The organism is Pseudomonas sp. Mn2068, assembly GCF_049319725.1.
Classification (GTDB): Bacteria; Pseudomonadota; Gammaproteobacteria; order Pseudomonadales; family Pseudomonadaceae; genus Aquipseudomonas; species Aquipseudomonas gingeri.
On sequence record NZ_JBMOUG010000002.1, the window covers coordinates 224,251 to 454,936 of the forward strand.

Here is a 230,686-nt window from a genome sequence, read left to right on the forward strand (position 1 = left end):
CCCGCAGGTCGGGATCGACGAAGACGTGTCCGAGGTCATGGCGGCATTTCTCGGGCAGTACTTCGTCAGCAGCCCCGAGCGCGACCTGCCCAGCGAACTGATCGTCAACGTGGTCCATGAGGATTTCCCGACCCTGATCGCCGCCATCGAGGAACTGCGCGGCCGTGAGCTGAGCATCAGTCACCGGGTGCGCGGCACCCGTGCGCGCTGGCAGCAACTGGCGGTGACCAATGCCGAGCAGGCCCTGGGCGCGCGCCTGGCCAATCGTCAGCACGTCGCCGCGCGTTTCGAGGCACTGGCCGAGGTGCTGAACCTGGACGAGCCGCCGCAGCGCCTGGAGTGTTACGACATCAGCCACTCCAGCGGCGAGGCGACCGTGGCGTCTTGCGTGGTGTTCGGTCCGGAAGGGCCGATCAAGTCCGACTACCGGCGCTACAATATCGAGGGCGTGACCGCCGGCGACGACTATGCGGCGATGCACCAGGCGCTGACCCGGCGTTTCAGCAAGCTGAAGGACGGCGAGGGCAAGTTGCCGGATATCCTGCTGGTGGACGGTGGCAAGGGGCAGTTGTCGATGGCCCGCGATGTGCTCAACGAGCTGGCCGTGCCGGACCTGATCCTGCTGGGCGTGGCCAAGGGCGCCACGCGCAAGGCCGGTTTCGAGACCCTGTACCTCAACGATGCCGCCCACGAGTTCACCCTCAAGGGCGACTCGCCGGCACTGCACCTGATCCAGCAGATTCGCGACGAGGCCCACCGTTTCGCCATTACCGGGCACCGCGCGCGACGGGGCAAGACCCGCCGTACCTCGACCCTGGAAGGGGTGGCGGGTGTCGGGCCGAAGCGCCGCCGCGAACTGTTGAAACATTTTGGTGGATTGCAGGAGCTGTCCCGTGCAAGCATCGACGAGATCGCCAAAGCACCGGGGATCAGTAAAAAGCTCGCGGAGTTGATTTATGCAAGTCTGCACAGCGAGTAGAATGTTCCTTCACCTCGTAGCCAGTTGTGCCGATGAATATCCCTAATCTGATCACCGTTCTACGCGTTTTACTTATCCCGATCTTCATTTTGCTGTTCTACCTGCCGTACCAGTGGAGCTACATGGCGGCCAGTTCGGTGTTCGCCTTTGCCGCGGCGACCGATTGGCTGGACGGTTACCTGGCCCGACGCCTGGAGCAGAGCACGCCATTCGGGGCGTTCCTCGATCCGGTGGCGGACAAGCTGATGGTCGCGGTGGCGCTGGTGCTGCTCGTGCAGGAGCACGGCAACCTCTGGCTGACCCTGCCGGCGGCGGTGATCATCGGGCGGGAGATCGTGGTTTCGGCCCTGCGCGAGTGGATGGCCGAGCTGGGCGAGCGGGCGCAGGTCGCCGTGTCGAACATGGGCAAATGGAAAACCGCGGCGCAGATGCTGGCGCTGGTGATCCTGCTGGCCAACCCGTCGGACTTCAGCTTCTGGGTCCTGGTGGGCTATAGCCTGTTGATGATTGCCGCTGGCCTGACCCTGTGGTCGATGGTGCAGTACCTGCGGGCCGCCTGGCCGCATCTGAAGATCAATGCGGAAAATCCTGAAAAGAAATAAAACTATTTTGAATCAAGGGGTTGACGTGGTGCGTGGATTCTATAGAATGCGCACCACCAAGACGCGGGAATAGCTCAGTTGGTAGAGCACGACCTTGCCAAGGTCGGGGTCGCGAGTTCGAGTCTCGTTTCCCGCTCCAAATACACAAAAACGCCACTCAATCGAGTGGCGTTTTTGTTTGTGTATTTTTTATATCTGGCGTTGACGCGACGGGTTTCTCGCACGGCAGCAGCCAGTCGGTCGCGGCAGTAGAACGGGTTATTGCCGTGATACTGCTTGTCTACGCTGAAAACCCTTCAAGGGTGCCGTCAGGCATCCACGAACAACACCTGGCCGGTGATAAAACCCTCCACCGAGTGTTCGAAGGCCTTGCCCTCCGGATACCGGCTGGAAGCCCGGCATCGCCGCCATAAAGGGCGGCGGGGTGCAATTCCTTCATTTCTTCCCACGGCACCGGACGGCATGCACCCAAGCCCCACGCCCATGGCGTGGTGACTGAGGATGGCAAGGGGATCAACAACGGCGGGAGAGGTTGGCTGTCTTCCGCCAAGGACCGGCTCAGGCGTTGTTCCGGTTCAGTTTGTCCACCAGGACCTTCGCGGCCTCACTGGACGACGCCGGGTTCTGGCCGGTGATCAGCAGGCCGTCGCTGACCACGTAGGACGCCCAGTCGTCGCCTTTGGAGTACAGGCCGCCGTTGGCCTTCAGTACGTCCTCGACCAGGAAGGGCACTACATGGGTGAGGCCTACGGCTTCTTCCTCGGTATTGGTGAATCCGGTGACATTCTTGCCCGCGACCAGCGGTGTGCCGTCAGGCTTCTTCACGTGGCGCAGGACGCCGGGAGCGTGGCAGACGAGGGCCGCAGGCTTGTCGGCGGCAAGGAACGACTCGATCAATCGGATCGAGATCGGATCTTCGGCCAGATCCCAGAGCGGGCCGTGGCCGCCCGGATAGAAGACCGCGTCGAAATCCGCTGGCGAGACGCTGTCCAGGCGTACGGTGTTGGCGAGCAAGGCTGTCGCCCGGGCGTCGGCTTCGAAACGGCGGGTCAGGTCGGTCTGGAAGGACGGCTCGTTGCTCTTCGGATCCAGTGGTGGCTGGCCGCCTTTTGGCGAGGCCAGGACGATTTCGGCGTTGGCCGCGAGAAAGGTGTAGTAGGGCGCCGCCAGTTCCTCGAGCCAGAAACCGGTTTTACGGCCGGTGTTGCCGAGGGTGTCGTGCGAGGTCAGGACCATGAGAACTTTCATCTTGATGATTCCTTTGCGGTGAATGTGTGGCTACGTTAATCGCTAATAGACCAGTCGTCTAGTTCTTTGCGAAATTTTTCCCCCATGGTTTTTTGCCATGGGCAGGGGGCGCATGGGAGCAATATGAGAGCTGAGACGGGGGGAAACTGAGCGACGGCGCCGGCGTCTGTATCCGGAGTCGCCAAGGCCAAGAGGCAACGCGATCGGCGTTGCCTTCGCCAGTCAGCGCAGATTGAGTATCTGGCGGGTGGTGGTCATGGCCATGTCGAAGGGCTGGGTGGTTCTGGCAATCTTCACCATGACACTGGCGCCGAGCCATAGCTGATAGAGGCTTTGTGCAACGATATCCGGCTCGGCGTTGATCCGTAGCGACCCTTCCGCGACGCCGGCCTCGATGGCTTTTCCGAGTCGACTGGTGATACCCGACGTGCCGCGCTTGAGCACGGCACGCATGGGCTCCGAAAGATCGGCGACTTCGACACCCAGCTTCACCGCCAGGCACTTGCCCTGGCAATCCAGGAAGGACTGGGTGTCCTGCCATGCACGCCAATAGTTCACCAACCGCTGTGCCATCGTCAGGCCGGGTTGGCTGAGTGTCTGGTCGAGATCGGCCAGGTAGTCGTGGAAATAGCTCTCCAGGATCGCCTCGCCAAAAGCGTCCTTGGAGCTGAAGTAATGATAGAAGGATCCTTTCGGGACTCCGGCGGTAGCCAGAATCTCGTTCAGGCCCACGGCAGAATAACCTTTGGCGGCCATGATGCGCTGGCCGACATCAAGGATTTCCTGGCGAACGCTGGAGGATTCACGGGTCTTTGAAGTGCTCATGGCCAAATGTTATCCCACTGGCAGATCGCTCTACCAGTTTTTATGGCTGGGCCGGGAGCGACCGGTGTGGGGTTTCGGTATCTGGCGTCGGGATAGAAGGAGGCGCCTCAGCCAGCCCGGATAACCCCAGAGGACCTGGCGGTTGATCAATGCCCCACCAACTCTTCCAGCAATTGCTCCTTGTACCCTTGCAGCACCGCTGATGTGCGATCCCGAGGATGCGGCAGGTCCACTTCGATCTGGTGCTTGATCCGCCCGGGATGCGCGTCCATGACGATCACGCGCTCGCCCAGGTACAGCGCTTCCTCGATGTCGTGGGTCACCATGATCACCGTGCAGCGCTGCTGTGCCCAGATGCGCTGCAACTCACGTTGCAGGTGCACGCGGGTCAGCGCATCGAGGGCGCCCAGCGGCTCGTCGAGCAACAACACCTTGGGTTTGTTGATCAGCGCCCGGGCAATGGCCGCACGTTGCGCCATGCCACCGGAAAGCTGGTGCGGGTAGGCGTTTTCAAAGCCCGAGAGGTTGACCAGGGCGATATGCTCGGCCACCTGGCGATCCTTCTCGGCCTGGGGCAGCGGGTGGTTCTTCAGGGCCAGGGCGATGTTCTGGCTGACGGTCATCCACGGAAACAGTCGATGGTCCTGAAACACGATACCGCGTTCCAGGCTGGTGGCGGCGATGCGTTTGCCGTCCAGCAGGATATCGCCCTCGTACTCGGCTTCCAGCCCGACAATCAGCCGCAACAGGGTGGATTTACCGCAGCCGCTGGCGCCGACGATGCTGACGAACTCGCCAGGGCGCACGTCGAGGTGGATGTCCTGCAATACCGGCAGCGAGCGGCCTTCGATCCGATAGGCCTTGTTCAGGCCGCGGATCTGCAGGGCGCCTGTTTGCAGGTGGTGATGGAGGGCATGGTGGGCGATTGCATTCATGTCGGGGCCTTTCAACGGAGGTTGCGCCAGCGCAGCAGGTGGCGACTCAGAAGGGTAAACAACAGGGTCATCAGGTAGCCGAGCAAGCCGATGCACAGCACGCTGAGCACGATCACTTCCATGCGCGAGCCGGCCTCGGCGTTCATCATCAGGTTGCCCAGGCCCGCCCCTGAGGACAGGAACAGTTCACTGCCGATGGCGGTCACCCAGGCAAAGGCCAGGGCCTGCAACACCCCGGTGGCGATGCTCGGCAATGCCGCGGGCAACAGCACCCGGGTGAACTGCTGCAGCGGGGTCAACACCAGCACCTGGCCGACTTCGCGGTAGCGCCGCTCGACATGACTGAAGCCCTGGTAGGTGTTGAGCACCATCGGATAAAACGCCGCGAGGGTGACGATCAGCACTTTGGAAAACTCGCCATTGCCGAACCACATGGCAATCAGGGGAATCCAGCCGAGCATCGGTACCTGGCGAATCGAGTGGAACAGTGGCCCGATCAGGCGGTTGGCGACGGCGGAAAGCGCCATCGCCACCCCCAGCGTCACACCGAGCAGAATGCCCAGTAGCAGGCCGCTGCTGGTGCGTGCCAGGCTCGCCAGGAGGTTGACCAGCAGTTCGCCGTTACCCAGCATCTCGAGCAGCGCCGAAGCGATCGCCGAGAGCGGCACAAACGCATAGGCGCCGGCGGCGTCCTGGCGCGAGGCGTATTCCCACGCCAGGATCAGCAGCAGGGGCAGCAAGCCTCCACGGGTTTTTTTCAGTAGAGACAACATGAGGGCTCCTAGCGGGTCTGCCAGCGGAAGAGGTGCTGTTCAAGGCGGCGAAAGGCATGGTCGAGGGCAAAACCAATCACCCCGGTGACCACCACGCCCACCATCACGACATCGATGCGCAGCATCTGCCGGGCCATTTCAATCATCTGGCCCAGGCCGCTGTCGGCCGCCAGCAGCTCCGTGGCCACCAGCACCACCCAGGCACGGGTCAGGCTGATGCGAAAGCCGGTGATGATCGGCGGCGCGGCGGCGGGCAGGGCTACCAGGCGCACAAAGGTCGGCCAGCGCAGGCGGTAGACGTCGGCCACTTCGAAATAACTGCGCGGGATGCCGCGCACCCCCTCGCCGGCCGCCAGGGCCACCGGGAAAAACGCGGTCTTGGCGACGATGATGATCTTGAAGGTTTCATCGATACCGAACAGCAGCACAAACATCGGGATCAGGGCGATGCTGGGGATCTGGCGCAACGTGTGAAACAGCGGCCCGCAATACACCTCGACATTCTTCGACAAGGCCATCAGCACGCCGAAGGCCAGGCCGCACAGCGAACCGATGCCAAAACCCAGGCCGAGGCGCGACAGGCTGTTGCCCAGGTGCTCCGGCAGTTCGCCGCTGGCGAGCAATTCCCCGAAGGTCTGCAGCACCTGGGCGGGCGGTACCAGCAGGTTGCGCGGGAAGATCCCCAGGTGGGCGACCAGGGCCCAGACAGCCAGCAGGGCCAGGGGCGAGATAAGCCAGGATAGGGCGGTCAACGATCGATGGGCGCGCATGGCAGGTCTTATTCGGCGAAGTACCCCGGGGCTATCGCAAGACATGTGCCACATGACCCCGGGACCACGCCAACCCTTGCCGGCGCCCGGCTTGCCGGCGATAAAGCAGCGGCCGCCATCACCGGCAATCCGGGGTCCCACGGGGAATTGGTGGTCAGGTGCTGCTGGAGCAGCACCCATTCAGCAGTCGCTTCAGAAGTCGTAGCTGATGCTGGTGTAGTAGAACGCGCCCTGGGCACCTTCCGGGCTGGTGATCGAGTACTTCGGTACGCCATACAGCTGCGCGCCATCGGCCTTGTCCGGATGGGTGTCGAACAGGTTGATCGCGCCCACCGAGACCTTCACGCCCTTGTGAAAGGTGTAGGACAGATCCACGTCGGTTACCCATTGCGGGCTGAAGGTCTGGTCCAGGTTGGGGTTGGTGGCGTTGAGGCTTTTCCATTCGCCGTAGCGGCGCTGGGCGATATTGACGCCCCAGTTTTCATACAGCCAGTTGGCGCTCAGGGTCAGCTTGGTGTCCGGGGTGCCGTCTTCGATCAGCCCCTGGGTGTTGCGCCCGACAATCTGCGAACCCTTGATACTTCCGACATCGCGCAAGCCAGTGATGGTGGTGTTGGTCTTGGCAAAGCCGCTGCTCAGGTTCAGGCGGCCCCATTGCTGCAAGTCCCACTGGTAATTGCCGGTCAGCTCGATGCCGTCGGTGCGGGTGTCGGCGACGTTGGTGTAGAACGCCGCGCTCTGGATGTTGGCGTAGGGCGTGCCGGCGAAGATCGGCGTGACCACGCTGGCGGGCAACTGGTCGGAGAGGGTGATGCGGTTGTCGATGTTGATCCGGTAGGCGTCCACCGTCACCGAGGCATTGTCCACCGGGCGCCACACCAGGCCCAGGGAGTAGTTGGTCGACTCTTCGGGCTTGAGCGCCTTGCCGCCGAGTGCCTGGGCTTCCGGGCTGTTGGCGCGCAACGTACGCTGCTGCACCTCGACGTAGTTGCCGCTGCCTGGCGGTTGCTCCACTACCTGCACACTGAACGACGACATGCCGCTCTGTACCAACGATGGCGCGCGATAACCGGTGCTGGCCGTGGCGCGCGCGGCGATCTGCGGGGTGAAGTCATAGCGCAGCGACAGCTTGCCGTTGGTGGTGTCGCCAAAGTCCGAATAGTGTTCGGTACGCACCGCGACGCCGGCCTGGAATTTCTCGGTGATCTGGCCTTCGACGTCGATGTAGGCGCCCAGCACCTTGCGGTCCAGCGACGCCGCGTCGACCTGGGTGATACCTGAGTAGTACCCGGGAATCCGCCGCCCGGTAATCGGGTCGACGGTATTGAACAGCGGCCCGTTCTGCCAGCCGGCGGCTTCGCCCGCGCTCAGTTGGTAGTTCTCCTTGCGCCAGGCCAGGCCTGCCGACAGGGTCAGTGGCTTGAACAGCAGGTCGGTGGGGAAGTCGCGTACCCAGTCCAGGGTCAGGTTGGTCTGGTCGTTTTCGCGTTCGCCGGTATAGATCTTCGACGGGCTGTCGACGCCGTAGCTGGGGTTGATCGCATTGCGGTCGGTGGATTTGAGCGTGTTGTCGCCGTGGTTCAGCGCCAGGTCGAACTTGCCCAGTCGTTCGTTCTCGAAGCGCAGGCCGCCGGTGACGGCATAGTCTTCCAGGCCGTAGCGGGTGATTGGCAGGCGGCCGTCCGGATAGCGTTGCAACGCGGTACTGCCGTAGTTGTTGCGCAAGGCCGTGGGCGGGTCGAAGAAGCCCTCGGCGTCGGTGTTCTTGTGGGAGTAGGTGGCGAACCCGTAGGCGGTCAGGCCTTCGCCGACCCCGATCTCGCTGTTGGCCACGAAATTGTACTGGTCCGATATATTGCCCGAACCCCAACGCCAGGTGCGGTAGCGGTTGTTCTGCTCGCGAGGCGTGTTGACGCTGGTATCGCCGGGGTAAAAGATCCGGTTGTCGGGGTTGGTGTCACTGGCGGGGTCCTGGCTGCCGGCGTCGAAACTCAAGGTAAGGAAACCGTCGTTGGGCAGCGTGAAACCTTTCCAGCCGCTGAGCTTGCGCTGGATGCCGTCGCCCTTGTCGTAGCCGCCGTAACGATAACCCAGGTTGCCGCCGTCATCGTTTTCCTTGAGCACGATGTTGATCACCCCGGCAATCGCATCGGAGCCGTATTGGGCGGCGGCACCATCGCGCAGGATCTCCACGCGCTGGATCGCGCTCAACGGGATCAGGCTCAAGTCCACCGCTGCCGCGCCACGACCATTGACCAAGCTCTGGCGGGTGATGTTGGCGCTGCTGTGGCGGCGCTTGCCGTTGACCAGCACCAGCACCTGGTCCGAGGCCAGGCCACGCAGCGATGCCCCCTGGGCGATGGAGCCGGCAAACGCACCTTGGGGCGACTGCGGGAAGTTGAACGATGGCGACAAGGCGGTCAGGGCGCCGGACAGGTCGGTGGCACCAGTCTGCTGCAACTGCTCGCCGTACAGTACATCCACCGGTGCCGCGCTTTGCAGGGCGGTCAGGTCGCTGCGGCGTGTGCCGAGCACCACCACGGTATCCAGGTGATCGTTTTTCGCGGTGGGCTGGTTGTCATCCGCGGCAAATACAGGCACGGCAAGGCTGCCCATGACCAGCGCGATGGCGCCGGCCAACGGAGTACGTCGGAACATAAAAGAGGTCCTTTCAGGAAATTACCCACCTTGTAGGAGCCCGGCTTGTGTGGGAGCGGGCTTGCCCACGAAGCTTTTAGCGGCCTCAAGGGCCCTGTCGCCGGCAAGCCGGGCTCCTGCAAGGTGAGGTGGCGTTGTTTGTGGTGGGGTCAGAAGCGGCTGGTCACGCTCAGGCCCACGGTGCGCGGGTCGCCATAGGTGATCACGTATTGGCCCAGGCCACCGTTCGGCCGGCCATGGACCTGGTAGCGGCGGTCGGTGAGGTTGTTGACGAAGCCGGTGACGCTGAGTTTTTCGTCGGCGCTGTACCAGGTCAGGCGGCTGTTGGCCAAGGTGTAGTGAGGCTGGCTCAGGTCCTTGTCGGCACTGCTCTGGCGGTCGGCCAGGAAGTACTCCTTGTCGCGAAAGCTCACATCGGCCCCGGCCACCAGCTTGCCGCCGATTTCCAGCGGGATGGTGTAGTCGCCGCCGAGGGACACCACGTTGCGCGGCGAACGCACGAAGCTGTTGCCGCTGTAGTCACCGGTGACCGCACCGGTGTTGGGGTTGGTGTTCTTGAAGTCGGTGTATTCGGTATCGAGGAAGGAAACCGCCGCGCGCAGGTGCAGGTAGTCGGTGGGCTGGCCTTCCAGCTCCAGTTCGGCGCCCTTGACCTTGCCCTTGGCGCCGTTGGTCAGCGCGGTGGTCAGCACGCCGTTGTTGACCGTGAGCAGGTTCACCTGAATATCCGAATAGTCGTAGTAGAAGATGTTCGCGTTGGCCGTGAGGCGACGGTTGAACCACTCGGACTTCACGCCGAACTCGTAGGCGTCGAGTTGTTCCGGGTCCACCGTGGTCAACTGCGACAGGCTGGTCGACAGCCCGGTGTTGAAGCCGCCGGAACGGAAGCCATGGGCGTAGCGCAAGAACACTCGCACATTGTCGTTGATGCGGTATTCCGGGGTCAGGTCGTAGGTCCAGGCTTCCCAGGTCTTGTCTTCCTGGCGATTGCCGTTGGTGCCGACGCCGGCCAGGGGAATCAGCGGGCCGTTGGCGGTGGCACGGGTCAGCTGGGTAAGGCTGAGGTCGATATCTTTCTTTTCCTGGGTCCAGCGCAGGCCGCCGGTGACGCTGAAATTGTCGGTGAAGTCGTAGGTCAGGTTGCCGAACAGCGCATAGCTGTCGGTCTTGTGGTCGTAGCTCAGGTCACGAAAATCGGTGGCGCCGTTGACCTGGTTGGAGCCGGTGCCGTTGGGTGTCGGCCCGGGGGCGATGAACCGTCCGGCGCTGCTGTCCAGATCCTCGTGGAAATAGTGCGCACCGGCCAGCCAGCGCAGGGTTTCCTGCTGGGGCGAGGCCAGGCGGATTTCCTGGGAGTACTGGGTGTATTTGTTGTCGGCGGTGGCGGTGCCGTTGACCTCGTATGGCGTGTAGTCGGCGTCGCTGCTGGACTGGCCGCGAATGTAGTCATAGGCGCTGATGGACGTCAGGGTGTAGTCGCCCAGGTGCCAGTTGAGGGTCAGTGAGGTGCCGTCGTGGTTGAGTTTGGAATCGTCATCGACGTTCAGGGCGATATTGCGTCCGGCCGGCCGCTGGTAACCCACGTTGTAATAGCGGCCCAGGGTCAACGCGCCGTTGGCGCCGTCGCCCTTGAACTCGCGGCTGTGGATCTTCCACAGCGCATCCAGGTCATCGTTGAGCTGGGCGAAGAATTGCAGGCGCACGGCCTTTTTGTTGACGTCGCCGTAGGTGTGATCGTCCACCAGGTTTTTCTGGAAGCCATCGCGTTCTTCGGAATACAGCGAGATCCGTGCCGCGAGTTTTTCATCCACCAGGGTGCCGCCGAGGGCACCGCTGAGTATGCGTTCGTTCTTGCTGCCAAAGCCGATGGTGCCGAAACCGTCGGTGTCGAAGGTCGGTTTCTTCGAGATGATATTCACCGCGCCTGCCGTGGTGTTCTTGCCGTACAGCGTGCCCTGCGGCCCGCGCAGGATTTCTATGCGCTCCAGGTCCCACAGCGGCCCGCCACCGGCAATCGGTGCATTCAGGTACACGTCATCGGCGTAGATACCCACCGGGTACACCGTAGCCGCGCCGGTGTCGCCGGTCCCCAGTCCGCGGATATACCAGCGCGGCCGGCCGTCGCCGTCGGGGTTCTTGGCCGATGCGTTGGGAATGAAGGTCGTGATATCGCCCATCGAGCGCACGCCGTCCTCCACGATATGGGTGCCCTGGACCGCCGATACCGCCACCGGAACCTCTTGAAGGGTTTGCTCGCGGTGCTGTGCGGTGACGGTCACGGTCTTGAGCGATGGCTCGGTTTTGCTGGTGTCGTTTTCAGCGGCGTCGGCGGCCAGCAACTGCTCGCTGGCGGCCCCCCCGGCGAGCAGTAAAGCGAGCCACAGGCCGCTGGTGATCGGATTGATTTTATGCATTGCAGTCTCCCCCGGAAAAGTGTCCTTGAAGGGGGTAGAGCAGAGATCGTGCCAAGAGAATTTCAAGACCGATACAGTGATGTAAGTGTATGAAAGTAAACAGATAAATTATTTATTTTGGGCGCGTCTCACCGAGAAATCCACGGCGCCCGCAGGCTGTGAAAATCACCTGTCGAAGATTCAGCAGAAGTTGCTTGGAGGGTGCTGCTGGAGCAGCAAGGGGAGTGTTGACCTGGCAACACTTCAGGGGCTGATATACCCGGCCCTTGCAGGAGCCCGGCTTGCCGGCGATGGCGTTCTTGAAGACGCTATCGCCGGCAAGCCGGGCTCCTGCAGGTCGTGGGCAGGGTTAAACGGCGACGCGGGAAGTGGAACCGATGACTTTTTCCAGCACGCTGAAATCGATCCAGTCGCGCACGTCAAAGCGCCGGGGAATGAAGTCCCAGCGATGCAGGAAGTCGGTGAAATCCTGCAGGGCTTCAATCGAACGCGAATCGAGGGTGGTGCGCAGGCGGCGGTGCGCATCTTCGCCGTAGGCCGCCGTCACCCAGTACTCGCTGGTATTGAGTTCCTTGGCGAGAAAGCGCCGGGTCTCGTCCGGGTTGGCCCAGGCCCATTGCTCGGTGCGCAGCACGGTATCGACGATCTTCACGCTGGCGTCGAAATGTTCCCGCAGCAGATTGATGTCCACGGTGAGGGTACGCGGCGTGCCGTTGTTGGAACGGATCAGCGGGTCCGGGTGCGAGCCGGTGTCCACCACCACATGAAGGCCGAACTCGTTGGCCAGGTGGACAGCGTGCGCGCCCTTGAGAAAGATCGCGTCGATATCGCCACGCAGCAGGCCGATCAGTTCGTTGTTGCGCCGACTGAAACGGCTGACGCCCAGGCTGACTTCGGGGCCATAGACATAGGAGGTCTGGTTGTCGCTGTAGGTGCCACCGTAGGGGTAGTCCACCAGTTCCACATCGGCCACGTTCAAGCCTTCCAGCCTGAGTGCGTTTTCCAGGCCGCGCAGGGCCTGGGCGCGGGTAAAATCGATTTGCACGTTGGCCCATTTCGGCAGGCCGAAGCGCCGGTTCTTCAGGTCGCGCACGCTCTTCACACCGCTTTCGGCGGTGGTCAGGATCAGTTGCACTTCATCGCTCCACGACAGCCCCAGCACGCGGGTTTCGACGCCGCTGGAATAGGCCCAGATCGCCGGGATATTGCCGCCGTGGCGTACCGAGTTCTGCAGGTGATGATCATAGTGGGCTTCGCGAACTTCCCGCTCCGTGGATTCGCGCAACGATTGGATATTGGTGCCATAGGGCAGGAAGGCTTCGGCGAGTCGCCCGGACTGCACCGCAATGCCGAGCCCGGTGGGGACCGGGCTGTGGGTGTACCAGAGAGTATCGAGTGGTTTGCTCATAAGGGTCTTCGTTCGGATCCATGAAGCCTGGCGGGTCAGCCTGCCAGCGCGGTTTTGCCGTTGAGCAGCGCGTTCAACGGTCGTGCATCAATCCATTCACGCACATCGAAGCTTTGCGGGATAAAGCGCCAGCGGTGCAGGAAATGGGTGAAATCCTGCAGGGCGGCAATCGCCTGTTCATCCAGTTCGGTACGCAGGCGCAGGTGTGCATCGTCGCCATAGGCCGCGGTTACCCAATACTCGCTGCTGTTGGTTTCCCGGGCCAGGTAGCGCCGGGTGTCTTCCGGGTGGGTGTGGGCCCACTGCTCGGCACGCAGTACCGAGTCGAGGATGCCGGTGGCCACGTCGAAATGGTTTTCCAGCAGGTTCAGGTCCACCGCGAGGGTGCGCGGAGTGCCGTTGTTGCTGCGGATCAGCGGGTCGGGATGGGAGCCGGTGTCGATCACCGTGTGCAAGCCGAAATCATGGGCGTGCTGCGCCGCGCTGGCGCCCTTGAGGAAGATCGCATCGACCTCGCCGCGCAACAGGCCGATCAGTTCCAGGTTGCGTTCACTCGTGCGTGCATTGACCGGCGTGCCGGCCACGTTGCGCACGGCGTTGTCGCTGAAGGTGCCGCCATACCGGAAGTTCCCGAGCTTCACATCGCCGACCTTCAGGCCTTCCAGCGACAGCGCGTTTTCCAGCCCGCGCAATGCCTGGGCGCGGGTGAAATCGATCTGCGCACCGGCCCAGTCCGGCAGGCCGAAGGTGCGGCCCTTGAGGTCCTTGACGGTCTTGATGCCGCTGTCCTGGCGGGTCAGGATCAGTTGCACTTCGTCCGCCCAGGACAGGCCGATCACCCGGGTTTCGCGACCCTGGGCGCGGGCCCAGATCGCCGGGATATTGCCGCCATGGCGGACCGAATTCTGCAGGGTATGATCGAAGTGCGACTCGCGCACCGCCTTGTCATTCGATTCGCGCAGCGACTGCACTTCGGTGCCCAGGGCGCCGACGGTGTCCTGCAGCCAGCCTTTCTGCACGGCGATACCCAGGCCGGTGGGCACGGGACAGCGGGTGTACCAGAGGGTGTCGAGAGGTTGTGTCATCGAGGATTCTCCCCAGCGTTCAGGCGCTGGCTTTCAACGGTTGGATGGCCGGGCGTCGGTGCACCAGCGGCAGGACTTCCTGGCCGATGCGCAGGGCTTCTTCGAGGTGCGGGTTGCCGGCGAGGATGAAGGTCGAGAAACCGGCGTCGCGGTATTCCACCAGGCGCTCGGCGATGTTTTCGTGGCTGCCCACCAGGCCGACGGTCGGGCCCGGCTTGGCCTTGGCAAAGCCGGCCCAGAGATTGGGGCCGATGATCAGGTCGTCGAAGCGGTCGACGTTCTGGTGGTAGGCGGTTTGCCGCGCGGCGCCCACCGAATCGGAGCCGCTGGTGAAACCCTTGGCGACGACGCTGGTCCTGCCTTCAAGCTTGTCGAACTGGCGGCGCAGGTCTTTCCAGGCCAGCTCCTCGGTCTCGCGGGCGAACAGGTCGACCCGCAGGCCGAACCGCACGCTGCGTCCCTGTTTGTCGGCAAGCTCGCGCACGCGATCGATATGCGGCTTGAGCTTGTCGATGGGCTCGGCCCAGTTCAGGTAGACATCGGCGTGCCTGGCGGCGACGCCCAGCGCGGCATCGGAGAACCCGGAGAAATACACCCCCGGCTTGCGCTCGTGCTGCAGGCCGGCGGGCAGGCTGCCGTTTTCCAGCTGGTAGATATCGCCGGCGTAGGAGAATTTTTCGTTCTCCCACAGGCCCTGGATGATGTCGAGGAACTCGCCGGTGCGCTTGTAGCGCAGGTCATGTTCGAGGAAGTCGCCGTTGGCGCGCTGGCTGGCGGGGTTGCCGCCGGTGATGATGTTCCACTCCAGGCGGCCACGGCTGAGATTCTGCAGGATCGCCGCCTGCTGCGCGGCGTAGGCGGGCAGGGTCCAGGTGGCCTGGAAGGCGATCAGGAACTTGATGCGCCGGGTTTCCCGGGCCAGCGCGGCGGCGGCAATCCATGGCTCGGGGCCGGTGGGCAGCAGGGCGCCTTCAAAACCGGCGAGCTCGGCGGCCTTGGCCACCTGAGCGATGTAGTCGATGTAGGTGAAGTCGTCGGGTTCGCCGTTGGGCAAGCGTCCCGGAGCGATATGACCGGGGCGGTAGTCGGGGTTGCCACGGTTGTGTTTGTCGGTGGTCAGCTGCGGGCCGTCGGTGCCCAGCGGCAGGCGCCAGAAAAATTCAGTGCTCATGGATGCTCCTGATTCAGTCGTGCAAGGTGCGTGGACCTGATGGCAGGGGTGGTTGCAACGCCCATGCCATGGGGCGGGGCCCAATGGCTACGGGGGCTTGCGCATGCGGGAAGGAGACGGGTGCTGCTGTAGCAGCACCCGCCCAGCAGTCGATGCTGAGCGTGCAGCAGGCCCTTGCAGGCGCCGGCAAGCCGGCTCCTACGGGGATAGGGCGCTCGGCTCGTGGCTGCGCGCGCTGCGCAGGTAGGTCTGGTACAGCGCGGCATACGGTCCGTCCTTGTCCATCAACTGCTGATGCGCGCCCAGTTCCACCACCTGCCCATGGCGTACCACCGCGATCCGGTCGGCATCGCGGATCGTCGCCAGCCGATGCGCGATGATGATCGCCGTACGTCCCTCGCACAGCCGGCGCAACGCCCGCTGGATGCGTCGTTCGGTATGAATGTCCACCGCCGAAGTCGCCTCGTCCAGCACCAGCACCGCCGGGTCCGCCAGGTACGCGCGCACCAGGCATACCAACTGCCGCTGGCCGTGGCTCAGATGCGCGCCCAGCGGGCCAACCTCCGTGTGGTACTGGTGAGGCAGGCGCTCCAGCACTTCATCGGCGCCCAGTTCGCGGGCGGCGGCGATCAGGGTGGCATCGTCGGCTTCGGGGGCGGCGAGGCGCAGGTTGTCGAGAATGCTGCCGCTGAACAGCACGTTGTCCTGCAACACCACGCCGACATGGCGACGCAGGGTATGTTGCGTCAGCTCGCGTACGTCGATGCCGTCGAGACGGATTGCACCGGTCTGCACTTCGTAGAAGCGCGTTAGCAATTGCACCAGGGTGCTCTTGCCATGGCCGGACGGGCCCACGATCGCCAGCACTTCACCCGCCGGGATATGCAGGTTCAGGCCGTTGATGACCGGGGCTTGCCCGTAGCTGAACAGCACCTGGTCAAAATGCACTTCGCCACGCGCCCGTTCCAGGGGCCGGGGGCCGCTGCTGTCGACGATCTGCGGCGAGGTATCGAGCAGCAGGAAAATCCGCTGTGCCGACGCCGAGCCCGTGGCGTAGCGCTCAAACAGGTCCGACAGCTCCTGCAACGGTCCCAGGAACAAAAACACATAGAACAGGCTTTCCGCGACCTGGCCGACACTGACCTCGCCCGCCGCCAGGCCATACGCGCCCACCAGCAGCAACAGCGCGATTCCCGCCGAACTGAGCAGCGCGGTAAACGGTGCGAACCACGATGAGCGCAAGCTGCCGCGAATCAGCGCCTGGTTGAAATCCTCCAGCAACTGGCGATAGCGCCGCAGGTTCGGTGCCTCGTGGGCACACTGTTGCAGCAGGCGCGCACCACTGACGCTTTCCACCAGGTGCGCGGTAAAGCGGCTGCGGTTTTCCGCGACCCTGGCCCAGTTGCGCTGGGAGATGCGCTTGAAACTCCAGGTGGCGAGCACCAGTAAAGGCACCGTGGCCGCCAGGCTGAGGAAGAACCGCGGGTCGATGCGCCACAGCATCACCGAGGCCAGGCCACAGCGCAGCAGGGCGCCCAGCAGTTCTGGCGGGCCCTGGATCACCAGCGGCTCGAGGGCGTCGACATCGCGGTCGACCCGGGAAATGATGCGCCCGGCGCGGGTCTGGTCGAAGTAACTGACGCTCAGGCCCTGGACATGGGCGAATACCTGCACCCGCAACGCGTTCAGCACACGGATCGCCGCGCCGCCGGCGACAAATTGCGAGACCCCGGCCAGCAGGAAACGCACCAGCCAGCTGGCCGCCAGGCCGAGGCCCAGCCACAGCACCAGGCGCTCGTCCAGCAGCCAGTGATCGGCCTGTTGGATCAATCCACGGTCGAGCAGTTCACGCACAAACCACGGCCGCAGAAAGACGCTGATCACCAGCAGTATCTCGATGCCGATCACCGCGCCAATCTGCCGACGGATCGGCCTGAGCAGTGGCAGCAAGCGCTTGAACATGCTGCGATCCAACGCCTTCTTCGCCAGCATTTCTTCGATTTCGATATCGCTCAAGGCTTTGCCTGGCAGCGGGTTAGCCATGATCGATCCCCAGCAGGTCGCGGTATTGCGCATGGGTTGATTGCAGGTCGGCGTGACGGCCCTGCGCGATGATCCTGCCGTCGGCCAGCATCAGCACGCGGTCGGCCAGCAGAATGGTCGAGAGCTTGCTGGAGATCACCAGCACCGTGGTGCCGCGCAGTTGCCGCAGGTTGTGCAGTACCTGGCGTTCGCTGATGGCGTCGAGGGCGCTGGTGGCGTCGTCCAGGCACAGGATGTCCGGCTTGCCCAGCAACGCGCGGGCCAGGCACAGGCGTTGGCGCTGGCCTCCGGACAAGGTCACGCCGCGATCGCCAAGGGGCGTTTCCAGGCCTTGGGGCAGGCGCTGCAGGACGTCTTCGGCGGCGGCGAGGTGCAGGGCCTCGCGCAGTTGTTCGTCGCTGGCCTCCGGGGCGGCAAGGCGCAGGTTGGCCGCCAGGCTACCGGCGAACAGGAAACTTTCCTGCGGCGCGACATGCACGCGCTGGCGCAGCGGGCCGAGTTGCAGGTCACGGATGTCCTGCCAGCCGCTGCTGTCCGAGCCGAGCAACAGGCGCCCGGCCGTTACATCGCTCAGGCGTGGCAACAGGCTGGCCAGCAAGCTCTTGCCGGTGCCGGTGGCGCCGACCAGCGCGACGATCTCTCCAGGCTGCAAGGTCAGCGAACAGTCATGCAGGATGTCGCGGCCCCCACCGGGGGCGGTGACGCTGACCTGTTCCAGCTTGAGCCCCAACGGGCTGGCGGGCAGGCTGGCGGCACCGCCGCGGATCGCCACCGGTGCATCCAGCAATTGCCAGATACGCTCGGCGCTGGCGCGGGCATCGGCGAAGGTCTGCATCACCCGGCCGATGCCTTCGATACGGAATACCAGGGTGGTGGCGATCAGCAGCGAGGTCACCAGTTCGCCGATCCCGAGTTGACCGGCCGCCACCAGGTGGGCGCCGTACACCAGAATCCACACATGCCCCAGCGCCACCACCGCCTGGGGCAGTGGAATGCGCGAGCTGGAATAGGCCAGAGCCTGGCGTGCCAATGCGGCGAACACCGCGACCTGATCGGCGAAGCCCTGGATACGCCGTTGCTCCAGGCCGAACGACTTGATCACCCGCACGCCGCCAATCCCTTCGCTCAGGTCCTGGTTGACCCGGTCATAGGCGCTGCCGACCGCCCGGTCCAGGCTCACCAAGCGCCCGGTCTGGCGCACGAAGATCCACAGTCCGGTGACCGTGAGCAGCAGCGGCACCAGGCCCAGCAGCGGGTCGTACCAGCCCAGCAGGCCGACGGTGGCCAGCACCACCAGCGGCGTTTCCACCAGCTGACGCCAGAAGGTGATCAGCGCATCGCGCACCTTGTCGGCATCGCGGGTGGTGCGAGTGATCATCTCGCCCATGCCGTGTTGCCAGTGATAACCCAGGTGCAGGCTCTGCACCTGGGACAGGATGCGTTCGCGCAGGCGCGTCAGCAGTTCCTGGCTGATCACCAGCGACAACACGCTGGCGACGTATTGCAGCAGGCCGCGGCCGAACGCCACGGCGAGCATCAGCCCGAGCCAGTACCAACCGAGGCTGGCGTCCAGGCTGCCGTCAGGATGGTGGACGACGGCGCGTCCGGCGCTGACGTCGTTCACCGCATGGCCGATCAGCCATTGTTGCCAGACCAGCCCCAGGTTGATGGCCACGTACAGCGCCGCCACCAGGGTGAATCGCCAGGGCATTTCCCTGTAGATCGCCAGGCTGCGTAGAAGGGGGTGTTGTTCGATCATGAAAAGCTCGTCAGCCATACACGGGGAATGGGCCGCGCACGGCCCGTATTGCTTATTTGCGGGTGGCACCCTGGGTTTCCCGGGCGTTGAGAATCGCGGTGTACTCGCCCGGGTCCACGCCGTTGAGGTAGTAGTTGCCCACGTGGTGCAGGCGCCAGCGGATCGGATCGTGGGTGGTATGCACCCGGGCATTGCGCCAGAAGCGATCCAGGTTCCACTTGCTCAACGATGAACTGGCCCCCAGCAGCGAGAAAATATCGCTGGAGATCTTCAGCGAGGCGCTGTCGGAATGCGCACGGGCGGTCGCCACCGAGAGGATCAACTCGTCCTGCAGTTCCTTGTTGTCGGGGTCTTGCTCATGGGCATCGAACACCCGCGCCGCGTCGCGCAACAGCGATTCGGCAGCGCGCAGGCTCACGGCGTATTCGCCGATCTGCTTGATGATGTGCGGCTCTTCATTGGCGTGGTCGACCCCGCTTTCCACCCATGGCCGCGCGTTGTGCTTGAGGTAATCCACCGCGGCCGACAACGCGCCGGCGGCGATACCTGTATCGATGGCCGCATGAAGAATCTGCGGGAAGGTCAGTCCGGTGCGTTTCATCGGGCCTTTGCGCCATGAAACGAAGTCTTCATCCAGGACGACATTGTCGAAAATCACTGTGCCGCTGACCGAGTTTTTCTGGCCGAAGGCTTCCCAGTCATCCACCAGCGTCAGGCCCGGTGTATTGCGATTGAGCAGCACGCCCGCGCCGCCGTCGTCCGAGGCGGCCGTGAGCGAGATCCATTCGGCGAGGTAGGAACCGGTGGAGTAGAACTTGCTGCCATTGAGTACCAGGGCGCCGTCTTCACGACGTTCGACGCGGGTCTTCAGCGCGAACTTGTTCTTGCCCCCGACCTCGGCCAGGGCGTTGCCGAAACGCTTGCCGGCCAGTACGTCGCTGACCAGTCGATCACGCACCGCGTCCGGATAACCGTTGAAAATCCCCCGCAGCATCACGTTATGGATCTGCAGCAACTGTCCGACGCCGCCATCGGCCTCCGAGATCAGGCGTACGGTTTCGACGATGGTCTGCACCGACGCGCCGAGCCCGCCGAAGGCCTTGGGCACACCGATGGCGGTCAGGCCGCTTTCCGATAACAGCTGAGCCTGGCGCCAGGGCAACTGGCCGTTCTGCTGGCTGTCGGCGGCGATGCTGGCGATCTCCACGGCGATTTCCCTGGCGGCCGCGATGGCCTCGGTCTCGCTCGGCAGATGGCGTACGGGCGCCTGTTCGAATGTAGTCATGGTTCAGTCCTTGGTTTGCGTAGGGCAGTGAAAAGGGCCTTGAGCAAGTTCTGCGCCAACGCCAGAACCCCCACTGCACAGGGCTCTCGGTGAGCGGGGTGCTGCTGGGGAAGCAGTGCTTGCCGGGGACTGCTGAAGGAGCAGCAGTGCTGCTGGCAGGCCAGCAGCCGTCTTCCAGGTGTTGGCTCGGAACCCTTGTAAACCGGGGCTTCTGGCGATTGGCACGGCCTCTGCAATACCCCCATGGACTGCCTTGCCCAATTCAATGGAGCTGACCATGACCCTTTCCGCTGTCCTGCCCACGCCTGAGCTTGAGCAGATCTGGTTTACCCGGTGCCCGGTGCCGACCGCCTCCGGCATCGCCTACAAACTGGGGTGGTTGACCGAGGAGTTCGCCCCCGATGGCCTGCCGGTGTCCACCCTGCAGGAGGCCCGCCAGCTGGGTCGTCATCATTACGATCACGACCTGCCGGGGCTGTTTCGCGAGGGCGGTAATGTGCCGGCCCTGGCCGCCCGCGCCGCCGGTGCGCCGAGCCGCCTGATCGGCCTGACCTGGATCGAGGAATGGCAGACCATCCTGGTCCGGCCGGACTCCGGCATCACCCGCCCCGAAGACTTGCGAGGCAAGCGCCTGGCCTTGCCGGCCTGGGGCGACAACCGTCCCGGCAGCATCGCTCGGGCCATGAGCCTGCACGGCTACAAGGGCGCGCTGAGCCTGGCCGGCCTGGGCTTTGATGATGTGGAACTGGTGGAAGTGGCGTTGCAGGACCAGGAGCTGGCGGCCGATCCGCGCCAGGGCTTGCAGCGCCTGTGGTCCGGCCTGGATTACCTGGTGCATGGCGAGGTCGACGCGGTGTACGTCAAGGGCGCCTCGGCGGCCGACGCGGCACGGCGCCTGGGGCTGGTGGTGGGCATTGACCTGGACCTGATCGCCGAGCCGCGCTACCGCATCAACAACGGCACGCCGCGGCCGATCACCGTCCACCAGAGCCTGCTGGATAACCACTTCGACCTGGTGGTGCGCTTTCTCGCGCAGACCCTCAACGCCGCCGACTGGGCGGCGAACAATCGCGACGGCCTGAACGCGATTCTCGAAGAAGAAACCCGTGCCGGCAGTGCCGGCGTGGCCGAGGCCTATCGCGGCGATTTCCATACCACCCTGGCGCCGGACCTGTCGGCCCAGCGCCTGGACTTCCTTGGTGTACAGAAGGATTTCCTCTACCTGCACGGCTTCCTGGAACGTGATTTTGCCATCGCCGACTGGGTCGACCCGCGTCCCCTGCAAGCTGCCCATGAACTGCTGGCCAAGCGCCGCGCCTGAACCTGGAGAACTCCCATGACTGCCATTGTCCACGCCCAACCGATCAGCCAAGAACTGCAGGCCTTTGTCGACAAGGTGCTGCTGGAAGCCGAAGAAGCCTTCACCGTATTCCGCGAAACCAACACCATCACCGCCAATGGCACCGTCGGCTTTATCGAGCGGGTGCCGGGTCAGGAACTACTGGTATCGGTCAACTACGGCGGCCCGTGGAATTACCGCAAGCCGCTGCAAGCCACCGTCACCGACTTTGCCGGCAATGTCATTCTCGGCAAGGGCAAGGGCGGCCTGGGACGCTACACCAAGCTGTTCCAGCAGCACGCGGATGTGACCACCGTGTCCCACGTGCATTCGCCATACCTTGGCGCCTGGGCCCAGACCCACCGCACCTTGCCGTTCCACTACGTACCGGTGCAACGCTACCAGCTGGCCCGGGAACTGCCGGTGTACATCGACCGCCGCCAGCAGGAGGTGGATTTCATCCTCGACAAGATCGCCGAAAACCCCTTCAACCTGGCGATCCTCGAAGCCAACGGCGGCTCCACCGTGTGGGGCAAGCAAGGGCTGCGGGCCACCGCGGAATTCATCCTGTTGCTGGAGGAGGGCGCACAGCTGCAATTGCTCGCGGATGCCCTCGGTGGTTCCCGCCCTTATGGTCCGGGCGTGTTGACCCAGCAGTGGAAAATGAGCGGCCTGTTCGAGCAAGCCACGGAGTTGGGCCTGGTGCCGGCTATCGACCGGCGCAACTAGTTCCGCCTGCGGGGGCCGGTCAACCGGCTCCCACGGGGGTATCGGCTTACTTCAAGGACGTTTCTCATGGCTGTGAAAATTCTCTGGTACCTCACTACGCCCGACGGCCCCTATCCATGGGAACCGGAAGGACGCTGGAAAACCGATTTCCAGCATCTCAAGCAGCTTGCCGTCGCCAGCGATCGCCTGGGTTACTACGGTTCGCTGCTCGGCTCCAGCCCCAATGAAAGCCTGGCGGTGGCGGCTTCGCTGATCGACGCGACCCAGCGCCTGCGCTTTCTCGTGGCCCAGCACCCGGGCGAGCTGTCGCCGGCGGTCCTGGCCAAATGGGCACTGACCTTTGACCAGTTCTCCAACGGTCGCCTGCTGTTCAATGTGGTCAACGGCAACGATGCCGGCCTGGCGACGCTGGGCGTGCACTATCCCCATGACGAGCGTTATGCGTTCAGCCTGGAATACTGGCGGGCGTTCCAGGGGTTCTATGCCGGCGACACCCGCGGTTATGACGGCCAGTACGTCAAGCTCGCGCCACGTGCGCCGGGCGCGGCCGGCCATCCCCTGGGAGGGTGGCATCCGCCTTGCCAGAAACCCGACATCCCACTGTGGGGTGCCGGTACGTCGGGGCCGGGCGTGGAGCATTCGGTGCAATTGCTCGACGTGTACCTGAGTTTCGCCAATACGCCACCGAAGCTCGGGGACAAGTTCCGCAAGGTCGCCGCCGAAGCGGCGAAGATCGGTCGTGAACTGACCTTCGGCACCCGCCTGCAAATCATCGTGCGCGAGACCGAGGAAGAGGCCTGGGCCCACGCCGAAAAACTGCTGCAACGCACTTCGCTGCAAACCGCGCGCAATGCCATCGAGCGCCAGTTGCCACCCGGCGTGAGCTTCGACGACTTCCACAGCGACGACCCGCAGACCCAGCGCAACGTCGAGACCATCCGCGCCGGGCGCCTGCCGACCGCGCGTGAGCTGGAGATCTACCCCAACGTCTGGCTCGGCCCCAGCCTGTTCGGTTTCAACATCCTCGGCCCCGCCGCCGGCACCTACCTGGTGGGCAGCGCCGAACAGGTCGCCGAACGCATTCGCGAGTACGAGGCCCAGGGCACCTCGGCCTTTATCCTGTCCGGTTTCCCGCTGATCGATGAAGCCCACCGCGTGGCCGATCTGTTGTTCCCGTTGCTGGAGCTGGACCATGGCTTCGATGTGCCGCGCCTGGGAGTGACGCAGAAGACCACGCAGCGCGAAGAGGCATGAATGATGAGTGACGGATTTTCCCGCCGGGCGTTTCTCGGCCACGGCCTGGCCATCGGCGGCGGTCTGCTGCTCGGTGGCTGCGATAGCGGCGCGGCCACCCGGGGCGCTTCGGTGCTGGCCGGCAAGCCCGTCAGTGGCGGGCGCCTGCGCGTCGGCATTATCGATGGCGACCAATCCGGCAACCTCGATGCCCATAAACCGGTAGGCGGCGGGATCATTCGTGGCTGGGCCCTGTACAGCAAGTTCTGGGAATGGAACACCGACGTCAGCACGCGCCTGGCCCTGGCCGAATTCGCCGAGCCGAATGCCGACGCCAGCGCCTGGACCATTCGCCTCAAGCCGGGCCTGGAATTCCATCATGGCAAGAGCATCGGCGCCGATGACATGCTGTTTTCGTTGTTGCGCCTGACCGATCCCAAGCTGGCCTCACCCTTTGCCGGCCTGGTCGGCGCCATCGACCGCAATGCCTTGCGCAAGCTGGACGAGCGCACCATCGAAATCCGTTTCCAGCAGGGCCAGAGCTTTTTTCCGCTGGATGAAACCCTGATCAGCTTTGGTGGCATCGTCCCCACCGACTACGATCTGGTCAGCAATCCGGTGGGCGCCGGCCCCTACAGGCTCAAGCGCTTCGTACCCGGCCAGCGCTCGCTGTACACGCGTTTTGAGAATTACTACAAGCCCGGCCAACCCTATGCCGATGAACTGGAAATCATCGAGTTCAAGGACCAGGTGTCCCGCGTGGCCGCGTTGCGCGCCGGGCAGATCGACGTTGCCAGCGGCGTGCAGGCCGAGCACAGCGCCTTGCTCAAGGCCGATTCGCGCCTGTCGCTGTGTGTGTCGCCGAGCACCTCGTTTACCGGTTTCAACCTGAACCTGGCCAAGCCGCCGTTCGACGACGTGCGGGTGCGCCAGGCGTTTCGCCTGCTGGCGGATCGACAGGAACTGGTGGACCGTGGCCTCAACGGCTTCGGGCGCATCGCCAACGACCTGTATTCGCCCCACGATCCGACCTACAACCACGCGATTGCGCAACGTCCCCATGACCTGGAGCAGGCGCGCTCGCTGCTGCGCCAGGCCGGGCAGACGGATTTGCGGGTGGAACTGACCACCACGCCCGGGCCCGGGGTCAACGCCGCGCTGGTGTTTGCCCAGCAGGCGAAAAAGGCCGGGGTCGAGGTGCGTGTCCGCCAGGTCGATGGCGCCGTATTCAATGGTCCGCAACGCGAGCAATGGCAAGTGTCGCCAGGCTCGACACCGGCACGGGGCTTTCTCGCTTCGGCGCTGCACAACGACGCGCCGCTGGCGATCTACAACCGCAGCAATTTCCATGATCCGCGCTTTGCCAGCTTGTACCGCCAGGCGCTGGCCCAACCCGACCTGGAACTGCGCAAAGGCCTGGTGCATGAGGCCCAGCAGATCCAGCACGAGCGCGGTGGTCTGCTGATCTGGGGATTCAACGATGTGCTCGACGCGGCCTCGGTGAAGGTGGGGGGCCTCGGGCCCGAGCAGACCACTTTCGCGTCCTGGCGTTTTGACGAGTTGTGGTTGAACCATGTCTGAGCCCTCGTGCAACTCCCCACGCACCCCGGCATGGCTGGCGTGGTTTATCGGGCGCCTGGGCTATGGCCTGCTCACGGCCTGGGTCATCAGCCTGGTGGTGTTTATCGCCACCCAGGCGCTGCCCTCGGACCCGGCGCGGGTGATCCTCGGCCCGGATGCGCCGTTGGCAAGCATCCTGACCCTGCAACGCCAACTGGGGCTGGACCAGCCGATCCTGTGGCAATACCTGCGCTGGCTCGGCGCCGCGTTGAGCGGCGACCTTGGCGTGTCGCTGGATTCCGGCGCACCGGTCGGCCACATCCTGTGGGGGCGTTTTGGCTATACCCTGGCTCTGTTGGCCGGGGTGATCGCCGTAGTGGTGCCGGCGGCGCTGGCACTCGGTGTGGCGCTGGCGCTACGCCGGGACAGTCGGCTGGATCGCTGGAGCCTGTCGTTGCTGATCTTTCTCAAGGCCACCCCGGGATTCCTGCTGGCGATTGGCCTGGTGTTGCTGTTTTCCATGCCGCACATGGATTTCTTGCCCGCGGTGTCGATCCTCGATCCCGACCAGGCGCTGCTGCGTCAGCTCAAGTTTCTGATACTGCCGGTATCGGCCCTGAGCCTCGGCGCATTGCCTTACCTCACGCGCATGGTGCGCGCGGCGATGATCGAGGCTCTGGAGTCCGATTATGTGATTGCCGCGCGGCTGCGCGGCATTCCCCATCGACGCATCGTGTGGGGCCACACCTTGCCCAACGCGTTGGTGCCGGCAATCCAGGGCGTGGCGCTGACCTTGCGCACGCTGATCGGCGGCGCGGTACTGGCCGAAGTGATCTTCGGCTACCCCGGTATCGGCACGGCCCTTCACGCGGCGATCCAGATGCGCGACCTGCCGATGATCCAGGCGATCGTGCTGGTGACTACCCTGGCGGTGGTGCTGATCAACCTGCTGGCCGACCTGCTCACCGTGCTGCTCACACCCAAATTGCGTACCGCGCGCCGGGTCACGATGATTCAACGCAACCGGCGGGGTATCACCCCGTGGTGGCGCCGCTCCCGAGGTGATGCATGAGTGCTCGTCGATGGTTGGCTGAACCGCAAACCCGCAAGGGCGGCTGGATTACCGTACTGGTGATTGCCTTTGCCCTGTTGGGGCCGTGGCTGGCGCCCCATGGCTCGACGGACATGGTCGGCCCGGTCTATGGCGCACCCGCGAACGGCGCATGGCTGGGTCATGATTTCCTGGGGCATGACGTGCTGTCACGGCTGCTCAGCGGCGGCTTGTCGGTGCTGTGGATGTCGGTGGCGGCGGCCAGCATCGCCCTGGCCGTGGGCAGCACGCTGGGCTTGCTGGCGGGGTTGTCGCGGCGCCGGCTGGACCAGTTGATCACCTGGTCGGCGGATGTGTCGCTGGCGTTTCCCGACCTGATCCTGGTGCTGCTGATCGTCTCCATGCTGGGGCGCGCGCCGTGGCTGATCGTGTTGACCGTCTCCATCGCGTTCATCCCCGGCGTGATCCGTCTGGCGCGGGCCAGTGCGGTAGCGGTGGCGGGGCAGGAGTTCGTCGAGGCGGCGCAGATGATGGGGTATTCGCGGCGACGCATTCTGTTCAAGGAGATCCTGCCGAACATCCTCACGCCGCTGCTGGTGCACTTCGGCAACATGCTGACCTGGGGTGTCGGAATGCTCTCCGGCCTGAGTTTTCTCGGCTACGGCGTGGCGCCGCCCACGGCGGACTGGGGCCTGATGATCAATGAAAACCAGGCCGGCCTGCTGGTGCAGCCGTGGGCCGTATTGGCGCCGGCGGTACTGATCGGCGTATTTGCCTACGGCACCAATATCCTCGCCGAAGGCATCGGCCGCAGCAGCGCACGGATGGGAGAAAAGCAGCCATGAACGCCATCACTGAAATCGATACCGGAGTGCTGGAGGTCCGTGACCTGCGTGTGGAGTTGGCGGGGCAGGTGGACGTGCTATCCGGTATCTCGTTCAACCTGCGGGCCGGGGAGATCCTTGGCCTGGTCGGAGAGTCGGGCTCGGGCAAGACCACCCTCGCGACGGCGCTGCTGGCCCACGCCCGGCGCGGTGCACGGATTGTCGGCGGTCAGGTGCGGGTGGGGGGCGAGGCGCTGTTGAGCCTCGAAGGTGAAGCCTTGCGCCGCGCCCGTGGCAGCCTGATCGGCTATGTCGCCCAGGATCCGGCCACGGCGTTGAACCCTGCGCTGCGCATCGGCAGCCTGTTGCGTGAGACCCTGGCGGTGCACTCGTTGCGAGGCGGGTATGCGGCGCAACGGCAGCGAATCGATGAAACCTTGCGCGATGTCGGTTTGCCCCATGACCGCGAGTTCCTGCGACGCTTTCCCCATCAGCTGTCCGGCGGGCAGCAGCAGCGGGTGATGCTGGCGCTGGCTTTTGTGCTGCGTCCGCGCCTGATCGTGCTGGACGAGCCGACCACCGCCCTCGACGTGAGCACCCAGGCGCATATCCTCGCCACCCTGCGTCGCCTGTGCAAAAGCCAGGGGGTGGCGGCGGTGTACGTGTCCCATGACCTGGCGGTGATCAAGGACCTGGTGGACCGGGTGATGGTGATGTATGCCGGGCGTATCGTTGAAACCGCGACACGGGATGTCCTGTTCAACCGACCCTCCCATCCCTATACCCGCGGGCTGCTGGCGGCGATTCCGGACGTCGCGGGGCGACGGGAACTGAAGGCGATTGCCGGGCATGCGCCAGCGCCGGGGCAGCGACCGCGGGGGTGTGGTTTCGGGCCGCGTTGTGAGCGGTTCGCCTCGGGTTGCTCAGCTGTCGAACCGCCATTGCATGCAATCGCCACAGGCCATGAAGTGGCGTGTTTCGCGCCCCACGACCAGCCACTACAGGCCATTGCCCTGACGCCGATTGCGCCCCTGGTCACGCAGACCGAGCCACCCCTGCTGTCCATCGATGGCTTGAACGTCGCCTACGACCGACAGGTGTTGTTCGACATCGCGTTGCAGGTACGCCCGGGCGAGTGCCTGGCGCTGGTGGGCGAGTCCGGGTCGGGCAAGACCAGCCTGGCACGCGCCGTCGCCGGTCTTGGGGAAAATGCCGAAGGCGAGTTGAGCTACGCCGGACGCCCTTTGCCGCTGCGGGCCCGCCAGCGTGATGCGAGTGCGCGCCACCAGATCCAGTACATCTTCCAGAACCCGTATCGTGCGTTGAACCCACGGCAAACGGTGTACCAGACGCTGAGTGCACCGCTGGAGCACTTCTTCGCGGTGAAAGGCGCGGCAGCGCGGGAGCGGGTCGAGGCCGTGCTCGAGCGTGTGGCGCTGCCGGCGTCGCTGGCCGATCTGTATCCCCACAGCCTGTCGGGTGGCGAACGCCAGCGCGTGGCCATCGCCCGTGCGCTGTTGTGCGAGCCGGGCTTGTTGATCTGCGATGAAATCACCTCGGCCCTGGATGTCTCGGTGCAGGCATCGATCCTGGATCTGTTGCGCCAGTTGCAACGCGAAGGGTTGACGTTGCTGTTCGTCACCCACGACCTGGGCGTGGTCCGGGCAATTGCCGACCGCGTGCTGGTGCTGAAGGCGGGCAGGGTGGTGGAGCAGGGGGCGGTGGACAGGGTGCTCGATCAGCCTCAGGCCGCGTACACGCGCACGCTGTTGGAGCATTCGCCATCGTTGGCGTGAGTCGCAGCGTTGTGCGGTGAGCGCCGGCAAGCCGGCTCCTGCAGAGGTAGCATCATGCAAATGAGTTGCGGTTCACGCATGCCACTGTAGGAGTCGGCTTGCCGGCGATGGCGTCAGATGATGCTAGGCAACTCGCGCCTGGCGCCGCCGCGCCTCCTCCCGCACCGCCGGAATGATCCAGCGTCCGTAATCCACGGTGTCATACAGTGGGTCATACCCCCGGTTCAAGAACGTCGTGACGCCCAGGTCCACATAATCCAGCAGCGCCTGGGCCACGGTTTCCGGGGTGCCGACCAGGGCCGTGGTGTCGCCGTAAGCGCCCACGGCGGTGGCGGTGGGCATCCACAGCGCACGGTCATGCCGATCGCCCAGGGCCGCGGCAGCCAGCAGGCGTTCCGAACCGGTGCCCTTGATCCGCTTCTGCCACGGACTGCCCGCCGCAAACTGCGGGTTGGCCTTGATCTGTTGCAGGATCTGCTCGGCGCGCTGCCAGGCCAGCTCCTCGGTGGCTCCGAGAATCAAGCGCACCGACAGGCTCACCCGTGGCGCTTGCACACCCGCCGCGGCGGCAGCCGCCTTGAGCTTGGCAATCTGCTCGGCCACGCCACTCAACGGCTCGCCCCACAATGCATACAGATCCGCATGCCTGACCGCGATCTGATAGGCGATATCCGAGGAACCGCCAAACGAGATCGGGATATGCGGCTGCTGCAACGGCTTGACCGGCGAAAACGCGCCCTTGATGTGGAAGTACTTGCCCTCGAAATCGAACGGTTCTTCGGCCGTCCAGGTGCGTCGCACGATTTCCAGGTATTCATCGGTGCGCCGGTAGCGCTCGGTCTTGTCCAGCAGGAAGTCGCCTTCCTGGGGCTCGGCGGTGATGCCGGTAATCGCGTGCAGGCGGATGCGTCCGCCACCGGTAGTGTGATCCAGCGTGGCGAAAGAGCGCGCAGCCACCGTCGGTGGAGTAAGGCCCGGGCGATGGGCGATCATGAAGCCCAACCGCTCGGTGTGGGCTGCCGCATAGGCGGCGATCTGCAGGCTGTCGGCGCTGCCGGGGCCACTGGCGATCAGCACGCGGTCGAAGCCGGCGTGCTCGTGGGCGCGGGCGTGGTGGCGGATAAAGTCGAGGTCGAAATCCGGGCTGCGAACGCCACGGGTTTCCGACCACTGGCGAGGGAAAATCATGCCGACAAATTCAATGGACATGGAGCGCTCCTGCTGCGGATCAGAATTGATAATCGACCTGGGCCAGCAAGGTGCGGCCAGGCATGGGTTGCAAAAAGGTGTTGGTGGAGCCGGCCAGGCCGCTGACGAAGTTCAGCTCGTTGGTCAGGTTCAGGACCCGCAGCGTGGTGCTCCACTGCGGCTGGCGGTAGTACAGGGCGAGGTCGAGGTTGTATTCATTGGGGATCTTTACCGTCTTGCTCAGGTTCAGGTACCAGTTGCTGGTCCACCAGCCTGAAAGCTCGGCGCCAAAGCCGGAATCGAAGCGGTAGTCGACATAGCCGCTGGCGGTGTACTCGGGAATCTGCACCGCGTCGTAGCGCCCGGACGGGCGCTGGTTGAGGCTGTTGTTATCGCCAAATACCGTGCCGTTGTCGGGGATGAATCCCGCCGAGGCAAACCCGGCCTGGGAAGTGAATTCGTTGTAGGCACTGAGCTTGGACAGGTTGAGGCCGCTGCGCAGGTGGTCATCGGGTTGATAACGCACGGTGGCTTCCACGCCCTTGATCAGCAGGCGCGCAATGTTGTTATTGCTGTCGGGTGCCTGGTCGCGGGCCTGCTTGAATGCCGCCAGGGTCATGAACAGCTGGTTGGGCACGGCCTCGACCTTGACCCCCACTTCATGCAGCACGCTGAGGCTCTGGAATGCCAGCGGGTTGAGCTGGTTGGCGCCACTGCCGCTGCCCCAGCCCAGGCCGTTGGAAAAGAACCCGGTATTGACCGCCAGCGAGCGGTCGAAGGTGTAATACAGGGTGGTGTTTTCGCTGGGTTTCACATAGGGGCTGACCTGGAAGGCGAACAGCCGGTAGTTGTCACTGTCCTTGCGCCGATTGCCGCCGGCGAGCACGAACGGATTGTCGATCTCGGCCTCGATCCAGCTGCGGCTGGCGCCGATGTTCAGGCCGAAATAGTCGCCGTACTTGAGGTTGTGCTGGCTGAACAGGGTCTTGGTGGTCCAGGTGCTTTCAGCGGTGTAGGGCGCCACCGACTCGGCATACAGGCCATGCCCGGCGGCATACATCGGCGGCAGGTTGAGCCAGCCGTAGTAATTGGAGTATTGCGGCACGCCCGGTTGGCCGATCCACGCCCCATTGCCGCCGGCGGGGTTGGACCCGTCCAGGCCCAGCAGGTCGCCGGGGTTCTTGCCCGAGGGATTCTGGGTCAGGTCATAGGCATTGATGGTCGAGCCGAAACTGTTGTTGGCGGCAATCGACTGATTGAACTCGCGGCGGTAGATCAGGCCGGTGTTGCTGTCGTCCCGCAGGGTCCAGCCTCCCAGTTGGGCCTGGTTGCGTGAGTGGAACTCGAAACGGTTGTCGAAGATGTTGTCTTTCGATTGCACCTGGAACGCGCCCACGGCATCGGTGATGTCCCTGGAGCGCTGGTAGAACGTGCTGTTGGCCAGGGTGATGGTCGGCGACAGGTCGACTTCGACGTGCAATTGCGTGGTAAAGCGCCGCGAACTGCTTTCATCTTCCTTGCGCTGTCCGGTCTGCGACGACAGCGACTTTTCGCCGTTGCCCGCCAGCGTCGGGTCATACACCCAGCCGCGCAGGCTGCCGGGGCTGGCCTGGGTGTTGGGCGAGGCGGTCTGGAAGCTGCCGTCGACCACCGCGTACTGGCCCTGGGCATTGCGCTGGCGTTGCACCCAGCCGAGGGTCGGCGCATCGGCGGCGCCCGAGGCCAGCACTGGCGACCACAGGGTATTGCCGTTCTGGATGATCGGCGTGGCCCGTCCGGCGTAGTACTTGCCGTGGTCCACCAGGTCCTGGGTGGCGCGGTTCCAGCCGTGGGTGATGTTGTAGTCGTAGTAGTCGTCGTAGCTGGCGTTCCAGTCGACCCGCACATTGTCGTTGCGCCAGGCCAGGGCGCCGTAGAACGCGTCGAAATTGTTGTCGACGTTGTCGTAGAAGTCCTGCTGGCGCTGCTTGGTGATGCTCAGCCGGTAGGCCAGGTTGTCACTCAGCGGGCCCGTGTTGTCGATGCTGAACTTGTTGGAACTGCGCGAGGTGCCGTCCGGGACCCACGAGCCCAGTTCGCCACTGAGCCTGGTCTTGAACTCGTTGAAATTGGGCTTTTTGCTCAGGTAGTTGACGTAGCCGCCGCTGCCGGACACTGAGCCGTAGGTCACCGAGGACGGGCCGGCAACGATATCGGCACCCTCGTAGGCGTTGAAGTTCGCCGGGTGGCGCACGCCATAGGCGCGTTGGCCATCCTGGAATATCTCGGAGCCCTGGGCGCGAAACTGTGGCGCGATGCCGGCGTTCTGGCCGCCACCGCGGGTGATGCCCGGGGCGTACTTGACCAGATCGTCGGCGCTGTGGATCGAACCGTTGGCCAGTTGTTCGGCGTTGACCTGCACCACCGACCGCGGAGTGTCGAGCACCTTGACCTCGGTACCGCCGTACACCGAAGTCGGCGGGCGCGTGGGCAGGGCGTCGTCATCCGACTCGCCGCTGCTTGCCTGCACCGTCACGGTTTGCAGTTGGGTATCGGCGGCAAAGGCCTGCAACGGCAGGCTGGTGACCAGCAGCAGGGGTAAACGCAAGGCGATAGCGCGCATGGCAGAAGCGACTCCTGTCAGGAAAGTGAGGATAAAACGGTGGAATCAGGCCGGGTCTTTGAGCCAGAGCTTCTCGAAGCGCCAGGTGCTGAACAGCGATTCTTCGGCCTGGGCTCCACCCACGCGGGTGGAAACGCCGTCGAGCAGGTTGGCGTAGCCCCAGATCAGCATGCCGCCGCGTTCGTACTGGATCTGCTGGACCTGGTGCACCAGGGCCTTGCGTTTTTCCAGGTCGGGCTGGGCCATGGCGGCGAGAAACAGTTCGCTGAATTGCGGGTCGTTGAAATGGGTCTTGTTCGAGACCGCGAACGGTGCGTCGGTGTGAATGGCGCTGGCCAGGAACGGTGCGCCAATGCTGCCGCCGGTGCTCAGGGGCCAGTCGTTTTTCAGCGGGCCCTGGAACGTGGCCAGGTCCACCTGCCTGACCTTGAGGGTCACGCCAATGCGCCTGGCCTGTTCCGCCAACACCAGCGCTGAACTCAAGCCCGGGCCCGGGGTGGTGATCAGCTCCACCTCGAGATTCTCCTGGCCGGCGTCCTTGAGCAGTTGCGCGGCACGCGCCGGGTCATGGGGACGCGGGCCGAGATCGTGGTTGAAGGTCGGGTCGCCGGGGGCATACAAGTCATTGGCCACGCGGCCCTGGCCGTTGAGGGCGCGGCGCACCAGCTCGTCGCGGTCGGCCATCAGGCGGAACGCCTCGCGCACCCGTGGGTCATTGAACGGTGGCTTGTCCAGGTTCATGTCGAACGACAGCCAGTTACCGGTGACCGATGTGATCACCTGGAGCCGTGGGTCCTTCTGCAGGATCGGCAACTGCTCGGTGGGCAGCACATTGGCCATGTCGATCTGTCCGGAGCGCAATGCGGCGAGGCGCGAGACCTGGTCTTTGAAGTCGATGATTTCCAGCTCATCGGCGTAGGGCTTGCCCTCCTTGTAGTAGTTCTCGAAGCGGGTGAACAGCGAGCGCTGGCCCGGGGTGAAACTCTTCAACTTGTAGGGACCGGCACCCACCGGGTTGCTGACCGGATGGTAGTCCACCGGTACGATGCCGCCGAAATTGACCCAGGTTTCCGCCAGCGGCATATAGCTGCGGCCGTCGCGGAAGCTCAGGCGCACGGTACGGTTGTCGAGCTTGACCAGGTTGTCGCGATCCACCCAGTGCAACAGGGCCGCGTAGGGCGAGGCCAGTTGCGGATCGGTGAGGCGGCGGATCGAGAAGATCAGGTCATCGGCGTCGATGGTCTTGCCGTTGTGGAACTCCAGGCCCGGGCGCAGGCGCAGGGTCCAGGCACTCGCGTCGGCATTCGGCTCGGCCAGCTCGGCCAGGGCCAGGCGCGGCTGCATCTGCTCGTCCCATTCCCACAACTTGCTGTACAACGCAAAGCCGCGAACGATGCCGCTGCCCACCGGTTTATGCGCATCCAGGTTGCCGCTCTGGTTGCCATCGAGGATGCCCAGGCGCAGGCGGCCGCCATAACGCGGTTGGTCGCTGGTGGCAGTTCCCGCCGGGGTATCGTTCGGGCCGCAACCGGCTAGCAACAGGCCGCCACCGACGGTCACGCTGTAGCCGAGAAAGTCCCGGCGGCTCAGCAGTATAGTCATGGCATCAGGCTCCGCCGTTGGCCGAGTGCAGCTCCCGCACGGGCTCGTGGGGGCGGCTCAGGTCGGCCCGTTCGCTGCGAAAGTGCGGCAGGATGTGCTCGCCCAGGCGATAGGCTTCTTCCAGGTGCGGGTAGCCGGCGAGGAAAAACAGGTCGATGCCGATGCTGTTGTACTCGCGAATCCGCGCCACCACGTTTTCGTAGCTGCCCACCAGCGCGCAGCCCGGCGGGATGCCGATATAGCCGAAACCGGTCCATACATTCGGGTGGATAAAGAAGTCGTCGAAGCCCTGGTCTTCGCTCTTCTGCGCAAACCCATGCTCGTAGCTCAGCTTGCGCGCGGTGCGCAGCCCGGCGTGGGCCGCCACGGCCTTGACCGCGCCACGGGCGATGCCTTCATCGAAGAAACGCTTGGCTTCGGTGCGCGCCAGCTCTTCGGTCTCGCGGGTGATCACGTCAATCGACAGGCCGAAGCGAATATCGGTACGCCCCCATTTCAGCGCGCGTTGGCGCAGGTCGGCGATCAGCGCGGCGATCTCGTCGGGGTGTTCGGCACGCATCAGGTAGAAGTCGGCGTGCTTGGCGGCAAACTCCCGCGCGGCAATCGACGAACCCGCGGTGCAGATCAACGGCAACCGGGCCTTTTTCAATGGCCCGCGCAGGCCACCACCGTCGGCCTGGTAGAATTTGCCTGCGTAATGGAAGGTCTCGTTGTGCCAATAGCCCTTGACCACGTCCATGAACTCGGTGGCGCGCTCGTAGCGTTCATCGTGGTCGCTGTAGTCGCCGACCTGGCGTTGAATCGCATCCGAGCCGCCGTTGATGATGTTCCACACCAGGCGGTTGCCGGTGGCGCGCTGGTAGGTGGCCGCCTGCTGCACCGCCACCCAGGGGGTGTAGTGGTAGGGCTGGAACGCCGTGACGAACTGCAGGGTGCGGGTCTCGCGGGCCAGCAGCGAGCAGACGGTCCAGGGCTCTTCGCCGGTGGGCGCGTTGACCATCAGCGCGCCGCCGAAGTGGTTGATCTCGGCCGCCTTGGCGATCTGGCCCAGGTAGTCGATGTAGGTGAAGTGGTCGCCCACGCTGAACCCGGAAACCGCGCCGGTGCTGTTGGCGCCGCCGCGATGCCAGTCGCCACGATTGCGGGGATCGCCCGGCAGGAACTGGGTTTCGCCATGCAATGGCAGACGGGTGAAGAATTCGATGCTCATGCAAGCCTCCTGCTTATTGCGCGGTCGGGGCGCAGATCGGGGTGATCGGTTGGTCGTTGATGACCTTGTGGGCAAACGGGATCGAGTCCTTGAGCGAAGCGTTGACCGTGGCGCTGTGGCCAAGGCCCTTGTACAGGTGGCCTTCGACGATGGAACCGGCGTTGCAGGCGTCCTGCATCAGCTTGACCTGGGTCGCGGCGGCGGGGGTGGTGTCTTCGGCGCCGGTGCCGATGAAGATCGGCCTGGAGGTTTTCAAGGTCGGGTATGACACTTGCGCGAGCCACGGCGCCAGTTGCTTGCCCTTGTAGTCTTTCTTGGTGTTGGCGATGCTCAGGCCGAGGCCTTCCACGTCGCCTTCCAGGGCGAACAGGCAACTGGTACGGGCCTGCTCGAATATCGGCAGGGCCTTGTCGGTGTAGAAGTCGGCGGGGTTGATGCTCGGATCATATTGCTGGGCGGCGAGCAGGGTGTAGAAACCGTAGGCCAGGGTCGGGTCGACTTTGTTGCGCACCTCCTCGCTGGGGTTCTTCGCGTAGTCGAGGGTGTAGATCACCCCGGTACCGATACTGCCCCTGACGCCCAGGTCGGGGGCGTAGGTCGCGGCATAGGCCGCGGCGGCAAAGGCGCCGGCTCCCCCCTGGGACTGGCCGACGATCAAGACCTTGTCGGCCAGTCCGGGTACCCCGGCGACCACCGCCCTGGCGGCGTCGAGAATGCCGTAGGCTGCCATGCGGCTGTTGAGCAAAGGGTGGCCGCCGGGCACGCCCAACCCTTGATAGTCGGTGGCGACCACGGCAAAACCTTCCGCCAGCCAACGATTGAGGTAGGCCACGTCGCGGTACGAGCGACCTTGCCAGGACGGCGCGCACACGTCCGCCACGCCGACGGTGCCGTGGCCCCAGCTCACTACGGGCCAGCCGCCGGCAGGTGGCGTGCCCCTGGGCAGGAACAGCGCACCGGACACCGCAATCGGCGTCTTGTCATCGATACCATCGGTGGAGGTGTAGAGAATCCGTTGGGCGCTGGCGGCGTTCGCCAGGCTCAGGGTCTTGTCCAGCGGCTCGCTGCGCAGCAGTTTGCCGGGGGCGGCCGGAATCGCCTTTTCCCAGGTGTAGAACGCCGAGACGCGGCCGTCGCCTTGCAGCGGATCGGGCTTGGGCGCGTAGGCGTCGGCGGCGAAGGCGCTCATGGACAGGGCCAGGACACTGAGGCCGAAGACGAAGGAGTGCGGCAGTTTCATTGGCAATTTCCCTATCAAGGATTGGTGCTGACCTGGCCGCGCAGGGCCGGCCAGTAGTCGGTGAGTTTCAGGTCGATCAGGGCCTGGTTGGTAAAGCCGGTGGCCAGCGAGGGGCCGATGTCATAGGTGTCGCGAATCAGATGGTTGGCCAGGGCGTAGGCGGTGAGGGCCTGGTAGTGGGCCTTGAGTTGCGCATCGCTTTTGGGGGCCCAGCGGTCTTTCCAGGCCACCGGGTCGTTCTGGTCATCGCGGCGCAGCACGCTTTCGGCAGTGCCGGCGCGGGAGGAGAGCTGGTAGTAGGCGTCCTGGTTCTGCGGTTGCGAAATCCACCACGCGGCCTTGACCCAGGCGGTGGCGAGCAACTGGGTGATGTCCGGGTGTTGCCGCACAAAGGCTTCGGTGCCCCACAGGTCGGACACCAGGCGCCAGTCGTTGCTGCCTTGCTTGGTGGACCAGATGATCTTGCCCACGCCCTTGTCTTCCAGGGCATAGGCTTCGCTGAGCAGCACGGCCGCATCGACCTTGCCGGCCGACACGGCTGCCGCGCCGACCTGCGGGTTGAGGTTGGCGATCTTGAAGTCGTCGAGTTTCAGGCCCTTGCTCGCGAGGAAATTGCTGAACGCGAACTCCCATGGACGGCCCCGATGCAGGGCCAGGCGCTTGCCCTTGAGGTCTTCGATGCGCGTGGCACCGGAACCTTCGGGCACCACCAGGTAGATGTTGTTGCCGCTGCCGCCGGGCACGATCAGCTTGCCTGGTACGCCGCCGGCCCCGGCGATCACCGAAGGCAGGTCGCCCCGTACGGCAAAGTCCAGGCTGTTGTTGCTGAACCCTTCGTTGATCTGCGGGCCGGCGCCGGCGTGGGGCAGGGCGATCCATTCCAGTTTGACCCCGCGCTCACGCAGTTGCGCTTCCAGCCAACCGTCTTCGATCACCCGTCCGGCAATGCCACCGAACACTGGTTTGCCGCCCTGGGTGTAGGCGACGATGGCGATCTTCACCGAGGCCGGGGCGGTCGGTTCGGCGAGTGCGGCGGTGCTGGCCAGGACGCCGAACAGGGCGGCAATGCTGTTGCGCCAGAAGTTTTTCATGGGAGGTTCCCTGCCTGTGGTGAGGTATGGGAAGGCAGAGAGCAGATTGCATGCCAGTAGCCGAGAAAACCGCTATGGCCCTTGTATCTCCTGGGCTGTAGCAGTTCGGCCGGGGCTGTCTCGCGAGGTCTGCTGCTGATGTGCAGACACGCGATTGCTGGCCGATTGCTGCTCCAGCAGCAGCGAGCACGGAGGGTGTTGGTATATTCTTTAGTGGAATATATAAATATTAATTAATAATTAAATGGTCTAGAAAACTTCATGCACTATTGAGCACGCGCTTTTACTGCCAGGAATGCATCATGTCGCTGATCACCCATCCCAACGCCCGTGAATTGACCAAGTCGGTGCGTGCCACCGTGCTGGTCTTCAAGGACCCGCGTTCCCAGGAATTGCTCGCGCGTATCGAGCGTCTGGCCCCCAGTGAAGCCAACACCTTGATCATTGGCGAGACGGGCACGGGCAAGGAACTGGTGGCGCGGCACATCCACCATCTGAGCCGTCGCGGTCGCGAGCCTTTCGTGGCGGTGAACTGCGGTGCGTTTGCCGAAACCCTGGTGGAAAGCGAATTGTTCGGCCATGAAAAAGGTGCGTTCACCGGCGCCACCACGCACAAGGCCGGGTGGTTCGAGGCGGCTAACGGCGGCACGCTGTTCCTGGACGAAATCGGCGATCTGCCGCTGAACATGCAAGTGAAGTTGCTGCGGGTGCTGCAGGAGCGTGAAGTGGTGCGCCTGGGGTCGCGCACGCCGATTCCGATCAATGTACGGCTGGTGGCGGCTACCAACGTCAACCTGGCCGACGCGGTGGTGGCCGGGCATTTCCGGGAGGACCTGTTCTACCGCCTGCACGTCGCGACCATCCGCCTGCCGCCACTGCGCGAACGTCCGGGCGATATCCTGCCGCTGGCCGAATTTTTCCTGGAAGAACACTGCCAGCGCCTGGGCTACAACCGCGCCAGCCTGAGCATCGAAGCCGAGCGCAAAATGCTCGAGCACAGCTGGCCGGGGAATATCCGCGAGCTGGAAAACGCCATTCACCACGCCTTGCTGGTATGCCGCAATCAGCTGGTGCAACCGGCGGACCTGCACCTGGTGGACATGCGCTCCTCGGGTATTCGCCAGGATGAAGCCCATCAGGCGCCACCCGCCCTCAGCGGCCCGGTGGACCTGGAAAGCGCGCTGAATGCATTGTTCGAACAGAACATTCCCGACTTGTATGAGCACATCGAAGAAACCATCTTCCGGGCGGCCTATCGCTACTGCCACGGCAACCAGCTACAGACCGGGCGTCTGCTCAATATCAGCCGTAATATCGTGCGTGCCCGGCTGGAAAAGATCGGTGAGCTCAACAAGTCCTTGCTGGTGCCGGATTGAAAGATCCGGGATACCAGAAAGCCCGAAGGGCAGTGGCCAGAACAAAAGCTGTTCGATCAGCCGGGGCTCTGTCCTGATTGAAAAGGCCGCCAGTCGTGCTGGCGGCCGACGCTCGGATTCAATCTCGAATGCAGCGACGCCGCCTCAGCGAATACCGTCGTTGCGCAAGGCTATCGGCGTGTATTCGGCCGCTACGCTCTTGAAGCCGATTTCCATGCCGTCCTTCTCTTCGTTACGCATCCCGGAGACCAGGTAGCGGCCGTTGATCAGGTCATACAAGGCCTCGACGCCCATCCACGGAATCTTCTTGTCGTACAGCGGGGTCATGAAGCCTTCCGCCGTGCGCCACAAGGTGTTGCGGGCATCGTAGTGGTCGGCCAGGGCGATCTGCCAGGTGTCCTCGTCGACGTACAGCACGCGCTTGGCGTAGATATGCCGCTGGTCAGGCTTGAGGCTGGCTTCCACCACCCACACCCGGTGCAGTTCATAGCGGGTAATATCGGAGTTGATGTGGCCCGGCTTGATCACGTCGGTGTATTTCAGTGCGGGTGATTCCAGCTGGAAGCTGTTGTAGGGGATGTAGATTTCCTTTTTGCCGAGCAGCTTCCAGTCATAGCGATCCGGCGCGCCGTTGAACATGTCCAGGTTGTCTGCCACCCGTTGTCCGTCCGAAGCAGGGTACGGACCATCGTAGGCAATCTGTGGTGCCCGGCGCACGCGGCGCTGACCTGCACTGTAGATCCAGGCCATGCGGGGTTCCTTGACCTGGTCGAGGGTTTCGTGGACCAGCACCACGTCTCCGGCCAGGCGGGCGGGGGCCGTCACCAATTGCTTGTAGTAGAACAGCACATTGCCCGGATTCTGCGGATCGAAGTCTTTCAACTGGTCGCGATAGGTGAATTGCTGCTTGAAATACACCGGGTTGAAGGTGCCGTCGGCCAGCGGCGTTGCCTGGACGTGAGTACGCCGGACACTGCCGCCGCGGTAGCGGGTGATGTGGTTCCAGATCACCTCGAGCCCGTTCTGGGGAATGGGAAAGGGCGTGGCGATTTCAAAGTCCGACAGGCCGTTGCCACCGGAGACCAGCATCGATTTCAGTGCGTTCCTGGCGATGGCCTGGTTCACGCTATCGGGCAGGGCGGCGCTGCGATGGCTGGGGAAAACCCGCATATGGAAGCTGTCCGGGTAGCGCTTGAACAAGGCCTGTTGGCCCGGCGTCAGCTTGTCCTGGTACTGGGCGACATTCTGCGGGGTGATGGTGAACAGCGGTTTCTCGCCAGCGAATGGGTCGCTGAGGTTGCCTGTGGGGCTCGCACTGCCGGCATTCTCGGGCAGGCCGCCGGTCCAGGGCGGAATGCTGCCATCGGCGTTGCCGGCTTTTTCCGCGCCGACCGGTGTCAGGCTGTTGCCCAGCTTCGCCGCCTCACTCGCCGGCACTGCCGCCTGGGTCAGGGTAGTGGCTGCCAGCAGGGTGCAGGTGGTGGCAAACAGGATCAGGTTTTTCATGGTTTTTGCTTCCACTTAGAAGGACATGCCGAAGCTCAGGGCAACGAAGTCACGGTCAATATTCACGTTGTAGGCGCCGCCGAAAAAATCGGTGTAGGAGAGGCTGGCGGTGTAGGTATTGAGGTAGTTGGCGTCGAGCCCCAGGCTCAGCGACTTGGAGCCTTCATTGAAGCCGGGCTCGGGGCCGTAGCCCTTGACGTCGTGAGACCAGGCAACGTTGGGGTGCAGTTCCACGCCGGGAATCACCCCGTTGTAGTCCCAGATGGCGCGCACGCGGTAGCCCCAGGAAGTGCTGGTGGCGAAGCCGTCGTTGTTGCAGTTGGAGGGCGTCTGCACGTTGGTGGTGTGGGTACAGAGGCTGTTGTCCGGGTACAGCTGGCCTTGTCCGTAGGCGGTGCTGCGGCCATAGCGCAATCCGCCTTTGCCTTCCAGGCCGCCGATATGGGTGAGCCCCACTTCACCGATCAGGGTCAGGCGCTCGGCATTCATGACCTGGTCGAAGAAATGCGTGGCGGTGATCTGGGCCTGGGTGACTTCCTTGCGTCGATAGCCGGAGACATCCTGGCCATTGCCCAATGAAGCCGCACCGGACGACAGTACCGGCGTCAGCGCTGGCACACCGATGCCGGCGCTGATCAGGTCCACCGGGCTGATCTGCAGCGGCATGTTGGGCCGGTAGCTGATCTCGCCGGCCAGGGTCGTGCCGCTGGGCAGGCTGGTACTGAAACTCAGGCCGTAGAGGCGGATGTCTTCCGGGTAGTCGATGTAGTACTGCGAGGTGCCGAGTCGGTAGGCCTGCGCCAGGCTCTGGCCGGTGGGACTGGCGAGAAAGCCGCCGCAGGCGCCGGCCGGCACGCCAAGGTTGCCACACAGTTGCGGGGCAAACCCCAGGTCGGCGGCATGGGCGCTGCTGATGGCGCTGACGTAGGGTTGGCGGCTGTGGTAGTTGATGAAGTAGCCGGCAAACTCGCTGTTCAGCTCTGGCGCGAACCAGCGCAACGCCGCGCCCCACTGACCGCCGTCACGGGCATCGCGGTCGCGGGCACGGGGAATCACGACGCCTTCGTTGGACAGTTGCACGCCAAAGGGCGAAAGCCCCGCCCGCGCGGCCGCATTCTGGTCGAGTATCGGTCCCACCGGCAGGCCGTTGCAGCCGTCTGCGATCACGTCCGTCTGGGAGAAGAAAGTGCCGCAGTTGTCGATCGCGGTTTTCTGCCATTGCAGTTGGTAGAAACCTTCCGCCGAGAGGTTGTCGGTGAGGTTCTGCGACAGGTAGAACATGTTGACCGGAATCAGGCCTTCCTTGATCTCCGAACCGGGACGGCGAAAGGCCGTCACGTCTACCGGGTTGATGCTGTTGATGCCGCCCTGGATAAAGGTACTTTCGCCCCAGCTCACCACTTGCTTGCCCAGGCGGACGGTGCCGGGCAGGTCGCCGATCAGGTAGTTGTGGTAGATGAAGGCATCGAGAAACTCGGCGCCGGAAGCCTTCGCACCTTCCTCGCGACCGTGGTCGTCGATGTCCTTGAACCGCTGGTGCTCGTCCTTGAGGGCGAAGTCATACCAGTACTTGCCGCGCACGAACACGCCGCTGTCGCCGTATTTGAGTTCAAGGTCGTGCACACCCTTGAGCACCCGGCTGAAGGCGTCGCCCTTCTTGAAGTTGAGCCGGCCGTCGTCGGCGCTGTGGCTGCTGAGCAGTTCCTTTTCCGGGTTGTTCAAGGACCAACTGGAGCCCACCGAGAGGCTGGAGTCGAATTGTCCGTGAAGCTCGCCGATGTCGAAATCGATCGCCGAGGCCGGTGTGCTGGCCAACGCTGCCAGACCCAGCGCGAGGGGAAGGCGAGCCTGTTGCCATGGGGGTTGTTTACGAGTCATTGCGTTCACTACCTCTTGTTGTTTTTGTGGTGCGTTACGCGTCCCTGTACGGTTTTCAAGGCGCAGCAGGTCTCGCAGGCCATGGCAGGGACATGGCCGGTTCTCGGTGCTCAGTGGGTGGTGCTCAAAGGTCAGGTTGCGGGTGGCAGTAATCGCCTCTTCGAGTCGGCGGGCAGCGGTGGGCCCGGCTTAGCCGAGCCATTCGATCTGAAAGCTGTAGCGTCCCAGCAGGGGCATCAGCCGTTCGCGATGGGCGCCGGCGGCAATGTGTGCCACCAGCCCGCGACGCGGGTCTTGCAGCACGTTCACGCTGACGTCCTGCACTCCGGCGCTGCTCGCCTCCTGGCGTACGACCCTGGCGATCTCCAGTTGCTGCAAGGCCGGTTTGAAGATCTTGCCGACCGGGGTGACCGGCAGTGCCTCGAGGATCTCGATGCGCTTGGGCACGGCCGAGCGTTCGCAAATGGCCTGTCCGGCAAACGCCAGCAAGGTCGCAGCCGTGCAGCGCTGGCCAGGCTTGAGCTGGACGTAGGCGACAGGAACTTCGCCGGAATAGGCATCGGGGCAACCGACGGCTGCAACCAGGGCGACGGCCGGATGTGCCTGCAATGCTTCTTCAATCTGTTTCGGGTCGATGTTGTGGCCGCCGCGGATGATCAGTTCCTTCTTGCGTCCGGTCAGCCAGAAATAGCCATCGGCATCCTGGCGTCCCAGGTCGCCGGTGTTCAGCCAGCGCTGACCGTCAATCTCTATCCACAAACCCTGGTTGTGCTCGGCCTGCAGATAGCCGATAAACACGTTGGGACCATGAATGGCGATCACCCCGACTTCGTCGCTCATCGCATCGCGCAGGTAGCCACCGTGTTCATCCAGTATCACTGCGCGCATGTCCTGATAGGGCAGGCGTAGGCCGATGGAGCCGATTTTCCGTTCGCCGCCCGCGGGGTTGCACGACGACACACAGGCGCCCTCGGTAAGGCCATAGCCTTCGAGGATCGGCACGCCGATTTGTGTTTCGAAATCCTTGAACAGCTCTACCGGCATCGGTGCCGCGCCACACAAGGCGCTTTGCAGGCTGCCGAGATCGTGTCCTTTCACCGGTTGTTGCAACAGCGCGGAATACACGGTGGGAACACCGGAGAAAAAGTTGATCCTGAAGTGCTCGACCATCGCCCAGAAGCCCGGGATAACCCCGGCGCCACGGTACCCTTGAGGTGTGCCGATAACCACTTGATCGCCTTGGGTCCAAGGCATCAGGCCGGTGACCAGTTGGCCGTTGACATGGAACAGGGGCAAACCGCAGAAAATCACCAGGCCGGGTTCCCGGGGTTCCATATTGCGGGCCATGGCCCATGCATTGAAGACTTCGGAGCCGTGGCTGCGCACGGCAATTTTCGGCAGACCCGTGGTCCCACCCGTGCAGAAGTAGGAAGACGGATCTTCGGCGCGAATCTGTCTGCCGCTGTTCAAGCTCCGATGTGGCTGTTTCTTCATCAGGCCGCGCAGGTCGGCGATCGCCAGGTGGCGGTAGCGGGCCTTTTCCCGGCGGGCCATCCAGCGCAACGCCAGGCCTTTCAAAGTGCCCACATAGGGCGCCATGCTGACCCAGATCACTTGCCTGACGCTGGGTAGCTGCTCCAGTTGCGCCGCGAGCCTGGGCCACAGATCGCTGCCGGGCGTCGGTGCCAGGGTGACCACGACCCTGGCCTTGGCGGCGCGCAGCAGGTCGCCCATCTGCGAGGCTTCCAGCAGTGGATTGACCGCCATGACGATGCCTGTCGCCTCGCCGCCCCAGATGATGAAATGGGTTTCCGGCAAGTTGGGCAGAATGAAGGCGATGACGTCATCGGGGCCCAGTCCGAGCCCGTGAAACGCATTGGCGGCACGGGTAATGTCGTTGAACAGCTCGGCGTAGCTCCAGTCGTGGGTCTGCTGGAAATGCCGTGCATCGAGAAAGAAGCGCAAGGCGGGCGCATCGGGACGATCCCTGGCACACCTCGCCAAGGCTTCATAGGTACTCGCTGCCAGTCCCTGACGATTGAGTGGGGTGCGTTCCAGCGCCTGTATATCGGCCAGGTTGGTCATCGCCATCAGGCTTGCTCCACCACGAGATTACGCTGGGTGCCCAGGTCGATCTGGCCATCGCTGCTGCGAATGCTGGCCTCGACGACATCGCCGGCCTTGAGGTACTGCGTGCGGCCTTCCTGGGCTTTCAGAAACAGTTTCCACTTCACGGCCTCCGGGAGCAGGGCGCCGATTCGCTGTTTCGCGGGCGAAGGCACGGTGAGCGCGCAACCGGCGGGGGTGCCGGTGGCAATCAGGTCGCCGGCGTTGAAGTCCTGGAGTCCGGACAGCTCGCTGAGGGTTTCCGCCGGTCCGTACACCAGGTTGGCAGTGCTGTCGTTTTGTCGAACCTGTCCATTGACCGTGAGGCGCAGTTGCAGGTTTTTCAGGTGATGTATGTCGTGCGCTTCCAGCAGGCACAGGTAAGGCCCGACCGGGCCGAAGGTGCGGAAGCTTTTGCCCTTGTAGAACTGCATTTGCGGAATCTGGATATCGCGGGCCGAATAGTCATTGACCACCACCACGCCGGCGACGAATTCGTGCAGGTTCTGGTCGGTGACGGTGACCTTGCCCGTGATGGCGCGTTTGAGCACCAGGCCCAACTCGATTTCATAATCGAGAAAGCGCACGTTGCGGGGTTTGATCAGTTCACTGTCGGCGGCGACGATGCAACTGGTGGCTTTGGTGAAGATCATGTTGAAGTGCTTGGCGTCGGGGTCCATGCCTGATTCGATCATGTGCTGACGGTAGTTGGCGCCCTGGCAGACAAACTGTTGGTCGCGGGTGACTGGCGAAAGCAGCTTGACGGCGGTCAGGGGCAGATCGCCCTGGTTCATCCGGGCCAGTTCGGTGACGTTGGTGTTGTTGATGAGTTCGCCGGTACTGGCGTAGTCACCGGCGATCACGGTGATCCTGGCGGCGTGAATCACGCCCCATTGCACGCGATTCTGGTATTCGAAGCGGATTACATGCACTGCCATGACAGGGGCTCCCGAGGCGTCGATCGGCTGATGCTGCATGGCATCAGATTGTTGTTGTGCTGCGTTTGAAATGGTTGCCAACGGCCTCAGCCGAACAGGCGCGCCAGGGTGACCAGCTTGCGAAAGGTCAGGTCCGGGCTGTGCCTGAGGTTGTGAATCAATGCGCGGATGGCGCGCAGGGTCATCTTCGGCTTGGTGAAGCTGCGGGGCATGCGCTCGCCCCACTGCGCCATGGCCTGGGCACTGATGCGGTGCAACTCGGTTGGCTGCTCCTGGGTGAACAGATCGCCATCGCAGTAGTGCTCATGTTTGTCGCCCCAGGGATCTTGCCAGTAGTCGAAAATCTGGCTGCCGAGAATGTGCCGGCCGATACCCCAGGCGTGCACCCAGCCCCGCTCGCGCAGGATGCGTTGACCCATGCCGACCGCGTCCGCGTCGACCACTTCATAGGCACTGTGGCTGTAGGCGGGCATGAAGCCTTGCGCCAGGGCCAGGGTGTGATGGTCCGCCGGGGTATCGCCGAGGTCCAGGCGCATGAAGGTCACCGCGGGTGAGCCGTCAGGCAGCACCTGCACATCGCTGGGAATCAATCCGAAATGTTCCGTGTACCAGGCGCACGTCGCCTGGTAGTCGGCCACTTCCAGCACCACATGCCCCAGCTTGAGAATCTCCGGAGCGCTGGCCGGGGGGCGTTGGGTGGCGTTGATGCGCGGGAGTTGTTCGGCCACGTTGAAGGGCAGGGGAGCCCGGTGCTGCAAGGGCTTGACCGGCACTTGCCCGTGGATGGCCTCCACCACGAACCCCGACGGATCACGCAGGCGCACCCGCTCGCCGCCGCCCGGTTGTGGTTGCTCCTCAACCCCTGAAGCACCGGGCAGGCGCGCCAGCCTGAGCAGGTCTTCCCGTGTCGCGACGGCCAGTGCGAAGCCGACAAAGCGCGCTTCGTCAGCCTTCTCGATGCGGTAGCAATAAGCGGCACTGTCGGTGCCGCGCAGATACAGCGTATCGGTCGCCCGATGGCTGACGGTGAGGCCGAAATCGCGCAGGAACCGTTCCGCCTTGACCAGATCCGGGCGCTGGAAAATCAGGTAGGCAAGCCGCTGGGCCTTTACCGTCGGGTGCGGGTGGCGCGCCGGCTGCGGGGTGGCAAGGGTCAGGGTCTGGCGATTGCTCATTCTTGTTCTCCAAAGCTTTTTTCAGGCAAAAGCTGCCCGTCGCCCCTGAAAACACAGGGGGCGGGCCCATCGGGACTCAGTCGTGAATCAGCCGGAAGGCGGCAGCGGCGGCAACTCCACGGTGGCCAGCACACGGGCGTCTTCAATGCTCACGCCCAACGCCCGCAATATCAGTTCGGCCGTATCGGTGCCGGCATCCCGCCAGGTCTTCAGGCCTTCCAACACCAGGAACATCGAACCGAGGACGCTGCTGGCAATAAACGAAATGATCGTGACCATCTGTTCCTGGCGAAACTGGTAGCGGCCGATGCCCAAGCCGTGGATCAGGTCCGGGACGGCCTGGCTGGAGAACATTTCCCGCAGAGCCAGGTTGCTCAGCGCGAAGCGACTCATGAAGGCGCCCCAGTGTGGCTCTTCATGGGTGCGACGGATAAACAGGCGGATGCCGTTGGCCAGGCGCTGCGCGGGGTCTTCAAGGCTATCGATGCTCTTTTTGACGCGCTGGTGCATGTCTGCGCTGAGCTGGCTGGCGACCTGCTCGAACAGTTTGTCCATCGTCTCGACGTTGTTGTAGATGGTGCCGCGCGCCACGCCCGCTTCCTGGGCAAGGTCGCTGATGTTGACCTGACTGATGCCTTTCTCGGCAAACAGGCGCAAGGCCGCCTGATGGATGCGTCGCTGCACCGGGTTCAATGACTCCACAAGCTCTCTCCACCATTCGAATCTGAGGCTATTGAACGTCACTGTTCAGTTTGAGTCAATCGTGTATTTCGAGGTGGAATCCTGTTTTTAACGAAATTTCTCACGTAATCCTTGATTTAGAGCAGTTATGGCTTTTTATCCTGATTTTAACCTGGGTGTTTAAGTGATAGGTTCGATTGACGAATATGAACACTGGTGTTCATTATGTTGCGTGAGTGTTTTATCGTGGGCTACCACGGCCAGGTTGCGACTGTTCTCGCCAGGAATAACAACAATGCCCCTCAAGCAAGGCCTTATCGACGTACACCATCACATCATTCCCCCCGCGTTCCGCGATGCCATCCACGAGCGGGGCATGGAGCGCCACGCCGGTGCGCTCCTGCCCGGATGGACGCCCGAACAGTCGATCGATGTCATGGACATGAATGGTATCCAGCGTGCCATTACCTCCATCTCCACACCCGGTGTGCATCTGGGCGACGGGGTGGAGCAGGCGCGGCAGCTGGCGCGGGACTGCAACGAATACGCGGCGAAGATGCGCGATGATTTCCCGGAGCGCTTCGGCAACTTTGCGGTACTGCCCATGCCGTTCACCGAAGCCGCTTGTAGCGAAGCGATCTATGCGCTGGACGTGCTCAAGGCCGAGGGCATCGTGCTATTCGGCAGCACCGACGGGGTGTTTCTGGGCGACCCGCGTCTTGACGAGCTGATGAGTGAGCTGGATCGTCGCGGCACGGTAGTGTTCGTTCACCCCAACCTGCACAGGAGCAGCGAGCAACTGGGTTTCAAGACCCCCGGTTTCCTGATCGAGTTTCTCTGCGATACCACTCGCGGGGCGGTCAATCTGATCCTGACCGGGACAATGGAGAAATACCCTCGTATTCGCTGGATCCTTGCCCACGGTGGTGGCTTCCTTCCCTATGTCGCCTGGCGTGTTTCCCTGGCCAACGCCATGCCGCAATTTCAGCAGCTGGCTCCCCAGGGCATTCTCACCTACATCCGCCGTTTCTACTTCGATACAGCGCTGTCGCCGTCGCGTTACTCGATGGCCGCGCTCAAGGAGCTGGTCGAGCCCGATCACATTCTCTTTGGCAGCGATTTTCCGTTTGCCCCGGCTCCCGCCACCAGCCTGCAATGCCAGACCCTGGAAGCAAACACCCTGTGGTCCGCCGACGAGCATTACGGAATCAATCGTGGGCATGCGCTGCGTCTGTTTCCCCAATACCGGCAGCCGGGGGAAGTCGTGCAAGCAGCGCCCATCTATGCTGGCGAATCTTTTTCCAGCCGGCTCAAACGCAGCCTGACCAGGCCGGTTGGCGCGTTGGCCGAGCGCATGCGTAATCGTTGACGGCGGCGCTTGGGGTCAGTCAACCATCCTGATAACCAGCCGAGTGCCGAGGTCGGCGCGCTTACTCGCCGGCTCGCGGCAAAGGATGGGTGGCGAGTTTTCTGGCCTTGGCCGGGGTGGCGCCCAGGGCTTTAAGCACCATCTCGGCGACTTTCTCATCATGTTGCTCGACTGCACGGCCCTCGATCGCACTGCGCATGCCTCCTGTGGCACAGGCAATGACCAGGTCCAGGGCCACGCTTTCGTCGGCAAATGACAGGTGCCCCTGTTCTGCGCCACTGCGAAGATCCGCCTGGACGTGCATCGCGAGTTTTGAGCGCAGACCTTTATCAAAGTGCACGATCCGCACCAGCGCACTGGCCCAGTCCGGGTCGGCAATCGCACGCAGGATAAACATGCGCACACCGATCGCAACGCGCTGAGCGCCGTTATCAATACCCGCGCTCAAGCGGGAAATGTCTTCGGAGAACTCGCTGGCCATGGCGATCCCCACGGCCTCCGCGACCTCTTCGCGGGTACGGAAGTAGTTATAGATGGTGCCGGTGGATACCTGCGCTTCTTCAGCCAGTTCCAGCAGGCCCGTTTCAAGCACGTCCTTGCGGGCGAATACCCGCAGCGCGGCATCCAGCAGGCCCTGGCGCGTGCGCTCCTTTTTCTTGTGGCCTCGCGTCAGGGGGGCCAGGGTATCGGTGGACTGTTCGGTGTCGGCTTTTTTGCTCATTGGAATGCCTGGAGATTTATTGCGCGGCTGGATGAAAGATCAGTGATAGTAATCAGATTACCGTCAATATTGCTGATCTTTTCAATTACCCAGCAGGGCCATGCAGGCTTTTGCCAGGTCATTTGCCTGGCCCGCTGCGCCGCTATGCATCACGATCCGGTCGGGGCGAACGATCAGCAGCGAATGAGCCGGCAGGCATTTCAGCAACTCGCCGCTCAAGTCCTCGACCCAATGAGTGTCTGAATGACCCCGTTGGCCACGCTGGACGATCTGCAGATACCCGCCACCATGAGCCTGCCATTGTTCATGGGTGGCGGGTTCAAGTTGTTGGCGCGGGTCGGTGCCGAAACCGATCAGGGTCATTTGATCGCCCAGTACATCGTCACTCAAGACGATTCCGTGGCGCGGATCGCGTACCAGGCATTGGCTCAACAGGCCGCCGACAGGAAGGGACTTCGTCCTGCGCTGTTGGCTGAACAGTCCCTTCCTGAAACGGTTCTTCGGTTTGATGTCCAGCTCTTCGAACAGCCGGCGTGTGGGCGGGAACAGCGTCAGTGATTTCATCACCCCATGGATCAACAAGGCGACCAGGGCATTGCGCGGCATCACCGCACGCCCCATCAGTTTCGCCAGATCGATCATCTCCTTGGCATGGGGACGGCGTTCCTGATCATAGCTGTCGAGTATGCCGGGGGCTGCGCGGTTGTCGAGAACCCAGGCCAGTTTCCAGGCCAGGTTGCACGCGTCCCTCAGCCCGGCCACCAATCCTTGGCCGACAAAGGGCGGCGTAATGTGCGCCGCGTCGCCAATCAGAAATACCCGATCCTTTTGAAAACTTTCACAGCATCGCGCGTGGAAGCGGTACACCGCCGTGCGTTCGATACTCAAGTCGGCAGCCTTTACCCAGGGGGCCAACAGCTGCGCGATGCGATGCGGCTGCTCCATTTCCTCTCGCGTTTCCCCGGGCTGCAGCATGAACTCCCAGCGTTCCCGGCCGCCGGGCGCGGGCATATGGGGGGTAGGGCGACGATGATCACAAAGAAACTCGACATGGTCGATCGCCTGCTCTTCGCGGCCATTGGCATCCACGATCAACCAGTCTTCGGCATAGGTCTGCCCGCTGAAATCCTGGCCAATCAGGTTGCGTACCCGTGACCCCGCACCGTCTGCGCCGATCAGGTATCTGGCGTTGACGGTAAATGTCTGGCCATCCTGATCCAGCACAAAGGCTTCCACGTGCTCGCCATGCTGCTGGACATCGAGCAACTCGTAACCCGTGCACGTGGTGATGCCGGGGTATTGCAGCAACCGGCTGCGCAACGCGTTTTCCAGGTCGGGTTGGTAAAAGGTCACCAGTTTGGGATGGCCGTCGATGCAGCCGCTGGTATTGGCGCGGCTGAACTGGCCCACCAGTGGACAGTGCATTTTGACTTCGGGAATAACTTGTTTATCGAAGGCGTCTTCAGGCAGGCCGATCAACTGCAGCATGCGCAAGGCTTCGTTATCCAGGGCAATAGCCCGTGGCATACGCAGTATCTCGTGCTGCCTGTCGATCACCAGGGCATTGACCTGATAACGCCCGAGCAGGGCCGCCAGCGCAGCACCCACCGGACCGAAGCCGACAATCAGTACGTCAGTCGAGATTGGCAGCGGGGTATTTTTATTGTTGTTTTCCATGGGAGACCGTGTGATTTCAGCGTCGTTGTGCGAGTTGCCACGATGGGCTCGTCAATTTCATGGGACAATATTCAATATTGAATAATAATTCAATATTGGATTTGTTCTCATAAAATTGCGAGTGCATGGGTTGCCCACGATCACACTGATCAGCACGGTGCCAAGGGTGTCTGTTCTTGCGGCTTTTGCATCGGTGCAGGGTTAGCACCAGGAATGTCAGGGGAGGGCTTCGCCGATGATCACCATCGGGCTTCGAGGCTTCCAGGCGGGCAGCGGATACCCGCCTGGAAAACCCCGGCTCGATCCTCAGATGCCGCCCAGGCACATGTATTTGATTTCCAGATAATCTTCGATCCCGTACCTGGAGCCTTCACGACCCAGCCCGGAAGATTTCATGCCGCCGAAAGGTGCTGTTTCGGTGGAAATGATGCCGGTGTTGACCCCGATGATTCCGTACTCCAGGGCTTCGGCCACACGGAACACCCGGGACAGGTCGCGGGCGAAGAAATAGGCCGCCAGGCCGAATTCGGTGTCGTTGGCCTGGGCCACCACGTCCGCTTCGTCGCTGAAGCGGAACAACGGGGCCAGTGGGCCAAAGGTTTCTTCCCGGGCAACCAGGGCGTCCCTGGGGACGTCCACCAGAATGGTCGGTTCGAAGTAGGTGCCACCGAGCGCGTGGGGTTGGCCGCCGGCAACTATCCGGGCGCCTTTGCCGACGGCGTCGGCGATGTGTTCCTGGACTTTCAGGACCGCGTTTTCATCAATCAGCGGGCCGGTGGTCGTGCCTTCATCCAGGCCATTGCCCAGGCGCAGCCTGGCGACGGCGGCCTTCAGCTTGTCGGCGAACTCGTCGTAGACGCTGTCGTGGATATACAGGCGGTTGGCGCAGACGCATGTCTGGCCCGCATTGCGGTATTTGGACATCAGGGCGCCTTCGACAGCGGCATCGAGGTCGGCGTCCGCGAACACGATAAACGGCGAGTTGCCGCCGAGTTCGAGGGAGACTTTCTTGATGTCCCTGGCGCATTCGGCCATCAACTGGCGACCGATTTCGGTCGAGCCTGTGAACGACAGTTTGCGCACGATCGGGTTGCCGGTCAGTTCCGCACCGATCTGTACCGCGGACCCGGTGACGACGCTGAGGACGCCTTCGGGAATGCCCGCCCGGGTAGCCAGCTCCGCCAGTGCCAGGGCCGAGAACGGGGTCTGGCTGGCAGGCTTGATCACCATGGTGCAACCGGCAGCCAGGGCCGGGCCGACCTTGCGGGTAATCATCGCGCAAGGGAAGTTCCAGGGCGTAATGGCCGCCGTCACCCCGATGGGTTGCTTGATCACCAGTAGCCGCTTGTCCGGCTGATGGCCTGGAATGATATCGCCGTAGACGCGCTTGCCTTCTTCGGCGAACCATTCGATGAACGAGGCGGCGTAGGCGATTTCGCCCTTTGCCTCGGCCAGCGGCTTGCCCTGTTCAAGGGTCATCAGGCGGGCGAGGTCGTCCTGGTTCGCCATGATCAACTCGAACCAGCGACGCAATACCGTCGCACGGTCCTTGGCCGTCCGGGCGCGCCAGTCGGGCAGGGCTTTCTCGGCGGCTTCAATGGCGCGGCGGGTTTCCGCGGCGCCCATTTTCGGCACGCTGCCCAGGATCTCGCCCGTCGCCGGGTTGTTCACCTTGATCTGTTGGCCGTTGTCCGCATCGCTCCAGACACCGGCGATATAGGCTTGTTGGCGGAACAGACTGCTATCTCGCAAATTCATACAGGACTCCAGTGGGTAGCATGTAAGGGACGAAGGACGACTCAGACGTGCTGGCCGCCGTTGACTTCGATTTCGGCACCGTTGATGTAGGAAGCGCCGCTGGTGCAAAGGAAATGAATGAGCGACGCCACCTCTTCGGGCTTGCCGAGCCGGTGCATCGGAATGTTGCGTTCGACGATGTCCTGGGTGCCCGGGGAAAGGATCGACGTATCGATTTCACCCGGGGCGATGGCGTTCACCCGGATGCCGTGCCGGCCGTAGTCATAGGCCATTTCCCGGGTCAGCGCGGACAGGGCCGCCTTTGAGGTGGCGTAGGCAACCCCGGCAAAGGGATGAACCCTGGAGCCGGCAATGGAGGTGACATTGATGATGGTGCCTCGCGCCGCCTTCAGCTCTTCGAACAGGCCGCGGGCGAGCAGGGCGGTGGAAAACAGATTGACATTGAAGACCCGCATCCAGGTCGCATAGTCGGTTTCCAGGACACCCAGTCGACCGCCCTCGGGTCCTTTGGGGCTGATCCCGGCGTTATCGACAAACGCATGCAGTTTGCCGTCGCCCAGCTTTTCCTTGATCAGGCCGATACTGGCTTCGATGCTGCCAATATCTTCCAGGTCCAGGTGGATGTGGTTTTCCTGGCCGTCCGCCCAAGGGCATTCGGCTCCCCAGCTTTGGCGAGAGGCGGTGAATACACGCCAGCCTGCCGCGTTGAAGTGTTTGACGGTGGCGTGCCCGATGCCTCGACTGGCACCTGTCAGCAGCAACGTTTTTTTCTCGCTCATGGATCGGATCCTCGAAACATCGTTGTTTTGATGCTTGATGCATCATGTTTCTAACGATGATCGCTGTCAACCGATTCTTCCCGTCTCCCACTCCTGTGCCGCGCCTTTCTGGTGCACTCATTTTGCTCACTTTTACGCCAACTCTCCCGTGGGCCGCCGGTTGGGAAATTGGCATGCATTATGCTGCATCCGTGAAATATAAAACATGATGCATCATGCTTCGAGGTGTGGTTAAAATGAAAACGCGCAAAACCGAGCTCAAATTCCAGAACAACAAAAAACAGGTGAAGCCATGAATACAGCCTCTCCTTATGTCCGCTTCCGAGGCGTGCAGAAGAGCTATGACGGCGAACAGTTGGTGGTCAAGAAACTCGATCTGGACATCCAGCGCGGCGAGTTCCTCACATTGCTGGGGCCTTCGGGGTCGGGGAAAACCACCAGCCTGATGATGCTGGCGGGTTTTGAAACGCCCACCGAGGGCGAGATTCTGCTCGACGGCCAGCCGTTGCATACGGTGGCGCCGCACAAGCGCGGGATCGGGATGGTGTTTCAGAATTACGCACTGTTCCCGCACATGACCGTTGCCCGCAACCTGGCGTTCCCGTTGAAGGTCAGGCGCCTGGGCCGCGCCGATATCGAGCTGAAAGTCAGGCGGGCCCTGGACATGGTCCAGCTCGGACATCTGGCCGATCGTTATCCGGTCCAGCTTTCCGGTGGACAGCAGCAACGCATCGCGCTGGCTCGTGCGCTGGTCTTCGAGCCGAGCCTGGTGCTGATGGACGAACCCCTGGGTGCCCTCGACAAACAGCTGCGTGAACAGATGCAGCTCGAGATCCGCCGCTTGCACCGCCAGTTGGGTCTGACCGTGGTATTCGTCACCCATGACCAGGCCGAGGCGTTGACCTTGTCCGATCGCGTCGCGGTATTCAACGATGGCGTGATCCAGCAGATCGATACTCCGAAAGCGCTGTACGAGCACCCCGGCAATTCTTTCGTCGCCCATTTCATCGGTGAAAACAACGCACTGCCCGGCACGGTCATTTCCGTGTCAGGGCCGGAGTGCCGGGTGCGCCTGGCCGATGGTTCCGAGGTCGGCGCCCGCGCCACGACGGCCTTGCCGGTGGGGGCATCGACCTCGTTGTCGATTCGACCGGAACGTGTCGGGCTCGACAAGCCATCTGCGAACAGTCTTCCCGGTCGCATCGAGGAACTGATCTACCTGGGCGATCACGTGCGGGTCAGGCTCAACGTCGCCGGCCAGAAAGAGTTCACCGCGAAAATCCCCATCGCCGAAATGCAGGACGGTTGGTCCACCGGCATTTCGCTCCCTGTCAGTTGGTTCAGCCACGACGCCAGCGCGCTGGATCCCCTGGTCGTTCATTAACGTCGGTCCTTCATTGAAAAGCATTGCCCCAAAACACTGCAGAGGAGCGTTTCCATGTTCAAGAAAATAGCGGTATTGGTGCTGATGGCTGGCGTGGCGAGCCAGGTACAGGCCCAGCAACTGACGGTGGTGTCCTTCGGCGGACTCAACAAGCAGGCCCAGGAGAAGGCGTTCTACCAACCCTTCTCCAAAGCGAACAAAGTCGATATCGAGGCCGGTGAGTTCAACGGTGAAATGGCCAAGATCAAGGCCATGGTGGAAACCGGACAGGTGGGCTGGGATGTCGTCGAAGTCGAAAGTCCCGAGTTGGTGCGCGGCTGTAGCGAAGGCCTTTTCGAACCGCTGGACTGGTCCAGGCTGGGCGATAAGAAACAGTTTGTCGATTCGGCGGTGAACGAGTGCGGAGCGGGGATTTTCATCTGGTCCACGGTACTGGCCTACGATGCGAAAAAACTGGCCAGGGCCCCCACGGGCTGGGCGGATTTCTGGGATGTGAAAACCTGGCCGGGCAAGCGCGCCCTGCGTAAATCCGCGAAGTTCACCCTGGAAATCGCCTTGCTTGCCGACGGGGTGTCGCCGGGGCAGTTGTACAACGTGCTGGCGACTCCGGAAGGTGTCGACCGGGCGTTCAAGAAGCTCGATCAGATCAAGCCGAATATCCAGTGGTGGGAAGCCGGCGCGCAACCCATGCAATGGCTGGTTTCCGGCGATGTGGTCATGACCTCGGCCTACAACGGACGAGTGACTGCGGCGCAGAAGGAAGGCCACCCGTTCTCGATCGTCTGGAATGGCAGTCTTTACGATCTCGACAGCTGGGCGATCGTCAAGGGTTCGAAGAACAAGGCCCTGGCCGAGCAATTCATTGCCTTTGCCGGCCGTCCCGAGAACCAGAAGGTATTCGCCGAGACCATCCCCTACGGCCCGACGAACACCTTGGCCATCGCGCAGATTGACGCCAAGGTCCGCCCCGATCTGCCAACCGCCCCGGAAAACCTCAAGGGTGCGCGAGGTGTGGATACCGAGTTCTGGATCGAGCACGGTGAAGAGTTGGAGCAACGCTTCAACGCCTGGGCGGCGAACTAATCAGTATCTACCGGCTTCGGTTTGCCTGAAGCCGGTTCAGCCTCACATCTGGAGACCAGCATGTCAGAAGTCAGCCTGACGGCTATCGATCACCCCACTGAAAAGTCCTCCTCGCTCAAGCAGCGGTTGCTGCATGCCGAAAGTGCTTATCGCAAACGCTCGATCCTGTTGATCGCCCCCCTGCTGCTTTTTCTACTGATCAGCTTCGTTTTTCCCATTGGCAACATCCTTTGGAAGAGCCTGGATAATCCTGAGGTCGGCAAGGCCCTGCCGAATACGCTTCAGGCATTGCAACACTGGGATGGCAAGGGACTGCCGGAAGAGAAGGTCTTCGCCGCCTTGCTCGGTGATCTGGCCGAAGCCAGGGCCCAGGGTCAGATCCCCGGCCTGACCAAGCGGCTCGGGTATGAGGACGGCCGGTATCGGACCCTGCTCTCGTTGACGTTGCGCAAGTTGCCCGATCCCGGCGCCGAGTCCATCAGCCGGGCCTTGATCGCGCAATCGACGATGTGGGCAGAGCCCGGCACCTGGCGCAGTATCCAGCGTGCGGGGCGGCCGCTGACCGCTTACTACCTGTTGGCGGCATTCGACCGCCAGGTGGATGTCCAGACCGGCAATATTGTCGAGTTGCCGAAAGGGCAGGCGCTGTACCTGTCGGTGCTCTTGCGCACATTGTGGATGGCCAGCATCGTCACGCTGTTCTGTGTCTTGCTGGGCTATCCGGTGGCGTACTGGCTGGCCAGGCAGCCGAGCAGTCGCGCCAACCTGCTGCTGATCATGGTGTTGCTGCCGTTCTGGACCTCGTTGCTTGTGCGTACCGCGGGCTGGATCGTCCTGTTGCAGAACGGCGGGTTGATCAATAGCTCGCTGATCGGCCTCGGGTTGATCGAGCAGCCACTGCAACTGGTGTTCAACCGGGTCGGCGTGTACATCTCGATGACCCACATTCTCCTGCCGTTCGTGATCCTGCCGTTGTACGCGGTGATGAAGGGCATCTCGCCCAACTATGTGCGCGCGGCCGTTTCCCTGGGCGCCCATCCCTTCCGGGCGTTCTGGTCGGTGTACGTGCCGCAGACGTTTGCCGGGGTCACCGCGGGGGCGCTGCTGGTGTTCATCATGGCGATCGGTTACTACATCACGCCGGCGTTGCTGGGTGGTCCAGGCGATCAGATGCTCAGCTATTTCGTCGCGTTCTACACCAATACGACGATCAACTGGGGCATGGCGGCGGCACTGGGGAGCCAGTTGCTGATCATCGTCCTGCTGCTCTATTGGGTGTATTCGCGCATCACTCGTCCAGCCAACCCCGCCCAGCGTGCATGAGGTGTTTGATGAACCATCATTCCACATTGATCGAGCGCCTCTGGGCGCCGGTCTTCAGCCTGTTCAGTTTCAGCTTGCTGATCTTCCTGGTAGTACCGATCCTGGTGATCGTGCCGCTGTCCTTCAACGAGGGCTCGTTCCTCAGTTACCCGTTGAGCGGGTTTTCCCTGCGCTGGTACCAGGAGTTCCTCGGTTCCCAGGAGTGGATGCGGGCACTGCGCAACAGCCTGGTGATCGCGCCGGCCGCGACCTTGCTGGCGACCGCGCTGGGAACCCTGGCGGCGGTCGGGCTGGCGCGGGGGGAGTTCCGCGGCAAGGGCCTGATCATGGCGATTCTGATTTCGCCGATGATCGCGCCCGTGGTGATCATCGCTGTCGCGCTGTATTTCTTTTTTGCCCAGCTGAATCTTCTCAACAGCTACCTGGGACTGGTGCTGGCCCATGCTGCGCTCGGCGTGCCATTCGTGGTGATAACGGTCGCCGCGACGTTGCAGGGTTACGACCGCAACTTTTCCCGTGCCGCCGCCAGCCTGGGGGCGACTCCCTTCATGGCGTTTCGCAAGGTGATGCTGCCGCTGATCGCACCCGGGGTGATCAGTGGCGCCTTGTTCGCGTTCGCCACTTCCTTCGATGAGGTGGTGGTTACGCTGTTCCTGGCGAGCCCCGCGCAGCGCACCCTGCCGATGCAGATGTTCGGCGGCATTCGCGAGAACCTCAATCCGACGATTGCGGCGGCAGCGACCTTGATGGTGGTGGCTTCCGCGATCCTGCTACTGCTGATGGAGTGGTTGCGTCGGCGCAATGAAAGGCTGCGTGGGACCCGTGTCATCTGAGTGTTTGCCAGCGCTGGATTGCTGCAATAAAAAAAGGCCTGGTTCACACCAGGCCTTTTTGCTTGCCGCGTTCTGTCAGCCGTTGACCCACTTGCTGGTGTCGTCCAGGGCCATGCCGAATCGATCGAGCAGCGACCGGACTTCGCTTTCCGAGATGATCAGGGGAGGGCAGAAGGCGATGGCATCGCCCATGTTGCGGGTGATCATGCCGTGCTCCTGGGCACGTCCCGCGAGGAAGCGCCCGAGCGTCCCTGGCGTTTCCAAGGGGGCCTTGGTGGCGCGATCGGCGACCAGCTCGACAGCGGCAATCAGGCCGGCACCACGCACTTCACCCACCAGTGGGTGATCGCTGAAATCCTGCAGGCCGCGACGCAGGATTTCGCCCATGTGCGCGGCCCGGGCAACGAGGTCTTCCTCATCGATGATCTTCAGGTTTTCCAGCGCGACGGCGGCCGCGACCGGATGGCCGCCGCCGGTAAAGCCATGTCCCAGGGCGCCGAAGGCCTTGGTCTGGTCGGCGATGCCCTGGTAGACCCGATCGTTGATCAGGATGGCCGAGATCGGCTGGTAGGACGAAGAGAGCTGCTTGGACAGAATCATGATGTCCGGCTTGATGTCGTAGGTCTGGCTGCCGAACATGTTCCCGGTACGCCCAAACCCGCAAATCACCTCGTCCGCGACGACCAGGATGTCGTGCTTGCGGCACACCTTCTGGATTTTCTCCCAGTAGGTACGCGGCGGCACGATCACGCCGCCCGCGCCCATCAATGGCTCGCCGACGAAAGCAGCAATGGTTTCCGGGCCTTCGTGGACGATCAAGGCATCGAGTTCGGCCGCCAGGCGATCGGCAAACTGCTCTTCGGTTTCACCCGGCAGGGCGTTGCGGTAATGGTGTGGATTGCCCACATGCAGGAAACCCGGGAGCGGCACATCGAAGCCGCGCTGGTTGGCCGGCAGGCCGGTCAGGCTGGCGCTGGCCAGGGTAATGCCGTGATAGCCGCCGATGCGGCTGATGAATTTCTTGCGCGCCGGCTTGCCCTGGGCGTTGTTGAGGTACCAGACCAGCTTGATCACGGTGTCGTTGGCTTCCGAGCCGGAGTTGGTGAAGAACACCTTGCTCATCGGCACCGGTGCCATGTCGATCAGTTTTTCGGCCAGCTGGATGCTCGGCGAGTGCGACTTGTGGCCGAACAGGTGATAGAACGGCAGCGTCGACATCTGCTTTTCGGCAGCGGCGACCAGGCGCTTGTTGCTGAAGCCCAGCGCCGCGCTCCAAAGCCCCGCCATGGCCTCGATGTACGGCTTGCCGTCCTCGTCAAAGACGAAAACCCCTTCACCTCTCTCAATGATCAGCGGGCCGACTTCCTGGTGGGCGCGGGCATTGGTGTAGGGGTGCAGGTGGTGGAGCATATCTTTCTGGGCCAGGGTGGAGCGTGTCTTGTTCATGGTCTTCTCGCTGGTTGGGGGAACGACACATGAATCATAATGCATGATGCATCATGTTGTGTAGCTGGTTTTTTCTCCCTGAAACCGCGATGATGTGGCTTGCTGCGGTCAGGTTGTCCCCAACCTGCCAGATAGAGCCTTCCTTCACTCGGATCTGATATGAGCTACCCAATCGGCGAAATTAAACACGCGTATCTAGGCACCAGCGTTTATTCCTCGCTGCGAGAAGCATTGGTCACCGGTAGGCTCAAGCCAGACGACAAACTGCGGATTCGAGACCTGGCCACCCAGTTGGGTACCAGCGTTACGCCAGTGCGCGACGCCATCCTGCAACTCGCCAAGGAACAGGCGCTGGTCATGCGGACCCCGAAAGACATCCGCGTGCCTTCCCTGACGCGCCAGCAATACCTGGAAATCCGCTCGGTGCGCCTGGCCCTGGAAGGGCTGGCCGCGGAAGCGGCTGCCGCGATGGTCACCGATGAAGACCTGCAGCGGATCGAAGACAACATCCGGGCAAATGTCGACGCCATCCAGCGCGAGGACATGGCCGAGGCGCTGAAGCTCAACCAGGCGTTTCACTTCTTCTTTGCCGACATCGCCCAGATGCCGCTGCTGCGCGGCTTTCTCGACAGCCTGTGGATGCGCACGGGCCCGCTGCTGGCCCTGGCCTACGATCACTTTTCGGAGCGGGTCGCGATCGAACACCACTGGGAGGTGCTGGCGGCGCTCAAGGTGCGCAATGGCGCTGCCGCCAGACAGGCCATTTGCACGGATATTCTCGACGGCAACGAGATGATGCTCGAATTTATCGAGTCGCAGGTGTGAAGCGAAAAGATCGTGAATCGCTACCGAGGGTGGCTTTAGGACCGTAGGCCGGGCACCAGGTCATCACGGCTGCTGCCGCCATTTCCATTCGTAGCATCCCCCCGATAACGCCCACCCTCCAGCCGTCCCCGCCAAAACCACTTCCCATAATGTGGCATCCGGTAACGACTCGCACCGTCCGGGTGCGATTGTTGGTCCGAAAATCGGCATTTTCCAGACAATAAAATTCAAACGAAGACGATAAATCGTATCGTGGCACGATATTGGCTTATTGGTTAAATCATGATTGTTGAACAATCGTGAATTCCATCTGGCTGTACCCACCGAGGATACGAACATGCAAAAAGCACTGACCGGCAAGAAAACCACGCGCCACCTGGTGGGGGCGCTGGCCCTGGCTTGCGTGGCCCCGCTGCTGTCCGCGGCGGAAATCAAGGGCACGCTCAAGCAGGGCGAGCTGTCGGTCGGTTCCGACCTGACCTATCCGCCCTATACCTACCTCGAGCAAAAGCAGCCCGCCGGTTTCGACCCCGAGTTCATGCAGTTGATGGGCAAGCAACTGGGGGTGACGCCGCGTTTTCTCGATACCCGTTTCGCCAACCTGATCCTCGGCGTCAATGCCCAGCGTTTCGACGTGGTCGCCTCGGCGCTGTACGTCACCCCGGAGCGCGCCAGGCAGGTGGATTTTCTCAGTTACCTGAAGACCGGCTCTTCATTGATGGTGCTCACCGCCAGCGACTTCCGCCCGCAACGTCCGGAAGATCTCTGCGGCAAGCGCGTGGGCTCGATCAAGGGCGCGTCCTGGGTGCCCAAGCTCGCCAAGGTTTCCGCCGAGTACTGCCTGCCCGCGGGCAAGCCGGCCATCGACTCGCGTGAATTCCCGACCTCGCCGGAAGTGGCCCAGGCCCTGCTGGCCAAGGCGGTCGACGTGCAGATGGAAGACCCCGCGGTCGCCAAGATCACCGTGCAGAAGCTGCAGGGCAAGACGGTGATCAGTTCCAGCGAACTGATCTATCCGGTGGTCATCGGCCTGGCCGTGCGCAAGGACAATCCGGCGCTGCTGCAGGAACTGACCACGGCCCTCGCGCAGATCCGGCAGAACGGCAGCTACGGCCAGTTGCTGGCCCGCTACAACCTGGACGAACCGACTGCCGGGGAAATCAGCGCGGCGCTGGGCACCCCGGCGCCTTGAGACAGGGCGCCGAGAGCAAACGGTAGCGGATTCATCGATGCTTTCCCGCTTGTGGAAAGCTCACGGTAACGCGGAGTAAGTACATGCAATTCGATTGGCACTACACCTTGGGTCTGTTGTGGAGCGGCGACTTCTGGCGCGCGGTGGCGACCGTGGTCGAGCTGAGCCTGGAAACCTGGTTGCTGGGTATCGTCCTCGGCTTTTTCCTGGCCCTGGCCCGACAGTCGCAACGACGTTTGCTGCGGGATGCGGCCGGGCTGTACATCTGGTTTTTCCGCAGCCTGCCGCTGCTGGTCCTGCTGATCTTCGTCTACAACCTGCCCCAGGTGTTCCCGTCCACCAGCGTGCTGCTGTCCAACCCGTATTCGGCGGGCCTGATCGCCCTGGTCCTCAGCGAGGCGGCGTATATCGCCGAGATCCATCGCGGCGGCCTGCTGGCCGTGGCCAAGGGGCAACTGGAAGCGGGCAAGGCCCTGGGCGTCGGCTATCGTGGTGTACAGCGGCTGATCGTGGTGCCCCAGGCGCTGCGGGTCGCTTTGCCGACACTGGCGAACGAGTACATCACCATCGTCAAGCTGACGTCGTTGGTCTCGGTGATTTCCCTGTCGGAAATCCTCCTGGTGGGACAACAGCTCTATACCCAGAACTTCCTGGTCATGGAGACCATGTTCGCCGTGGCCTTCTACTACGTGCTGATCGTCACGGTGTTCAGTCGCCTGCTGCGGGTGCTGGAGAACCATCTGGACGTGACCCGGCGCAAACCGAAGGGCCTCGCGCCGGCCGAACTCGGGCAGGTGGCGACAGGACGTGCCAGCGACCAGGCCGGGCGGGGTGAGTTTGCCCTGCAGGCGCGGGGCGTACGCAAGTCCTATGGCGAACTGGAAGTGCTCAAGGGGGTCGAGCTGAATGTGCGCTGGGGCGAGGTGGTGTCGATCATCGGGCCGTCGGGCTCGGGCAAGACTACGCTGATCCGGACCATGAACGGCCTGGAAAGCCTGGACCGTGGCGAGATCATCCTGCAGGGCCAGCCCTTTCTGCGGGGTACCAAGGAGGCGCAGGGCGCCCTGGGTGACAAGGTGCATATGCGCGGCATCGTCCATGTCGGCATGGTCTTCCAGGGCTTCAACCTGTTCCCGCACAAGACCGCGCTGGAGAACGTCATGCTCGCGCCGGTCTATCACGCCCATGGCGGCGGCGATGAGCTGCGCCTGTTGAGCCTGGCGCTGTTGCGCAAGGTGGGCATGCTCGAGCATGCCGGCAAGTACCCGCACCAGCTTTCCGGTGGCCAGCAGCAGCGCGTGGCGATTGCCCGGGCATTGGCCATGCGACCTTCGGTCATGCTCTTCGACGAGCCGACGTCGGCCCTGGATCCCGAGCTGGTCGGCGATGTCCTGGCGGTGATCGAGGACCTGGCCCGCGAAGGCATGACGATGGTGATCGTGACCCATGAAATGAACTTCGCCTTCAAGCTGTCGGACCGGGTGGTGTTCATGGAGGCGGGGGAGATCATCCAGAACGCCCCGCCGCGGGAAATGCTGGAACAGCGCAGCGAGCGCATGACCAGGTTCCTCAAAGACGTACAACTGGCGTGAGCCGAGGGAGTGCAACCGTGAGTCAATCCAAGGAAAAAAGCCTGTCGCTGCCGGACCAGGTCGCCATCGAGCTGCGCGAGGACATCATCGGCGGGCGCCTGTTGCCGGGCATGCCGCTGGTGGAAAGCGAGCTGGTCAATGCCTACAACGCTTCGCGCAACACGGTACGCGAGGCCCTGCACCAGCTGGGCCGCGAAGGCCTGACCAGCTATGTGCGCAACAAGGGCGTGATGGTGCGCCGGCTGGGTGTCGACGAAGTGCGCGATATCTTCAAGGTTCGCCGCACCCTCGAACTGCAGGCCATCGCCATGAGCAAGCCGCTGCGCGAGTACCAGTCCGACCTGATGCTCGAGGCCATCGAGGCCGCCCAACTGGCCCAGGACCGCGAGAACTGGCAGGCCTTCGGTACCCACAGCCTGCGCTTCCACCAGCATATCGTCGGGCTGATGCGCAGCCCGTTGTTCGATGAATTCTTCACCCATGTGGCGGCCCAGATGCGCCTGGTGTTTTCCAACGCGCCCAGCGAGGAAACCTTCCAGAAACCCTGGCTGGAACGCGACCGGCATATTCACGACCTGCTGGGCGACGGTCGCAAGAAGGAGGCCGAAGAAGCCATGAGCAGCTACCTCAACGATTCCGAACTGGTGCTGCTGGACATCCTCAGCAGCATCCCCAAACACTGAAGAGAGGAACCACCATGTACAAGGATTATCCAGCGGCCTACCAGGTCAGCAAAGGCGCCGCCCTGCAGGTCGACAAGGCGTTCTACGACCGCGTTCGTGACAACCGGGAAGGGCGCACGCTGATCGAGCAGTTCGAAGTGCCGATCCGCACCGGTCGTGCCTGGAAGGTCAAGGCCGGTGATGTGTTTCGCGTGACGACCCCGGTCGGCCCGCAGGTCGGCGACTTCAACGTATGGAGCGCCAACGACCCCCGCGAGCGCATGTGGGCCGCCCGTACCCGCCAGTTGCAGGGCGCCCACGTCACCACCTACGACCGCTTGTGGTCGAACCTGCCGTTCCTGCGGCCGATGGTCACCATCACCGATGACAGCCTGGCCGGCTACGGCATCGACGAGCATGGCGGTCGCCTGCACGACCTGCTGGGCACCCGCTGCGATCCCTACGTGAACAAGATGCTCACCGGCGAGGACTTCCATCACCATTGCCATTCCAACCTGACCCGCGCCGTGTTGCCCCATGGCCTGACCGAGTTCGACGTGCATGACGTGCTGAACATCTTCCAGTGCACCGGCCTCAATCACGATGACATGTACTTCATGAAAGCCTGCCCGGCCAAGCAGGGCGACTACCTGGAATTCTTCGCCGAAATCGATCTGCTGTGCGCGCTGTCCACCTGCCCCGGGGGCGACCTGTCGTTGCCGATGTGGGGCCCCGACGCCGAGGATCCGTTGAAGGTCTGCCGTCCGCTGGGCGTGGAAATCTATCGTCTCGACGAATCGTTGCTGGAGGGTTGGAAACAACCCGAGCGCGCCAGCTACAACGGCAACCACGGCCTGCTGATCCCCAAGGCCGATTGGGAAAAGTAACGGCGGGGCCTGTCTCCACCCGGGGCTCACCGGCCCCGGGGGTTTTGCAGTTTGGCTGTACAGCCAGGAATCCATAACAATGACGATACCCTTACTGAATTGCGATATCGGTGAAAGCTTCGGTGCCTGGACCACGGGCTGCGACGCCGACATCATGCCCTTTATCGATTGCGCCAACATTGCCTGTGGTTTCCACGCCTCCGACCCCAGCACCATGCGCAAGACCGTGACCTTGGCGCTGGCCCACGAAGTGCGTATCGGTGCCCATCCGGCCTACCCGGACCTGGTGGGTTTCGGCCGCCGCTCCATGAACTGCTCGCCGCAGGAAGTCGAAGACCTGATGCTCTACCAGATCGGCGCACTGGACGGCATTTGTCGCGCCCAGGGGGGCCGGGTGCAGTACGTCAAGCCGCACGGCGCGCTGTACAACGACATGATGCGCGATGCCCGGCAACTGCGTGCGGTGTTCAAGGCCGTGGCCGCCTATGAGGGCGAATTGCGGTTGATGCTGATGGCCCAGCGTGACAACGGCACCGCCCTGGCCCTGAGCGCGGAATACGGTGTCCCGCTGTGGTTCGAGGCCTTTGCCGATCGCGCCTACGATCCGAGCGGGCACCTGGTTTCCCGGAGCGTGCGCGGTGCGGTTCATCATGACCCCGACACGGTGATCAACCAGGCCGTGACCCTGGCCCGTGGCGAAGACCTGATCGCCAGCGACGGCAGTGCCCTGAGCCTGCGGGTCGATACGATCTGCGTGCATGGCGACAACGACAGTTCGATCGCCGCCGTGCAGCGTATTCGCGTGGCTCTCGGGGAGTTGCGGCCGGTATGAGGATTCGCATCGAAATCGTTGCCATCGACTGCCTGATGGTCCGCCTGTTCGACGCCATCGACGAGGCGAACATGCCGTGGATGCTGGCGGCCTCGCGGCGTCTGCGCGAGCGCTTCGGCCTCGGTCTGATTGACCTGGTACCGTCCTACACCACGCTGCTGGTGCACTACGACCTGCGCCGGCTGCTGGCGGCGCAGGCCCGGCAGTTGATCGCCGAAGCGCTCGACGGTTTGCAACCGGATACCGGCGGCAGTGGTCGCAGCCACCGCCTGCCGACCTGGTACGACCCCAGGGTGGGGCCTGAGCTCAAGCGGTTGGCGCAGCGCAGCGGATTGTCCGTCGCCGAGGTGATCGAGCGTCACAGCCGCCATGAGTACCAGGTGTTTGCCTTGGGTTTTGTCCCTGGTTTTGCCTTTATGGGCCTGGTCGAGGAAAGCCTCGCCAGCCCGCGACTGAACACACCGCGCAAGCGCGTGGCGGCCGGCAGCGTCGGTATCGCCGAGCGCCAGACCGCGGCCTACCCGCAGGCCTCTCCTGGTGGCTGGAACCTGATCGGACGTACACCGGTAAAACTGTTCGACCACTCGCTGGAGGGCTACAGCCTGCTGCAACCCGGCGACCGGGTACGCTTCGAAGCTGTCTGCCATGACGAGTTCATCCGCCTGGGTGGCGACGACACACCGCTGGAGGCATTGCCATGAGTGGCTTGCGGGTAGAACGCAGTACCCCCCTGGTGCTGTTGCAGGACGCTGGCCGCTTCGGCATTCGCCAGCTTGGCGTGACCCAGGGCGGCGCCACCGATTGGATCTCGATGTCCTGGGCCAACTGGTTGCTGGGCAATCCGCTGGAGGCGGCGGTGATCGAGATCACCCTCGGCGGCCTGGAACTGATCGCCGGGGAGGATGTATGCCTGGCCCTGGCGGGGGCCGACCTCGATGCCAGTCTCGACGGCCAGCCGTTGCAACCCTGGCGAAGTTTCCTCGTGCGCCGTGGCCAGCGGTTGATCTTCAGCCAGCCGATCCGGGGTGCACGCGCCTACCTGGCGGCACCGGGTGGTTTCGATGCAGCGCCTGTCATGGGCAGCAAGGCCACCGTCTGCCGGGAAGGCCTGGGTGGTCTCGACGGCTCGGGGTTGGCGCTGGCGGCGGGGGATCGGCTGGCCTGGTCCGGCACTTCGCCGCAGCCTCGGCAACTGGAGGCGCATCGAATCCCCGACCTGGGCTCGTCCAGGCCGCTGGAAACCGTGCTGGGCGCGCAGATCGCTGACTTCGCCGGGCAGAGTCTGTTCGATGCCTTCAACAGCGTCTGGCAGGTCGATTCGAGGGCTGACCGCATGGGCGTGCGCCTGCTCGGTCCGAGCTTGCATTACCAGGGCAAGGCGCTGATCTCCGAGGGCATTCCGCTGGGGGCTATCCAGGTGCCGCCAGATGGCCAGCCGATCATCCTGCTCAACGATCGCCAGACCATCGGCGGCTACCCGCGCCTGGGGGCCCTGACTCCGCGCTCGCTGGCCCGCCTGGCGCAGTGCCTGCCGGGTGACAACCTGCGTCTGTCGCCGGTGGTCCAGGAGGTTGCGCAGGAGCAGCACCTGCGCCTCCTCGCGCAATGGCATTGACGCAAGCGCCGGCAACCACGTGCGTTTTTCGGGCGTGGTTGCGGCGCACCTTCATGCCGTTTTCCGCAGCCGTTCCAGGAAGTGTTCCCAGACCTGGGGGTTGAGCAGGTGAGGCGGGCGCTCGCCACGGAGCAGGGCCTGGATCTGTTGGGCGGAAGAACGGGCGACGTTGCGCCGGCCACCCACGCTGACGCCGGCGGTGTGGTAGGTGGCGATCACGTTTTCCAGCGCCAGCAATGGCGCGCCGTGGGGTGGCGGTTCCACGGCCCAGACATCCAGTCCGGCACCGGACAGATGGCGGTCTTTCAGCGCTTCATACAGTGCCGCCTCATCGTGGATTCCGCCGCGGGCGGTGCTGATGAACACCGCTCCCGGCTTCATCGCGGCGAACTGTCTTTCGCCCATGAGATGACGGGTTGATGCGTTGAGCGGGCAGTGCAGCGAGACGTAATCCGACGCGGCCAGCAGTTGCTCGAGCGTCGCCGGTTGCGCCCCGCGTTGGCGAAGAGTGTCCTCGTCCAGGTGCGGATCATAGGCCAGCACCTGCATGCCGAAGCCTCGGGCCACCCTGGCGGTGCGCTCGCCAATCACGCCAAGGCCGATGATGCCCAGGGTCGCCCCATGGATTTCCTCGCCCATCAGTTCTTCGCGGGCGAAACCACTGTCTGTCCGCAGTCGTCGGTTGGCGGGGATGATCCGCTTGGCCAGGGCCAGGATCAGGCCGAAGGTATGTTCGGCCACTGAGTTCGCGTTGGCCCCGGCCTGGTTGACCACGGCGATGCCGGCGCGGGTGCAGGCGTCGACATCGACGGTGTCGTAGCCCGCGCCGCCGCTGGAGACGCAGAGCAGGTCTGGGCAGTGCTCTATCAGGGCGGCGTCGGCGAACCACTGGCGTGGCAGTTCATCCTTGGCCGCGCTGACGTGGTAGGCCGCCGAGCGGGCCAGGCCTGCCCAGACGCCATCTTCGTCCGCGCGCGCCAGGCATTGCAGGCGCAATGCCGGGGTTGCCCGGATCAGTTCGTCGAAGATCGGATTGATCCACAGGTCCAGGCGGCTGACAATTTTGCTCGGTGAGCTGGACATACTCGGTCCTTTATCGGGGAGGGCCATGATTCAAAAGACCTGATGCAAAGCCCTGATGCACAGGGCTTGCTCAAGGGCTTGCTCAAGGGCGTGACAGGGCCGGTTGACGGTCCGTTATCACTTGGTCCGCCGCCGCGGCGATCGCGCTTTTCGGCCGCGGCTCGACCATGGTCAGCAGGATGATGAAGGTCAGCAGGGAACAGGCACCGAGGAAGGCGAAGACCAGGTTCCAGCTGTAGGCATCGAGCAGCACGCCGACGACAAACGGGGCGAAGGCACCGCCCAGCGAACCGCCGGTATTGACGATGGACGCGGCGAACGGGACCTTGTCCTTGACCGCCAGGCCCATGGGGTAGACCAGGAATGTCGAATAGCCGATGTTGAGCAGAATGCCGGTCAGCAGGAAGATGCCGGCCAGCAGCGCCGGATCGTCCGGCGAGTTCAGCAGCACGACCATCATCACGAGGGTCGCCAGGGCGGTGATCAGCATGGCCGGCTTGCGACGGCGGTCGAAGACCTTGTCCGAAAGCCAGCCGCCCAGCAGATTGCCGATGATCGCACCGACCCAGGGGAAGGCCGCCACGGCCCCCATCTTCAGGACGGAGTAATGCTTGACCGAGACCAGATACGTCGGCACCCAGGTCATGATGGTGTAGGTGATGCCCACCATGAGGAAGTAACCCAGCGCGCAGGCCCAGACGTTCCATGACCTGAGGATACTGGCGTTGTCCGGCAGCAGGTCCATTTCACGGCTGCGGATAAAACGGTCCAGCCAGCTGTGGCGGGGCGCCAGGGTGGTCGCGGGCCTGGCTTGAGGCGTATCGGTTTCCTGGATGTAGCGCTTTTCGGCTTCCGAGCAGTGTTTGCTCTGGGACGGATCATCCTTGACATAGAACCACCAGAGCGCCGCGATCAGCAGGCCCGGGAAGGCAAAGAGGTAGAACACTTCCCGCCAGCCATACAGGCTGACGATCAACGCGCACAGCGGCGGGACAAAGGCGGGGGCAAACTTGATCGACGACATGAAGATGCCGGTCGCCAACCCTTTTTCCCGTGACGGGAACCAGCGATTGATGATCGAGACGATGCCGATATTGATCGGGCCCTCGGCCGCGCCCAGCAAGGCCCGGGCGAACTTCAATTGCAGCACGCTGCTGGTCATGCCGATCAATAACGTCGATAACGAAGTGAGGACCAGGGAGGCGGTCAGGAGATTGCGAATGCCGAAGCGACTGAACAAGTAACCGGCGGGAATCTGCACCACGGCATAAGTGAGATAGAACAGGCTGGCCAGCGCACCGATATCGGTATTGCTGAGACTATATTCCTGCTTGATGAAGGGCACTACGACCCCGATATTGGCCCGGTCCGCACCGGCGATCATATAAGCGAGGAAAAACAATATGGCGACTATCCAGCGGAAGCCGCCTCTCTTGGGAGGAGTAATACGAGATGCTGGCGAATTCATCGAATGACCTGGTATTTTTCTTATTTGGAAAATAAATACTAGGGTCAGCCGGGGAATATCTTTAGCGATATTTAGGACTCGAATACCATCACTTTTTTTCCGATAACGGCATGGAAAGTTTCATCCGCGGTGTGATCAGCGGGCAATCAGCAGTTTGGAAAAATCACACAGTTGCTGCGCCATCTCGGCGATCTCGGCACTCACCCCCACCCAGCGATCCGCCCGGTGCAAGGTGATGTAGGGGGCGTCCGGGAGAGCGGGCTCGCACTGCAGCTCGCACAGGTCGCCACGGTCGAGCAGGTGGGCCAGGCAATCCCTGGGCAGATAGGCGATACCAAGACCGGAAGTCGTCAGGCCGACCTGGGCGAGCAGGTTGTTGACGTTGATGGTGCGCGCGAAATCCACGCCCTGCGTGGCAAACCATCGTTGGTAGTGCAGGCCCGCCCCGGAAGACGTGCCCTGGGTCAGCAGCTTCTGGTCCGCCAGTTCCGCCAGGGACCAGACGCGGTTGCTATCGAGCAGTCGCGGCGAGCACATCCACACATTCCTGACGCTCTGCAATTCGAGACTGACAAAGCGCGGGTCGGCGTAGACCGCCGGTGCGACGATCAGGTCCAGCTGGTCCTGTTCGAGCTGGCGAAACAAACCCGAGCCGACATCCACCGAGGGCTCCAGCTGCAACCTCGGGTAGACGGCATTGACGCGTTCCACCAGCGCGGGCAGCCAGGTCATTGCCGTCAGTTCGGTGACTCCCAGGCGAAAGCGGCCCACCAGCGCCGATTTGTCGCTGACCTCGCCGAGCATCTGGTCGCGCCGCATCAGCAGGTCGCTGGCGTGGGCCAGTAAAAGAGCGCCCTTTGGGGTCAGGCGCGAAGTACGCCGCGTGCGGTCGAACATGGCGACATTGAAGGTTTCTTCCAGCTCGGCGATACGCTTGGAAATCGCCGACTGGGACATGTGCAGTTTGTCTGCGGCAGCTTCGAAACTGCCGAGCTGGGATATCCAATAGAGGGCTTCCAGCTGCTTGAACGTGACCATCGACATAACCTTGTGATTACTAAAAGAGATGATAAATCATATATAAATATCGCTAAAAGTATGATTTGAGACTCACTACTATCGGTTTGTCGTGATAACAAACCCAATAAGTAGGGCATCTTATGTTACTTCCAGGCACCCGTATCAACCCCTCGGTTGCGACCGCTTCCAATTCCCTGATCGAAGCCTTTGCATCCGTGGTGACACCTCATATCAGCGATAACCTGGGCCGGCATATCGGTGCCCGCGGCCTGACGCGTTATAACCGCACGGGCAAGTTGGTGGGTACGGCGCTGACGGTCAAGACCCGTCCGGGCGACAACCTGTATATCTACAAGGCCCTGATGATGTTGAAGCCGGGCCATGTCCTGGTGATTGATGGCCAGGGCGATACCAACAATGCGGTCATCGGTGAGCTGATCAAGTTGTATGCCCTGCAACGCGGCTGTGTCGGCTTTGTCGTCGACGGTGCCATCCGTGACGTGGCGAGCTTCGAGAACACCCCCTGCTATGCCAGGGCCGTGGTGCACTGCGGGCCGTACAAGACCGGGCCGGGCGAGATCAACGTGCCGGTGTCCATCGGCGGGATGGTGATCAATCCGGGAGATATCGTGGTCGGCGACGAGGACGGACTGGTTGCCTTTTCCCGGGACGCGGCCGAGGAAGTCCTGGCCAAGGCCCGCGAACACGAAGCCCACGAAGAGCGGGTGAAGGCCGAGATCGCCACCCACGCGGTCGAGCAATCGTGGATCACCAACGCCCTTGTCAAAGCCGGCCTGATGTGAGAACAACCATGAGCACAGCACTGCTTTCCCGGCGGGTCCTGAGCATCGCGCCCTCGCCCAGTATCGCGGCCAACGCCCTGGTGGCGACATTGCGGGCGCAAGGCCGGGACATCGTCAATTTCACCGTGGGCGAGCCTGACCTCGCCACCTCGGCGCACATCGTCGAGGCGGCCCGGGCAGCGATGCTGGCGGGGGAAACCCACTACACCAATACCCTCGGCACGCCCGCGCTGCGCAAGGCCATCGTGACCAAGCTGCAGCGTGACAACGGCCTCGAATACACGGTCGATCAGGTCGTCGCGGCCGCCGGTGGCAAGCAGATCATTTTCGAAGCGCTGGCGGCGACGCTCAATCCCGAAGACGAAGTCATTGTTCATACGCCCTATTGGGTGTCGTACCCGGATATCACCAAGCTCAACGGGGGAACCCCGGTTGTCGTCGTCGGGCATGAAGGCAACGGCTTCAAGCTGACGCCGGAGGAGCTGGAAACCGCCATCACCGCGCGGACGAAGTGGCTGATCCTCAACTCCCCGAACAACCCCAGTGGCGCGGTGTATTCCCTGCAAGAGTTGCAGGCGCTGGCCCAGGTGTTGCGCAAGCACCCCCACGTACTGGTCATGGCCGATGAGATCTACGAACACTTCGTCTACACCGAGGGTGGGCATGTCTCTTTCGGCAACGCGGCGCCCGACCTGAAAGAGCGCACGCTGATCGTCAACGGCGCTTCGAAAGGTTATGCCATGACCGGTTGGCGCCTGGGCTTCGGCGCCGGCCCGACCTGGCTGATCGCAGCCATCGGCAAACTGCTTTCGCAAAGCACCACCTGTCCCAGCTCGATCAGCCAGGCGGCTGCCGTGGCGGCATTTGCCGGCGATCAGGCACCGGTCCGCGCCATGGCGAGCCTCTACAAGGCCCGTCGCAATCTCATGCTGGATCTGCTGTCCGCCATCCCCGGCCTCAGTTGTGTCATCCCGGATGGCGCGTTCTACGTGTTTGCCAACGTGGCAGGGCTGCTCGGTCGCCAGGTCCCGCAAGGATGGACACTGCGTACCGATGCCGACGTGGTTCGCTACTGGCTGGAAGAGGCCGGCGTGGCAACGGTGGTCGGCGATGCCTATGGTCTCAGCCCCTACGTGCGTCTCTCTTTCGCAAGCGGCGATAGCTTGATCCGGGAAGGTTGCGCGCGCCTTCTCAACGCCTGCCAGGCGTTACGCTGATCGGCCACCCAGAGCCGACAGTCATCAGGGGAGGGCTCTGCCTCCCCTTTGAAAACAAGATCCTGCCACTGACATTACCTGTGAGACGGACATGCATAAACCTCGTATTCCCCTGGTCGTTCAGATCCTGATCGGCCTGATCCTCGGCATTGCTGTCGGCGCGTTGCTCAACCATGCCCCCGACGCACGCCCCTGGCTTACCGAAAACCTGCTGCAGCCGGCCGGCGACCTGTTCATCAAGCTGATGAAGATGATCGTCATTCCCATCGTGTTCTGCTGCATGGTGGTTGGCGTCGCCGGCCACAGCGACCGCAAGGCGCTCGGTCGCATGGGCGTGAAAACCCTGCTGTATTTCTTCGTCGTGACCACCACCGCGATCATTGTCGGCCTGGTGATCGGCAATCTCCTGCAACCGGGTGCCGGCACCGACCTGCACAGCCTCAAGGCCGCCAGCGTCAGCCTGCCGGCCGGCACCGGACACCAGGGGGTCATGGGCCTGCTGTTGGGCATCGTGCCGGACAACATTGTCGACGCCATGGCCAAGGGCAACCTGCTGCCGGTGCTGTTCTTCGCGGTGATGTTCGGACTGGCGCTGTCCGGCCTGCCCGATGAGCGTAGGGAGCCGGTGCTGGCGGTATTCAGGGGGCTGAGCGATGCGATGTTCCGGATCACCTCGATGGTCATGGCCTACTCGCCCATCGGTGTATTCGGCATGATCGCCGTGACCGTCGCCAGCTTCGGCTTCTCCTCCCTCCTGCCGTTGGCGAAGCTGATCCTGGTCACCTACGTGGCGCTGGTCCTGTTCGCCGTGCTGGTGCTGGGCAGTATCGCGCGGATGGCCGGTGTCTCGATTTTCGGCCTGATCCGGCATATCAAGGATGAACTGGTCCTGGCGTTTTCCAGTGCCAGCTCGGCGGCGGTGATGCCACAGCTGATGGTCAAGCTGGAGAAGTTCGGCGTACCCCGGGAAGTGGTGTCCTTTGTGGTGCCGGTCGGCTACTCGTTCAACCTGGATGGGGCCTCGCTGTTCCTCGGCATCGGCACCCTGTTCGTCGCCCAGCTCTACGGGATAGAACTGAGCCTTTCCCAGCAGGCGGTCCTGGTCATCACCATGGTCCTCACCTCCAAGGGCGCGGCAGGCGTGCCCGGCTTCATGTTCGTGATCCTCTCGGCGACCCTGGCCAGCGCCGGGCTGCCGCTGGAAGGCATTGCCTTCATTGCCGGGGTCTACAGGGTCATGGACATGGGCACCACGACCCTGAACGTGCTCGGCAATGCCCTGGCTCCCCTGGTGATCGCACGCTGGGAACGGCGGGGCCTGACAGTCGAGGCGCGAGACGCAGAGTCCCGCGCTTCAGAGGCTCGGCCCGCCGATATTCAGGCCACCGGAATCAGTGGATCGGCCGATGCCAGCGCCGTCGCACGCTCGGCGGCTGGTGGATAGATCCATACCGTGTTGATACTGGTCTTGAGCTGCTTGGCTTCATCCTTGACCAGTTTCAACTGACGGTCCCAACCCTCGGTGTACACCGCGCCCCAGGTGCCCAGGTCCAGGCAGGTCACATACTTGGGCTGGCTGTACGGCTTGGCCGGTACGCCGATCAGCTCGGCGGCGACGTTGTTGCCCGCATGCCGTCCCAGCGAAATCGCATGCTGGCAGGACATCGCGGCCACGTTGCCCAGTTCGTCGGTCGCCGCATAAGCGACATCACCGGCCGCATATACGGCGTCCTGGCCGAGCACCTTGAGGTGCGGGTCGACGTACAGGCGACCCAACGGGTCGCGTTCGCCGGGAATCTGCGCGGTCAACGGGTTGGCCCGGAACCCCACGGTCCAGATCACGGTCTTCGCTTCGATGCGGCGACCATCCGCCAGGGTGACCCCGTTCGAGTCCACCGACGCCACCGAGGCATCCAGGCACCACTCGATACCCAGGTCGGCAGATGCCTGGGCAATCGACGGGCTGATGCCTTGGCCGAATGCCGCACCGATGGCATTGCCGCGATCGACAACGATGACCTGGACCTTGGCGTGTTCGCCCAGCACCGCACGCAGGCGGGCTGGCATTTCGGTGGCCGTCTCGATCCCGGTGAAGCCACCGCCACAGACGATGACGGTGTTGCGCGCCGGCGACTCGGGTTGATTGCCGAGGGCCTTGAGGTGTTTCTCCAGGGCGCAGGCGGCTTCGATGGAGTCGACGTCGAAGGCATGTTCCACGCCCTCGAGCTTCGGCCGCACCACCTGGCTGCCCGTGGCCAGCACCAGGCGATCGTAGTTCAGCCCGGCCCGGGCGCCGTCGGGGCCAAGGTATTCGACACGCCGGGTGGCGGTGTCGATCCGGTCCGCCTGGCCTTCGATAAAGTGGATGCCGGTCGCGTCGAACAACGCCACCAGCGAAGCTTTCATCTCGTGTACATCGGGCTCATAAAAACGCGGGCGGATACGCAGCTCGGGTTGCGGGGCGAGGACGCTGATGCGCACATCATCGCTACGGCCATTCAGATCCAGTTGGCGCGCAGCGCTCAATGCGCTCCAGACACCGGCAAATCCCGCACCGACGATCAAGATATGTTGTTTCATCTTTTTTGTTCCTGGTTTGAATGACAGGGGACTTTTATATAAGGCACGACAGTGTTTTGAACTTGTCGCGTTGCGCGTTATTCAAGTCTGATAAAGAGTTTTTGATTAAGTGGGTAGTTCAGGTTGTTATTGATACTAGAGGCGCAAGTGTCCATGGGTAAATGACATAAAACCCTGATATTGCGCCAACGCCGGGCGGGTCGTGACCGGTGGGGGCTTGCGGGCGCCGACGGCAAGAATGTATACCCCTCCAGGCAAGCGCTGCCGATGGGCAACGTATTTCATCCGTCGAAGAGTTTTAACGAATGACCGCTCATGCCGCCGCCGAGGTGTCCAATCGCCCTCGTACCATCCTGTTCCTGGCCTATCCGGAAATGGGGCTGCTCGACCTGACGGGTGCACAAACCGTGTTCTGGGCCGCAACCAAGGCCATGGCGGAGCGGGGGCTGCCCGGTTATGAACGGCCGACGGCGAGTATGACCGGTGGGCCGATACGCACCGCGGAGGGCCTGGTCGTCGAGACCCAGGCCTTGTCCGGGTTTGCCGGCCAGGCCGTGGATACGGTTATCGTGCCGGGGGCTCCGGAAATCCTGCGGGCCCTGGAAAACTCGGGCGAGCTGATCGAGTGGATTGCGGCGGCGGCGCCCACCGTGCGCCGGACGGCGTCGGTCTGCAGCGGTGCGTTTCTCCTGGCCCAGGCGGGCCTGCTCGAGACCAAGCGCGCGGTGACCCACTGGGCGATGTGCGACATGCTCAAGTCACGCTTCTCGACGATCGAAGTCGATCAGGATGCGATTTTCATACAGCAGGGCGGGGTGTGGACCTCGGCCGGGGTGACCGCGGGGATCGACCTGGCGTTGGCCCTGGTCGAGGCCGATTGCGGGCGCGACGTGGCGATGCAGGTGGCGCGTGAACTGGTGGTGTTCATGAAGCGTTCCGGCGGGCAGTCACAGTTCAGCGAAATGTTGCAGGCCCAGATGCAGGACGGGGGCGCCTTTGCCGGCTTTCATGAATGGCTGGGCCGGAACCTCGGGCGCGATGACTTGAGCGTCGAAGTGCTGGCCGGCCAGGCGGGCATGAGTGCCCGCAACTTCAGCCGGGTCTACAAGCAGAAGACCGGGCGCAGTCCGGCGAAGGCCGTGGAGATTTTTCGCCTGGAAGCGGCGCGACGGTTGCTCGAGGACTCCGATCGCAACATCGACCAGATTGCCTCTGCCTGCGGTTTCGGCGACGAAGAGCGCATGCGCATGACTTTTCAACGCAATCTCGCGGTTTCCCCCCGGGATTATCGCAGCAGGTTTTCCCGGTGATCGGGCTGCTTCAGCGCCAATCAGGCAGGTCTGGCCCCGTTGCGCCTTCTCTAAGCTAAGTCCAAAACGGTATTTAAAAGATATCTTTTAGAACGTTTAATCTAGTCCGACTACGCCACTCGGCGGTCCTGGTCGGACGTTCAGTCCCTGCGTTCCTCCGCGCGCCCACGCCCGAAGAGTGGAACACCACCCTTCAGTTCGCAGGTCCACCACGCCATGAATGTCCTATCGCTGAGCCGTAAATTGATTGCCCTGCTGGGGGTTGTCGGTATTTCCCTGGGGGCCCATGCGGCCGATCTGACCATCGGCTATATCACCGGCATCGACCCCACCAAGCTGCCCATCGCCGATGGCACCTTCGACAAGGTCATTGGCGAGAAGATCAACTGGCGTCGGTTCGATGCCGGGCCGGCGGTGATTGCGGCCATGGCCTCCGGCGACCTGCAGATCGGCAACCTGGGCTCGAGCCCGTTGGCCGCGGCCGCCTCGCGCAAGTTCCCGCTGGTGGCGTTTATCGTCACCTCGCAGATCAAGGGCTCCGAGGCCCTGGTGGTGCGCGACGGCAGCGGGATCAAGAGTCCCCAGGATCTGATCGGCAAGACCATCGCCACCCCCTTCGTTTCGACTTCCCACTACAGCCTGCTGGGGGCGCTCAAGCACTGGAACCTGGACCCCGGCAAGGTGAAAGTGGTCAATCTGTCTCCGGCGGAAATCACCGCGGCCTGGAAACGCGGTGATATCGACGGCGCCTTTACCTGGTCGCCGGCACTGGGCGAAATCCGCAAGACCGGGAAGATTCTCACCGATGCCGGTGAAGTCTCGCAGTGGGGCTCGCCGACCTTCGAGGTCTGGGTGGCGCGCAAGGACTTCGCCGAAAAACACCCGGAAGTACTGAAGAAGTTCACCCAGGTCAGCCTGGCGGCGATTGCCGACTACAACGCGCACAAGGCCGAGTGGACCGCCGACTCCGAGCAGGTCAAGACCATCGCACGTTTTACCGGCGCCAATCCGGTGGATATTCCGGAACTGCTGGAAGGCTCGCATTTCCCCGGCGCCGCCGAGCAGACGTCCGCGCAGCTGCTGGGCGGCGGCACGGTCAAGGCGGTTGCGCAAACCGCCGAGTTCCTGAAGGAGCAGGGCAAGATCGAGAGCGTTCTTCCTGACTACTCGCCCTATGTCAGCGACAAATACATCGCGCAATAAGCATCCCGTGATTGACCCCTGACGCCACTCGATCGAGTGGCGTTTCTGTTTGCCCGGTCCTTGCGGCGGAGGCTGGTGCCGCGTAGCGGGTTTGTGTCCATTGAAGCGACAGAGCGTAGCTTTTTGGCCGGCTTATCTTTGCCGGCGGGATTGGCATAGTGGTGCCTCCTGACGCGACAGCACCGTGGCTGTCGGTAGAGCGAAACAAGAGGGCGTCACCATGTCTGACAATACTCAATTGCATCCTTTTCGGGTTGAGATCCCACAGGTCGAGCTTGATGATCTGGCGCGCCGCCTGGCCGGTACGCGTTGGCCGGATCGGGAAACCGTGGCCGACAGCTCCCAAGGCGCGCAGTTGACCAAGGTAAAGGCACTCGTCGAGTACTGGCGCAGCCAATACGACTGGCGCCGCCTGGAAGCCCGCTTGAACGGTTACCCGCAGTTCAAGACCGAGATCGACGGCCTGGGTATCCACTTCCTGCACATCCAGTCGCCTCATGCCGACGCGTTGCCCTTGATCATGACCCATGGCTGGCCAGGATCGATTGTAGAGTTTCTGGACAGTATCGATCCGCTGGTCAATCCGACAGCCCACGGTGGGGCAGCGAAAGATGCTTTCCACGTAGTACTGCCGTCGATTCCGGGATACGGGTTCAGCGACAAACCTACCGCCAAGGGATGGAATCGCACGCGCATTGCTCATGCCTGGCACGAGTTGATGAACCGTCTTGGCTACCCGCGTTATGTCGCCCAGGGCGGTGACTGGGGAAGCGTGGTAACGACTGAAATGGGACGTCTGCGGCTCGATGGGCTGGCGGCCATTCACGTTAACCTGCCTTTTGTCGTCCCCCAGGATCTGCCCGCGGAGTTGAGCGCACAAGAGCAAGCCGCGCTGGATCAGTGCGGGTTGTTTGCGGCAGACGGTATCGCCTATCACGACCTGCAGACGACACGTCCGCAAACCATCGGGTTTTCACTGGCAGACTCACCCGTGGGGCAGGCCGCCTGGATCTACGAAAAGCTGGTGTCCTGGAGTCACAGCGATGGCAAGGCCGAGGGTGTTTTCTCCAACGATCAGATACTGGATAACATCACCCTGTATTGGCTGACCAACAGCGGTGCCTCGTCCGCTCGTATGTATGCCGAGCACCCTGGCCTGAACTTCGGGGCCGTGCCATTGGAGTTGCCGGTCGCTGTCTCGGTGTTCCCCGGTGAAATCTACACGCCGCCGAAGGAGTGGGCGGAGCAGGCCTACAGCAATCTGATCTATTGGAACAGGGTGTCGAAGGGCGGCCATTTCGCAGCATTTGAACAGCCGGCGCTGTTTGTCGCTGAAGTACGGGCGGCATTCTCAAGTCTTCGCTGATTGCCTGAGCGTCACCCAGCCTGCCGTCAGTGGTTCATTGGTCCGTCTGCGACAGTACTTCGGCGATCCGCTGTTCGTGCGTAGCGGCCACGGCCTGTGACATTGCCGCGCAGCTGTTACCAGCCAGGGCGCAGATCGAGTTGCTCCTGGCCCATAACCGGGACAGGAAAGCCTGAGCTGCAAGCTCTGGCCTCTGCGCCGAGGGTGTGACGGCGGGTGGCGATTGTCTCCCCAGCGGCTACTAACAGTATCACTTGCCGTTATTTATCCAGGGGGGCTGCTACGTCATCATTGTGCCGTGACGTAAATAGTGTCGTGAAGTAATCCGCGCCTTTATCAACCTGTTATCCGCCCGGCCGAAGTTCCGGGCGAGAGCCCCCTTGCGCCCGGAAAACCTGTTTTCAAGTTTTAAAGAACTGCAGAAAACCGAAGAAGTTGTTTTTCGATAACTGCGTGCACTGTTATTCAACGAGTAGGAGATAAATAAATGATCGCCCATCCCCAACGACTTTCCGTCGTGTTGAGTGCGCTCTTAGTGGCCGGCACTGCCGGGATCGCCGTGAAGTATGGCGGTCATTTTTCCCCCGTCGGCACGGCTCATGCGGCGGAGGTCGCCCAGGCCCCCAGGACCGAAGTGGACGTCGCCACCGTGGTCTTCAAGTCCGTCAGCGAGTGGCAGTCGTACTCCGGTCGTCTCGAAGCCGTCGGCAAGGTGGAGATCCGCCCGCTGGTTCCCGGCACCCTGGTTGCCGTGCATTTCAAGGATGGCGCCCTGGTCAGGAAAGGGGAACCCTTGTTCAGCATCGACCCGCGCACTTACCTGGCCGAAGTGGACCGCGCCGCGGGACAACTGGCGGCTGCCGAATCCCGCGCGCTCTACACGGCCACGGATGCCGGCCGCGCGGCACGCCTGGTAGATCAGAACGCGATTTCCAAGCGTGATTTCGATGAGAAGCAGAATGCCGCGCGGGAAGCCAGCGCCAACGTCAAGGTGGCCAGGGCCGCCCTGGATGCGGCCAGGGTCAATCTGTCCTACACCGAAATCACCGCGCCCATCACCGGCCGCGTCTCGCGTGCCGAGCTGACCGTCGGCAACGTGGTGTCGGCCGGTGCCGCGGCGCCCGTGCTGACCCGCCTGGTGTCGGTGTCGCCCATCTATGCCTCGTTCGACGTCGATGAGCAGACCTACCTGCGCTACCTGAACCAGTCCTCGGCCCAGCCCGCTCCGGTGTCCCTCGGCCTGGCCAACGAAGACGGCTTTTCCCGCACGGGGGTCGTCGACTCCATCGACAACCAGTTGGACACCCAGTCCGGAACCATCCGTGTGCGCGCCCGTTTCGACAATGCCAACGGTGCGCTGCTGCCGGGTTTGTACGCACGTCTCCAGGTCGGTGGCGGCAAGCCCGCGGATGTCGTGCTGGTGGACGATTCGGCGATCGGCACCGACCAGGCGAAGAAATTCGTCCTGCTGGTGGGCGAAGGCGACAAGGTCGAGTACCGCGAAGTCACCCTGGGCAACCTGCATGAAGGCTTGCGCATCATCACCTCCGGCCTCAAAGCCGGTGATCGGGTGATCGTCAGCGGTGTGCAGCGGGTGCGTCCGAACGACAGCGTCCACGCCAACAGCGTCGACATGGCGAACATCAGCCGTGCTGCGAAGCCTGCGGCTTAACGCGAGAACCTCATCATGAATATCTCCAAGTTCTTTATCGACCGGCCGATCTTCGCCGGCGTGCTGTCGGTGGTGATCGTGCTGGCGGGGCTGATTGCCCTGACCAGACTGCCCACCGCCGAATACCCGGAAGTGGTGCCGCCTTCGGTGGTGGTTCGCGCCGAGTACCCGGGCGCCAATCCGAAAGTCATCGCCGAAACCGTGGCCTCGCCGATTGAAGAACAGATCAATGGCGTCGAGGACATGCTCTACATGCAGTCGCTGGCCAACAGCGACGGCAAGTTGACCACCACCGTGACCTTCAAGCTCGGCACCGACCCCGACAAGGCCCAGCAGTTCGTGCAGAACCGCGTGGCCCAGGCCTTGCCGCGCTTGCCGCCGGATGTGCAGCGCCTGGGCGTGACCACGGTCAAGTCGTCGCCGACCCTGACCATGGGCGTGAGCATCACCTCGCCCAACCAGCGCTACGACCTGACCTACCTGCGCAACTACGCCCTGATCAACGTCAAGGATCGCCTGGCGCGGATCCCCGGCGTGGGTGAAGTGGTGATGTGGGGCGCCGGCGACTACTCGATGCGCATCTGGCTCGATCCGCAGAAAGTGGCGCGCCTGAACCTGACCGCCACCGATGTGGTCAACGCCATCCGCGAGCAGAACGTGCAGGTGGCGGCCGGCATCGTCGGCGGTGCGCCGATGCTGACCAACGTGCCGATGCAACTGAGCGTCAATGCCCAGGGCCGCTTGAAGACCGAGCAGGAATTCCGCGACATCATTCTCAAGGCCGGCGGCGGGGCGGTGACTCACCTGTCCGACGTGGCGCGGGTCGAGATGGCTGCATCCGAGTACACCCTGCGGGCGATGCTGGACAACAAGCCGGCCGTGCAGATGATCATCTTCCAGCAGCCCAATGCCAATTCGCTGCAGATCTCCGATGACGTGCGCAAGGTCATGGAGGAGATCAGGCAGGACATGCCCGAGGGTGTCGACTACGGCATCAAGTACGACCCGACGCAGTTCGTGCGCGACAGTATTCACGCGGTGATCCAGACCCTGCTCGAAGCCATCGCCCTGGTGGTGCTGGTAGTGATCGTGTTCCTGCAGACCTGGCGCGCCTCGCTGATCCCGTTGCTGGCGGTGCCGGTGTCGATCATCGGCACCTTTGCCTTGCTGCTGGGCTTTGGCTACACCATCAACGCCTTGTCGCTGTTCGGCATGGTCCTGGCCATCGGCATCGTGGTGGACGATGCCATCGTCGTGGTGGAGAACGTCGAGCGCAACATTGCCGACGGCCTGTCGCCGCGGGACGCGACCTATAAAGCCATGCAGGAGGTCAGCGGGCCGATCATCGCCATCGCCCTGACCTTGGTGGCGGTGTTCGTGCCGCTGGCGTTCATGTCCGGCCTGACCGGACAGTTCTACCAGCAGTTCGCGATGACCATCGCCATCTCGACGGTGATCTCGGCGTTCAACTCGCTGACCCTGTCGCCCGCTCTCTCGGCCATCCTGCTCAAGGGGCACGACGCACCGAAGGATCGCCTGACGCGGATCATGGATGCGCTGTTCGGACGCTTCTTCAAACTGTTCAACCGTGTGTTCAACCGAGGTTCGGACAGCTACGGCAATGGCGTGCGCCGCGTGGTCAACCGCAAGCTGGCGATGCTGGCGATCTACGCCATCCTGCTCGCTGGCGCGGTGTGGATGGGCAAGATTGTCCCCGGCGGTTTCGTGCCGGCGCAGGACAAGGACTATGTGGTCGCCATTGCGCAACTGCCCAGCGGTGCCACCCTGGATCGCACCGAGCAGGTCGTGCGGGAAATGGGCGATATCGCCCTGGCCATTCCCGGGGTCAAGAACCTGCCGCAGTTCCCGGGCCTGTCGGTCAGCCTGGCCAACTCGCCCAGCAGCGCGCTGGTGTTCCCGGTGCTTGAACCGTCGAAATACCGCTCCAGGGAGCAATCCGCATCGGCCATCGTGGCGCAGTTGAATGCCAGATATGCCGGGATCAAGGGCGCCGCCATCGCGGTATTCCCACCACCGCCGGTGGCCGGCCTGGGCACCGTCGGCGGCTTCAAGCTGCAGATCGAGGACCGCGGTGCCCTGGGCTATGAGGCGTTGAACAAGGCCACCCAGGACTTCCTCGCGGCCGCGGCCAAGGCCCCCGAGCTGGGCCCGGCGTTCTCCACCTTCCAGATCAACATGCCGCAGCTCAACGTCGACCTGGATCGGGTCAAGGCCAAGCAGTTGGGCGTTTCGGTGGCGGATGTGTTCGACACCCTGCAGATCTACCTGGGCTCGATGTACGTCAATGACTTCAACGCCTTCGGTCGTGTGTACCAGGTGCGCGCCCAGGCCGATGCGCCGTTCCGTGCCACCGCGCAAAACATCGGCTTGCTGAAGACTCGCAATGACAAGGGCGAGATGGTGCCGCTGTCTTCGCTGATCAAAGTCACCACCACCTACGGCCCGGAAATGGTCGTGCGCTACAACGGCTACACCGCGGCGGACATCAACGGCGGTCCGGCACCGGGCTATTCGTCCGGCCAGGCCCAGGCGGCGGTCGATCGCATTGCCAGGGAAGTGTTTCCACGCGGCATCAAGTACGAGTGGACCGACCTGACCTATCAGCAGGAACTGGCGGGCAACGCGGCGCTGTGGGTATTCCCGATCAGTGTGTTGCTGGTGTTCCTGGTACTGGCGGCGCTGTATGAAAGCCTGACCTTGCCACTGGCGATCATCCTGATCGTACCGATGAGCATTCTCTCCGCCTTGCTCGGTGTATGGCTGACCAACGGCGACAACAACATCTTCACCCAGATCGGCCTGATGGTGCTGGTGGGGTTGTCGGCGAAGAACGCGATCCTGATCGTCGAGTTCGCCCGGGAACTGGAGATGCAGGGACGGACCATCGTCCAGGCGGCGGTGGAAGCCAGCCGGCTGCGGCTGCGTCCGATCCTGATGACCTCCATCGCTTTCATCATGGGCGTGGTGCCTCTGGTGTTTTCCTCCGGCGCCGGTGCCGAGATGCGCCAGGCCATGGGGGTCGCGGTGTTCTTCGGCATGCTCGGGGTGACCTTGTTCGGCCTGATGCTGACGCCGGTGTTCTACGTCTTGCTGCGCAAGCTGTCGGGTGTGGAGCACCTGGTGGACAAGCACGGCAAGCACCCGCACCCGGGCTTCGGGCTTGACGGCCATGAACCCTCGGCGCAAGCCATCCCTTCCACCCGACCTTCGGTTCGCGTGCCTGAAATCGCGTACGAGAAGTAAGGAGAACGACATGAAAGCAGTTGCCTTGAATCGCCTGTTGTTCGGCACCGTCTGGTTGGCGACCCTGCTGGCGACGGCGGGTTGCTCGCTGGCGCCGACCTACCTCAAGCCGCAGGTGTCGATGCCGCCGGCGTACAAGGAGGAAAAGACCCAGCCGCTTTTAAAGCCGGCTGAGGTCGGCAGCTGGAAAACCGCCGAGCCGTCGGAAGCCATTCCAAGGGGCGAGTGGTGGCGGGTGTTCAACGACAGCACCCTCGATCAGCTGGAAAGCCAGGCCCGCGACGCCAACCAGAACCTGGTTGCGGCGGCAGCCCGGCTGAAAGAGGCAAGGGCGCTCAACCAGTCCGCCCGTTCCGCGCTGTTCCCGACCCTGGACGCGGGTTTCGGCCCGACCCGGGAGAAGGTCTCGCCGGCCTCGCAGTTCCAGTCGGACAGCGGCCAGGGGGCCAGCCAGACGATGTGGCGCGCCCAGGCCGGGGTGTCTTACGAAGTCGACATGTTCGGCCGTGTCGCGGCGACGGTGGATGCCGCCGACGCGCAAACCCAGCGCAGCGAAGCCTTGTTCCACTCGGTGCTGCTGGCCTTGCAGGCGGATGTCGCGCAGAACTATTTCGCGTTGCGCGAGCTGGACGCGCAAGTCGAGGTCTACGACCGGGCCATCGAGTTGCGTGAGCAGGCCTTGAAACTGGTTCAGCAGCGTTACTCGACCGGCGACATCGCCGATCTGGATGTCGCCCGGGCCGAATCCGAGCTGGCGACGGCGCGTTCCGAGGGGATGACCGTGCAGCGCCTTCGCGCGACGTCGGAGCACAGCCTCGCGGTACTGCTGGGCAAGGCACCGGCAGAGTTCACCCTGGCCGCCAGGCCCCTCCAGCCGGTGAACCTGCGGATTCCCGCCGGCTTGCCGTCGTCACTGCTGGAACGGCGGCCGGACATCGCCGCGGCCGAGCGCTCCATGGCCGCGGCCAATGCCCGGATCGGCGTGGCGAAGGCGGCGTTCTTTCCGTCGTTGACCCTGACCGGCATGGCGGGTTTCGAATCGGGCTCGCTGGGCAATCTCTTCAAATGGAGCAGCCGCACCTTCCTCCTCGGGCCCCTGGCCGGGACCGCGCTCAACCTGCCGATCTTCGATGGCGGCCTGCGCAAGGGCAATCTGGCCAATGCCCGGGCGGTCTACGAGGAAGACGTGGCCAACTACCGCCAACAGGTGCTGGTGGCGTTCCGCGAAGTGGAAGACAACCTCTCCGACCTGAGGGTGCTGGAAGACCAGACCCGCACCCAGTCGCAGGCCGTGGAGGCCTCCCGGCGCGCGGCGGCATTGGCCCGGGCCCGGTACAGCGAAGGCGATGCCAGCTATCTGGCGGTCATCGATGCCGAGCGGGTGGCCTTGCAGTCACGCCGCGCGGCGGTGCAACTGGACGGTGTGCAGGCGGCCGCCACGGTCAATCTGATCCGCGCCCTGGGCGGCGGATGGGGCGATGCCGCGCCGATCCCGTTCGACACGGCGCTTTCGCAACCTTGATTGGCAGTCGGCAGCCGGATCTTCCACGGCTGCCGCGCCATTTTCCATCCCACTGACGGTGAAATCATGACCTCCATCGATCACGCGACTCAGTCGCGGGACAAGTTACTCATTCTTGCAGCCATCTGTCTTTCCGCCCTGGTGCTGCCCCTGAGTTTTACCGGCGGGGCCGTCGCCACGCCTGCCATCGGCCGCGACCTGGGCGGCAGTCCGGTGGCCCTGACCTGGATCACCAACGCCTTCATGCTGTCCTTCGGCAGCTTGCTGATGGCGGCCGGGGCGCTGGCCGATGTCTACGGGCGCAAGCGCCTGTTCACCTTCGGCATGCTGCTGTTCACCGCCGCTTCGGTGGCACAGAGCCTGGCACCCTCGGTGTTCTGGCTGGATGTCCTGCGCGCCATCCAGGGCGTTGCCGGCGCCGCGGCGCTGGCCAGCGGTTCGGCCGCTCTGGCGCAGGAGTTCGAGGGGCATGCGCGTACTCGTGCGTTCAGTATGCTTGGCACCACCTTCGGTATCGGCCTGGCGTTTGGCCCCCTGGTGGCCGGCGTGCTGATCGAAGCCTTCAGTTGGCGGGCGATCTTTGTCTTCACCGCGCTGATCGGGGTGATCGCCATGGTCTTCGGCCTGCCACGCATGCGCGAAACCCGCGATCCCGACGCCGTGGGCCTGGATTGGCCTGGCACCCTGACGTTCAGCGCGGTGCTGGCCCTGTTCACCTTTGGCGTGATCCAGGCCCCCGACAGCGGCTGGGGCAGCCCGTTGGTGGTCGGCCTGCTGGTCGCGTCGGCGGTGCTGCTGGTGGCCTTCGTGCTGATCGAGATGCACGTCAAGCGACCGATGCTGGACCTGACACTGTTCCGCTTCCCGCGTTTCGTCGGTGTGCAGATGCTGCCGATCGGCACCTGCTACTGCTACATCGTGCTGGTGGTCATGCTGCCGTTGCGCTTTATCGGCGTCGAAGGCCTGAGTGAAATCGATGCCGGCCTGCTGTTGCTGGCGCTGTCCGCACCGATGCTGGTGGTGCCGATGCTGGCCGCCTCGCTGACCCGCTTTGTCTCGGCGGGCATCCTCTCGGGCGTGGGCTTCCTGATGGCGGCCGTGGGCCTGCATTGGCTGAGCCTGTACAACGTCGGCGAGCCGAAATTCGGCCTGGTTGCCCCGATGCTGTTGATCGGCATCGGTGCCGGCCTGCCCTGGGGCCTGATGGATGGCCTGTCGGTCAGCGTCGTGCCGAAAGAGCGCGCCGGCATGGCCGCCGGGATCTTCAACACCGTGCGGGTGGCGGGCGAGGGCATTGCCCTGGCCAGCGTGGCGGCGATGCTGGCGTCGCTGTTGCACAGCAACCTGTCCGACGCCGTTCAGGTGGTGGCCGGCAGTGCCGAGGCGGCGCTGATCGCCGAAACCGCGCACCGGGTGACCACGGGCGACATGGCCCATGCGATCAATACGGTGCCGGGGCTGGCCAACGAGCGCCTGGTCGCCGGGTACGCGACGGCGTTCCAGTACCTGCTGCACATCCTGACCCTGATCACCCTGGCCTGCGCCGCCGTCGTGCTGGGCCTGTTGAGCAAGGACCGTTCGGTGGCCGATGCGGGCGTCGGTGACGCGGCCTGATTGTCGCCCACGGAACTACAGAGCATCTCTTTTTCGATTGTTTATCCACGAAGTCTGCAAGCACACACTTTATCCATCGGGCCCGATCAGGGCCCGACACCGCCAACCCACTTCAGGTAAAGCCATCATGCACAAACTCTACATCGCCAATCAGACCTGCTCCCAGACTGTCCAGATCGTTGCCAACGAACTGGGCCTGACCCCCGAGCTGATCCACTACGATGTGTTCGGCAAGAGCACCTCCAACGGTGATGACTTCAATCAGGTCAATCCACTGGGTTATGTACCGGTGCTGGTTCTCGACAACGGCCAGAACGATCAACTGTCCGAGACGGTGATCATCTCTTCCTACCTGGCCGACCAGTTTCCCGAGTCGCAACTGGCACCGGCGAGCGGCACGCTGGAGCGCGCCAAGTTCGATCAGTTGCTGAACTTCCTGGCGACCGAGATCGCCCAGAAGCATATCCCCCTGATGCGCAAGCTGCTGACCGAAGCCGGCAGCCAATGGACCCGGGACAAGCTGGTCAGCGCCTACGCGGTACTCGATACCCGCCTGGCCGATGGCCGTGCCTACCTGACCGGCGACACGTTCACCGTGGCCGATGCCTATGTGTTCGGTACCTGGTGGCATGAGCGTTCCGGCGCGCCGATCACCCATCTGAAAAACCTGATGGCGTACAAGGCCCGTATCGATGCTCGTGCCTCGGTACAGAAGGCCCTGCGGGACGAGGCCGATATCGTGGCGCTGCATGAGGAGCGCAAATCGGCCTGAGGTGACGGACGTTGTCTGGAAAGGCCGCTTGCGCGGCCTTTTTCATTGGGCGGTTTTCTGTCACGCGGGGGAGGGACTAGCGCAGGCGGTCGGCCAGGTAGTTCAGCACCGCGCGGTTCTTCGCCGGCATCCGGTGGCCCAGGGGAATCAGGGCATGCACGGGCGGGCCGGGGGTATCGGCGGCAGGCAGGACCCGCACGAGCTTGCCGCAGTCCACGTAGAGTTGCGCGACCTTGTCGAAGATTTGCGCGATACCGAGTCCGACAACGGTTGCATCGATCAGTGCCTGGCCATCCGAGACCACCAGCACCGGTGTCGGCGAAAACTCCCGGACATGACCATTGTCCGTGATCGTCCAGGGCCGCAACCGCCCGGTGAAACCACGAAAGATCACCGCCTCATGATTGGCCAGGTCCGCGGTGGTCTCTATCGGCGGGTGGCGGGCGAGGTAGTCGGGGGAGGCATACAGGCTGAGGGTGATGTTGCACAGCTTGCGCACGGTCATTTCGCTGTCCTGGGGCAACTCGCCGGCCCTGACGACGATGTCCCAGCCTTCGCCGACGGCATCGGACATGCGATCGGTCATGGACAGCTCCAGCGTCACCTGCGGATAGCGCTGGCGCAGCTCGGAGAGGGTCGGCAGGAACAACTGGCGAAAACCCGATGGGATATCCAGCCGCACCCGGCCGATGGGTTCTTCCTTGCGGGCCGCCAGCGCCTGGGCGGCATCGCGCAGGCCATCGAGGGCCGCGGTGGCGGCGCTCAGGTAGGTTTCACCGTCCTCGGTCAGGCGTACGGCGCGGGTGGTGCGCTGGAACAACTTGGTCCCGAGCCTGGCCTCCAGGCGCTGGACGGCCTTGCCGACATTGGATTTGCTGGTCGAAAGATTTTCCGCCGCGCGGGTAAAACTGCCGGTCTGGGCCACGCCGACAAAGGCGGCAATATCCGGAAATGAAGCATCGATGCGTTCCATTCACTGTCTCTCGTAGGGCGCCCGGGCATCTTGAACTGGATTATTGCAGGAATACCTGAGGTTGCACGGGGGGGCGACAGTATAGACAGGACTATCGGGTCGATTGGTGCCCTTTGGGCGACACACTGTCTCCGCGGCGACCGTCGTGCGCAGGCTCGCGGCCAATGAAAAACGCCCCGAACCTCAGGGGCCGGGGCGTTTTTCATGCAGGCGAAGGACTCAGTGCCCTGCGCTCTGGCCGCCATCGACGTGGAGAATCTCGCCGGTGACAAAACCGGCCGATTCCAGGTAGACGATCGCCTGGGCAATGTCCCTGACTTCGCCCATGTGTCCCATCGGGTGCAACTGCCCCAGCGCGGCGTGGGTTTCCTCGCCGTGCATCGGCGTCTTGATGATGCCGGGGCTGACCGCGTTGACCCGGATCCCGCGCTTGGCGTATTCGATCGCCAGGGATTTGGTCGCCGAGTTGAGGCCGCCCTTGGTCAGCGAAGCCAGCACCGAAGGCACGCCGTCGATGGCATGGTCCACCAGGCTGGTGGTGATGTTGACGATATGGCCGCCGCCTTGCTTCTCCATCTCGTTGATCGCCAACTGGGTGATGTAGAAGAAGCCATTGAGGTTGACCGCCAGCACGTTGACGTAGTCTTCGTGGGTGTAACCGGTGAACGGCTTGGCGATAAAGATCCCGGCGTTGTTGATCAGGCTGTCGATGCGACCGAAACGCGCCACGCCTTCACGGATCACTCGCTGGGCGGTGGCCGGGTCGGCGATGTCGCCGGCGATGGCGAGGATGTCCGGGTCGGTGGACGGCTGGATCGAACGGGAGGTGGCGACCACCCGGTAGTCCAGGTCACGGAAGGCCTTGACCACGGCGGCGCCGATACCTTGGGAGGCGCCGGTAATCACTACGACTTTCTTTGCATTGCTCATGATAAAAACCTCTGGGGACAGTAAGTGGGGTAGAGCGTGATCAATCAGGCTGCGGCGGATGAGATTTCCCGCAGCATCTGTTCGTAGTAAGCGACCGTTTGCGAACCGGAGACCAGGTGGCGTTCGTTGAGGATCATGGCCGGCACCGAGTTGATGCCGCGTCCGCGATAGAACGCTTGCAGTTCACGGACCTCGTCGGCGAAAGCAGCCGAATCCAGCACTTCGCGGGCAGCCGTTGCCTCCAGTCCCGCTTCGCTCGCCAGGCGCACCAGGGTCTCGCGGTCGCTCGGGTTCTGGCCGTCGCTGAAGTAGGCGCGCAGCAGCGCTCGCTTCAGTTCGATCTGCCGTCCTTGCCGCAAGGCCCAGAGCAGCAGGCGGTGGGCATCGAAGGTGTTGTAGAAGTGACTGCGTTTTTCCAGGTCGAACTGAAAGCCGATGGCCTCGCCGCGTGTCATCAACATCTGCTTGCCGGCGGCGACTTCCTCGGCGCTGCGACCGTATTTGCGCATCATGTGACGGACCGCGTTCTCGCCCTCGGCCGGCATGTCCGGGTTCAGTTCGAAGGGTTTGAACGTCAATTCCACCGCCACTTCACCGGCCAGGTTGGCGATTGCCTGTTCCAGGGCCGTCACGCCCAGGGCGCACCAGGGGCAGACCACGTCGGAGATGAAGTCGATTCTGACGGGCGCGCTCATGACGGGTTCTGCGCCAGTTGCTTGCGGTACTCGGTGGTGGTGATCCCGGCGTAGCCCCAGTTATCGGTATCGACTTCCTCGATCACGATATGGGTCAGGTCCGGGCGTTTGTGGAGGACCCGTTCCAGGGTTTCGGTGATTTCGGCAATGACCTGGGCTTTCTGCTCTGAGGTAACGCCGTCGCGGGTGATGCGTACGCTGACGAAAGGCATGACAACTCTCCAGTGGGCTGGCCATCGGCATGATGGGCAGGCAGTGGAGTCAATCTATTAGGTTGTCGGTTGCGGATAAATACGGGTTCGAGAACATCATTAGTGATGTGGTGTAATGAGTTGTGCGAGGAAAGTGCCGAAGCCCGGCGCTGGCCGGGCTCCGTTGCAAAAACGCGCTCAGCGCAACGCGTGACAGAACCGCTGGATGGCTTCGCAGGCCTGGCGCAAGGAGGTGTCATCCAGCGCGTAGGCGATGCGGATATAGGGACCCAGGCCGAACGCGCTGCCGTGCACGACGGCCACATCCGCCTCGTCCAGCAGGGCGTGGGCGACGTCCTCGTCGCTGCTCAGCAGTCGTCCACCAGCGGAGGTGCGGCCGATCAGGCCGGCGCAGCAGGCGAAGGCATAGAACGCGCCCGCCGGACTCACGCAGTGCAGTCCCGGTATGTCGTTGAGCAGCGCCACCATCAGGTCCCGACGACGCTGGAAAACCGCCCGGCTGTCCTGGATGAAGTCCTTGGGACCTTGCAGGGCGGCGATTGCCGCCTGCTGCGAGATCGAGCTGGCGCCCGAGGTCTGTTGCCCCTGCAGCTTCTCCATGGCCTCCAGCAACCAGCGCGGCCCCGTGGCAAAGCCGATGCGCCAGCCGGTCATGGCATAGGCCTTGGATACACCGTTCATGGTCAGGGTGCGCGCCTGCAGGCGTGGTTCCACCTGGGCCAGGGTATGGAAGGGCTGGTCGTCGAAGATCAGGTGTTCATAGATATCGTCGGCCAGGACCAGCACCTGCGGATGGTCCAGCAACACATCGGCCAGGGCGCGCAGTTCATCGCGGCTGTACACCGCCCCCGTCGGGTTGGACGGCGAGTTGAGGATCAGCCAGCGGGTCCGTGGGGTGATCGCCGCCGCCAGGGCGGCCGCGGTCAGCTTGAAGCCGCTGTCGGCCGTGCAGGTGACGATCCGGTTCTCGCCGCCGCACAGTTGCACCATCTCCGGGTAGCTGACCCAGTACGGCGCCGGCACGATGACCTGGTCGCCCTCGTTGAGGGTCGCGGCCAGGGCGTTGTAGATCACCTGCTTGCCGCCGTTGCACACCAGGGTGTCCTGCCAGCCGACATCCAGGCCGTTCTCGCGGCGGAACTTGGCGGCCACTGCTTCGCGCAGCGCCCGCACCCCGGCGACCTGGGTGTAGCGGGTGTGGCCGTGCTCGATGGCGTCGATGGCCGCTGCACGGACATGGGCCGGGGTGTCGAAGTCGGGTTCGCCCGCGCACAGGGAAATGATCGTCGCACCTTGTGCCCGGCGTTCCGCGACCCGGTCGATGATCCGGTAGGTGGCCGAGGGCTGCGCGCTGGCCAGGCGTGTGTTCAGGCGTTGGCTATCGCTGCTCATGCTTTCCTCTGCAGACTGTGGTAACCCAGCGCCGCGCGGGCTTCCTTGAGGGTCTTGCCCTGGGCGATCAGGGCGCGGATCTCGGCTTCGATCGTTTCGATCCGGCGTGCGCAGGCGGCCACTTCGGCGGCGCGATCCCGCGGCACGACCACCACGCCATTGGCATCGGCGACGACGATGTCGCGGTCACAGACCCGGGCGCTGCCGATGGACACCGGCTGGTTGACCGACTGCACCTGCACCCGGTCCTTGCCGGTGCGCATGAAGCGGCCCTGGCTGAAGATCGGGTAGCCGTCCCCCAGGGCCTTGTTGACGTCGCGGCAGACGCCGTCGATAACGGTGCCGGCGATCCCGCGGGTGCCGGCGTACTGGGTCATGATGTCGCCCCAGACGGTGCAGTCGGTGCGCCCGCCGTTGTCGATGACGACGATGTCACCTGCCGCCACGTCCTCGATAAAGTCGCCCACGGTGCCCGGCGGCACGCTCGCCGAGACGTACTGCACGGTGAACGCCGGGCCGACGATGACCTTGGCGTAGTTGTCCAGGGGCGCGATGCCCAGGCATTGGCCGGGCAGGCCGAGCTTGTCCATGGCATCGGATACGCCCGGGGTGTCCAGGCCTTCGAACAGGGCCACGAGGGCCTGGTCTTCACGGTTCATCGGGTTTGCTCCACATTGATGGCTTCGAACTGGCTGTCATGCATCACCTCGGCTACCGAGCGGCCACTGCGAACGGCCTCGACCATGCCGTCCTGGCGACGGGCAATGCGTTCGCCCAGGTCGAGCACCGCCTCGATACGCGGGGCGGGTACGAACACCGTGCCGCAACGGTCGGCAATGACATAGTCGTCTTCGCTGACGGCGACGCCGGCGACTTCGATGGTCACCCCGGCATCGATCTGCACCACACGGTTACGGGCACTGATCATGGTCACGCCACGACCGTAGACCGGGTAGCCGATGGCTTCGCTGCCGTCGATATCGCGACTGCAACCGTCGATCACCGTGCCGCGCACCTGCCTGGCGGACGCGGCATTGGCGAGGATGTCGCCCCAGCAGGAAATGCCTTCGATGCCACCGGCGATCACCAGTACGCGATCGTTGCTGTGGATCTGCTCGACCACGGGCGTGATCAGGTGCACGGTCGGGTTGCTGTCGGTCTTGGGCGCCAGCAGCACGGTGCTGGCGCGACCGACGATCTTCGGACAGTTCCACAGGGGCCGCAGCCCCACCGTGGCGCCGGGCAGGCCGAGGAAGTCGAGTGCATCGGACACGGTATTGGTGTCCAGCGCCGCGAGGCGCTCGAGCAAGTGTGGGTCGGTCAGGTTTTTGTTGGACATCGGAGAGCCCCTGGGGTGACGGAGATGGCCAGTGTCGGCGACCTCATTCCATAGGTATATTACTAATCACAGAAGCGTTGGATACGCTGAACCTATGGATAAGTCATGATCAATTTCCGCCTGATTCGTCATCTCTGGTTGTTCCTGGCGGTTGCCGAGGAACAGAACTTCGGCCGTGCCGCCAAGCGCCTGGGGATGTCCCAGCCGCCGCTGAGCGAGCAGATCCAGGTGCTGGAGCAGGCCCTCAAGGTCACGCTCTTCGAGCGCTCGCGGCGTGGCGCGAAACTGACCCCGGTCGGCGCCGCGATCCTGCCGGCGGTGCGCAAGTTCGCCGAGCAACTGGAGCGCCTGGAACTGGCCGTCGAGGAAGCGGTGGCGGGGCAGTCGGGCATGCTGACTATCGGTGCGATCTCGACGGCGATGTTCGATGTGCTGCCCGGCCTGATCGAACAACTGAAGAGCCGCTATCCGCACCTGACCGTGTCCGTGCGGGAAATCGACAGCGTTGAAGCGCTGCCCGCGCTGGAGTCCGGGGATATCGACCTGGCCTTTGCCCGCCTGGACGGTGATCTCGGAGCGTCGATCCAGTCGTTGCCGTTGACCGAGGATCGTCTGGTGGTGGCGCTGCCTGGCGATCATCCGCTGGCCGCGCGCTCGCGCATCAGCCTGTCGAGCCTGGCCAACGAGCCGCTGGTGATGTTTTCGCGCAAGGTCAGCCCGGTGTATTTCGACAACCTGATCGCCACTTGCCGGGCCAGCGGCTTTTCCCCGCGGGTGCTGCATGAAGTGCGTTCGGTCGCCTCGCAGATCGCCTTTGTCAGTTACGGCCAGGGCATCGCGTTGGTGCCGGCCGCGCTGAAGAAGCTCGCACCGGATAATGTGGTGTTTCGCCCCTTGAGCCAGAAGCTGCAGGTGGTCACCACGGCACTGGCCTGGAATACGCAGCGGCCCAATCCGCTGGTGGAAGAAGTGGTCGCGCACTACCGGGCCGGGGGCTGAGCGGGGCGCTGTTCCGACACTGATAGGTTTGGCGTATGGACGTCTTCGCCAAACCGTCATTTACACCTGCCGCGATCTCCCGGAAATTGCCGCCTGGGCTTTTGTTCAAGGAGCTGTTCCCGTGTCTTCACCCGAAACCTTCACTCACGCACGACTGCCCCTGACGGTCGAGGGTGTCCAGCTGGACATCGCCGCCATTCATCGCGAGGGCAGCCTGGCGCCGATCGTCTTCCTGCATGGATTTGGCTCGACCAAGGAGGACTACGCCGACATCGTGCTGCAACCCGCGTTTGCCGGTCACCCCTTTGTCGCCTATGACGCGCCGGGCTGCGGTGAGAGCCAGTGCAGCGACCTGTCGCGGATTTCCATTCCCTTCCTGCGGCAGACGGCGTTGCAGGTACTGGAGCATTTCGGCATCGAGCGGTTCCATCTGGTCGGCCACTCCATGGGCGGGCTGACCGCGCTGATGCTGGCCCATCAGTTCCCCGGGCGGGTTCTCAGCTTTGTCGATATCGAGGGCAATATCGCCCCGGAGGACTGCTTTCTCAGCCGGCAGATCGTGGATTACCCGGCGGAGGATCCCGAGGTGTTTTTCACCGCGTTCATCGAACGCGCCCGGCAGGCGCCGGCTTATGCCAGTGCGTTGTATTCGGCGAGCCTGCGCCACAAGGTACGGGCAGGGGCGGTGCGTGGCATCTTCGAATCGATGGTCGACCTTTCCGATCACGCCGACCTGATGGGCAAGTTCCTCGGGCTGGAATGCCCGCGGATGTTCATGTACGGCGAGCAGAACGCCTCGCTGTCCTATCTCGGGCATATCCAGGCCGAAGGCGTGCGGCTGGCGCCCATCGCGCAGTGCGGGCATTTCCCGATGTATTCCAATCCACCGGCGATGTGGCAGCAGATTGCCGATTTCCAGGGTGCGGGTCGCCCCGGCGGTGTCTGCGCGGTCGATTGAATCTCGCTGCCGACCGGCAATAAAAAACGCCCCGAACCTGGCAGGTCGGGGCGTTTCTGTTCAGCCGGGCATGGGCGGGGCTATCAGGCGATAGCATCCCACGCGCGGTCGCCGTGCTCGTCCTTGATACGGGTTGGCAGCCCCATGGCATCCAGCGCCTTGAGGAACGGCTCGGCCGGCAGTTCCTCGACGTTGGCCATGCGCTGCACGTCCCACTCGCCACGGGCGACCAGCAGGGCCGCGGCCACTGGCGGTACGCCGGCGGTGTAGGAGATGCCCTGGCTGTCGGTCTCGGCGTAGGCGTCCTCGTGGTCGGCCACGTTGTAGATGAACAGCTCGCGTGGCTGGCCATCCTTGCTGCCCTTGACCAGGTCGCCGATGCAGGTCTTGCCGACATAACCCGGTGCCAGCGAGGCGGGGTCCGGCAGTACGGCCTTGACCACTTTCAGCGGCACGACTTCCAGGCCTTCGGCGGTGCGGACCGGTTTCTCGGAAAGCAGGCCGAGGTTCTTCAGCACGGTGAAGACGTTGATGTAGTGCTCGCCGAAGCTCATCCAGAAGCGCACGTTGGGCACGTCGAGGTTCTTCGACAGCGAGTGCACTTCATCGTGGCCGGTCAGGTACAGGTTCTGCGCACCCACCACCGGCAGGTCGTCGGTACGCTTGACTTCGAACATGGTGTTGCTGGTCCACTGGCTGTCCTGCCAGCTCCACACCTGTCCGGTGAATTCGCGGAAATTGATCTCGGGATCGAAGTTGGTGGCGAAATACTTGCCGTGGGAACCGGCGTTGACGTCGAGGATATCGATCGAGTCAATGCGGTCGAAATACTGTTGCTGCGCCAGTGCCGCATAGGCATTGACCACACCCGGGTCGAAGCCCACGCCAAGGATGGCGGTGATGTTCTTTTGCTGGCATTCCTCGAGGTGTTTCCACTCGTAGTTGCCGTACCAGGGCGGTGTTTCACAGACCTTGCCCGGCTCTTCGTGGATGGCGGTGTCGAGGTACGCCACGCCGGTATCGATGCAGGCACGCAGCACCGACATGTTGAGGAACGCGGAGCCGACGTTGATGACGATCTGCGATCCGGTTTCGCGGATCAGCGCCTTGGTCGCTTCGACATCCAGGGCGTTCAGCGTGAAGGCCTGGATATCAGCGGGCTGTTTGAGGCTGCCCTTGGCCTTGACGCTGTCGATGATGGCCTGGCATTTGGAGATGTTGCGCGACGCGATAGCAATACGACCGAGTTCGTCGTTGTGCTGCGCGCACTTGTGGGCCACCACCTTGGCGACACCTCCTGCACCAATGATAAGTACGTTCTTCTTCAATTTTTTCATTTCTCCTCAATCCGCCAGCTTACGAAAGGCTGGACAGGTAGTCTTCGTAACCGAACTCACGAACGACCTCGACAGTACCGTCGAGTTGTTTCACTACGATGGACGGCATCTTCAAGCCGTTGAACCAGTTCTTCTTGACCATGGTGTAGCCTGCCGCGTCAACGAACGACAGCCGATCGCCGATGGACAGCGGACGATCGAAGGGGTACTCGCCGAAGATGTCTCCGGCCAGACAGGACTTGCCGCACACCATGTAGGTGTGTTCGCCGTCGCTCGGCGCCATCTTGGCGTCCAGGCGATAGATCAGCAGGTCGAGCATGTGGGCTTCGATGGAACTGTCCACCACCGCCAGGTTCTTGCCGTTGTAGAGGGTGTCGAGCACGGTGACTTCCAGAGAGGCGCTCTGGGTGATCGCCGCTTCGCCCGGTTCCAGGTAGACCTGTACGCCGTACTTCTGCGAGAACGCCTTGAGGCGCGCGCAGAACTCATCCAGGGCATAGCCTTCACCGGTGAAATGGATGCCGCCGCCAAGGCTGACCCACTCGACCTTGTGCAGCAGGTGGCCGAAGCGCTCCTCGATGGTCCCCAGCATCTGGTCGAACAGGCCGAAGTCGCCGTTCTCGCAGTTGTTGTGGAACATGAAGCCAGAGATCTGCCCGATGACCTGTTCGATCTTCGCCGGATCCCACTCGCCCAGGCGGCTGAACGGCCGTGCCGGGTCGGCCAGCAGGTAGTCGGAACTGCTCACCTGGGGGTTGACCCGCAGGCCGCGGACCTTGCCCTTGGAGGCTTCGGCAAAGCGCTGCAACTGGCCGATGGAGTTGAAGATGATCTTGTCGCAGTTCTCGAGCATCTCGCCGATCTCGTCGTCGGCCCAGGCCACGCTGTAGGCGTGGGTCTCGCCGACGAATTTCTGGCGACCGAGCTTGAGCTCGTAGAGCGACGACGACGTCGTGCCGTCCATGTATTGCTGCATCAGGTCGAACACCGACCAGGTGGCGAAGCACTTGAGCGCCAGCAGCGCCTTGGCTCCGGAGTGCTCGCGCACGTAGGCGATCTTCTGCAGGTTGACCAGCAGCTTCTGCTTGTCGATGAGGTAGTACGGCGTCTTGATCATTTCGAGGCCTCCGGCGGGGCTAGCCAAAAAAGGACGCGCATTGTGCCTTTAGTTGGCTCATATCGAAAGGTTGACGGGCGTATTTCCTACCGGCCGGCGCCCAGGGTCAGACGAAGCTGCCGATAGGCGCTCACCAGCTGCTCGAGGGAAAAGGCGAGATTGCGCCCGCTGGGATTGGGCAGGACCCACACCGAGGCGTCCGCCAGGCGCCGTGGTTGCAGCCCCCAGGCGACGTCCCGCTGGCCGGATAATCCGCAGTACCCGGCCTTGCCGAGAAAGGCCACGCAGCCGGGGGCGTAGCGGGCGATCTTGTGTTCGAAACCGGCCGCCGCCGCGCTGAATTCATCGCGGGACAACTGGTCCGCCCGCGCCGTCGGTCGCTCGACCACGGTGGTCAACCCGCATCCGTACTGCAAGAGCGTGCGGTCGTTTTCCGGACGCAGTTCCTCGGGGGTGAAACCGGCCAGATGCAGCGTGCGCCAGAACCGATTGTTGCGCCCGGCGAAGTGATGTCCCTGGGCTGCCGCCATCAACCCCGGGTTGATGCCACAGAAAACCACCGCCAGTTGCCCGGCCAGAATATCTTCGAGTCCTTCAGCCACCACACACCTCACAAGCGCGGACTCATCCGCAGATGACCCTGACCGCGTTGCGCGCCAGCTCGGACAGTTCGGCCCGGGATTTACCCGCCCGGGCCCGTATCGAAATGCTGTGCATCAGGCCCGAGGCGAGCGCCGCCAGGGCCGCCGGGTCGGCATCGGCGTGCAGTTCGCCGGCCTCGATTGCCGCCCGCAGGCGAGTTTCCAGCTCGGCATCGAGGCGGCCGAGGCGGTTGGAAAGAATCTCGCGGATGGCCGGATCCTCGACCGCCTCGGTGGTTGCCGTGCCGATCATGAAGCAACCCCGTGGCTGACCGTCACCGGAGAAGTAGATCGACAACTGCCCCTCGTAGAAACGCAGCAATGCCTCGCCGAGGGTCAGGGAGCGGTCTTTCAGCGCCTCGTCGACGGCCGCCGCGGCCATCTCCCAGTACTGTTCGAGCGCCTTGATATAGAGCGCGTGCTTGTCCCCGAAGGCGGCATACAGGCTGGGGCGGTTCATGCCCGCCGCCGTGGCGATGCTGTCCAGGGAGGCCCCGGCATAGCCGGTATTCCAGAACACCCCGAGCGCCTGTTGCAAGGCTGTCTGGGGGTCGTAGGCGCGAGGGCGGCCGCGGCCTTTTCCCTCGGCGGTCTTTTTTTGTGCCATGTTGTACAAAAATCCTTGAGTGAGGGCCGGGATGGCTATATTCTTACATTGTCGCACAAAAATCGGAATTCAGAAATTCCCGGTTCCAGGCGTGCTCCCCGGCCACAGGTAAATTCGATCATGACCAAGCAATTCGACAGTACGGCGACACACAACTTCGAGCATCCGGGGCCAGTCCAGGCGGACGCGTTCATTCGCAAGCCCCTGAAGGAAAGAGTGCGACCCCTGCTGATGGTGGGGCTGCCAGTGCTGTTCGCGGCGGTTGCCATTGCCCGTTACCTGGCGGCGGAGCCCTTCGTCTCGACCGACAACGCCTATGCCCGGGTAGCCAAGGCTTCCATCAATGCGCGGATTTCCGGACAGGTGGTTGAAATCGCGGTCGAGGACAACCAGCCGGTGCACAAGGGCCAGGTGTTGTTCCGGATCAATCCGGAGCCTTTGCAGATCGCCGTCAACCGGGCAGATGCCCAACTGAGCGTGGCGCGGTTGCGCATCGCCGGGCTCAAGGCCAGCTATCGGCAGCAGCAGGCCGAGCTGCAATCGGCCCGGGAGTCGGCGAGCTTCGACGAAAAGGAGTTCGCCAGGAAGAAGGCGCTGATGGCCAGCGAGTTCGTCTCGCGCTCGCTCTACGAGCGTGCGGACACCGATCTCAAGGTCGCGCGACAACGCATAGCGTCCGTTGAACAGCAGATCGCCAATACGGTGGTGGCGTTGAACGGCAATCCGGATATCGATATCGACAGCCACCCGGCGATTCGCGAGGCCAGGGCCCAGCTCGACGAGGCACGGCTCTACCTCTCGTATGCGACGGTCTATGCGCCGGACGATGGCATCGTCGCCAAGGTCGACGACCTGCAGGTCGGCAACTATCTCAACAGCGGCGCGCCGGCCTTTGCCTTGCTCTCGGCCCGCCAGGTGTGGGTCGAGGCCAACTTCCGCGAGACCCAGTTGGCGCATATGCGTCCGGGGCAGACCGCGACCATCAGCATCGATACCTACCCGGATCATCCGTTCAAGGCCCGTGTCATCAGCATGAGTCCCGGCACCGGCGCGGACTTCGCCCTGCTGCCGCCGGAAAACGCCACCGGCAACTGGGTCAAGGTGATCCAGCGGGTACCGGTCCGGCTCGAACTCGATGAAGTCGATCCGCGCCTGCCGTTATTCTCCGGCACCAGCGCCACGGTCACGGTCGATACCGGTTATCGGGCGCCCTGGTGGCAGCCGCTCAAGGGGCTGTTGACCGCGAGCCGCGGGCAATGAACGGGGCCGAGGGTGCGCGTGCGCTGAGGTTTGCCGCGCTGCTGGCGACCTATATGCAGTCTGCCAACCTGCCGCTGCCGAACGCGGTGCTGCGGTTGCTCCAGGGCAGCTTGTCGATGACCGACGACCAGGCCGGCTGGGTCTTCACCTCCTACCTGGCGGCGAGCGCCATTAACTTACCGATCGCCCAGTGGCTGGGTGGCCGTTACGGCCTGAAGCTGATGTACCAAGGCGCGCTGGCGATCTTCGCCCTGGGCCTGCTGCTCGCCACCCTGGCAACGACGCCGCTGCAGTTCGTCGGGGCGCGGGTTGTCCAGGGGCTGGCCAGTGGCGTACTGGCGCCGCTGTCGATGGCGATCGCCCTGGAGACCCTGGCGCCGGCACGGCGCGCGACCTTCGGTGCGACCTGGACCGCCATCGTGCTGCTGGGCATCGCCACCGGCCCGGGTATCGGCGGCTGGCTCGGTGAGCATTACGGCTGGCGCGCGATCTTCCATATCAGCCTGCCGCTGTCGGCGTTCATCTTCCTGGTGGTGGCGCTGTGGCTGCCGGAGAAAAAGGCCGGGACACGCCCGTCCTTCGACTTCTTCGGCTTCGGCACCTTCACCCTGGGCATGATCGGGTTGCAGATGCTGCTCGACCGGGGCGAGCGCCTGGAGTGGTTCGCCTCGCCGGAAATCTGGCTGGAAGCGCTGGCCGCCGGACTTGGGCTTTACCTGTTCGTTGTCCATGCGCTGACCGCGAAGGTGCACTTTGTCAGCAAGGGGCTGTTTCGGGATCGCAACTTCGTGTTGTCGACGGTGATGTTTTTCGCCCTGGGTTTTGTCCTGTTGTCGACCATGGCCCTGACCTCGCCGATGCTCGATGAACTGCTCGGTTATCCGCCCGACACGACCGGTGGCCTGACCCTGCCGCGAGGTATCGGGCTGGTGGGAGCCTTCCTGCTGATGGGCCGGGTGCCCGCGCGCGTCGACCCGCGGGTATGGGTGGCGGCGGGTATCGCCCTGGTGGTGTATGCCAACGGGCTGATGCTCGGCTATTCGCCGCTGATGGACAGCTGGCCGGTGGCGATTGCCGGTGCATTGCAGGGCATCGGTCTCGGAGTGTTGATGCCGGCGCTGAGCAAGATGGCGTTCAGCACGCTCGACCCGAAGCTGCGTCCGGAAGCCGCGGGGATTTTCAATCTGGTCCGGGTCTATGGCAGCACCCTCGGGGTGGCGGTGGTGCAGTTGTACTTCTTCAACAACACCCAGGCGATGCACCTGGCGCTGGCCAGCCATCTGACGGCGTATCGGCTTGCCGCGCCGATGTCGCTGCCGGCCCTGGCCGGGCTCAACGAAATGATCACCGGCCAGGCGGCGTTCATCGCCGTGATCGGCCAGTTCAAGATTTTGCTGGTGGTGATGCTGGTGGTGAGTCCGCTGGTGTTCTTTCTTCGCAAACCCGTTCCGACCAACTAGTCCCCGTGGAGTCCGGAAAATGAAATCCAGTGCGTTCGTCATCAACAGGCCGCGGTTTCCAGCGATGGTCTGGACGGTCTCGGCGCTTGCCGTGCTGTCCGCCTGTACCGTCGGCCCGGACTACGCCGCGCCAGCGCAAAGTCCGTCGCAGCATTATGACCAACAGGCCGAGCAGCGTCTGGGCGGCAAGGCTGACCAGCATATCGACCTGGGCAGGCCGCTCAAGGGTGACTGGTGGTCGGCTTTTCAATCAGCGAAGCTCGACCGGCTGGTGCGGCGCGCCGTTGCCGGCAATCTTGAGCTGGTGGCGGCTGACGCGACACTGCGGCAAGCGGCATCCTCCGTGGCCGCAGCGGAGGGCGCGCTGTACCCGCAGGTCGATTTCGGCGCCCAGGCCGGTCGCCAGCGGGTACACACGGCAGCCGAACCTGCGGTCGCCAACTTCTATTCGGTCGGGCCGCGGGTCGGCTTCGACCTCGATGCCTTCGGTGGCAACCGGCGGCGGATCGAGCAGCAGCAGGCGTTCACCGAGCTGCAGCAGCACCGCTACGAAGCGGCCTACCTGACGCTGACGGGCGATGTCGCCAGCCAGGCGCTGCTGGTGGCTAGCGCCAACGCGCAGATGGCGGCGGTGGAGAAGCTGCTGGCCAATGACGCGAGGAATCTCGAACTGGTGCGTACGGCCCAGCTCAATGGCGCCACCACGCGGATCGACGTGTCGCTGGCCGAAACCCGGCTGGCGCAGGATCGTACGCTGTTGCCACCCCTGGCCCAGCAACGCGATGCGGCGCGGCATGCGTTGTCGATCCTGGCGGGCAAGGGGCCTGCCGACTGGATCGCCGCGGATTTCGAACTGGACGAATTTACCTTGCCGGCCAATCTGCCGGTCAGCCTGCCTTCGGAAATGGCCCGCACCCGGCCCGATATCCTGCAGGCCGAGGCCGACCTGCATATGGCCAGCGCCGCGGTGGGTATCGCGACGGCCAATCTCTATCCCCACGTGGAGCTGTCGGCCTCGCTGGCACAGGCCGCTTCCGGCAATGGCGGCGCCGCGCTCTGGGGTTTTGCAGCAGGGCTGGCGGGACCGATCTTCGACGGCGGCGCCCGCGAGGCCGAACGCCAGGCTTCTATCGACGGCTACCAGGCGGCGTTGGCGGGCTACCGGCAGACGGTCATCAGTTCCTTCGGCCAGGTGGCGGACACGCTGCAGGCGATCAACCACAACGCCGAAGCCAACCTGGCGCAGACACAGGCCTTGCGCGCCGCCGAAACCAGCCTGCACCTGAACCAGCAAGCCTATGCCCAGGGCGAAAACAGCATTCTCCAGGTGCTGGAGGCCGAGCGCGCTTATGAGCAGGCGTCGCTGGGGCTGATCAGGGTGCAGACCGCGCAGTATCTCGACACGGTACGGCTGTTCGTGGCGCTTGGCGGCAACGCCGTCGGCGTGGCGGCACGGCAGGTTGCCTCCGGCGAAATCAACAGACAGACCATGGAGTAACGACATGACTTATCAAGACACCCTTCGCGATACCCGGTTTCCACTTATCTACGGCAGCGGTTCGATGCCGGCGGTGGGCTTCGGTACGCTGTTCCGCGATCTTTCGGTGACCACCGAGGCGATCAGGACCGCGCTGCAAACCGGCTTCCGGCATTTCGATTGTGCCGAGCGCTATCGCAATGAAGAGCAGGTCGGCGTGGCGCTACAGGAGGCGCTGGAGAGCGGCCTGGTCGGGCGGGAAGAGCTGTTCATCACCACCAAGCTGTGGAATACCAATCACCGGCCCGAGCGCGTCAAGCCGGCGTTCGAGGCCAGTTGCCGGCGACTGGGCGTCGACTATATCGACTGCTACCTGATCCATACGCCGTTTGCCTTTCAGGCCGGTGACGACCAGGACCCGCGGGATGCACTGGGCCAGGTCATCTACGACCAGGGCGTGACGCTGATCGAGACCTGGCGGGCTCTCGAGAGCCTGATGGACGAAGGGCTGTGCCGCTCCATCGGCCTTTCGGACATCACCCTGGAAGCCTTGAAGGAAGTAGTTGCGGCGGCCCGGATAAAACCCTCGGTGGTCCAGGTCGAGTCCCACCCGTACCTGCCGGAATGGGAACTGCTCGAATTCTGCCGTGAGCACGGCATCATCGTCCTGGCGTTCGCCCCCCTCGGCCACGGCATGGAGCCCAATGTGCTGGAGGAACCGGTGATTACCGGTATCGCCCGGCGCGTGCGCAAAACCCCGGCACAAGTGGCCCTGGCCTGGTCGGTGCAGCGTGGCGTGGCGTTCCTGACCACCTCGGCGACACCGGGCCATATTCAGGAGAACTTCGATATCGCGACCTTGCCCCACCGGGCCATGCGGGAAATCCAGGAAGAGATCACCACCCGCATACGCTTCAACTCGGTGGTGGAAACCGGCGTGCCAGGTTTTATTCCGCGCAAGAAATGATTCCCGAGGTGGACACGATGGACGTATTCCAGAGCATGCGGTTTTTCATCACCGTCGCACAGAGTGGCAGCTTCACGGCGGCGGCCGCAGTGCTGGGCACCACCATCACCAATGTCTCCAAGGCGGTTTCCGCTCTTGAGGCCAGGCTGCAGACGCGGCTGATCAACCGCACCACCCGACGCCTGGCGCTGACCGAAGCCGGGGCGCGCTACCTGCAACGCTGCGAGAAGATTCTCGACGAGGTGCGCGAGGCGGACGAGGAGGCGGGGACGGCCCATGTCATGCCCGCCGGACGCCTGAAGATTCATGCGATGGCGGCGGTGGGCAACCACTATGTGATCGACGCCATCGCCCGCTATCGAGAACGCTATCCCTCGGTCATGTTCGACCTGACCCTGACCAACCGCCAGCCCGACCTGCTGGAGGAGGGTTACGACATGTCGATCGTGCTGGCGCGGGAGCTGCCCGATTCGGGATTTGTCGCCCAGCGACTGGGTTCCACCTACAGCATTCTCTGTGCTGCACCGGCGTACCTGGAAAGGCGCGGCATTCCCGATTCGCCGAGTGCCCTCGGTGCGCATGACTGCCTGAGGATCGTCAACACGGTCATGCCCGTGGAGCACTGGGCCTTCGAGGGGCCGCAAGGCATGGAAGCCATCGATATCCCGCTGTCGCCTTTTCATATCAATACCGCCGATGGCATGACGGTCGCGATCAAGAGCGGCATGGGCATCGGCATCCAGCCCGTGGCCTCCGCCATCGAAGGTCTGCGGGCAGGGACCCTGGTGCGGGTCCTGCCGGACTATCACCTTGAACAGCTGAACCTGTTCGCCATCTATCCGTCGCGCAAATTCGTCGATGCCAAGATCAGGACCTGGGTGGAATTTCTCAAGAGCGCTGTTCCGGGCGTGCTGGCATCTGACGAAGAGGTGCTCGCGTCGCGAGAGTGATCGGTCGCGGTCTTCTCTCCCCGCCATCGGGCAAGGAAATATCAGCCATTTACAGGCGGGCGCGTGGTTGCGGCTCGACGCCTGACAAAAGCGCGATTAGCATGGCGATGATCTCGACCGAGCCCGGAAAAACCTCACAAGAACCTCATCTCCATGACCCTGCTCGAACGCGCCAGACACTTCTCCATCAAGCAACTCGCCCTCCAGGCGGGGGTCAGCAAGGCCACGGTCGATCGCGTGCTGCATGAACGCGGCAGCGTGCATTACCAGACCCGGCGGCGTATCGAACAGGCCCTGGATGAACTCGAGTCCCAGGAAAAAAACGGCCTGGTGGTGGGGCGCACCTTCCATATCGACGTGATCCTGCATACGCCACGACGCTTCAGCACGGCGGTGCAGAAGGCGATGACCACGCAACTGGGCAGCATGGCGCCGTTTCGCATTGCCCCGCGCTTTCACCTGTTCGAGGACATCGAGCCGCAGGCGATGCACGACAGGCTGCTGCGCTGCCTCGACACCGGCAGCCAGGGCGTGGTGCTCAAGGCCGCCGACGTGCCGCTGGTGAACCAGGCGGTCAGACGGCTGGCCGAGGCCGGTATCCCGGTGGTGACCCTGGTCAGCGATCTGCCGCAAAGCGAGCGCATCGGCTATGTCGGCATGGACAATCGTACCGCCGGGCAGACCGCCGCGTATCTGTTTTCCCGCTGGCTACCCTCCGAGCCCCAGGACGTGGCGGTGGTCATCAGCAGTGAGCTGTTCCGTGGCGAAGAAGAACGGGAAATGGGCTTTCGCATGTGGCTGCGGGGTCGTGCCGCGCATTTGCGGGTGCTGGATATCAGCGGCGGCTTCGGGGTGTACGAACGCACCTTCGAGCGGGTGACCGAGGCGCTGAAGCAGCATCCCGGGCTCAAGGCGGTGTACAGCGTGGGTGGCGGCAATCGGGCGATAGTCGACGCCTTTGCCGCCCAGGGCCGGCCCCTGGAAGTGTTTATCGGCCACGACCTCGATGAAGAAAACCAGCAGTTGCTGAACGAGGAAAAAATCGCCGCGATCATCGACCACAACCTGCAGATCGACTCGCGCAATGTGTTCCTGCACATCCTGCAGTTCCACCGGCTGTGGAAGGCCGGGCCGGTCGCACCGTCCCAGGTGCAGATCGTCACGCCGTTCAACCTGCCTGGTGGTTAAGGCGTTGGGCGAAGCCACGGTACAACATCGGGCCTGACGTGTTGCTGAAGGTGCTTCTGCGTGGCGCTTTGGCCTACAAGATCCTGGGAAGCGTCTGCCTATCTCTTCCAACAGGTTTTGGCCGAATATCCGAATGGTATTGCTGTCGTGCGCAGCACCTGGCCGGGAAGGCCGGCTTGACGATGACCACACTCCTTCGAGCCGATGTCTCCAGGTCGCTTGTCAATTGCAGGAGCTATCATGGAAATGTCGCTAACCTTATACGACGCACTGACGACTGCCAGTATTCCGGCGAACAAGGCCAAGGCGGTTGTAGATGCCTGGGAGGCCGATATGAAAAATCTCGCGACAAAGTCGGATTTGCTGCAAACCGAAGCACGCCTGGAAGCACGGCTGGATGCACGCTTCTCGGAGCAGGGATCAGTTGTCAGGGAACTGGGCAGCGAAATGCGGGCACAAGGTGTCGAACTGCGCGCCTTGATCAAGGAGCAGGGGGCCGATCTGCGTTCGTCCATTTCGGCATTGGAGTCGCAGAACAAGATCCTGCGGTGGCAGTTTGGCCTGATCTTCATCTGCGTCGCCGTACCGCTGCTGAAGACGAGTTTTGAGCTGCTGAGCAGGTAGGCCTGATCTTCGCGTTCTTTCATTCAAGCGCGACAAACGAAAAGCCCGCTCAATGGCGGGCTCTCGACAGATGGGCCAAATCCCTTTGGCTGACATCATTCTGATTAACGGGTATGACGATGTGGTGACAGAGTCGCAATGATTGCGTGACAGCCTCTGTGTCATCTCAAGGCTGTCGACTCGACAGCGTCAGCCTCGACCACTCGCTCCATCCGCCACCCAGCGCCGTGTACAGGTTCACCTCCGCCACCAGTTGCGCCAGCTGATCGTTGATCAGGCCTTGCTGTGAACTGAACAGCGAGCGTTGCGCATCGAGGAACACCAGGCTGCTGTCGACCCCGGTCCGATAGCGATGCTCGGCCATATCGTAATAGTCCTGTGTGGCCTTCACCAGGTCACGTTGCGCCTGGAGTTGCTCGTCGTAGGTCTGGCGTGCCGCCAGGCCGTCAGCAACTTCCTGGAAGGCAGTCTGGATCGATTTTTCGTATTGCGCGATACGGATATCCTTCTGCAGCTTCGAGTAGTCCAGGCTCGCCCGCAGGCTGCCGGTGTTGAAAATCGGCAGGTTGACCTGCGGCTGGAAGGTCCAGGATCCCGAGCCGGCCTTGAACAGTCCCGACAGTTCCTTGCTGGTGGTGCCGGCATTCGCGGTCAGGCTCACGCTCGGAAAGAACGCCGCCCGCGCCGCGCCGATATTGGCGTTGGCGGCCTTGAGCTGGTATTCGGCCTGGAGGATGTCCGGGCGCCGTTGCAGTAGATCCGAAGGCAGGCCCGCCGGCACTTGCGCCACCAGGCTATCGGCCAGCGGTCGTTCGGGCAGCGAGTCGGGCAGTGGTGCGCCGACCAGCAGTGTCAGGTTGTTCAGGTCCTGGGCGACCTGGCGCTCGTAGCGCGACAGGTTGGCGCGGGCACTTTCGACGCTGGTCCGGGCCTGGCTGACATCCAGCGCCGAGAGCTTGCCGGCATCGCGGCTGCGGGTGGTCAGGTGCAGGCTCTGTTCATAGGCGTCGAGGGTCTTGCGGGTCAATGCCAGCAATTCACGGTCAGCCAGCCAGGTCAGGTAGGCATTGGCGACATTGGCCACCAGGCTCAACTGGGTGCTGCGTCGTGCCTGTTCCGAGGAGAGGTAGGTGGCCATGGCCTGCTCGGTCAGGCTGCGCACGCGGCCGAACAAATCCAGCTCATAGGCGCTGACGCCCAGGTTCACCGAGCTGCTCGAGGTGATGACCGGCTTGCCGCCGGCCAGACTGCCCGGCACCCGCTGGCGTGAGCTGCTGCCATTGGCCGAAACCGCCGGCAGCAGGTCGGCGCGTTGGATCCGGTACTGGGCCTGGAAGGCGTCGACATTCAGGGCGGCCACCCGCAGATCGCGGTTGTTCATCAGGGCGTTTCCGATCAATTGCCGCAGCGTCGGGTCACGAAACAGGCTGCGCCAGTCCGCGCCTGGCGCAACGCTGTCTTGGGCGGTCGTCGCATAGGCCGGGCCCTGGGGATACTGCGGCGCACTGGGCGAAGCCGGTTGCTGGTAATCCGGCATCAGCGAACAACCGCCGAGCAGCAGTGCCGCGGCGACCAGGGAAAGAGGGGATTTGCTCATCGACCAGCCTCATGGAAGGGAAGGGCGGGTGGCCGTGTAACCGGCACCCGCTTGTCAGCAAGAAAGGAAGGTCTAGGCGCCGGCCATCCAGCGGGCCAGCCCATGGCGTCCGCTGACCCCGAGTTTGGCGGCCGCGCGCTTGAGATAGGTTTCGACGGAACTGTTCTTCACGCTGAGTTTCTCGGCCATCTGTGGCACCGTGCCACCCACCAGCAGCCCCAGGCAGACTTCCCGTTCCCGGCTCGACAGAATGATGTCGCCCAGAGCCAGGCGCTTGCTGAAGGCTTGCTGCAACGAGACGGGCTCCTGTTCCGCCTGAGGCCCCGGCACAGGGCTGGTGACGTTCTTCAGGACTGCCTGGCGGCTGATCTGCGCATGGCGTTCGATCAGCGGCAGCAGGGTGTCGGAGAGGTTCTTGAGAAATGACAGCTCGCTGAGGGCAAAGCCTTTTTGCGTGTGCGAACGGTAAAGCGAAATGACACAGCGACGATTGGATTTGCGCGACACCAGGTTGCACTGGTGGGCGGCGTCCCGGTTATCACGGCGGTTGACCTGCGCGTTCATCTGGATCAGGAGTGAGTCATCCATCTCGATCATCTGGCTGAGCAGTGGATGTGTATCCGGGTGCTGCGGGAGTTCGGGCGGCGCAGAGTCGTCTTTCAGGCCGGCGCAGCCCAGTGGCTCGATATCGACCACGCTGGCCTGGCGCTCGTCGAGTGTCCATTCGCTGAGGTCGATCCGCTCGACCGGTACCAGCTTATCGATCAGGTTGAGCATGTTGCTGGCAAAGTGTTCATTGCCCGTGCTTGAAATCAGTTCGCCCAATTCGAAATAGAAGCCGGGGCTTTCTACGTCTCGAATACTGCTGGTCAGATTCATTTCCTTGTCTTCCTTGATATAGACCTGTCGTCAAACGATTTGCGGCATGAAATCGGAAGCAACCAGTTCTCCTTGAACAGGATTTCTCCGGGGATTTAAGCCTATGCATTTATCCTACGTCTGTAGTGGAAAAAGGGGACATAAAAATCTATGAAGGGTGTAGGGGGTATGGGGATTTTCTGACTATATCAAACGCTTGTTCTGTGTTGGATTGTCTTAATGATATAGCTACAAATGCATGATATTAATAAATTTTATGGGTTGTATGACGGATGATTCAGTCGGTGGCAAAGGTGGTTTTTAGCGTATTTCCTACATATTTTTAAGACTTTGCTTAAGTGGCGTTTTGACGGTGGCTACAAAGATTCCGGGGGAGTGCTCAATATCGCGGGTCCTGATGAGGGAGTCGCTTGCATGAATATCCCCTGGGACAAGCCCCTCCATACAGGAGGTTTTTTTTGTCCGGGGTTTTGGTGCCATACAGCCCCGCAAGCCGGATGTTTAAATTCGCGGATAATTGTTTGAGACGGACCTTATGGAACTTTCCCGCGCTACCGACATGGACGATACGGCTGTGACTCGAGAGGGCTTTCCCCTGACGGCCAGCCAGCGGGACATCTGGCTTGACCAGATGAGTCGGGGTGATTCTCCGTTGTACAATATCGGAGGATATGTAGAACTTAATGGGACCATTGTCCCGCAACTTGTCCAGCGTGCGGTCGAGTGCCTGGTGGCCAAACACGATGCCCTGCGCACCGTGCTGCGGGCCGGTGCCGATGGCCTGCCCGTACAGAGCTTCGCGCCGACGCTGGCCGTGTCGGTGCCGTTGTACAGCGTTGCCACCCAGGCCGATCCGCTGGCGGCCGCCCGGCGGCTGATGCAGCAGCAGATACAGCAGCCTTACGAACTGGAGGGCGGGCCGTTGTTCCGCTTCTTCCTGGTTCGGCTGGACGATACCCACAATTTGCTGGGCACCCAGGCCCACCACCTGATCCTCGACGGCTGGGGCTTCGGGCAGATGCTGGCCTCGCTGGGAGGCATCTACAGCGCGCTGGCGCGCGGCGAGGAGCCGGACCTGGTGGCACCGTCCTATATCGACTTTATCGCCGATGACCAGCAATACCGCGATTCGTCGCGCTACACCCGCGACCGTGACTACTGGCTGGCCAAGTACCGGACGCTACCGGACCCGATGCTGCTGCCGCGTTATCGCGGTCGGTGGGCCAGCGACAGCGTGGTCCAGGCCTTTCCCACATCACTGCACGAGCGGATGAAGGCCCTGGCGAGTACCTGCCAGGCCTCGGCCTTCCATGTGTTGCTGGCGGCGGTGCATCTCTGCTTCGCCGGTACTTCGCAGCGCAATGACTGGGTGCTCGGCGTACCGATCCTTAACCGTGGCAATGCCCGCTTCAAGTCGACCCTGGGACTGTTTACCCAGGTCAGCGCGCTGCGTTTCGATTTTGCCGATGGGCTGTCGTTCGGCGAACTGGTATGCGGTGTACGTGATGTCCTCAGGCAGGACCTGCGGCACCAGCGCTACCCCCTGAGCGAGATGAACCGTGCGCTGGGCCTGCTGCGCGAGGATCGCAACCAACTGTTCGAAATATCGGTGTCCTATGAGCAAGATGACCATGATTACCGGTACGGCGAGGCGCAGGCGCACACCGTGAAGGTGTCCAATCGTCACGAGTCGACACCGTTGACCCTTCATCTGCGCAGCAACCGTTATAACGACAAGGCCTGGATCCACCTCGTCTACAACGAGGCCTACTTCGAGCCCGCCGAGGTCCAGGCACTGGCCGAGCGGCTGACTTTCGTGCTCGAGCAGGGACTGGAAAACACCGGCCTGGCGCTGCGCGAGTTTGTGCTGGTCACGCCGGCCGAAACCGAGCGGTTGGCAGCGTGGAATGCCACTGAGGCGGCCTATGATCTCGAACAGACCATCCAGCAGGTGTTCGAGGCCCAGGTCCGACGTACACCGGAGGCCGTGGCAGTGGTGGCGGGCGAGCGGAGCCTGACCTATCGCCAGCTCAACGAGCAGGCCAACCAGTTGGCGCACTGCCTGCGCGAGCAGGGCGTGCAACCCGATGCGCGGGTGGCGATCTGCGTCGAGCGCGGCCTGGAACTGGTGATCGGCCTGTGGGCCATCGTCAAGGCCGGGGGCGCCTATGTGCCGCTGGATCCGGGCTATCCGCCGGAGCGCCTGGAGCACATGCTGCGCGACAGTTCGTCGGTACTGCTGCTGGTGCATGCCGCTACGCGTCACCTGCCGGGCGCGGTGACCATACCCGTGCTCGACTTCGACCATGACACCTGGCATGACCAACCGGTGAGCGAGGTGCAGGTGCCGGGACTGACCGCGTCGAACCTGGCCTATGTGATCTATACCTCGGGCTCCACCGGCACACCCAAGGGCGTGGCGCTCGAGCATCGCGGCCTGTGCAATCTGGTGCACTGGAGTTCGAAACTGTTTACCGGCGATCGCAGCGGGGCGTTGTTGCAGAAGTCCCCGTTCAGTTTCGACGGCTCGGTCTGGGAGTTCTTCTGGCCGCTGACCGTGGGCATGCGCCTGGTGCTGGCCCGTCCCGACGGGCAATGGGAATCGGCCTACCTGGCGCAAACGGTGCGTGAGCAGCAGGTCACCGTGATCAAGTTCGTGCCGGCGATGCTGCAGCAGTTTCTCGAACTGGAGGAAGTCAGCCAATGCACCAGCCTGACGGACGTGTTCTGTGGCGGCGGCGAACTGACGGCGGCCCTGGCCCACAGGGTCCGGGAGCGCCTGCCAGGGGTGCGCCTGCACAACGTCTACGGGCCGACGGAGGCGACGGTCGACAGCACGGTCTGGACCCTGGAACCGGGTGCTGCGATACCGGATATCCAGTTGCCCATCGGCCGGCCGATCTGCAACACGCGCCTGTATGTGCTCGATGCTCAGGACCGGCCGGTCCCGATCGGTTTCAGCGGGCAATTGCACATTGGCGGTGTCGGCGTTGCCCGTGGCTACCTGGGGTTGCCGCAGTTGGTGGCCGAGCGTTTTATCGACAGTCCGTTCGTGGCCGGCGACCGCCTCTATCGCACCGGTGACCTGGTGCGGTATCGCGCGGACGGCAATCTCGAATTCCTCGGGCGCGACGACTTCCAGGTCAAGCTGCGCGGCTTTCGCCTGGAGCTTGGCGAGATCGAGGCGCGCCTTTCGGCCCATGACAGGGTCAGGGAGGCGGTGGTGCTGATGCGCGACGAGCGGCTGGTGGCCTATTTCACGCCGCGAGACCCCGCACAGGTGCCGGCCATCGAGGCGCTGCGCAACCATCTGTCGACACTGCTCCCGGACTACATGGTGCCATCGGCCTATGTGCGCCTCGACGCATGGCCACTGACTCCCAACGGCAAGCTGGACCGCCAGGCACTTCCGGCCCCCGGCATCGAGGCGGTGATCAGCCGGCGTTACGAGGCCCCACAGGGCGCCGTGGAAATCGCCCTGGCGCAGATCTGGGCCGAGGTGCTGAAGCTCGAGCGGGTGGGCCGCAACGACCATTTCTTCGAGTTGGGCGGGCATTCGCTGCTGGCCATGAAGCTTGTGGCACGCATGCGTGATGCGGGCCTGGAGGCCGATGCCTCGGCCATCTTCAGCGAACCCCGCCTTGCTGCCCTGGCTACCCGCACCGTCGGGCGCGTGCAAGCGCTCGAGATCCCGGCCACCACCATTCCGACGCTCAATCGCCGGCGGCGGCTCTGACTGTCGGGGCAGCCTCGCACCCCCTGAAAACGGCGGCGTTGGCCATGTCCCCGCTTCCCATGTCAGACACATCCGAATGGATGCTTTAGTTTTCAAACCAGTGAAAAAACACTGATGGCTTAGTGCCTTTATTTCCTTTTTTTGAGCAGGACGCCTCATGCGTCCTGATGACACGCAGCGCCGCCTGGTCGGCGCAAGGGCGCGAAGCACGGGCACAGCGTTGCCTTTGAAAATGGACTTTCTCGTCAACCGTTTCCGAATTTAAAAGCAGGTCTCTCATGCAGTTCAGCGAATTGATGGCAGTTATTTCCACCCATGCGATCCGTCTTCAACGCGAGGAGGACGACCTGGTTGTCCTGGGCAACGATGACGCGCTGGACGATACGCTGTGGCAACAGCTGAGTGCGCACAAGGCGCAGTTGCTCGACCTGGTGGCGCGCCATGGCGGCGACTGGCTGAGCCCGGCCCTGCGCATTACCCCGGACATGCTGCCGCTGGTGACGCTGGAGCAGGAAGCCATCGATCGGATTGTCGCCGGGATCCCCGGTGGCGCGGCCAATGTCCAGGACATCTACCCCCTGGCACCGTTGCAGGCCGGTATGCTCTACCACCACCTGGCGGCCGGGCAGGGCGATCCGTACCTGCTGCACAAACCGTTCGTCTTCGGCGATCGCGCGCGCCTCGAGGCGTTTGTCCAGGCCCTGCAATGGGTGATCGAGCGCCACGATATCCTGCGCACCTCCATCGTCTGGGAACGCCTCGACGAACCGCTGCAAGTGGTCTGGCGCCAGGCCCCGCTGGTGTGCGAGGAAGTCGCCGTGGACGCCGCCGGCGGCGAAGCCTTGGAGCAGCTGCGCGCCCACCTTGAGGCCCGTGACTACCGCCTGGATCTGCGTCAGGCGCCCTTGCTGCGCCTGGTATTTGCCCATGACGAGGCCCGACAGCAGGTGGTCGCGGTGCTGTTGTTCCATCACATGGCCCTCGATTACACCGGCCTGGAGGTGGTACGTCGGGAGATCCGCGCGCACCTGCTCGGGCAGGCCACCGAAGTCGGGGCTGCAGTGCCGTTTCGTGATTACCTGGCGCGGGCGCGCCTGCGCCTGGACGAGTCTGCCCACGAGGCCTTCTTTCGCGAGATGCTCGGTGATATCGACGAGCCGACCTTGCCGTTCGGTCTGCAGGATGTGCAAGGCGACGGTCGAGGCATCGAAGAGAGCCGTATCGGCTTGCCCCCTGACCTGAGCCGACGCCTGCGCCAGCAGGCGCGGCAGGCGGGGGTCAGCGTGGCCAGCGTGCTGCACCTGGCGATGGCCCAGGTGCTGGGCAAGGTCTGCGGGCGCTCGGCGGTGGTCTTCGGCACGGTGCTGCTGGGACGCATGGACGCCGGTGTCGGCGCCGAGCAGGCGCTGGGGATGTTTATCAATACCTTGCCGCTGCGGGTCGATGTCGGTAGCGAAAGCGTGCTGGCCGGCCTGCTCAAGACCCATGAGCGCCTGACCGCGCTGCTGGGGCACGAACAGGCCTCGCTGGCCCTGGCCCAGCGTTGCAGTGGCGTGAGCGCGCCGACGCCGCTGTTCAGCGCGATGCTCAACTATCGCCACAGCGACGCCGCCGAGCGGGTCGAGGTCAGCGAGCTGGCCCCGGGTATCCGCATCCTGGGGGGCGAGGACCGCACCAACTATCCGCTGACGGTCAGTGTCGATGACCTGGGCGAGGACTTCACGCTGGCGGTCAAGACCTTGCCGGCGATCGGTGCGCAGCGGGTCGGCGGTTATCTGCAGACGGCGCTCGAGGCGCTGGTCGATGCGCTGGAGCACGATCCTGTGCAGGCGCTCCAGGGCCTGTCGATCCTGCCCGTCGAGGAACGCCAGCACCTGCTGGTGGAGCTCAATGCCACCGAGGACGCTTACGATCTGGAACAACCCATCCAGGCACTCTTCGAGGCCCAGGTCCGACGCACGCCGGAGGCCGTGGCAGTGGTGGCGGGTGAACGGAGCCTGACCTATCGCCAGCTCAACGAGCAGGCCAACCAGTTGGCGCACTACCTGCGCGAGCAGGGCGTACAGCCCGATTCGCGGGTGGCGATCTGCGTCGAGCGCGGGCTTGAGCTGGTCATCGGCCTGTGGGCCATCGTCAAGGCCGGGGGCGCCTATGTGCCGCTGGACCCCGGTTATCCGCTGGAGCGCCTGGGCTACATGCTGCAGGACAGCGCGTCGGTGCTGGTGCTGGTGCATGGCGCCACCCGTGACCTGCTGGGCCCGGTGGCGGTCCCGCTGCTCGACTTCGATCGTGCCGATTGGCACGACCGCCCGCTCGCCGATACACCGGTACCGGGGCTGGGCGCGTCGAACCTGGCCTATGTGATCTACACCTCGGGCTCCACCGGCACGCCCAAGGGCGTGACCCTCGAACACCGTGGTCTGTGCAACCTGGTGCACTGGAGTTCGACACTGTTTACCGGTGATCGCCACGGCGCGTTGCTGCAAAAGGCGCCGTTCAGCTTCGACGGTTCGGTCTGGGAGTTCTTCTGGCCGCTGACCGTGGGCATGCGCCTGGTCCTGGCCCGCCCCGAAGGGCACCGCGACCCGGCCTACCTGGCGCAACTGGTGCGTGAGCAACAGATCAGCGTGATCAAGTTCGTGCCGGCGATGCTGCAACAGTTCCTCGAACTGGAGGAAGTGAGCCAATGCACCAGCCTGACGGACGTGTTCTGTGGCGGTGGCGAACTGACTGCGGCCCTGGCCCGGTCGGTGCAGAAACGCCTGCCACGGGTGCGCCTGCACAACGTCTACGGACCGACGGAGGCGACGGTCGACAGCACCGCCTGGACCCTGGAGCCCGGTGCGCCGGTGCCGGAGCCGCAACTGCCGATTGGCCGGCCGATCAGCAACACGCGCCTGTACGTGCTTGATGACCAGGACCTGCCGGTGCCCCAGGGCGTCAGTGGGCAATTGCATATCGGCGGGGTCGGCGTTGCCCGTGGCTACCTGGGGTTGCCGCAGTTGGTGGCCGAGCGTTTTATCGACAGTCCGTTCGTGGCCGGCGACCGCCTCTATCGCACCGGTGACCTGGTGCGTTATCGCGCCGATGGCAACCTCGAATTCCTCGGGCGCAACGACGACCAGGTGAAGATCCGCGGCCTGCGTATCGAGTTGGGCGAGGTGCAGTCGCGCTTAAGCGCACATCCCGCGCTCAAGGATGCCGTGGTCATGGTCCGCGAGGACGAGCCGGGCGATCCGCGCCTGGTGGCCTACTACGCCGCCGAGGAGCGCCAGGCCATCGAGTCCTTGCGCGCCCATCTGCTGGAACACCTGCCGGGCTATATGCTGCCCACCGCCTTTGTCCATCTCCAGGCCCTGCCGCTGACCCCCAACGGCAAGCCGGACCGCAAGGCCCTGCCGGCCACGGACCCGAGCTCGCGGGTACAGCGCGTCTACGAGGCGCCGCGCGGCGAGGTGGAAATCACCCTGGCGCGAATCTGGGCCGAGGTGCTCAAGGTCGAGCAGGTCGGTCGCCACGACAACTTCTTCGAACTGGGCGGTCATTCGCTGCTGGCGGTCAAGCTGATCGAACGCATGCGCCAGGTCGAGCTGAGTGCCGATGTGCGCGTGCTGTTCGGTCAACCGACCCTGGCGGCGCTGGCCGCCGGGGTTGGCGGACAGCGTGAGGTGGCGGTCCCGGCCAATCGGATTGGCGCGCATTGCCGGCGCATTACCCCGGACCTGTTGCCGCTCGTCAACCTGGACCAGGCGGCCATCGACCGTATCGTCGCCAGTGTTCCCGGCGGCGTGGCCAATGTGCAGGATATCTACCCGCTGGCGCCGTTGCAGGGCGGCATTCTCTACCACCACCTGACGACCGAGGGCGATCCCTACGTGCTGCAGGCGCAGCTCGGCTTTGCCGGCGAGGCACAGGTGCAGGCCTTTGCCAGCGCCTTGCAGGGGGTGATCGACCGGCACGACGTGCTGCGTACCAGCGTGCACTGGGAGCACCTCGACGAGCCGGTCCAGGTGGTCTGGCGCCAGGCTTCGCTGGGTGTCCAGCAGGTCGAGGTCGATCCTCGGGACGGCGATATCCTCGAGCAACTGCATCGGCGCTTCGACCCGCGTCACTACCGGCTGGACTTGGGCCAGGCACCGCTGATGCGCCTGGTGTATGCCCAGGACCCGGCCCATGACCGTTGGGTCGGGGTGCTGCTGCGTCATCACCTGGTGCTGGACCACACCTCGCTGGACGTGCTGCTGGAAGAAATGCGCGCCAGCCTGGCGGGCGAAACCGCCCCGCAAACCGAGGCCGTGCCTTACCGCAACTATGTGGCGCAGGCCCGTCTGGGTTTGGACGAGCAGGCACACGAAGCCTTTTTCCGCGAGATGCTGGCGGATATCGATGAGCCGACCTTGCCGTTCGGCCTGCAGGACGTCCAGGGTGATGGGCGTGGCATCGGCGAGGCGTCGCTGGCGCTGGACCCGGCCTTGAACCGGCGTCTGCGCGAGCAGGCGCGCCAGCAGGGGGTCAGCGCCGCCAGCCTGATGCACCTCGGCTGGGCCCAGGTACTGGGCCAGCTTGCCCGGCGTCGCGACGTGGTCTTTGGCACCGTGCTGCTGGGCCGCCTGCAGGGCGGGGAGGGCGCCGACCGGGCGCTGGGGATGTTCATCAACACCCTGCCGCTGAGGGTCGACGCCGGTCAGGTCGGGGTGCGTGACGGGCTCAAGGCCACCCATGCCCGCTTGAGCCAACTGCTGAGCCACGAGCATGCCTCGCTGGCCCTGGCACAGCGCTGCAGTGGCGTCGACGCCGCTTCGCCGCTGTTCAGCGCCTTGCTCAACTACCGACACAGTGCACCGGAGGAAGCGGTCGCCGGGCAACTGCAAATCAGTCCGGGCATCCAGGTATTGCGCAGCGAAGAGCGCAGCAACTACCCGCTGGTGCTCAGTGTCGACGATCGCGGCCGTGACTTCAGCCTCAAGGTGCTGGCCGTCGAGTCCATCGGCGCGCAACGCATCTGCGGCTACATGAACACCCTGCTGGAACAGCTGGTGCAAGCCCTGGAGCAGGCCCCGGGTAGCGCCCTGGAACAGCTGTCGATCCTGCCGGATGGCGAGCGCCGGCAACTGCTGGAGGGCTTCAACGCCAACCGGGTCGACTACCCGCGCGGGCAGACCGTGCAGGGCCTGTTCGAGGCCCAGGTGGCCCGCAATCCCGAGGCGGTCGCGGTGGTCCAGGGCGGTGAACAACTGAACTACCGTTTGCTCAACCTGCGGGCCAACCGCCTGGCCCACCACCTGCGCAAGCTGGGGGTGCAACCGGACGACCGGGTCGCGATCTGCATGCGCCGCAGTCCGCAGATGCTGGTCGGTCTGCTGGCGATCCTTAAGGCCGGCGCCGGTTATGTGCCGCTCGACCCGGCGCTGCCGGCCGAGCGCCTGGGTTACCTGATTGACGACAGTGCCCCGGTGGCGCTGTTGACGCAAGGCGAGTTACTGGCGCAACTGCCGAGGGTCAATGTGCCCGTGGTCGACCTGGACCGCTGCACCTGGCAGGACGAATCCTCGGCCAACCCGCACGTGACCGCGCTCGGCCCGGCGAACCTGGCCTACGTGATCTACACCTCGGGTTCCACTGGCTTGCCCAAGGGCGTGATGGTCGAACACCGGACCCTGGAAAACCTGGTGCACTGGCATTGCGATGCCTTTGAACTGGAGCAGGGCCGCCACACCTCCAGCGTCGCCGGCGTGGGTTTCGATGCCATGGCCTGGGAGGTCTGGCCGGCGTTGTGCGTGGGCGCGACCCTGCACCTGCCGCCGGCCCTGGTCGGCAACCAGGACATCGATGCGCTGCTCGACTGGTGGTGCGCCCAGCCGCTGGCGGTCAGCTTCCTGCCGACGCCGGTGGCGGAATATGCCTTCAGCCGGCAGAGGCAACACCCGACCCTGCGCACGCTGCTGATCGGCGGCGACCGCCTGCGCCAGTTCGGCAAGGCCCCGGGGTTTGCGGTGGTCAACAACTACGGGCCGACCGAAGCGACGGTGGTCGCAACCTCCGGGGCCGTGGAGGCCGGGCAGGCCCTGCACATCGGCAAGCCGCTGGCCAATGGCCGGGTCTACCTGCTGGATGAACAACAGCGCCCGGTGCCGGTCGGCGTCGCGGGCGAGTTGTATGTGGGCGGTGCCGGTGTGGCGCGCGGCTACCTCAATCGCCCCGAACTGACGGCCGAGCGCTTCCTCGACGATCCGTTCAGCCGCGAAGCGGGAGCACGGATGTACCGCACCGGCGACCTGGCGCGCTGGCTGGCCGACGGCACGCTCGACTACCTGGGGCGCAATGACGACCAGGTGAAGATCCGGGGCATGCGCATCGAGCCGGGTGAGATCGAAACCGCACTGATGAGTCATGACCGGGTCAAGGACGCCGTGGTGCTGGTGCGCGACGGGCGCCTGGTGGCCTGGTTCACGGAGCACCATTTCGAGCATAAGCCGGTCGATATCCAGGCCCTGCGTCGCTACCTGCAGGAGCGCCTGCCGGAGTACATGGTGCCGGCCGCCTATGTGCGCCTGGAGGCGCTGCCGCTGACCGCCAACGGTAAGCTGGACCGCCGGACCTTGCCCGCACCGGAGCCGGACGCACTGCTCAGCCGCGAGTTTGAGGCACCACAGGGCGAGATCGAGATCACCCTGGCGCGGATCTGGGCCGAGCTGCTCAAGTTAGGACAGGTGGGGCGCCATGATCATTTCTTCGAGCTGGGCGGGCACTCGCTGCTGGCGGTGAGCCTGGTCGAGCGCATGCGCCAGGCAGGCCTGAGCAGCGATGTGCGCACCCTGTTCAGCCAGCCGACCCTGGCGGCGCTGGCCGCTTCGGTGGGCTCGGGCCGCGAGGTCGAGGTTCCGCCCAATGGCATCCCGGCCGATTGCCAGCGGATCACCCCGTCGATGCTGCCGCTGGTGGCGCTGGACCAGGCCGCCATCGACCGTATCGTCGCCAGCGTTCCCGGTGGTGCGGCCAATGTCCAGGACATCTACCCGCTGGCGCCCCTGCAGGAAGGCATTCTCTACCATCACCTGAGTGCCGGGCAGGGCGATCCCTACCTGCTGCAGACCCGCCTGGTATTCGATGGCTACGAGCGCCTGCAAGGCTTTGTCGCGGCGCTACAGCAGGTGATCGACCGTCACGATATCCTGCGCACCGGCGTGCTCTGGGAAGGCCTGGAGGCACCGCTGCAAGTGGTCCGGCGTGTCGCCGAACTGCCGGTGCAGGAGGTTGTGCTGGATACGGCGAACGGTGATGTGCTCGAACAACTGTGCGGGCGTTTCGATACCCGTCAGTATCGCCTGGATATCACCCGCGCGCCGCTGATCCACCTGGTCCATGCCTGGGACGCGACGCGGCAACGGGTGGTGGCCATCCTGCTGTTCCATCACCTGGCGCTGGACCATACGGCCATCGACGTCGTGGTGCGGGAAATGCGTGCCTGGGTGCTCGATCCGTCGCAACCGCAGCCGGCCTCGGTGCCTTATCGCAATTATGTCGCGCAGGCGCGGCTGGGGCTGGGGGAGGAGGAGCATGAGGCGTTCTTCCGCGCCATGCTCGGTGATATCAGCGAGCCGACGCTGCCGTTCGGCCTGCAGGATGTACGCGGCGACGGTCGCGGCATCGAGGAGGCGCGCCTGCCCCTGGCGGGTGAGTTGAGCCGGCGCGTGCGCGAGCAGGCGCGTCATTTGGGGGTGAGTGCCGCCAGCCTGATGCACCTGGCCTGGGCCCAGGTACTGGGGCAGGTTTCCCAGCGCGACGACGTGGTATTCGGTACGGTGCTGATGGGGCGCCTGCAAGGGGGCGAGGGCGCGGACCGGGCTCTGGGGGTCTTTATCAATACCCTGCCGCTGCGGGTCGAAGTCGGTCAGCTATCGGCGCGGGCCGGGGTCAAGGCGACCCACGCGCGCCTGAGTGCCTTGCTCGGCCATGAACATGCCTCGCTGGCCCTGGCCCAACGTTGCAGTGCGGTCGAGCCGGCGACGCCGCTGTTCAGCGCCTTGCTCAATTATCGTCACAGCAGCCCGGCAGCAGGGGCGCAGCAGGGCTCGCCACTGTGGCCCGGCATCGAGCAACTGGGCGGTGGCGAGCGCAGCAACTACCCGCTGACCCTGAGCGTCGACGACCTGGGCGACGACTTCCGCCTGACCGTGCTGGCGCTGCACGCCATCGGTGCACAACGCATGTGCCGCTACATGGAGACGGCGCTGGAGCAGTTGGTGCAGGCCCTGGAGCAGACACCCGAGGTCGCCCTCGACGGCCTGTCGATCCTGCCTGCGGCGGAGCGCCAGCAACTGCTGGCCGGCTTCAATGCCAGCGCTGCGGACTATCCGCGCGGGCACACCCTGCACGAGCTGTTCGAAGCCCGCGCGCAGGCGCAGCCCGAGGCCTTGGCGATGGTCCAGGCCGGGCAGCCCCTGAGCTATGGCGAACTCAACCGGCGCGCCAACCGCTTGGCCCATCACCTGCTCACCCTGGGCGTGCAGCCGGACGACCGGGTGGCGCTCAGCGTGCTGCGCGGCCCGGACATGCTGGTGGGCCTGCTGGCCATTCTCAAGTCCGGCGCCGCCTATGTGCCGCTGGACCCGAGCCTGCCGACAGAGCGCCTGGCCTACCTGCTCGACGACAGCGCACCGCGGGCGCTGTTGACCCAGGAGAACCTCCAGGCCCGGCTGCCGGCGCTCGACGCGCCGCTTATCCTGCTGGATCGACCGACCTGGCAAGCCGCCTCGCCGGCCAATCCACAGGTCCCGGCGTTGTCCCCGGCGCACCTGGCCTATGTGATCTATACCTCCGGTTCCACCGGCCTGCCCAAGGGCGTGATGGTCGAGCACCGCAGCGTGGAAAACCTGGTGCACTGGCACTGCACGGCCTTCGACCTGCAGCCTGGCAAGCACACCGCCAGCGTCGCCGGTTTCGGTTTCGACGCCATGGCCTGGGAGGTCTGGCCGGCGCTATGCGGCGGCGCGACCCTGCACCTGCCGCCGGGTGATCTCCACAATGAACAGATCGACGCGCTGCTCGACTGGTGGCGCGCGCAGCCGCTGGATGTCGGGTTCCTGCCCACGCCCGTGGCCGAACATGCCTTCAGCCAGGGTCTCGGCCACCCCACCTTGCGGACGCTGCTGATCGGCGGCGACCGCCTGCGCCAGTTCGGCAAGGCCCCGGGTTTTGTGGTGATCAACAACTACGGCCCGACCGAGGCCACGGTGGTCGCCACCTCCGGGCGGATGGAGGTCGGTGCGCCCTTGCATATCGGCACGCCGATGGGCAATGCCAGGGTCTATCTGCTGGACCGCCACCAGCGGCCGGTGCCGGTCGGGGTCGAGGGCGAGCTGTATGTCGGCGGGGCCGGCGTAGCGCGCGGTTACCTGAACCGCGCGGACCTGACCGCCGAGCGTTTCCTCGACGATCCGTTCAGCCCCGAGACGGGTGCACGCATGTACCGTACCGGCGACCTGGCGCGCTGGCTGGCCGATGGCACGGTCGATTACCTGGGACGCAACGACGACCAGGTGAAGATCCGTGGCCTGCGGATCGAGCCGGGCGAGATCGAAAGCGCGCTGGCCGCCCACGAATGCCTCAAGGACGTCGTGGTACTGGTCCGCGACGGGCGCCTGGTGGCTTATTTCACCGAGCATGAAAGCGCCGATATCCAGGCGCTGCGCGATGACCTGCAAGGCCGCCTGCCGGACTACATGGTGCCTTCGGCCTATGTCCGGCTGGAGGCGCTGCCGCTGACCGCCAACGGCAAGCTGGACCGCAAGGCCTTGCCCGCGCCGGACCAGGGCGCGCTGTTCAGCCGTGAATACCAGGCGCCCCAGGGTGAGGTGGAAACCACCCTGGCGCGGATCTGGGCCGAGTTGCTCAAGGTCGAACAGGTGGGGCGCCATGACCACTTCTTCGAACTGGGCGGCCACTCGCTGCTGGCGGTCAGGCTGATCGAGCGCATGCGCCAGGCGGGCCTGAGTGCCGATGTGCGCGTGCTGTTCAACCAGCCGACCCTGGCGGCCCTGGCGGCGGCCATCGGCAGCGGTCGGGAAGTCGAGGTGCCGGACAACCGGGTTGCGCCCGGCTGCCAGCGCATTACCCCCGAAATGCTGTCGCTGATCGACCTGGACCAGGCGAGCATCGACCGTATCGTCGCCCGTGTTCCGGGCGGTGCCGCCAACATCCAGGAGATCTACCCGCTGGCGCCGTTGCAGGAGGGAATGCTCTATCACCACCTCAGCGCGCAGCAGGGCGATCCGTACCTGCTGCAGTCACAGATGATCTTTGCCAGTGTCGAGCGCTTGCAGGCCTTTGCCGGTGCCCTGCAACGGGTGATCGACCGCCACGATATCCTGCGCACCGGACTGGTCTGGGAAGGCCTGGACCGGTCGGTGCAGGTGGTCCTGCGCCAGGCCGCGCTGGTGGTGCAGGAGGTGGCGCTGGACCCCGCCGAGGGCGATATCCTCGCGCAGTTGCAGGCGCGTTTCGACGCCCGCCACCACCGCATGGACATCGGCCAGGCGCCGCTGGTAAGGCTGGTGCATGCCACGGATACGCAACATCCCCGTATCGTCGCGCTCCTGCTGTTCCACCATATCGTGCTCGACCATACGGCCCTGCAGGCCGTGCGTGAGGAGATGCAGGCGAGCCTGCTGGGCCTCGACGCGCCGCTGACGACTCCGGTGCCTTATCGCAACTACGTGGCCCAGGCCTGCCTGGGCGTCAGCGAGCAGGAGCATGAGGCGTTCTTTGGCGAGATGCTCGGTGATATCGTCGAGCCGACCCTGCCGTTCGGCCTGCAGGATGTGCAGGGCGACGGCCAGGCCATGGAGGAAGTCCGGCACCGCCTGCCGCTGGCCCTGAGCGGGCGCCTGCGTCATCAGGCGCGAGCTCTCGGGGTCAGTGCCGCGAGCCTGTTCCATCTGGCCTGGGCGCGGCTGCTGGCCGTGGCTTCGGGCAAGGACAGCGTGGTGTTCGGCACGGTCCTGCTGGGCCGTCTGCAGGGCGGCGAGGGCGCCGACCGGGCGCTGGGGGTCTTTATCAATACCCTCCCGCTGCGAGTCGATGTCGATGACTCGGACGTGCGCGCCGGGGTCATGGCGACCCACGCCCGGCTGACGGCGCTGTTGGGCCACGAGCATGCCTCGCTGGCCCTGGCCCAGCGCTGCAGCGGGGTGGCGGCGCCGCTACCGCTGTTCAGCGCCATGCTCAACTACCGGCATGGCGACGGCGCCAGCAGCCGGCAGGACATGGCGCAGGCCTGGCAGGGTATCGAGACCCTGGCCCACGAAGGCCGCACCAACTATCCACTGACCTTGAGCGTCAATGACCTGGGCGAAGGTTTCAACCTGACCGCCCTGACGCTGGCGCAGGTGGGCGCGCAGCGCCTCTGCGACTCGATGCAGACGGTGCTCGAGTCCCTCGCCGACGCCCTGGAGCAGGCGCCGGAATGTGCCCTGAACCGCTTGCCGGTGTTGACGGCGGCGCAGCGTGAGCAACTGCTGGTGGGCTGCAACAGCCCTGAGGTCAACCACGAGCAGGCGCACACCCTGCACCAGCTGTTCGAAGGTCGGGCCCAGCGCACGCCGCAGGCGGTGGCGGTGATCGATGGCGAAAGGCAACTGACCTACGGCGAACTGAACCGCCGCGCCAATCGCCTGGCCCGCCACCTGCGCAAGCAGGGCGTACGGGCCGATGCGCGCGTGGCGATCTGTGTCGAGCGCGGGCTGTCGATGATCGTCGGCCTGCTGGCGATTCTCAAGGCCGGCGGCGCCTATGTGCCGCTGGACCCGACGTCGCCGATGGAACGTCTCGCCTACCAGGTACAGGACAGCCAGCCAGTGGTGGTGCTGGTCCAGGGGGCTACCCGCGAGTTGCTGGGCGCCCTGGCGGTGCCGGTACTGGACCTGGACCGCGAGAGCTGGCAGGACGAGTCCGACGAGGATCTGGTGCTGCCGGAGCTGACCCCCCGCCACCTGGCGTATGTGATCTACACCTCCGGCTCCACGGGCTTGCCCAAGGGCGTGATGATCGAACACCGCCAGGTGGTGCGATTGTTCGCGGCGACCCGACACTGGTTCGATTTCAACGAGCAGGACGTGTGGGCGCTGTTCCACTCGTTTGCCTTCGACTTCTCGGTCTGGGAAATCTGGGGCGCGCTGGTCCATGGCGCCCACCTGCTGATCGTGCCGCAAGGGGTCAGCCGCTCCCCGGACGACTTCCACGCGCTGCTGTGCACGGCGGGCGTGACCATCCTCAACCAGACGCCCAGCGCGTTCCGCCAATTGATCGTTGCCCAGGGCCAGAGCCCGCTCAAGCATTCGCTGCGCCAGGTGATTTTCGGTGGCGAGGCGCTGGACCCCACTATCCTCAAGCCCTGGTACGCGCGCGTGGCGAATGCCGGCACGCAACTGGTCAATATGTACGGCATTACCGAAACCACGGTGCATGTGACCTACCACGCGCTGATGGCAGCGGATGCACAACTGTCCGGCGTGAGCCCGATCGGCCGGCGCATCCCGGACCTGCAACTGTACCTGCTCGACGAGCGCCGTGAGCCGGTGCCGGTCAATGTCGTCGGTGAACTCTATGTCGGCGGCGCGGGGGTGGCCCGTGGTTACCTCAATCGCCCCGAACTGACGGCCGAGCGTTTTATTGCCGACCCGTTCAGTGGCCGCGCCGAGGCCCGCTTGTACAAGACTGGCGACCTCGGACGCTGGTTGGCCGATGGCAGCCTGGAGTACCTGGGGCGCAACGACGACCAGGTGAAGATTCGCGGTTTCCGTATCGAACTGGGCGAGATCGAAGCCCGCCTGGCGGCCTGTGACGGCGTTCGCGAAGCCGTGGTCATTGCCCGCGAGGACGAGCCGGGCGACCAGCGCCTGGTGGCCTATATCATCGCCCATGACGGCCGCAAACCCTTGGCGGCGGACCTGCGCGGCCAACTCTTGCTGACCCTGGCGGACTACATGGTGCCGAGTGCGTTCGTGCTGCTCGAGCGTTTCCCGCTGACCACCAACGGCAAGCTGGATCGCAAGGCCTTGCCGGCGCCGGACCAGGCGGCGTTGTCCAGCCGCGCGTTCGTCGCGCCGCAAGGTGAGGTGGAGCTGGCCCTGGCGCGAATCTGGGCCGAAGTGCTCAAGGTTGAGCGGGTAGGGCGGCACGATAATTTCTTCGAGCTGGGTGGCCACTCGCTGCTGGCGGTCAAGCTGATCGAGCGCATGCGCCAGGCCGGCCTGAGCGCCGACGTGCGCGCGCTGTTCAGCCAGCCGACCCTGGCGGCATTGGCCCAGGTCCTGGGGCGTGGGCGCACGGTGAGGATTCCGGCCAACCTGATTCCAGGCGATTGCCAGCGCCTGACCCCCGAGTTGCTGTCGCTGATCGAACTGGACCAGGCGACGCTCGACCAGATCGTCGCGCGCATTCCGGGCGGCGCTGCCAACGTCCAGGATATCTACCCGCTGGCGCCGTTGCAGGAGGGGATTCTCTACCACCATCTCAGCGCGGAGCAGGGCGACCCGTACCTGCTGCAATCGCGGATGGCCTTTGCCAGCCCCGAGCGCCTGAGCGCGTTTGTCGAGGCCTTGCAGAAGGTCATCGAACGCCACGATATCCTGCGCACCGCCGTGCACTGGCAGGGCCTGGACAGCCCGGTACAGGTGGTGCTGCGCCATGCCGAACTGCAGGTGGAGCAGGTCGCCTGCGATCCGGCAGCCGGCGATGTGCTCGAACAACTGCATGCCCGCTTCGATGCGCGGCACTGGCGCATGGACCTGACCCAGGCCCCGCTGATCCGCCTGGTGCATGCCTTCGATGCCGCGCAACAACGGACGGTAGCGATCCTGTTGTTCCATCACCTGGCCCTGGACCATGCCGCCCTCGAGGTGGTGCGCCATGAAATGCAGGCCGGCCTGCTGGGCCGGGCCGAACCCGCGGGCGCGGTGATTCCGTACCGCAACTACGTGGCCCAGGCCCGCCTGGGCGTCAGCGAGCAGGAGCACGAAGCGTTCTTCCGCGACATGCTCGGTGATATCGACGAACCGACGCTGCCCTTCGGCCTGCAAGACGTGCGCGGCGATGGCAATGCCATCGAGGAAGTCGTGCAGACCCTGCCGGCCACCCTGAGCGAGCGCCTGCGGGCCCAGGCGCGGGTGCTTGGGGTCAGTGCCGCGAGCCTGTTCCACCTGGCCTGGGCGCAGGTCCTGGCCGCCACCAGCGGCAAGGAGGCGGTGGTGTTCGGCACGGTCCTGCTGGGCCGCATGCAGGGCAGCGAGGGCCTCGACCGCGCACTGGGCATGTTTATCAATACGCTGCCGTTGCGGGTCGATATCGATGGGACGCCGGTGGCCGCCGGCGTCAGGGTGATCCACGGGCGCCTGACCACGCTGCTGGGCCATGAGCATGCCTCGCTGGCCCTGGCCCAGCGCTGCAGCGGGGTGGCGGCGCCGCTGCCGTTGTTCAGTGCGATGCTCAACTACCGCCACAGCAGCGTGCTGCAACGCCAGCCCGAGGCCGTGCAAGCCTGGCAAGGCATCGACACCCTGGCCAGCGAGGAGCGCACCAACTATCCGCTGGCCTTGAATATCGACGACCTGGGCGATGGTTTTATCCTTACCGCCATGACCGTTGCCCGGATTGGCGCGCAACGGATCTGCGATTACCTGCGCACCGCGCTGGCGTCGCTGGTCGAGGCCCTGGAGCAGGCGCCCGAACGGGCGTTGAACCGCCTGCCAGTGTTGACGGCGCAGGAGCGCGAACACGTGCTCTTCGACCTCAACGCGACGCAGGTGAACTACAGCCTCGACCAGACCCTGCACGGCATGTTCGAGGCCCGGGTCGAGCGTACCCCGGACGCCGTGGCGGTGGTAGCAGGCGAACATCGGCTGAGCTGTCGCGAGCTGAACCGGCAGGCCAACCAGCTGGCGCACCACCTGCGCGGGCTGGGCGTGGGCCCGGATGCGCGGGTGGCTATCTGCGTCGAGCGCGGCCTGGACATGGTCATTGGCCTGTTGGCGATTCTCAAGGCGGGCGGCGCCTATGTGCCGCTCGATCCGGCCTACCCGTCGGAGCGGATTGCCTACATGCTGCAGGACAGCGTGCCGGTGGCGGTGCTGGTGCAAGGCGCCACCCGCGAGTTGCTCGGTGACGTGGCCGTGCCGGTGATCGACCTGGACGTCAATACCTGGCAAGACCTGTCCGTGACCAATCCCGACCAATCGGAACTGAGCGCGCGACACCTGGCCTATGTCATTTACACCTCGGGCTCCACGGGACAACCCAAGGGCGTGATGAACGAACACGGCGCGGTGGTCAACCGCCTGCTGTGGATGCAGGACGAATATGGCCTGACGGCGCAGGATGCGGTGTTGCAGAAAACCCCGTTCAGCTTCGACGTGTCGGTGTGGGAGTTCTTCTGGCCGCTGTTCACTGGCGCACGCCTGGTGATGGCTCGTCCCGAGGGGCACAAGGACCCGCTCTACCTGGGTGAGGTGATCGAGGCACAGAACATCACCACCTTGCACTTCGTGCCGTCGATGCTTGATGTCTTCCTCGCTCATGGCGACACGGGCCGGTGCACCGGAGTGAAGCGGGTGATCTGCAGCGGCGAGGCCTTGCCGGGCAGCGTGGTGCGCCGCTTCAAGACGCAGTTGCCCAAGGCCGGACTGCATAACCTCTATGGTCCGACCGAAGCGGCCGTGGATGTCACCGCCTGGGATTGCTCGGGCTCCGTGGCCCAGACCCCGGACAACACACCGATTGGCAAGCCGATTGCCAATACGCGGATGTACCTGCTCGATGGGCAAGGGCAACCGGTGCCCATGGGCGTGGTAGGCGAGCTGTATATCGGCGGGGTGCAGGTGGCACGGGGTTATCTGCATCGTCCCGAGCTGACGGCCGAGCGTTTCCTGGAAGATCCGTTCAGCCCGTTCGACAACGCACGGATGTACCGCACCGGTGACGTTGGGCGCTACCTGCCGGATGGCACCATCGAGTACCTGGGGCGCAATGACGATCAGGTGAAGATTCGCGGCCTGCGTATCGAGCTGGGCGAAATCCAGGCACGCCTGGTCCGCCATCCAGCCATCGACGAAGCCGTGATCGTGGCCCGCGAGGATGTGCCAGGGGACAAGCGCCTGGTGGCGTACTACACCGGCGAAGCGCTGGCTGTCGAGGTCCTGCGCGTTCACCTGCTGGAAAACCTGCCGGACTATATGGTCCCGGCGCTGTTCGTGCACCTCGATGCCTTGCCGTTGAGCCCCAACGGCAAGCTTGATCGCAAGGCGCTGCCGGCCCCGGACTCGTCGGCGTTGTCCAGCCGCGAGTACGAGGCGCCGCTGGGCGAGACCGAAATCCTTATAGCCGGGCTGTGGAGTAATCTGCTCAAGGTCGAACGGGTAGGGCGCCACGACAACTTCTTTGAACTGGGCGGGCACTCGCTGCTGGCAGTCAAACTGATCGAGCGTATGCGCAAGGCCGGCCTCGGCGCCGATGTGCGCGTGCTGTTCGGCCAGCCGACCCTGGCGTCCCTGGCGGCTACAGTCGGTGGGCAGCGCGAGGTGGTGGTCCCGGCCAACCGCATCACGCCCGACTGCAAGCGCATCACCCCGGACCTGCTGCCGCTGGTGGACCTTGACCAGGCCGCCATCGACCGTATCGTCGCCAGCGTTCCCGGTGGTGTCGCCAATGTGCAGGATATCTACGGGCTTGCGCCGTTGCAGGCCGGCATCCTCTATCACCACCTGGCCACCCGGGAGGGCGACCCCTATGTCCTGCAGGCGCAGTTCGCGTTTGCCGGCTTGACGCAGGTCGAGGCCTTTGCTCGCGCGCTCGATGCAGTGATCGAACGTAATGACATCCTGCGCACCGCCGTGCTCTGGGAAGGCTTCGATGAACCGGTGCAAGTGGTCTGGCGCCAGGCACCGCTGGTGCTGGAGCGGATCGACACGGCACCCGACGATGCCCAGGCCCTGCAATACCTGCAGGAACGCTTCGACCCGCACCAATATCGCCTGGACCTCAAGCAGGCGCCACTGATGCGCCTGGCCTATATCCGCGACGAGGTCAACGAGCGCTGGCTGGGTATCCTGCTGTTCCACCATATCCTGCTGGACCATACCGCCCTCGAGGTGTTGGTGCATGAAATGGGCATCAGCCTGGCCGGTGACAGCGGGCAACTGCCGGCCGCCGTGCAGTATCGCAACTATGTCGCCCAGGTCCGCCTGGGAGCTGCTCACGAGGAACACGAAGCGTTTTTCCGTGACATGCTCGGCGATATCGAGGAACCGACCCTGGCCTTTGGCCTGCAGGAAGTCGGCGGCGATGGTAGCCATGTCATCGAGTTGCGCCAGGACCTGGACGCGGCGCTGTGCCGACGCCTGCGCGAGCAGTCCCGCCGCCTCGGGGTCAGCAGCGCCAGCCTGATGCACCTGGCCTGGGCCCAGGTGCTGGGCCAGGTCTCGGGTCGCGAGGAGGTGGTGTTCGGCACCGTGCTGATGGGCCGGATGCAGGGTGGCGAGGGCGCCGACTGCGCACTGGGCATGTTCATCAATACCCTGCCACTGCGGGTCGACCTCGGCGCTATCGGCGTACAGGCGGCGGTGCGGGCCACCCACGGGCGGCTCTCGCAACTGCTGGGCCATGAGCATGCCTCACTGGCGCTTGCGCAACGTTGCAGTGGCGTACCGGCGGTGATGCCGCTGTTCAGCAGCCTGCTCAATTATCGCCACAGCGCAGCGGGACAAGGCACGACCGACAATCTGGCGGTGTGGGAGGGCATTCACCTGCTCAAGTCCCGCGAGCGCAGCAACTACCCGCTGGTGCTCAATGTCGACGACCTGGGCGAAGGCTTCGCGCTGAATATCCAGGCGGTGGCGCAAGTCGATCCGCAGCGTATCGGCGATTACATGCAGCGTGCCTTGCAGAACCTGGTGGGTGCCCTGGAACAGGCGCCTACCACGGCGCTGCATGAACTGTCGGTGCTGGCACAGGAAGAGCGCGACCAGTTGTTGCAGGGTTTCAATGCCACCTGGCGCGACTATCCTGCCGAGCAGACCCTGCATGAGCGGTTCGAGGAGTGGGTACAGGCGCATCCCGAGGCGTTGGCGGCCGTGCATGGCCGCCAGTCCCTCAGCTACGGCCAGCTCAATCGCCGGGCCAACCGCCTGGCGCATCATCTGGCGGGGTTGGGCGTGCGGCCGGGTGACCCGGTAGCGACTCTGCTGCCGCGCTCGTTGGACCTGCTGGTCAGCCAACTGGCGATCAGCAAGTGCGCGGCGGTCTACGTGCCGCTGGATATCAATGCCCCGGCCGAGCGCCAGGATTTCATGCTGCGCGACAGCCAGGCCGTGGCGCTCCTGACTCATCGCGATGAAACCCTGGCCTGTACGGCCCGCCGTATCGACCTGGATGACCTGGCGCTCGAGGGCCAGCCGGAACACAACCCGGCCCTGGCGCAACTGTCGGAGACGGTGGCGTACATCATGTACACCTCCGGCTCCACCGGTACACCGAAGGGCGTGCTGGTGCCGCACCGGGCGATCACCCGGTTGGTGATCAACAATGGTTATGCCGACTTCAACGCGCACGACCGCGTGGCCTTCGCCTCGAACCCGGCGTTCGACGCCAGTACCCTGGAAGTCTGGGCCCCACTGCTCAACGGCGGGGCGGTGGTGGTGGTCGACCAGGATGTGCTGTTGTCCCGCGAGGCATTCGCCGCGCTGCTGCACGAGCAGGCGGTCAGCGTCCTGTGGATGACGGCGGGACTGTTCCATCAATACGCCGAGGGCCTGCTGGAAGCGTTCGGCAAACTGCGCTACCTGATCGTCGGCGGCGATGTGCTGGACCCGGCAGTGATCCAACGGGTGCTGCGGGAGGGGGCTCCGCAGCACCTGCTCAATGGCTACGGGCCAACCGAAGCCACCACCTTCTCGACCACCTTCGAGATCCGTGAGGCCGGCGCGGGCAGCATTCCGATCGGGCGTCCGATCGGCAACGCCCGTGCCTACGTGCTCGATGCCCGGCAGCAGCCGGTGCCGGTGGGCGTGGCGGGCGAGCTGTACATTGGTGGGGCTGGTGTGGCCAAGGGGTACCTGAACCGGCCGCAACTGACGGCCGCGGCGTTTATCGCCGACCCGTTCAATCCGCAGCCGCGCAGCCTGATGTATCGCAGCGGTGATCGGGCCTGCTGGAATAGCGACGGCACCCTGCAGTACCTGGGCCGCAACGACCACCAAGTGAAGATCCGCGGTTTCCGTATCGAGCCGGGCGAGATCGAGACCCGCCTCGGCCAGCACCCGCAGGTGCGGGATGCGGCGGTCCTGGTGTGTGAAGTGGCGCCGGGCGACAAGCGCCTGGTGGCCTACTACTGCGCCGCTGAGGCCGTGGATATCCAGGCGCTGCGCGAGTATCTGCAGGCGCGGTTGCCGGACTACATGGTGCCTTCGGCCTATGTCCGCCTGGAGGCGCTGCCGCTGACCGCCAACGGCAAGCTGGACCGCAAGGCTTTGCCGGAGCCGGACCGGGACGCGCTGCTCAGCCGTGGTTTCGAGGCCCCGCAGGGCGCGGTGGAAAACACCCTGGCAGGGATCTGGGCCGAAGTGCTGCAGGTCGCGCAGGTCGGTCGTCACGATCACTTCTTCGAGCTGGGCGGTCATTCGCTGCTGGCGGTCAAGCTGATCGAGCGCATGCGCCAGGCCGGCCTGAATGCCGATGTGCGCGTGCTGTTCAGCCAGCCGACACTGATGGCCCTGGCCGCCGCCGTCGGCAGCGGTCGGGAGATCGAGGTGCCGGCCAACCGTATTATGCCCGGTTGCCAGCGCATCACCCCCGAGCTGCTGCCCCTGGTGGAGCTGGACCAACGCGCCATCGACCTGATCGTCTCGCGCATCCCCGGCGGGACGGACGAGGTGCAGGATATCTACCCGCTGGCGCCGTTGCAGGAGGGGATTCTCTATCACCACCTCAGCGCCGAACAGGGCGACCCCTACCTGCTGCAATCGCGCCTGGCCTTCACCGGCCTGGAGCGCCTGAAGGCCTGTGCCGCTGCGTTGCAGAAGATTGTCGAGCGTCACGATATCCTGCGCACGGCGGTGCTGTGGGAGGGCCTGGAGCGTCCGGTGCAGGTGGTGCGGCGCAGCGCCGAACTGCCGGTGCTGGAAGTGGCCATCGATCCGGCGGACGGCGACGTGCTGGAGCAGTTGCAGGCGCGCTTCAATGCCCGCCACTACCGCCTGGACATTACCCGGGCGCCGCTGATGCAACTGGTCTATGCCCATGATCCGCTGCACCAGCGCGTGGTGGCGATCCTGCAGTTCCATCACCTGGCCCTCGACCATACCGCCATGGAAGTGGTGGTACGGGAGATGCGCGCCTTGCTGCTGGACCCGGCGCACGCCCTGGCTGAGGCGATGCCTTATCGCAACTACGTGGCTCAGGCCCGCCTCGGCCTGGACGAACGCCAGCACGAGGCGTTTTTCCGCGAAAGGCTGGGCGACATCGATGAGCCGACCCTGCCCTTCGGCCTGCAGGATGTGCAGGGCGACGGACGGGATATCGAGGAGGCACGCCAGCCACTGGACCAGGCCTTGAGCCGGCGTTTGCGTAAGCAGGTGCGCACCCTCGGGGTGAGCGCCGCCAGCCTGATGCACCTGGCCTGGGCCCAGGTGCTGGGCCAGGTGTCGGGGCGTGATCAAGTGGTCTTCGGCACCGTGCTGATGGGGCGCCTGCAAGGCGGCGAAGGGGCCGACCGGGCATTGGGGATGTTTATCAATACCTTGCCGCTGCGGGTCGACCTGGGCGCGACGGGCGTGCGCGCCGGTGTGCGTGCCACCCACGCGCAACTGACGGCGCTGCTGGGTCACGAGCATGCCTCGCTGGCCCTGGCCCAACGCTGCAGCGCGGTCGGCCAGTCGTCGCCGTTGTTCAGTGCCTTGCTCAACTATCGCCACAGTGCGCCGGTCGAGGACACCTCGCCCGGCAAGGCGGTCTGGGAGGGCATCGAGGTGCTGGGCGGGGAAGAGCGCAGCAACTATCCGCTGACCCTGAGTGTCGACGACCTGGGCGAGGGCTTCGGCCTCAGCGTGCTGGCCCTGTCGCCGATCGGTGCGCAGCGGGTCTGTGGCTATATGCAGCGAGCTTTGGAACAACTGGTGCAGGCCCTGGAACAGGCGCCGGAGCGCAGCCTGGATCAATTGTCGATCCTGCCCGCTGCGGAACGGCGCCAGGTGCTGGTCGACTTCAATGCCAGTGCCGTGGACTGTCCTCGCGGCCACACCGTGCATGGCCTGTTCGAGGCCCGTGCGCAGGCCATGCCCGAGGCGCTGGCGGTGGTCCAGGGCACGGCGCGACTGACCTATAGCGAGCTGGATCGACGCGCCAACCGGTTGGCCCGTCATCTGCTCAAGCTGGGCGTGCAGCCGGACACTCGCGTGGCGATTTGCGTCCGGCGCGGGCCGGACATGCTGGTGGGGCTGCTGGCGATTCTCAAGGCCGGCGCCGCCTATGTGCCGATCGATCCGGCGCTGCCGGTCGAACGCCTGCGCTACCTGCTCGATGACAGCGCACCGTTGGCGGTGCTGCTGGATGCAAGCACCCGCGACCTGCTTGGCGAGCTGGCAGTGCCGCTGCTCGACCTGGACCGGCCGCAGTGGGATGACGAAGTCGTGACCAGTCCCCGGATCGACGGGTTGCTCCCGGCGCACCTGGCCTATGTGATCTACACCTCCGGCTCCACCGGTTTGCCCAAGGGCGTGATGGTCGAGCACCGGACCCTGGAAAACCTGGTGCACTGGCACTGCGCGGCCTTCGACCTGCGCCCTGGCGGACACACCGCCAGCGTCGCCGGCTTCGGTTTCGATGCCATGGCCTGGGAGGTCTGGCCGGCGCTGTGTGGCGGCGCGACCCTGCACCTGCCGCCAACCGATCTCGGCCATGGCGACATCGCCGGCCTGCTCGACTGGTGGCAGGCGCAACCGCTGGAGGTGGGCTTTCTGCCGACACCGGTGGCCGAATACGCCTTCAGCCAGGACCTGCAGCATCCAACCCTGCGCACACTACTGATCGGCGGTGATCGCCTGCGCCAGTTCAACCGGGCGCAGCGCTTCGCGGTGATCAACAACTACGGTCCGACCGAGGCCACGGTGGTGGCGACCTCCGGGCCCATGGCGGTCGACGGGCCGTTGCATATCGGCAAGCCGATGGCCAACGCCAGGGTCTACCTGCTGGACGCGCAGCAGCGTCCGGTGCCGGTCGGTGTCGCGGGTGAGCTGTATGTCGGCGGTGCCGGCGTGGCCCGCGGTTACCTGAACCGTGCGGACCTGACCGCCGAGCGTTTCCTCGACGATCCGTTCAGCGACCTGCCGGGCGCGCGGATGTACCGCACCGGTGACCTGGCGCGCTGGTTGCCCGATGGCAATATCGACTACCTGGGGCGTAACGACGACCAGCTCAAGGTCCGTGGCATGCGTATCGAACCGGGCGAGATCGAGACGACCCTGACCCGCCATGAAAGCTTGCGCGAGGCCGTGGTGCTGATGCGCGACGGGCGCCTGGTGGCCTATTTCACCGCTCAGGGGGCGCTGGATATCGAGGACCTGCGTGCCTGGCTGCAAGCACGCCTGCCGGACCACATGGTGCCTTCGGCCTATGTCTGCCTGGAGGCGCTGCCGCTGACCGCCAACGGCAAGCTGGACCGCAAGGCCCTGCCGGCACCGGACCAGGACGCCTTGCTCAGCCGCGAGTTCGAGGCGCCGCAAGGCGCGGTCGAGGCTACCCTCGCGCGGATCTGGGCCGAGGTGCTCAAGGTCGAGCAGGTGGGGCGTCACGACAACTTCTTCGAACTGGGTGGCCATTCGCTGCTGGCGGTGGGCCTGATCGAGCGCATGCGCCAGGTCGGCCTGAGCGCCGATGTGCGGGTGCTGTTCAACCAGCCGACCCTGGCCGCCCTGGCAGCGGCGATTGGCAGCGGCCGCGAGATCGTGGTGCCGGAAAACCTGATCCCCGTCGGTTCTACGCACCTCACACCCGAGCTGCTGCCATTGATCGAACTGGACCAGGCCAGCCTCGACCGGGTGATCGCCCGCGTACCGGGCGGCGCGGCCAATGTCCAGGATATCTACCCGCTGGCGCCGTTGCAGGAGGGTATTCTCTATCACCACATCAGTGCCGGGCAGGGCGACCCATACCTGCTGCAATCGCAGATGGCCTTCGACAGCCTGGAGCGCCTGCAACGCTTCGCCGGGGCCTTGCAACAGGTGGTCGACCGCCACGATATCCTGCGCACGGCAGTGTTCTGGGAAGGACTGGACAGGCCGCTGCAAGTGGTCATGCGCCAGGCATCGCTGCAGGTGCGCGAGGTGCTGCTGGACCCGGCCGAGGGTGACATCCTCGAGCAGTTACAGGCGCGTTTCGATGCCCGCCATCACCGCCTGGACATCGGCCAGGCGCCGTTGATCCAGTTGCTCTACGCTACCGATCCCGACCGTGGGCGAGTGGTGGTGCTGGTGCTGTTCCATCACCTGGCGCTGGACCACACGGCGATGGACGTGGTCAACCAGGAGCTGTGCACCTTCCTGCTGGACCGTGCCGACACCCTGGGCGTCCCGGTGCCGTACCGCAACTACGTGGCCCAGGCGCGCCTGGGCATCAGCGAGCAGGAGCACGAGGCGTTCTTCCGCGAGATGCTGGGGGCGATCGACGAGCCGACCCTGCCGTTCGGCCTGCAGGATGTGCAGGGCGATGGCAGCGCCATCGAGGAAGTCCGGCACTTGCTGCCGGCGGCCTTGAGTCGCGAGTTGCGGGCCCGCGCCCGCACGCTTGGGGTCAGCGCCGCGAGCCTGTTCCACCTGGCCTGGGCGCAGGTCCTGGCTGCCACCAGCGGCAAGCAGGCGGTGGTGTTCGGCACGGTGCTGCTGGGCCGCATGCAGGGTGGCGCAGGGGCGGACCGGGCATTGGGGATGTTTATCAACACCTTGCCGCTGCGGGTCGATATCGACGAGACCGGCGTGCGCGTCGGGGTCAAGGCGATCCACGCACGGCTGACGGCGTTGCTGGGTCACGAGCATGCCTCGCTGGCCTTGGCCCAGCGCTGCAGCGGGGTGGCGGCGCCCGTGCCGCTGTTCAGCGCGATGCTCAATTATCGCCACAGCGCCAGCGCTCCGGTGGAGACGCAGGTGCGCGAACAGCTGCAAGGGATCGAGACCCTGGCCAGCGAGGAGCGTACCAATTATCCGCTGGCCTTGAACGTCGACGACCTGGGCGAAGGTTTCCGCCTGACCGCCATGACAGCGGCGCAGATCGGTGCGCAACGTATCTGCGAGCTGATGCAGCATGCCCTGCAATCCTTGGCCGCGGCCCTGGAGCAGGCGCCCGAGCGGGCGTTGAACTGCCTGCCGGTGCTGACGCCGCAGGAGCGTGAGCACCTGCTGTTCGATCTCAATGCCACGCAGGTGGACTACAACCTCGAGCAGACCCTGCACGGGATGTTCGAGGCGCAGGTTGAGCGCACCCCGGATGCCGTGGCGGTGGTCGCAGACCAACATCAGCTGACCTATCGCGAACTGGACCGGCGTGCCAACCAGCTGGCCCACCATCTGCGCGAGCAGGGTGTGGAACCGGATGCGCGGGTGGCGATCTGTGTCGAGCGTGGCCTGGACATGGTCATCGGTCTGCTGGGCATCCTCAAGGCAGGCGGCGCTTATGTGCCGCTCGATCCTGCCTACCCGGCGGAGCGGATCGCCTACATGTTGCAGGATAGTGCGCCGGCAGCGTTGTTGGTGCAGGGCGCTACCCGTGGGCTCCTGGGCGATGTGGCCGTGCCGGTGATCGACCTCGACCCATCCACTTGGCAGGAACAGCCGAGCGTAGGTCCGCAGGTGCCAGGACTGACGGCGCGACACCTGGCCTATGTGATCTACACCTCGGGCTCCACGGGACAACCCAAGGGCGTGATGAACGAACACGGCGCGGTGGTCAACCGCCTGCTGTGGATGCAGGACGAATATGGCCTGACGGCGCAGGATGCGGTGTTGCAGAAAACCCCGTTCAGCTTCGACGTGTCGGTGTGGGAGTTCTTCTGGCCGCTGTTTACTGGTGCACGCCTGGTGATGGCCCGTCCCGAGGGGCACAAGGACCCGCTCTACCTGGGCGAGGTGATCGAGGCACAGAACATCACCACCTTGCACTTCGTGCCGTCGATGCTCGATGTCTTCCTCGCTCATGGCGACACGGGGCGTTGCGCCGGAGTGAAGCGGGTAATGTGCAGCGGCGAGGCGTTGCCGGGCAGCGTGGTACGGCGCTTCAAGACGCAGTTGCCCAAGACCGAACTGCATAACCTCTACGGTCCGACCGAAGCGGCGGTGGACGTGACGGCGTGGAACTGCGCCGGCCCGCTCGAGCTGACCCCGGACAACACACCGATCGGCAAGCCGATTGCCAATACACGGATGTACCTGCTCGATGGACAGGGGCAGCCGGTGCCCATGGGCGTGGTGGGTGAGCTGTATATCGGTGGGGTGCAGGTGGCGCGGGGTTACCTGAATCGTCCCGAGCTGACCGCCGAGCGTTTCCTCAAGGATCCGTTCAGCCCGCTCGATAACGCGCGGATGTACCGCACCGGCGATGTCGGGCGCTACCTGGCGGACGGCACCATCGAGTACCTGGGCCGCAATGACGATCAGGTGAAGATTCGTGGCCTGCGTATCGAACTGGGTGAAATCCAGGCACGCCTGGTCCGCCATCCAGCCATCGACGAAGTCGTGATCGTGGCCCGCGAAGATGTGCCAGGGGACAAGCGCCTGGTGGCGTATTACACCGCCGCCGAGCGCCAGGAGATCGACAGCCTGCGCGGCCATCTGCTGGAAAACCTGCCGGACTATATGGTCCCGGCGGTGTTCGTGCACCTCGATGCCTTGCCGTTGAGCCCCAACGGCAAGCTCGATCGCAAGGCCCTGCCAGCCCCGGACTCGTCGGCGTTGTCCAGCCGCGAATACGAGGCGCCGCTGGGCGAGACCGAAATCCTGATGGCGCGGTTGTGGCGCGAATTGCTCAATGTCGAGCGGGTTGGGCGGCATGACAATTTCTTCGAACTGGGTGGGCACTCGCTGCTCGCCGTCAGCCTGATAGGCCGGTTGCACCAGGAAGGCATGGAAGCCGATGTGAGGGCGTTGTTCGAACAGCCGACGCTGGCCGGATACGCCGCAATGACCGAAAGAATGGAGATCGTCCTGTGAGCGTGACTGAACTGCTGGCGACATTGAAGGCAAAAGACATCCAACTGGCCGTTCGCGGTGATCAACTGGTCGTGCAGGGCAACAAGCAGGCCCTGACCGAACCTGAGGTGATTGCCCGCCTGCGCGAGCACAAGGTGCTGCTGATCGAGATGGTCCGCAGCGGCGAGTATTCGGCCACGGCGTCGGGCCAGGTCGCGGTGCCGGTCAATGTCATTACCGCGCAGGTCGCGCGGATCACCCCGGCCATGCTGCCGCTGGCGACCCTGACCCAGGAGCAGATCGACCGCATCGTTGCCAGCGTTCCCGGGGGCGTGGCCAATGTGCAGGACATCTACCCGCTGGCGCCCTTGCAGGAGGGCATCCTCTACCACCATGTCAGCGCGGGGCAGGGCGATCCCTATGTGATGCAGTCGCAGTTCGCCTTCGAGGATCGCCAGCGTCTCGAGGCGTTTGCCCAGGCCTTGCAGGCGGTGATCGATCGTCACGACATCCTGCGTACCGCCGTGCACTGGGAAGGTCTGGAGAGCCCGGTGCAGGTGGTCTGGCGCCAGGCCACGCTGGTGGTGCAGGAGGTGGCGCTCGACCCGGCGGACGGGGACGTGCTCGCGCAGTTGCACGAGCGTTTCGACGGTCGTCACTACCGGTTGGATGTCGGCCTGGCGCCGCTGATCCGCATTGTCCATGCCCGGGACGAGGTCCATGGGCGGTGGGTGGCCATGCTGCTGTTCCACCATATGGCCCTGGACCACAGTGCCCTGGAGGTGGTGCGTCATGAAATGCGGGCCTTCCTCATGGGGCTCGGCGGCCAGTTGGGTCCGGCAGTGCCGTTTCGCAACTACGTGGCCCAGGCCCGGCTCGGCACCCGCGAGGAGGAACACGAACGTTTCTTCCGCGACATGCTCGGCGATATCGAGGAACCGACGCTGCCCTTCGGCCTGCAGGATGTGCAGGGCGATGGCACCGCCATCGAGGAGTTCAGCCTGGACCTGGACCCACACCTGAGCCGTAACCTGCGCAGCCGCGCGAAGCAACTCGGGGTGAGCGCCGCCAGCCTGTTCCACCTGGCCTGGGGGCTGGTGCTCGGGCAGGTCTCGGGCAAGCGCCACGTGGTGTTCGGCACCGTGCTGATGGGGCGGATGCAGGGCGGTGGCGAGGGCGACCGGGCGCTGGGGATCTTTATCAATACCTTGCCGTTTCGCGTGGATATCGATGGGCAGGGGAGCGAAGCCCGGGTCAGGGCGACCCATGCGCGGCTGACCACCCTGCTGCGCCACGAACATGCGCCACTGGCCCTGGCCCAGCGTTGCAGCGGCGTGGCGATACCGACGCCACTGTTCAGTTCGCTGCTCAACTACCGGCATTCGGCGGCACCTGGCGCGGGCGCCGCCCCGTCGGCCTGGCAGGGCATCAGCACGCTCAGTTCCGAGGAACGCACCAATTACCCGCTGACCATGAGCATCGACGACCTGGGCGAAGATTTCCGCCTGACCCTGCTGGCCAGTACCCAGGTCGATCCTCGGCGTATTTGTGCCTACCTGCGGACCGCCCTGGAAAACCTGGTGCAGGCCCTGGAACAGGCGCCCCAAAAGGCCCTGGAGCAGTTGTCTATCCTGCCCCTGGCCGAACGGACGCTGCTGCTGGAGGACTTCAATGCCAGTGCCACCGATGCCCCTCAGGACCTCACGGTGCACCAGCGCGTCGAGGCCCAGGCGCTGGCCCAGCCCCAGGCGCTGGCGGCGGTGTGCCAGGGCCAGCAACTGACTTACGATGAGCTCAATCGCCGGGCCGATACCCTGGCCCATCATCTGTGCGAGTCGGGCGTGCAACCCGACGATCGCGTGGCCATCGTTGCCCGGCGTGGCCTCGATACCCTGGTCGGCCTGCTGGCGATCCTCAAGTCCGGCGCTGGTTACGTGCCCATCGACCCGGCCCATCCGGCCGAGCGCCTGCGTTACCTGCTCGACGACTGCGCGCCGGTGGCGGTGCTGACCCAGGACAACCTGCTGGCGCGCCTGCCGAGCCTTTCGGTGCCGGTGATCAACCTCGACAAGCCGTTCTGGCAGGAGCACGCCGTTGCCCACGGGCAGCGCCCCGAGGTGACGCCGCGACACCTGGCCTACGTGATCTACACCTCGGGCTCCACTGGGTTGCCCAAGGGGGTGATGGTCGAGCACCAGACCCTGTGCAACCTGGTGGACTGGCATTGCACGGCCTTCGACCTGCGCCAGGGCCGGCACACCTCCAGCGTCGCCGGCTTCGGCTTCGATGCGATGGCCTGGGAAGTCTGGCCGGCCCTGTGCGCCGGAGCGACGCTGCACCTGCCGGCACCCGTCGAGGGCAGCGAGGATATCGACGCACTGCTGGACTGGTGGCGCGCCCAGCCGCTGGACGTGAGTTTCCTGCCGACCCCGGTGGCCGAGCATGCGTTCAGCCAGCACCTCGACCACCCGACCCTGCGCACGCTGCTGATCGGCGGCGACCGCCTGCGCCATTTCGCCAGGAACCCGTCGTTCGAGGTGATCAACAACTACGGCCCGACCGAAGCCACGGTGGTCGCCACCTCGGGCCGGGTCGAGGCCGGGCAGCTGCTGCATATCGGCAAGCCGATGGCCAATGCACGGATCTACCTGCTGGACGAACAGCAGCGCCCGGTGCCGCTGGGCGTGGCGGGGGAACTGTATGTGGGCGGTGCCGGCGTCGCGCGGGGTTACCTGAACCGTCCCGAGCTGACCGCCGAACGCTTCCTCGACGACCCGTTCAGCCGTGCGCTGCAGGCGCGCATGTACCGCACCGGCGACCTGGCGCGCTGGTTGCCGGACGGCACTGTCGAATACCTGGGGCGCAACGACGACCAGGTGAAGATTCGTGGCGTGCGCATCGAGCTGGGCGAGATCGAGAGCCGTCTCAACCAGTTGCCGGGCATCAAGGAAACCGTGGTCCTGGCCCGCGAGGACCAGCCGGGGCAGCCACGGCTGGTGGCCTATTTTATCGAGCAGGAGCAGGTCGCGCCGCTGGAAATGGCGCAGTTGCGTGCCTGGCTGCAAGCCCACTTGCCCGACTACATGGTGCCTGCGGCCTATGTGAAGCTGGCGGCGCTGCCGCTGACCGCCAACGGCAAGCTGGACCGCAAGGCACTGCCAAGGCCCGAACTGGAGGCGCTGTTCACCCGTGAATACCAGGCGCCGCAGGGCGCGATCGAAACGACCCTGGCGCAGATCTGGAGCGAGGTGCTGCACGTCGAGCGGGTGGGGCGCCACGATCACTTCTTCGAACTGGGCGGCCACTCGCTGCTGGCCATGCGCATGGTGTCGCAGGTGCGCCAGCGCCTGGGCGTGGAGCTGGCACTGGGCGAACTGTTTGCCAATGGCGAGTTGCTGGCGGTGGCCGCCGCCGTGGCCCGGGCCGGGCGCAGCCATTTGCCGCCGATCCTCGCGGTGCCGCGCGAGGAGGGCCTGGCGTTGTCCTTCGCCCAGCAGCGCCTGTGGTTCCTGGCGCAGCTGGGTACGGCGGGCGGTGCCTACAATATTCCCATCGGCCTGGGCTTGCGCGGGTCCCTGGACAGCGAGGCGTTGCAACGTGCCCTGGCACGTATCGTCGTGCGTCACGAAGTCCTGCGCAGCCATTTTGTCCTGCACGACGACGAGCCACGGGTACACATCGCACCGGCCGGCGAGGCCTTCGACCTGGTGGTCGAGGACCTGCGTGGGGACGCTGCAGCACAAAAGGTCCTGCGGGCGCGGATCCGTCACGAGCGGGTCGCGCCCTTCGATCTGCAGCGCGGGCCCCTGATTCGCGCCAGGTTGCTGCGCCTGGCCGATGAACACCATGTGCTGCTGCTGACCCTGCACCACATCGTCTCCGATGGCTGGTCGATGGGCGTGTTGACCCGCGAGGCCATGGCGCTGTACGACGCCTTCCGCCGTGGCCAGGATGACCCCTTGCCGCCGTTGGCGGTGCAGTACGGCGACTATGCCGTGTGGCAACGCCGCTGGCTGGGCGGCGAGTTGTTGCAGCAACAGGGCGCCTACTGGCAACAGGCGCTGGCCGGTGCGCCGACGTTATTGCCGCTGCCCACCGACCGACCACGACCGCCGCGCCAGGATTTCACCGGCAGCAGCGTCGGCTTCCAGCTCGACGAGCGCCTGAGTGCCGGGCTCAAGGCCCTGGGGCAACGCCATGGCACCACCGCCTACATGACCCTGCTGGCGGCGTGGGCCTTGCTGCTCGGACGCCTGAGCGGGCAGACCGACGTGGTCATCGGCTCGCCGGTGGCCAATCGCGGGCGGGCGGAAATCGAGGGGCTGGTGGGGCTGTTCGTCAATACCCTGGCGGTGCGTATCGATACCGCGCTGGAACAGAGCGTCGAGGCGCTGCTGGCGCAGGTCCGGGCGCAGACACTGGCGGCCCAGGCGCACCAGGACCTGCCGTTCGAGCAGGTGGTGGAAATCGCCCGGCCGGCCCGCAGCCTGTCCCACAGCCCGCTGTTCCAGACCATGCTGTCATGGCAGAGCGCGCCGCCGCAGCAGCTCGCCCTGGGCGACCTGCAACTGGAAAGCCTGGGCGAGAGCGAGCACTTCGCCAAGTTCGACCTGGCGCTCAATCTCGGCGAGGTCGGGGACTGCCTGGCCGGCAACCTGACCTATGCCACGGCGCTGTTCGACCCGGCGACGATCGAGCGTTATGTCGGCTACTTCATGTCGGTGTTGCAGCAACTGGTCGCCAATGACCAGGCGACGCTGGGCCAGATCAACCTGCTCGACGACGCCGAACGCGAGCACCTGCTGCGCGATTTCAATGCCCACCGGGCCGATTACCCGGTCGGCCAGACCGTGCACCGGCTGTTCGAGCGGCAGGCCGAACTTGCGCCGGGTGCCGTGGCGCTGCAGATGGGTGAACGGCGCCTGGACTATGGCGAGCTCAACCGGCAGGCCAACCAACTGGCCCATTACCTGCGGGCGCAGGGCGTGCGTCCGGATTCGCGGGTGGCGATCTGCCTGGAAAATCGCCTGGACACGGTACTGGGGCTGCTGGCGATCCTCAAGGCGGGCGGCGCCTATGTGCCGCTGGACCCGACTCATCCACCGGAGCGGATGGCCTATCTGTTGCAGGACAGCGCCCCGGTGGCAGTGCTGGCCCAGGGCGCGACCCGCACGTTGCTTGGCGACACCAGCACGCCCCTGATCGACCTGGACCGGCCGATCTGGCAGGACCAGCCCCAAACCAATCCCCAGGTACAGGAACTGACGGCACAACACCTGGCCTATGTGATCTACACCTCCGGCTCCACCGGCCTGCCCAAGGGGGTGATGGTCGAGCACCACACCCTGGAGAACCTGGTGCACTGGCACTGCGCTGCCTTTGACCTGCACCAGGGCAGCCACACGTCCAGCGTCGCCGGCTTCGGCTTCGATGCCATGGCCTGGGAGGTCTGGCCGGCCTTGTGTGCCGGTGCGACCCTGCATCTGCCACCGGCCAGCCTCGGCCATGGCAACCTCGATGCGCTGCTGGACTGGTGGCACGCCCAGCCCCTGGACGTCAGTTTCCTGCCAACGCCGATCGCCGAATACGCCTTCGGCCAGGGCCTCGAACATCCGACCCTGCGCACCCTGCTGATCGGTGGCGACCGCCTGCGGCAGTTGGCCCAGCCCCCGCGTTTCGCACTGGTCAACAACTACGGGCCGACCGAGACCACGGTGGTCGCCACCTCCGGGCGCCTGGAAGCCGGGCAGGTCCTGCATATCGGCAAGCCCATCGCCAATGCCCGGGTCTACCTGCTCGACGAACAACAGCGGCCAGTGCCGGTGGGCGTGGCCGGGGAAGTGTATGTCGGTGGCGCCGGGGTGGCCCGCGGTTATCTGAACCGCCCTGAACTGAGCGCCGAACGTTTCCTCGACGATCCGTTCAGCGACACGGCGCAGGCGCGGATGTACCGCACCGGTGACCTGGCACGCTGGCTGGCCGACGGCACGCTCGACTATCTGGGGCGCAATGACGACCAGGTCAAGGTGCGCGGGGTGCGTATCGAGCCGGGCGAGATCGAGAGCCGCCTGAATCAGTTGCCGGGGGTCAAGGAAGCGGTGCTGCTGGCCCGCGAGGACGAGCCGGGGCAGGTGCGCCTGGTCGCCTATTTCACCGCCCGCGAATGGGCCGAACCCCTGGCGATGGGCGACTGGCGTGCGCGCCTGCTCGAGCAGTTGCCGGAGTACATGGTGCCGGCGGCCTTCGTGCGGCTGGAGGCACTGCCGCTGACGGCCAATGGCAAGCTCGATCGCAAGGCCTTGCCGCGCCCGGACCGGGAGGCGCTGTTCAGCCGTGAGTACCTGGCGCCGCAAGGGCAACTGGAAACCGCCCTGGCGCGGATCTGGGCCGAGTTGCTGCAGGTCGAGCGGGTCGGTCGCCACGATCATTTCTTCGAACTGGGCGGCCACTCGCTGCTGGCCATGCGCATGGTCTCGCAGGTGCGTCTGCACCTGCAGCGGGAGTTGTCGCTGGGCGAACTGTTCGCCAATCCCGAGCTGGCGGCCGTGGCGCGGGTTCTGGAAACCGCCGGGCACAGCGCCTTGCCGGCCCTGTTGCCGGTGCCCCGCGACCAGCCGCTGCCACTGTCGTTCGCCCAGCAGCGCCTGTGGTTCCTGGCACAGATCGAGGGCGCCAATACCGCCTACAACATTCCCGTCGCCCTGCGCCTGCGTGGCCAGCTTGACGGAGTGGCGTTGCAACGGGCGCTGGCGCGGATCGTCGCGCGTCACGAAACCCTGCGCAGCCGTTTTGTCGAGCATGATGAAGTGCCCCAGGTGCTGATCGAACCGGTCGGGTCCGGGCTGGAGCTGCATATCGAGGATCTGCGCCGCCATCCCCAGGCCCGGCAGGCCCTCGAGGCGTTGATCCAGGGCGAAGCCTCGGGACCGTTCGACCTGGCGCGCGGAGCGCTGATTCGTGGGCGCCTGGTGATTCTCGGCGACGATCACCATGTGCTGCTGCTGACCCTGCACCACATCGTCTCCGACGGTTGGTCGATGGGCGTGCTGACGCGCGAACTGGCGGCGCTCTATGCGGCTTTCAGCTGTGGCGAAAGCGATCCGCTGCCGCCGCTGGCGGTGCAGTACGGCGACTTTGCCGTCTGGCAGCGGCAATGGCTGGAGGGGGAAGTGCTGGCGCGCCAGAGCGCCTATTGGCAGCAGGCCCTGGCCGGGGCGCCGGCCTTGCTCATGCTGCCTACCGATCGTGCACGCCCGGCGCAGCAGGACTTCTCCGGCAGCAGTGTCGAAGTCTGGCTGGACGAAGCCCTGACCGCAGGACTGCGGGCGTTGAGCCAGCGCCATGGCACCACGCTGTACATGACCATGATGAGCGGCTGGGCGCTGTTGTTGAGCCGTCTGTCCGGGCAGGACGAGGTGGTCATCGGCTCGCCGGTGGCCAACCGCATGAGCGCCGAGGTCGAGACGCTGATCGGGCTGTTCGTCAACACCCTGGCGGTGCGCATCGAGGTGGCCGCCGCGCCGGATATCGAGGCGTTGCTGGCCCAGGTGCGCGAACGTACGCTGGCGGCTCAGGCACACCAGGACCTGCCGTTCGAACAGGTGGTGGAAATCACCCGGCCGTTGCGCAGCCTGGCCCACAGTCCGCTGTTCCAGACCCTGCTGACCTGGCAGAACAGCGAACGGGCCGAAGGGGTGCTGGGCAACCTGAAACTCGAAGGGCTCAATGAGCCCAGCCACTTCGCCAAGTTCGACCTGTCGTTGAGCCTCGGCGAAGTGCGTGACGGCATCAGCGGCACCCTGGAGTACGCCACGGCATTGTTCGACGAGGCGACGATTCAGCGTTATGCCGGGTACTTCATTCGTGTCCTGCAGGCCATGGTCGCCGATGACCAGGCGCAGTTGGAGCAGGTACGCCTGATCGATGACGCGGAGCGCGAGCATCTGCTGTTCGATCTTAATGCCACGCAGGTGTACTACCACCTCGAGCAGACCTTGCACGGGATGTTCGAAGCGCAGGTCGAGCGCACACCGGACGCCGTGGCGGTGATCGCTGGCGAGTATCAGTTGACCTATTGCGAACTGGACCGGCGTGCCAACCAGCTGGCCCATCATCTGCGCAGGCAGGGCGTCGTCCCGGATGCGCGGGTGGCAATCTGTGTCGAGCGCAGCCTGGACATGGTGATCGGTCTGCTGGGCATCCTCAAGGCGGGCGGCGCCTATGTGCCGCTCGATCCTGCCTACCCATCGGAGCGGATCGCCTACATGCTGCAGGACAGCGCGCCGGCAGCGGTGTTGGTGCAGGGCGCTACCCGTGGGCTCCTGGGCGATGTGGCCGTGCCGGTGATCAATATGGACGTCAATGCCTGGCAAGACCTGCCCGTCACCCGTCCCGACCAATCGGAGCTGAACGCGCGACACCTCGCCTATGTGATCTACACCTCGGGCTCCACGGGGCAACCCAAGGGCGTGATGAACGAGCATGGCGCGTTGGTCAACCGCCTGCTGTGGATGCAGGACGAATATGGGCTGACTGTGCAGGATGCGGTGTTGCAGAAAACCCCGTTCAGCTTCGATGTGTCGGTGTGGGAGTTCTTCTGGCCGCTGTTTACTGGTGCACGCCTGGTGATGGCTCGTCCCGAGGGGCACAAGGACCCACTCTACCTGGGCGAGGTGATCGAGGCACAGAACATCACCACTTTGCACTTCGTGCCGTCGATGCTCGATGTCTTCCTCACCCATGGCGACACGGGGCGGTGCGCCGGAGTGAAGCGGGTAATGTGCAGCGGCGAGGCCTTGCCGGGCAGCGTGGTACGGCGCTTCAAGACGCAGTTGCCCAAGGCCGGACTGCATAACCTCTATGGTCCGACCGAAGCGGCCGTGGATGTCACCGCCTGGGATTGCTCGGGCTCCGTGGCCCAGACCCCGGACAACACACCGATTGGCAAGCCGATTGCCAATACGCGGATGTACCTGCTCGATGGACAGGGGCAACCGGTGCCCATGGGCGTGGTAGGCGAGCTGTATATCGGCGGGGTGCAGGTGGCACGGGGTTATCTGCATCGTCCCGAGCTGACCGCCGAGCGTTTCCTGGAAGATCCGTTCAGCCCGTTCGACAACGCGCGGATGTACCGCACCGGTGACGTCGGACGCTACCTGCCGGATGGCACCATCGAGTACCTGGGCCGTAACGACGATCAGGTGAAGATTCGCGGCCTGCGTATCGAGCTGGGCGAAATCCAGGCGCGCCTGGTCCGCCATCCAGCCATCGACGAAGCCGTGATCGTGGCCCGCGAGGATGTGCCAGGGGACAAGCGCCTGGTGGCGTACTACACCGGCGAAGCGCTGGCTGTCGAGGTCCTGCGCGTTCACCTGCTGGAAAACCTGCCGGACTATATGGTCCCGGCGGTGTTCGTGCATCTCGATACCTTGCCGCTGAGCCCCAATGGCAAGCTCGATCGCAAGGCCCTGCCGGCCCCGGACCAGACGGCGTTGTCCAGCCGCGAATACGAGGCGCCGCTGGGCGACACCGAAATCCTGATGGCCGGGCTGTGGAGCGAACTGCTCAAGGTCGAGCGGGTAGGGCGCCATGACAACTTCTTCGAACTGGGTGGGCACTCGCTGCTGGCGGTCAACCTGGTCGGGCGCATGCGCCGGCTGGGCTTGTCGGCCGATGTCCGGGTACTGTTCGGGCAACCGACGCTGGCGACCTTTGCGGCGGCTGTTGGCGGCGGTCGCGAGATTGAGGTGCCGGCCAACCGCATCGCCTCGTCCAGCCTGCGGATCACCCCGCAGGACCTGCCGCTGGTGGATCTGGACCAGGATGCCATCGATCGCATCGTCGCCCGCATTCCCGGTGGCGTCGCCAATGTGCAGGACATCTACGGGCTGGCGCCGTTGCAGGCCGGTATTCTCTACCATCACCTGGCGGCCACCCAGGGCGATCCGTACGTGCTGCAGGCGCAGTTCGCCTTTGCCGACGAGGCTCGCCTGCGAGCGTTCGCCGAGGCCCTGCAACGTGTGATCCAACGCAACGATATCCTGCGCAGCGCGATGCTCTGGGACGGTCTCGAAGTGCCGGTGCAGGTGGTGTTGCGCGAAGCGCCGCTGGACATCGAGGCGCTGCTGCCCGATGCCGCGTGCGGCGATGTCCTGGACTACCTGCAGGAGCGTTTCGACCCGCGTCACTACCGCCTGGATATCACCCGGGCGCCACTGATGCGCCTGGTGCACTGCTGGGACCCGGCCCGTGGCGAGATCATCGCCCTGTTGCTGTTCCATCACCTGGTCATGGACCACGTGGCCCTGGATGTGCTGCAGCACGAGTTGCAGGCCTGCCTGCTGGGTCGGGGCGACCGGCTGGGGCCGGCAGTGCCCTATCGCAACTATGTGGCCCAGGCGAGCCTGGGCAGCGATGAGCAGGAACACGAGGCATTCTTTCGCGAAATGCTGGGCGATATCGACGAGCCGACCTTGCCGTTCGATCTGCGTGAAACGCAGGAGGACGCCGGCGAGGTCGACGAAGGCCAGCGTCCGGTCGAGCGTGACCTGAGTCGACGCCTGCGGGTTCAGGCGCGGCAGTTGGGTGTCAGCGCGGCGAGCCTCATGCACCTGGCGTTTGCCCGTGTGCTCGGGGCCTTTTCCGGCCGCGACCAGGTGGTCTTCGGCACAGTGCTGCTCGGTCGCTTGCAAGGTGGTGAGGGCGCCGAGCGGGCCCTGGGGGTGTTTATCAATACCCTGCCGCTGCGGGTCGACCTGGGCGATGAGAGCGTGCGCGATGCGTTGCTCGCCACCCATGCGCGCCTGGCCCAGTTGCTCGCCCATGAGCACGCGCCGCTGGCCCTGGTCCAGCGCTGCAGCGGCGTGGCGCCGAATACGCCGCTGTTCAGTGCTTTGTTCAACTATCGCCACGGTGCCGCAGCCACCCCGTCATCCGCGCAGAAAGCCACGGCCTGGCAGGGCATCCGCCTGCTCAAGGCCCGTGAGCGCAGCAACTACCGGCTGAGCCTGAGTGTCGATGACCTGGGCGAGGACTTCCTGCTGTCGGCCATGGCGCCACCGGGTATCGGCGCGCATCGCGTGTGCGAGGCCATGCATGTGCTGCTGGAGCAGTTGCTGGTCGCCCTGGAACAGCCGCCCGAACTGGCCATCGGCAGCCTGGCGGTGCTGGCGGACAGCGAGCGACGGCAGTTGCTGGAGACGTTCAATGCCACTGAACGCGAGTACCCCCGCGAGCGCACCGTGCATGCGTTGTTCGAAGCCCGGGCGGCTGCCCGTCCCGACGCGGTGGCAGCGGTGCACGGGGCACAGGTCGTCGCCTATGACGAACTGAATGCCCGGGCCAACCGCCTGGCGCATTATCTGATCGCCCAGGGTGTGCAACCGGGTGACACGGTGGCGATCCTGCTGGCGCGTTCGCTGGACCTGCTGGTCAGCCAGCTGGCCATCAGCAAGTGCGCGGCGACCTATGTGCCGCTGGATATCCAGGCGCCGGCCGAGCGCCAGCTGTTCATGCTCGAGGACAGCCGTGCGGTGGCGCTGCTGACCCATGGCGGGTGTACGCTGGCGCATCCGTCGGCGCGGATCGAGCTCGATACCCTGGTGCTGGAAGGCATGTCCGAGGACAACCCGGACATCGCGCAATCGTCCGAGGCGGTGGCCTATATCATGTACACCTCCGGTTCCACCGGCACCCCCAAGGGCGTGCGGGTGCCCCATCGGGCGATCAGCCGGCTGGTGATCAACAACGGTTATGCCGACTTCAACGAGCACGACCGCGTGGTCTTCGCCTCGAACCCGGCGTTCGATGCCAGCACCATGGATGTCTGGGGCGCATGGCTCAATGGCGGGGAGGTGCTGGTGATCGATCACCAGACCCTGCTCGATCCGAGCGCTTTCGGCCAGGCCCTGAGTGCCGGTGGGGCAAGCATCCTGTTCGTCACCACGGCGCTGTTCAACCAGTATGTGCAGATGATTCCCGAGGCCCTGGCCGGGCTGCGGATTCTCCTCTGTGGTGGCGAGCGGGCCGATCCGGCGGTCTTCCGTCGCCTGCTGGCCCAGGCCCCGGCGTTGCGCCTGGTGCATTGCTACGGACCGACCGAAACCACCACCTACGCCACCACGCTGGAGGTCAAGGCGCTGGCTGCGGATGCCCAGAGCGTGTCCATCGGCGGGCCGATCTCCAACACCCGCGTCTATGTGCTTGATGCCCGCCAGCAACCGGTGCCGGTGGGCGTGACGGGGGAGATCTATATCGGTGGCGAGGGGGTGGCCAAGGGGTATCTGAACCGTCCGGGACTGACGGCCGAGAAGTTCCTCGCCGACCCGTTCAACCCACAACCGGACCGCCTGATGTACCGCACCGGCGACCTCGGGCGGTGGTCGGCACAAGGGCAACTGGAGTGTATCGGTCGCAACGACGACCAGGTGAAACTGCGCGGCTTCCGTATCGAACTGGGCGAAATCGAGACCTGCCTGGCGACGTGTCCCGGGGTCCGGGACACCTGGGTGCTGCTGCGCGAGGACGCGCCGGGCGACAAGTGCCTGGTGGCCTACTACACCGCGCAGGAGCCTTCGCCGGCACCGACGATCGGCGAGCTGCGCGCCCATCTGCAGGGCCATCTGCCGGAGTACATGGTGCCCTCGGCCTATGTGCAACTGGCCGCGCTGCCGCTGACCGCCAACGGCAAGCGGGACCGCAAGGCCTTGCCGGTGCCGACGCCGCAGGCCTGGATCGGTCGGGTCTACGAGGCCCCCGCCAATGCCCTGGAAAGCACCCTGGCCGGGTTGTGGGCCGAGGTGCTGAAGCTGGAACGGGTGGGCCGTCACGACAGCTTCTTCGAGCTGGGCGGGCACTCGCTGCTGGCCGTACGGCTGGTCAACCTGCTGGAGCAGGCCGGCCTGCCGGTGACCCTGGCCGAGCTGTTCCAGCATGCCAGTGTCGAATCGCTGGCCACCTTGCTCGAGCAGCGCTCGCCACTGCCCGAGCGCGTGGAACCGTGGGTCGTGGTGCGCAGCACGGGGAGCCAGCCACCCTTGTTCCTGGTGCATGAATTCAGCGGCGCTGATTTGTACTTCCCGGCGCTGGGCCAGCACCTGGAGGGTGATTTCCCGATCTACGGCCTGCCCGGCGTGGCACCGGGGCAACCGCGCCTGGACACCCTGGAGTGCCTGGCGTCGCGCCTGCTGGAGGTGATCCGGACGGTGCAGCCCGAGGGCCCGTATCGCCTGGCCGGCTGGTCGTTCGGTGGGGTGCTGGCCTACGAGATCGCCCAGCAGTTGCTGGGGCAGGACCAGATCGTGGCGTTCCTCGGCCTGATCGATACCTATGTGCCGCGCCTGACCGACCAGGGCAAGGCGCGCTGGTCCGATGAGCATGCCCATAAACGCCATCTGCTGCTGCAATGCACGGCCCTGGCGACGGTCGGGGGTAACCGGCAGGTACTGGAGCAACTGGCGGTAATGGAGCAGGGCTGCGAGGCAATCGACTTCGACGACCTGCTCGAACATTGCCGGCAGCAGCAATTGCTGCCGCAGGCGCTGGCCGATGCCAGCGTGGCGGAGTTGTGGCCGGTGCTGGATCGGGAAGTGGCCCACGGTCACGCTCTGGCCCATTACCGCTTGCATCCGATCGACCTGCCGGTGCACTTGTTCAGCGCCCGCGAGCGTCCGACCGAACTGTCCCGGCGCAGCGAATCCCATGGCTGGGCCGAGGTGCTGCCCGCCGAACGCCTGCGGCGCATCGAGGTGTCGGGGGACCATATGAGCATGATGCAGGCGCCGCATGTCCGTGAGCTGGGCCGCACCATTGCTGCGGCCATGGCCATGGCCATGGCTGCCGGCACCGCGACCCGCGCGGCGCCACACCAGCCGTTGTTGACGATCCAGACCGGGCGGGCGGGACGGACGCCGATCTTCTGCGTGCCGGGGGCCGGGGACAGTGTCACCGGGTTTATCGGCCTGACCGACGCGCTGGGCGCGGACTGGCCGCTGATCGGCCTGCAGCCTCGGGGACTGGACGGTGCCGGGGCACCTCACAGCCGGGTCGAAAGCGCGGCGCGGCATTACCTGCAGGCCATCGAGCAGAGCCATCCGCACGGGCCGTTGCACCTGATTGGCCACTCCTTTGGAGGCTGGGTCGCCTTTGAAATGGCGGTCTGCCTGCAGGCCGCCGGGCGCGAGGTGGCGTCACTGACGCTGATCGACAGCGAGCCGCCTGGCGGTACCGGCGTGGTCGGCCGACCCTACACCACCACCGCAGCCCTGCAGCGGCTGATCGAGGCCATGCAACTGGCCTCGGGCAAGTCGCTGGGCATCGACCCCGTGGCCTTTGCCGCGCTGGACGATACGGTTCAGCTCGAGCAGTTGCAGGCGGGCATGGTGCGGGTCGGCCTGCTGTCGGCACGCTCGGCGAAGGAGGCGATGCACGGCCCGGCCCGCACCTTCTCCACCGCCTTGCGCACCCTCTATCGACCGCAGCAGCGCTACCGGGGAGTGGCCCGCCTGGTGCTGGCGCAGGACCCGACCCTCGATAGCGTCGGCAACCAGCGTGAGCAGGAGGCGATGATCCGCGGCTGGAGCCAGCATGTCGGTGAGCTACGGACCTGGTATGGGCCGGGCAACCATTTCAGCCTGCTCAAGGCGCCGGATGTCTCCCACCTGGCGGCCTGGTGGCTGGAGGGGGTGGCGCTGGGGGAAGGGGTTTCATGAGGGACTGGCCGGGGTCCTGCGGGTTCCGGGTGTTTTCAAGGGCTCTTTTTACAGTGGGGCCCGGCCAGCGGCCGGGCTCACCCTCAACGCATTGATGGTTACTTATGGAAAAGTCGAAATTTCGCAAGATGGGTCTGGGTGTGTTGCTGGTGGCGGTCGCCGGCTTGATTGTCTACGCGGTAAAGGCGCCCGCCGAACCGCCGCAGTACCTGACCGCCACGGTCGAGCGCGGGGATATCGAGAACGCCGTCCTAGCCACCGGCCTGCTGGAGGGCATCAGGCAGGTGGATGTCGGCGCCCAGGTCTCCGGGCAGTTGAAGTCGCTCAAGGTCAAGGTCGGCGACAAGGTCAAGAAAGGCCAGTGGCTGGCGGAAATCGATCCGCTGGTGCTGCAGAATACCCTGCGCAAGGCCCAGGTCGACGAGGAAAACCTGCAGGCGCAACGCCGTTCGACCCAGGCCCAGCTCAAGCAGACCAAGGCGGTCTACGAGCGTTACCTGGGCCTGCAGACGGATGCGGCGATCTCCCAGCAGGATTTCGAGACCGCCGAGTCCAACTATGAGGTGCAGCGCGCCAACCTGTTGTCCCTCGATGCGCAGATCAAGAGCGCGCATATCCAGATCGACACGGCCAAGGTCAACCTGGCCTATACCCGCATCGTCGCGCCGATCGACGGCGACGTGGTGGGCGTCGTCACCCAGGAGGGCCAGACCGTGATCGCCAACCAGCTAGCGCCGATCCTGCTCAAGCTGGCGGACTTGGACACCATGACCGTCAAGGCCCAGGTCTCGGAGGCCGACGTGATTCATATCAGCCCCGGCCAGGAGGTATATTTCACCATTCTCGGCGAAGCGGACAAACGCTACTACGCCAAGCTGCGCGGCACTGAGCCGGCGCCGCAGAACTTCCTGGAAACCCAGACCGCCGGCGCCCCGAAACAGAACACGGCGGTGTTCTACAACGCGCTGTTCGATGTGCCCAACCCCGACCACCGCCTGCGCATCGCCATGACCGCCCAGGTGCGCATCGTCCTCGATACCGCCAGGGACGCCCTGAGCGTACCGGTGGCCGCCCTCGGGGCACGCAACCCCGACGGCAGTTTCCCGGTGCGGGTGCTCGACGCCAGGGGCATGGCTCTGGTGCGCAACGTGCACACGGGAATCAACAACAACGTCAAGGTACAGATCAAGGATGGCCTGCAGGAGGGTGATCGGGTGGTGATCGGCGAAGCGACGCCTGCCGTGGCGGGGGCCTGACGATGACGCAGCCACTGCTGGAACTCAAGGGCATCACCCGTCGCTTCACGGCCGGGGAGCGCGAATTCACTGCGCTCGGGAACATCGACCTGAGTATCGAGGCCGGGGAAATGGTGGCGATCACCGGCGCCTCGGGCTCGGGCAAATCGACGCTGATGAATATCCTCGGTTGCCTCGACTACGCCACTGCCGGCAGCTATCGGATCAATGGCCGCGAAACCCGCGACCTGGGCAACGAAGAGTTGGCCGAACTGCGGCGCGACTACTTCGGCTTCATCTTCCAGCGCTACCACCTGCTGCCGCACCTGAGCGCGCTGCACAACGTCGAGATGCCGGCGATCTATGCCGGCACTGGCGAATCGAAGCGCCATGGGCGGGCCCGCGAGCTGCTCGATCGCCTCGGCCTGGCCGGGCACCTGAGCCATCGGCCGAACCAACTTTCCGGCGGCCAGCAGCAGCGGGTGAGCATTGCCCGGGCGCTGATGAACGGCGGCGAGGTGATCCTCGCCGACGAACCCACCGGGGCCCTCGACACCCACAGTGGCAAGGAGGTGATGCAGATCCTGCTGGAATTGCATGCCGCCGGTCATACGGTGATCATCGTCACCCACGATGCCAAGGTGGCCGCCAATGCCGAGCGGATCATCGAAGTTCGCGATGGCGAGATCGTCAGTGATCGCGCCAACGAACGGGCGGTGAGCGCGCCGCCGCAGGTCGAGCCGGCCAGCCTGGCGTCCCGTGGCGCACGCCGGCTGGTGGCCAGCCTGGGCTTGTTCAAGGAGGCCTTCAACATGGCCTGGGTGGCGCTGATCTCCCACCGCATGCGCACCCTGTTGACCATGCTCGGCATCGTCATAGGCATCACCTCGGTGGTGTCGATCTCGGCCATCGGCGAGGGCGCCAAGCGTTATGTTCTCAAGGACATCCAGGCCATCGGCAGCAACACCATCGATATCTATCCGGGCAGCAGTTTCGGCGACAGCCGGGCCAACAGCATCGAGACCCTGGTGCCAGCCGATGTCCAGGCCCTGAGCCAGCTGTACTACGTCGACAGCGCGACCCCGGTGGTCGGGCGCAATCTGTTGCTGCGCCATGGCAACGTCGACGTCAATGCCCAGGTCAACGGCGTCAGCGACCGTTATTTCCAGGTACGCGGCATCAGGATGGAGGCGGGCATACCCTTCAGCGAGCATGATGCCCGGCGCCAGGCCCAGGTGGTGGTGATCGACCACAACACCCGGCTACGCCTGTTCGGGCCTACGGTCGACCCCCTGGGCCAGGTGATCCTGGTGGGCAACCTGCCGTGCACGGTGATCGGCGTGACGGCCGACAGCAAGAACCTCTTTGCCGCCAGCAAGCTGCTGAACGTCTGGGTCCCGTATGAAACGGCGGCGGGGCGCCTGCTCGGACAACGTCACCTGGACAGCATCACGGTGCGGATCAAGGACGGCCAGCCAAGCAAGGTGGTGGAAGACAATGTGGTCAAGCTGATGCTGCAGCGTCACGGCACCAAGGACTTTTTCACCAACAACCTCGACAGCATCATGCAGACGGTGCAGAAGACCAGCCGTTCGCTGGCGTTGCTGCTGTCGTTGATCGCGGTGATCTCGCTGGTGGTCGGTGGCATCGGCGTGATGAATATCATGTTGGTCTCGGTGACCGAACGGACCCGCGAGATCGGTATTCGCATGGCGGTGGGGGCGCGCCAGTCGGATATCCGCCAGCAGTTCCTGGTGGAAGCGGTGATGGTCTGCCTGCTTGGCGGGGCGATCGGCATTTCCCTGTCCTTCGGTATCGGCTACCTGTTTTCGCTGTTTATCAAGGAGTGGCAGATGGTGTTCTCGATAGGCGCGATCATTACCGCGTTTATCTGTTCGACCCTGATCGGTATCGTCTTCGGCTTTGTCCCGGCGCGCAACGCTTCCCGGCTGGACCCGATCGAAGCGTTGGCGCGGGACTGAGCGAATCCGTCTCGATCGATCTGTGGACGGCCCCAAGGCCTGTTGTAGGAGCCGGCTTGCCGGCTCCTACAAGGGCGGTGGCGCTAGACGACGTTGAACGGTCCCGCCGTGGCGGACATTTCTTCCGAGGCATACATCCAGCGCATCAGTGAATGCCGCCCGCTGATGCCCATCTTGATCGCCGCGCGCTTGAGGTAGCTCTCGACGGTATTGACCTTCAACTGGAACCGTTCGGCCAGCTCGGGGGCAGTGCGCCCGGCGAGCAGGCCGACACAGACTTCCATTTCGCGATTCGACAGGGTCAACCCCGATTGTGACAGGCGATCGGCGAAACGCAGGCGCAAGGTCTGTAACCCCTGGCTTTCCAGGTTCTCCTGCGGCCCGGGTTGCTCGTCCGGCGCGGCGACCAGGGGTTGTAGGGCGCTGATGTGCTTTTCCACCATGGGCAGCAGTACGGGAGAGAAGTCCTGCAGGATGCTGCGTTCCCGGGCGGAAAAGCGTTGTGACTGGTTCGAGCGATACACGGAAATCATGTAGCTGTAGTCGTCCTTGCGCCGGGTCAGGTGCAAGGCCGACTCCTTGCCACTGGAGGCGGCGGTGAGCAGGTCGGTACGCCCGATCACCTCGTTATCGGCGTTTCTCGACGAGGCGGGGAACTCCGAGTCCGCCTGCACCTTGCGGATATGCGTGGCATCCACGGACAACTGGGTGAGGATCAGGTCGTGCAACATCCGTGGGAAACTGCGACTGCCTGTGCTGGCAATGACCTTGCCAATATGGGGGAACAGCAGTTGTGCGTTCATCATTTCATCCATGAGTTTCAGATTCTGGAACATTCGCTCTTCAGGAGAACGAGCCTGGAGCAGCGGCTTTTAACCTTAGCCGACCGGCAGGTATTCCGCTCGGGAATACACCCATGAAAATCCATGATTTTCCTTATCTGGGCGGATCTCGTAGCGTGATACCCACATCCAGAGGAGAGTTTGCCATGAACGATGCCCGTGCGTGCCTTTACGTTGATACTCAATTCACCAGTCCCTATGCCCTCTCGGTATTTGTGGCCCTGCGCGAAAAGGCTATCGACTTCGATCTGCACCCGCTGGACCTGGATTCCTCGGAACAGCAGGCCGCAGGTTATGCCCGGTTGTCCCTGACCCGGCGCGTGCCGACTCTGGTGCTGGACGACTTTGCCCTGTCCGAGTCTTCGGCGATCACCGAGTACCTGGAGGACGTTTTCCCCCAGGCCCCGCTTTATCCACGGGAGCCCCGGCAACGCGCGCGGGCCCGGCAGATCCAGGCCTGGCTGCGCAGCGACCTGCTGGCGCTGCGTCAGGAGCGCTCGACCCTGGTGGTGTTCTACGGCCAGAGTTATGGCCCGTTGTCGGCCGCCGGCGAGGGCGCCGCGGACAAGCTGATCGACGCCGCACAGGCCCTGCTGGGCGATGGTCGTGAGTATCTGTTCGGTCAATGGTCGATTGTCGACGTCGATCTGGCGCTGATGCTCAACCGCCTGTTGCTCAATGGCGATCCGCTGCCGCCGGCCCTGGCGGCCTATGCGCAACGCCAATGGCAGCGGCCTGCGGTGCAGGAGTGGGTGAATCTGGATCGCCCGGCGCTGGCATGATCGAGCGCTGTCCCGGTCAGGGTCGGGATAGCCCTTGCAGGACCCTGACGGTATCGGTTTCCGGAGAAAGGTAGTGTCTGGCGGGAATGCCCAGGGGATGTTGGTCGGGTAAGCCGAAGCCCTCGCGGCTGACCATCAGGGTTTCGCCCTGCCATTCCCGGAGCAGTTGGTGCAACGGCATTCTCAGGTGGCCGCGAGCAGGATCGGCAAGGAAGGCCCGTCCCTGGCCGACCCCCTTGAGCACGACAAAATGATTGAGCTGCTTCCTGCGCAGCAGAATGATCACCGGGCCCTTCAGGGCATGCACGGCTTGTGGTGGTAGCAGTACCCCGTCAGCGGTGTAGCCCAGGTTTTCGGCGACCGACTTGAGGTCCAGCATCGAAAATCCATCGGTGACCCGCTCCAGCCTTTCGCTTTCCGGGAGGCGCAGGACGATATCCGCGAGGATCTGCGCCTCGGTGACCGGATCATCCAGATAACGATTCAGCAACAGCGAGAGAGCGGCCGCGCCGCAGGAGTAGTCGAGGGTCTGGCGCTGGATGCCTTGCACCTTCAGTTGGCTCATCGATCTGAGCGTCGGGCCGGTGGCGACGGCCTGGTCGCTGAACAGCGATAGGAGCAGCACCCCTAGTGCCGCGGTTCCAGGCAACCGGTGCCGATTCAATTCAAGCGTCTCTTGAGGTTGACCGAGATTGCCGCAGGGCCGCTATCGTCATTCAGACCGAAGGTGATTTCGGGTGAGATCACCCAGTCATCGGACACTCTATAAGACGCGATCAGGGAGAGGTCCAGCGGATCGGCATGGGATCCCTGGATGGTTTCGTGGTCGGCTCGGAGGTTGGCACGGTAGGCATGGGATAAGCGGCTACCCAGCGACAGTCGTTCGTTCAAGGCAAAGCCTGCCCCTATATAGCTCCTGAGTACCCAGCCGGGCTGCAGGTGGTAGCCGTCGATGGTGTTCGGGAAGTGATACTGATAGCTGACCCCACCGAACAGAATGGCGGGGTCGGTGGTGCGGACGAACGTCAGGCCGGGTGCGATGCTCCAGTGTCCGGAGCCGTTGTTCAGAGGGTCTTTCCAACGGTTTTCGATGTCGTTGTAGCGTTGTTTTCCCGTCGGTGCAGTGACATCGAGGGTGAAAGAAATTGCCGGGGCCTTGGTGCTTTCATGGAGGATCTGATACTGGGCACCAAAGGCGATATCGGCCATGCGCAACTCGTTGGTACTGCGCACGTATTTATTGCTGGAAACGTCCTGGATATGGCTGTAGGTGACCGGGACACTCAGATAACCCTCGACACTGGCAAACAGCCCGGCCCGGAGGGCGGATCGCAGTTCCAGTTGCCTGGCGGTGTAGGAGGATTTCTGGAAGTAGCCCGCCGTGGGCAGACCGTATTGTATTCGACTCTGTTTATAGGCGAGGCCCAGATCCAGTTCATATTTGCTCGGGGACAGGAGAACGGTGGAGCCCGTCAGGAAGTCGAGAGGGGGTTGGGTTTCTGCTTCCGATCCGTAGCGACTCGCTCCGCTGCTCACGGGCGTTTCCTCCTGTGAGGCGTCCGGGAAGAAGCGGGTGAGACTGGTTATTCCTGAGGCCTCTATGACGGTTTCGCCAAAAGTGGCCGATTGTAGAATCGTCTGGTTTTCAGAGGTGGATTTCAACTGCCCCATGGCCTTGTCGCCATTTGCAAAGGTGATGTTGTATTGGGTATCGGTGCTGATTGACTGGATATCGGATAATGGAACGCTGACAGCGGAACCGTAATGGGTTTCGAAGATACATAGCCCATTAGTGAGTGAGATAAGTTTTCCAGAGAATCTGTCGCCGTTCTTGAGCCCGATACTGTCCGCCAGCGCCAGTGGAGTTTCCCAGAGATAGAACAGGCTGCCTGCCGCAGCCAATAGGCTGAAGTGATTCATCGGTTGACTCCTTGCCTTTGTGACTGTTTCCGGAAAGCCACGGGCAAGATGCCTGTGGCTTTTACTGATCGGGTGTTACCAGGAAAAGGTGGAGACAGGACGGTTCCAGCTGGACTCCCTGAAACCGAAGTTTTTGGGTGTACCGTTATCGTTCAGGGCTTGGTAGTGATAGTCGACCACGGTTGCATTACTGGCGCTCCAGTTTCCGCCGGGAGCGTCAGACTTGTCTGCGAGCCAGCGGTCACCGGCGATTTTATGCTCTACGCCATTTTCGTAATGTAGAAATTCTTTATGAGGCTCCCATTCGCTACCCACCGAATAATAAGACCTATAGTCGCGTTCATTGCCAAAGCGCTTCAGTCTTATGTTATATATTTTCATGCCTTGCGTTACGCTCGGGTAAGGCTGATCCATGATCAATCCGCTACCCTTGATTTCACTCAGGCTTTGGTCGCTCAAGGCTGTAGCTCGAATGCCTTGTGCTTCGAGTGATTGAAGAATCGGGGTTTTCGCCATGCTTAAACTTGGCAAGAAAAATAGGGCAAGCGCCATGTAATGATATTTCATATCGAGCTCCATGTTTTTGATGCTCACCAAGGGAGCGGTGTTTTCAGGAAGGACGAATGCCTAGCTTTGTCACAAACTCGAGCATCCGGGGATCGGCCTTTATTCCTTCAAGGAACGCTTGGTGCAGTTTTTCGTTTGCTGATTTTGAGTTCAATGCTGCATTGATACTTTTTTCATCAGTGAGGCCGTGACGTTCATACAGGCTATGAATGTGGGCATCCAACAACGAGAAATATTCAGTGCATTCTCCCGATGACAGGTTTGAAAACTTCAGATTCTCGGGATATGTCCAGTTTGCTGGCGCACCGATAATGTCTGGAGCCCTGATGTAATGAGCGGTCAGCCAACTGGGTACTCCGCCCTCGGGAATCGGCGGATCCACGGCGTCATCTGATGCCTGGATACCGGCAGTGCTGAGACTGACCTTGTCCGTCTTGTTTTGCGTATCCGTGAGTTCGCCGATTGAAAACGTATCCTGCTGGGCCGACCGGGAGGTTTTTGCTGTATGGGTATAAGGGTTGTACCCGGATAAAGGCAAGGCGCCATTGGTATTGATGATGTTCATATCTACTCCTGACAGTGCGGCGGTGCGGGGCACGCCGGATGAGTTCATCTGTGTGGGGGTACAAAAGAAGCGATGTTTATATGGATAAGCTGGGTCGCTACTTTTGTAAGTAGATATTTAATATGATTTTGCAGAGGCTAATAACTGGCCGAACGGATAGGTTTTTTGTTATTTGGAAATAATGAAAATCATCCTGGCTTGCTGTTTGAATAAGTGTGGGATATCTCTGTAGTTATCGGCCTACATGGATAGGTGGGCTGGACGAGACGGGAGGTTCCATTGTACCGAGAGCGAGGTCCGGCGACTGGCGCCGGACCCTGATTTCCTACCTGGAAAACTTCTTCGCCCCTGCCACGCACAGGATCACCGCCACGGTCACTGCCAGCATGCCCAGGCTGACCTGCTCATGCAGCAGGGTGGCGGCCAGTGCCAGGCCGAAGAAGGGTTGCAGCAGTTGCAACTGGCCGACCGCGGCAATGCCACCCTGGGCCAGGCCGCGATACCAGAACACGAAGCCGATCAGCATGCTGAACAGCGAGACGTAGGCCAGGCTGGCCCACGCCGCCGGGGTGATGCCCGAGAACGACGGCGGGGCGATCAGCCACGTCAGTGGCAGCATTACCGGCAGTGACAGCACCAGCGCCCAGCAGATCACCTGCCAGCCGCCGAGGGTCCGCGAGAGCTTGGCACCTTCGGCATAACCCAGGCCGCAGACCAGAATCGCCAGCAACATCAGCAGATCACCGGCCGGCGCCGCGCTGAGCCCCTGGGACAGGGCATAACCCACCACCAGCAGGCTGCCCAGGACCGAGAACAACCAGAACACCGGGCGTGGCCGCTCGCCTCCGCGCAACACGCCAAAGGCGGCGGTAGCCAGGGGCAGCAGGCCGACGAAGACAATGGAGTGGGCCGAGGTCACATACTGCAAGGCCAGGGCGGTCAACAGCGGGAATCCGAGGACCACCCCCAGGGCGACGATCCCCAGCGACAGCCATTGACCGCGGGCAGGGCGCCGCTCCCGGAACAGCCACAGCATGCCCAGGGCCACCAGCCCGGCGATGCTGGCGCGGGCCACCGTGAGGAATACCGGACTGAACTCCAGCACCGCCAGTCGTGTGGTGGGCAGCGAGCCACTGAAGATCAGCACGCCGATAAAGCCGTTGAGCCACCCGCTGGCGGGTTTGCTGGTCGGCGGGTTTTGCAGGTTCGATGTCTGTTCCATTCAGGGCTTGCTCCGTACGGTTGGCCTGGGAGGGGTTGCGCCACCGCATCAGGGGTTGCACAAAAGGCATCCTAGGGTTGAATATCATGACAATCAAAAAATTGTCATGGATACATTCGCTATGCCGCGCTCACGCTACAAATCGCTGGTGGACAGCCTGGCGGCGGATATCCGCTCCGGGCGCCTGTCACCGGGTACGCGCCTGCCGCCTCATCGCCAGCTGGCCGCGAGCCACGGGCTGGCGCTGGTGACGGCCAGCCGGGTCTATGGCGAGCTGGAAGCCATGGGTCTGGTCAGTGGCGAGACGGGGCGCGGCACCTTTGTCAGGGAAACGTCACTGCCACCGGGGCAGGGCATCGACCAGCCGGAAATCGCCGTGGGCGTGGCGGACCTCAACTTCAACTACCCGGCGCTGCCGGGCCAGTCGGAACTGCTGCGCAATGCGTTGCGGCAACTCGCGCTGTCGGGCGACCTGGAGTCCCTGTTGCGCTATCAGCCCCATGCCGGGCGCCAGCATGAACGTGCCTCGGTGGCCCGCCACCTGCAGGTGCGCGGGCTGGCGGTGACGGCCGAGCAGGTGCTGCTGGTCAGCGGTGCCCAGCATGGCCTGGCGGTGACGATGATGGCGCTGCTGCAGCCCGGCGATGTGATTGCCGCCGATGCGCTGACCTATTCCGGCTTCAAGGTGCTGGCCGAGGCCCTGCACCTGGAGATCCTGCCGATTCCGGTGCTCGATCATGGCCCCGACCTGGAGGCCCTGGATCGCCTCTGCCAGGGGCGACGCGTGCGGGCGCTGTACACCATGCCGACGTTGCACAATCCGCTGGGCTGGGTGCTGGACATGGGGCAGCGCGAGCACTTGGTGGCGATTGCCCGCCGGCACGACCTGCTGGTGATCGAGGATGCCGCCTATGCCTTCCTGGCCGAGGATCCTCCGGCGCCGTTGATCGAGTTGGCCCCCGAACGGACGGTCTATGTCTCCGGTTTTTCGAAGAATATCGCCACCGGCTTGCGGGTGGGTTTTGTCGTGGCGCCGCCGGACAGGGTGGCGACCTTGCAGCGAACGATCCGGGCAACCACCTGGAATACCCCGGGCGTGATGACGGCCCTGGCCTGTGCCTGGCTCGACGATGGCACGGTCATGCGCCTGGAGGCCGAAAAGCGCGAGGACGCCCGGGCCCGACAGGCTCTGGCGGCACAGGTACTGGCGGGGCTGCCCTGTATCACTCATCCCTCGTCCTATTTCCTCTGGCTGCCGTTGTCCGAGGAGGCGCGGGCGGACCATATCACCCGCGAGTTGCTGGACCGGAACGTTTCGGTCTCGACCGCCGAGCCCTTTGCCATTTCCGCCCATGTGCCCCATGCCCTGCGCCTTGCCCTGGGGTCGGTGGAATTGGGCGCGTTGCGCGGTGCGCTGGAAAAGGTGAGGTGGGTGGTCGAGGCCTGTTCCTAGGCTGCGCAAGAAAACCGGCCGGGCGCCTGTGCTACCGTTGCCGCCCACCCCGTGACGGCTTGCGTGATGCGAGCCCGGGCAAGGACCGCCATTCGCTATGCCCGCCAACGAACATGAGCTTTACCTGCGCTTCCATACGCCTGACGCCCGGATCATCGCCCGCGATCCGTCGCCGATGCTGCCGCAGGAGCAGGCCTGGGCGCGTTATCAGGCGCGCGTTCACACCAGCGGCTGGCTGGAGTGGCTGATCCTGCCGCTGGTGATCGGGACCTGGTTGCCGGCGCTGCTCCTGTGGATTGTCCTGTCGCTCTATCAATGGCTGCTGGCGCCTGATTTCGATCCTGCCCGGCATTGGCTAGTGATCGTCGCGGGGCTGGTGACCAGCACGCTGCTGCTGGTCGGCGGTTGGGTGGCCTGGAATCGACGTTGTGCCGCGCAGGATCCGCGGCTGCGTTATTGGCAGGCCATGCCCGAGGCCGGAGAAGTCGAACTGGAGCAGCACCGCCTGGTATCCGCGATCAGCCTGTGGTCGAACGACTTCGATCCCGACCGGCACCAGATTCCCCAGTGGATCGATGGCCAGATCAGGGAAATGCCCGACAGCGGGATCTCGGAGTGGGTGCTGGCGCGGACGGTCGAAGGGCGCTGGCTGGTACTGCGCCAGCGCATCGCCGGGACTTTCCGTGGTTACGGCACACAGGTACGCCCCACGGCGGACCGGCACTGGCAGTTGAGTCATGAGCTGGCGATTGTCTTTGCGCCGCGCACCAACCTGTCCCTGGGAATGCGGTTTTCCGCGGCGCCGCTGCTGGTCACCCGCACCGACTATTGGCTGAACCCCGACGAGCTGGCGCGGCTGACCGCGGCGGCCCATCACTGGACGTTCTTTGCGCCGGACCGCTATGCGGTGGTCAATCCGGCGGATGTGCCCTGGATCGAGGTGCTGGTGGCCCGGGCGCGGGTTTGTGCCGAAGGGCTGTCCGAGGGGCTTTTCGGCGATTGAACATTATCTGTCGGCCGAGGTGACTTTTGCCCGTGTTCAGACGCCTAAGTTATGTGTTCCAGGCTGAATAGTCCGCCGGGTTATAGCCAGGGTTGCGCTGCCTTCGAAGGTTGAATGCAGCCTGTCCGAAAGGTCAGAAAATGCCCGTGTCGCGTCTTGTCTCTGCTAGGCTCTTCCTGGAGTCATTGCGTGAGTAAAGCCGCCGCTCAGCGCCAGGGAGGGACGTTTCAGGACATCAGCCTGAGTGACGTCGACATTGCAGCTCGCTGCCTTCCACCATTCGTTCGGTTGATAGTGACCATCGAGAAACGCAAGTTCTGTTTTTCGGGCGAAAGAGGAAGATAGCGTCATACCGAACCTGCTTCTGAAGGAACCCGAGCGATGAGAATTTCGACCCTGCTGGCTTTTGTCGCCATCCTCGGCACCGGTATGACCGCGACTGTTCCCGCCTATGCTGCCAGCGGTGCGGCCGATGACCAGGCCTGCCATTTCCTGCCCGTGGCCGACAGCAGCGCCAGCCTGAAACAGGCCCGCTCCGTGGGTGTGCTCTACAGCGAAAACACCGTCAACACCCTCCAGTACCTTGAGCGCTACCACAGCGTGGCCTTGAACGGGGCGAAGAACGATGCCCTCGATTCGCGCATCAGCACGGCGTTCATCAACAGTTCCGATCCGAAACTGGCGATCGACTGGCTCACGGCTTCGTTGCAGAAACACTTCACTTCGGTGACCGTCTACGACAACCTCGACGCGGTGGTCCAGGCCCGGCCCGACGTGGTGGTGATGCTCGATACCTACAGCCGCCTGGTGACCAAGCGCAACAACCAGTTCGAAGCCCGCTTTGTCGCCAAGTTCTATGACTCGAACCTGCAGTACATCGGCAAGGCCGAAGGCGCCACCGGCAAGGAACTGCCCTCGGTCTGGGTGCGTGGCAAGGCCGCGCCGGAGATCGCCGCGCAGATCGACCAGCAGCGCGAACTGCAGGTCGATGCCCTGAAGCAGTTCGACGCCTCGCTGAAGGCGCTGGTGACCTCGGGTAATGCCGACCAGGTCGCGACCAACTGAACAGCTTCTAGCGGCGCGCCAGCTTGTACTTGATGCAATCCTCGTAAAAGCTGTGCCGGATGGCCTCGGGTTTCAGCCGCGACTTGCTGTCGTAGGTCTGTTCGGTGATACCCATGGCCATCATGCGCATCCAGTTCTTGCTGAACTTGTAGGACTGGATTTTCTGCCGCGCGGCATACAGCGAAACCCCCGACAACTTCAGCTCCTGGGCCCTGGCCGCCGTGCCGGCGCCCCAGCTGCACATGAACCGGTCATTGGACTTCAGCTCCTTGCCATCGGCGCAAAGAGCGACACCCGCCAGGGAAAACGAGATCAACGTGGCCCATACAGTGCGCATTTAAACCCAACCTAACTGTCTGAAAATAAAGTGATTCTGGCTGTTTCAAGACAGTCCGGGGGCCATCAGATTGCCTGCTGTGCGCCAGGCACCACCTTGCTTTATGAATAGAACACTAATTAGAATCAGTCTCATTTAAGACACCCTTCGCGCAGGTCCTCGCCCCATGATTGAAGCAGCGACGCCAACGGAGCACACCCTACATGCCCTGTACCGCGATCACAGCGGCTGGCTGGAAAGCTGGCTGAGGCGACGGATGGGCAATGCCTGGGATGCGGCCGACCTGAGCCAGGACACCTTCCTGCGGGTGCTTTCCAGTTCCCAGCAACTGGCGGATCTGCGCGAGCCCCGGGCGTACCTGCTGACCGTCGGCAAGCGCCTGCTGAGCAATTTCTATACCCGGCGCAGCCTTGAACAGGCCTACCTGGAGGCGCTGGCGCAGTTGCCCGAAGAGTGCGTGCCATCGCCCGAGCAGCGCTGGTTGTTGCTGGAAACCCTGCAGGCCCTGGATGAACTGCTCGACGGCATGCCCGCCGTGGTGCGCCGGGCGTTTCTCTGGAGCCAGCTCGAAGGATTGGGTTATCGCGATATCGCCGAGCGCCTGCAGGTGTCCGAGCGCACGGTCAAGCGCTATATGGCCCAGGCCTATGAGCACTGCCTGCTGGTGGAGCTTTGATTCGTCCCGGCATCTCGCCCGAGACCCGTGAAGTGGCCCGGGCCGCGGCGCAGTGGCTGGCGCTGCTGGAGTCGGGCGCGGCCAATGAAGAGGATCAGCGCAAGCTGCAACACTGGCGCGACAGCAGCAGTGCCCACGAATCCGCCTGGCAGAAGGCGCAGTTGCTGCGCCAGCGCTTTTGCGGCCTGCCCGCGGCGTTGGCCATGGCCACCCTGGACCGTCCGGATCCGGGACGTCGCGCGGTGCTGAAACGGGCCCTGGGCGTGGCCGCGCTGGTGCCCGCCGCCTGGTTGCTGGGGCGCCAGTTGCCGCTGGATGTCTGGCGTGCCGACCTGCAGACCGCCACGGGCGAGCGCAAGCGGGTGCCGCTGGCCGATGGCAGTACGCTGCAACTCAATACCGCCAGCGCCGTCAATGTCGATATGCGTGCGAGGCTGCTGACCCTGGTTCGCGGGGAAATGTCACTGAAGGTCCCGGGCAGTACCGCCCTGACCATCCAGGCGCCCTATGGGCGCATCATCGTCAGTCGTAGTGAAGTCTGTGTGCGGCTCAATGCCGAGGACTGCCGGGTGTCGGTGGTCAGCGGCTCGGTACAGTTGCAGCCGCTGCAGGGGCCGTCGCTGCTGTTGGGCGAGGGCCATGAAATCAGCCTGCGTGCCTCGGGCGCCGGTCCTGTGGGCGTATTCGACGGTCAGTTGCCCGGTTGGCGCGACGGTGTGCTGATGGCGCAGAACCAGCCGCTGGGGGACTTCCTGCGCGAACTGGGCCGCTATCGTTCCGGTCTGCTGCGCTGGGAGCCGGCCCTCGAGGCACTGCGGGTCACCGGCAGCTTTCGCCTGGACAATACCGATCGCATTCTTGCCCTGCTGGTGGCCAGTCTGCCGGTGGAGGTGCAGATGCGCACCCGTTACTGGGTCACGCTGGTTCCGCGAAAAACCACCCCGGAAAAAAAGATTGCGTGAAGCCTGTCCCTTTTTTTCACCTCGCCGGTCATTCCAGGTAAGTGAACAAAATACGAGAGCTTCTTCCCATGTCTGCAGTATCGCCTTTCCGGTTGCGCCCGCTGTTGCGTTTTGGCCTTGTGTTGACCCTCAGTACCAGTCCCCTGCTGATTTCGCCCGCCTGGGCGGACACGGGCACACGCCGTAGCTATCAGGTTCCGGCCGGCAGTCTCGGCGCGGCGCTGACCCGGTTTGCCGGGCTGGCCGGGGTCAATCTGTCGGTGGACCCGGCGCTGGTGAGCGGTCGCCAGAGCGGCGGCCTGTCTGGCGAATACGATGTGCAGGAGGGCTTCGCCCGCTTGCTGCAGGGTTCCGGCCTGCAACTGCAACCGGTGGGAGAGCAGGCCTATACCCTGGTGCCCGCGCCGGAAGGGGGCAGCGTGCAGTTGCCCACCACCTCGATCCTCAGTGCCGGTGACTCCACGGGCAGCCCGGCCTACGCCGGCGGCCAGGTCGCGCGTCGGGGCTCGCAGGGCCTGCTCGGTTCGCGGGACTTCATGGAAACGCCGTTCAGCATGACCACCTACACCAGCGAGGCGGTCAAGAACCTGCAGGCGCGCACCCTCGGCGACCTGGTCGCCAGCGACCCGTCGGTACGTGCCACCAATCCGGCCGGCGGACGCTACGAGCAGTTCACCATCCGCGGCTTCAGCCTGTTCAACAGCGATGTCTCCTATAACGGCCTCTACGGTGTCCTGCCGACCTATACCATCGACATGGAAATGGCCGAGCGCGTGGATATCCTCAAGGGGCCAAGCCAGCTCATCAACGGAATCTCGCCACGGGGCAGCGTCGGCGGCGGCATCAACGTGGTGCCCAAGCGCGCCACCGACAAGCCGATCACCGAATTCACCGGCAGCTTCGCCTCCGACAGCCAGACCGGCGGTGCCGTGGACATCGGTCGCCGGTTCGGTGACGAAAACAAGTTCGGCATCCGCTTCAACGGCGTCAAGCAGTCCGGCGACACCACCTGGGATCACCAGGATGTCGACCGCGAGATGGCTGTGCTGGGCCTGGATTTCCGTGGCGAGCGCCTGCGTCTGTCGACGGACATCGGCCACACCGAGCGCGATACCGATGCCCCGCAGGAGCGCGTACAGATCGGCCCCAATGCCCAGGTCCCGAACCCCAACGATGTGCGCCGCAACTATGCGCAGGCCTGGAGCTGGGCCCATACCAAGGACACCTTCGGCACGCTGAACGGCGAATACGATCTGAGCGACTCGGTCATGCTCTACGGCGGCGTGGGGGTACGGCAGAGCAACCATGACTTCCTCCGCCATGCGGTCCTGGTCAGTAACAACGCCGGTAACTTCAGTGTCCAGCCGCGGGACTTCACCCGTGACGAAAACGTCCGTACCGCCACGGCCGGGGTGCGCAGCTGGTTCCATACCGGTTCGGTGAGCCATGAGCTCAACCTGGCCGCCAGCGACTTCTACATGGACTTCACCAATGGCGGCGCGCGTTATGCCCAGGGTAACAGCAACCTGTTCAACCCGGTACAGACGCCGGAGCCCGGCACCCCGACGCGGTTCGACGACAAGGTCTATACCGAGAACCGCTTCAGCGGCGTGGCGCTGTCCGATACCCTCGGCTTCTTCGACGACCGTCTGCTGCTGACCCTGGGGGCCCGCTGGCAGCGGGTGAAGGTCGACGACTGGACCAATGGCATCAAGGGCGACACTTCCTACGACGAGGAAAAGATTTCGCCGTCGGGCGGCATCCTGTTCAAGGCCACTGACGAGCTGTCGCTGTATGCCAACTACATGGAAGGCCTGAGCCAGGGCAAGATCGCCCCGTCGACCTCGGTCAACGATGACGAGATTTTCCCGCCGTTCATCAGTCGCCAGGTCGAGGTCGGGGCCAAGTATGACCTGGGCTCCTTCGCCCTGACCGCCGCGGCGTTCCAGATCAAGCAGCCGGCCTACGAAACCAACGCCAAGACCCAGGTGTTCGGCCCGAACGGCAAGCGCCAGAACCGTGGCGTGGAGTTGAGTGTGTTCGGCGAACCGCTCAAGGGCTTCCGCCTGCTCGGTGGCGTCATGTACATCGACAGCAAGCTGACCAATACCACCAACGGCGCCTTCGACGGCAACCGGGCCCCGGCCACGCCGGAGTACAACGTCAACCTGGGCGCCGAATGGGATGTCCCGACCGTCCAGGGGCTGACCCTGACCGGACGTGGCATCTACTCCAGTTCGCAATACCTGGACCAGGCCAACAGCAAGGAAATCGACAGCTGGGAGCGTTTCGACGTCGGCGCCCGCTACGCCTTCAAGCTCGACGACAAGGCCATCACCTTGCGTGCCAGCGTCGAGAACGTGATGGACAAGCGCTACTGGAGTTCGGCCGGTGCCTCGGATGACAGCGAGCCCGGCCTGACCCTGGCGACCCCCAGGACCTACCTGCTTTCGGCGACCGTCGGCTTCTGATCCAACCACCATGCGCCAGGGATCGGCGCCCGGACACTCCCCGTCGGTGATCGCCTGGAAGCGACCCGGAAAGAACAACGGCGAGTTATCACATGGGTTGTTTTTGACAACTTTCGGGCTGACTGATGATTTGATGGCATAACTTTAGAAGTTGCTTTCATATTGCAGATGCATGGCATATCCATGGCATCTCCGAGACAGTTTATCGGGTTTTAAAACTTGGGTATTTTTGCGCCTGTCTGTTTTATGGTGTGCAGAAAAAAATCAATGAATTTCGCAATAACTTGAATCGACGACTTGCACTTGTCTGGCAATGATAATAATTTGCATCTCAAACTTACGGAGGATGATCAGATGTTCAATGATGGCATGTTGCATTCTAATCCCGTGCAGAAAACCAATACCGATTATCTGGTTCGACAAAGCAAGTTTGAATCCAATGTTCGCAGTTATCCGCGCAAGTTGCCGCTGGCCATTGCCAAGGCCCATGGCGTGTGGGTCACGGATGTCGAGGGCAACCGCTACCTCGATTGCCTGGCGGGCGCCGGAACCCTGGCCCTGGGGCATAACCATGAGGCGATCATGGGGGCGCTCGACAGCTTCCTGTCCTCGGGGATGCCGATGCACACCCTCGACCTGACCACGCCGGTCAAGGACGCGTTCAGCGAAACCCTGCTGGGCCTGCTGCCGGGGCAGGGACGCGACTACTGCCTGCAGTTCTGCGGGCCGTCCGGGGCGGATGCGGTGGAGGCAGCGCTGAAGCTGGCCAAGACCTTCACCGGGCGCAACAACGTCATCAGTTTCTCCGGTGCCTACCACGGCATGACCCACGGTGCCCTGGCGCTGACCGGCAATACCGCGCCGAAAAACGCCATCGCCACGCTGATGCCGGGCGTGCAGTTCCTCCCGTATCCCCATGAATACCGCTGCCCGCTGGGTATCGGTGGCGAGGCGGGGACCGAGGCGCTGGGCTACTACTTCCGCCAGTTCATCGAGGACGTCGAAAGCGGCGTGTCCCTGCCGGCGGCGGTGATCGTCGAGGCGGTGCAGGGCGAGGGCGGGGTCAACAGCGCGCCCGCCAGCTGGCTGCGCACGCTGCGCGAAGTAACCCACCAGCACGGCATCCTGCTGATCCTCGACGAAGTGCAGGCCGGCTTTGCCCGTACCGGCAGGATGTTCGCCTTCGAGCACGCCGGGATCGAACCCGACATCGTTGTCATGTCCAAGGCGGTCGGCGGCGGCCTGCCCCTGGCGGTACTGGGCATCAAGCGCCAGTTCGATGCCTGGGCGCCGGGCAATCACGCGGGAACCTTCCGTGGCAATCAGATGGCCATGGCCACCGGCCTGGCCACGCTGCAGGTACTGTACGAGCAGAACCTCGCGGCCCGGGCCGAGGTTCGGGGACAGTGGCTCAAGGACCAGTTGCAAGGCTTGCAGCAACGGTATCCGGCCATCGGCCAGGTCCGCGGGCGTGGCCTGATGCTGGGTATCGAGATGGTCGACGAGCGCTTGCCGGCTGATCGCCTGGGCAGTTTCCCCATGGCCCCCGACCTGGCCGTGGCGGTCCAGCAGCATTGTTTCAGGCAGGGCTTGCTGCTGGAGCGTGGCGGCCGCAATGGCAATGTGATTCGCCTGTTGCCGCCCCTGATCATTGATGAAGAACACTGCCGCCTGGTGATCCAGCGTTTTGAGGCGGCGTTGGCGGCGGCCTTGTTGCAACTGCGCTCCTAGGATCCGGGCGAGTGCCATGAGCCCGCTAGTGGCAAGTTCAAGGGCGGCTTGATAGTTGTTTTGAATAAATGGATTGATCGTCAGCCACAAGTGTCTATGTGACGTAACTTTCGATTTGCCTGATGTTTATCGGATTGTTGAATGGTGAGTAATGATCCTGCGGATATATCTGCTCGTTTTTTATCGCGGGCGGCAACTTGATATTGATCGTGAAATCACCTCGTCCGTGACCTTGCGGCCACTGTGGAGCAATTATGAAAAATCCTGATCGCACTGTTCTGGCGAAAATGGTCAGCGAGTTGGCGAGTACCCGTGCCTTGCTCAATTGCCTGATCAAGGAGTTCGCCCTCCCTGAAGACTGCCTGCGTTATGAATGGCCGGGCCACATGCAGGGCATTGCCCCCGGCAGTTACCTGGACGGGCTGGACTGGAAGGGCATTCCCCTGACCATCAGCCTGCCCGACCGGCAGCAGTTCTTTGTCGTGGTGGACCGCCAGGATCGCCTGGGTAGCCAGCGTTACCTGTCCGATGTGTATGCGCGACAGGGTGACGGCAACTGGCACTGCCCGGACTTCACCGGGTTCGTCGAACGATTGCTGGCGGCCTGCGAGCACATGGCCGGTGCCAGCAACGACGAACTGTTCGACCAGGTCCTGCAAAGCCAGCAACTGACGGCCGCCATCGTCGCCCACAACCTGCAGCCCGGGCGTCCGGCGCCGTTGAGCGGCTACCTCGCCAGCGAGCAGGGCCTGTGGTTCGGCCACCCCAACCATCCGGCGCCCAAGGCCCGCCTGTGGCCCGCGCACCTTGCCCAGGAGACCTATGCGCCGGAGTTCCAGGCGCAGACCGCGTTGCACCTGTTCGAAGTCCCGCGGGCAGGACTGCGGATCGCGGCCAATGGCCTGAGCGAGGACCAGGTCCTGGCCGGTTTCGCCGACCAGGCGCGGGCCCGGCCTGGGCACGCGCTGCTCTGCATGCACCCGGTGCAGGCGCAACTGTTCCGCCAGGACCGCCGCGTGCAGCGGCTGCTGGAGCAAGGCGAGATCGTCGATCACGGCACCAGCGGGCCGCTGGCCAGTCCGACCGCATCGATGCGCACCTGGTACATCGAGGGCCACGACTATTTCATCAAGGGCTCGCTGAATGTGCGCATCACCAACTGCGTCAGGAAAAATGCCTGGTACGAGCTGGAAAGCACGCTGATCATCGACCAGTTGTTCCAGCGCCTGCAGCAGACCCGGCCGGAGAGCCTGGGCGGCCTGTCGACCGTGAGCGAGCCGGGCTCGCTGAGCTGGGCGCCGGTGCAGGCGGATGAAGCCGACGCCCACTGGTTCCGCGAGCAGACTGGGGCGATCCTGCGGGAGAACTTCTGCCGCCTGGCCGGTGCCGAGTGCAGTGTCATGGCGGGTACCCTGTTTGCCCGCGATATCTATTCGCGTCCCCTGGTGCACGAGTTCCTCGAGGACTCCAGTGGCGAGGCGCCCGATGACGCCCGCTTGCTGGACTGGTTCGAGCAATACCAGCGGCTGCTGCTGCGCCCGGTCATGGCGCTGTTTTTCAACCATGGCGTGGTGATGGAGCCGCACCTGCAGAACGCGGTGCTGATCCATGACCAGGGCCGCCCGCGGCAGTTGCTGTTGCGTGACTTCGAAGGCGTCAAGCTGACCGACGAGCTGGGTATGAACGGCATCGACGTCGGCCTGCACCCAAGGGTTCGTCAATCGTTGCTCTACACCCGCGAGCAGGGCTGGAACCGGATCACCTACTGCCTGCTGATCAACAACCTGTCCGAAGCCGTACTGGCCCTGAGCTGGGAGCGCCCGCACCTGGCGCCGTTGATGTGGCAACGGGTCGAACGGCAGTTGCGCGACATTCGCGACGAACTGGTGGCTCCGGCGCCGGAACTCGATGCGCTGATCGCCGGCCAGCCGATTGCCTGCAAGACCAATCTCAAGGTGCGCCTGGCGGCCAAGGCGGATCGCCAGGCCGGCTACGTCACCCTGCAATCGCCCTGGGCCGGGGAGGTGCGCCATGGTTGATCTGCCCACTACCGTGCTGGCGGCGATCGGTGAGGCCCGCGCCTTGAGCCGCGACCCGCTGGCGGCCTTCGTCCACGATCTGGACGCGCTGCGCGAGCATGTCGATGAAGTCATGGCGGCATTGCCGGCCGGGGTCGAGTTGTATTACGCAATCAAGGCCAACAGCGAAGCGCCGCTGCTGGCGGCCCTGGCCCCGCTGGTGCACGGCTTCGAGATTTCCTCGGGCGGCGAGATCGAGCGGGTCATGACCTGCCCGACCCGCAAACCCTATGTGTTCTCCGGCCCCGGCAAGCTCGACTCCGACCTGCGGGCGGCCCTGGAGCACCAGGTCGAAGCCATTCATGTGGAAAGCCTCAATGAAATCGCCCGCCTACAACGGTTGGCCAACGAGGTGGGGCGGGTACAGCCGGTGTACATCCGCATCAACCCGCAGTTGCCGTCGACCCTGTCGAGCAAGTTGGCCATGGCCGGCACCGCCACGCCGTTCGGTATCGACGAGTCGGAGCTGGCCCTCGCGGTGCAACGCGTCGACAACGCCAGCCACCTCAGCCTCAAGGGCTTCCATGTGCATGCCATGTCCCATCAGTTGTCGGTGGAGCGCCATGAGCAGTTGCTCGATTTCTATCTGCAACGCTGGCAGCAGTGGAAGGCGCTGGCGGCCTATCCCGAGCAACTGACCCATTTCAATGTCGGTGGCGGGATCGGCGTCGATTACCTCGGCGGGCAGCGGTTCGACTGGCAACGCTTGTGCCGCTACCTGGAGCGACGCCTGGCCGCACAGCCCGATGCACCGATACTGCGCTTCGAGCCCGGACGTTTCATCAGTGCCTTCTGCGGCTATTACGTGATCGAAGTGCTGGATATCAAGACCAGCCATGGCGAGCACTTCCTGGTCTGTCGTGGCGGCACGCACCAGTTCCGCCTGCCCGTCGCGCAAAGTCACGATCACCCGGTGATCCACCTGCCGAACACGCCGTCGACCGCGACGTCGCCGCAGCAGCTGTGCACCGTGGTCGGCCAGTTGTGCACGCCCAAGGATGTCCTCAGCCGCCGCCAGCCGTTCAGGGGCGTCGCGGTCGGCGATCTGCTGGTGCTGCCGTTGGCCGGGGCGTACGGCTACAACATCTCCCATGCGGATTTTCTCTGCCACCCCAGGCCGCCACAGCATTTCGTGGACAACGGCGAACTGCTGCGGGGAGCCGGCCAGTGGCAGTGAGGCGCGAAGTGCCACGGCACTGGGTGGTGATCAATGTGTTGCTGGGGACACTCACGGTGAGCCTCAGCAACAGCTCGCTCAACCCGGCGCTGCCGGCGTTCATGAGTGTCTTCGGCATCGGCCCGTTGCTGGCGACGTGGATCGTCGCCGGGTTCATGACCAGCATGGGCATGACCATGCCGCTGACCAGCTTTCTCAGCCAGCGGCTGGGACGCAAGCGCCTGTACCTGTGGGGCGTGGCGCTGTTTGTCGGAGCTTCGCTGCTCGGTGCGCTGTCCAACTCGATTGCCCTGGTGATCGCCGCGCGGGTGGTGCAGGGCATTGCCAGCGGGCTGATGATCCCCTTGTCGCTGGCGATCATCTTCGCGGTCTATGCCAAGCCGGAGCGCGGGCGGGTCACCGGGCTGTGGAGCGCGGCGGTGATGCTCGCTCCGGCGCTCGGGCCCCTGTGCGGCAGCCTGCTGCTGGAGTGGTTCAGCTGGCGTTCGCTGTTCCTGATGAACGTGCCGGTCGGCCTGCTGGCGCTGGTCCTGGGCATCGCCGTGCTGCCGGATTCGGAGCCTGGCGAGCGTCAGCCGTTCGACCTCGCCGGCTATCTGCTGATCACCTCGGGTATCGGCCTGTTGATGGTCTCCATCAGCCGCCTGCGCCATGCCGCGACACTCTTCGATCCGCTCAACCTCGGGCTGTTGCTGGTGGGTGTGCTGTGCCTGGTGGCCTTTGTCCGGGTGGAATTGAGGCGCAAGGCGCCCTTGCTCAACCTGCGGATCTTCGCCCTGCGTGGCTATCGCCTGAGCGTGATCATTGCCGTGGTGCAGTCGGTCGGCATGTTCGAGTGCCTGGTGCTGCTGCCGCTGCTGGTGCAGATCGTGCTGGGCTACGGCGCCATCTGGACCGGCCTGGCACTGCTGTGCACGGCGGCGTTCGCCAGCCTGTTCGGCCAGTGGGGCGGCAAGGCCCTGGACCGTCATGGCCCGCGCACGGTGGTGGCGCTCGGGTTGCTGTTGACCGGTATCTCGACCCTGGCCCTGGGCATGCTCAAGGCCGATGCGAGCATCGCCGTGGTGTTCGCGCTGATGATGGTGCGCGGGGCCGGCCTGGGGCTGTCGTACATGCCGGTGACCACCGCCGGGCTCAATGCCCTGCCCGAACCGATGGTCACCCAGGGCGCGGCGATGAACAACATCTCCCGGCGCCTGGTGGCGTCCCTGGCGATTGTCATCGCCTCGCTCTGGCTGGAGTGGCGCCTGGGCGCGGGAGGGCAGGCGGCCACGGCGTCGGCCATCAGCGAAGTGTTTGCCGCCACCGGCGTACTGATCCTGCTGGCATTGCCCTGCGCCTGGCGCTTCCCCCTTCACGACGAGACGGTCGAGACTTCGCCCGCCACCGTCGAACACCGATAGTTTCTCTTTCGACAAGGTATGGACATGACGACTTTCGAATCGGCAACACCGCGTACGCGCACCCCGGCCACCGGTGCCTGGCTGGCCACGGTCGATGCCCGCTGCGCGGAACGCGTGCAGCGGCGGGTGGTGGGGCAACTGCTGCAGACTCTCTTGTATGAAGCGGTGCTGCCTTATCGACAGGATTCCCTGGGCGCTGGCCGCCATCGTTTCAGCGTGACCGGACGGGATGCCGGCGGGGCCGCGGTCGAGTACCGTTGCGACGGCCTGCTCAGTGCCAGTTTCGAAGTGATCCGCCTCGATCATGCCAGCCTGGAGCGCGTGGACAGCGAGGGTCGGAGCAGCACGCCGAGCTTGCACCAGGCGCTGGCGGAGTGGCTTGGCGAATTTCGCGACAGCCCGCACCTGGCGCGTTTCATCCATGAACTGGAGCAGACCCAGCTCAAGGACCTGCAGGCCCGCAGCCAGGGCTACCAGGCCGACCGACCCGCCCATGAGCTGGATGTGGATGCCCTGGAGCAGCACTTCATGGACGCCCACAGCTACCACCCGTGCTACAAGTCGCGTATCGGTTTTTCCCTGGCGGACAATGTCCAGTACGGCCCGGAGTTCGCCATGCCCATCGCCGTGGTGTGGCTGGCGGTGGCCCGCTCCCGGGCGGCGGTCAATCATTCCCGTACCCTGGACTTCCAGGCCTTTGTCCGCGAGGAGCTCGGTGCCGCGCGCTGGGACCTGATGAGCCGCACTCTCGCCAGCCAGGGCCGTTCCATCGACGACTACCAACTGATGCCGGTACACCCCTGGCAATGGGATAACACCCTTGTCTCGGCGTTCTACCCCGAGCTGCTCAGCGGCGAACTGGTCTACCTGGGCACCTCGGACAACCTCTACAAGGCCCAGCAGTCGATCCGTACCCTGGCCAATGCCAGCGCCAGGGAGCGGCCTTACGTCAAGCTCGCGATGAGCATGACCAACACTTCCAGCACGCGCATCCTGGCCCGGCACACGGTGATGAACGGGCCGATCATCACCGACTGGTTGCAGCAACTGATTGCCAGCGATCGTACCGCCCGCGAGCTGGATTTCGTCATCCTCGGCGAAGTCGCCGGCGTCAGCTTCGACTACGACCACCTGCCCGAGTCCCGTGGACCGCAAACCTACGGCACCCTCGGCGCGATCTGGCGCGAGAGCCTGCACCAGTACCTCAAGGCCGACGAACAGGCCGTGCCGTTCAACGGCCTGAGCCATGTCGAAAACCGCTATGGCGAAGGCCGGCAGTCGCCCTTTATCGATGCCTGGATCAGTCAGTACGGCCTGCGGGAATGGACGCGGCGGTTGCTGGAGGTCACGGTGCCGCCGATCATCCATATGCTCTACGCCGAAGGGATCGGGATGGAGTCCCATGGCCAGAACATCGTGTTGATCGTCAAGCAGGGCTGGCCGCAACGCATTGCCCTGAAGGACTTCCACGACGGCGTGCGTTACTCGCCGGCGCACCTGGGGCGGCCCGAGCTGTGCCCGACCCTGGTGCCGTTGCCGGCCAGCCACGCCAAGCTCAACCGCAATTCATTCATCGTCACCGACGACGTCAATGCGGTCCGTGATTTCTCCTGCGACTGTTTCTTTTTCATCTGCCTGACGGAGATGGCGATCTTCCTGCGCCAGCAGTATCAACTGGACGAAGCGCTGTTCTGGCAGATGACCGCCGAGGTGATCCTGGCCTACCAGGATGCCCATCCCCAGCACCGCGAGCGCTTCGACCTGTTCGATGTGTTCGCGCCGAGCTACGAGGTCGAGGAACTGACCAAGCGCCGCCTGCTGGGTGACGGCGAGCGTCGCTTCCGCTCGGTGCCCAACCCGTTGCATGCCCACAGGCCACAGCCATGCTGAGAACCAACCAGCTCAAGCAAAAGCTCGGCGCGGGCGAGGTGGTGCATGGGCTGATCAGTTCGATTCCGTCACCGGCGGCCATCGAACTGATCGCCGAGGCCGGTTTCGACTTCGTGATCATCGACATGGAACACGTGCTGATCAATCCGGAAACCGTCGAGCACATGATTCGCACGGCGGAAGCCTATGACCTGACACCGTTGGTGCGGGTCGCCGACCTCGATCCGAAGACCCTGTTGCGCCTGCTCGATGGCGGTGCCCAGGGTATCGTCCTGCCGATGGTCGAATGCCCGGTGCAACTGGCCGCGGCCATCGCCGCGTGCAAGTACCACCCGCTGGGGCGGCGCAGCCTCAATGCCGGGCGTCCCGGTTCGTTCGGCAAGCACAGCCTGGCGCGGTACGTCGAAGCGGCCAACCAACAGATCCTGCTGGTGGCGATGATCGAAAGCGCCGAGGGCGTGCGGCGTGCCGCCGAGATCGCCGCGGTACCAGGGCTGGACATGCTCCTCGAGGGCGCGGCCGACCTGTCGCAATCCCTGGGCATGCCCTGGCAGATCGACCAGCCCGCGGTGCAGCAGGCCCTGCTCGACACCTGGCAGGCGGCCAAGGCCGCCGGGGTGGCGTATTGCACCATTCCACGGCAACCCGGCGACGCGGCCCGCTGGCGCGCGCGCGGGGTCAACGCCTTTGTCCTGGGCGACGAGCGCGGCATTGCCTTTCGCGCCTTGCAGTCTCGCCTGACCACTGTTTCTTCAGAAGGAAAATAACCCGATGAACTTCACCGCACTCGCCGCCGATATCGTGATGCAGGACCTGATCGATTGCCTGCTGGCGGAAGACTTCTTTGGTGATCAGCCGCTGAACCTGGTGGATACCGCCCATTGGCAACTGGCCCATCCGCAGGCGCCGCTGCTCGATGCCGCCAGTCCCGGGCAGCGCATCTGGGAGTGGTGCTGCGATGCGCCGGAACAGCGCTTCATCAGCATTGCCCTGCGGCCCGGCATCACCCAGCAATGGGAGAAGGTCCCGGGTACGCCGGTGCTGGCCCGACAGGGCGAATCCTGGACCCGCCTGTCGCCTGAGGATTTCATGAAGCGCGTGTTCGCCGGCATGGCGCCACGTTTCCAGGACAACGAAAAAGGCCTGGCGCTGTTCCTCGACGTGTTGCACATCAGTGTCTGGCAGACGGCCTTGTCGCTGGACCACCAGGTCGACGACCAGGGCCTTATGGCACAGGACGGAGCGACCTTCTTCAGGACCATGGAGCAGTGGGCATCGTTGCGCGACCGCCCGTATCACCCCCTGGCCAAGGCCAAGCAGGGCCTCGACGAGGCCGAGTACCGACGTTATCAGGCCGAGTTCGCCCAACCCGTGGTGCTGAACTGGGTGGCGGTGGCCAAGGCCTTGCTGCAATGCGGTGAAGGGGTGGGGGATATCGATCAGTCGCGGCCATCGCGTTATCTGTTGCCGGCGCCATTGCAGGCGCAACTGGAGCAGGAGTTGCAGGCGCTGGGGATCGACGGCAGCCACGTCGCGCTGCCGGTCCATCCCTGGCAGTTCGAGCATGTGCTGGAAAAGCAACTGGGCGCTGCATTCGCCAGGGGTGACTGCCGCCGCCTGGCGTTCCAGGCAGCGACGGTGTTCGCCACCTCGTCCCTGCGCTCGATGACGCCATGCTTCCCGAGTGCCGACTACCTCAAGCTGCCCATGGCGATCCATTCCCTCGGTGCGTCCCGTTACCTGCCGGCGGTGAAGATGATCAACGGTGGCCTGAGCGAGCGGCTGTTGCGCCAGGCCCTGGACAAGGACGCCAGCCTGGCACGCTCGCTGTACCTGTGCGACGAGAGCAAGTGGTGGGCCTTCATGCCATCCGAGGCGACCCTGTTCGACGAAGCGCCACGGCACCTCTCGGCGATGGTGCGCGGCTACCCGGCGGCCTTGCTCGACGACCCCGATTGCCGCCTGCTGCCGATGGCCGCGCTGGGCACACCGTTGCCCGGCAGCAACCGGCACTTCTTCGACGAGTGGATGGACTATCGCCAGTTGCCGCGTAACCAGGCTTCGGTACTGAGCCTGTTCCGCGAGCTGAGCCACAGCTTCTTCGATATCAACCTGCGCATGTTCCGCATCGGCATGCTCGGCGAGGTGCACGGGCAGAACGCGGTACTGGTGTGGAAGGCCGGCCAGGCCCGGGGCCTGTTGCTGCGCGACCATGATTCGCTGCGCATCTACGTGCCCTGGCTGGAGCGCAACGGCATGGCCGACCCGGTCTACCGGATCAAGAAGGGCCATGCCAACACGCTGTATCACGAGCGTCCCGAAGACCTGCTGTTCTGGCTGCAGACCCTGGGCATCCAGGTCAACGTGCGGGCGATCATGGACACCCTGGCGCAGGTCTACGCGGTGCCGGTGACGGCGTTGTGGACGGTGTTGCGCGATGTTCTCGAGGAGCTGATCACCACCATCGACTTCGACGACGAGGCGCGGGCGATGATCAGGCACCGCCTGTTCGACGTGCCGCGCTGGCCGCAGAAACTGTTGCTGACGCCGATGATCGAGCGGGCCGGCGGGCCGGGCAGCATGCCGTTCGGCAAGGGCGAAGTGGTCAACCCGTTCCACAGGTTGCGCCGTGAAGCCTGAGCCTTTCCTGTCACCTTCCAGGCGCACGGTGCTGCGCCTGTCCCTGGGTCTGCTGGCCCTGCCTGCGCTGGCCCGCGCCGACGGCGTGCGGGTGATCACCCTGTTCCAGGGCGCGACCGACAGCGCCGTGGCCCTGGGGCTGACGCCCGTTGGCGTGGTGGATTCGCCAACCGAGAAACCGACCTTCCGCTACTTGCGTCCGGCGTTGGCGACGGTGTCCCATGTCGGTCTGGAAACCCAGCCGAGCCTGGAGGACATCGTCCTGCTCAAGCCGGACGTGATCGTCGCGTCGCGCTTTCGCCACCAGCGTATCGCGCCACTGCTGGAGCGGATCGGCACGCTGGTGATGCTCGAAGAAGTCTTCGAATTCAAGCGGACCCTGGCAATGATGGGCGCCGCGTTGCATCGCCAGCAACAGGCCACGAGCCTGCTGGGCCAATGGCAGCAGCGGGTGCTGCGCCTGCGCGAGCAACTGCAGGCGAAGTTCGCCGGGCGCTGGCCGCTCACGGTCTCGGTGCTGGATGTGCGCGAAGATCATGTGCGCAGCTACCTGCCGGGCAGTTTCGCCGGCTCCGTGCTCACCGAACTGGGCTTCGCCTGGAACCCGGTCGCCCGCCAGGCCCATGGCACCTATATCAAACTCACCAGCAAAGAGAGCTTGCCCGTGGTCGATGCCGACCTGTTTTTCGTTTTCCAGCGCGCCGACAGCCCCTCTGTGCAGCGCAACTATGAGCGTCTGGTGCATTACCCGTTCTGGCAGCAGATGCGTGCGGCCCGGCAGGAGCAGGTCTGGCGAGTCGATGCCATCGCCTGGAGCTTCTCGGGAGGCATCCTGGGGGCCAACCTGATGCTCGACGACATCGAGCGCGTGGTGGCGTCTTCATGAGTCGTCTGTCGAAACTGATGCTGGCGTTGCTGGTCATGCTGTTGTCCTGCGTCCTGAGCCTGGCGGCGGGCGCCACCTGGATCGAACCGTCGCAACTGTTCGCAGGGCTGATGCAGCCGGATACCTTGAGCGCGGGCCAGCAACTGATCGTCAGCACCCGGCTGACGCGTACCCTCATGGCCGTCGCCGTGGGCGCGAGCCTGGCCGTGGCGGGGGCGCTGATGCAGGCTCTGACGCGCAACCCGCTGGCGTCGCCGGGGTTGTTCGGGGTGAATGCCGGGGCAACCTTTGCGATCATCCTGGGCTCGTCGTTTTTCGCCTTGTCGTCGATGCACCAATGGCTGTGGTGCGCCTTTATCGGCGCGGCCCTGGCGGGAGCGCTGGTGTGGCTGATCGGCAATCGCGGGCAGGGCAGCCTCAACCCGCTGCGCATCGTGCTGGCGGGCGCGGCGATCACCGCGCTGTTTTCCGCCTTCAGCCAGGCCTTGCTGGTGGTCAACGAGGAGGGCCTGGATACGGTGCTGTTCTGGCTGGCGGGCTCGCTGTCCGAGCGCGACCTGGCGATGGCCGCGCCGCTGCTGATCGGCGTGCTGCTGGCCTTGCTCGGCGCGTGGCTGCTGGCCGGGCAGGTCAATGTGCTCAACGCCGGCGAAGCCATCGCCACGGGGTTGGGGCAGCGCACCGGGCTGATCCGCCTGTTGATGAGCATCCTGGTCATCGGCCTGGCCGGCAGCGCGGTGGCCCTGGCGGGCAGCATCGGTTTTATCGGCCTGCTGGTGCCGCACATGGTACGCAAGGGCCTGTCCATCGATCATCGCTGGTTGCTGCCGGGCTGCGCGCTGCTGGGGGCGACCCTGCTGTTGCTGGCCGACACCTTGGCCAGGGTGGTGATCCTGCCGCAGGAGGTGCCGGTGGGGGTGATGACCGCCTTCTTCGGGGCGCCGTTCTTCATTGCCCTGGCTCGTCGAGGTGCCCGCTATGGATAAGTACCTGACGTTGCGGCGGGGCGCTTTTTCCCGGCAGTTCAACCTCTCCACCCTGGGACGCCTGGCCCTGGCACTGCTGCTGACCCTGCTGGTCATGCTGGGGGCGCTGGCGGTGGGCAAGGTCAACCTGTCACCGCAGACGGTATTGCGTGTGCTGGCCGGGGCGGGGGACTCCAGCCTGACCTTTATCGTCGAGCAACTGCGCCTGCCGCGCCTGGTCCTGGCGGCGCTGGTGGGCTCGGCGCTGGCGGTGTCCGGGTTGATCCTGCAAAGCATCATCCGCAATCCGCTGGCCTCGCCGGACCTGCTGGGTATCACCAGCGGCGCCAGCGCGGCGGCAGTGCTCTACCTGTCGTTCTTCTCCGTGGCCCTGGGCTCGCGGTTCCTGCCGCTGGCCGCCATGGCCGGCGCCGGCTGCGCCGCCCTGGCGATCTACCTGCTGGCCTGGAAGCAGGGCACTTCGCCGTTGCGCCTGGTGCTGATCGGGGTCGGCATCTCCGCGCTGCTGACGGCGGTGACCACCTTCCTGCTGGTGTTCAGCCCGTTGACCACCACCCTGTCGGCCTATGTCTGGCTGACGGGCAGTGTCTACGGTGCCAGTTGGCCGGAGCCCCGGGCACTGGCGCTGTGGCTGCTGGCGATCCTGCCGCTGCTGGTATGGCTGGCCCGACAGGTGCGGGTACAGCAACTGGATGACGACCTGGCCCAGGGCATCGGCGTGCGCGTGCAGTGGCTGCGCGCCGGCTTGTTGCTGGTCAGCGTCGCGCTGGCCGGTGCCGCCGTGGCCTGGGGCGGGGCGATTGCCTTTGTCGGGCTGATCGCGCCACATATCGCCAAGCGCCTGGTAGCCCCCGGATTCGCCGGTCAGGCAGTGATGGCCGCCCTCGTGGGCGCCAACCTGGTGATGCTCGCCGACCTGGTCGGCCGTACCTTGTTCCTGCCGCTGGACTTGCCTGCGGGGATTTTTGTCGCGGTGCTGGGCACACCGTTTTTTCTGTATCTTTTGATCAATCAGCGGCACTAACCGATGAGTAGCGCTAAGGAATTGCAGATGGCATCCATTACGGCCCAGGGCCTGACCCTGAGCTACCAGCGTCAGTTGATTATCGACGACCTTGACCTGCAACTGCCCCAGGGCCAGGTCTCGGTACTGATCGGCAGCAACGGCTGCGGCAAGAGTACCCTGCTCAAGTCCTTCGCCCGGCTGCTCAAGCCGCAGCAGGGCAGGGTGATTCTCAACGGCACGGACATCCACCAGAAATCCACGGCGGCGGTGGCGCGCGAACTGGCGATCCTGCCGCAGATGCCCAGCGCGCCCGAGGGCATCAGCGTGCGGCAACTGGTGGCGCTGGGACGTTATCCCTACCAGAACTGGATGCAGCAGTGGTCGCTGCAGGATGAGGCGATGGTCGAGCGCGCCCTGCAGCAGACCGGCATGCAGGCCCTGGCCGAGCGGCCGGTGGATGCCTTGTCCGGCGGCCAGCGCCAGCGTGCCTGGATCGCCATGACCCTGGCCCAGGACACCGACATCGTGCTGCTCGACGAGCCGACGACCTTTCTCGACCTGGCGCACCAGATCGAAGTGCTGGACCTGTTGCGCGACCTCAACCGCCAGGAAGGCAAGACCATCGTCATGGTGCTGCACGACCTCAACCTGGCCTGCCGCTACGCCGATCATATGGTCGCGGTGCACGAGCGCACGGCGTTTGCCCAGGGCCGGCCCCAGGACATTCTCAGCGAGACGCTGGTCAAGCAGGTGTTCAATCTCAACTGCCGGATCATCAGCGATCCGTTCTTCGGCACACCGTTGTGCATTCCCTTCGGTCGGGAACTGCCGCAATGACACAGCCGGCGGTTTTCACCGAGGAGGAGTGGGCGCTGCTGTCCGGGGCGTTGCGACTCAGGTCGGCGCAGCAGCGCGATCCGCGTTCTCTGGCGGCGCGGGCACTGCTCGACCCCGAGACCTGCGAGCGCCTGCTGCAGGCGCTGGGGCCGGTGATCGGTTCGCCGACGCTGGCGATCACCGCTTCGTTGCTGGCCAAGCGTTTCTCCTTCCTCAGCACCGGCGCCTGCCTGTACGCCATGTCCGTCTATGACAAGGGCCTGCTGCTGTCGCCGGACAATTGCCAGGTCGAATACGCCCATGACGACGGGCTCTGGACTTCGTCCATGTCGCTGAACGCGATCTCGCCGCTCACCTGTGCACCGGGGGAACGCGAGGCCTGGCGCGAGTCGATTGTCGCCAGCCTGTTCGCCGGGCTGCTCCAGCCGCTGTGGCAGACCTTCTATCAGGTCAGTGGAATTTCCCGACGGATCCTCTGGGAAAACACCGCCGTACGCGTGTATTCGCTGTACGAAAAACGCATGGCCAAGGTCGAGGATCCGTTGGTACGCCAGCGCCATGAGGCGGATTTCCACTGGCTGCTCAACGAGGCCGAACCCGCACTGTTCGGCCTCGACTACAACCCGCTGCGGCACTTTCGCCGACCGCCCACGCTGCTTGCTCCCGAGGGAAAAGACACCGAGGGCAAAAGCATCCGTTTCCGCCGTACCTGCTGTTTCTACTACGAGGCCAGCAACCCGGTGGAATACTGCTCCACCTGTCCCTTGCTGAGGCCGAAGAAATGTCGCTGAACCCAAGGATCTCCCCGCGTCGGCAAGCGCTCGACGCAGCGCTGCTCGATCAACTCAAGGGCCTCTCTTCTTCAACGGTCGGGCACTTGGTCGACGCCGGTTACTTGAGGGGTATCAGGCCATTGTTCGAGGGGATCCGGATGGTCGGCAATGTGCTGACGGCCAAGGTCTTCACCCCCGATGGCAGCATCCTGCGCGAGGCCTTGCTGTGCAGCGAGCCGGGTGATGTGCTGGTGATCGAATGCGTCGGCGATCCCGACTGCGCCTGCTGGGGAGAACTGCGCACCCTGGCCGGGCTGATCAAGGGCCTGGCCGGGGTGGTCGTGGCCGGTCCGGTGACGGATGTCGCGGCCCTGCGCGAGCACCGTCTGCCGATCTTCAGTCGCGGTGCCAGCGCGCTGACCACCCGCAGCCTGGGGCAGGCGGGAGAACTCAATCACCCGGTCCGGGTGGGCGAGGTGCAGGTCCAGCCCGGCGACATCGCCATCGGTGACGACGATGGCGTGTTTATCCTGGCGCCGCAGCAAGCTCGGGAGTTGCTGCCGCAACTGCTGGCGAAGGAAAGCGCCGATCGTTTTCGTCGCGCCGAGCTGCTCGCCAGGCTGGTGGCCAAGGGCGGCTGATCAGGGGTAGCGGATCCCGCGCTCCTCGAAGTAACGCTCGATCCCGCCCGGGCTGCCCAGCGGCTCGGCGAGGGCAATGTAGCTGTCCGGTCGCAACAGGTAGATGGCGTTACGCACCAGTCCGGCGCTTTCATGAACGGCCCGCCACTCGAAGACGTGCAGGGGCATCAGCCGTTCGCCGCACCACTGGCTCAGCACGCTGCTGGCGCTGCCGTACACGTGCACCTGCCAGCCGATGTACGTCAGGGAATCAAAGTTGTCATCCTCGGCATCTGCTGCCCAGGGCAGGCGGTCGCCGCCCTGGATCTCGCCGGCGATGCCCATGCTCAAGGGCATGCCCCGGTAGTTCAGGGTGATCTGCGACACTGTGCGAAACAGGAATTCGCGGGCCGCCTCCAGCGACGCCACCTGGGACACGACCAGGGGCGCGAGGCGTGTGCGCACCAGATTGGCGATCCAGCCATCGGCCGTGGCAAAGCTGAAGGCCCGGTCGGTGGTGGCGACCAGGCGCCGGGCAAAGCCGATGCGCTCGGTCTCGTAGGTGCCGAGCAAGCGTGCCTCGGCCTTGTTGCGCAGGACCGCCGCGAGCTTCCAGGCCAGGTTGATCGCGTCGCCGATCCCGGTATTCATGCCCTGGCCGCCGGCCGGGCTGTGCACGTGGGCGGCGTCGCCCAGAAGGAACACCCGCCCGGAACGGAAGCTGTCGGCCACCCGGTGATGCCCCCGATAGCTGGAAAACCAGTTCACCTGCTCGACCTCAAGCCCCATATGTTCGATGGCCCGCGAGCTGACATCCTCGAAGCGCAGGGTATGGGACGCCTCGGCCCGTTCATCGCGCACCGTGCCGATCAGCCGGGCACGCCCCTCGCCAGCCAGGGGAAAGACCGCGAGGAAGTCCGCATCGTCGAGGTCTACATGCAGTTCGCCATTGATCGCCGGGCCCGAAGCCTGGACATCGGCGACATAGAAAATCTGCTGGTAGGTGCCGCCGGGATAGCCGATATCCAGGGCTTTGCGCACGGTCGAGCGGGCACCGTCGCAGCCGGCCAGATAAGCGACCTGCAGGCTTTCCTCGGTGCCATCGGCGCCGCGCAACTGGGCGCTGACGCCATTGCCGATATCGGCGAACCCCAGCAGTTCGGTGCTGCGTTCGACCGTCACGCCAAGGGTCGCGAGCCGCTCGACCAACAGCCGCTCGTGCTGGTCCTGGGGAAAGATCTCCATGAACGAGTAGGGCGTCAGGCCCTGGCCGATGTCGGCCAGCGACAGACGGGCGGCCTGTTCGCCCTTGACCCAGAAATTGACGGCCGGCACCTTGTGGCCATGCTCGATCACGGCATCGCTGAGGTCCAGTTGCCGATACAGTTCCAGGGTTCGCGCCTGCACGGCCAGGGCACGGGAGGTGGTGCCCGGTTCGGCGGTCTTGTCGATGATCCGCACGGCAATTCCCTGTCTGCTCAGCCAGAGCGCCAGGACCAGACCGGTGGGACCGGCGCCCACGATCAGAACTTCAGCATGCTTCATATCATCTCTCTTCGAGGTGAACCCTTGAAGATTGAGTATAGGAAAGCTGCCGTGCGGCGCGGGCTGGCGCGATGACCTGCAAAATCATTGCACTTTCCGGCGTCGCCGGGCTCGAATCATCAGGCCAATACAGGAGGGAAGACCATGCTGCTCGAAGGATCCTGCCATTGCGGCGCGGTAACGTTCAGTCTTACCAGCGCGCACCCTTATCCCTACCAGCGCTGCTATTGCTCGATCTGTCGCAAGACCCAGGGCGGTGGCGGTTACGCGATCAACCTCGGTGGCGACGCGACGACGCTGAAGGTCAGGGGGCGCCCGCACATCGCTATCTACCACGCGAAGATGAAAGGCGAGGGCGAGTCCCGCAGCCATCGCAGCAGCGCCGAGCGGCATTTCTGCAAGGAGTGCGGCAGCGCGCTGTGGTTGTTCAGCCCCGAATGGCCGGAACTGATCCACCCCTTTGCCTCGGCCATCGACACACCGCTGCCGGTGCCGCCCGAGCACACGCACCTGCTGCTGGATTCGAAGGCACCCTGGGTCGAGGTCGACGTGCGAGCAGGCGACCAGCAGTTCGAGGGTTATCCCGAGGAATCCATCGCCGAGTGGCATGAGCGGTTGGGATTGACGCGCTGACCGGACACTTTTCCCGTGGAACCGGAATGGCCTGTCCGTTCACTCACTGTGTCCGGACTATCAGCCAGGACACCCACCATGAGAAATTACCTCAACTCATTGCGCCCGAGTCAGCCAGATCCACGCCTGCAATCACGGACGAACAACAGCAACGCGGTTGCCAGGGCATCAACCTCGACCGCGGCCCAGCCGGTCAACAACCCGTCGACAAGGCACCTGCAGCATTTCGCCAAGATGACCGCGCAAAATATCAAGGCCAACGCCTTGCTCAATAGCGATAACAACGAGGTGCCGATTCATTACAAGAATCCTGGGGAAATTCTCGCGGCGATCGACCGTAATATCGAGCAGACGGCGAAGGATTGGGGCTGCTCGAAGCAGGACGTGGAAGCCATGTTGGGCAGCAGCAAGCGCTTCAATGCGCCTGTTTGCGGAGTGACCGCGAATAACGTGATGAAGCTGTTTCTGGACAGCAGCCAGCGCAGCTACAGCTTCGAACACGGTCAACCCCTATCCTTGTCGCAGTTGAAGCAGCAACTGGCGTCATTGCCAGCAGACAGGAACTTCATTCTCCGGGTCAACGACGAGGCCATGGGGCACGCCTATGTCATCGATCTGCCGGCGAGCAACAAACCCCAGCGCGATGCCTTTCTCTATCAGTCCGATCTGGGCGATGGGGCCACCCGTCCCCTGCGTCTTGAGGACTGGATGAGCCGTCAGGCCGAACGGCCCATACCGCTGGGCGAAGTTGTTCGACATTTCGATAACATGACCGAGCGAAAAGTGGACGTGCAACATCTCGCCAGACTGTTCGATATTGACGGCAACCCCGCGATGCTGCGTCCGGAGCGCCTGAACAACAAGAACGGGTTCAATTTTCAGCTTGAAGAGTACAGCCTGAAAAACCTTGAGAAGAACATGAAGGCCGTGACGGCCAACTGTGCCTAGAAACGGCTGTTGCGTGAAGCTACTGTCTCCCCATCCAAAAGCGCATCGACCACGGTGCGCGACAGGACCACGGAATGAATCAGCCCCATCAGCAGATCGCGCTCGAAACCACTCAGGCGCGGGCAGATTTCATCGGCGTTCAGTTCGGCGGATTTGAGCAATTGCGATACCTGGGTCAGCGCGACCCTGGCGGTGATGCCGGGTTGGACGGAGAACAGCGCGGGAGCGGACGAGGTGTTGGATTCGACGGCTTTGAATGCCGTGGCGGGCAGCTTTTCGAGAAGTATCGGCGTTTGATCGTGCGGCGGCTTTGATGAGATCTGACCTTGCGAATCGCGCGTTACCCGGCTTGGACAGGTTGCTTTTTCCGCAACACTGGAAGTGCTGCAAGGTGGTGGGTCTGGGGTGATTTTCTTGACCATGGCGAATCTCCTATTACGTTCATAGGGCCCATCCATACTCGCTGCGATACGAGGGTGGCGAGCTGCGCGCAGGTTCGCAGACCGGTGAATAGGAAAACCGGCAGGCCTAAGCCTCCTGCGCACAGCCCGCCATAACGCGGATACAAAAAAGCCGCTTTCGCGGCGCTGTGCGCCTATTCATCGCCGGGCTGCGAAACCCGTATCGCTGAATTTGCAGCGACCTCAGGACTCTAGCCACCACGGCAGACGCACACAATATTGTCCCATGCCGATAGCGTGTAGGAAACCGGCGTATTTTCGGAAAGTCATTTCGACTCTTTGCTGGATGTTGCAGTTGTCTGGCAAAGCGTGAGAGTGACGCAAGCTTCTGGTTGGGCGTTAATATCGCTGGCTGAGCAACGTACTGACACATTCAATAGCTTGAGCATCGGCGGCGCAGACGGGCACTGTGCAACTCCTTGACCTGGTCTGGCTTGGGCAATAGCATTGCTTCACTTGCTCCGGGATTTGTTGGTGATTACCTCCCCCTGGAGAAACACGGAAAAGCTCATCGAAAGATGGGCTTTTTTCGTTTCTGGGCAAATGATCGCTGAAACGCTCGTTCACGGCGAAGGTGGGAGTAATTCACTTCGTTACCTGAGAGTGGGACACGCCGTTCGGACCATGGGGTGGCATCAGTCATCGGTCGCCGCAAACATCACGGCGTGCCGATCACAAGCGTCAGGTGTGAGTCTGTGGGGATGCCCCATCCAGCAGCGCATTCACCACGGTTCGTGACAAGGTCACGCAATGAATCAGCCCCATCAGCAGATCACGTTCAAAACCACTCAGACGCGGGCAGATTTCATCGGCGTTCAGTTCGGCGGATTTGAGCAATTGCGATACCTGGGTCAGCGCGACCCTGGCAGTGATGCCGGGTTGGACGGAGAACAGCGCGGGAGCGGACGAGGTGTTGGATTCGACGGCTTTGAATGCCGTGGCGGGCAGCGTTTCGAGAAGTATCGGCGTTTGATCGTGCGGCGGCTTTGATGAGATCTGGCCTTGCGAATCGCGCGTTACCCGGCTCGGACAGGTCGCTTTTTCCGCAACACTGGAAGTGCTGCAAGGTGGTGGGTCTGGGGTGATTTTCTTGACCATGGCGGATCTCCTAGCTCAGTTCAGTGAGGTTCATCCACACTCGCTGCGAGACAAGGGTGGCGAACTGTACGCAGGTTCGCAGACCGGTGAGCTAGGTAACCGGCAGGCCTAAGCCTCCTGCGCACAGTCCGCCATAACGCGGACATAAAAAAGCCGCTTTCGCGGCGCTGTGCGCCAGCTCACAACCGGGCTGCGAAACCCGTATCGCTGAATTTGCAGCGACCTCAGGACTCTAGCCACCACCGCAGACGCACACAATATTGTCCCATGCCGATAGCGCGTAGGAAAACGGCGTATTTCCGGAAAGCCATTTCGAGTCTTTGCCGGATGTTGCAGTTGTCTGGAAAAACCGAGAGGGCAGCTATTGGCTTAGTACCCGCCGCCGCTGAAACCTGAGTGCAGTCCCTCCGGCTCACCCTCATGAGTCCAGCCGAAGAGGCGCGCCCAAGGCCTCTTTGCCAAGCAGACCGTGGCTCTGCCTGCCTTTACGGCGGGGGTGGGCCCGGCGTAACAAATGCGAATAGTGGCAACGACGCATCCATCGTATTCTGGAAATGTGAATGATTCGTCGCATTTCAATCATTTGCGAGCAACATCCGCCGTATTCCGGCCGTAAGCGTTCACGTCAACCAACGCGCTTAAAGACCTCCTTCAGCAGGGCCAGCCACGTGTCGCTGCCACTGAAGAGCTGCCTGGAAAAAACCATGAATCAATCTGTCAAACCCGACTTCGACGGCACGCCGTTGCTTTCATCCGTTTCTGCCGCACCTGCCCAACCGTCGGCATCTGCCACGGCCAATCCCGGTGTTTTCCTGAAGCTACTGCCGATCACCCTCGCCATTTTCATTGGCTTTCTCGTGATCGGCATGCAACTGCCCGTGCTGCCACTGCACCTGCATGACACCCTCGGCATGGGCACGCTGGTGGTGGGATTGGTGGTGGGCTCGCAGTTCGCGGCGGCGCTGTTGTCACGGGCCTGGGCCGGCAATTTTGCTGATGTGCGCGGCGCCAAGCGTGCGGTGATCAGCGGCTTTCTGGTGGCCGCCAGTTCGGGGCTGGTCTACCTGGCATCGCTGGCGTTTGTCGACATGCCCGCGGCCTCGGTCTGGATACTGCTGGCGGGGCGCATGCTGCTGGCGCTGGGCGAGAGCCTGGTGGTCACCGGTGTGCTGGGCTGGGGCATCGGGCTGGTCGGGCCGCAGAACGCGGGCAAGGTAATGTCCTGGGTCGGCATTGCCATGTTCAGTGCCTATGGACTGGGCGCACCGCTCGGTGTAACGGTCAATGCCCAGTGGGGTTTTGCCGGTATTGCCGTGGCGACGATGCTGATTCCGTTGCTGGCGGTCGCCGTGGTCGGTGGTGTGCAGGCCGTTGTCCCTGGCGCGGCCCGACGCACGCCGTTCTACACCGTGCTGGCGGCCGTGTGGAAACCGGGCCTGGGCCTGGCGTTCTCGAGCGTGGGATTTGGCCTGATCACCGCCTTTATCGCCCTGTTGTTCGCTTCCCGCCACTGGGGCAATGCCTCGCTGGCCTTCACGGTGTTCGGTGTGGCCTTTATCGGCGCGCGTATTCCCTTCGGCCACCTGCCGGACAAACTGGGAGGCGCGAGGGTGGCCTTGGTTTGCGTGGCAATCGAGGCGTTGGGGCAAGGGCTGATCTGGACGGCCGATACGGCGCTGGTTGCCTACCTGGGCGTGGCCTTGACCGGCTTTGGCTACTCGCTGGCCTTTCCAGGCTTTGGCGTCGAGGCCGTGCGCCGTGCGCCGCCTCAAGCTCGCAGCCTGGCCATGGGCGCCTATGTGGCATTTCTGGATATTTCCCTGGCCATCACCAGCCCATTGGCGGGCGCGTTGGCGGCCATGGGCGGCATGGCGTCGGTCTACCTGGCCGGTGCCGTGGCGGCGGCCTTGTCATTCTGCGTGGCGTTGAGGCTGCTGGCCGGGAACGCGAAGTGAGGAGGGGTCATGCCGATCGTTGCCGTCAATACCGTGCATATTCGCCTGAACGCCGGGGAGGGCTGTGCCCTGGATATTCTACAGGCCCTGGCCTCGAGGCTGGCTGAGTCGGCGGGCTGCCTGGGCTATGGGCTGACGCCTTGCCCGCAGGATCAGCGCACCTGGATTCTGGCGGGTTATTGGGCCAGTGAGGCGCAAATGAACGCACATTTCTCCAGTGCGCAGATGATCTCGGCCATCAACCGGATGGTCGAGTCGCGGGCTTATTTGGGCTTTGCCTGTTTCTGTTTGCCGGTGGTGGGAGGGTAAAGACCGTGCCGGGTGGATTTGGCGAGAGTCGCCCCGGGGGAGGGGCAACCTATTCAGTAACGGCGCATGGGCTGTGAAGTTTACCCGCCGCCTGAATCTAGGCGATACCACTTCGAAATAGCATATACATCATGAGCATTGCACATGCGCAAGATTAAGAACAAGGAGAGTTAATCATGATAAATGAAAGCACCCATCCTGAAGGAAAAACAACTGGACAAGTACCCAAGGGCGCTCCCGGACCGACGATAGAGGTTCCGAGTGCCGTCTATAAAATCTACACGGCCTTGAATGGGACCAGCCTTGTTGATATGTATCCGGGTGGTGGGCACGACGTTTATTGGTTTTGGGGCGGCGATACTGGCCATGCGTCGGCAGGGTATTTAGGGGCGGCAAGGGGATACAGGCTGCTATCGGCCAAAAGCGGACGGAACTAGTTGCGCTTCAAACCCATCTCCCGTGAAGCTCCAGAGGCAGGAGGGGGTATCATGCAGATTGCGCCTTCCTTTCTGGGGCGTAACCGTATAGGTGGCTCATCGATGGGGAAGGAACTGTGGTAGACGACTCTTTCAATTTTGACGAAGTTTCTGCTCACCTTGATTACCTGATAGGCACCGATCCTGACGAGGCATTGAGGCAAGCGAGAGCGCTAAGTCTTGAAGGGCCAAATCGCCCCAACAAGATGCAGCTGCGCGCTGCTACGTTGGTGAATGCTGGAGTGCAGTGCCAACAGCAAGATGCGATCAATGATGGGCTTGCTCTCTACCGTGAACTCCATAGCCAGTACCCCACAGCGGATATCGTCTTCAACCTAGGCACTGCGATAGTCAGCTCAATTGGCTATGCGCCGGATGGGACCGAGTGGTTGGATCATAAGGAAGGCACTAGGCACGCCCGCTCGGAGGCTAGGGCATGCTTTTGGAGTGTGGCTCAGGATACCAAAGCAAGCGCGTCTGCGCGGACGCAGAGCTGGACGAATCTCGCTAATCAGTTGGCAGATAGCCAACGCTGGAGCGAGTGTCACGATGCCCGACGTGCTGCCATGGCTCTGGATCGGAAAAACGGCGTGGCTGCTCACGCCGCTGCTAGGTACCTGATTTACTGCTACCAAATGGGCCTCTGTTCGGATCTCGCGATACTAGAGGCTGCTGCATACGCCAAGGTGGCACGGGATAACCGGGATCGAATCATAGAATACGCGGGGCTGCAGGCAGCAGATGGCATGCTTAGCTTTCTCAATCGTTTCCAAGAGCCGCCGCCAAGGGCGCCGCATAGCGACCCCTTCATTTCCTGGGTTGAGAAGGAGCGGCTAACTCTCGGCCCGACTGTTGAGCTTGTAGATTCCGAAATGAGCAAGCTTGATTGGTTGCGGTTGCCGGGCATTCTGGAGCGAGAGAATGGAAAAGGAACAACGCCTCCACCGATATTTGCGATGTTCAACCAGATGAAAGGTGACTTCATTCTAGCCCGTGATCTTGCCTGGCGTTCTCGCAATGAGGCCGGGTGGCCTACCTCGGGGTGCTTCGATGACACTTTGGATTACGCCGTATATGGCCCAGCTACGTCTGCATTAATACTTGCTCACCGCACAGCTATAGACCTCCTAGACAAGGTTGCTGCCGCCGCGAATCACTACTTCGACCTAGGTCTGAAACCGCATGAGATCTTTTTCGGGAAGATCTGGCGTCTAAGGCCAAACAAGGAGGGCGAAAAACTACTGACATCTAAAGTCGAAGCCATAGTTCGAGAAGGCGTACATGCTCTTTATGGCCTGGTCGAACTGGCCGATGACTATGAGGCAAGGAGCGGCATTCTGCGTCCCCTTAAAGACCTACGTAATGCCGGCACACATCGCTTTGTGGTCTTGCATGACCTAGGAGATATCACTAAGTGTAGACAGGCTGCCGAAATCGAACATCATGACTTTGATCGATTTACTGCAACGGCCATGAGTGCGCTTCGCGTAGCCAGGTCAGCCATTCAGATGCTTGCGTTGGCTGTCAGTGAGCAAGAAGAACTGTTAATGAAGTCGAAGGAGGGGCTCATCGGTACCCTTGAGGTTTTTGATCATGACTGGATTCGAGGGCGGGATGATGATTTCGAGACTGGATAGTTTTGATGGGATCGATGGAGTTGATCAGTCGCCTGCGTAATTGCATCCATGTGAACACACGTTTACATTCGACGTGACCGGTCACTAGCTTTCGATCTGACCACTCGCACGCATGTCTAATGAGGAAAGTACCCATCCACGACCGGCAGCTAACGACCCATTGCAGCCGGTCAGCATAGGCAGAAACCGGCCAAAAACAGCCCTTCATAGACCGCCGCGTTCGTCCCCTGTAAACGGCATATCCAGCGTCTTTGCGATGTGGGCCAAGATCTTTGTGCACTCGTCAGAAACAATGAGCGGTGGCTCATTAATCATGTAAAGCAGGTGTTCGAACGCTATTCCAGCCTCGTTGTGATCGACATAATCCAGAACGATTTCACCACCATTCTCTAAACCTGCCTGAGCTAATGGATGGTCATCCGGTACTGGGCCGGTTTGTTCGTATGCAATGGACATCAGCGCGCTGATTTCCTTGAGCACCTCTATGAAATCGGCCCTCAAGTCGTTGTTATGGTGATTCATTACAAACATTCCTTCGATTACGGTGACCTGCGGACCACGCGCGCTTGGCCGATTATTGCTCAGGAGCGGGTCCATGCATAAGCGCTTCGGATCACGCTCTGCTCATTTCCTCATACGAAGCATCGACGACCGAGCTGTGCTCACCCCAAACAGTTTCAGCAACGTCCTGGATAATTTCCGCTAGCGTCTCAACATCCACACCCTCGGCTTCGATGCAGGCCATGCGTCCCGCCGACCAATCGATAACCGTGCATTCTGGGTGCTTCTCTAGCAACCCTCTCGTAGGGCCGCTTCAGCCAAAAGCGGCCCGTTGCTGATGCCAGTTTCGGACTGTTAGAACATCCATATTGAAATCCTTATGCCAAGGGGTATGGCCTGTGCCGACGTCCTCAGTCATGACTGTCCGAACTCTCTGGCGTCCATCCCCAACCGCTATAGTGCGGAATGGGCTTCTTGCCGCTGAGCATATCGATGAGCTCCGGCGAGATATCGTCCTTGCTGTTCAGGAACTGAATGCTGCCGTCCTTGTGCTGCCTGTAAATAGTGTACGGCAGCAGGAGGGTATCGGCGATGATCGAGGGGCCGGCATCCAGAAACGGAAAGAGGTGAAGGCTGGTTGGCCTACCACCCCATATGGCCTCGGTAGGGCTACTGAACAACACGCAGATGTCATAGGAGAGACCACTGTAGACCCGAGGCAATTTACGGCAGTCGGTCTTCCACTCGTTCAGCTTTTTACCCGTGACCTCATCTCCCAGGAAGACGGTATTGGTTGTTCCGCAGCCGGTGAGAAGCACAAGTATCATGGCAGCTCCGGCGGCAATCAGGGTACGGAGCCTTCCCAGGAAAGTTGCCACGAATAACACTGGCCAAATGCGCCGTGCGCCACTCACTTCCGAACTGAGTATCGCATCAACGCTGGCGCGCAAACGTGCTTCAGTTTCCACAGGCGGCCGAATCGGCATGAGACTGTCCTTGTCAGAGAAAGTAGGGGGAGGAAGAAAAGCGAGAAGGTGGGCGAGGTGTCCAGAAGAGAGCTTCTATGTGGCCTGTACTGGCACATCAGAGTACGTTTGCTATCACTGGTTCCCAGCCCCATGGCCTGATCACAACCTTTATTTTTTGAGGATGTCCGAACATCCGACCAGGCTCTGCAGTGCGCAGTGGAAGACCATCGACGGCCTGCCGTTTGAGGTCTGGCTGCCACGGCAAGATCCCAGTACGGAGATGGACCTGGTCAGCGCACATCGGGGTGTCGATCTTGATCATGACGTCGAGTTGATCCTCAAGGCTGCGCAGGCCTGTTTCGAAGCCTTGTGGGCTCAGGATCCATCACGCGCATCGCATCGCGATATGGGGGGTGGCGAAAACCACCCTCCATAACCTGAAAGCAGTCCACGCCCAGCCTTTCCGCACGCCCAATCCTCACACCATCGCCAACCGATGCTTGCGCTTGGGCGGGACGAACACCCGGTCGATGGCGTCCAGGTCGTGCTCGTCCAGCTTGAGTTCGGCCGCCGCCGCATTGAGCCGCACATGCTCCAGGTTGACCGCCTTGGGGATCGCCAGCACGCCGTCCTGGCGCAGCACCCAGGCCAGGGCCACTTGCGCCGACGTGGCGTTGTGCCGTTCGGCGATATGCTGGAGGGTCGAACTGTCGAGCAGGGCACCACCCTGGCCGACCGGGCAGTAGGCCATCAGCGGCAGGTTGTGTTGTTGCCACCACGGCAGCAGGTCGAACTCGATACCGCGCTCTTCCAGGTTGTACAGCACCTGGTTGGTGGCGCAGAACGGCGAGGCCAGTTCCTGCAGGTCCTCGACGTCGAAGTTGGATACGCCCCAGCGGCCAATCTTGCCCTGTTCGCGCAGTTGCTCGAAGGCCTCGACGGTTTCTTCCAGCGGGTACTGGCCGCGCCAGTGCAGCAGGTACAGGTCGATATGGTCGGTGCCCAGGCGTCGCAGGCTGCGTTCGCAGGCCAGGGGAATGCCCTTGCGGCTGGCGTTGTGCGGATAGACCTTGCTGACCAGGAACACCTTGTCGCGTTGCCCGGCAATGGCCTGGCTGACGACTTCCTCGGCGCCACCCTCGGCATACATTTCGGCGGTATCGATCAGGCTCATGCCCAGTTCGATCCCGGTTTGCAGGGCACGCACTTCATGGGAGCGCTGTTGCCGGTCCTCGCCCATGCGCCAGGTGCCCTGGCCAATGACGGGAACGGCCACGCCGGCCAGATCGAGCGTTCGCATTGAAGCCTCCTTGGAGTTATCCATGTGGCAGCGGCGGGCCCCCGGGGTTCCGTCGCGCAGTTCTCTGGAATCTGATTCTAGCCATGTCGGCAGCAGGGTGAGGAGGATCGGATTGCTTATTCATTTAAGGAATAAAATGATGATTATTAATTCCTTTTGAAAAATCCGATAAAGGTGCACTTTAGCTCCAGCACTGCACGATGTACGTGCCCCTTTACCAGACAGGAAGCTGCCCCATGACCATCAAAGCGATCAACGTCCGTAACCAGTTCCGTGGCGTCATCAAGGAAATCCTCATCGGTGACGTGGTCTCCGAGATCGATGTGCAAACCGCTTCGGGTATCGTCACTTCCGTCATCACCACGCGCTCGGTCCGCGACCTCGAACTGGCGGTCGGCAGCGAGGTGATCGCCTTCGTCAAATCCACAGAAGTCTCCATCGCCAAACTATGAGTACGAGCCCCGGACATCCCAGTCCGATCCTGACCCTGCCGCAGGGCGAAAAAGATCCGCTGTCGATTCGCGCCAAGGCCCTGGTGTTTGCCGACCCGCGCTCCCGGCAATTGCTCGATTACCTGCAGCGGGTCGGTCCCAGCGAAGCGCCGGTGCTGATCAATGGCGAGACCGGTACCGGCAAGGAGCTGGTGGCGCGTTATATCCATTCCTCCAGCGGTCGCAGCGGCGCCTTCGTGCCGGTGAACTGCGGGGCGATCAGCGAAACCCTCGCCGAGAGCGAGTTCTTCGGGCATGAGGCCGGGGCCTTTTCCGGGGCGGTCGGGCGGCGTGCCGGCTGGTTCGAGGAAGCCGACGGCGGCACGCTGTTTCTCGATGAAATCGGCGACCTGCCGCTACCGTTGCAGGTCAAGCTGCTGCGGGCCCTGCAGGAGCAGGAAATCGTCCGGGTCGGTTCGCGCAAGCCGATCAAGATCAATATCCGCCTGGTGACGGCGACCAACATCGACCTGGAGCAGGCGGTGGAGGCAGGGAATTTTCGCCTGGACCTGTTCTACCGGATCAATGTCGCCCAGGTCCAGGTGCTGCCGTTGCGCGAGCGTCCGCTGGACATCCTGCCGCTGGTGGAACACTTTCGCAAACTCTACAGCCTGCGCCTGAAAATCAGCGAACCGATGCTTTCCGAAGCGGCCACCCAGGCGCTGCTCGACTACCCCTGGCCGGGCAATATCCGCGAGCTGGAAAACGTCGTGCACCTGGCCCTGCTGGTGGCGGGCGACAAGCCGATCCGCCCGGAACACCTGAAGTTCTCCGCCGGGCTCAGCGCTTCGCGGGCAAGCTCCAGTAGCAGCGTGGCGCGGGTTCCCCAGGACGTGATGCGCGAGCAGTTGCTGCGTCTGTTCGAGGTGCCGGGGGAAACCCTGCTGCACGATATCGAGGACCTGATCGTGCGCGAGGCCTTTGCCTTCTGCGGCTTCAACCAGTTACGCACGGCCGAGTTGCTGGGGATCACCCGCAATGCGATGCGTACCTTGCTGGTCAACCATGGGATGCTCAAGGGGCGGGTTAAGTCCTGAGGTTGTTTGGTTGGGGGATAGGGGGGATGGCCGCCTTTGGCGGATCGCCGGCAAGCCGGCTCCTACCGGGGGCGGTGTTGGGTTTTGGGCTGTGCCGCGCCGATCCGGCGCAGTTGCGGCAGCAGTTCGCTGCCCAGGTGAATCGCTTCCTCCAGATGCGGAAAGCCCGACAGGATAAAACTGTCGACCCCCAGTTGGTGATATTCCTCGATCCGCTCGGCCACCTGTTCGTAGCTGCCCACCAGGGCGGTTCCCGCACCGCCCCTGACCAGACCGACACCGGCCCAGAGATTGGCCGAGACTTCCAGTTCCCGGGCCCGCCGCCCGCGTCCCTGGATCAGTTGCGTCTGGCGGGTCTGGCCGACCGACTCATAGGCCGCCATCTGTACCTGGGCGCGCTCGATGGCTTCCTTGGGGATTTCCTCCAGCAGCTTTTCGACATGGGCCCAGGCCGCATCGTCAGTAGCCGCGGCAAAGATGTGCAGGCGCAGGCCGAAGCGCAGGCTGCGGCCCTGCAGCGCCGCCAGTTCGCGCATGCGCTGGATGCGCTCGGCGATCATCGCCGGAGGTTCGCACCACATCAGGTAGGTCTGCGCATGGGCCGCACCGACCTGTTCGGCCGCGGTCGAGGCCCCGCCGAAGTAGATTGCCGGCGCCGAGGCATGGGGGGTGATCGGCGTCGCGCTGCTGCTGCGGTAGTAACGACCGTGGAACGGCAGGCCCTTGCCGGCCCAGACCGCCTGGAACACCTGGAGGAATTCGGCGGTGCGGGCGTAGCGTTCGTCATGCTCTAGAAAGTCCCCCAGCGAGCGCTGTTCGAAACGACTGGAACCGCTGACCACATGCAAGGCCAGGCGGTTTTCGCTGAGCAGTTGCAGGGTCGCGGCACGGTGCGCGGTATAGGCGGGCAGTTCGAGGCCGGGGCGCAAGGTCAGCAGGAACTTCAGCCGACGCACCTCCTGGGCCAGCACCGCGGTGATCAGCCAGGGGTCTTCGAAACCGCTGGCGGTGGGCACCATGATCGAATCGAAGCCGGCCAGTTCGGCGGCGCGGACGATCTGGCGCAGATAGTCCAGGGTCGGGGCCCGTTCGCCGGCCTGCAGCAACCCGCTCTTGGGCAGGCCGCTGCTGGTCAGGTGGCGGCCGTCGCCATTGGTCGGCAGGAACCAGTCGATTTCGAGCGGGGTACGAGGGTCATTGGTCATGCACGGTGCGCTCCTTGCGCAAGCCTTGGGCCGTCAGCAACGGCAGGATCTGTTCACCGAAACGCAGCACCTCGCGGACCGCCGGCTGGCCGTGGACGATCACCTGTTCCAGGCCCAGGCCATGCAACTGTTGCAGGCGGGTGGCGACCTGGTGCGGGGTGCCGACGATAAACAGCGGTTGATCGCTATGGGGCTGCCACAGGTTGGGGTGGATTTCAAAGCGCCGGGCCGGATGCCGATGACGCTTGAGCGGCAGGACCCGGGCGGAGGTTTCATGGGCCTGAAGCGGCACCTGTTCCAGGGAGGCCTCGGCGGCGTCCCAGGCCTCGTCCTCGGTGTCGCGTACGATCAGCCCGAAGCTGCTGGCAAAACCTGGGTGGCCGGCGTTGCCGCGCAGCCGCTCGATGGCCTGTTGCAGCCAGTCCGGCGAGCCGGAGCGCAGCAGGCAGAAGCTGGCATGGCGAGCGATCAGTGCGGCGTCCTGGGAGTCATCCAGGACAATCGGCGGGGCCGGTAGCGGGCGGCGGGCGACCCCGGCGTTTTCCAGCTGGAAGTAGCGTCCGTCATAGTTGAACTCGGCGCTGTCGGGCTGCAGCAGCGGGCCGAGGATATCCAGGTATTCGCCGATCCGCTCGTTGCGCTGGTCGCGGTTGAGCCACTCGCCGAAGGCGCTGCGCAGGCTGCCTTGCTCGCTGTCGGGCAGGTGCAGGCGCACGCGGTGGGCGCTGATCGATTGCAGGCTCTGCAAGGTGGCGGCGAGGGCGGCCGGAAGCATGACTTCCGGTGGCACGCTGACCGTCAGTTGCACCCGCCGGGTATGGGCGCAGAGCGCCGCCGCCACGCCCAGGCTGTCGGCGCAATGGGCGCCGCCGGGAATCCACAGGCCATCGAGCCCGGCGTATTCCGCGGCCTGGGCCAGTTGCATCCATTCGCCGGGGCGCTGGGCCCACCCCGGGGTCTGGCCGGGACCGCAAAGCGGCAACTGCCAGCTGAATTCAAGTGCCATGGGGGGCCTCCGGAGAGGTTCGGGGTGGGTGGCGGTGGTGTGTCAGATACTGCGCGTTGTTGCCGATCGCCGGCAAGCCGGCTCCTACAGGTGAGGTGTTGGATCGGGGGTTAGGGGATGGCCGCAGGATTTGTAGGAGCTGGCTTGCCAGCGATGGGGGCCTTGAGCCCTGCGGTGCCGGTGCGGGCGCTATCGCCGGCAAGCCGGCTCCTACAGGGGGCGTGGCGTTCATGTGGGTTGCCAGCCGAGTGCCGGGGCGATCTCGCGGGCGAGGATCTCCAGGCGGCGGAGAATCTGCTCCTGGGTCGAGCTTTCCGCCTGGACCACGGCGATCACGTAGTCGGCATAGGGCAGCAGCGACGGGTCCTGGCGCAGGCTGGCGATCACTTCGTCTGGATGGCCATGATGCACGTTCATCAACCGCAGGTGTTCTTCCAGGTCGACGGCTTCGTCGATCAGCCCTTCACGCTTGAGCCGCGGGATATGTCGCTCGATATCGACCGCCAGTTCGGCCCGGGCACTGGCGCGGTCGGCGGCGGGGAAGATCGCCCGCACCACGCCGATGCGCGATGGTTTGTCGTCATGCGTCCAGGCTTGCAGATAGGCGTCGGCCAGGGGCTTCTGCACGGTCAGCGGATCATGGGTCGCCGTGCCCAGCAGCAGGCCGTTGCCCTGGCGCGCGGTGTAGGCCGCGCCTTCGAGGCTGCCATGGGAATGCCAGAGTCGGCCTGCCAGGGCAGCGGCCGGCGGCTGCAGGGTCAGGTCGCTGCTGGCATCCACCGGGCCGCCTTCGAGCAGTTGCTGCAACCGTTGCTGATGGTGGGCGAAGTCCTGTTGCCGCTGTCCGGCTTCGCGGCGGAAGGCGGCGAAGTTGTCGAGGTTGGCGCCGCCGCTGCCCAGGCCCAGTTGCAGGCGTGCGCCGCTGAGGCTGTCGAGTACGCTGGCATCTTCGGCCAGGCGTACCGGGTCTTCGAAGGGCAGGACGATGACCCCCGTGCCCAGCTCGATCCGCCGGGTACGCTCGGCCACCGCCGCCAGCAGCACCAGCGGCGAAGGCAGGCGTCCGAAACCGTTGCTCAGGTGGTGCTGGGCAATCCAGCCACCGTCGAAGCCGAGGGCTTCGGCGACCTCGAACTGCTCGATCAGGTCGCGGTAGACCTGCCGTGGATCGTCGCCGAAGGCGTGGCTGAGAAAACCCAGCTTGAAGGGTTTGGCACTGCTCATGGGCGGTGGTTCTCCAGAGGCGCTGGGCGCTCGCTGTGGGGGCGCCAACCCAGGGCGGGGGCGATCTGTTCTCGGATGATTTCCAGCGAACGGATGGCCTCGCGCAGCGGGGTATTGGCGGTTTGGACCTGGACGATCAACTGGTCGTTGGCGCTCAGTCGCGGCCCCTGGGCGAGGCCTTCGATAATTTGCTGCGGCGAGCCATGGAGCACGCCGAGGCGACCGAGCACGCTGTTGAAGTCGTCATCGAGCCCGGCCCGGTAGACGCCGATGCTCTGCTGGCGCCGCACATAGCCGAGGATATCGCTGTGCAGCGCCGAGCCCTCGGCCGCCGCGTCCGCGCCGGGGAATACCGCCTGCACCCGGGCGACCCTGGCCGGAGTGCCGTTGTCGCCGGTCCAGGCGTTTCGGTAACGTTCGACCAGTTCCACGCCGGCTTCGGCCGGCAGGTGCGGATTGGGCGCCATGATCAGCCCGTTGCCGCGGGCGGCGACCAGTTCGACCCGCGAAGTCGCTTCCCACAGACGCCGTCCGAGTCCTTCGGCGCGGGGCAGCAGGCGCAGGCCGTCGTCGTTCAACGGGGTGTTGCCGAGGGCCGAGCGCAGGCGCTGCAGGCGTGTTTCATAGTTGCGGTGCCGTTCAGCGTGGGCGAGGCCGAAGGCGTCGTAGGTCTGCGGGTCGAAGCCGGCGCCAAGGCCCAGTTCCAGGCGCCCGTTGCTCAGCAGGTCGAGTACCGCGGCGTCCTCGGCCAGGCGCAGCGGTTCTTCCTGCGGCAGGACGATAATCCCGGTGCCCAGGGCAATGCGGCGGGTTCGCTGGGCGATGGCGGCCAGCAGGACCAGGGGCGAGGGCAGGCGTCCCTGTTCACTGGCGAAATGATGCTGGGCCACCCAGCCACTGTCGAAACCCAGTTCCTCGGCGACCCGGAACAACTCCAGGGTGTCGCGGTAGACCTGCGGGTCGAAGGTCGGGCGATAGACCCGGCTGAGAAAGCCCAGTGAGAAACCGCCGCTCATGATCGGCTGAACCGGTTGGCCGGGCGAGGCAGCCCGAGGTTTTCGCGCAGGGTACGGCCGGCGTACTCGCGACGGAACAGCCCGCGTTCCTGCAAGAGTGGAATCACCTGATCGACAAACACCTCGATGGCGCCCGGGTAGTACGGAAAGAACACGTTGAAACCGTCGCAGGCCCGGGCCTGGAACCAGGCCTCGAAGCTGTCGGCGATATCGGCGGGCGTGCCGATCACCGGATTACCGCCGGCCAGGTGCAGGTACAGCTGGCGGATGCTGAGGTTTTCCCTGCGGGCCAGTTCCAGCACCTTGTCCCGGCGACTGCCGCGCTGGCCCACCGGGGTATCCGGCAGCGGGCCGTCGAGGTCATGACCGCTCAGGTCGATATCGTCGCCGAGGGTGTCGGCCAGCAGGCGCAGGCCGAGTACCGGGTCGATCAGCGCCTGGAACTCTTCGAACAGCGCCTGGGCCTGTTCGCGGGTCTCGCCGATAAAGGGCGTGACGCCGGGGAGGATCTTGATATGGTCCGGATCGCGGCCGAAATCGGCGGCCCGGGCCTTGATGTCCTGGTAGAACGCCTGGGCGGCGGACAGGTCGTGATGGGACGCGAAGATCAGTTCGGCAACGCGCGCGGCCAGGGTCTTGCCGGCTTCCGAGGCGCCGGCCTGGACCAGCACCGGATGGCCCTGGGGCGGTCGGGCGACGTTCAGCGGGCCGCGTACGCGGAAGTGTTCGCCCCGATGGTTGAGCGTGTGCAGCTTGTCCGGGTCGAAGTACTGGCCGCTGCGCTTGTCGCGGACAAAGGCATCGTCGTCCCAGCTGTCCCACAGGCCCTTGACCACGTCGTGGAATTCCTCGGCGCGCTGGTAGCGGTCGCCGTGGTCGATATGGTTTTCCCGGCCGAAGTTCCAGGCCTCGTCGGAGACCACCGAGGTCACCAGGTTCCACGCCGCGCGACCGCCGGACAGGTGATCGAGGGAAGCGAACTTGCGCGCGATATGGTACGGCTCGTTGTAGCTGGTGGTGGCCGTGGCGATCAGGCCGATATGGGTGGTGACCGCCGCGAGGGCGGACATCAGGGTCAGCGGCTCGAAGTGTTCGGCGCGGGCGGTGCGGCTCAGGGCATCGTGATGATGACCCCATAGCGCGACCACGTCGGCGACGAACAGGGCGTCGAACCTGCCGCGTTCGGCGGTTTGGGCAATCGCCTTGAAGTGGCCGAAGTCCAGGCTGGCATCGGCCTGGGCCAGGGGATGACGCCAGGCGGCGACATGATGACCGCTGTTGGCGAGGAAGGCCCCCAGCTTGAGTTGATCGGTACGGCGGGTCATGGGCAGGCTCCCGGTGAGCGGGGCGGCGCCGGCGACCGGCTGGGTCGATGGCGCCGCCAGGAGGGTCAGAAGTTGTAGGTCACGCCGGTGTACCAGTAGCCGCCGGTGGTGCCGTAGGGCGAGAAGTTGCCGTAGGGGAAGGCCCCCGAACTGCTCGGCAGCTTGGTGCGTTCCGGGTAGATGTTGAACAGGTTGTTGGCCCCGGCGGTGAGGGTGATGGCCTTGTTCAGGTGGTAGTCGATATTGAGGTCGGTGATCCAGGTCGGCGAGAAGGTGCGGTCGTAGATCGCGGCGGTGCCGTACTGGGTATATTCGCCGTAGCGGGTCAGGTTCAGGCCGACGTCGAACTTGTCGATGCTCCAGGTGCCGCCCAGCAGCAGCTTGGACTCAGGCGTGCCGTACTTCAGGTTGCCCTGGCGCTGGCGGTCGTAGCCGCCGTCCGGGCCGAGGGCCTGCTGGGCGACGTCCGAGGCGTGGATCGAGTCGATCTCGGTGGTGTTCCAGTTGAAGCCCAGGCTGTAGCGCAGGCTGCCGTAGGCGCCGAGGTCCTGGCGGTAATCGCCGACCAGGTCGAGGCCGCGGGTGGTGGTGTCCAGGGCGTTGGTGAAGTAGGTCACCGCCTGGTTGGTGTTGAGGCCGGCTGCGGCGAGGATCGCGTTGATTTGCGGGGTGCCGCCGAGGTAGCCGGTCTGGGCGATGCGATCCTTGATCTTGATCTGGTAGGCATCGAGAGTGATGCTGGCGTTGTCGATCGGCTGCAGGGTCAGGCCCAGGCCGAAGTTGGTCGATTTCTCCGGCTTGAGGGTGGAGGCGCCGAGGGCCTTGGCGACATCCGAGTCGACGGCGACGTTGCGGTAGTCGATCAGGTTGCCGTTGACGCTGCTCTGGGAGGTCGAGCTGTAGATCTGCTGGGCCAGCGACGGCGCGCGGAAGCCGGTGCTGAAGCTGCCGCGCACGGCGAGGATCGGCGTCAACTGGTAGCGGGTGGCGAACTTGCCGTTGGTGGTGGTGCCGGAGCCGTCGTTGTAGTGCTCGTAGCGCCCGGCGAGGTCGACATGCCATTTGTCGGTGAGGTCCTGGCCGATCTCGGCGTAGGTGGCGACGCTGGTCCGGCCTTTCTCGGCGGCGTCGGCCGGGGTGGTGCCGGCGCCGGAGATGGTCCCCGGGGCGATCGGGTTGCCGCTGGCCCCGGTGGCGAAGTTGCCGAGGGCATAGGACTCGTAGTCACCCTTGCCGATCTTGTAGTTCTCGTAGCGTTGTTCCAGGCCCCAGGAAATCTGCGTCGGCTTGGCCAGGCCGAAGTCGAAGGCGCGGGTCAGGTCGAGGTTGTTGGTCCACTGGCTGAAGGTCTTGACCCCGGTGTCGACCGACGTCGGCGAGTTCGCCCCGTAGCTCAGGTTATAGGTGTCACGCAGGGTCGCCTGAGCGTGGTCCTGGCCGTAGGTGCTGGACAGGTCGTAGTCCCAGCCGGCGACCTTGCCCTTGCCGCCGAACGCCACCTGAAAGTCGTTTTCGATAAAGCGCAGGGAGTCCTCGATACCTTCCGGGAATGGCGTGGCGATGCCGTCGAAACTGGCCGGCTGGTGGAACGCCAGGGGTTTTTCCGAGTTGCGTCGGGTGTAGGTGGAGAACGAGTACAGGGTCAGGGCGTCATCCACCGGCAGCTCGGCGTTGTAGCCGAAACTGAAGTTGCGCGACTCCGGCAGGCCGGTGCCGTAGTAGGTGTGGCGTTGGCTGGTGTTGCCGGCGCTGTCGGTATAGGGCGCGTCGTCGGAGCGGTCGGAGACGTTCTGTTTCTTCACGTCCAGGGCCAGGTTGATAAAGCCGTCGTTGGGCAGCGACAGGCCGAGGTTGCCGGTCTGCCGGGCGGTCTCGCCGTCGCCGTTCTCGAAGTTCTGGCCGTAGGTGGTGGACAGGCTGCCGCCGTGGTCGGTCTGCTTGAGCACGATGTTCACCACGCCGCCGATGGCGTCGGAACCGTACTGGGCCGAGGCCCCGTCGCGCAGTACTTCGACATGGTCGACCAGGGCGGTCGGGATCATGTCCAGGTCCACCGGCTGCGAGCCGGAGTTGAGGAAGGTGCCGTTGTTCAGCAGGGCGCTGTTATGCCGGCGCTTGCCGTTGACCAGCACCAGCACCTGGTCGCCGTTGAGGCCGCGCAGGCTGATGGGGCGCACCACCGAGGTCGAACCGTAGCCGGAGGACGCCGGCAGGTTGAGTGACGGCAGTACCTTGCTCAGGGCGCGGGTCAGGTCGCCCTGGCCGGTGGCGAGCAACTGCTTGGAGGAAATCACATCCACCGGGGCGGTGCTTTCGGCCAGGGTCCGGGCCTGGCCGCGGTTGCCGATGACCACCACGGTGTCCAGTGGGTTGTCGCTGCCGGCGGTGTCGGCGGCGAGGGCCAGGCTGCTGTAGCTCAGGGCCTCGCAAACCGCGAGGAACAGCAGGCTGTGGGTGAAGGTGGTGCGGGCCTGGCGGCCGGCGGCGCGTGTCGAACTCATGATGTGAATCGCTCCAATGGGATCCCCGGTATGTCCCCGGTCGGGGTCAACCTTGTCGGGTAAGGCGACGGTGTCGTGGCGGGTCGTCGCAAGCGTGGTCAGTGACGGCTTGTTGCCGGACCGGCACGGTGGCCGCGGTCTCAAGCTCTGCTGCAGGCGGTAGAGCAAGGCCTGTGCCATTTATAAAAATCTTTTATAAACAATGACTTGGTTGTGTGTCTGGGCAAAATCTGGTGTTTTTCTAACAACGTCATTCCAGGCTGTTGGTTTTTCTACAGTCGCTTCGGGGCGGGAGACGTGACAGGGGCGGGTGTTGGTTTGTCAGCAGTCGGAGGGCGAGTGTTGATTAAGCAGCAGCCGATGCCGGGTGACACCGAACAAACCGGGGGAGGACGGGCTGGCACATCACTTGCTGAAGGGTTTGCCACTCTCTTTTTCCAGGATGTTCTTATGCCGTTACCGGGGTCCCGCAATTTGTTGACCGATGTACCTGGCGTCCTCGTCGGGCACGCTACCGACCGGCGTGTCGATACGGGCGTGACGGTGATCCGTACCGACGGTGCCTGGACCGCCAGCATCGATATCCGCGGTGGCGGTCCGGGCGGTCGGGAGTCGGCGGCACTGGAACCGGAGAACATGGTCGGGCAGTTGCATGCGCTGGTGTTTGCCGGGGGCTCGGTATTCGGCCTGGGGGCGGCGGATGCGGTGGCGGCGGCCTTGTCCCTGGAGGAAGTGGGCCTGCACCTGAAAGCCGGTGCGCCGGCGATTCCGATTGTTCCCGCTGCCGTCCTGCATGACCTGGCCAATGGCGGTGACAAGCACTGGGGGCTTGAACCGCCTTATCGCCGGCTGGGCTTCGAGGCGTTGGAAAATGCCGCCGAAGACTTTGCCCTGGGCTCGGTGGGGGCCGGTCGCGGCGCCATGGCCGGGGTACTCAAGGGCGGCTTGGGCTCGGCCTCGCTGGCACTCGACGACGGCCTGGTGGTGGCGGCGCTGGTGGTGGCCAATCCCATCGGTTCGGTGTACATGCCGGACGGCCGGACCTTCTGGTCCTGGCCCTGGGAAATCGCTGGCGAATTCGGTGGCGTACGCCCGACGACAGTGATGGACACCAGTGACCCGATGCCCGAACTGTCACGCCTGGACAGCATGGGACGGCTGCAGGCCGGGGCCAATACCACGCTGGTAGCGGTGGCCTGCAATGCCCGGCTGACCACGGCCGAGTGCAAGCGGGTGGCGATCATGGCCCAGGATGGCATTGCCCGGGCGGTGCGTCCGGCGCACCTGCCGTTCGATGGCGATACGGTGTTCGCCCTGGCTTCCGGCGCCTTGCCGTTGGTGGAAGGGCCACGGCGCCAGGTGCAGATCGGCTGCATCGGCGCGGCGGCGGCCGACTGCGTGGCGCGGGCGATTGCGCGGGGAGTGTTCGAAGCCCGGCGTTGACGCGGGTGCGCCGAGCTCGTCGACGGCCGCCGGGGCGTCTGGTGGGACAGAGACGGGGGATGTCTATGCCACCCGCAACACAATCTTCCCGATATGATCGCCACCTTCCATCCGCGCATGGGCCTGGGCGGCGTCGGTGTAGGCGTAGACCTTGTCGATCATCGGCAGGCAACGCCCGGCGCTCAGTATCGGCCACACATGTTCGCGCAATTGGGCAGCGATCTCGGCTTTTTCCTCCCGGGTGCGTGAGCGCAACAAGGAGCCGGTGATAATCGCGCGCTTGGCCATGATGGTCAGCAGGTCGACGTCATTGCCCTTGGCCCCGCCGAGGAAACCCAGCATCACCAGGCGACCTTCCATGGCCAGGGCCTTGAGATTGTTGCCCAGGTACGAGCCGCCCATGATATCGAGGACTACGTTGACGCCTTTGTCGCCGGTCTTTTCGGCTATTACCCGGGCAAAATCCTGCTCGCGGTAATTGATCGGCTCGGCACCCAGGCTGGCGATGGCGGCGCATTTGTCGGGGCTGCCGGCCGTGGCGAAGGCTTCGATGCCGAATTCGCGGCAGAGCATCAGTGCGGTGGTCCCGATACCGCTGGTGCCGCCGTGAATCAGCGCGCGCTGGCCTTTATGCACGCCGCCCAGGCCGAACAGGTTGGCCCAGACGGTGAAGAAGGTTTCCGGGATGGCGGCGGCCTGAATCCAGTCCATGCCTTCGGGAATCGGCAATGCCTGGCTGGCGGGCACCGTGCAGAACTGCGCATAACCGCCGCCATTGGTCAGGGCACAGACTCTATCGCCGATGGCGTACTCGCTGACGCCATCACCCAGCGCAGCCACTTCGCCGGCCACTTCCAGCCCCGGAATCGGGCTCATGCCGGGTTTCATCGGATACTTGCCGGCGCGCTGCAGGGCGTCCGGGCGATTGACCCCGGCGGCATGCACGCGAATCAGGATCTCGCCGGGGCCCGCCACCGGCACGTCGGCCCGGCGCGGTTGCAGGACTTCAGGGCCACCGGGGGTGGTGATTTCAATCAGGGTCATTTCCTGGGGCAGGGTCATGATCGGTACCTTATGCAGTGGGGCAGCAATGTTGGGCAACTGAAGCGGGACGGCGGTTCAACAAAGGTGTCGGCGCTGGCGGCACGATGATCGCGCCGCCGGCAATCCCGGGTGTTTTCTAGCGGCGTCCAGCATATCGAGGATTGGTGATGCAATAATGCAGCGATTGCACGGCACTCAGATGCATATATGCATCAGGGGGGGGATGATGAACTGGGATGATGCGCGAATGTTTCTGGCGGTGTGCCGCGAATCGACGCTGCGTGGCGCGGCTCGGGTGCTGGGGGTCGACCAGGCCACCGTGGGGCGGCGGATCAACGCCCTGGAAAAGGCCCTGGATGCGACTTTGTTCCTGCGCACCTCCGATGGCTACGCCTTGACCGCTCTCGGCGAGGCGGCCCTGCATTCGGTGGAAAAAATGGAACGCTCGGCCCAGGACCTGCAGCGCCAGATCCAGGGGCAGGATGATCGCCTGTCCGGCATCGTGCGGGTCAGCACCACCGACTCGCTGGCCATCGACTTCCTGATCCCGGCCATCGCCGGCCTGCACGAAAAACACCCGGATGTACGCGTGCAACTGGACGCTTCCACCCAGTTCCTCAGCCTGGCCAGGCGCGAAACCGATATCGCCGTGCGCAACGCCCGCCCGGACAGTCCCGACCTGATCGCCCGACGCATTGCCCGCTGGCCGGTGGGGCTGTTCGCCTCCCAGGCCTATATAGACCGTCACGGCATCCCGGAACCCGGCGGCCTGTTCGAAGGACATGACCTGGTGCTGTATCAGCCCTACCTGCAAAACCAGAAGGACATGACCCTGGCATCCGAACCCCTGGGGCGCGGGCGCATAGTGACGACCCTGAGTTCCAGCCTGCTGGTGCGCCGCTCCATCGCCGCCGGTATCGGCATCGGCGAAGTCCCGGTGTACATCGGCGAAAAACATGGCCTGGTGCGCCTCTGGCCGCAGCGCACGCGGCCCTTGCCCTACGACGTGTGGCTGGTGACCCACGCCGATCTGCGCCACACCGCGCGGGTACGGGTGGTGATCGATGAAATCGTCGCGGGGTTTGCCGGTACCGGCGAGTAGTTCGATCGTTCCCGCGTGGTGGGACGATCGGCACCTGCGTCAGCCCGGCACGACCTGGTTGATCCGCGCCCTGGCCCGCTCGGCTTCCGAAGGCAGGCCGAGCGCGCTATACACCCGCTCCAGATGTCGGTTGACCGGCACATCCAGCGCATCATGGCCACGGCGCAGTTCCAGGGTCTGCTGTGCCACCAGCCAATCCTTCGAACGCAGCCGCGCATCGAGCTCGATCTGGGCGAACAGGTCGCGCTGGGCATGGCTGCCGCCGATATCGTTGAGCCGTGGCAACACCCCGCTCAGGCGCTCTACCGCCGTTTCCCAGTCGCCACGGGCATGGGCCAGCAGGCCTTCGGCCAGGGGCAGGGTGACCTGGGCCCAGGTGGTCCGGCTGAAGGCCGGGGCAGTCAGGCCGCGCTCGCGCAGGGCCTCCAGCAACTGCTCCGCCTGCGGCTGTCCGGCCCGTGCCAGGCCGTACAGATACTGGACGCTGAGGAACGGTTGCACCGTATCGCCGGTTCGCGCTTGCAGGTAGGGCACCAGTGCCTGCCAGCGTTGCCCGACGTCGACCCCGGCCAGCTCCAGGCGGGCCAGCAGCGATACCGCGCCGACCTGGTCCTGGGAGTACTCCGGCAGGATGCCCCAGACGTGGCGGTCATAGATCTCCAGCACCCGCTGCTCCTGTCCGCGTGCCAGGTAGAACAGCGCCAGGTGCCACCAGTTATGGGTGTACATGAAGGAGTTGAGGCCTTCCCAGTGGTCTTTCACGCTTTCCAGGAAATCGATGCCTTCCTCGATCCGGCCGTGGGTCAGCAGGACGTGGGCCAGGGCGTGCTGGGCCCAGGGCTCGTCGGCTTGCAGGTGCAGCGCCTGGCGCGCGGCGGCTTCGGCCTGGTCCAGCAAGTGGCATTGTTCATAGGCGAAGGCCAGCAGGCCGTGGCTGTGGGCGATCTCCGGCGCGGCGTCACGGGCCTTGAGGGCGATGCGCAGCAACGCCGGCCAGTTGCCGCGATTGAACTCCACGTATTGGTTGAGCTTGGCGGCGAACAGGTCCCGGGGGAAACGGTCGAGCAACTGTTCGCTGAGGCCCAGTACGCGGCCCAGGTCATCGCCGATCCAGGCATTGAGGATCGCCAGGTACAGGTTTGCCCGCAGGTGGTTCGAGCCCACGGCGTCGGCCCGCAGGCGATAGCGCTCGGCGAGGACGGGGCCTTCGGGGGATTCGCTGAACATCAGCAGGATGCCCGCGAGGGCATTCGCCAGCCGCGAGTCCGGATCGGCATCGGCCGCCGCGAGAATGTCCTCGGCGCGGGGGTGGTAGGCGAGAAAGCCGGAGATGAACGCGTCGATGCCGCGTCGGGTCGAGGGGAGACTGCTGTCGATGGGGTTGCCCAGGTAATCCAGTGACATAGGGTGAGGCTCGGTAGTTCGAAGACAGCGGGTATCGCAAGGGTTGTGCCAGGGCATGCAGGCTCCCGTGATCGTTCCCACGCTCTGCGTGGAAACGCCTCTCTGGACGCTCTGCGTCCGCCCTGATGACGCGCAGCAGGCCTTTGCCGCGCGGGGCAACGATCAGTCGCGGTTGCAGGCTGCTGCTTTTTCCACACCGGCAAACGCGGGTTGTGGTTTTTTCATCAGGCCGCCTGCCGCGCAATGTCCCGCCAGCGCCGCCGGACAGGGCCGCGAAAGCACTGGCACAGGCCTTGCTAAACCGCTTCAAAGGGCAGGTCTCGCGGTTGGCGGGCCTGCACCTGCCGAACCTTTTTGCGGAGCGCGCCATGCCTGATCTCACCCCGACCCCTTCGTCCCACGCCCGGCCCCTGCGCCGGGTGCTGCTCGGCCTCGCCGCCGGCGCGCTGATCCTGGCCGGTAGCGTACAGGCACAACCACGGGATGGCGGGGTACTGAATCTGGTGGCCCAGCCGGAACCGCCATCGCTGATGCACGGCGTGGTCTCCCATGTCTCGACCCAGTACGTCAGTGGCAAGATCCTCCAGGGCCTGCTGACCTACGACACCCAGCTCCAGCCCAAGCCGGTACTGGCCAAGAGCTGGACCATGACTCCCGATGGCCTGACCTACACCTTCGACCTGCAGGAGGGTGTGCGCTGGCACGACGGCCAGCCTTTCACCGCGGCCGACGTGGTGTTCAGCTTCCAGACCTTCTACCCGGAGGTGGACAAGCGCCTCGGCGGCGTCTTCACCGAGTATGTGGCGTCCATCGACGCCAGCGGTCCGTTGCAGGTGACCTTCCACCTGAAGAAACCTTTCGCGCCGTTGCTGTCCTCCCTGGGCAGCGGCCTGCGCCCGGTAGTGCCGAAACACCTGTACGAGGGCACCGACTTTCGCAACAACCCCTATAACCTCAAGCCTGTCGGCACCGGTCCCTTTGTCTTTCAGGAGTGGAAGCGCGGCGCCTATATCAAGCTGGGCAAGAACCCCGACTACTGGAAAAAAGGCCTGCCGCACCTCGACGGCATTGTCTTTCACGTGATTCCCGATGCTTCCTCGCGGGCCGCGGCCTTCGAGCGTGGCGACGTCCAGGTCCTGCGCAGCGGCGACGCCGATTACTCCGATCTCAAGCGCCTGGGCGGCCTGCCCGGCGTGCAGTCCTCGGAGCAGGGCTGGGAGCTGTACTCGGGCCTGGCCTTCCTGCAGATCAACACCCGCAAGCCACCGCTGAACAACCCCAAGGTCCGCCAGGCGATCCTCTATGCGCTGAACCGGCAGTTTGTCGTCGACAACATTTTCTTCGGCTCGGGCAAGGTCGCCCAGGGGCCGTTCGTCTCCAACTCGCCGTATCACGACCCGCAACTGCCGCAGTACGGCTATGACGTGAAGAAGGCCAAGGCGCTGATCGCCGAGTCCGGCGTCGATGTCGGCGCGGTGCGTATCCGCCTGCTCAACGGCGAGAAAGGCGGTGCCTGGGAGCGCCTGGCCGAATACACCAAGCAGTCCCTGCAACCCCTGGGCTTCAAGGTGCAGGTGGTGACCTCGGATGCCGCGACCTGGTTCCAGCGGGTCAGCGACTGGGATTTCGACCTGACCTACAACTTCATCTTCCAGATCGGCGATCCCTACCTGACCACCGCCTATCTCTATCGCTCGGACTACATCCTCAAGACTTCGCCGTTCGCCAATGTCAGCGGCTACAGCAGCCCGGAGGCGGACGCCCTGTGGAACAAGGTGGCCGACACCCCGGAAGGCGAGCAGCGTCGCCAGGTCTACAGCCAGCTGGAAAACCGCCTGAACAGCGACCTGCCCATCGCGCCGATCTTCGAGATGCGCTATCCGACGCTCTACCACAGCCAGGTGAAGAATCTGCTGCAGACGGCCACCAGCCTCAACGAAGACGATGAAGGCGTCTACCTCGACGCCCCGGCACCATGAGCGGGTTGATCTTCCTCGGCGGTCGGGTGCTGCGGGCACTGTCGATGGTGCTCGGGGTGCTGGTCCTGAGTTTCCTGCTGGTGCGCCTGGCTCCCGGTGACCCGGCGTTGCTGATGGCCGGCGAGGCGGGGGTCGATGACGGGCACTACATCGAGCAGTTGCGCCAGCAGATGGGCCTGGATAAGCCCGTGGTCCAGCAACTGCTGATCTATCTCGGGCAGGTGGCGCGGCTGGACCTGGGCTACTCCTACCGCAACCAGACCTCGGTCTGGTCGCTGATCGCCGAGCGCCTGCCGGCGACGCTGGCGCTGATGGGCTCGGCGTTCCTGCTGTCGTCGCTGCTGGGAATCGCCCTCGGCGTACTGGCCGCCCGTAGCCGCGAGCAGCGGCGCTGGCTCGACCAACTGATCTCCCAGGGCGCGCTGTTGCTGTTTGCGATCCCATCGTTCTGGCTGGCGATGCTGTTGATCCTGCTGTTTTCGGTCAGCCTCGACTGGCTGCCGGCCTTTGGCATGGAAACCGTCGCCGCGGATTTCCACGGCGGTGCCTGGTGGGCCGACCGCGCGCGGCACCTGGTGTTGCCGTGCCTGTCCCTGAGCTTTCTGTTCCTGGCGCTGTATATCCACCTGACCCGCGCCGCGACGCTGGAGGCGCTGGGCCAGGAGTACGTGCGCACCGCTCGGGCGAAAGGCTTGCGACCGCGACGGATTCTCTGGGCGCATGTGCTGCGCAATGCACTGCTGCCGGTGGTGACCTTTGCCGGCCTGCAACTGGGCCAACTGGCCAGCGGGATCCTGCTGGTGGAAGTGGTCTATTCCTGGCCGGGTATCGGCCGCCTGATGTACGAGGCGCTGGCGCAACGGGACTACGGGGTATTGATGGGTGGTTTCCTGGTGATTTCGATCATGGTGGTGAGTTTCAACCTGCTGACCGATCTGGCGTGCCGCTGGCTCGATCCACGTATCGGCGCCGGAGGGCAGCACTGATGAGCCGATATCCTTTCCTGCGCCGTTTCCTGGCACAGCCTTCGGCGGTGGCCGGCGTCCTGTTCCTGCTGATCCTCGCTGCGCTGGCTGCGGCCGCGCCGTGGCTGACCGACAGTTCGCCCTGGGACATGAACAGTGCGCCGATGCTGGCACCGTTCCAGGACCGCGCGCACTGGCTGGGCAGCGACATGCTCGGGCGCGACCTGGGCAGCGGCCTGCTGTACGGGGCGCGGGTATCCCTGGCGGTGGCCGCGCTGGCGAGCCTGGCGACATTGCTGGTCGGCGCCCTGGTCGGGGCCGTGGCCGGTTACTTCGGCGGCTGGCTCGACGGTGTGCTGATGCGTGTCGCCGAGTTTTTCCAGATCATCCCGCAGCTGGTGCTGGCGGTGATCCTCGTGGCGATTCTCGAACCGTCCCTAGGCTCGATCGTCCTGGCCATTGCCCTGGTGGCCTGGCCGGCGGTGGCGCGGCTGGTGCGCAGCGAATTCCTCAGCCTGCGCCAGCGCGAGTTCGTGCAGGCGGCGCGGGTGCTCGGGCAGTCGTCGGCGGCGATCATCTTCCGGCAGATCCTGCCCAATGCCCTGGCGCCGTTGCTGGTGACCCTGACCTTTGTCATGGCCAGCGCGATCCTTACCGAAGCGGCCCTGGCTTTTCTCGGTCTCGGCGACCCCGAGGCAATGAGCTGGGGCTACATGATCAATGCCTCCCGCGGCCTGTTGCGCGATGCCTGGTGGATGAGCCTGTGGCCCGGCCTGGCGATCCTGTTCTGCGTGCTCGCGGTCAACCGTGTCGGCGAAGGCCTGCGGGTGGCGTTCGAGCCGGCCCGGCAACAGGGAGCGGCGGCATGAGCCAAGACATCCATCCCTTGCTGAGCGTCGAGCACCTGCGCATTGCCCTGCCTCGCGGCGCGGATCGCAGTCATGCGCTGTATGACCTGTCGTTGCAACTCGAACGCGGTGAACTGCTCTGTGTGGTGGGCGAGTCGGGGTCCGGCAAGTCGATGCTGGCCAAGGCGTTGCTGCGCCTGCTGCCGGCGTCCCTGCGGGTTGAAGCGGGGCATATCCGCTGGCGCGGCGAGGACCTTGCCGGGCGTGGCGAAGAGGCCATGCGCGAGTTGCGTGGCCGGGAGATCAGCATGGTCTTCCAGGAACCCATGAGTGCCCTGAACCCGTTGCTGAGCGTGGGCCGGCAGATCGACGAAACCCTGCAGGCCCATGGCGTCGCCGCGGCCGCGACACGCCGTCAGCGGGTGATCGAGTTGCTGGGTTATGTCGGCCTGCCGGACCCGGAACGCCTGCGCCACGCCTATCCCTTCGAACTGTCCGGCGGTCAGCGCCAGCGGGTGGTGATCGCCATGGCACTGGCCTTTGATCCGGCCTTGTTGATCGCCGACGAACCGACCTCGGCCCTGGATGTCACCACGCAAGCGCAGATCCTTGAACTGCTGCGCAGGATCCAGCGCGACAAGGGCATGGCGGTACTGTTTATCACCCACGACTTTGCCGTGGTACAGGCCATCGCCGACCGGGTGCTGGTGCTGGAAAAAGGTCATCTGGTGGAGCAGGGCACCGCCCGGCAGGTCCTGCAGGCGCCGCGCCAGGACTATACCCGGCGCCTGCTGGCAGCGGCATCGGCCAGTCCGCTGGCACCGCGCCCGGCCATCGTCGATGCGCCGCTGGTGCTGGCGGCGCGACAACTGGAGAAGTCCTTCAGCGGTCGCCATGGCTGGTGGCGCCGTCGCACCCAACAGGCACTGGCCGGGCTCGATCTGCATCTGCGCGAAGGCGAGACCCTGGGGATTGTCGGCGAGTCCGGTTCCGGCAAGTCGACCCTCGGACGCTGCCTGGTGCGCCTGCTGCAGCCCGATGGCGGGCACCTGCAATGGCAGGGAAAGGACGTGGCCGATCTGTCCCAGCGGCACCTGCGCCCGTTGCGCGGGGATATCCAGATGATCTTCCAGGACCCGTTCGCCTCGCTCAATCCGCGCCAGACCATAGGCCGGATCATCATGACCGGGCCGCTGGCGCAAGGCGTCTCGGTGGCCGAGTCGGCCCGACGGGCCCGTGAAATGCTGGAACTGGCAGGGCTGCCGGCGACGGCCTTCGAGCGGTATCCCCATGAGTTTTCCGGTGGGCAACGACAGCGGATCGGCATCGCCCGGGCGCTGGCGGTACGCCCGAAGATCCTCATCGCCGATGAATGCGTCTCGGCACTGGATGCGCTGATCCAGGTGCAGATCCTCGAACTGCTGGAGGACCTGCAACGGCGCCTGCGCCTGAGCATGGTGTTTATCACCCATGACCTGCGGGTGGCGGCGCGCCTGTGCGATCGCATCGCGGTGATGCAGGGCGGGCGGATCGTCGAACAGGGCGAGACCACCCGGCTGTTCGCCGAGCCGCAACACCCCTATACCCGGACCCTGCTGGGCGCCTCGCCGGTTGTGGCGCCGGCGGCGAATGCCGAGCCGAGCCGCGAGGGTGCCTGGTGAGCGGCGATCTATTCTCTATTTTTCTGACAGGACACTCTTGGCATGGCTGAACCCTATTCCTCTGTTGATTTACCGCGGGTGCGCGGCGAGCTGCTGGAGATCCGTCCGGGGCGGCGCCTGAGCGTGGCCCACCAGCCCGGCCGGGAGCGGGCCGATAGCGTGGTGTTCTTCTGCCATGGCGCGGGGGGCAACAAGGACCAGTGGCGCCACCAGTGGCAGGCGCTGGGCGAGGAGGGCTACAGCCTGGTGGCATGGGACCTGCTCGGCCATGGCGAGAGCGACAAGCCACGGCGGCCCGCGGCGTACGCCTGGGCCGAACTGGTCGCCGATTACCTGGAACTGCTGCGTCGCTTCGGCGGCCGGCGCAACCTGATCGTGGCCCACTCGTTCGGCACCGGGCTGTCCCTGAGCACCCTGTTGCAGGTGCAGTCGGTCAGCGGCGCCTTGTTGCTCGGCACACAGTTGCATCGGCCGTTGAGTCGCGGTGGGTTGATGGCGTTGCCGGCCTGGGTGCTGGAACTGATCCGGCCAGTGTTGGCCAGGGGCTTTCGCCAGCGCGCCTGGCACGGGGCCGCCGATGCGGGGCTGGTGGCCTATGAGGAAAAGCTCACCGAACGCAACCGCCTGTATGTATTCAAGGGACTGCTGGAGGGCGTGCAATGGCCGGATGCCGGGCACCTGGCGAACCTCAGGTTGCCGGTCGAGGTGGTGGCCGGTGACAGCGACGGCCTGACCCCGGCCAGCGGTGGCGAGGCGCTGGCCGAACAGCTGCCGGACGCACGCTTCCAGGTGCTGCACGCCTGCGGGCATCAACTGATGCTGGAAAAGCCGGAAGAGGTGCTGGCGGCATTCCGGGCGTTGAGCCAGCGCCTGGGGGAGTGACGTGCAAAAAAAAGCCCGCAGTGTGGGCGGGCTGAATGGGATTCAAAAGGAGTGAGTCGAATCTAGGTGTATGGAGGTGAAAAGGGTGTGAAGGGCGTGTGATGACTTCGGAAGTCCGTGACCGGGTGGTCATTCGTCGGATCCTTGTGCCAGAGCCTGCGAATCGCTGTCAGTCGGCTACGCTCAAGGTTTTTCAGGCGTCAGCCATGGGCTGGTGGTGATGAATCTTTGCAAGGAGTGTTCGAATGAAAAAGGCATACATGGAAGATAATGGCGATGAATTCCCGATCAACAATCTGGTGCGCTGCGGGCAGACCCCCTACGTGGCCGAGTTTGGTGGCGCGGCACCGGCCGAAGAGCCTTCGAGCCGGGTCCGGACACCGGTGCCGACGGGCCTGGTGAAGTCCCCCTATTTTCCCAAGGCCAGGCCGCGCCTGAAGAAACAGGCGTAGGCGACGAGCCATCCTGCCCGGGGCAGGGTGGGCTCACCTTCGGGCTACCTCAGCATCCGGCGTCCATTCGGCACGCCGGATTTTTTATGCCTGCCTTACGGGGCTCGGATAAGCCGGGTAGGACGTTGCGTGTCAGTGATTTGCGATTTTTTATGTAAGAAATTTCCATGAATAAAACCCAATAAAATCAATGGGCTGTGTTTCATGGAGGCGTTGCGGATACAAAAAATTTCAAAACTCCCGTGTACAGGCATTCCGGGTCGGACGTATTTTCGCCTCACATTGTGCGGTCAGCGATGATAGGTCTGTAAGGGAATTCAGCCTGTCGCAAGCCCGGATACCAAGCCGGTCTTGCGCATATAACAATAGAGGGAGCTAACCCGTGAACTGCATTTTCTGTGCAATCGCCAGACAAGAAGCACCTGCCAGCATCGTCTATGAAGACGAACAGTGCCTGGCGCTGCTTTCCATCCAGCCGATCACTCCCGGTCATGTGCTGGTCATTCCCAAGGCCCACGCCACCGGCCTGGCCGATATCCCCCCGCAAACCGCAGGCCACATGATGGTGGTCGGGCAGCGTATGGCTAGCGCGTTGCGCAACAGCGGGATACTGCTGAACGAGCGCTCCTGCGAAGGCATCAACCTGCTGTTGTGCGACGGGGCCGTTGCCGGCCAGACCGTCGGTCACGCCCATTTGCATGTCCTCGCGCGCTTTGTCGGCGATGGCTTCAATCTCGCCCACGCCGATATTCCACTGGCCAGCCCGCAGTTGCTGGTCGAGCGCGCCGGCAAGATCCGTTCGGCCCTGGAACAACTCTGACGACAGCCGGCTTCGGTTGATGATCGTTCCCACGCTCTGCGTGGGAACGCAGCCCGTGACGCTCCGCGTCACAGCCAGCACGGACGCGGAGCGTCCGGTGAGGCATTCCCACGCAGGGCGTGGGAACGATCAGTGATCAACTTTGCACGTTCAAGGAGGTGAACTCATGAATTGAGTCATGGGTGTTATGTCGTGTGCCTGGTCGAGCCAAATAATACAGATCATAATAACAAGGAGCGTCTTATGTCGTCATACGGGAGTAACAAGACCGAGTTGCCATTGGCAAGTATGCAGCTGGTGAAAGATGATGCCGCCGGTGCAGCTATCTACAGTTTCTATGATTCGGTCCTGCACGAACACTGTCAGTCCGACAAAGTCAGTATTCGTCAGATTGTAACGCCTCAACAGTTTTCCGAGTTGTCACGGGCGCGTTATCGATTGTACGGGCAGCGCAAGGTTTATTATCGGACGCTGTTCGGCGATTCGGTCGATGAAACCGTCTGCCTCGATGAGTACGATGCCCGCTCTTATGTATTTGCCTGTTATTACGATGGCGAGATTATCGGCACCCAGCGTATTACGCCGTTTCCCCATGAGTCCGGGGAGTTTATCGATCACCAGCGTTTGCTGGCGTTCTCCGGGCCCGGTTACGAGAACGAATGCGTGGAGCTGTCGCGGTTGATTGTCGATAAACATGCTCCGGTCAGGAACGTGGTCAGCGCCCTGGCGATGACCGGTGCGTCGCTGGTGGCCCTGCTGGGCGGCTACAAGACTTTCATCACTTACGTGAAACCCCGGCTGGCCCCGAAGTTCGACAGCTCGGTGTTTGACCAGGACGGCATCCTGTTCCAGATCAAGGCCCGTGGCGATCACTACTACGCCTTGTACAAGGGCGATCTGCTGCCGTCGGTGACGCCCTTCTTCGGCCTGGAACAATGCCCGGCGGACCTCAAGGACATCGACGGACTGATCCGCCATACCCTCGCTGCCCGCGCGGGATGCCAGGCCCTGGCGGTCTGAAAAACATAATAAATCGACAATAACGAGGTTGATGTCAGATGGAAGCCCAGAACAAGGCCGTGGTGATCGAATTTTACGAGCGCATGTTCGGCCAGCGTGAACTCGCGGTCGCCGATACGCTGATTGCCGAAGACTATGTGCAACACAACAACGTGTTCATCCCGCCGCGTCGTGAGGGATTCAAGAGCTACTTCGCGCAGTTCTTCAAAACCTTTCCGGAGTCCGGGACCAGTATCAAGCAAGTGTGTGCCGAAGGCGATTATGTCTTCCTCTATGCGACCCATTGGGCCAAACATAGATTCTTTACCGTGAAGTACAAGGTGATCGATATCTATCGTGTGGAAAACGGTGTGCTGATGGAACACTGGGACACTATCGAGGGCGTCGGCTTCTTCTCCAAGTTCATGTACATCATCAAATCCGTGTTGCGCCTGTAAACCCGCGTTCGCGCCGGCACATAAGAAATGTCATAAACGATCTATAACACCACCAGGGAAAGAGTGAAATGACTGAGTTCAGAGATGAGTTGAAGGCTGTCTGTGATGCCGAATGGGCCAAGATCAAGGCTGGCCGCTTCTTTCAGATGATGAAACGCCCCGAGTTGCAACGCGAGTTGTATATCAAGTCGATTGTCCAGGTGTATCACTACACCAAGAACAACGCGATCAACCAGGCCGTGGCCTGCTGGAACCAGGACCACAAGAAGGTCGGCCTGCTGCGTTTCGCCATGAAGCACGCGCTGGAAGAACTGGGCCATGAAAACATGGCCTACAACGACCTGATCGCCATCGGCGTGGACCCGGCCGAATTCGAAAAACCGATGCTGCCGGCCACCGAGGCCTTCTACGGCTACCTGGATTATGTCTCCGTCTGCCGCGGGATCATTCCACGCCTGGGCTACAGCTTCTGGGCGGAGGACTCCTACGAGCACCTCGAGCCGATGATGGATATCTGCAAGAACAGCCTCAAGCTCACCGACAAGCAAATGACCTTCTTTGTCGCCCACGCGATCATCGATGCCAAGCACTCCGAGGAGGTCAACGCGGCCATCGACCGTTGGGTGGTCACCGATGAAGAGAAGGAGTCGGTGAAGCAGGTGGCACGGACCACCGTGTACCTGATGGGCAAGATTCTCGAGTCGGTCGCCGACGAGTTCTGACCGCGCGATGCAGCGCCTTCCCGTATCCGCATGCGCGAAGGCGTTGTCCATGGCGGGTAGGCAAAGGAAAGGACCGGTTGGCCCGGTATCCAGTGGGCCAACCCATTAGGAGGTGCCATGAGCAGCAACAGCGATATGATTACCTGGGGCATGATGATGCGCAAGATTCCCACCATTACCCGGGCGATTCCCCGGCTGGTGAAGGGCGTCAAGGTGTCCAAGCCCAAGGCCGATCAACCCTGCGGCCTGGCCTGGTCGTTCGAGCAGGCGGTGCAGCGCAACCCCGATGGCGTGGCCTTGCTCTACAAGGACAGCCGGTTCAGCTACCGGCAGGTCAACCAGTGGGCCAATCGCATTGCCCACTACCTGCTGGCACGTGGCCTGAAAAAGGGCGACGTGGTCGGCATTTTCATCGAGAACCGCCCCGAGCTGCTGGTGAGCGTACTGGCGGTGAGCAAGGCCGGCGGGATCTGCGCCATGCTCAATACGTCGCAAACCAACAACGTGTTGATCCATAGCCTGAACCTGGTCAAGCCGACCGCGATCATCGTCGGTGAGGAACTGGTCGCGGCCTACGATGGCGTACGCGACCAGGTCGCCATCGACGCGTCGAGCTGCTACTTCCTCGCCGACGCCGATACCACCCGCGACCCGGGCCAGGCGCCCGCGGGTTATGTCAACCTGGCGCGGGTCAGCGAAGAGCATCCGGCCATCAATCCGATCACCAGCCAGCAGATCTACGCCGACGATGCCTGCTTCTACATCTATACCTCGGGCACCACCGGACTGCCCAAGGCCGGGGTGTTCAAGCACGGACGCTGGATGCGGGTCTACGGCAGCTTCGGCCTGATCGCCCTGGATATGCAGCCCGACGACATCATCTACTGCACCTTGCCGCTCTACCACGCCACCGGCCTGTGCGTGAGCTGGGGCTCGGCCCTGGCCGGAGCATCGGGCTTCGCCATCCGCCGCAAGTTCAGCGCCAGTCATTTCTGGGAGGATGCACGGCGGTTCAAGGCCACCACGCTCTGTTACGTCGGTGAACTGTGCCGCTACCTGGTCGACCGGCCGGCGGCCGCTGACGATGCCGACAACCCGGTGGTGAAGATGATCGGCAATGGCCTGCGTCCTGGCGTCTGGACCGAGTTCAAGGCGCGTTTCGCCATCGACCGGGTCTGCGAGCTGTATGCCGCGAGTGACGGCAATATCGGCTTTTCCAACATCCTCAACTTCGACAACACCATCGGTTTTGCCCTCAACGAATGGTCGCTGGTGGAGTACGACCACGATACCGGCGAGCCGCGTCGTGGCCCGGACGGTTTCATGCTGAAGGTCGGCAAGGGCGGGCAGGGCCTGCTGTTGGCCAAGATCGACGACAAGGCACCGTTCGACGGCTATACCGACCCGGAAAAGAACAAGAAGGTGGTCTTGCATGATGTGTTCGAGGTGGGCGATCGCTATTTCAATACCGGCGACCTGATCCGCGATATCGGTTTCGGCCATGCCCAGTTTGTCGATCGCCTGGGGGATACCTATCGCTGGAAAGGTGAAAACGTTTCCACCACCGAGGTCGAGAACATTCTGGTGTTGCACCCGCATATCAGCGAGGCCGTGGCCTACGGCGTGGAGATCAGGAACACCAACGGCCGTGCCGGCATGGTCGCGATCACCCCGGCGGTGCCCCAGGAGCAACTGGATCTGGACGACCTGCTGCAGTTCGCCCGCAGCCAGATGCCGTTCTATGCGGTGCCGCTGTTCCTGCGGGTCAAGTCCTGCATGGAAACCACGGGTACCTTCAAGTACCAGAAGACCCGGTTGAAGAACGAAGCGTTCGACCCGGGCCAGGTCGGGGAAGATCCGGTCTACGCCTGGTTACCGGGTTCGGAAACCTATGTGCCGGTCACCGACGAGGTGTTGCAGGCGATTCATGGGGGGCAGTTCCGCTACTAGCGCCAGGTAGATCGTTCCCACGCTCTGCGTGGGAATGCCTCAACGGACGCTCTGCGTCCGCTCCTGTGACGCAGAGCCCACGTTCAGCGTGGACGCGATCCGCTCAGCGCAGGCTGTCTTCCATGCGCCGGATGCCTTCTTCCAGCAGCGCTCTGGGGCAACCGAAGTTCAGGCGGACGAACTGCCGGGCATCGTCGGCGAACTCGATGCCCGCGCTCAAGCCGACCTTGGCCTGCTCCAGGAAGAAGGTGTACGGATCCTCCAGGCCCAATGCCGTGCAATCCAGCCACGCCAGGTAGGTGCCCTGAGCCGGCTGCATGACCACCCCCGGCAAGCGGGTCTGCACGGCGTGTTGCAGGTAGTCGCGGTTGGCCTGCAGGTATTTGACCAGTGCCTCGAGCCACGGCCCGCATTCGGTGTAGGCGGTCAGCGTGGCTTCCAGGCCGAGGGTGTTGACACTGTCGACCATGCCCCCGCGGGCGGCGTTGAAGCGCTCGCGGACCGTGGCGTCCTGAATGATCGCGTAGGCGGTTTTCAACCCGGCGATGTTGTAGGCCTTGCTCGCCGACATCAGGGTGATGGTGTGCCGGGCGATCTGCGGGCTCAGCGAGGCGATCGGTACATGCCGGCGGCCGTCGAAACAGAGGTCGCCGTGGATTTCGTCGGAGACGATCAGCGCGCCCTGTTCCAGGCAGATATCGGCGATCTGTTGCAGTTCTTCCCGGGGAAAGACCTTGCCCAGCGGGTTGTGCGGGTTGCTCAGCAGCAGCGCGCCGCCGCCCTGCAAGGCGCTGCGCAGGGCGGCGAACGGGGTGATGTAGTCGCCGTGGGCATCGCGATCGAATGCCAGCTCGATTTTCGGCAGGCTCCAGTGGCCTGGGGCCAGGCGCAGCGGGCGGTAGTTGGGGGTCTGCACCACGACATTCTGGCCCGGTTGCACAAAGGCGCGCAGGGCCATGTTGAAACCCGGTTCGACACCGGGCAGGAAAATCAGCTCCTGGGGTTGCACGCGCCAGGCGTACTTGGCCCAGAGGTCGGCGACGATGGCCTGGCGCAGGGCATCCTGGGCCACGCTGTAACCCAGTTGCGGGTGTTCAAGACGCTGGTGCAAGGCCTGGGTGATCGCGTTCGCGACCGGCAGGTCCATGTCTGCCACCCACATGGGCAGGACATCGGCCGGGTAACGGCTCCACTTGGTGCTGCCGGTGTTGCGGCGGTCGAGTAGCGTGTCGAAATTGAAGGTCATGCTGGTTGCACATCTCGAAAGAAATCCCCGAAGTCGTCGGGGGTTCAGGGTCTGGAAAGGCGGGTAAAGGCCGGTGGGCCCGTGGTGCGTCGTCCGGGGTGTCCAGTCTATCCGTTCGCGTCGTTCGGCGGCATTCCCGGAGCGACCGATTCCACCCGGTTACGGCCGTTGCCCTTGGCCCGGTACAGGGCCCGGTCCGCTTCCTTGAGGGCCAGGGCAATGCTCTGGCGGTCCCGGGGCCAGTCGGTGACGCCGAGGGACACAGTGACCGGGATGCCGTTCGGGCTTTCGGTGTAGGCCATGGCCGCGCGCAACCGCTCGGCCACCTGGACGGCCTGGGCCAGGGGCGTGCCGGGCAGCAGCATCATGAACTCTTCACCGCCCTGGCGGCAGAGCACGTCGCTTTCCCGGGAATGGCGGCGCATCTGCTGGGCCAGGTGTTGCAGCACCAGGTCGCCGGCACTGTGCCCGTAGCTGTCGTTGACCTGCTTGAAGTGGTCGATATCCAGGGCCAGTACCGCGAACGGCTGGCGGCGGCTTTCCCAATCCTCGAGGATCAATTGCAGGCCGCGCCGGTTGGTCAGGCCGGTCAGCGGGTCGGTGACGTTTTCCTGGTTCAGCCGGCCGAGTTGCTGGTGCAGCGACAGCAGGGCCTTCTGCATGGCGTTTTTCAACTGGGCCGCCTCGTAGTACCAGGCCTTCACCTTGCTCACCGATTGCGCGGCCGTCGAGGTACCCCAGTATTGGGTGGAGTTGGCCAGTTGCCAGAGCGGCCGGGTGATCAGCGTCGAAACCCACCAGATCCCCAGCAGCGACAGCAGCAGCAACGGCACGGCGTAGCCGGCGACCTCCAGCATCAGCCGTTTCAGGCCCTCCAGGGTGATATCGGTGGGTCGTTGGCTGATCACTCCCCAACCGATCCGCGGCACAGGGGCGTATCCGGTGAGCATGTCGATGCCCTGGGAGTTGGTCAGGCGCAGGCTGCCGGTCTCGCCGGCGATCACCGCGTCGATCGCCGGATTGCCCTTGATCACGTCGCCGACCCGTGCGGGGTCCTGGTGATAGATCAGCCGGCCCTGGGTGTCGACCACGTAGAGGTAGGAACCGTCACGGTAATAATGCTCGCCCAGCAGCGAGTGCAGGATATTCGGTTCGTTGAGGTAGATCCCGGCGCCCAGGTAGCCCAGGTAATTGCCATCGCCATCGAAGATCGGATGGGAGATCTGGATCATCAGATGGTTGTTGGCGCCGATGTAGGGCCTGGAAATATAGGGCTGGCGCAAGGCGCTGGCCTGGCGGAAGCCTTCGCTGGTGGAGAAGGCCCCGGTCAGGTTCATCGACAGCGGCGAGGAGGCGATGATCTTGCCATCGGCGCGGATCACGATCACCGAGTTGAAACTGCCGGTCTGGCGACGCAGCCGGTGAACTTCCTGCCACAGCTGTTCCGGCTGGTTCCAGAGATCGGTGATCAGGCCCGCGCTGAAGGCCAGTTGCTGCTGGGTCGACTTGAGAAAGTTTTCCGTGGAGCTGGCCAGTTTCAGGGCGTAGATCCGGTTGGCTTCCAGGGTCTGCGCCATCAGGAAGTTGCGCTGGGTCTGGTAGCTGGCGAAGAACAGGTTGCCGGCGGTCAGGGTGACGACGGAAAGCGACAGCAACAGGATCAATCGGCGGAGGTCGATACGTGGCATAGGGTTCTTATGAAGATAGGCGGGAGCGGTGGCCGAATGACCCTGGGTGCAATGATAGATCAGGGCAGGCACAGAAAATGAGTGGGTATTGTCTTCATCGGCAAAAAAACTTTATTCATGACGAACGTTTTTCCCGAATCGCCCCCTAATGTCCTGATTACTGGCCTAAAAAGGACAGCGGTATGACACTTTTCCTGATCATCGCCCTGGAGTTCGGTGCCATAGGGATCGCCATCTGGGCACTGGGACATTTCGACCGCCAGCCGGGCAGGCGCTGGGCAACGCGCCAGGCGAGCGTCAGCTGGAGCTACGGACCGGAGAGGGAAGGCTCCCTCGAACTGTTCGGGGAAGCCATCCTGGTGCTGTCGCTGATGTTGCTGGCGGTGTACCTGTGCATCTGACGCCAGCCGGTGTCACACACGCTTCTAGAAAATGTAATCGGTGGTCAGGAAGCTCGACTCGCGATTGCGGATGATGTCGCTGATCAGTGCCTTGTTGTTCTCCTGGAACTTGGTCGCCACCAGCGTGCGGATCGAGAACACCCGCAAGGCGTCATGGACCGAGAGAGTGCCTTCGGCGGAGTTCTTGCGTCCGTTGAACGGGTAGGTGTCCGGGCCACGCTGGCACTGGGCATTGATATTGATCCGGCCGACCTGGTTGGCGAAAGTGTCCACCAGGCGCCCGACCTGGGTCGAATCGGTGCCGAAGAGGCTCAACTGCTGGCCGAAATCCGACTCCAGCACGTAGTCGATGACGGTTTCCAGGTCGCGGTAGGGCACGATCGGTACCACCGGTCCGAACTGTTCCTCCTGGTACACGCGCATCTGCGCATTCACCGGGTACAGCACCGCTGGGTAGAAAAACGAGGCGCGGGTCTGGCCTCCACCGGGGTTGACCACCGTTGCGCCCTTACCCAGGGCATCGGCCACCAGGCCGTTGAGGTAGTCGACCTTGCTCGCTTCCGGCAACGGCGTCAGCGACACGCCGTTTTCCCACGGCATGCCGGGAAGCAGGCTCTGCACCTTGCGGTTGAACTTCTCGATAAAACGGTCGACCACCGCCTCGTGCACGAAGAGGATCTTCAGCGCGGTGCAGCGCTGGCCGTTGAACGACAGCGAACCGGTCACACATTCGTTGACCGCGTTGTCCAGGTCCACTTCCGGCAGCACGATCCCCGGATTCTTCGCGTCGAGGCCGAGGGCCGCGCGCAGGCGGTGGGGCTTGGGATGCAGTTTCTTCAGGTCGCTGGCGGCCTTGTTGGTGCCGATAAAGGCGAAGATATCGATCTTGCCGCTGGCCATCAGGGCGCTGACGGTTTCCCGGCCGCTGCCATAGATCACGTTGATCACCCCGGCCGGGAAGCTGTCGCGGAAGGCTTCCAGCAGCGGACGGATCAACAGCACGCCGAGCTTGGCCGGCTTGAACACCACGGTGTTGCCCATGATCAGCGCCGGGATCAGGGTGGTGAAGGTTTCGTTCAGGGGATAGTTGTAGGGACCCATGCACAGCGCCACGCCCATCGGTACGCGGCGGATCTGGCCGAGGGTGTCCTGCTCCAGCTCGAAGCGGCTGGAGCGTCGGTCGAGTTCCTTGAGGGCATTGATGGTGTCGACGATGTAGTCGCAGGTGCGGTCGAATTCCTTTTCGGAATCCTTGAGGTTCTTGCCGATCTCCCACATCAGTAGCTTGACTACCGCCTCGCGCTGTTCGCGCATGCGTCGCAGGAAGGCTTCGACATGCTGGATGCGTTCGGCCACGCGCATCGTCGGCCATTCGCCCTGGCCGCGGTCATAGGCGCGGACCGCGGCGTCGAGGGCGGTGAGGGCGGTGTCGGCATCGAGCAGCGGCGTGCTGCCGAGGATCACTTGTTCATCGCCGTTGGCGGTGCTCAGGTACACCGGGCTGCGGACCTGCGCCAGCGGGCCGTCCCAGCTGCGCAAGGTACCGTTGACCAGGTATTCGCGTTGCTCCAGCTGGCCTTCGAAACGGTATTTTTCCGGAATATCCGCGGCGGCGGGAAACAGTGAATCGAGCAGCTTCTGGTCGGTCATGAGGCTATCA

Annotated in this window: 160 protein-coding genes, 1 tRNA gene and 2 pseudogenes (1 of these 163 cut by a window edge); 92 read left to right on the forward strand and 71 right to left on the reverse strand. The window is 63.9% G+C overall.

Translation table 11 applies throughout. From position 1 onward, the window contains the following. The 3 genes from uvrC to ACL9RJ_RS05670 form a co-directional block, all read left to right on the forward strand. Positions 1–979: the 3' portion of an excinuclease ABC subunit UvrC gene (uvrC, locus tag ACL9RJ_RS05660; protein WP_017124603.1), read on the forward strand. Its footprint begins 845 nt before the window's first position; 979 of the gene's 1,824 nt are visible here — the last part of the coding sequence; its start codon lies beyond the left edge, outside the window; the stop codon is at positions 977–979. Positions 980–1,011: 32 nt separating this feature from the next. Next, on the forward strand, positions 1,012–1,581 hold the full coding sequence (gene pgsA / locus ACL9RJ_RS05665) for a CDP-diacylglycerol--glycerol-3-phosphate 3-phosphatidyltransferase (protein WP_026013470.1): 570 nt from the start codon (positions 1,012–1,014) through the stop codon (positions 1,579–1,581). Positions 1,582–1,644: 63 nt separating this feature from the next. After that, positions 1,645–1,720, forward strand: a tRNA-Gly gene (locus tag ACL9RJ_RS05670). A 419-nt stretch (positions 1,721–2,139) separates the two neighbouring features. Here ACL9RJ_RS05670 and ACL9RJ_RS05675 read toward each other — a convergent pair. From ACL9RJ_RS05675 to ACL9RJ_RS05735, 13 genes are all read right to left on the reverse strand, one after another. Further along, on the reverse strand, positions 2,140–2,829 hold the full coding sequence (locus tag ACL9RJ_RS05675; RefSeq protein WP_017128097.1) for a type 1 glutamine amidotransferase domain-containing protein: 690 nt from the start codon (positions 2,827–2,829) through the stop codon (positions 2,140–2,142). A 222-nt stretch (positions 2,830–3,051) separates the two neighbouring features. Continuing rightward, positions 3,052–3,654, reverse strand: a complete 603-nt coding sequence (locus tag ACL9RJ_RS05680) for a TetR/AcrR family transcriptional regulator (protein WP_017128098.1) — start codon at positions 3,652–3,654, stop codon at positions 3,052–3,054. 146 nt (positions 3,655–3,800) lie between these two features. Further along, entirely contained in the window at positions 3,801–4,589 is a 789-nt protein-coding gene (locus ACL9RJ_RS05685) for an ABC transporter ATP-binding protein (protein ID WP_017128099.1), read from the reverse strand. An 11-nt stretch (positions 4,590–4,600) separates the two neighbouring features. After that, positions 4,601–5,362 (reverse strand): ABC transporter permease, encoded by a 762-nt coding sequence (locus tag ACL9RJ_RS05690; RefSeq protein ID WP_177119212.1) that lies wholly within the window; start codon positions 5,360–5,362, stop codon positions 4,601–4,603. 8 nt (positions 5,363–5,370) lie between these two features. Further along, positions 5,371–6,132 carry an ABC transporter permease gene (locus tag ACL9RJ_RS05695; protein ID WP_017128101.1) on the reverse strand — a complete coding sequence of 254 codons (762 nt, stop codon included), beginning with the start codon at positions 6,130–6,132 and terminating at the stop codon, positions 5,371–5,373. A 192-nt stretch (positions 6,133–6,324) separates the two neighbouring features. Further along, positions 6,325–8,790, reverse strand: coding sequence for a TonB-dependent receptor plug domain-containing protein (locus ACL9RJ_RS05700; protein ID WP_422764997.1), 2,466 nt, complete (start codon positions 8,788–8,790; stop codon positions 6,325–6,327). Between the two features lie 149 nt (positions 8,791–8,939). Continuing rightward, positions 8,940–11,204 carry a TonB-dependent receptor gene (locus tag ACL9RJ_RS05705; RefSeq protein WP_017128103.1) on the reverse strand — a complete coding sequence of 755 codons (2,265 nt, stop codon included), beginning with the start codon at positions 11,202–11,204 and terminating at the stop codon, positions 8,940–8,942. Between the two features lie 349 nt (positions 11,205–11,553). Then, the gene (locus ACL9RJ_RS05710) at positions 11,554–12,612 is read right to left on the reverse strand and encodes an ABC transporter substrate-binding protein (protein WP_017128104.1); all 1,059 of its coding nucleotides are present in this window, start codon (positions 12,610–12,612) and stop codon (positions 11,554–11,556) included. 35 nt (positions 12,613–12,647) lie between these two features. Continuing rightward, positions 12,648–13,697, reverse strand: a complete 1,050-nt coding sequence (locus ACL9RJ_RS05715) for an ABC transporter substrate-binding protein (RefSeq protein ID WP_017128105.1) — start codon at positions 13,695–13,697, stop codon at positions 12,648–12,650. A gap of 19 nt (positions 13,698–13,716) precedes the next feature. Further along, positions 13,717–14,868 carry an LLM class flavin-dependent oxidoreductase gene (locus ACL9RJ_RS05720; protein ID WP_017128106.1) on the reverse strand — a complete coding sequence of 384 codons (1,152 nt, stop codon included), beginning with the start codon at positions 14,866–14,868 and terminating at the stop codon, positions 13,717–13,719. 198 nt (positions 14,869–15,066) lie between these two features. Further along, positions 15,067–16,911, reverse strand: coding sequence for an ABC transporter ATP-binding protein (locus ACL9RJ_RS05725; RefSeq protein ID WP_422764999.1), 1,845 nt, complete (start codon positions 16,909–16,911; stop codon positions 15,067–15,069). Next, a complete protein-coding gene (locus ACL9RJ_RS05730) occupies positions 16,904–18,670 on the reverse strand; it encodes an ABC transporter ATP-binding protein (protein WP_017128108.1) in 1,767 nt (588 codons plus the stop codon). Before ACL9RJ_RS05730 ends, ACL9RJ_RS05725 begins: the two co-directional genes overlap by 8 nt. A 52-nt stretch (positions 18,671–18,722) precedes the next feature. Continuing rightward, a complete protein-coding gene (locus tag ACL9RJ_RS05735) occupies positions 18,723–19,955 on the reverse strand; it encodes an acyl-CoA dehydrogenase family protein (RefSeq protein WP_177106282.1) in 1,233 nt (410 codons plus the stop codon). Positions 19,956–20,232: 277 nt separating this feature from the next. Here ACL9RJ_RS05735 and ACL9RJ_RS05740 point away from each other — a divergent pair, with 277 nt between their 5' ends. The 7 genes from ACL9RJ_RS05740 to ACL9RJ_RS05770 all read left to right on the forward strand — a co-directional run bounded on the left by ACL9RJ_RS05740 (position 20,233) and on the right by ACL9RJ_RS05770 (position 28,487). Further along, positions 20,233–21,276 carry an ABC transporter substrate-binding protein gene (locus tag ACL9RJ_RS05740; RefSeq protein ID WP_422765000.1) on the forward strand — a complete coding sequence of 348 codons (1,044 nt, stop codon included), beginning with the start codon at positions 20,233–20,235 and terminating at the stop codon, positions 21,274–21,276. 15 nt (positions 21,277–21,291) lie between these two features. Beyond that, positions 21,292–22,023 carry a class II aldolase/adducin family protein gene (locus ACL9RJ_RS05745; protein ID WP_017128111.1) on the forward strand — a complete coding sequence of 244 codons (732 nt, stop codon included), beginning with the start codon at positions 21,292–21,294 and terminating at the stop codon, positions 22,021–22,023. Between the two features lie 66 nt (positions 22,024–22,089). Continuing rightward, the gene (locus ACL9RJ_RS05750; protein ID WP_103033014.1) at positions 22,090–23,277 is read left to right on the forward strand and encodes an LLM class flavin-dependent oxidoreductase; all 1,188 of its coding nucleotides are present in this window, start codon (positions 22,090–22,092) and stop codon (positions 23,275–23,277) included. A gap of 3 nt (positions 23,278–23,280) precedes the next feature. Further along, a complete protein-coding gene (locus tag ACL9RJ_RS05755; protein WP_422765001.1) occupies positions 23,281–24,837 on the forward strand; it encodes an ABC transporter substrate-binding protein in 1,557 nt (518 codons plus the stop codon). Beyond that, positions 24,830–25,888: an ABC transporter permease gene (locus ACL9RJ_RS05760; protein WP_017128113.1), complete on the forward strand. Its 1,059-nt coding sequence runs from the start codon at positions 24,830–24,832 to the stop codon at positions 25,886–25,888. Before ACL9RJ_RS05755 ends, ACL9RJ_RS05760 begins: the two co-directional genes overlap by 8 nt. After that, entirely contained in the window at positions 25,885–26,712 is an 828-nt protein-coding gene (locus tag ACL9RJ_RS05765; protein ID WP_042936191.1) for an ABC transporter permease, read from the forward strand. Before ACL9RJ_RS05760 ends, ACL9RJ_RS05765 begins: the two co-directional genes overlap by 4 nt. Further along, positions 26,709–28,487, forward strand: a complete 1,779-nt coding sequence (locus ACL9RJ_RS05770; RefSeq protein ID WP_212809829.1) for an ABC transporter ATP-binding protein — start codon at positions 26,709–26,711, stop codon at positions 28,485–28,487. The genes ACL9RJ_RS05765 and ACL9RJ_RS05770 overlap by 4 nt, the downstream gene beginning before the upstream one ends. A 123-nt stretch (positions 28,488–28,610) precedes the next feature. On the opposite strand, the gene ACL9RJ_RS05775 is transcribed toward ACL9RJ_RS05770, so the two are convergent. From ACL9RJ_RS05775 to ACL9RJ_RS05800, 6 genes are read right to left on the reverse strand one after another with little or no spacing between them, the layout of a single operon-like run. Further along, a complete protein-coding gene (locus ACL9RJ_RS05775) occupies positions 28,611–29,696 on the reverse strand; it encodes an LLM class flavin-dependent oxidoreductase (RefSeq protein WP_177106279.1) in 1,086 nt (361 codons plus the stop codon). Positions 29,697–29,715: 19 nt separating this feature from the next. After that, positions 29,716–32,277 (reverse strand): TonB-dependent receptor plug domain-containing protein, encoded by a 2,562-nt coding sequence (locus tag ACL9RJ_RS05780; RefSeq protein ID WP_422765002.1) that lies wholly within the window; start codon positions 32,275–32,277, stop codon positions 29,716–29,718. Positions 32,278–32,322: 45 nt separating this feature from the next. Then, positions 32,323–33,879, reverse strand: coding sequence for an ABC transporter substrate-binding protein (locus tag ACL9RJ_RS05785; protein WP_103033015.1), 1,557 nt, complete (start codon positions 33,877–33,879; stop codon positions 32,323–32,325). 4 nt (positions 33,880–33,883) lie between these two features. After that, on the reverse strand, positions 33,884–35,089 hold the full coding sequence (locus ACL9RJ_RS05790; RefSeq protein ID WP_017128119.1) for an LLM class flavin-dependent oxidoreductase: 1,206 nt from the start codon (positions 35,087–35,089) through the stop codon (positions 33,884–33,886). A 13-nt stretch (positions 35,090–35,102) separates the two neighbouring features. Beyond that, positions 35,103–36,329 carry an alpha/beta hydrolase gene (locus ACL9RJ_RS05795; protein WP_017128120.1) on the reverse strand — a complete coding sequence of 409 codons (1,227 nt, stop codon included), beginning with the start codon at positions 36,327–36,329 and terminating at the stop codon, positions 35,103–35,105. 14 nt (positions 36,330–36,343) lie between these two features. After that, positions 36,344–37,420, reverse strand: coding sequence for an ABC transporter substrate-binding protein (locus tag ACL9RJ_RS05800; RefSeq protein WP_177129129.1), 1,077 nt, complete (start codon positions 37,418–37,420; stop codon positions 36,344–36,346). 302 nt (positions 37,421–37,722) lie between these two features. On the opposite strand from ACL9RJ_RS05800, the gene ACL9RJ_RS05805 reads away from it, so the two are divergent. Then, entirely contained in the window at positions 37,723–38,796 is a 1,074-nt protein-coding gene (locus tag ACL9RJ_RS05805) for a sigma-54 interaction domain-containing protein (protein WP_017128122.1), read from the forward strand. Between the two features lie 144 nt (positions 38,797–38,940). On the opposite strand, the gene ACL9RJ_RS05810 is transcribed toward ACL9RJ_RS05805, so the two are convergent. From ACL9RJ_RS05810 to ACL9RJ_RS05835, 6 genes are all read right to left on the reverse strand, one after another. Beyond that, positions 38,941–40,302: a DUF1329 domain-containing protein gene (locus tag ACL9RJ_RS05810; RefSeq protein ID WP_017128123.1), complete on the reverse strand. Its 1,362-nt coding sequence runs from the start codon at positions 40,300–40,302 to the stop codon at positions 38,941–38,943. A 15-nt stretch (positions 40,303–40,317) separates the two neighbouring features. Next, positions 40,318–42,180, reverse strand: coding sequence for a DUF1302 domain-containing protein (locus ACL9RJ_RS05815; RefSeq protein WP_178991559.1), 1,863 nt, complete (start codon positions 42,178–42,180; stop codon positions 40,318–40,320). Positions 42,181–42,369: 189 nt separating this feature from the next. Next, positions 42,370–44,271: an acyl-CoA synthetase gene (locus ACL9RJ_RS05820; protein ID WP_177129125.1), complete on the reverse strand. Its 1,902-nt coding sequence runs from the start codon at positions 44,269–44,271 to the stop codon at positions 42,370–42,372. Next, the gene (locus ACL9RJ_RS05825) at positions 44,271–45,224 is read right to left on the reverse strand and encodes a fumarylacetoacetate hydrolase family protein (protein WP_017128126.1); all 954 of its coding nucleotides are present in this window, start codon (positions 45,222–45,224) and stop codon (positions 44,271–44,273) included. The genes ACL9RJ_RS05820 and ACL9RJ_RS05825 overlap by 1 nt, the downstream gene beginning before the upstream one ends. Positions 45,225–45,310: 86 nt before the next feature. Beyond that, a complete protein-coding gene (locus ACL9RJ_RS05830) occupies positions 45,311–46,399 on the reverse strand; it encodes a VOC family protein (protein WP_177106274.1) in 1,089 nt (362 codons plus the stop codon). Between the two features lie 87 nt (positions 46,400–46,486). After that, positions 46,487–47,101: a TetR/AcrR family transcriptional regulator gene (locus ACL9RJ_RS05835; protein ID WP_177119542.1), complete on the reverse strand. Its 615-nt coding sequence runs from the start codon at positions 47,099–47,101 to the stop codon at positions 46,487–46,489. Positions 47,102–47,375: 274 nt separating this feature from the next. On the opposite strand from ACL9RJ_RS05835, the gene ACL9RJ_RS05840 reads away from it, so the two are divergent. Beyond that, positions 47,376–48,449, forward strand: coding sequence for an amidohydrolase family protein (locus tag ACL9RJ_RS05840; RefSeq protein WP_177106273.1), 1,074 nt, complete (start codon positions 47,376–47,378; stop codon positions 48,447–48,449). Between the two features lie 61 nt (positions 48,450–48,510). On the opposite strand, the gene ACL9RJ_RS05845 is transcribed toward ACL9RJ_RS05840, so the two are convergent. The 4 genes from ACL9RJ_RS05845 to ACL9RJ_RS05860 all read right to left on the reverse strand — a co-directional run bounded on the left by ACL9RJ_RS05845 (position 48,511) and on the right by ACL9RJ_RS05860 (position 53,384). Continuing rightward, the gene (locus ACL9RJ_RS05845) at positions 48,511–49,170 is read right to left on the reverse strand and encodes a TetR/AcrR family transcriptional regulator (protein ID WP_177119541.1); all 660 of its coding nucleotides are present in this window, start codon (positions 49,168–49,170) and stop codon (positions 48,511–48,513) included. A gap of 81 nt (positions 49,171–49,251) precedes the next feature. Continuing rightward, positions 49,252–50,847 (reverse strand): bifunctional 3-(3-hydroxy-phenyl)propionate/3-hydroxycinnamic acid hydroxylase, encoded by a 1,596-nt coding sequence (locus ACL9RJ_RS05850; protein WP_017128131.1) that lies wholly within the window; start codon positions 50,845–50,847, stop codon positions 49,252–49,254. A 306-nt stretch (positions 50,848–51,153) separates the two neighbouring features. Next, positions 51,154–52,605: an NADP-dependent succinate-semialdehyde dehydrogenase gene (gene gabD / locus ACL9RJ_RS05855; protein WP_177119540.1), complete on the reverse strand. Its 1,452-nt coding sequence runs from the start codon at positions 52,603–52,605 to the stop codon at positions 51,154–51,156. 41 nt (positions 52,606–52,646) lie between these two features. Beyond that, positions 52,647–53,384: an SDR family NAD(P)-dependent oxidoreductase gene (locus ACL9RJ_RS05860; RefSeq protein ID WP_017128133.1), complete on the reverse strand. Its 738-nt coding sequence runs from the start codon at positions 53,382–53,384 to the stop codon at positions 52,647–52,649. A gap of 292 nt (positions 53,385–53,676) precedes the next feature. On the opposite strand from ACL9RJ_RS05860, the gene ACL9RJ_RS05865 reads away from it, so the two are divergent. The 4 genes from ACL9RJ_RS05865 to ACL9RJ_RS05880 are packed head-to-tail and all read left to right on the forward strand — an operon-like array spanning position 53,677 to position 58,007. Beyond that, the gene (locus ACL9RJ_RS05865; RefSeq protein WP_422765003.1) at positions 53,677–54,768 is read left to right on the forward strand and encodes an ABC transporter ATP-binding protein; all 1,092 of its coding nucleotides are present in this window, start codon (positions 53,677–53,679) and stop codon (positions 54,766–54,768) included. A 54-nt stretch (positions 54,769–54,822) separates the two neighbouring features. Continuing rightward, positions 54,823–55,851, forward strand: coding sequence for an ABC transporter substrate-binding protein (locus tag ACL9RJ_RS05870; protein WP_017128135.1), 1,029 nt, complete (start codon positions 54,823–54,825; stop codon positions 55,849–55,851). Positions 55,852–55,911: 60 nt separating this feature from the next. Next, entirely contained in the window at positions 55,912–57,174 is a 1,263-nt protein-coding gene (locus ACL9RJ_RS05875) for an ABC transporter permease (protein WP_177119539.1), read from the forward strand. Positions 57,175–57,179: 5 nt separating this feature from the next. Then, on the forward strand, positions 57,180–58,007 hold the full coding sequence (locus ACL9RJ_RS05880) for an ABC transporter permease (RefSeq protein WP_244861753.1): 828 nt from the start codon (positions 57,180–57,182) through the stop codon (positions 58,005–58,007). 75 nt (positions 58,008–58,082) lie between these two features. On the opposite strand, the gene ACL9RJ_RS05885 is transcribed toward ACL9RJ_RS05880, so the two are convergent. Continuing rightward, entirely contained in the window at positions 58,083–59,453 is a 1,371-nt protein-coding gene (locus tag ACL9RJ_RS05885; protein ID WP_177106270.1) for an aspartate aminotransferase family protein, read from the reverse strand. Between the two features lie 159 nt (positions 59,454–59,612). Here ACL9RJ_RS05885 and ACL9RJ_RS05890 point away from each other — a divergent pair, with 159 nt between their 5' ends. The 8 genes from ACL9RJ_RS05890 to ACL9RJ_RS05925 all read left to right on the forward strand — a co-directional run bounded on the left by ACL9RJ_RS05890 (position 59,613) and on the right by ACL9RJ_RS05925 (position 67,058). Beyond that, positions 59,613–60,278, forward strand: a complete 666-nt coding sequence (locus tag ACL9RJ_RS05890; RefSeq protein ID WP_212809822.1) for a GntR family transcriptional regulator — start codon at positions 59,613–59,615, stop codon at positions 60,276–60,278. A gap of 337 nt (positions 60,279–60,615) precedes the next feature. After that, the gene (locus ACL9RJ_RS05895) at positions 60,616–61,470 is read left to right on the forward strand and encodes an ABC transporter substrate-binding protein (RefSeq protein WP_017128140.1); all 855 of its coding nucleotides are present in this window, start codon (positions 60,616–60,618) and stop codon (positions 61,468–61,470) included. Between the two features lie 83 nt (positions 61,471–61,553). Then, entirely contained in the window at positions 61,554–63,062 is a 1,509-nt protein-coding gene (locus tag ACL9RJ_RS05900; protein WP_017128141.1) for an amino acid ABC transporter permease/ATP-binding protein, read from the forward strand. Positions 63,063–63,079: 17 nt separating this feature from the next. Next, positions 63,080–63,745: a GntR family transcriptional regulator gene (locus ACL9RJ_RS05905; protein WP_017128142.1), complete on the forward strand. Its 666-nt coding sequence runs from the start codon at positions 63,080–63,082 to the stop codon at positions 63,743–63,745. A gap of 14 nt (positions 63,746–63,759) precedes the next feature. Then, positions 63,760–64,611, forward strand: a complete 852-nt coding sequence (locus ACL9RJ_RS05910) for an urea carboxylase-associated family protein (RefSeq protein ID WP_017128143.1) — start codon at positions 63,760–63,762, stop codon at positions 64,609–64,611. Positions 64,612–64,690: 79 nt separating this feature from the next. After that, a complete protein-coding gene (locus tag ACL9RJ_RS05915) occupies positions 64,691–65,443 on the forward strand; it encodes a 5-oxoprolinase subunit PxpA (RefSeq protein WP_017128144.1) in 753 nt (250 codons plus the stop codon). Then, positions 65,440–66,144: a 5-oxoprolinase subunit B family protein gene (locus ACL9RJ_RS05920; protein WP_103033016.1), complete on the forward strand. Its 705-nt coding sequence runs from the start codon at positions 65,440–65,442 to the stop codon at positions 66,142–66,144. The genes ACL9RJ_RS05915 and ACL9RJ_RS05920 overlap by 4 nt, the downstream gene beginning before the upstream one ends. Then, complete coding sequence (locus ACL9RJ_RS05925; RefSeq protein WP_177106268.1) at positions 66,141–67,058, forward strand: biotin-dependent carboxyltransferase family protein; 918 nt, start codon at positions 66,141–66,143, stop codon at positions 67,056–67,058. The genes ACL9RJ_RS05920 and ACL9RJ_RS05925 overlap by 4 nt, the downstream gene beginning before the upstream one ends. Positions 67,059–67,109: 51 nt before the next feature. Here the strand turns inward: ACL9RJ_RS05925 and ACL9RJ_RS05930 are convergent, their stop codons facing one another. The 3 genes from ACL9RJ_RS05930 to ACL9RJ_RS05940 form a co-directional block, all read right to left on the reverse strand. Beyond that, positions 67,110–68,141, reverse strand: coding sequence for a hydroxyacid dehydrogenase (locus tag ACL9RJ_RS05930; protein WP_422765004.1), 1,032 nt, complete (start codon positions 68,139–68,141; stop codon positions 67,110–67,112). 82 nt (positions 68,142–68,223) lie between these two features. After that, positions 68,224–69,609, reverse strand: a complete 1,386-nt coding sequence (locus ACL9RJ_RS05935; RefSeq protein ID WP_042936198.1) for an MFS transporter — start codon at positions 69,607–69,609, stop codon at positions 68,224–68,226. Between the two features lie 135 nt (positions 69,610–69,744). Next, entirely contained in the window at positions 69,745–70,647 is a 903-nt protein-coding gene (locus ACL9RJ_RS05940; RefSeq protein ID WP_017128149.1) for a LysR family transcriptional regulator, read from the reverse strand. A gap of 122 nt (positions 70,648–70,769) precedes the next feature. Here ACL9RJ_RS05940 and ACL9RJ_RS05945 point away from each other — a divergent pair, with 122 nt between their 5' ends. The 3 genes from ACL9RJ_RS05945 (at position 70,770) to ACL9RJ_RS05955 (ending at position 74,093) form a co-directional block, all read left to right on the forward strand. Next, on the forward strand, positions 70,770–71,432 hold the full coding sequence (locus ACL9RJ_RS05945; RefSeq protein WP_177087642.1) for an RraA family protein: 663 nt from the start codon (positions 70,770–70,772) through the stop codon (positions 71,430–71,432). Between the two features lie 8 nt (positions 71,433–71,440). After that, the gene (locus ACL9RJ_RS05950) at positions 71,441–72,649 is read left to right on the forward strand and encodes a pyridoxal phosphate-dependent aminotransferase (RefSeq protein ID WP_177106266.1); all 1,209 of its coding nucleotides are present in this window, start codon (positions 71,441–71,443) and stop codon (positions 72,647–72,649) included. Positions 72,650–72,740: 91 nt separating this feature from the next. After that, the gene (locus ACL9RJ_RS05955) at positions 72,741–74,093 is read left to right on the forward strand and encodes a cation:dicarboxylate symporter family transporter (RefSeq protein WP_422765006.1); all 1,353 of its coding nucleotides are present in this window, start codon (positions 72,741–72,743) and stop codon (positions 74,091–74,093) included. On the opposite strand, the gene ACL9RJ_RS05960 is transcribed toward ACL9RJ_RS05955, so the two are convergent. Next, on the reverse strand, positions 74,027–75,229 hold the full coding sequence (locus ACL9RJ_RS05960; protein ID WP_422765007.1) for an NAD(P)/FAD-dependent oxidoreductase: 1,203 nt from the start codon (positions 75,227–75,229) through the stop codon (positions 74,027–74,029). The two genes, ACL9RJ_RS05955 and ACL9RJ_RS05960, sit on opposite strands and share 67 nt — an antisense overlap. Positions 75,230–75,534: 305 nt before the next feature. Here ACL9RJ_RS05960 and ACL9RJ_RS05965 point away from each other — a divergent pair, with 305 nt between their 5' ends. The 9 genes and pseudogenes from ACL9RJ_RS05965 to ACL9RJ_RS06005 all read left to right on the forward strand — a co-directional run bounded on the left by ACL9RJ_RS05965 (position 75,535) and on the right by ACL9RJ_RS06005 (position 87,952). Further along, on the forward strand, positions 75,535–76,539 hold the full coding sequence (locus ACL9RJ_RS05965) for a GlxA family transcriptional regulator (protein ID WP_212809818.1): 1,005 nt from the start codon (positions 75,535–75,537) through the stop codon (positions 76,537–76,539). A 216-nt stretch (positions 76,540–76,755) separates the two neighbouring features. Beyond that, positions 76,756–77,742 (forward strand): taurine ABC transporter substrate-binding protein, encoded by a 987-nt coding sequence (gene tauA / locus ACL9RJ_RS05970; RefSeq protein WP_017128155.1) that lies wholly within the window; start codon positions 76,756–76,758, stop codon positions 77,740–77,742. Between the two features lie 220 nt (positions 77,743–77,962). Beyond that, positions 77,963–79,108: an epoxide hydrolase family protein gene (locus ACL9RJ_RS05975; RefSeq protein WP_017128156.1), complete on the forward strand. Its 1,146-nt coding sequence runs from the start codon at positions 77,963–77,965 to the stop codon at positions 79,106–79,108. Positions 79,109–79,112: 4 nt separating this feature from the next. After that, positions 79,113–79,205, forward strand: a pseudogene (locus tag ACL9RJ_RS05980) (helix-turn-helix domain-containing protein); the annotation flags it as partial. A gap of 390 nt (positions 79,206–79,595) precedes the next feature. Then, entirely contained in the window at positions 79,596–80,780 is a 1,185-nt protein-coding gene (locus ACL9RJ_RS05985) for an efflux RND transporter periplasmic adaptor subunit (protein ID WP_177087649.1), read from the forward strand. A gap of 15 nt (positions 80,781–80,795) precedes the next feature. Then, positions 80,796–84,044: an efflux RND transporter permease subunit gene (locus tag ACL9RJ_RS05990; RefSeq protein WP_422765008.1), complete on the forward strand. Its 3,249-nt coding sequence runs from the start codon at positions 80,796–80,798 to the stop codon at positions 84,042–84,044. A gap of 10 nt (positions 84,045–84,054) precedes the next feature. Further along, positions 84,055–85,566 (forward strand): efflux transporter outer membrane subunit, encoded by a 1,512-nt coding sequence (locus ACL9RJ_RS05995; RefSeq protein WP_017128159.1) that lies wholly within the window; start codon positions 84,055–84,057, stop codon positions 85,564–85,566. A 66-nt stretch (positions 85,567–85,632) separates the two neighbouring features. Then, positions 85,633–87,180, forward strand: a complete 1,548-nt coding sequence (locus tag ACL9RJ_RS06000) for an MFS transporter (RefSeq protein ID WP_042936296.1) — start codon at positions 85,633–85,635, stop codon at positions 87,178–87,180. Positions 87,181–87,307: 127 nt separating this feature from the next. Beyond that, the gene (locus tag ACL9RJ_RS06005; RefSeq protein ID WP_017128161.1) at positions 87,308–87,952 is read left to right on the forward strand and encodes a glutathione S-transferase family protein; all 645 of its coding nucleotides are present in this window, start codon (positions 87,308–87,310) and stop codon (positions 87,950–87,952) included. A gap of 76 nt (positions 87,953–88,028) precedes the next feature. On the opposite strand, the gene ACL9RJ_RS06010 is transcribed toward ACL9RJ_RS06005, so the two are convergent. The 7 genes from ACL9RJ_RS06010 to ACL9RJ_RS06040 all read right to left on the reverse strand — a co-directional run bounded on the left by ACL9RJ_RS06010 (position 88,029) and on the right by ACL9RJ_RS06040 (position 93,493). After that, on the reverse strand, positions 88,029–88,925 hold the full coding sequence (locus tag ACL9RJ_RS06010) for a LysR family transcriptional regulator (RefSeq protein WP_103032654.1): 897 nt from the start codon (positions 88,923–88,925) through the stop codon (positions 88,029–88,031). Between the two features lie 219 nt (positions 88,926–89,144). Next, complete coding sequence (locus tag ACL9RJ_RS06015; protein ID WP_042936201.1) at positions 89,145–89,855, reverse strand: SDR family NAD(P)-dependent oxidoreductase; 711 nt, start codon at positions 89,853–89,855, stop codon at positions 89,145–89,147. A gap of 44 nt (positions 89,856–89,899) precedes the next feature. Continuing rightward, positions 89,900–90,550 carry a DsbA family oxidoreductase gene (locus ACL9RJ_RS06020; RefSeq protein WP_017128164.1) on the reverse strand — a complete coding sequence of 217 codons (651 nt, stop codon included), beginning with the start codon at positions 90,548–90,550 and terminating at the stop codon, positions 89,900–89,902. Further along, a complete protein-coding gene (locus ACL9RJ_RS06025) occupies positions 90,547–90,762 on the reverse strand; it encodes a tautomerase family protein (protein ID WP_017128165.1) in 216 nt (71 codons plus the stop codon). The genes ACL9RJ_RS06020 and ACL9RJ_RS06025 overlap by 4 nt, the downstream gene beginning before the upstream one ends. Positions 90,763–90,939: 177 nt before the next feature. Then, complete coding sequence (locus ACL9RJ_RS06030; protein ID WP_017128166.1) at positions 90,940–92,154, reverse strand: pyridoxal phosphate-dependent aminotransferase; 1,215 nt, start codon at positions 92,152–92,154, stop codon at positions 90,940–90,942. Next, positions 92,151–92,813, reverse strand: a complete 663-nt coding sequence (locus ACL9RJ_RS06035) for an RraA family protein (RefSeq protein ID WP_017128167.1) — start codon at positions 92,811–92,813, stop codon at positions 92,151–92,153. The genes ACL9RJ_RS06030 and ACL9RJ_RS06035 overlap by 4 nt, the downstream gene beginning before the upstream one ends. Beyond that, positions 92,810–93,493, reverse strand: a complete 684-nt coding sequence (locus tag ACL9RJ_RS06040; protein WP_017128168.1) for an RraA family protein — start codon at positions 93,491–93,493, stop codon at positions 92,810–92,812. Before ACL9RJ_RS06040 ends, ACL9RJ_RS06035 begins: the two co-directional genes overlap by 4 nt. 105 nt (positions 93,494–93,598) lie before the next feature. Here ACL9RJ_RS06040 and ACL9RJ_RS06045 point away from each other — a divergent pair, with 105 nt between their 5' ends. Both ACL9RJ_RS06045 and ACL9RJ_RS06050 read left to right on the forward strand, forming a co-directional pair. Continuing rightward, positions 93,599–94,492 (forward strand): LysR family transcriptional regulator, encoded by an 894-nt coding sequence (locus ACL9RJ_RS06045; protein ID WP_017128169.1) that lies wholly within the window; start codon positions 93,599–93,601, stop codon positions 94,490–94,492. 121 nt (positions 94,493–94,613) lie between these two features. Next, positions 94,614–95,450, forward strand: coding sequence for an alpha/beta fold hydrolase (locus ACL9RJ_RS06050; protein ID WP_103032655.1), 837 nt, complete (start codon positions 94,614–94,616; stop codon positions 95,448–95,450). A gap of 83 nt (positions 95,451–95,533) precedes the next feature. Here ACL9RJ_RS06050 and ACL9RJ_RS06055 read toward each other — a convergent pair whose 3' ends face one another. The 4 genes from ACL9RJ_RS06055 to ACL9RJ_RS06070 form a co-directional block, all read right to left on the reverse strand. Continuing rightward, positions 95,534–96,778 carry a saccharopine dehydrogenase family protein gene (locus tag ACL9RJ_RS06055; protein ID WP_103032660.1) on the reverse strand — a complete coding sequence of 415 codons (1,245 nt, stop codon included), beginning with the start codon at positions 96,776–96,778 and terminating at the stop codon, positions 95,534–95,536. Between the two features lie 28 nt (positions 96,779–96,806). Beyond that, positions 96,807–97,904 (reverse strand): carboxynorspermidine decarboxylase, encoded by a 1,098-nt coding sequence (locus ACL9RJ_RS06060; RefSeq protein ID WP_017128170.1) that lies wholly within the window; start codon positions 97,902–97,904, stop codon positions 96,807–96,809. 86 nt (positions 97,905–97,990) lie between these two features. Beyond that, complete coding sequence (gene mug / locus ACL9RJ_RS06065; protein ID WP_042936299.1) at positions 97,991–98,506, reverse strand: G/U mismatch-specific DNA glycosylase; 516 nt, start codon at positions 98,504–98,506, stop codon at positions 97,991–97,993. Positions 98,507–98,528: 22 nt separating this feature from the next. Continuing rightward, positions 98,529–99,152 (reverse strand): TetR/AcrR family transcriptional regulator, encoded by a 624-nt coding sequence (locus tag ACL9RJ_RS06070; RefSeq protein WP_422765009.1) that lies wholly within the window; start codon positions 99,150–99,152, stop codon positions 98,529–98,531. A gap of 120 nt (positions 99,153–99,272) precedes the next feature. Here ACL9RJ_RS06070 and ACL9RJ_RS06075 point away from each other — a divergent pair, with 120 nt between their 5' ends. The 7 genes from ACL9RJ_RS06075 (at position 99,273) to ACL9RJ_RS06105 (ending at position 107,078) form a co-directional block, all read left to right on the forward strand. Then, positions 99,273–100,412 carry an HlyD family secretion protein gene (locus ACL9RJ_RS06075; RefSeq protein WP_422765010.1) on the forward strand — a complete coding sequence of 380 codons (1,140 nt, stop codon included), beginning with the start codon at positions 99,273–99,275 and terminating at the stop codon, positions 100,410–100,412. Next, positions 100,409–101,872: a DHA2 family efflux MFS transporter permease subunit gene (locus ACL9RJ_RS06080; RefSeq protein WP_422765011.1), complete on the forward strand. Its 1,464-nt coding sequence runs from the start codon at positions 100,409–100,411 to the stop codon at positions 101,870–101,872. The genes ACL9RJ_RS06075 and ACL9RJ_RS06080 overlap by 4 nt, the downstream gene beginning before the upstream one ends. 19 nt (positions 101,873–101,891) lie before the next feature. Then, positions 101,892–103,370 carry an efflux transporter outer membrane subunit gene (locus ACL9RJ_RS06085; protein WP_177119401.1) on the forward strand — a complete coding sequence of 493 codons (1,479 nt, stop codon included), beginning with the start codon at positions 101,892–101,894 and terminating at the stop codon, positions 103,368–103,370. A 4-nt stretch (positions 103,371–103,374) separates the two neighbouring features. Beyond that, positions 103,375–104,316, forward strand: a complete 942-nt coding sequence (locus ACL9RJ_RS06090; RefSeq protein ID WP_422765012.1) for an aldo/keto reductase — start codon at positions 103,375–103,377, stop codon at positions 104,314–104,316. Between the two features lie 17 nt (positions 104,317–104,333). After that, positions 104,334–105,266: a LysR family transcriptional regulator gene (locus ACL9RJ_RS06095; protein ID WP_177087673.1), complete on the forward strand. Its 933-nt coding sequence runs from the start codon at positions 104,334–104,336 to the stop codon at positions 105,264–105,266. A 159-nt stretch (positions 105,267–105,425) separates the two neighbouring features. After that, a complete protein-coding gene (locus ACL9RJ_RS06100; protein ID WP_177088096.1) occupies positions 105,426–106,454 on the forward strand; it encodes a LacI family DNA-binding transcriptional regulator in 1,029 nt (342 codons plus the stop codon). A 240-nt stretch (positions 106,455–106,694) separates the two neighbouring features. Then, the gene (locus ACL9RJ_RS06105) at positions 106,695–107,078 is read left to right on the forward strand and encodes a DUF1640 domain-containing protein (protein WP_177129070.1); all 384 of its coding nucleotides are present in this window, start codon (positions 106,695–106,697) and stop codon (positions 107,076–107,078) included. Between the two features lie 166 nt (positions 107,079–107,244). Here ACL9RJ_RS06105 and adeC read toward each other — a convergent pair whose 3' ends face one another. Both adeC and ACL9RJ_RS06115 read right to left on the reverse strand, forming a co-directional pair. Further along, positions 107,245–108,675, reverse strand: coding sequence for an AdeC/AdeK/OprM family multidrug efflux complex outer membrane factor (adeC, locus tag ACL9RJ_RS06110; protein WP_212809805.1), 1,431 nt, complete (start codon positions 108,673–108,675; stop codon positions 107,245–107,247). Positions 108,676–108,747: 72 nt separating this feature from the next. Then, positions 108,748–109,554 (reverse strand): helix-turn-helix transcriptional regulator, encoded by an 807-nt coding sequence (locus ACL9RJ_RS06115; protein ID WP_017128199.1) that lies wholly within the window; start codon positions 109,552–109,554, stop codon positions 108,748–108,750. A gap of 631 nt (positions 109,555–110,185) precedes the next feature. Here ACL9RJ_RS06115 and ACL9RJ_RS06120 point away from each other — a divergent pair. The 5 genes from ACL9RJ_RS06120 (at position 110,186) to ACL9RJ_RS06140 (ending at position 157,434) form a co-directional block, all read left to right on the forward strand. Then, a complete protein-coding gene (locus ACL9RJ_RS06120) occupies positions 110,186–113,290 on the forward strand; it encodes a non-ribosomal peptide synthetase (protein WP_422765121.1) in 3,105 nt (1,034 codons plus the stop codon). A gap of 278 nt (positions 113,291–113,568) precedes the next feature. Continuing rightward, positions 113,569–139,530 (forward strand): non-ribosomal peptide synthase/polyketide synthase, encoded by a 25,962-nt coding sequence (locus ACL9RJ_RS06125; RefSeq protein WP_422765014.1) that lies wholly within the window; start codon positions 113,569–113,571, stop codon positions 139,528–139,530. Next, entirely contained in the window at positions 139,527–154,217 is a 14,691-nt protein-coding gene (locus tag ACL9RJ_RS06130) for an amino acid adenylation domain-containing protein (RefSeq protein ID WP_422765015.1), read from the forward strand. The genes ACL9RJ_RS06125 and ACL9RJ_RS06130 overlap by 4 nt, the downstream gene beginning before the upstream one ends. A gap of 104 nt (positions 154,218–154,321) precedes the next feature. Continuing rightward, positions 154,322–155,473, forward strand: a complete 1,152-nt coding sequence (gene macA, locus ACL9RJ_RS06135) for a macrolide transporter subunit MacA (RefSeq protein WP_103032464.1) — start codon at positions 154,322–154,324, stop codon at positions 155,471–155,473. A gap of 2 nt (positions 155,474–155,475) precedes the next feature. Beyond that, on the forward strand, positions 155,476–157,434 hold the full coding sequence (locus ACL9RJ_RS06140) for a MacB family efflux pump subunit (RefSeq protein ID WP_177126456.1): 1,959 nt from the start codon (positions 155,476–155,478) through the stop codon (positions 157,432–157,434). An 83-nt stretch (positions 157,435–157,517) separates the two neighbouring features. On the opposite strand, the gene ACL9RJ_RS06145 is transcribed toward ACL9RJ_RS06140, so the two are convergent. Beyond that, positions 157,518–158,237: a helix-turn-helix transcriptional regulator gene (locus ACL9RJ_RS06145; RefSeq protein ID WP_042935743.1), complete on the reverse strand. Its 720-nt coding sequence runs from the start codon at positions 158,235–158,237 to the stop codon at positions 157,518–157,520. Between the two features lie 185 nt (positions 158,238–158,422). Here ACL9RJ_RS06145 and yfcF point away from each other — a divergent pair, with 185 nt between their 5' ends. Next, positions 158,423–159,058, forward strand: coding sequence for a glutathione transferase (yfcF, locus tag ACL9RJ_RS06150; RefSeq protein WP_177087685.1), 636 nt, complete (start codon positions 158,423–158,425; stop codon positions 159,056–159,058). A 16-nt stretch (positions 159,059–159,074) separates the two neighbouring features. On the opposite strand, the gene ACL9RJ_RS06155 is transcribed toward yfcF, so the two are convergent. The 5 genes from ACL9RJ_RS06155 to ACL9RJ_RS06175 all read right to left on the reverse strand — a co-directional run bounded on the left by ACL9RJ_RS06155 (position 159,075) and on the right by ACL9RJ_RS06175 (position 163,332). Next, positions 159,075–159,683 (reverse strand): C39 family peptidase, encoded by a 609-nt coding sequence (locus ACL9RJ_RS06155; RefSeq protein ID WP_422765016.1) that lies wholly within the window; start codon positions 159,681–159,683, stop codon positions 159,075–159,077. Between the two features lie 35 nt (positions 159,684–159,718). Next, positions 159,719–160,978 carry a transporter gene (locus tag ACL9RJ_RS06160; protein WP_422765018.1) on the reverse strand — a complete coding sequence of 420 codons (1,260 nt, stop codon included), beginning with the start codon at positions 160,976–160,978 and terminating at the stop codon, positions 159,719–159,721. Positions 160,979–161,053: 75 nt separating this feature from the next. Beyond that, a complete protein-coding gene (locus tag ACL9RJ_RS06165) occupies positions 161,054–161,545 on the reverse strand; it encodes a hypothetical protein (RefSeq protein WP_177059834.1) in 492 nt (163 codons plus the stop codon). A gap of 43 nt (positions 161,546–161,588) precedes the next feature. Then, a complete protein-coding gene (locus tag ACL9RJ_RS06170; RefSeq protein ID WP_422765020.1) occupies positions 161,589–162,110 on the reverse strand; it encodes a hypothetical protein in 522 nt (173 codons plus the stop codon). 325 nt (positions 162,111–162,435) lie between these two features. Next, positions 162,436–163,332, reverse strand: a complete 897-nt coding sequence (locus tag ACL9RJ_RS06175) for a DMT family transporter (protein ID WP_017127156.1) — start codon at positions 163,330–163,332, stop codon at positions 162,436–162,438. Positions 163,333–163,453: 121 nt separating this feature from the next. On the opposite strand from ACL9RJ_RS06175, the gene ACL9RJ_RS06180 reads away from it, so the two are divergent. The 3 genes from ACL9RJ_RS06180 (at position 163,454) to ACL9RJ_RS06190 (ending at position 166,853) form a co-directional block, all read left to right on the forward strand. Beyond that, the gene (locus tag ACL9RJ_RS06180; RefSeq protein ID WP_177129024.1) at positions 163,454–164,785 is read left to right on the forward strand and encodes a PLP-dependent aminotransferase family protein; all 1,332 of its coding nucleotides are present in this window, start codon (positions 163,454–163,456) and stop codon (positions 164,783–164,785) included. Between the two features lie 97 nt (positions 164,786–164,882). Then, positions 164,883–165,788, forward strand: coding sequence for a hypothetical protein (locus ACL9RJ_RS06185; protein WP_422765022.1), 906 nt, complete (start codon positions 164,883–164,885; stop codon positions 165,786–165,788). A gap of 381 nt (positions 165,789–166,169) precedes the next feature. Next, positions 166,170–166,853, forward strand: a complete 684-nt coding sequence (locus tag ACL9RJ_RS06190; RefSeq protein ID WP_177108043.1) for an ATPase — start codon at positions 166,170–166,172, stop codon at positions 166,851–166,853. A 7-nt stretch (positions 166,854–166,860) separates the two neighbouring features. On the opposite strand, the gene ACL9RJ_RS06195 is transcribed toward ACL9RJ_RS06190, so the two are convergent. After that, the gene (locus ACL9RJ_RS06195) at positions 166,861–167,190 is read right to left on the reverse strand and encodes a hypothetical protein (RefSeq protein WP_422765023.1); all 330 of its coding nucleotides are present in this window, start codon (positions 167,188–167,190) and stop codon (positions 166,861–166,863) included. Positions 167,191–167,356: 166 nt separating this feature from the next. On the opposite strand from ACL9RJ_RS06195, the gene ACL9RJ_RS06200 reads away from it, so the two are divergent. The 16 genes from ACL9RJ_RS06200 (at position 167,357) to ACL9RJ_RS06275 (ending at position 187,347) form a co-directional block, all read left to right on the forward strand. Next, a complete protein-coding gene (locus tag ACL9RJ_RS06200; RefSeq protein WP_177087697.1) occupies positions 167,357–167,866 on the forward strand; it encodes a sigma-70 family RNA polymerase sigma factor in 510 nt (169 codons plus the stop codon). After that, entirely contained in the window at positions 167,863–168,828 is a 966-nt protein-coding gene (locus tag ACL9RJ_RS06205) for a FecR domain-containing protein (protein WP_177087699.1), read from the forward strand. The genes ACL9RJ_RS06200 and ACL9RJ_RS06205 overlap by 4 nt, the downstream gene beginning before the upstream one ends. Positions 168,829–168,896: 68 nt before the next feature. Next, complete coding sequence (locus tag ACL9RJ_RS06210) at positions 168,897–171,299, forward strand: TonB-dependent siderophore receptor (RefSeq protein ID WP_422765024.1); 2,403 nt, start codon at positions 168,897–168,899, stop codon at positions 171,297–171,299. Positions 171,300–171,653: 354 nt separating this feature from the next. Next, positions 171,654–173,030: a diaminobutyrate--2-oxoglutarate transaminase gene (locus ACL9RJ_RS06215; RefSeq protein ID WP_422765026.1), complete on the forward strand. Its 1,377-nt coding sequence runs from the start codon at positions 171,654–171,656 to the stop codon at positions 173,028–173,030. Between the two features lie 254 nt (positions 173,031–173,284). Then, positions 173,285–175,069, forward strand: a complete 1,785-nt coding sequence (locus ACL9RJ_RS06220; RefSeq protein WP_422765028.1) for an IucA/IucC family protein — start codon at positions 173,285–173,287, stop codon at positions 175,067–175,069. After that, on the forward strand, positions 175,062–176,285 hold the full coding sequence (locus ACL9RJ_RS06225) for a type III PLP-dependent enzyme (RefSeq protein WP_422765029.1): 1,224 nt from the start codon (positions 175,062–175,064) through the stop codon (positions 176,283–176,285). Before ACL9RJ_RS06220 ends, ACL9RJ_RS06225 begins: the two co-directional genes overlap by 8 nt. After that, positions 176,282–177,688, forward strand: a complete 1,407-nt coding sequence (locus ACL9RJ_RS06230; RefSeq protein WP_422765122.1) for a DHA2 family efflux MFS transporter permease subunit — start codon at positions 176,282–176,284, stop codon at positions 177,686–177,688. The genes ACL9RJ_RS06225 and ACL9RJ_RS06230 overlap by 4 nt, the downstream gene beginning before the upstream one ends. Positions 177,689–177,712: 24 nt before the next feature. Continuing rightward, the gene (locus ACL9RJ_RS06235; protein ID WP_422765030.1) at positions 177,713–179,578 is read left to right on the forward strand and encodes an IucA/IucC family protein; all 1,866 of its coding nucleotides are present in this window, start codon (positions 177,713–177,715) and stop codon (positions 179,576–179,578) included. Then, positions 179,572–180,345 carry an HpcH/HpaI aldolase family protein gene (locus ACL9RJ_RS06240; RefSeq protein WP_177129006.1) on the forward strand — a complete coding sequence of 258 codons (774 nt, stop codon included), beginning with the start codon at positions 179,572–179,574 and terminating at the stop codon, positions 180,343–180,345. The genes ACL9RJ_RS06235 and ACL9RJ_RS06240 overlap by 7 nt, the downstream gene beginning before the upstream one ends. A gap of 4 nt (positions 180,346–180,349) precedes the next feature. Further along, positions 180,350–182,218, forward strand: a complete 1,869-nt coding sequence (locus tag ACL9RJ_RS06245; protein ID WP_422765031.1) for an IucA/IucC family protein — start codon at positions 180,350–180,352, stop codon at positions 182,216–182,218. Further along, entirely contained in the window at positions 182,208–183,104 is an 897-nt protein-coding gene (locus ACL9RJ_RS06250; RefSeq protein ID WP_177064918.1) for an ABC transporter substrate-binding protein, read from the forward strand. Before ACL9RJ_RS06245 ends, ACL9RJ_RS06250 begins: the two co-directional genes overlap by 11 nt. Beyond that, the gene (locus tag ACL9RJ_RS06255; protein ID WP_422765032.1) at positions 183,101–184,090 is read left to right on the forward strand and encodes a FecCD family ABC transporter permease; all 990 of its coding nucleotides are present in this window, start codon (positions 183,101–183,103) and stop codon (positions 184,088–184,090) included. Before ACL9RJ_RS06250 ends, ACL9RJ_RS06255 begins: the two co-directional genes overlap by 4 nt. Beyond that, the gene (locus ACL9RJ_RS06260) at positions 184,083–185,114 is read left to right on the forward strand and encodes a FecCD family ABC transporter permease (RefSeq protein WP_422765033.1); all 1,032 of its coding nucleotides are present in this window, start codon (positions 184,083–184,085) and stop codon (positions 185,112–185,114) included. Before ACL9RJ_RS06255 ends, ACL9RJ_RS06260 begins: the two co-directional genes overlap by 8 nt. Positions 185,115–185,141: 27 nt before the next feature. Further along, positions 185,142–185,933, forward strand: a complete 792-nt coding sequence (locus ACL9RJ_RS06265; RefSeq protein ID WP_422765034.1) for an ABC transporter ATP-binding protein — start codon at positions 185,142–185,144, stop codon at positions 185,931–185,933. Continuing rightward, on the forward strand, positions 185,930–186,724 hold the full coding sequence (locus ACL9RJ_RS06270) for an IucA/IucC family C-terminal-domain containing protein (protein WP_422765035.1): 795 nt from the start codon (positions 185,930–185,932) through the stop codon (positions 186,722–186,724). Before ACL9RJ_RS06265 ends, ACL9RJ_RS06270 begins: the two co-directional genes overlap by 4 nt. Further along, positions 186,715–187,347 (forward strand): RraA family protein, encoded by a 633-nt coding sequence (locus ACL9RJ_RS06275; protein ID WP_422765036.1) that lies wholly within the window; start codon positions 186,715–186,717, stop codon positions 187,345–187,347. Before ACL9RJ_RS06270 ends, ACL9RJ_RS06275 begins: the two co-directional genes overlap by 10 nt. On the opposite strand, the gene ACL9RJ_RS06280 is transcribed toward ACL9RJ_RS06275, so the two are convergent. Beyond that, on the reverse strand, positions 187,348–188,871 hold the full coding sequence (locus tag ACL9RJ_RS06280; RefSeq protein WP_422765037.1) for an FAD-dependent monooxygenase: 1,524 nt from the start codon (positions 188,869–188,871) through the stop codon (positions 187,348–187,350). It abuts the gene before it with no gap. Positions 188,872–189,015: 144 nt separating this feature from the next. On the opposite strand from ACL9RJ_RS06280, the gene ACL9RJ_RS06285 reads away from it, so the two are divergent. Then, positions 189,016–189,504: a GFA family protein gene (locus tag ACL9RJ_RS06285; RefSeq protein WP_017127162.1), complete on the forward strand. Its 489-nt coding sequence runs from the start codon at positions 189,016–189,018 to the stop codon at positions 189,502–189,504. A gap of 15 nt (positions 189,505–189,519) precedes the next feature. Next, positions 189,520–190,452, forward strand: coding sequence for a cycle-inhibiting factor (locus tag ACL9RJ_RS06290; protein WP_209436746.1), 933 nt, complete (start codon positions 189,520–189,522; stop codon positions 190,450–190,452). Here ACL9RJ_RS06290 and ACL9RJ_RS06295 read toward each other — a convergent pair. Together ACL9RJ_RS06295 and ACL9RJ_RS06300 are read right to left on the reverse strand one after the other, a co-directional pair. Further along, positions 190,449–190,874: a DUF6124 family protein gene (locus tag ACL9RJ_RS06295; RefSeq protein ID WP_103032720.1), complete on the reverse strand. Its 426-nt coding sequence runs from the start codon at positions 190,872–190,874 to the stop codon at positions 190,449–190,451. The genes ACL9RJ_RS06290 and ACL9RJ_RS06295 overlap by 4 nt on opposite strands. Before the next feature lie 720 nt (positions 190,875–191,594). Then, the gene (locus ACL9RJ_RS06300; RefSeq protein ID WP_017127165.1) at positions 191,595–192,011 is read right to left on the reverse strand and encodes a DUF6124 family protein; all 417 of its coding nucleotides are present in this window, start codon (positions 192,009–192,011) and stop codon (positions 191,595–191,597) included. A gap of 704 nt (positions 192,012–192,715) precedes the next feature. On the opposite strand from ACL9RJ_RS06300, the gene ACL9RJ_RS06305 reads away from it, so the two are divergent. The 4 genes and pseudogenes from ACL9RJ_RS06305 to ACL9RJ_RS06320 all read left to right on the forward strand — a co-directional run bounded on the left by ACL9RJ_RS06305 (position 192,716) and on the right by ACL9RJ_RS06320 (position 196,388). Further along, positions 192,716–193,966, forward strand: a complete 1,251-nt coding sequence (locus tag ACL9RJ_RS06305) for an arabinose transporter (RefSeq protein WP_017127166.1) — start codon at positions 192,716–192,718, stop codon at positions 193,964–193,966. A 9-nt stretch (positions 193,967–193,975) separates the two neighbouring features. Then, a complete protein-coding gene (locus tag ACL9RJ_RS06310; RefSeq protein WP_422765038.1) occupies positions 193,976–194,275 on the forward strand; it encodes an antibiotic biosynthesis monooxygenase family protein in 300 nt (99 codons plus the stop codon). A 318-nt stretch (positions 194,276–194,593) separates the two neighbouring features. Beyond that, positions 194,594–194,662: pseudogene (locus tag ACL9RJ_RS06315) on the forward strand (LysE family translocator); the annotation flags it as partial. Positions 194,663–194,828: 166 nt separating this feature from the next. After that, on the forward strand, positions 194,829–196,388 hold the full coding sequence (locus ACL9RJ_RS06320; RefSeq protein WP_422765039.1) for an LA2681 family HEPN domain-containing protein: 1,560 nt from the start codon (positions 194,829–194,831) through the stop codon (positions 196,386–196,388). Positions 196,389–196,592: 204 nt separating this feature from the next. Here the strand turns inward: ACL9RJ_RS06320 and ACL9RJ_RS06325 are convergent, their stop codons facing one another. The 3 genes from ACL9RJ_RS06325 to ACL9RJ_RS06335 form a co-directional block, all read right to left on the reverse strand. Next, positions 196,593–196,910, reverse strand: a complete 318-nt coding sequence (locus ACL9RJ_RS06325) for a hypothetical protein (protein WP_177058542.1) — start codon at positions 196,908–196,910, stop codon at positions 196,593–196,595. A 389-nt stretch (positions 196,911–197,299) separates the two neighbouring features. Further along, positions 197,300–197,875: a YceK/YidQ family lipoprotein gene (locus tag ACL9RJ_RS06330; protein ID WP_422765040.1), complete on the reverse strand. Its 576-nt coding sequence runs from the start codon at positions 197,873–197,875 to the stop codon at positions 197,300–197,302. A gap of 460 nt (positions 197,876–198,335) precedes the next feature. Further along, the gene (locus ACL9RJ_RS06335; protein WP_422765041.1) at positions 198,336–199,157 is read right to left on the reverse strand and encodes an aldo/keto reductase; all 822 of its coding nucleotides are present in this window, start codon (positions 199,155–199,157) and stop codon (positions 198,336–198,338) included. A gap of 236 nt (positions 199,158–199,393) precedes the next feature. On the opposite strand from ACL9RJ_RS06335, the gene ACL9RJ_RS06340 reads away from it, so the two are divergent. Then, positions 199,394–199,609 carry a TOBE domain-containing protein gene (locus ACL9RJ_RS06340; RefSeq protein ID WP_017124334.1) on the forward strand — a complete coding sequence of 72 codons (216 nt, stop codon included), beginning with the start codon at positions 199,394–199,396 and terminating at the stop codon, positions 199,607–199,609. Continuing rightward, on the forward strand, positions 199,606–200,685 hold the full coding sequence (locus tag ACL9RJ_RS06345) for a sigma-54 interaction domain-containing protein (RefSeq protein WP_177055790.1): 1,080 nt from the start codon (positions 199,606–199,608) through the stop codon (positions 200,683–200,685). Before ACL9RJ_RS06340 ends, ACL9RJ_RS06345 begins: the two co-directional genes overlap by 4 nt. A gap of 62 nt (positions 200,686–200,747) precedes the next feature. Here ACL9RJ_RS06345 and ACL9RJ_RS06350 read toward each other — a convergent pair whose 3' ends face one another. The 6 genes from ACL9RJ_RS06350 to ACL9RJ_RS06375 all read right to left on the reverse strand — a co-directional run bounded on the left by ACL9RJ_RS06350 (position 200,748) and on the right by ACL9RJ_RS06375 (position 208,962). Further along, positions 200,748–201,890 (reverse strand): LLM class flavin-dependent oxidoreductase, encoded by a 1,143-nt coding sequence (locus ACL9RJ_RS06350; RefSeq protein ID WP_422765042.1) that lies wholly within the window; start codon positions 201,888–201,890, stop codon positions 200,748–200,750. Then, the gene (locus ACL9RJ_RS06355; protein ID WP_177064946.1) at positions 201,880–202,896 is read right to left on the reverse strand and encodes an LLM class flavin-dependent oxidoreductase; all 1,017 of its coding nucleotides are present in this window, start codon (positions 202,894–202,896) and stop codon (positions 201,880–201,882) included. The genes ACL9RJ_RS06350 and ACL9RJ_RS06355 overlap by 11 nt, the downstream gene beginning before the upstream one ends. Positions 202,897–203,124: 228 nt before the next feature. After that, on the reverse strand, positions 203,125–204,120 hold the full coding sequence (locus ACL9RJ_RS06360; RefSeq protein WP_422765043.1) for an LLM class flavin-dependent oxidoreductase: 996 nt from the start codon (positions 204,118–204,120) through the stop codon (positions 203,125–203,127). Then, a complete protein-coding gene (locus ACL9RJ_RS06365) occupies positions 204,117–205,136 on the reverse strand; it encodes an LLM class flavin-dependent oxidoreductase (RefSeq protein ID WP_422765044.1) in 1,020 nt (339 codons plus the stop codon). Before ACL9RJ_RS06365 ends, ACL9RJ_RS06360 begins: the two co-directional genes overlap by 4 nt. Next, on the reverse strand, positions 205,133–206,461 hold the full coding sequence (locus ACL9RJ_RS06370; RefSeq protein WP_177064952.1) for an LLM class flavin-dependent oxidoreductase: 1,329 nt from the start codon (positions 206,459–206,461) through the stop codon (positions 205,133–205,135). The genes ACL9RJ_RS06365 and ACL9RJ_RS06370 overlap by 4 nt, the downstream gene beginning before the upstream one ends. 65 nt (positions 206,462–206,526) lie before the next feature. Then, positions 206,527–208,962 (reverse strand): TonB-dependent receptor plug domain-containing protein, encoded by a 2,436-nt coding sequence (locus ACL9RJ_RS06375; protein ID WP_177087760.1) that lies wholly within the window; start codon positions 208,960–208,962, stop codon positions 206,527–206,529. A 450-nt stretch (positions 208,963–209,412) separates the two neighbouring features. Here ACL9RJ_RS06375 and ACL9RJ_RS06380 point away from each other — a divergent pair, with 450 nt between their 5' ends. Further along, positions 209,413–210,405, forward strand: coding sequence for a P1 family peptidase (locus ACL9RJ_RS06380; protein WP_103032723.1), 993 nt, complete (start codon positions 209,413–209,415; stop codon positions 210,403–210,405). Between the two features lie 63 nt (positions 210,406–210,468). Here ACL9RJ_RS06380 and ACL9RJ_RS06385 read toward each other — a convergent pair whose 3' ends face one another. Then, positions 210,469–211,467, reverse strand: coding sequence for an NAD(P)H-quinone oxidoreductase (locus ACL9RJ_RS06385; RefSeq protein ID WP_422765045.1), 999 nt, complete (start codon positions 211,465–211,467; stop codon positions 210,469–210,471). A 208-nt stretch (positions 211,468–211,675) separates the two neighbouring features. Between ACL9RJ_RS06385 and ACL9RJ_RS06390 the strand changes: the two genes are divergently transcribed. Continuing rightward, complete coding sequence (locus tag ACL9RJ_RS06390; protein ID WP_422765046.1) at positions 211,676–212,551, forward strand: LysR family transcriptional regulator; 876 nt, start codon at positions 211,676–211,678, stop codon at positions 212,549–212,551. 39 nt (positions 212,552–212,590) lie between these two features. Here the strand turns inward: ACL9RJ_RS06390 and ACL9RJ_RS06395 are convergent, their stop codons facing one another. Further along, positions 212,591–213,955, reverse strand: coding sequence for a tetratricopeptide repeat protein (locus tag ACL9RJ_RS06395; protein ID WP_422765047.1), 1,365 nt, complete (start codon positions 213,953–213,955; stop codon positions 212,591–212,593). 368 nt (positions 213,956–214,323) lie between these two features. Between ACL9RJ_RS06395 and ACL9RJ_RS06400 the strand changes: the two genes are divergently transcribed. The 11 genes from ACL9RJ_RS06400 to ACL9RJ_RS06450 all read left to right on the forward strand — a co-directional run bounded on the left by ACL9RJ_RS06400 (position 214,324) and on the right by ACL9RJ_RS06450 (position 225,691). Beyond that, entirely contained in the window at positions 214,324–215,934 is a 1,611-nt protein-coding gene (locus ACL9RJ_RS06400) for an ABC transporter substrate-binding protein (RefSeq protein ID WP_422765048.1), read from the forward strand. Next, entirely contained in the window at positions 215,931–216,920 is a 990-nt protein-coding gene (locus ACL9RJ_RS06405) for an ABC transporter permease (protein WP_177087772.1), read from the forward strand. Before ACL9RJ_RS06400 ends, ACL9RJ_RS06405 begins: the two co-directional genes overlap by 4 nt. Then, positions 216,920–217,768 (forward strand): ABC transporter permease, encoded by an 849-nt coding sequence (locus ACL9RJ_RS06410; RefSeq protein WP_177119155.1) that lies wholly within the window; start codon positions 216,920–216,922, stop codon positions 217,766–217,768. Before ACL9RJ_RS06405 ends, ACL9RJ_RS06410 begins: the two co-directional genes overlap by 1 nt. After that, positions 217,765–219,408, forward strand: coding sequence for a dipeptide ABC transporter ATP-binding protein (locus ACL9RJ_RS06415; protein WP_422765049.1), 1,644 nt, complete (start codon positions 217,765–217,767; stop codon positions 219,406–219,408). Before ACL9RJ_RS06410 ends, ACL9RJ_RS06415 begins: the two co-directional genes overlap by 4 nt. Before the next feature lie 42 nt (positions 219,409–219,450). Continuing rightward, positions 219,451–220,290 (forward strand): alpha/beta fold hydrolase, encoded by an 840-nt coding sequence (locus ACL9RJ_RS06420; RefSeq protein WP_422765050.1) that lies wholly within the window; start codon positions 219,451–219,453, stop codon positions 220,288–220,290. Between the two features lie 245 nt (positions 220,291–220,535). Continuing rightward, positions 220,536–220,742 (forward strand): hypothetical protein, encoded by a 207-nt coding sequence (locus ACL9RJ_RS06425; RefSeq protein WP_017124350.1) that lies wholly within the window; start codon positions 220,536–220,538, stop codon positions 220,740–220,742. A 382-nt stretch (positions 220,743–221,124) separates the two neighbouring features. Then, complete coding sequence (locus ACL9RJ_RS06430; RefSeq protein WP_017124351.1) at positions 221,125–221,562, forward strand: HIT family protein; 438 nt, start codon at positions 221,125–221,127, stop codon at positions 221,560–221,562. A gap of 243 nt (positions 221,563–221,805) precedes the next feature. Beyond that, entirely contained in the window at positions 221,806–222,582 is a 777-nt protein-coding gene (locus tag ACL9RJ_RS06435; protein ID WP_422765051.1) for an N-acyl amino acid synthase FeeM domain-containing protein, read from the forward strand. Positions 222,583–222,620: 38 nt separating this feature from the next. Then, positions 222,621–223,019, forward strand: a complete 399-nt coding sequence (locus ACL9RJ_RS06440) for a nuclear transport factor 2 family protein (RefSeq protein WP_017124353.1) — start codon at positions 222,621–222,623, stop codon at positions 223,017–223,019. Between the two features lie 68 nt (positions 223,020–223,087). Then, entirely contained in the window at positions 223,088–223,741 is a 654-nt protein-coding gene (locus tag ACL9RJ_RS06445; protein ID WP_017124354.1) for an iron-containing redox enzyme family protein, read from the forward strand. Between the two features lie 117 nt (positions 223,742–223,858). Beyond that, positions 223,859–225,691: a long-chain-acyl-CoA synthetase gene (locus ACL9RJ_RS06450; protein ID WP_177087780.1), complete on the forward strand. Its 1,833-nt coding sequence runs from the start codon at positions 223,859–223,861 to the stop codon at positions 225,689–225,691. Between the two features lie 103 nt (positions 225,692–225,794). On the opposite strand, the gene ACL9RJ_RS06455 is transcribed toward ACL9RJ_RS06450, so the two are convergent. Then, on the reverse strand, positions 225,795–226,937 hold the full coding sequence (locus tag ACL9RJ_RS06455; RefSeq protein ID WP_422765052.1) for a MalY/PatB family protein: 1,143 nt from the start codon (positions 226,935–226,937) through the stop codon (positions 225,795–225,797). Positions 226,938–227,044: 107 nt separating this feature from the next. Next, positions 227,045–228,625, reverse strand: coding sequence for a sensor domain-containing diguanylate cyclase (locus ACL9RJ_RS06460; RefSeq protein WP_017124357.1), 1,581 nt, complete (start codon positions 228,623–228,625; stop codon positions 227,045–227,047). Between the two features lie 182 nt (positions 228,626–228,807). Here ACL9RJ_RS06460 and ACL9RJ_RS06465 point away from each other — a divergent pair, with 182 nt between their 5' ends. Further along, positions 228,808–229,026, forward strand: a complete 219-nt coding sequence (locus tag ACL9RJ_RS06465) for a hypothetical protein (RefSeq protein ID WP_017124358.1) — start codon at positions 228,808–228,810, stop codon at positions 229,024–229,026. 24 nt (positions 229,027–229,050) lie between these two features. On the opposite strand, the gene ACL9RJ_RS06470 is transcribed toward ACL9RJ_RS06465, so the two are convergent. After that, on the reverse strand, positions 229,051–230,676 hold the full coding sequence (locus ACL9RJ_RS06470; protein ID WP_178990032.1) for an NADP-dependent glyceraldehyde-3-phosphate dehydrogenase: 1,626 nt from the start codon (positions 230,674–230,676) through the stop codon (positions 229,051–229,053). Positions 230,677–230,686: the final 10 nt, after the last annotated feature.

Bases quoted from the DNA above. Each gene is read 5' to 3' on its own strand.
- pgsA (WP_026013470.1), top strand. From the start codon at position 1,012: ATGAATATCCCTAATCTGATCACCGTTCTACGCGTTTTACTTATCCCG.
- ACL9RJ_RS05675 (WP_017128097.1), bottom strand. From the start codon at position 2,829: ATGAAAGTTCTCATGGTCCTGACCTCGCACGACACCCTCGGCAACACC.
- ACL9RJ_RS05680 (WP_017128098.1), bottom strand. From the start codon at position 3,654: ATGAGCACTTCAAAGACCCGTGAATCCTCCAGCGTTCGCCAGGAAATC.
- ACL9RJ_RS05685 (WP_017128099.1), bottom strand. From the start codon at position 4,589: ATGAATGCAATCGCCCACCATGCCCTCCATCACCACCTGCAAACAGGC.
- ACL9RJ_RS05690 (WP_177119212.1), bottom strand. From the start codon at position 5,362: ATGTTGTCTCTACTGAAAAAAACCCGTGGAGGCTTGCTGCCCCTGCTG.
- ACL9RJ_RS05695 (WP_017128101.1), bottom strand. From the start codon at position 6,132: ATGCGCGCCCATCGATCGTTGACCGCCCTATCCTGGCTTATCTCGCCC.
- ACL9RJ_RS05700 (WP_422764997.1), bottom strand. From the start codon at position 8,790: ATGTTCCGACGTACTCCGTTGGCCGGCGCCATCGCGCTGGTCATGGGC.
- ACL9RJ_RS05705 (WP_017128103.1), bottom strand. From the start codon at position 11,204: ATGCATAAAATCAATCCGATCACCAGCGGCCTGTGGCTCGCTTTACTG.
- ACL9RJ_RS05710 (WP_017128104.1), bottom strand. From the start codon at position 12,612: ATGAGCAAACCACTCGATACTCTCTGGTACACCCACAGCCCGGTCCCC.
- ACL9RJ_RS05715 (WP_017128105.1), bottom strand. From the start codon at position 13,697: ATGACACAACCTCTCGACACCCTCTGGTACACCCGCTGTCCCGTGCCC.
- ACL9RJ_RS05720 (WP_017128106.1), bottom strand. From the start codon at position 14,868: ATGAGCACTGAATTTTTCTGGCGCCTGCCGCTGGGCACCGACGGCCCG.
- ACL9RJ_RS05725 (WP_422764999.1), bottom strand. From the start codon at position 16,911: ATGGCTAACCCGCTGCCAGGCAAAGCCTTGAGCGATATCGAAATCGAA.
- ACL9RJ_RS05730 (WP_017128108.1), bottom strand. From the start codon at position 18,670: ATGATCGAACAACACCCCCTTCTACGCAGCCTGGCGATCTACAGGGAA.
- ACL9RJ_RS05735 (WP_177106282.1), bottom strand. From the start codon at position 19,955: ATGACTACATTCGAACAGGCGCCCGTACGCCATCTGCCGAGCGAGACC.
- ACL9RJ_RS05740 (WP_422765000.1), top strand. From the start codon at position 20,233: ATGACCCTTTCCGCTGTCCTGCCCACGCCTGAGCTTGAGCAGATCTGG.
- ACL9RJ_RS05745 (WP_017128111.1), top strand. From the start codon at position 21,292: ATGACTGCCATTGTCCACGCCCAACCGATCAGCCAAGAACTGCAGGCC.
- ACL9RJ_RS05750 (WP_103033014.1), top strand. From the start codon at position 22,090: ATGGCTGTGAAAATTCTCTGGTACCTCACTACGCCCGACGGCCCCTAT.
- ACL9RJ_RS05755 (WP_422765001.1), top strand. From the start codon at position 23,281: ATGAGTGACGGATTTTCCCGCCGGGCGTTTCTCGGCCACGGCCTGGCC.
- ACL9RJ_RS05760 (WP_017128113.1), top strand. From the start codon at position 24,830: ATGTCTGAGCCCTCGTGCAACTCCCCACGCACCCCGGCATGGCTGGCG.
- ACL9RJ_RS05765 (WP_042936191.1), top strand. From the start codon at position 25,885: ATGAGTGCTCGTCGATGGTTGGCTGAACCGCAAACCCGCAAGGGCGGC.
- ACL9RJ_RS05770 (WP_212809829.1), top strand. From the start codon at position 26,709: ATGAACGCCATCACTGAAATCGATACCGGAGTGCTGGAGGTCCGTGAC.
- ACL9RJ_RS05775 (WP_177106279.1), bottom strand. From the start codon at position 29,696: ATGTCCATTGAATTTGTCGGCATGATTTTCCCTCGCCAGTGGTCGGAA.
- ACL9RJ_RS05780 (WP_422765002.1), bottom strand. From the start codon at position 32,277: ATGCGCGCTATCGCCTTGCGTTTACCCCTGCTGCTGGTCACCAGCCTG.
- ACL9RJ_RS05785 (WP_103033015.1), bottom strand. From the start codon at position 33,879: ATGACTATACTGCTGAGCCGCCGGGACTTTCTCGGCTACAGCGTGACC.
- ACL9RJ_RS05790 (WP_017128119.1), bottom strand. From the start codon at position 35,089: ATGAGCATCGAATTCTTCACCCGTCTGCCATTGCATGGCGAAACCCAG.
- ACL9RJ_RS05795 (WP_017128120.1), bottom strand. From the start codon at position 36,329: ATGAAACTGCCGCACTCCTTCGTCTTCGGCCTCAGTGTCCTGGCCCTG.
- ACL9RJ_RS05800 (WP_177129129.1), bottom strand. From the start codon at position 37,420: ATGAAAAACTTCTGGCGCAACAGCATTGCCGCCCTGTTCGGCGTCCTG.
- ACL9RJ_RS05805 (WP_017128122.1), top strand. From the start codon at position 37,723: ATGTCGCTGATCACCCATCCCAACGCCCGTGAATTGACCAAGTCGGTG.
- ACL9RJ_RS05810 (WP_017128123.1), bottom strand. From the start codon at position 40,302: ATGAAAAACCTGATCCTGTTTGCCACCACCTGCACCCTGCTGGCAGCC.
- ACL9RJ_RS05815 (WP_178991559.1), bottom strand. From the start codon at position 42,180: ATGACTCGTAAACAACCCCCATGGCAACAGGCTCGCCTTCCCCTCGCG.
- ACL9RJ_RS05820 (WP_177129125.1), bottom strand. From the start codon at position 44,271: ATGGCGATGACCAACCTGGCCGATATACAGGCGCTGGAACGCACCCCA.
- ACL9RJ_RS05825 (WP_017128126.1), bottom strand. From the start codon at position 45,224: ATGGCAGTGCATGTAATCCGCTTCGAATACCAGAATCGCGTGCAATGG.
- ACL9RJ_RS05830 (WP_177106274.1), bottom strand. From the start codon at position 46,399: ATGAGCAATCGCCAGACCCTGACCCTTGCCACCCCGCAGCCGGCGCGC.
- ACL9RJ_RS05840 (WP_177106273.1), top strand. From the start codon at position 47,376: ATGCCCCTCAAGCAAGGCCTTATCGACGTACACCATCACATCATTCCC.
- ACL9RJ_RS05845 (WP_177119541.1), bottom strand. From the start codon at position 49,170: ATGAGCAAAAAAGCCGACACCGAACAGTCCACCGATACCCTGGCCCCC.
- ACL9RJ_RS05850 (WP_017128131.1), bottom strand. From the start codon at position 50,847: ATGGAAAACAACAATAAAAATACCCCGCTGCCAATCTCGACTGACGTA.
- gabD (WP_177119540.1), bottom strand. From the start codon at position 52,605: ATGAATTTGCGAGATAGCAGTCTGTTCCGCCAACAAGCCTATATCGCC.
- ACL9RJ_RS05860 (WP_017128133.1), bottom strand. From the start codon at position 53,384: ATGAGCGAGAAAAAAACGTTGCTGCTGACAGGTGCCAGTCGAGGCATC.
- ACL9RJ_RS05865 (WP_422765003.1), top strand. From the start codon at position 53,677: ATGAATACAGCCTCTCCTTATGTCCGCTTCCGAGGCGTGCAGAAGAGC.
- ACL9RJ_RS05870 (WP_017128135.1), top strand. From the start codon at position 54,823: ATGTTCAAGAAAATAGCGGTATTGGTGCTGATGGCTGGCGTGGCGAGC.
- ACL9RJ_RS05875 (WP_177119539.1), top strand. From the start codon at position 55,912: ATGTCAGAAGTCAGCCTGACGGCTATCGATCACCCCACTGAAAAGTCC.
- ACL9RJ_RS05885 (WP_177106270.1), bottom strand. From the start codon at position 59,453: ATGAACAAGACACGCTCCACCCTGGCCCAGAAAGATATGCTCCACCAC.
- ACL9RJ_RS05890 (WP_212809822.1), top strand. From the start codon at position 59,613: ATGAGCTACCCAATCGGCGAAATTAAACACGCGTATCTAGGCACCAGC.
- ACL9RJ_RS05895 (WP_017128140.1), top strand. From the start codon at position 60,616: ATGCAAAAAGCACTGACCGGCAAGAAAACCACGCGCCACCTGGTGGGG.
- ACL9RJ_RS05900 (WP_017128141.1), top strand. From the start codon at position 61,554: ATGCAATTCGATTGGCACTACACCTTGGGTCTGTTGTGGAGCGGCGAC.
- ACL9RJ_RS05910 (WP_017128143.1), top strand. From the start codon at position 63,760: ATGTACAAGGATTATCCAGCGGCCTACCAGGTCAGCAAAGGCGCCGCC.
- ACL9RJ_RS05915 (WP_017128144.1), top strand. From the start codon at position 64,691: ATGACGATACCCTTACTGAATTGCGATATCGGTGAAAGCTTCGGTGCC.
- ACL9RJ_RS05920 (WP_103033016.1), top strand. From the start codon at position 65,440: ATGAGGATTCGCATCGAAATCGTTGCCATCGACTGCCTGATGGTCCGC.
- ACL9RJ_RS05925 (WP_177106268.1), top strand. From the start codon at position 66,141: ATGAGTGGCTTGCGGGTAGAACGCAGTACCCCCCTGGTGCTGTTGCAG.
- ACL9RJ_RS05930 (WP_422765004.1), bottom strand. From the start codon at position 68,141: ATGTCCAGCTCACCGAGCAAAATTGTCAGCCGCCTGGACCTGTGGATC.
- ACL9RJ_RS05935 (WP_042936198.1), bottom strand. From the start codon at position 69,609: ATGAATTCGCCAGCATCTCGTATTACTCCTCCCAAGAGAGGCGGCTTC.
- ACL9RJ_RS05940 (WP_017128149.1), bottom strand. From the start codon at position 70,647: ATGGTCACGTTCAAGCAGCTGGAAGCCCTCTATTGGATATCCCAGCTC.
- ACL9RJ_RS05945 (WP_177087642.1), top strand. From the start codon at position 70,770: ATGTTACTTCCAGGCACCCGTATCAACCCCTCGGTTGCGACCGCTTCC.
- ACL9RJ_RS05950 (WP_177106266.1), top strand. From the start codon at position 71,441: ATGAGCACAGCACTGCTTTCCCGGCGGGTCCTGAGCATCGCGCCCTCG.
- ACL9RJ_RS05955 (WP_422765006.1), top strand. From the start codon at position 72,741: ATGCATAAACCTCGTATTCCCCTGGTCGTTCAGATCCTGATCGGCCTG.
- ACL9RJ_RS05960 (WP_422765007.1), bottom strand. From the start codon at position 75,229: ATGAAACAACATATCTTGATCGTCGGTGCGGGATTTGCCGGTGTCTGG.
- ACL9RJ_RS05965 (WP_212809818.1), top strand. From the start codon at position 75,535: ATGACCGCTCATGCCGCCGCCGAGGTGTCCAATCGCCCTCGTACCATC.
- tauA (WP_017128155.1), top strand. From the start codon at position 76,756: ATGAATGTCCTATCGCTGAGCCGTAAATTGATTGCCCTGCTGGGGGTT.
- ACL9RJ_RS05975 (WP_017128156.1), top strand. From the start codon at position 77,963: ATGTCTGACAATACTCAATTGCATCCTTTTCGGGTTGAGATCCCACAG.
- ACL9RJ_RS05985 (WP_177087649.1), top strand. From the start codon at position 79,596: ATGATCGCCCATCCCCAACGACTTTCCGTCGTGTTGAGTGCGCTCTTA.
- ACL9RJ_RS05990 (WP_422765008.1), top strand. From the start codon at position 80,796: ATGAATATCTCCAAGTTCTTTATCGACCGGCCGATCTTCGCCGGCGTG.
- ACL9RJ_RS05995 (WP_017128159.1), top strand. From the start codon at position 84,055: ATGAAAGCAGTTGCCTTGAATCGCCTGTTGTTCGGCACCGTCTGGTTG.
- ACL9RJ_RS06000 (WP_042936296.1), top strand. From the start codon at position 85,633: ATGACCTCCATCGATCACGCGACTCAGTCGCGGGACAAGTTACTCATT.
- ACL9RJ_RS06005 (WP_017128161.1), top strand. From the start codon at position 87,308: ATGCACAAACTCTACATCGCCAATCAGACCTGCTCCCAGACTGTCCAG.
- ACL9RJ_RS06010 (WP_103032654.1), bottom strand. From the start codon at position 88,925: ATGGAACGCATCGATGCTTCATTTCCGGATATTGCCGCCTTTGTCGGC.
- ACL9RJ_RS06015 (WP_042936201.1), bottom strand. From the start codon at position 89,855: ATGAGCAATGCAAAGAAAGTCGTAGTGATTACCGGCGCCTCCCAAGGT.
- ACL9RJ_RS06020 (WP_017128164.1), bottom strand. From the start codon at position 90,550: ATGAGCGCGCCCGTCAGAATCGACTTCATCTCCGACGTGGTCTGCCCC.
- ACL9RJ_RS06025 (WP_017128165.1), bottom strand. From the start codon at position 90,762: ATGCCTTTCGTCAGCGTACGCATCACCCGCGACGGCGTTACCTCAGAG.
- ACL9RJ_RS06030 (WP_017128166.1), bottom strand. From the start codon at position 92,154: ATGAGCAGCGATAGCCAACGCCTGAACACACGCCTGGCCAGCGCGCAG.
- ACL9RJ_RS06035 (WP_017128167.1), bottom strand. From the start codon at position 92,813: ATGAACCGTGAAGACCAGGCCCTCGTGGCCCTGTTCGAAGGCCTGGAC.
- ACL9RJ_RS06040 (WP_017128168.1), bottom strand. From the start codon at position 93,493: ATGTCCAACAAAAACCTGACCGACCCACACTTGCTCGAGCGCCTCGCG.
- ACL9RJ_RS06045 (WP_017128169.1), top strand. From the start codon at position 93,599: ATGATCAATTTCCGCCTGATTCGTCATCTCTGGTTGTTCCTGGCGGTT.
- ACL9RJ_RS06060 (WP_017128170.1), bottom strand. From the start codon at position 97,904: ATGATCAAGACGCCGTACTACCTCATCGACAAGCAGAAGCTGCTGGTC.
- ACL9RJ_RS06070 (WP_422765009.1), bottom strand. From the start codon at position 99,152: ATGGCACAAAAAAAGACCGCCGAGGGAAAAGGCCGCGGCCGCCCTCGC.
- ACL9RJ_RS06075 (WP_422765010.1), top strand. From the start codon at position 99,273: ATGACCAAGCAATTCGACAGTACGGCGACACACAACTTCGAGCATCCG.
- ACL9RJ_RS06080 (WP_422765011.1), top strand. From the start codon at position 100,409: ATGAACGGGGCCGAGGGTGCGCGTGCGCTGAGGTTTGCCGCGCTGCTG.
- ACL9RJ_RS06085 (WP_177119401.1), top strand. From the start codon at position 101,892: ATGAAATCCAGTGCGTTCGTCATCAACAGGCCGCGGTTTCCAGCGATG.
- ACL9RJ_RS06090 (WP_422765012.1), top strand. From the start codon at position 103,375: ATGACTTATCAAGACACCCTTCGCGATACCCGGTTTCCACTTATCTAC.
- ACL9RJ_RS06095 (WP_177087673.1), top strand. From the start codon at position 104,334: ATGGACGTATTCCAGAGCATGCGGTTTTTCATCACCGTCGCACAGAGT.
- ACL9RJ_RS06105 (WP_177129070.1), top strand. From the start codon at position 106,695: ATGGAAATGTCGCTAACCTTATACGACGCACTGACGACTGCCAGTATT.
- adeC (WP_212809805.1), bottom strand. From the start codon at position 108,675: ATGAGCAAATCCCCTCTTTCCCTGGTCGCCGCGGCACTGCTGCTCGGC.
- ACL9RJ_RS06115 (WP_017128199.1), bottom strand. From the start codon at position 109,554: ATGAATCTGACCAGCAGTATTCGAGACGTAGAAAGCCCCGGCTTCTAT.
- ACL9RJ_RS06120 (WP_422765121.1), top strand. From the start codon at position 110,186: ATGAGTCGGGGTGATTCTCCGTTGTACAATATCGGAGGATATGTAGAA.
- ACL9RJ_RS06125 (WP_422765014.1), top strand. From the start codon at position 113,569: ATGCAGTTCAGCGAATTGATGGCAGTTATTTCCACCCATGCGATCCGT.
- macA (WP_103032464.1), top strand. From the start codon at position 154,322: ATGGAAAAGTCGAAATTTCGCAAGATGGGTCTGGGTGTGTTGCTGGTG.
- ACL9RJ_RS06140 (WP_177126456.1), top strand. From the start codon at position 155,476: ATGACGCAGCCACTGCTGGAACTCAAGGGCATCACCCGTCGCTTCACG.
- ACL9RJ_RS06145 (WP_042935743.1), bottom strand. From the start codon at position 158,237: ATGAACGCACAACTGCTGTTCCCCCATATTGGCAAGGTCATTGCCAGC.
- yfcF (WP_177087685.1), top strand. From the start codon at position 158,423: ATGAACGATGCCCGTGCGTGCCTTTACGTTGATACTCAATTCACCAGT.
- ACL9RJ_RS06160 (WP_422765018.1), bottom strand. From the start codon at position 160,978: ATGAATCACTTCAGCCTATTGGCTGCGGCAGGCAGCCTGTTCTATCTC.
- ACL9RJ_RS06165 (WP_177059834.1), bottom strand. From the start codon at position 161,545: ATGAAATATCATTACATGGCGCTTGCCCTATTTTTCTTGCCAAGTTTA.
- ACL9RJ_RS06170 (WP_422765020.1), bottom strand. From the start codon at position 162,110: ATGAACATCATCAATACCAATGGCGCCTTGCCTTTATCCGGGTACAAC.
- ACL9RJ_RS06175 (WP_017127156.1), bottom strand. From the start codon at position 163,332: ATGGAACAGACATCGAACCTGCAAAACCCGCCGACCAGCAAACCCGCC.
- ACL9RJ_RS06180 (WP_177129024.1), top strand. From the start codon at position 163,454: ATGCCGCGCTCACGCTACAAATCGCTGGTGGACAGCCTGGCGGCGGAT.
- ACL9RJ_RS06185 (WP_422765022.1), top strand. From the start codon at position 164,883: ATGCCCGCCAACGAACATGAGCTTTACCTGCGCTTCCATACGCCTGAC.
- ACL9RJ_RS06190 (WP_177108043.1), top strand. From the start codon at position 166,170: ATGAGAATTTCGACCCTGCTGGCTTTTGTCGCCATCCTCGGCACCGGT.
- ACL9RJ_RS06195 (WP_422765023.1), bottom strand. From the start codon at position 167,190: ATGCGCACTGTATGGGCCACGTTGATCTCGTTTTCCCTGGCGGGTGTC.
- ACL9RJ_RS06200 (WP_177087697.1), top strand. From the start codon at position 167,357: ATGATTGAAGCAGCGACGCCAACGGAGCACACCCTACATGCCCTGTAC.
- ACL9RJ_RS06210 (WP_422765024.1), top strand. From the start codon at position 168,897: ATGTCTGCAGTATCGCCTTTCCGGTTGCGCCCGCTGTTGCGTTTTGGC.
- ACL9RJ_RS06215 (WP_422765026.1), top strand. From the start codon at position 171,654: ATGTTCAATGATGGCATGTTGCATTCTAATCCCGTGCAGAAAACCAAT.
- ACL9RJ_RS06220 (WP_422765028.1), top strand. From the start codon at position 173,285: ATGAAAAATCCTGATCGCACTGTTCTGGCGAAAATGGTCAGCGAGTTG.
- ACL9RJ_RS06225 (WP_422765029.1), top strand. From the start codon at position 175,062: ATGGTTGATCTGCCCACTACCGTGCTGGCGGCGATCGGTGAGGCCCGC.
- ACL9RJ_RS06235 (WP_422765030.1), top strand. From the start codon at position 177,713: ATGACGACTTTCGAATCGGCAACACCGCGTACGCGCACCCCGGCCACC.
- ACL9RJ_RS06240 (WP_177129006.1), top strand. From the start codon at position 179,572: ATGCTGAGAACCAACCAGCTCAAGCAAAAGCTCGGCGCGGGCGAGGTG.
- ACL9RJ_RS06245 (WP_422765031.1), top strand. From the start codon at position 180,350: ATGAACTTCACCGCACTCGCCGCCGATATCGTGATGCAGGACCTGATC.
- ACL9RJ_RS06255 (WP_422765032.1), top strand. From the start codon at position 183,101: ATGAGTCGTCTGTCGAAACTGATGCTGGCGTTGCTGGTCATGCTGTTG.
- ACL9RJ_RS06260 (WP_422765033.1), top strand. From the start codon at position 184,083: ATGGATAAGTACCTGACGTTGCGGCGGGGCGCTTTTTCCCGGCAGTTC.
- ACL9RJ_RS06265 (WP_422765034.1), top strand. From the start codon at position 185,142: ATGGCATCCATTACGGCCCAGGGCCTGACCCTGAGCTACCAGCGTCAG.
- ACL9RJ_RS06270 (WP_422765035.1), top strand. From the start codon at position 185,930: ATGACACAGCCGGCGGTTTTCACCGAGGAGGAGTGGGCGCTGCTGTCC.
- ACL9RJ_RS06275 (WP_422765036.1), top strand. From the start codon at position 186,715: ATGTCGCTGAACCCAAGGATCTCCCCGCGTCGGCAAGCGCTCGACGCA.
- ACL9RJ_RS06280 (WP_422765037.1), bottom strand. From the start codon at position 188,871: ATGAAGCATGCTGAAGTTCTGATCGTGGGCGCCGGTCCCACCGGTCTG.
- ACL9RJ_RS06285 (WP_017127162.1), top strand. From the start codon at position 189,016: ATGCTGCTCGAAGGATCCTGCCATTGCGGCGCGGTAACGTTCAGTCTT.
- ACL9RJ_RS06295 (WP_103032720.1), bottom strand. From the start codon at position 190,874: ATGGTCAAGAAAATCACCCCAGACCCACCACCTTGCAGCACTTCCAGT.
- ACL9RJ_RS06300 (WP_017127165.1), bottom strand. From the start codon at position 192,011: ATGGTCAAGAAAATCACCCCAGACCCACCACCTTGCAGCACTTCCAGT.
- ACL9RJ_RS06305 (WP_017127166.1), top strand. From the start codon at position 192,716: ATGAATCAATCTGTCAAACCCGACTTCGACGGCACGCCGTTGCTTTCA.
- ACL9RJ_RS06310 (WP_422765038.1), top strand. From the start codon at position 193,976: ATGCCGATCGTTGCCGTCAATACCGTGCATATTCGCCTGAACGCCGGG.
- ACL9RJ_RS06325 (WP_177058542.1), bottom strand. From the start codon at position 196,910: ATGAATCACCATAACAACGACTTGAGGGCCGATTTCATAGAGGTGCTC.
- ACL9RJ_RS06330 (WP_422765040.1), bottom strand. From the start codon at position 197,875: ATGCCGATTCGGCCGCCTGTGGAAACTGAAGCACGTTTGCGCGCCAGC.
- ACL9RJ_RS06335 (WP_422765041.1), bottom strand. From the start codon at position 199,157: ATGCGAACGCTCGATCTGGCCGGCGTGGCCGTTCCCGTCATTGGCCAG.
- ACL9RJ_RS06340 (WP_017124334.1), top strand. From the start codon at position 199,394: ATGACCATCAAAGCGATCAACGTCCGTAACCAGTTCCGTGGCGTCATC.
- ACL9RJ_RS06345 (WP_177055790.1), top strand. From the start codon at position 199,606: ATGAGTACGAGCCCCGGACATCCCAGTCCGATCCTGACCCTGCCGCAG.
- ACL9RJ_RS06350 (WP_422765042.1), bottom strand. From the start codon at position 201,890: ATGACCAATGACCCTCGTACCCCGCTCGAAATCGACTGGTTCCTGCCG.
- ACL9RJ_RS06355 (WP_177064946.1), bottom strand. From the start codon at position 202,896: ATGGCACTTGAATTCAGCTGGCAGTTGCCGCTTTGCGGTCCCGGCCAG.
- ACL9RJ_RS06360 (WP_422765043.1), bottom strand. From the start codon at position 204,120: ATGAGCAGTGCCAAACCCTTCAAGCTGGGTTTTCTCAGCCACGCCTTC.
- ACL9RJ_RS06365 (WP_422765044.1), bottom strand. From the start codon at position 205,136: ATGAGCGGCGGTTTCTCACTGGGCTTTCTCAGCCGGGTCTATCGCCCG.
- ACL9RJ_RS06370 (WP_177064952.1), bottom strand. From the start codon at position 206,461: ATGACCCGCCGTACCGATCAACTCAAGCTGGGGGCCTTCCTCGCCAAC.
- ACL9RJ_RS06375 (WP_177087760.1), bottom strand. From the start codon at position 208,962: ATGAGTTCGACACGCGCCGCCGGCCGCCAGGCCCGCACCACCTTCACC.
- ACL9RJ_RS06380 (WP_103032723.1), top strand. From the start codon at position 209,413: ATGCCGTTACCGGGGTCCCGCAATTTGTTGACCGATGTACCTGGCGTC.
- ACL9RJ_RS06385 (WP_422765045.1), bottom strand. From the start codon at position 211,467: ATGACCCTGCCCCAGGAAATGACCCTGATTGAAATCACCACCCCCGGT.
- ACL9RJ_RS06390 (WP_422765046.1), top strand. From the start codon at position 211,676: ATGAACTGGGATGATGCGCGAATGTTTCTGGCGGTGTGCCGCGAATCG.
- ACL9RJ_RS06395 (WP_422765047.1), bottom strand. From the start codon at position 213,955: ATGTCACTGGATTACCTGGGCAACCCCATCGACAGCAGTCTCCCCTCG.
- ACL9RJ_RS06400 (WP_422765048.1), top strand. From the start codon at position 214,324: ATGCCTGATCTCACCCCGACCCCTTCGTCCCACGCCCGGCCCCTGCGC.
- ACL9RJ_RS06405 (WP_177087772.1), top strand. From the start codon at position 215,931: ATGAGCGGGTTGATCTTCCTCGGCGGTCGGGTGCTGCGGGCACTGTCG.
- ACL9RJ_RS06410 (WP_177119155.1), top strand. From the start codon at position 216,920: ATGAGCCGATATCCTTTCCTGCGCCGTTTCCTGGCACAGCCTTCGGCG.
- ACL9RJ_RS06415 (WP_422765049.1), top strand. From the start codon at position 217,765: ATGAGCCAAGACATCCATCCCTTGCTGAGCGTCGAGCACCTGCGCATT.
- ACL9RJ_RS06420 (WP_422765050.1), top strand. From the start codon at position 219,451: ATGGCTGAACCCTATTCCTCTGTTGATTTACCGCGGGTGCGCGGCGAG.
- ACL9RJ_RS06425 (WP_017124350.1), top strand. From the start codon at position 220,536: ATGAAAAAGGCATACATGGAAGATAATGGCGATGAATTCCCGATCAAC.
- ACL9RJ_RS06435 (WP_422765051.1), top strand. From the start codon at position 221,806: ATGTCGTCATACGGGAGTAACAAGACCGAGTTGCCATTGGCAAGTATG.
- ACL9RJ_RS06440 (WP_017124353.1), top strand. From the start codon at position 222,621: ATGGAAGCCCAGAACAAGGCCGTGGTGATCGAATTTTACGAGCGCATG.
- ACL9RJ_RS06445 (WP_017124354.1), top strand. From the start codon at position 223,088: ATGACTGAGTTCAGAGATGAGTTGAAGGCTGTCTGTGATGCCGAATGG.
- ACL9RJ_RS06450 (WP_177087780.1), top strand. From the start codon at position 223,859: ATGAGCAGCAACAGCGATATGATTACCTGGGGCATGATGATGCGCAAG.
- ACL9RJ_RS06455 (WP_422765052.1), bottom strand. From the start codon at position 226,937: ATGACCTTCAATTTCGACACGCTACTCGACCGCCGCAACACCGGCAGC.
- ACL9RJ_RS06460 (WP_017124357.1), bottom strand. From the start codon at position 228,625: ATGCCACGTATCGACCTCCGCCGATTGATCCTGTTGCTGTCGCTTTCC.
- ACL9RJ_RS06465 (WP_017124358.1), top strand. From the start codon at position 228,808: ATGACACTTTTCCTGATCATCGCCCTGGAGTTCGGTGCCATAGGGATC.
- ACL9RJ_RS06470 (WP_178990032.1), bottom strand. From the start codon at position 230,676: ATGACCGACCAGAAGCTGCTCGATTCACTGTTTCCCGCCGCCGCGGAT.